212 protein-coding genes and 10 pseudogenes (2 of these 222 running past the window's edge) are annotated in these 225,052 nt (G+C 72.3%); 124 read left to right on the top strand and 98 right to left on the bottom strand.

What is annotated here, in order from left to right; translation table 11 throughout:
- The 4 genes from IE142_RS16150 to IE142_RS16135 form a co-directional block, all read left to right on the top strand.
- On the top strand, positions 1-610 hold the 3' portion of the coding sequence (locus tag IE142_RS16150) for a M56 family metallopeptidase (RefSeq protein ID WP_191886416.1). Its footprint begins 326 nt before the window's first position; the window shows 610 of its 936 coding nt (coding positions 327-936); the start codon falls outside the window, past its left edge; its stop codon occupies positions 608-610.
- A gap of 131 nt (positions 611-741) precedes the next feature.
- Positions 742-1,413, top strand: coding sequence for a phosphatase PAP2 family protein (locus IE142_RS16145; protein ID WP_191886415.1), 672 nt, complete (start codon positions 742-744; stop codon positions 1,411-1,413).
- 304 nt (positions 1,414-1,717) lie between these two features.
- Positions 1,718-2,407: an HAD family hydrolase gene (locus IE142_RS16140; RefSeq protein WP_191886414.1), complete on the top strand. Its 690-nt coding sequence runs from the start codon at positions 1,718-1,720 to the stop codon at positions 2,405-2,407.
- Positions 2,408-2,598: 191 nt separating this feature from the next.
- On the top strand, positions 2,599-3,309 hold the full coding sequence (locus IE142_RS16135; protein ID WP_191886413.1) for a TetR/AcrR family transcriptional regulator: 711 nt from the start codon (positions 2,599-2,601) through the stop codon (positions 3,307-3,309).
- On the opposite strand, the gene IE142_RS16130 is transcribed toward IE142_RS16135, so the two are convergent.
- On the bottom strand, positions 3,297-4,799 hold the full coding sequence (locus IE142_RS16130) for an LVIVD repeat-containing protein (RefSeq protein ID WP_191886412.1): 1,503 nt from the start codon (positions 4,797-4,799) through the stop codon (positions 3,297-3,299). The genes IE142_RS16135 and IE142_RS16130 overlap by 13 nt on opposite strands.
- Before the next feature lie 222 nt (positions 4,800-5,021).
- On the opposite strand from IE142_RS16130, the gene IE142_RS16125 reads away from it, so the two are divergent.
- On the top strand, positions 5,022-5,684 hold the full coding sequence (locus IE142_RS16125) for a DUF305 domain-containing protein (RefSeq protein ID WP_191886411.1): 663 nt from the start codon (positions 5,022-5,024) through the stop codon (positions 5,682-5,684).
- A 19-nt stretch (positions 5,685-5,703) separates the two neighbouring features.
- On the opposite strand, the pseudogene IE142_RS36665 reads toward IE142_RS16125, so the two are convergent.
- Positions 5,704-5,817, bottom strand: a pseudogene (locus IE142_RS36665) (DUF6214 family protein); the annotation flags it as partial.
- A 150-nt stretch (positions 5,818-5,967) separates the two neighbouring features.
- Entirely contained in the window at positions 5,968-6,303 is a 336-nt protein-coding gene (locus IE142_RS16120; protein ID WP_191886410.1) for an ArsR/SmtB family transcription factor, read from the bottom strand.
- Positions 6,304-6,477: 174 nt separating this feature from the next.
- Here IE142_RS16120 and IE142_RS16115 point away from each other — a divergent pair, with 174 nt between their 5' ends.
- Positions 6,478-7,620, top strand: a complete 1,143-nt coding sequence (locus tag IE142_RS16115; protein ID WP_191886409.1) for an FAD-dependent monooxygenase — start codon at positions 6,478-6,480, stop codon at positions 7,618-7,620.
- A gap of 491 nt (positions 7,621-8,111) precedes the next feature.
- Here the strand turns inward: IE142_RS16115 and IE142_RS16110 are convergent, their stop codons facing one another.
- Positions 8,112-8,282 carry a hypothetical protein gene (locus IE142_RS16110; RefSeq protein WP_191886408.1) on the bottom strand — a complete coding sequence of 57 codons (171 nt, stop codon included), beginning with the start codon at positions 8,280-8,282 and terminating at the stop codon, positions 8,112-8,114.
- Positions 8,283-8,825: 543 nt separating this feature from the next.
- On the opposite strand from IE142_RS16110, the gene IE142_RS16105 reads away from it, so the two are divergent.
- From IE142_RS16105 to IE142_RS16085, 5 genes and pseudogenes are all read left to right on the top strand, one after another.
- Positions 8,826-12,434 carry a LamG-like jellyroll fold domain-containing protein gene (locus IE142_RS16105; protein WP_191886407.1) on the top strand — a complete coding sequence of 1,203 codons (3,609 nt, stop codon included), beginning with the start codon at positions 8,826-8,828 and terminating at the stop codon, positions 12,432-12,434.
- A gap of 133 nt (positions 12,435-12,567) precedes the next feature.
- On the top strand, positions 12,568-18,993 hold the full coding sequence (locus tag IE142_RS16100; protein ID WP_229830545.1) for an RHS repeat domain-containing protein: 6,426 nt from the start codon (positions 12,568-12,570) through the stop codon (positions 18,991-18,993).
- Positions 18,994-19,077: 84 nt separating this feature from the next.
- Positions 19,078-19,299, top strand: coding sequence for a hypothetical protein (locus tag IE142_RS16095; RefSeq protein WP_191886406.1), 222 nt, complete (start codon positions 19,078-19,080; stop codon positions 19,297-19,299).
- 661 nt (positions 19,300-19,960) lie between these two features.
- The gene (locus IE142_RS16090; protein ID WP_191886405.1) at positions 19,961-20,407 is read left to right on the top strand and encodes an SRPBCC family protein; all 447 of its coding nucleotides are present in this window, start codon (positions 19,961-19,963) and stop codon (positions 20,405-20,407) included.
- A 45-nt stretch (positions 20,408-20,452) separates the two neighbouring features.
- Positions 20,453-20,623 (top strand): annotated as a pseudogene (locus IE142_RS16085) (transposase); the annotation flags it as partial.
- A gap of 19 nt (positions 20,624-20,642) precedes the next feature.
- On the opposite strand, the pseudogene IE142_RS16080 reads toward IE142_RS16085, so the two are convergent.
- A pseudogene (locus IE142_RS16080) lies at positions 20,643-21,029 on the bottom strand (DUF6214 family protein); the annotation flags it as partial.
- Between the two features lie 157 nt (positions 21,030-21,186).
- Here IE142_RS16080 and IE142_RS16075 point away from each other — a divergent pair.
- Positions 21,187-22,536, top strand: a complete 1,350-nt coding sequence (locus IE142_RS16075; protein WP_191886404.1) for an FAD-dependent oxidoreductase — start codon at positions 21,187-21,189, stop codon at positions 22,534-22,536.
- A 20-nt stretch (positions 22,537-22,556) separates the two neighbouring features.
- Here IE142_RS16075 and IE142_RS16070 read toward each other — a convergent pair whose 3' ends face one another.
- Positions 22,557-22,919, bottom strand: coding sequence for an ArsR/SmtB family transcription factor (locus IE142_RS16070; RefSeq protein ID WP_191886403.1), 363 nt, complete (start codon positions 22,917-22,919; stop codon positions 22,557-22,559).
- 159 nt (positions 22,920-23,078) lie between these two features.
- On the opposite strand from IE142_RS16070, the gene IE142_RS16065 reads away from it, so the two are divergent.
- On the top strand, positions 23,079-24,158 hold the full coding sequence (locus tag IE142_RS16065) for an NADH:flavin oxidoreductase/NADH oxidase (protein ID WP_191886402.1): 1,080 nt from the start codon (positions 23,079-23,081) through the stop codon (positions 24,156-24,158).
- 199 nt (positions 24,159-24,357) lie between these two features.
- Positions 24,358-25,161: a pectate lyase gene (locus IE142_RS16060; RefSeq protein WP_043375734.1), complete on the top strand. Its 804-nt coding sequence runs from the start codon at positions 24,358-24,360 to the stop codon at positions 25,159-25,161.
- A 30-nt stretch (positions 25,162-25,191) separates the two neighbouring features.
- Here IE142_RS16060 and IE142_RS16055 read toward each other — a convergent pair whose 3' ends face one another.
- On the bottom strand, positions 25,192-25,944 hold the full coding sequence (locus IE142_RS16055; RefSeq protein WP_191886485.1) for a PaaX family transcriptional regulator C-terminal domain-containing protein: 753 nt from the start codon (positions 25,942-25,944) through the stop codon (positions 25,192-25,194).
- Between the two features lie 154 nt (positions 25,945-26,098).
- On the opposite strand from IE142_RS16055, the gene IE142_RS16050 reads away from it, so the two are divergent.
- The 5 genes from IE142_RS16050 (at position 26,099) to IE142_RS16030 (ending at position 31,810) form a co-directional block, all read left to right on the top strand.
- Positions 26,099-27,781 carry an acyl-CoA dehydrogenase family protein gene (locus IE142_RS16050; RefSeq protein WP_229830543.1) on the top strand — a complete coding sequence of 561 codons (1,683 nt, stop codon included), beginning with the start codon at positions 26,099-26,101 and terminating at the stop codon, positions 27,779-27,781.
- An 81-nt stretch (positions 27,782-27,862) separates the two neighbouring features.
- Entirely contained in the window at positions 27,863-29,017 is a 1,155-nt protein-coding gene (locus IE142_RS16045; RefSeq protein WP_191886401.1) for a WD40/YVTN/BNR-like repeat-containing protein, read from the top strand.
- Positions 29,018-29,087: 70 nt separating this feature from the next.
- Positions 29,088-29,765, top strand: coding sequence for a uracil-DNA glycosylase (locus IE142_RS16040; RefSeq protein WP_191886400.1), 678 nt, complete (start codon positions 29,088-29,090; stop codon positions 29,763-29,765).
- Positions 29,762-30,748, top strand: coding sequence for an N-acetylglucosamine kinase (locus tag IE142_RS16035; RefSeq protein ID WP_191886399.1), 987 nt, complete (start codon positions 29,762-29,764; stop codon positions 30,746-30,748). Before IE142_RS16040 ends, IE142_RS16035 begins: the two co-directional genes overlap by 4 nt.
- 138 nt (positions 30,749-30,886) lie before the next feature.
- Positions 30,887-31,810 carry a sirohydrochlorin chelatase gene (locus tag IE142_RS16030; RefSeq protein ID WP_191886398.1) on the top strand — a complete coding sequence of 308 codons (924 nt, stop codon included), beginning with the start codon at positions 30,887-30,889 and terminating at the stop codon, positions 31,808-31,810.
- Positions 31,811-32,208: 398 nt separating this feature from the next.
- Here the strand turns inward: IE142_RS16030 and IE142_RS16025 are convergent, their stop codons facing one another.
- Complete coding sequence (locus IE142_RS16025) at positions 32,209-33,243, bottom strand: lactonase family protein (protein ID WP_191886397.1); 1,035 nt, start codon at positions 33,241-33,243, stop codon at positions 32,209-32,211.
- A 190-nt stretch (positions 33,244-33,433) separates the two neighbouring features.
- Positions 33,434-34,924 carry an FUSC family protein gene (locus IE142_RS16020; RefSeq protein WP_191886396.1) on the bottom strand — a complete coding sequence of 497 codons (1,491 nt, stop codon included), beginning with the start codon at positions 34,922-34,924 and terminating at the stop codon, positions 33,434-33,436.
- 207 nt (positions 34,925-35,131) lie between these two features.
- Between IE142_RS16020 and IE142_RS16015 the strand changes: the two genes are divergently transcribed.
- From IE142_RS16015 to IE142_RS16000, 4 genes are all read left to right on the top strand, one after another.
- Positions 35,132-35,608: an Lrp/AsnC family transcriptional regulator gene (locus tag IE142_RS16015; protein WP_043375717.1), complete on the top strand. Its 477-nt coding sequence runs from the start codon at positions 35,132-35,134 to the stop codon at positions 35,606-35,608.
- 20 nt (positions 35,609-35,628) lie between these two features.
- Complete coding sequence (locus IE142_RS16010) at positions 35,629-36,324, top strand: HAD family hydrolase (protein WP_191886395.1); 696 nt, start codon at positions 35,629-35,631, stop codon at positions 36,322-36,324.
- A gap of 127 nt (positions 36,325-36,451) precedes the next feature.
- Positions 36,452-39,289 (top strand): beta-L-arabinofuranosidase domain-containing protein, encoded by a 2,838-nt coding sequence (locus tag IE142_RS16005; RefSeq protein WP_191886394.1) that lies wholly within the window; start codon positions 36,452-36,454, stop codon positions 39,287-39,289.
- Between the two features lie 104 nt (positions 39,290-39,393).
- The gene (locus tag IE142_RS16000; protein WP_191886393.1) at positions 39,394-40,134 is read left to right on the top strand and encodes a DUF4142 domain-containing protein; all 741 of its coding nucleotides are present in this window, start codon (positions 39,394-39,396) and stop codon (positions 40,132-40,134) included.
- A gap of 34 nt (positions 40,135-40,168) precedes the next feature.
- Here IE142_RS16000 and IE142_RS15995 read toward each other — a convergent pair whose 3' ends face one another.
- Positions 40,169-40,954: a LysR substrate-binding domain-containing protein gene (locus IE142_RS15995; protein ID WP_191886392.1), complete on the bottom strand. Its 786-nt coding sequence runs from the start codon at positions 40,952-40,954 to the stop codon at positions 40,169-40,171.
- Between the two features lie 110 nt (positions 40,955-41,064).
- Between IE142_RS15995 and IE142_RS15990 the strand changes: the two genes are divergently transcribed.
- A complete protein-coding gene (locus tag IE142_RS15990; RefSeq protein ID WP_043375711.1) occupies positions 41,065-41,463 on the top strand; it encodes a DUF5997 family protein in 399 nt (132 codons plus the stop codon).
- Between the two features lie 35 nt (positions 41,464-41,498).
- Here IE142_RS15990 and IE142_RS15985 read toward each other — a convergent pair whose 3' ends face one another.
- The 3 genes from IE142_RS15985 to IE142_RS15975 all read right to left on the bottom strand — a co-directional run bounded on the left by IE142_RS15985 (position 41,499) and on the right by IE142_RS15975 (position 43,396).
- Entirely contained in the window at positions 41,499-41,747 is a 249-nt protein-coding gene (locus tag IE142_RS15985) for a DUF1360 domain-containing protein (RefSeq protein WP_229830541.1), read from the bottom strand.
- A gap of 87 nt (positions 41,748-41,834) precedes the next feature.
- Positions 41,835-42,245 (bottom strand): DUF2267 domain-containing protein, encoded by a 411-nt coding sequence (locus IE142_RS15980; RefSeq protein WP_100044909.1) that lies wholly within the window; start codon positions 42,243-42,245, stop codon positions 41,835-41,837.
- A 74-nt stretch (positions 42,246-42,319) separates the two neighbouring features.
- Complete coding sequence (locus tag IE142_RS15975; protein ID WP_191886483.1) at positions 42,320-43,396, bottom strand: MGDG synthase family glycosyltransferase; 1,077 nt, start codon at positions 43,394-43,396, stop codon at positions 42,320-42,322.
- Positions 43,397-43,654: 258 nt separating this feature from the next.
- Between IE142_RS15975 and IE142_RS15970 the strand changes: the two genes are divergently transcribed.
- From IE142_RS15970 to IE142_RS15960, 3 genes are all read left to right on the top strand, one after another.
- Positions 43,655-44,509: an SDR family NAD(P)-dependent oxidoreductase gene (locus IE142_RS15970; RefSeq protein WP_191886391.1), complete on the top strand. Its 855-nt coding sequence runs from the start codon at positions 43,655-43,657 to the stop codon at positions 44,507-44,509.
- A gap of 79 nt (positions 44,510-44,588) precedes the next feature.
- Positions 44,589-45,497: a DMT family transporter gene (locus tag IE142_RS15965; RefSeq protein WP_191886390.1), complete on the top strand. Its 909-nt coding sequence runs from the start codon at positions 44,589-44,591 to the stop codon at positions 45,495-45,497.
- A 117-nt stretch (positions 45,498-45,614) separates the two neighbouring features.
- The gene (locus tag IE142_RS15960) at positions 45,615-46,433 is read left to right on the top strand and encodes a polysaccharide deacetylase family protein (protein WP_191886389.1); all 819 of its coding nucleotides are present in this window, start codon (positions 45,615-45,617) and stop codon (positions 46,431-46,433) included.
- A gap of 297 nt (positions 46,434-46,730) precedes the next feature.
- Here IE142_RS15960 and IE142_RS15955 read toward each other — a convergent pair whose 3' ends face one another.
- The 4 genes from IE142_RS15955 to IE142_RS15940 are packed head-to-tail and all read right to left on the bottom strand — an operon-like array spanning position 46,731 to position 51,568.
- Entirely contained in the window at positions 46,731-47,861 is a 1,131-nt protein-coding gene (locus tag IE142_RS15955; protein ID WP_191886388.1) for an XdhC family protein, read from the bottom strand.
- Positions 47,854-50,004 carry a xanthine dehydrogenase family protein molybdopterin-binding subunit gene (locus IE142_RS15950; protein WP_191886387.1) on the bottom strand — a complete coding sequence of 717 codons (2,151 nt, stop codon included), beginning with the start codon at positions 50,002-50,004 and terminating at the stop codon, positions 47,854-47,856. The genes IE142_RS15955 and IE142_RS15950 overlap by 8 nt, the downstream gene beginning before the upstream one ends.
- Positions 50,001-50,993 carry an FAD binding domain-containing protein gene (locus tag IE142_RS15945; RefSeq protein WP_191886386.1) on the bottom strand — a complete coding sequence of 331 codons (993 nt, stop codon included), beginning with the start codon at positions 50,991-50,993 and terminating at the stop codon, positions 50,001-50,003. Before IE142_RS15945 ends, IE142_RS15950 begins: the two co-directional genes overlap by 4 nt.
- Positions 50,990-51,568 carry a (2Fe-2S)-binding protein gene (locus tag IE142_RS15940; protein WP_191886385.1) on the bottom strand — a complete coding sequence of 193 codons (579 nt, stop codon included), beginning with the start codon at positions 51,566-51,568 and terminating at the stop codon, positions 50,990-50,992. Before IE142_RS15940 ends, IE142_RS15945 begins: the two co-directional genes overlap by 4 nt.
- A gap of 190 nt (positions 51,569-51,758) precedes the next feature.
- On the opposite strand from IE142_RS15940, the gene IE142_RS15935 reads away from it, so the two are divergent.
- A complete protein-coding gene (locus IE142_RS15935) occupies positions 51,759-52,349 on the top strand; it encodes a TetR/AcrR family transcriptional regulator (RefSeq protein ID WP_191886384.1) in 591 nt (196 codons plus the stop codon).
- Here the strand turns inward: IE142_RS15935 and IE142_RS15930 are convergent.
- Entirely contained in the window at positions 52,312-53,109 is a 798-nt protein-coding gene (locus tag IE142_RS15930; RefSeq protein WP_191886383.1) for a response regulator, read from the bottom strand. The two genes, IE142_RS15935 and IE142_RS15930, sit on opposite strands and share 38 nt — an antisense overlap.
- On the bottom strand, positions 53,106-54,752 hold the full coding sequence (locus IE142_RS15925; RefSeq protein ID WP_191886382.1) for a sensor histidine kinase: 1,647 nt from the start codon (positions 54,750-54,752) through the stop codon (positions 53,106-53,108). The genes IE142_RS15930 and IE142_RS15925 overlap by 4 nt, the downstream gene beginning before the upstream one ends.
- Before the next feature lie 337 nt (positions 54,753-55,089).
- Here IE142_RS15925 and IE142_RS15920 point away from each other — a divergent pair, with 337 nt between their 5' ends.
- From IE142_RS15920 to IE142_RS15910, 3 genes are read left to right on the top strand one after another with little or no spacing between them, the layout of a single operon-like run.
- Complete coding sequence (locus tag IE142_RS15920; protein WP_191886381.1) at positions 55,090-56,076, top strand: Bug family tripartite tricarboxylate transporter substrate binding protein; 987 nt, start codon at positions 55,090-55,092, stop codon at positions 56,074-56,076.
- Positions 56,073-56,612, top strand: a complete 540-nt coding sequence (locus IE142_RS15915; RefSeq protein WP_191886380.1) for a tripartite tricarboxylate transporter TctB family protein — start codon at positions 56,073-56,075, stop codon at positions 56,610-56,612. Before IE142_RS15920 ends, IE142_RS15915 begins: the two co-directional genes overlap by 4 nt.
- A 1-nt stretch (position 56,613) precedes the next feature.
- On the top strand, positions 56,614-58,113 hold the full coding sequence (locus tag IE142_RS15910) for a tripartite tricarboxylate transporter permease (RefSeq protein ID WP_191886379.1): 1,500 nt from the start codon (positions 56,614-56,616) through the stop codon (positions 58,111-58,113).
- Between the two features lie 42 nt (positions 58,114-58,155).
- Here the strand turns inward: IE142_RS15910 and IE142_RS15905 are convergent, their stop codons facing one another.
- Positions 58,156-59,655: an AAA-type ATPase lid domain-containing protein gene (locus IE142_RS15905; protein ID WP_191886378.1), complete on the bottom strand. Its 1,500-nt coding sequence runs from the start codon at positions 59,653-59,655 to the stop codon at positions 58,156-58,158.
- 168 nt (positions 59,656-59,823) lie between these two features.
- On the opposite strand from IE142_RS15905, the gene IE142_RS15900 reads away from it, so the two are divergent.
- From IE142_RS15900 to IE142_RS15885, 4 genes are read left to right on the top strand one after another with little or no spacing between them, the layout of a single operon-like run.
- A complete protein-coding gene (locus IE142_RS15900; RefSeq protein ID WP_191886377.1) occupies positions 59,824-60,822 on the top strand; it encodes an amidohydrolase family protein in 999 nt (332 codons plus the stop codon).
- A 1-nt stretch (position 60,823) separates the two neighbouring features.
- Positions 60,824-61,603, top strand: a complete 780-nt coding sequence (locus IE142_RS15895) for an iron-sulfur cluster assembly protein (RefSeq protein WP_191886376.1) — start codon at positions 60,824-60,826, stop codon at positions 61,601-61,603.
- A complete protein-coding gene (locus IE142_RS15890) occupies positions 61,600-62,637 on the top strand; it encodes an NAD(P)-dependent alcohol dehydrogenase (protein WP_191886375.1) in 1,038 nt (345 codons plus the stop codon). Before IE142_RS15895 ends, IE142_RS15890 begins: the two co-directional genes overlap by 4 nt.
- 41 nt (positions 62,638-62,678) lie before the next feature.
- Positions 62,679-63,002 (top strand): putative quinol monooxygenase, encoded by a 324-nt coding sequence (locus tag IE142_RS15885; protein ID WP_073731250.1) that lies wholly within the window; start codon positions 62,679-62,681, stop codon positions 63,000-63,002.
- 77 nt (positions 63,003-63,079) lie between these two features.
- On the opposite strand, the gene IE142_RS15880 is transcribed toward IE142_RS15885, so the two are convergent.
- Positions 63,080-63,505: a YjbQ family protein gene (locus IE142_RS15880; RefSeq protein WP_191886374.1), complete on the bottom strand. Its 426-nt coding sequence runs from the start codon at positions 63,503-63,505 to the stop codon at positions 63,080-63,082.
- A gap of 55 nt (positions 63,506-63,560) precedes the next feature.
- On the opposite strand from IE142_RS15880, the gene IE142_RS15875 reads away from it, so the two are divergent.
- Positions 63,561-64,640: an NAD(P)-binding domain-containing protein gene (locus IE142_RS15875; RefSeq protein WP_191886373.1), complete on the top strand. Its 1,080-nt coding sequence runs from the start codon at positions 63,561-63,563 to the stop codon at positions 64,638-64,640.
- Positions 64,641-64,651: 11 nt separating this feature from the next.
- Here the strand turns inward: IE142_RS15875 and mltG are convergent, their stop codons facing one another.
- Positions 64,652-65,518 (bottom strand): endolytic transglycosylase MltG, encoded by an 867-nt coding sequence (gene mltG, locus IE142_RS15870; RefSeq protein WP_191886372.1) that lies wholly within the window; start codon positions 65,516-65,518, stop codon positions 64,652-64,654.
- A 43-nt stretch (positions 65,519-65,561) separates the two neighbouring features.
- Positions 65,562-67,364, bottom strand: coding sequence for an ABC transporter ATP-binding protein (locus IE142_RS15865; RefSeq protein WP_191886371.1), 1,803 nt, complete (start codon positions 67,362-67,364; stop codon positions 65,562-65,564).
- A 125-nt stretch (positions 67,365-67,489) separates the two neighbouring features.
- Here IE142_RS15865 and IE142_RS15860 point away from each other — a divergent pair, with 125 nt between their 5' ends.
- Entirely contained in the window at positions 67,490-67,951 is a 462-nt protein-coding gene (locus tag IE142_RS15860) for a MarR family winged helix-turn-helix transcriptional regulator (RefSeq protein ID WP_191886370.1), read from the top strand.
- Between the two features lie 9 nt (positions 67,952-67,960).
- Here the strand turns inward: IE142_RS15860 and IE142_RS15855 are convergent, their stop codons facing one another.
- Both IE142_RS15855 and IE142_RS37365 read right to left on the bottom strand, forming a co-directional pair.
- Entirely contained in the window at positions 67,961-68,710 is a 750-nt protein-coding gene (locus tag IE142_RS15855) for a hypothetical protein (protein WP_191886369.1), read from the bottom strand.
- Between the two features lie 4 nt (positions 68,711-68,714).
- A complete protein-coding gene (locus IE142_RS37365) occupies positions 68,715-68,849 on the bottom strand; it encodes a hypothetical protein (RefSeq protein WP_268252962.1) in 135 nt (44 codons plus the stop codon).
- Positions 68,850-68,892: 43 nt separating this feature from the next.
- Here IE142_RS37365 and IE142_RS15850 point away from each other — a divergent pair, with 43 nt between their 5' ends.
- From IE142_RS15850 to IE142_RS15835, 4 genes are all read left to right on the top strand, one after another.
- Positions 68,893-70,803: an ABC transporter transmembrane domain-containing protein gene (locus tag IE142_RS15850; protein WP_191886368.1), complete on the top strand. Its 1,911-nt coding sequence runs from the start codon at positions 68,893-68,895 to the stop codon at positions 70,801-70,803.
- Positions 70,800-72,581, top strand: coding sequence for an ABC transporter ATP-binding protein (locus IE142_RS15845; RefSeq protein ID WP_191886367.1), 1,782 nt, complete (start codon positions 70,800-70,802; stop codon positions 72,579-72,581). Before IE142_RS15850 ends, IE142_RS15845 begins: the two co-directional genes overlap by 4 nt.
- A gap of 452 nt (positions 72,582-73,033) precedes the next feature.
- Positions 73,034-73,504, top strand: coding sequence for a DUF5709 domain-containing protein (locus IE142_RS15840; RefSeq protein ID WP_191886366.1), 471 nt, complete (start codon positions 73,034-73,036; stop codon positions 73,502-73,504).
- 57 nt (positions 73,505-73,561) lie between these two features.
- Positions 73,562-73,837: a type B 50S ribosomal protein L31 gene (locus IE142_RS15835; RefSeq protein ID WP_191886365.1), complete on the top strand. Its 276-nt coding sequence runs from the start codon at positions 73,562-73,564 to the stop codon at positions 73,835-73,837.
- Between the two features lie 103 nt (positions 73,838-73,940).
- On the opposite strand, the gene IE142_RS15830 is transcribed toward IE142_RS15835, so the two are convergent.
- The gene (locus IE142_RS15830) at positions 73,941-74,735 is read right to left on the bottom strand and encodes a metal-dependent hydrolase (protein ID WP_191886364.1); all 795 of its coding nucleotides are present in this window, start codon (positions 74,733-74,735) and stop codon (positions 73,941-73,943) included.
- Positions 74,736-74,880: 145 nt separating this feature from the next.
- On the opposite strand from IE142_RS15830, the gene IE142_RS15825 reads away from it, so the two are divergent.
- Together IE142_RS15825 and IE142_RS15820 are read left to right on the top strand one after the other, a co-directional pair.
- A complete protein-coding gene (locus tag IE142_RS15825) occupies positions 74,881-77,394 on the top strand; it encodes a DEAD/DEAH box helicase (protein ID WP_191886363.1) in 2,514 nt (837 codons plus the stop codon).
- Positions 77,395-77,413: 19 nt separating this feature from the next.
- Positions 77,414-78,283: an acyl-CoA thioesterase gene (locus IE142_RS15820; protein ID WP_191886362.1), complete on the top strand. Its 870-nt coding sequence runs from the start codon at positions 77,414-77,416 to the stop codon at positions 78,281-78,283.
- Between the two features lie 19 nt (positions 78,284-78,302).
- Here IE142_RS15820 and IE142_RS15815 read toward each other — a convergent pair whose 3' ends face one another.
- Together IE142_RS15815 and IE142_RS15810 are read right to left on the bottom strand one after the other, a co-directional pair.
- Entirely contained in the window at positions 78,303-79,235 is a 933-nt protein-coding gene (locus tag IE142_RS15815; RefSeq protein ID WP_191886361.1) for a DUF6397 family protein, read from the bottom strand.
- A 138-nt stretch (positions 79,236-79,373) separates the two neighbouring features.
- Complete coding sequence (locus IE142_RS15810; protein WP_043375649.1) at positions 79,374-79,787, bottom strand: roadblock/LC7 domain-containing protein; 414 nt, start codon at positions 79,785-79,787, stop codon at positions 79,374-79,376.
- A gap of 107 nt (positions 79,788-79,894) precedes the next feature.
- Here IE142_RS15810 and IE142_RS15805 point away from each other — a divergent pair, with 107 nt between their 5' ends.
- Positions 79,895-80,323, top strand: a complete 429-nt coding sequence (locus IE142_RS15805; protein ID WP_191886360.1) for a PPOX class F420-dependent oxidoreductase — start codon at positions 79,895-79,897, stop codon at positions 80,321-80,323.
- Between the two features lie 36 nt (positions 80,324-80,359).
- On the opposite strand, the pseudogene IE142_RS15800 reads toward IE142_RS15805, so the two are convergent.
- Positions 80,360-80,918 (bottom strand): annotated as a pseudogene (locus IE142_RS15800) (GTP-binding protein).
- 519 nt (positions 80,919-81,437) lie between these two features.
- Here IE142_RS15800 and IE142_RS15795 point away from each other — a divergent pair.
- Positions 81,438-82,037 (top strand): class I SAM-dependent methyltransferase, encoded by a 600-nt coding sequence (locus IE142_RS15795; RefSeq protein WP_191886359.1) that lies wholly within the window; start codon positions 81,438-81,440, stop codon positions 82,035-82,037.
- Positions 82,038-82,101: 64 nt separating this feature from the next.
- Here the strand turns inward: IE142_RS15795 and IE142_RS15790 are convergent, their stop codons facing one another.
- Positions 82,102-82,998 (bottom strand): oxygenase MpaB family protein, encoded by an 897-nt coding sequence (locus IE142_RS15790; protein WP_191886358.1) that lies wholly within the window; start codon positions 82,996-82,998, stop codon positions 82,102-82,104.
- Between the two features lie 97 nt (positions 82,999-83,095).
- Here IE142_RS15790 and IE142_RS15785 point away from each other — a divergent pair, with 97 nt between their 5' ends.
- From IE142_RS15785 to IE142_RS15775, 3 genes are all read left to right on the top strand, one after another.
- Entirely contained in the window at positions 83,096-83,392 is a 297-nt protein-coding gene (locus IE142_RS15785) for a hypothetical protein (protein ID WP_191886357.1), read from the top strand.
- Positions 83,393-83,530: 138 nt separating this feature from the next.
- Complete coding sequence (locus IE142_RS15780; protein ID WP_191886356.1) at positions 83,531-84,478, top strand: NADH-quinone oxidoreductase subunit E; 948 nt, start codon at positions 83,531-83,533, stop codon at positions 84,476-84,478.
- A gap of 181 nt (positions 84,479-84,659) precedes the next feature.
- Positions 84,660-86,051 carry a tannase/feruloyl esterase family alpha/beta hydrolase gene (locus IE142_RS15775; protein WP_191886355.1) on the top strand — a complete coding sequence of 464 codons (1,392 nt, stop codon included), beginning with the start codon at positions 84,660-84,662 and terminating at the stop codon, positions 86,049-86,051.
- Between the two features lie 4 nt (positions 86,052-86,055).
- Here the strand turns inward: IE142_RS15775 and IE142_RS15770 are convergent, their stop codons facing one another.
- Positions 86,056-86,238, bottom strand: a complete 183-nt coding sequence (locus IE142_RS15770; RefSeq protein WP_043375640.1) for a tail-anchor membrane protein — start codon at positions 86,236-86,238, stop codon at positions 86,056-86,058.
- A 271-nt stretch (positions 86,239-86,509) separates the two neighbouring features.
- Between IE142_RS15770 and IE142_RS15765 the strand changes: the two genes are divergently transcribed.
- Together IE142_RS15765 and IE142_RS15760 are read left to right on the top strand one after the other, a co-directional pair.
- Positions 86,510-89,428, top strand: coding sequence for an SCO1167/SCO6262 family helicase (locus IE142_RS15765; protein WP_191886482.1), 2,919 nt, complete (start codon positions 86,510-86,512; stop codon positions 89,426-89,428).
- Positions 89,425-90,693: an SWF or SNF family helicase gene (locus IE142_RS15760; RefSeq protein ID WP_191886354.1), complete on the top strand. Its 1,269-nt coding sequence runs from the start codon at positions 89,425-89,427 to the stop codon at positions 90,691-90,693. Before IE142_RS15765 ends, IE142_RS15760 begins: the two co-directional genes overlap by 4 nt.
- 169 nt (positions 90,694-90,862) lie before the next feature.
- On the opposite strand, the gene xylA is transcribed toward IE142_RS15760, so the two are convergent.
- Positions 90,863-92,026 carry a xylose isomerase gene (gene xylA / locus IE142_RS15755; RefSeq protein ID WP_191886353.1) on the bottom strand — a complete coding sequence of 388 codons (1,164 nt, stop codon included), beginning with the start codon at positions 92,024-92,026 and terminating at the stop codon, positions 90,863-90,865.
- A 251-nt stretch (positions 92,027-92,277) separates the two neighbouring features.
- Between xylA and xylB the strand changes: the two genes are divergently transcribed.
- From xylB to IE142_RS36650, 6 genes and pseudogenes are all read left to right on the top strand, one after another.
- Entirely contained in the window at positions 92,278-93,723 is a 1,446-nt protein-coding gene (gene xylB, locus IE142_RS15750) for a xylulokinase (protein WP_191886352.1), read from the top strand.
- 271 nt (positions 93,724-93,994) lie between these two features.
- Entirely contained in the window at positions 93,995-95,209 is a 1,215-nt protein-coding gene (locus IE142_RS15745) for an ROK family transcriptional regulator (protein ID WP_191886351.1), read from the top strand.
- Between the two features lie 314 nt (positions 95,210-95,523).
- A complete protein-coding gene (locus tag IE142_RS15740; protein ID WP_191886350.1) occupies positions 95,524-96,207 on the top strand; it encodes an N-acetylmuramoyl-L-alanine amidase in 684 nt (227 codons plus the stop codon).
- Positions 96,208-96,324: 117 nt separating this feature from the next.
- Positions 96,325-97,584 carry a GAF domain-containing protein gene (locus tag IE142_RS15735; protein ID WP_191886349.1) on the top strand — a complete coding sequence of 420 codons (1,260 nt, stop codon included), beginning with the start codon at positions 96,325-96,327 and terminating at the stop codon, positions 97,582-97,584.
- A gap of 133 nt (positions 97,585-97,717) precedes the next feature.
- Positions 97,718-99,241: an acetaldehyde dehydrogenase ExaC gene (gene exaC, locus IE142_RS15730; RefSeq protein WP_191886348.1), complete on the top strand. Its 1,524-nt coding sequence runs from the start codon at positions 97,718-97,720 to the stop codon at positions 99,239-99,241.
- A gap of 331 nt (positions 99,242-99,572) precedes the next feature.
- A pseudogene (locus IE142_RS36650) lies at positions 99,573-99,836 on the top strand (SDR family oxidoreductase); the annotation flags it as partial.
- Between the two features lie 624 nt (positions 99,837-100,460).
- Here the strand turns inward: IE142_RS36650 and IE142_RS15720 are convergent.
- Positions 100,461-100,943 (bottom strand): SgcJ/EcaC family oxidoreductase, encoded by a 483-nt coding sequence (locus IE142_RS15720; RefSeq protein ID WP_191886347.1) that lies wholly within the window; start codon positions 100,941-100,943, stop codon positions 100,461-100,463.
- A gap of 34 nt (positions 100,944-100,977) precedes the next feature.
- On the bottom strand, positions 100,978-101,736 hold the full coding sequence (locus IE142_RS15715) for a YqjF family protein (protein WP_191886346.1): 759 nt from the start codon (positions 101,734-101,736) through the stop codon (positions 100,978-100,980).
- Positions 101,737-101,839: 103 nt separating this feature from the next.
- Between IE142_RS15715 and IE142_RS15710 the strand changes: the two genes are divergently transcribed.
- From IE142_RS15710 to IE142_RS15690, 5 genes are all read left to right on the top strand, one after another.
- The gene (locus tag IE142_RS15710; protein ID WP_191886345.1) at positions 101,840-102,925 is read left to right on the top strand and encodes a DNA polymerase III subunit beta family protein; all 1,086 of its coding nucleotides are present in this window, start codon (positions 101,840-101,842) and stop codon (positions 102,923-102,925) included.
- 162 nt (positions 102,926-103,087) lie between these two features.
- Positions 103,088-104,113: a LacI family DNA-binding transcriptional regulator gene (locus tag IE142_RS15705; protein WP_191886344.1), complete on the top strand. Its 1,026-nt coding sequence runs from the start codon at positions 103,088-103,090 to the stop codon at positions 104,111-104,113.
- Positions 104,114-104,349: 236 nt separating this feature from the next.
- Complete coding sequence (locus tag IE142_RS15700; protein ID WP_191886343.1) at positions 104,350-105,486, top strand: glycoside hydrolase family 12 protein; 1,137 nt, start codon at positions 104,350-104,352, stop codon at positions 105,484-105,486.
- 162 nt (positions 105,487-105,648) lie between these two features.
- Positions 105,649-106,740, top strand: a complete 1,092-nt coding sequence (locus IE142_RS15695) for a lytic polysaccharide monooxygenase (RefSeq protein ID WP_191886342.1) — start codon at positions 105,649-105,651, stop codon at positions 106,738-106,740.
- Between the two features lie 132 nt (positions 106,741-106,872).
- Positions 106,873-107,262: a luciferase domain-containing protein gene (locus IE142_RS15690; RefSeq protein ID WP_191886341.1), complete on the top strand. Its 390-nt coding sequence runs from the start codon at positions 106,873-106,875 to the stop codon at positions 107,260-107,262.
- 104 nt (positions 107,263-107,366) lie between these two features.
- Here the strand turns inward: IE142_RS15690 and IE142_RS15685 are convergent, their stop codons facing one another.
- A complete protein-coding gene (locus tag IE142_RS15685) occupies positions 107,367-108,959 on the bottom strand; it encodes an MFS transporter (RefSeq protein WP_191886340.1) in 1,593 nt (530 codons plus the stop codon).
- 116 nt (positions 108,960-109,075) lie between these two features.
- Complete coding sequence (locus IE142_RS15680; protein WP_191886339.1) at positions 109,076-109,549, bottom strand: MarR family winged helix-turn-helix transcriptional regulator; 474 nt, start codon at positions 109,547-109,549, stop codon at positions 109,076-109,078.
- A 133-nt stretch (positions 109,550-109,682) separates the two neighbouring features.
- Here IE142_RS15680 and IE142_RS15675 point away from each other — a divergent pair, with 133 nt between their 5' ends.
- Positions 109,683-110,051 (top strand): DUF779 domain-containing protein, encoded by a 369-nt coding sequence (locus IE142_RS15675; protein WP_043377270.1) that lies wholly within the window; start codon positions 109,683-109,685, stop codon positions 110,049-110,051.
- 35 nt (positions 110,052-110,086) lie between these two features.
- On the opposite strand, the gene IE142_RS15670 is transcribed toward IE142_RS15675, so the two are convergent.
- The 6 genes from IE142_RS15670 to IE142_RS15645 all read right to left on the bottom strand — a co-directional run bounded on the left by IE142_RS15670 (position 110,087) and on the right by IE142_RS15645 (position 115,422).
- The gene (locus IE142_RS15670; RefSeq protein WP_043375603.1) at positions 110,087-110,281 is read right to left on the bottom strand and encodes a hypothetical protein; all 195 of its coding nucleotides are present in this window, start codon (positions 110,279-110,281) and stop codon (positions 110,087-110,089) included.
- A 124-nt stretch (positions 110,282-110,405) separates the two neighbouring features.
- The gene (locus tag IE142_RS15665) at positions 110,406-111,269 is read right to left on the bottom strand and encodes a phosphatidylinositol-specific phospholipase C/glycerophosphodiester phosphodiesterase family protein (protein WP_191886338.1); all 864 of its coding nucleotides are present in this window, start codon (positions 111,267-111,269) and stop codon (positions 110,406-110,408) included.
- Positions 111,270-111,474: 205 nt separating this feature from the next.
- Positions 111,475-112,557: an acyl-CoA dehydrogenase family protein gene (locus IE142_RS15660; RefSeq protein WP_191886337.1), complete on the bottom strand. Its 1,083-nt coding sequence runs from the start codon at positions 112,555-112,557 to the stop codon at positions 111,475-111,477.
- Positions 112,554-113,735, bottom strand: coding sequence for an acyl-CoA dehydrogenase family protein (locus tag IE142_RS15655; protein ID WP_191886336.1), 1,182 nt, complete (start codon positions 113,733-113,735; stop codon positions 112,554-112,556). The genes IE142_RS15660 and IE142_RS15655 overlap by 4 nt, the downstream gene beginning before the upstream one ends.
- Positions 113,732-114,712: an NADPH:quinone oxidoreductase family protein gene (locus IE142_RS15650; RefSeq protein WP_191886335.1), complete on the bottom strand. Its 981-nt coding sequence runs from the start codon at positions 114,710-114,712 to the stop codon at positions 113,732-113,734. Before IE142_RS15650 ends, IE142_RS15655 begins: the two co-directional genes overlap by 4 nt.
- A gap of 137 nt (positions 114,713-114,849) precedes the next feature.
- The gene (locus tag IE142_RS15645) at positions 114,850-115,422 is read right to left on the bottom strand and encodes a helix-turn-helix domain-containing protein (protein ID WP_191886334.1); all 573 of its coding nucleotides are present in this window, start codon (positions 115,420-115,422) and stop codon (positions 114,850-114,852) included.
- Positions 115,423-115,483: 61 nt separating this feature from the next.
- Here IE142_RS15645 and IE142_RS15640 point away from each other — a divergent pair, with 61 nt between their 5' ends.
- The 6 genes from IE142_RS15640 to IE142_RS15615 all read left to right on the top strand — a co-directional run bounded on the left by IE142_RS15640 (position 115,484) and on the right by IE142_RS15615 (position 121,353).
- Positions 115,484-116,464, top strand: coding sequence for an NAD(P)/FAD-dependent oxidoreductase (locus IE142_RS15640; RefSeq protein ID WP_191886480.1), 981 nt, complete (start codon positions 115,484-115,486; stop codon positions 116,462-116,464).
- Between the two features lie 151 nt (positions 116,465-116,615).
- Positions 116,616-118,154, top strand: coding sequence for an ATP-dependent DNA ligase (locus IE142_RS15635; protein ID WP_191886333.1), 1,539 nt, complete (start codon positions 116,616-116,618; stop codon positions 118,152-118,154).
- Positions 118,151-118,609: an NUDIX hydrolase gene (locus IE142_RS15630; RefSeq protein WP_191886332.1), complete on the top strand. Its 459-nt coding sequence runs from the start codon at positions 118,151-118,153 to the stop codon at positions 118,607-118,609. Before IE142_RS15635 ends, IE142_RS15630 begins: the two co-directional genes overlap by 4 nt.
- Positions 118,610-118,706: 97 nt before the next feature.
- Entirely contained in the window at positions 118,707-120,092 is a 1,386-nt protein-coding gene (locus tag IE142_RS15625) for an NADP-dependent succinic semialdehyde dehydrogenase (protein WP_191886331.1), read from the top strand.
- A 25-nt stretch (positions 120,093-120,117) separates the two neighbouring features.
- Positions 120,118-120,354, top strand: coding sequence for a DUF6213 family protein (locus IE142_RS15620; RefSeq protein WP_191886330.1), 237 nt, complete (start codon positions 120,118-120,120; stop codon positions 120,352-120,354).
- A 141-nt stretch (positions 120,355-120,495) separates the two neighbouring features.
- Positions 120,496-121,353: an RICIN domain-containing protein gene (locus IE142_RS15615; protein WP_229830536.1), complete on the top strand. Its 858-nt coding sequence runs from the start codon at positions 120,496-120,498 to the stop codon at positions 121,351-121,353.
- Here IE142_RS15615 and IE142_RS15610 read toward each other — a convergent pair.
- Positions 121,340-122,014, bottom strand: a complete 675-nt coding sequence (locus tag IE142_RS15610; protein WP_191886478.1) for a transcriptional regulator — start codon at positions 122,012-122,014, stop codon at positions 121,340-121,342. The two genes, IE142_RS15615 and IE142_RS15610, sit on opposite strands and share 14 nt — an antisense overlap.
- A 108-nt stretch (positions 122,015-122,122) precedes the next feature.
- Entirely contained in the window at positions 122,123-123,349 is a 1,227-nt protein-coding gene (locus tag IE142_RS15605; protein ID WP_191886329.1) for an acyl-CoA dehydrogenase family protein, read from the bottom strand.
- A 169-nt stretch (positions 123,350-123,518) separates the two neighbouring features.
- On the opposite strand from IE142_RS15605, the gene IE142_RS15600 reads away from it, so the two are divergent.
- Positions 123,519-124,175 (top strand): TetR/AcrR family transcriptional regulator, encoded by a 657-nt coding sequence (locus IE142_RS15600; RefSeq protein WP_191886328.1) that lies wholly within the window; start codon positions 123,519-123,521, stop codon positions 124,173-124,175.
- Positions 124,176-124,357: 182 nt separating this feature from the next.
- Here the strand turns inward: IE142_RS15600 and def are convergent, their stop codons facing one another.
- Positions 124,358-124,930: a peptide deformylase gene (gene def / locus IE142_RS15595; RefSeq protein ID WP_191886327.1), complete on the bottom strand. Its 573-nt coding sequence runs from the start codon at positions 124,928-124,930 to the stop codon at positions 124,358-124,360.
- Positions 124,931-125,107: 177 nt separating this feature from the next.
- Between def and IE142_RS15590 the strand changes: the two genes are divergently transcribed.
- The 4 genes from IE142_RS15590 (at position 125,108) to IE142_RS15575 (ending at position 129,436) form a co-directional block, all read left to right on the top strand.
- Positions 125,108-126,346, top strand: a complete 1,239-nt coding sequence (locus IE142_RS15590) for a Mur ligase family protein (RefSeq protein WP_043375571.1) — start codon at positions 125,108-125,110, stop codon at positions 126,344-126,346.
- 23 nt (positions 126,347-126,369) lie between these two features.
- Positions 126,370-127,098: a type 1 glutamine amidotransferase gene (locus IE142_RS15585; protein WP_191886326.1), complete on the top strand. Its 729-nt coding sequence runs from the start codon at positions 126,370-126,372 to the stop codon at positions 127,096-127,098.
- 187 nt (positions 127,099-127,285) lie between these two features.
- A complete protein-coding gene (locus IE142_RS15580) occupies positions 127,286-128,311 on the top strand; it encodes a 6-phosphofructokinase (RefSeq protein WP_191886325.1) in 1,026 nt (341 codons plus the stop codon).
- Positions 128,312-128,485: 174 nt separating this feature from the next.
- On the top strand, positions 128,486-129,436 hold the full coding sequence (locus IE142_RS15575) for a cytochrome c oxidase assembly protein (protein WP_191886324.1): 951 nt from the start codon (positions 128,486-128,488) through the stop codon (positions 129,434-129,436).
- Positions 129,437-129,449: 13 nt separating this feature from the next.
- Here the strand turns inward: IE142_RS15575 and IE142_RS37530 are convergent, their stop codons facing one another.
- Complete coding sequence (locus IE142_RS37530) at positions 129,450-129,734, bottom strand: hypothetical protein (protein WP_306432556.1); 285 nt, start codon at positions 129,732-129,734, stop codon at positions 129,450-129,452.
- 313 nt (positions 129,735-130,047) lie between these two features.
- Here IE142_RS37530 and IE142_RS37525 point away from each other — a divergent pair, with 313 nt between their 5' ends.
- Both IE142_RS37525 and IE142_RS15565 read left to right on the top strand, forming a co-directional pair.
- Positions 130,048-130,878 carry a septum formation family protein gene (locus IE142_RS37525; RefSeq protein WP_306432555.1) on the top strand — a complete coding sequence of 277 codons (831 nt, stop codon included), beginning with the start codon at positions 130,048-130,050 and terminating at the stop codon, positions 130,876-130,878.
- Positions 130,879-130,891: 13 nt separating this feature from the next.
- Entirely contained in the window at positions 130,892-131,062 is a 171-nt protein-coding gene (locus tag IE142_RS15565; RefSeq protein ID WP_191886323.1) for a hypothetical protein, read from the top strand.
- Positions 131,063-131,089: 27 nt separating this feature from the next.
- Here the strand turns inward: IE142_RS15565 and IE142_RS15560 are convergent, their stop codons facing one another.
- From IE142_RS15560 to IE142_RS15545, 4 genes are read right to left on the bottom strand one after another with little or no spacing between them, the layout of a single operon-like run.
- Positions 131,090-132,295 carry a sensor histidine kinase gene (locus IE142_RS15560; RefSeq protein ID WP_191886477.1) on the bottom strand — a complete coding sequence of 402 codons (1,206 nt, stop codon included), beginning with the start codon at positions 132,293-132,295 and terminating at the stop codon, positions 131,090-131,092.
- Between the two features lie 8 nt (positions 132,296-132,303).
- Complete coding sequence (locus tag IE142_RS15555; protein WP_191886322.1) at positions 132,304-134,019, bottom strand: sodium/solute symporter; 1,716 nt, start codon at positions 134,017-134,019, stop codon at positions 132,304-132,306.
- A 28-nt stretch (positions 134,020-134,047) separates the two neighbouring features.
- Positions 134,048-134,407, bottom strand: a complete 360-nt coding sequence (locus IE142_RS15550) for a hypothetical protein (RefSeq protein WP_191886321.1) — start codon at positions 134,405-134,407, stop codon at positions 134,048-134,050.
- 3 nt (positions 134,408-134,410) lie between these two features.
- Positions 134,411-135,172: a LytR/AlgR family response regulator transcription factor gene (locus tag IE142_RS15545; protein ID WP_191886320.1), complete on the bottom strand. Its 762-nt coding sequence runs from the start codon at positions 135,170-135,172 to the stop codon at positions 134,411-134,413.
- Positions 135,173-135,249: 77 nt separating this feature from the next.
- Here IE142_RS15545 and IE142_RS15540 point away from each other — a divergent pair, with 77 nt between their 5' ends.
- The 3 genes from IE142_RS15540 to rocD all read left to right on the top strand — a co-directional run bounded on the left by IE142_RS15540 (position 135,250) and on the right by rocD (position 137,923).
- A complete protein-coding gene (locus IE142_RS15540) occupies positions 135,250-135,753 on the top strand; it encodes an Lrp/AsnC family transcriptional regulator (RefSeq protein ID WP_191886319.1) in 504 nt (167 codons plus the stop codon).
- 125 nt (positions 135,754-135,878) lie between these two features.
- Positions 135,879-136,700 carry a dimethylargininase gene (gene ddaH / locus IE142_RS15535; RefSeq protein WP_191886318.1) on the top strand — a complete coding sequence of 274 codons (822 nt, stop codon included), beginning with the start codon at positions 135,879-135,881 and terminating at the stop codon, positions 136,698-136,700.
- Positions 136,697-137,923 carry an ornithine--oxo-acid transaminase gene (gene rocD / locus IE142_RS15530; RefSeq protein ID WP_191886317.1) on the top strand — a complete coding sequence of 409 codons (1,227 nt, stop codon included), beginning with the start codon at positions 136,697-136,699 and terminating at the stop codon, positions 137,921-137,923. The genes ddaH and rocD overlap by 4 nt, the downstream gene beginning before the upstream one ends.
- A gap of 6 nt (positions 137,924-137,929) precedes the next feature.
- Here rocD and IE142_RS15525 read toward each other — a convergent pair whose 3' ends face one another.
- Complete coding sequence (locus IE142_RS15525) at positions 137,930-138,385, bottom strand: RpiB/LacA/LacB family sugar-phosphate isomerase (protein ID WP_191886316.1); 456 nt, start codon at positions 138,383-138,385, stop codon at positions 137,930-137,932.
- 142 nt (positions 138,386-138,527) lie between these two features.
- Between IE142_RS15525 and proP the strand changes: the two genes are divergently transcribed.
- From proP to IE142_RS15510, 3 genes and pseudogenes are all read left to right on the top strand, one after another.
- Positions 138,528-140,042 carry a glycine betaine/L-proline transporter ProP gene (proP, locus tag IE142_RS15520; RefSeq protein ID WP_191886315.1) on the top strand — a complete coding sequence of 505 codons (1,515 nt, stop codon included), beginning with the start codon at positions 138,528-138,530 and terminating at the stop codon, positions 140,040-140,042.
- Positions 140,043-140,204: 162 nt separating this feature from the next.
- Positions 140,205-140,927 carry a lysophospholipid acyltransferase family protein gene (locus IE142_RS15515; protein WP_191886314.1) on the top strand — a complete coding sequence of 241 codons (723 nt, stop codon included), beginning with the start codon at positions 140,205-140,207 and terminating at the stop codon, positions 140,925-140,927.
- 87 nt (positions 140,928-141,014) lie between these two features.
- Positions 141,015-141,158, top strand: a pseudogene (locus IE142_RS15510) (NAD(P)-dependent oxidoreductase); the annotation flags it as partial.
- Between the two features lie 386 nt (positions 141,159-141,544).
- On the opposite strand, the gene IE142_RS15505 reads toward IE142_RS15510, so the two are convergent.
- The 9 genes from IE142_RS15505 to IE142_RS15465 all read right to left on the bottom strand — a co-directional run bounded on the left by IE142_RS15505 (position 141,545) and on the right by IE142_RS15465 (position 150,876).
- Positions 141,545-141,844 (bottom strand): transposase, encoded by a 300-nt coding sequence (locus IE142_RS15505; RefSeq protein WP_191886313.1) that lies wholly within the window; start codon positions 141,842-141,844, stop codon positions 141,545-141,547.
- Positions 141,845-141,895: 51 nt separating this feature from the next.
- Positions 141,896-143,074: a glycosyltransferase gene (locus IE142_RS15500; RefSeq protein ID WP_191886312.1), complete on the bottom strand. Its 1,179-nt coding sequence runs from the start codon at positions 143,072-143,074 to the stop codon at positions 141,896-141,898.
- A gap of 4 nt (positions 143,075-143,078) precedes the next feature.
- On the bottom strand, positions 143,079-143,729 hold the full coding sequence (locus IE142_RS15495) for a GOLPH3/VPS74 family protein (RefSeq protein WP_191886311.1): 651 nt from the start codon (positions 143,727-143,729) through the stop codon (positions 143,079-143,081).
- Between the two features lie 72 nt (positions 143,730-143,801).
- Positions 143,802-144,707: an ABC transporter permease gene (locus tag IE142_RS15490; RefSeq protein ID WP_191886310.1), complete on the bottom strand. Its 906-nt coding sequence runs from the start codon at positions 144,705-144,707 to the stop codon at positions 143,802-143,804.
- Complete coding sequence (locus IE142_RS15485; protein ID WP_191886309.1) at positions 144,704-148,060, bottom strand: insulinase family protein; 3,357 nt, start codon at positions 148,058-148,060, stop codon at positions 144,704-144,706. Before IE142_RS15485 ends, IE142_RS15490 begins: the two co-directional genes overlap by 4 nt.
- Positions 148,061-148,083: 23 nt before the next feature.
- A complete protein-coding gene (locus tag IE142_RS15480; RefSeq protein ID WP_191886308.1) occupies positions 148,084-149,022 on the bottom strand; it encodes a hypothetical protein in 939 nt (312 codons plus the stop codon).
- Positions 149,019-149,768, bottom strand: a complete 750-nt coding sequence (locus IE142_RS15475) for a flavoprotein (protein ID WP_191886307.1) — start codon at positions 149,766-149,768, stop codon at positions 149,019-149,021. The genes IE142_RS15480 and IE142_RS15475 overlap by 4 nt, the downstream gene beginning before the upstream one ends.
- The gene (locus IE142_RS15470; RefSeq protein WP_191886476.1) at positions 149,765-150,301 is read right to left on the bottom strand and encodes an LLM class flavin-dependent oxidoreductase; all 537 of its coding nucleotides are present in this window, start codon (positions 150,299-150,301) and stop codon (positions 149,765-149,767) included. The genes IE142_RS15475 and IE142_RS15470 overlap by 4 nt, the downstream gene beginning before the upstream one ends.
- A 224-nt stretch (positions 150,302-150,525) precedes the next feature.
- Positions 150,526-150,876 carry a hypothetical protein gene (locus IE142_RS15465; protein WP_191886306.1) on the bottom strand — a complete coding sequence of 117 codons (351 nt, stop codon included), beginning with the start codon at positions 150,874-150,876 and terminating at the stop codon, positions 150,526-150,528.
- Positions 150,877-151,001: 125 nt separating this feature from the next.
- Here IE142_RS15465 and IE142_RS15460 point away from each other — a divergent pair.
- Positions 151,002-151,453 (top strand): annotated as a pseudogene (locus tag IE142_RS15460) (NAD(P)-dependent oxidoreductase); the annotation flags it as partial.
- 54 nt (positions 151,454-151,507) lie between these two features.
- On the opposite strand, the gene IE142_RS15455 reads toward IE142_RS15460, so the two are convergent.
- The 8 genes from IE142_RS15455 to IE142_RS15420 all read right to left on the bottom strand — a co-directional run bounded on the left by IE142_RS15455 (position 151,508) and on the right by IE142_RS15420 (position 158,691).
- On the bottom strand, positions 151,508-153,121 hold the full coding sequence (locus IE142_RS15455) for an alpha/beta hydrolase (RefSeq protein ID WP_191886305.1): 1,614 nt from the start codon (positions 153,119-153,121) through the stop codon (positions 151,508-151,510).
- Positions 153,122-153,248: 127 nt separating this feature from the next.
- A complete protein-coding gene (locus tag IE142_RS15450; RefSeq protein WP_191886304.1) occupies positions 153,249-154,019 on the bottom strand; it encodes an urease accessory protein UreD in 771 nt (256 codons plus the stop codon).
- Positions 154,007-154,681: an urease accessory protein UreG gene (gene ureG, locus IE142_RS15445; RefSeq protein WP_191886303.1), complete on the bottom strand. Its 675-nt coding sequence runs from the start codon at positions 154,679-154,681 to the stop codon at positions 154,007-154,009. Before ureG ends, IE142_RS15450 begins: the two co-directional genes overlap by 13 nt.
- Positions 154,682-154,847: 166 nt before the next feature.
- Positions 154,848-155,522 (bottom strand): urease accessory protein UreF, encoded by a 675-nt coding sequence (locus tag IE142_RS15440; RefSeq protein WP_191886302.1) that lies wholly within the window; start codon positions 155,520-155,522, stop codon positions 154,848-154,850.
- Between the two features lie 8 nt (positions 155,523-155,530).
- Positions 155,531-157,252, bottom strand: coding sequence for an urease subunit alpha (locus IE142_RS15435; protein WP_191886301.1), 1,722 nt, complete (start codon positions 157,250-157,252; stop codon positions 155,531-155,533).
- Positions 157,245-157,556, bottom strand: coding sequence for an urease subunit beta (locus tag IE142_RS15430; RefSeq protein ID WP_191886300.1), 312 nt, complete (start codon positions 157,554-157,556; stop codon positions 157,245-157,247). Before IE142_RS15430 ends, IE142_RS15435 begins: the two co-directional genes overlap by 8 nt.
- A gap of 14 nt (positions 157,557-157,570) precedes the next feature.
- Complete coding sequence (locus tag IE142_RS15425) at positions 157,571-157,873, bottom strand: urease subunit gamma (protein ID WP_100048517.1); 303 nt, start codon at positions 157,871-157,873, stop codon at positions 157,571-157,573.
- A 164-nt stretch (positions 157,874-158,037) separates the two neighbouring features.
- Positions 158,038-158,691, bottom strand: a complete 654-nt coding sequence (locus IE142_RS15420) for a TetR/AcrR family transcriptional regulator (RefSeq protein ID WP_191886299.1) — start codon at positions 158,689-158,691, stop codon at positions 158,038-158,040.
- A 103-nt stretch (positions 158,692-158,794) separates the two neighbouring features.
- Between IE142_RS15420 and IE142_RS15415 the strand changes: the two genes are divergently transcribed.
- Positions 158,795-159,784 carry an ABC transporter permease gene (locus IE142_RS15415; protein ID WP_191886298.1) on the top strand — a complete coding sequence of 330 codons (990 nt, stop codon included), beginning with the start codon at positions 158,795-158,797 and terminating at the stop codon, positions 159,782-159,784.
- A gap of 103 nt (positions 159,785-159,887) precedes the next feature.
- Here the strand turns inward: IE142_RS15415 and IE142_RS15410 are convergent.
- Positions 159,888-161,137, bottom strand: a pseudogene (locus IE142_RS15410) (IS4 family transposase).
- A 554-nt stretch (positions 161,138-161,691) separates the two neighbouring features.
- Here IE142_RS15410 and IE142_RS15405 point away from each other — a divergent pair.
- Together IE142_RS15405 and IE142_RS38750 are read left to right on the top strand one after the other, a co-directional pair.
- Complete coding sequence (locus IE142_RS15405) at positions 161,692-162,678, top strand: NAD-dependent epimerase/dehydratase family protein (RefSeq protein WP_191886297.1); 987 nt, start codon at positions 161,692-161,694, stop codon at positions 162,676-162,678.
- A 200-nt stretch (positions 162,679-162,878) separates the two neighbouring features.
- Positions 162,879-163,128: pseudogene (locus IE142_RS38750) on the top strand (transposase); the annotation flags it as partial.
- 87 nt (positions 163,129-163,215) lie between these two features.
- On the opposite strand, the gene IE142_RS15400 reads toward IE142_RS38750, so the two are convergent.
- Positions 163,216-163,497 carry a type II toxin-antitoxin system Phd/YefM family antitoxin gene (locus tag IE142_RS15400; RefSeq protein ID WP_191886296.1) on the bottom strand — a complete coding sequence of 94 codons (282 nt, stop codon included), beginning with the start codon at positions 163,495-163,497 and terminating at the stop codon, positions 163,216-163,218.
- A 208-nt stretch (positions 163,498-163,705) separates the two neighbouring features.
- Here IE142_RS15400 and IE142_RS15395 point away from each other — a divergent pair, with 208 nt between their 5' ends.
- The 3 genes from IE142_RS15395 (at position 163,706) to IE142_RS15385 (ending at position 165,649) form a co-directional block, all read left to right on the top strand.
- Positions 163,706-164,341 carry an ATP-dependent Clp protease proteolytic subunit gene (locus tag IE142_RS15395; protein WP_191886295.1) on the top strand — a complete coding sequence of 212 codons (636 nt, stop codon included), beginning with the start codon at positions 163,706-163,708 and terminating at the stop codon, positions 164,339-164,341.
- Positions 164,342-164,348: 7 nt separating this feature from the next.
- Positions 164,349-164,657 (top strand): hypothetical protein, encoded by a 309-nt coding sequence (locus tag IE142_RS15390; protein ID WP_191886294.1) that lies wholly within the window; start codon positions 164,349-164,351, stop codon positions 164,655-164,657.
- Positions 164,658-165,175: 518 nt separating this feature from the next.
- Positions 165,176-165,649, top strand: coding sequence for a C40 family peptidase (locus tag IE142_RS15385; protein ID WP_191886293.1), 474 nt, complete (start codon positions 165,176-165,178; stop codon positions 165,647-165,649).
- 125 nt (positions 165,650-165,774) lie between these two features.
- Here IE142_RS15385 and IE142_RS15380 read toward each other — a convergent pair whose 3' ends face one another.
- Positions 165,775-166,266: an ATP-binding protein gene (locus IE142_RS15380; protein ID WP_191886292.1), complete on the bottom strand. Its 492-nt coding sequence runs from the start codon at positions 166,264-166,266 to the stop codon at positions 165,775-165,777.
- A 213-nt stretch (positions 166,267-166,479) separates the two neighbouring features.
- On the opposite strand from IE142_RS15380, the gene IE142_RS15375 reads away from it, so the two are divergent.
- Together IE142_RS15375 and IE142_RS15370 are read left to right on the top strand one after the other, a co-directional pair.
- Positions 166,480-167,340, top strand: a complete 861-nt coding sequence (locus tag IE142_RS15375; protein ID WP_191886291.1) for a helix-turn-helix domain-containing protein — start codon at positions 166,480-166,482, stop codon at positions 167,338-167,340.
- 9 nt (positions 167,341-167,349) lie between these two features.
- Positions 167,350-167,604: a DUF397 domain-containing protein gene (locus tag IE142_RS15370; RefSeq protein WP_191886290.1), complete on the top strand. Its 255-nt coding sequence runs from the start codon at positions 167,350-167,352 to the stop codon at positions 167,602-167,604.
- A 42-nt stretch (positions 167,605-167,646) separates the two neighbouring features.
- Here IE142_RS15370 and IE142_RS15365 read toward each other — a convergent pair whose 3' ends face one another.
- Positions 167,647-168,774: an 8-amino-7-oxononanoate synthase gene (locus tag IE142_RS15365; protein WP_191886289.1), complete on the bottom strand. Its 1,128-nt coding sequence runs from the start codon at positions 168,772-168,774 to the stop codon at positions 167,647-167,649.
- 150 nt (positions 168,775-168,924) lie between these two features.
- Here IE142_RS15365 and bioB point away from each other — a divergent pair, with 150 nt between their 5' ends.
- The 4 genes from bioB to IE142_RS15345 all read left to right on the top strand — a co-directional run bounded on the left by bioB (position 168,925) and on the right by IE142_RS15345 (position 172,985).
- A complete protein-coding gene (gene bioB, locus IE142_RS15360; protein ID WP_191886288.1) occupies positions 168,925-170,163 on the top strand; it encodes a biotin synthase BioB in 1,239 nt (412 codons plus the stop codon).
- Positions 170,156-171,442 carry an adenosylmethionine--8-amino-7-oxononanoate transaminase gene (locus IE142_RS15355; RefSeq protein WP_191886287.1) on the top strand — a complete coding sequence of 429 codons (1,287 nt, stop codon included), beginning with the start codon at positions 170,156-170,158 and terminating at the stop codon, positions 171,440-171,442. Before bioB ends, IE142_RS15355 begins: the two co-directional genes overlap by 8 nt.
- Before the next feature lies 1 nt (position 171,443).
- Complete coding sequence (bioD, locus tag IE142_RS15350) at positions 171,444-172,160, top strand: dethiobiotin synthase (protein WP_191886286.1); 717 nt, start codon at positions 171,444-171,446, stop codon at positions 172,158-172,160.
- A gap of 135 nt (positions 172,161-172,295) precedes the next feature.
- Positions 172,296-172,985 carry a class I SAM-dependent methyltransferase gene (locus IE142_RS15345; RefSeq protein ID WP_191886285.1) on the top strand — a complete coding sequence of 230 codons (690 nt, stop codon included), beginning with the start codon at positions 172,296-172,298 and terminating at the stop codon, positions 172,983-172,985.
- Here IE142_RS15345 and IE142_RS15340 read toward each other — a convergent pair whose 3' ends face one another.
- Both IE142_RS15340 and IE142_RS15335 read right to left on the bottom strand, forming a co-directional pair.
- Positions 172,986-173,360, bottom strand: a complete 375-nt coding sequence (locus tag IE142_RS15340) for a fic family toxin-antitoxin system, toxin component (RefSeq protein ID WP_191886284.1) — start codon at positions 173,358-173,360, stop codon at positions 172,986-172,988. It abuts the gene before it with no gap.
- Between the two features lie 19 nt (positions 173,361-173,379).
- The gene (locus tag IE142_RS15335) at positions 173,380-173,613 is read right to left on the bottom strand and encodes a toxin-antitoxin system HicB family antitoxin (RefSeq protein ID WP_191886283.1); all 234 of its coding nucleotides are present in this window, start codon (positions 173,611-173,613) and stop codon (positions 173,380-173,382) included.
- A gap of 121 nt (positions 173,614-173,734) precedes the next feature.
- On the opposite strand from IE142_RS15335, the gene IE142_RS15330 reads away from it, so the two are divergent.
- The 7 genes from IE142_RS15330 to mug all read left to right on the top strand — a co-directional run bounded on the left by IE142_RS15330 (position 173,735) and on the right by mug (position 180,741).
- Entirely contained in the window at positions 173,735-174,625 is an 891-nt protein-coding gene (locus tag IE142_RS15330) for an LLM class F420-dependent oxidoreductase (RefSeq protein ID WP_191886282.1), read from the top strand.
- Between the two features lie 101 nt (positions 174,626-174,726).
- Positions 174,727-175,152 (top strand): GNAT family N-acetyltransferase, encoded by a 426-nt coding sequence (locus tag IE142_RS15325; protein WP_043375498.1) that lies wholly within the window; start codon positions 174,727-174,729, stop codon positions 175,150-175,152.
- 170 nt (positions 175,153-175,322) lie between these two features.
- Positions 175,323-176,666 carry a hemolysin family protein gene (locus IE142_RS15320; protein ID WP_191886281.1) on the top strand — a complete coding sequence of 448 codons (1,344 nt, stop codon included), beginning with the start codon at positions 175,323-175,325 and terminating at the stop codon, positions 176,664-176,666.
- Positions 176,663-177,676 carry a hemolysin family protein gene (locus IE142_RS15315; protein ID WP_191886280.1) on the top strand — a complete coding sequence of 338 codons (1,014 nt, stop codon included), beginning with the start codon at positions 176,663-176,665 and terminating at the stop codon, positions 177,674-177,676. The genes IE142_RS15320 and IE142_RS15315 overlap by 4 nt, the downstream gene beginning before the upstream one ends.
- 206 nt (positions 177,677-177,882) lie before the next feature.
- Positions 177,883-178,665 carry an SGNH/GDSL hydrolase family protein gene (locus IE142_RS15310; RefSeq protein WP_191886279.1) on the top strand — a complete coding sequence of 261 codons (783 nt, stop codon included), beginning with the start codon at positions 177,883-177,885 and terminating at the stop codon, positions 178,663-178,665.
- An 85-nt stretch (positions 178,666-178,750) separates the two neighbouring features.
- Complete coding sequence (purB, locus tag IE142_RS15305; protein ID WP_191886278.1) at positions 178,751-180,193, top strand: adenylosuccinate lyase; 1,443 nt, start codon at positions 178,751-178,753, stop codon at positions 180,191-180,193.
- On the top strand, positions 180,190-180,741 hold the full coding sequence (gene mug, locus IE142_RS15300) for a G/U mismatch-specific DNA glycosylase (RefSeq protein ID WP_191886475.1): 552 nt from the start codon (positions 180,190-180,192) through the stop codon (positions 180,739-180,741). Before purB ends, mug begins: the two co-directional genes overlap by 4 nt.
- 7 nt (positions 180,742-180,748) lie before the next feature.
- On the opposite strand, the gene IE142_RS15295 is transcribed toward mug, so the two are convergent.
- From IE142_RS15295 to IE142_RS15285, 3 genes are read right to left on the bottom strand one after another with little or no spacing between them, the layout of a single operon-like run.
- A complete protein-coding gene (locus IE142_RS15295) occupies positions 180,749-181,189 on the bottom strand; it encodes a hypothetical protein (RefSeq protein WP_191886277.1) in 441 nt (146 codons plus the stop codon).
- A gap of 59 nt (positions 181,190-181,248) precedes the next feature.
- Positions 181,249-181,974 (bottom strand): ABC transporter permease, encoded by a 726-nt coding sequence (locus IE142_RS15290; protein WP_191886276.1) that lies wholly within the window; start codon positions 181,972-181,974, stop codon positions 181,249-181,251.
- Between the two features lie 2 nt (positions 181,975-181,976).
- Positions 181,977-182,897, bottom strand: a complete 921-nt coding sequence (locus IE142_RS15285) for an ABC transporter ATP-binding protein (protein WP_191886275.1) — start codon at positions 182,895-182,897, stop codon at positions 181,977-181,979.
- A 107-nt stretch (positions 182,898-183,004) separates the two neighbouring features.
- On the opposite strand from IE142_RS15285, the gene IE142_RS15280 reads away from it, so the two are divergent.
- From IE142_RS15280 to IE142_RS15270, 3 genes are all read left to right on the top strand, one after another.
- Positions 183,005-184,162 (top strand): sensor histidine kinase, encoded by a 1,158-nt coding sequence (locus IE142_RS15280; RefSeq protein ID WP_191886274.1) that lies wholly within the window; start codon positions 183,005-183,007, stop codon positions 184,160-184,162.
- A gap of 14 nt (positions 184,163-184,176) precedes the next feature.
- Complete coding sequence (locus tag IE142_RS15275) at positions 184,177-184,839, top strand: response regulator transcription factor (RefSeq protein WP_191886273.1); 663 nt, start codon at positions 184,177-184,179, stop codon at positions 184,837-184,839.
- Between the two features lie 100 nt (positions 184,840-184,939).
- Positions 184,940-186,094 (top strand): ROK family transcriptional regulator, encoded by a 1,155-nt coding sequence (locus tag IE142_RS15270; protein WP_191886272.1) that lies wholly within the window; start codon positions 184,940-184,942, stop codon positions 186,092-186,094.
- A 25-nt stretch (positions 186,095-186,119) separates the two neighbouring features.
- On the opposite strand, the gene IE142_RS15265 is transcribed toward IE142_RS15270, so the two are convergent.
- Both IE142_RS15265 and IE142_RS15260 read right to left on the bottom strand, forming a co-directional pair.
- The gene (locus IE142_RS15265) at positions 186,120-186,881 is read right to left on the bottom strand and encodes a GntR family transcriptional regulator (protein ID WP_191886271.1); all 762 of its coding nucleotides are present in this window, start codon (positions 186,879-186,881) and stop codon (positions 186,120-186,122) included.
- 213 nt (positions 186,882-187,094) lie between these two features.
- Complete coding sequence (locus tag IE142_RS15260; protein ID WP_191886270.1) at positions 187,095-187,982, bottom strand: RNA polymerase sigma-70 factor; 888 nt, start codon at positions 187,980-187,982, stop codon at positions 187,095-187,097.
- A 161-nt stretch (positions 187,983-188,143) separates the two neighbouring features.
- On the opposite strand from IE142_RS15260, the gene IE142_RS15255 reads away from it, so the two are divergent.
- The 5 genes from IE142_RS15255 to IE142_RS15235 all read left to right on the top strand — a co-directional run bounded on the left by IE142_RS15255 (position 188,144) and on the right by IE142_RS15235 (position 194,346).
- A complete protein-coding gene (locus IE142_RS15255; RefSeq protein WP_191886269.1) occupies positions 188,144-189,049 on the top strand; it encodes an alpha/beta fold hydrolase in 906 nt (301 codons plus the stop codon).
- A 43-nt stretch (positions 189,050-189,092) separates the two neighbouring features.
- Positions 189,093-190,592 (top strand): MocR-like pyridoxine biosynthesis transcription factor PdxR, encoded by a 1,500-nt coding sequence (gene pdxR / locus IE142_RS15250; protein ID WP_191886268.1) that lies wholly within the window; start codon positions 189,093-189,095, stop codon positions 190,590-190,592.
- Positions 190,593-190,838: 246 nt separating this feature from the next.
- Entirely contained in the window at positions 190,839-192,425 is a 1,587-nt protein-coding gene (locus IE142_RS15245; RefSeq protein ID WP_191886267.1) for an alkaline phosphatase D family protein, read from the top strand.
- A gap of 295 nt (positions 192,426-192,720) precedes the next feature.
- Positions 192,721-192,867 carry a hypothetical protein gene (locus IE142_RS15240; RefSeq protein WP_191886493.1) on the top strand — a complete coding sequence of 49 codons (147 nt, stop codon included), beginning with the start codon at positions 192,721-192,723 and terminating at the stop codon, positions 192,865-192,867.
- 114 nt (positions 192,868-192,981) lie between these two features.
- Positions 192,982-194,346, top strand: a complete 1,365-nt coding sequence (locus IE142_RS15235; protein ID WP_191886266.1) for a GNAT family N-acetyltransferase — start codon at positions 192,982-192,984, stop codon at positions 194,344-194,346.
- Between the two features lie 10 nt (positions 194,347-194,356).
- Here IE142_RS15235 and IE142_RS15230 read toward each other — a convergent pair whose 3' ends face one another.
- Positions 194,357-195,580: a trans-sulfuration enzyme family protein gene (locus IE142_RS15230; RefSeq protein WP_191886265.1), complete on the bottom strand. Its 1,224-nt coding sequence runs from the start codon at positions 195,578-195,580 to the stop codon at positions 194,357-194,359.
- A 60-nt stretch (positions 195,581-195,640) separates the two neighbouring features.
- Between IE142_RS15230 and IE142_RS15225 the strand changes: the two genes are divergently transcribed.
- Together IE142_RS15225 and IE142_RS15220 are read left to right on the top strand one after the other, a co-directional pair.
- Positions 195,641-196,132, top strand: a complete 492-nt coding sequence (locus IE142_RS15225) for an Lrp/AsnC family transcriptional regulator (protein ID WP_191886264.1) — start codon at positions 195,641-195,643, stop codon at positions 196,130-196,132.
- Between the two features lie 77 nt (positions 196,133-196,209).
- Positions 196,210-197,898 carry a DUF885 domain-containing protein gene (locus IE142_RS15220; protein ID WP_191886263.1) on the top strand — a complete coding sequence of 563 codons (1,689 nt, stop codon included), beginning with the start codon at positions 196,210-196,212 and terminating at the stop codon, positions 197,896-197,898.
- 10 nt (positions 197,899-197,908) lie between these two features.
- Here the strand turns inward: IE142_RS15220 and IE142_RS15215 are convergent, their stop codons facing one another.
- The 3 genes from IE142_RS15215 to IE142_RS15205 form a co-directional block, all read right to left on the bottom strand.
- Positions 197,909-198,754 carry an SDR family oxidoreductase gene (locus IE142_RS15215; protein ID WP_191886262.1) on the bottom strand — a complete coding sequence of 282 codons (846 nt, stop codon included), beginning with the start codon at positions 198,752-198,754 and terminating at the stop codon, positions 197,909-197,911.
- A gap of 83 nt (positions 198,755-198,837) precedes the next feature.
- Positions 198,838-199,356 (bottom strand): immunity 21 family protein, encoded by a 519-nt coding sequence (locus IE142_RS15210; protein ID WP_191886261.1) that lies wholly within the window; start codon positions 199,354-199,356, stop codon positions 198,838-198,840.
- 21 nt (positions 199,357-199,377) lie between these two features.
- The gene (locus IE142_RS15205; RefSeq protein ID WP_191886260.1) at positions 199,378-199,854 is read right to left on the bottom strand and encodes a rhodanese-like domain-containing protein; all 477 of its coding nucleotides are present in this window, start codon (positions 199,852-199,854) and stop codon (positions 199,378-199,380) included.
- Positions 199,855-199,976: 122 nt separating this feature from the next.
- Between IE142_RS15205 and IE142_RS15200 the strand changes: the two genes are divergently transcribed.
- Positions 199,977-200,423 carry an Lrp/AsnC family transcriptional regulator gene (locus IE142_RS15200; protein WP_191886259.1) on the top strand — a complete coding sequence of 149 codons (447 nt, stop codon included), beginning with the start codon at positions 199,977-199,979 and terminating at the stop codon, positions 200,421-200,423.
- Positions 200,424-200,457: 34 nt separating this feature from the next.
- On the opposite strand, the gene IE142_RS15195 is transcribed toward IE142_RS15200, so the two are convergent.
- Positions 200,458-203,451, bottom strand: coding sequence for an AAA family ATPase (locus IE142_RS15195; RefSeq protein ID WP_191886258.1), 2,994 nt, complete (start codon positions 203,449-203,451; stop codon positions 200,458-200,460).
- Positions 203,448-204,608: an exonuclease SbcCD subunit D gene (locus IE142_RS15190; RefSeq protein WP_191886257.1), complete on the bottom strand. Its 1,161-nt coding sequence runs from the start codon at positions 204,606-204,608 to the stop codon at positions 203,448-203,450. Before IE142_RS15190 ends, IE142_RS15195 begins: the two co-directional genes overlap by 4 nt.
- 249 nt (positions 204,609-204,857) lie before the next feature.
- On the opposite strand from IE142_RS15190, the gene IE142_RS15185 reads away from it, so the two are divergent.
- Positions 204,858-205,439: a hypothetical protein gene (locus tag IE142_RS15185; protein ID WP_191886256.1), complete on the top strand. Its 582-nt coding sequence runs from the start codon at positions 204,858-204,860 to the stop codon at positions 205,437-205,439.
- A gap of 107 nt (positions 205,440-205,546) precedes the next feature.
- Here the strand turns inward: IE142_RS15185 and IE142_RS15180 are convergent, their stop codons facing one another.
- Together IE142_RS15180 and IE142_RS15175 are read right to left on the bottom strand one after the other, a co-directional pair.
- Positions 205,547-206,173: a YigZ family protein gene (locus IE142_RS15180; protein ID WP_191886255.1), complete on the bottom strand. Its 627-nt coding sequence runs from the start codon at positions 206,171-206,173 to the stop codon at positions 205,547-205,549.
- A 71-nt stretch (positions 206,174-206,244) separates the two neighbouring features.
- Entirely contained in the window at positions 206,245-206,955 is a 711-nt protein-coding gene (locus IE142_RS15175; protein WP_191886254.1) for a hypothetical protein, read from the bottom strand.
- Between the two features lie 174 nt (positions 206,956-207,129).
- On the opposite strand from IE142_RS15175, the gene IE142_RS15170 reads away from it, so the two are divergent.
- The 3 genes and pseudogenes from IE142_RS15170 to IE142_RS15160 all read left to right on the top strand — a co-directional run.
- Positions 207,130-207,537 carry a CoA-binding protein gene (locus IE142_RS15170; protein WP_191886253.1) on the top strand — a complete coding sequence of 136 codons (408 nt, stop codon included), beginning with the start codon at positions 207,130-207,132 and terminating at the stop codon, positions 207,535-207,537.
- 62 nt (positions 207,538-207,599) lie between these two features.
- Positions 207,600-208,823 (top strand): 4-hydroxybenzoate 3-monooxygenase, encoded by a 1,224-nt coding sequence (locus IE142_RS15165; RefSeq protein ID WP_191886252.1) that lies wholly within the window; start codon positions 207,600-207,602, stop codon positions 208,821-208,823.
- A 20-nt stretch (positions 208,824-208,843) separates the two neighbouring features.
- Positions 208,844-209,397, top strand: a pseudogene (locus tag IE142_RS15160) (cation diffusion facilitator family transporter); the annotation flags it as partial.
- Positions 209,398-209,401: 4 nt separating this feature from the next.
- On the opposite strand, the gene IE142_RS15155 reads toward IE142_RS15160, so the two are convergent.
- From IE142_RS15155 to IE142_RS15145, 3 genes are all read right to left on the bottom strand, one after another.
- Positions 209,402-209,959, bottom strand: coding sequence for a YbaK/EbsC family protein (locus IE142_RS15155; protein ID WP_191886251.1), 558 nt, complete (start codon positions 209,957-209,959; stop codon positions 209,402-209,404).
- Positions 209,960-210,002: 43 nt separating this feature from the next.
- The gene (locus IE142_RS15150) at positions 210,003-210,575 is read right to left on the bottom strand and encodes a helix-turn-helix domain-containing protein (protein WP_043375435.1); all 573 of its coding nucleotides are present in this window, start codon (positions 210,573-210,575) and stop codon (positions 210,003-210,005) included.
- Positions 210,576-210,690: 115 nt separating this feature from the next.
- Positions 210,691-211,491 carry an acyltransferase gene (locus IE142_RS15145; protein ID WP_191886474.1) on the bottom strand — a complete coding sequence of 267 codons (801 nt, stop codon included), beginning with the start codon at positions 211,489-211,491 and terminating at the stop codon, positions 210,691-210,693.
- Between the two features lie 107 nt (positions 211,492-211,598).
- Between IE142_RS15145 and IE142_RS15140 the strand changes: the two genes are divergently transcribed.
- The gene (locus tag IE142_RS15140) at positions 211,599-212,135 is read left to right on the top strand and encodes a gamma carbonic anhydrase family protein (RefSeq protein ID WP_191886250.1); all 537 of its coding nucleotides are present in this window, start codon (positions 211,599-211,601) and stop codon (positions 212,133-212,135) included.
- 87 nt (positions 212,136-212,222) lie between these two features.
- Here the strand turns inward: IE142_RS15140 and IE142_RS15135 are convergent, their stop codons facing one another.
- Complete coding sequence (locus IE142_RS15135) at positions 212,223-212,846, bottom strand: DedA family protein (protein WP_191886473.1); 624 nt, start codon at positions 212,844-212,846, stop codon at positions 212,223-212,225.
- 109 nt (positions 212,847-212,955) lie between these two features.
- A complete protein-coding gene (locus IE142_RS15130) occupies positions 212,956-213,393 on the bottom strand; it encodes a DUF4442 domain-containing protein (protein ID WP_191886472.1) in 438 nt (145 codons plus the stop codon).
- A gap of 538 nt (positions 213,394-213,931) precedes the next feature.
- On the opposite strand from IE142_RS15130, the gene IE142_RS36645 reads away from it, so the two are divergent.
- Entirely contained in the window at positions 213,932-214,270 is a 339-nt protein-coding gene (locus tag IE142_RS36645; protein ID WP_229830529.1) for a DUF8017 domain-containing protein, read from the top strand.
- Between the two features lie 36 nt (positions 214,271-214,306).
- Entirely contained in the window at positions 214,307-215,332 is a 1,026-nt protein-coding gene (locus tag IE142_RS15120; protein ID WP_191886249.1) for a DUF8017 domain-containing protein, read from the top strand.
- A gap of 30 nt (positions 215,333-215,362) precedes the next feature.
- On the opposite strand, the gene IE142_RS15115 is transcribed toward IE142_RS15120, so the two are convergent.
- The 3 genes from IE142_RS15115 to IE142_RS37520 all read right to left on the bottom strand — a co-directional run bounded on the left by IE142_RS15115 (position 215,363) and on the right by IE142_RS37520 (position 217,797).
- Positions 215,363-216,208 carry a spermidine synthase gene (locus IE142_RS15115; RefSeq protein ID WP_191886248.1) on the bottom strand — a complete coding sequence of 282 codons (846 nt, stop codon included), beginning with the start codon at positions 216,206-216,208 and terminating at the stop codon, positions 215,363-215,365.
- A 25-nt stretch (positions 216,209-216,233) separates the two neighbouring features.
- Complete coding sequence (gene tuf, locus IE142_RS15110) at positions 216,234-217,403, bottom strand: elongation factor Tu (protein ID WP_191886247.1); 1,170 nt, start codon at positions 217,401-217,403, stop codon at positions 216,234-216,236.
- 262 nt (positions 217,404-217,665) lie between these two features.
- The gene (locus IE142_RS37520; protein WP_306432554.1) at positions 217,666-217,797 is read right to left on the bottom strand and encodes a hypothetical protein; all 132 of its coding nucleotides are present in this window, start codon (positions 217,795-217,797) and stop codon (positions 217,666-217,668) included.
- 394 nt (positions 217,798-218,191) lie between these two features.
- Here IE142_RS37520 and IE142_RS15105 point away from each other — a divergent pair, with 394 nt between their 5' ends.
- From IE142_RS15105 to IE142_RS15095, 3 genes are all read left to right on the top strand, one after another.
- Positions 218,192-218,971 carry a TVP38/TMEM64 family protein gene (locus IE142_RS15105; RefSeq protein WP_191886246.1) on the top strand — a complete coding sequence of 260 codons (780 nt, stop codon included), beginning with the start codon at positions 218,192-218,194 and terminating at the stop codon, positions 218,969-218,971.
- Between the two features lie 193 nt (positions 218,972-219,164).
- Entirely contained in the window at positions 219,165-220,040 is an 876-nt protein-coding gene (locus IE142_RS15100; protein ID WP_043375418.1) for an undecaprenyl-diphosphate phosphatase, read from the top strand.
- Positions 220,041-220,104: 64 nt separating this feature from the next.
- Entirely contained in the window at positions 220,105-220,284 is a 180-nt protein-coding gene (locus IE142_RS15095; RefSeq protein WP_071528784.1) for a hypothetical protein, read from the top strand.
- A gap of 18 nt (positions 220,285-220,302) precedes the next feature.
- On the opposite strand, the gene IE142_RS15090 is transcribed toward IE142_RS15095, so the two are convergent.
- Positions 220,303-221,043, bottom strand: a complete 741-nt coding sequence (locus IE142_RS15090; protein WP_191886245.1) for an SDR family NAD(P)-dependent oxidoreductase — start codon at positions 221,041-221,043, stop codon at positions 220,303-220,305.
- Between the two features lie 164 nt (positions 221,044-221,207).
- Between IE142_RS15090 and lnt the strand changes: the two genes are divergently transcribed.
- Positions 221,208-222,782, top strand: a complete 1,575-nt coding sequence (lnt, locus tag IE142_RS15085) for an apolipoprotein N-acyltransferase (protein ID WP_191886244.1) — start codon at positions 221,208-221,210, stop codon at positions 222,780-222,782.
- Here lnt and IE142_RS15080 read toward each other — a convergent pair.
- Positions 222,706-223,611: a Gfo/Idh/MocA family protein gene (locus IE142_RS15080; RefSeq protein WP_191886243.1), complete on the bottom strand. Its 906-nt coding sequence runs from the start codon at positions 223,609-223,611 to the stop codon at positions 222,706-222,708. The two genes, lnt and IE142_RS15080, sit on opposite strands and share 77 nt — an antisense overlap.
- Positions 223,612-223,623: 12 nt before the next feature.
- Positions 223,624-224,805 (bottom strand): FAD-dependent monooxygenase, encoded by a 1,182-nt coding sequence (locus IE142_RS15075; RefSeq protein ID WP_191886242.1) that lies wholly within the window; start codon positions 224,803-224,805, stop codon positions 223,624-223,626.
- A 100-nt stretch (positions 224,806-224,905) separates the two neighbouring features.
- Between IE142_RS15075 and IE142_RS15070 the strand changes: the two genes are divergently transcribed.
- A protein-coding gene (locus tag IE142_RS15070; RefSeq protein ID WP_043377260.1) for a TetR/AcrR family transcriptional regulator crosses the window boundary here: on the top strand, positions 224,906-225,052 show its 5' end (the start). It continues 462 nt past the right edge of the window; the window shows 147 of its 609 coding nt (coding positions 1-147); the start codon lies at positions 224,906-224,908; the stop codon falls past the right edge of the window.

Here is a 225,052-nt window from a genome sequence, read left to right as displayed (position 1 = left end):
GCGTGAGGTCGTGCGGGCCCGGACGCGGCGTCGGCGGCGCCGCGCCGAACTGCTGCACCGTGTTCCGCTGTTGCCGGGCGAGGCGCCCGGCTCGGACCGGCTCGTCGTTCTGGAGGGCGAACGGCCGGGGGCCTGGTGGCTGCCCGGTACTCCCCCGCAGTTGGTCGTCACCACCGCCGCCCTGCGCCGCCTCAAGGGCCGTCAGCTCGACGCGGTGCTCGCCCACGAGAAGGGGCACGCCCGGGCGCGGCACGACTGGCTGCTGCACTGCTCGGCCGCCCTGGCCGACGGCTTCCCGCAGGTTCCGGTCTTCGCCGCGTTCCGCGACGAGATGCACCGCCTGGTGGAACTCGCCGCCGACGACGTGGCCTCCCGCCGCTTCGGCCGGCTGACGACCGCGCTGGCACTGGTCGAACTCAACGAGGACCGAGGCGTCTTCGGCCCCTGCCCGGCGACGCAGGCTCAAGTCCCGCAGCGCGTACACCGGTTGCTCACCCCGCCGAACCGGCTGTCTGCGGCCCGTCGGCTGCGGCTGACGGCGGCGGCCTCGCTGGTGCCGGTGGTACCCGTGCTGGTGGCGTTCGTACCGGGGCTGCGGGCGCTGGGGTAGGCGGTGCCTCGCGCTCCGGCAGGATCCGAACGACACCGCCCGGTTCCCGCGGGCGGCCCCTCGCCGCTCCCGCATCGCGGAAACCGGCCCGGGATTGGCCCCGGGCCGCCCGGGTCGGCGAGTATCGCAGCATGCAGACGCCCTCGGTCGACTCCCCGCCCAGTCCCCCGCAGCCGCGCACAACTCTCCGCGTCACCTGGCTGCTGACCGCCTGCTCAGCGCTGCTGCTCGCCCTGGTGGCCCTCGAATGGCGTCCACTGATCGGCCTGGACGACGCCATCGCGGACACGACGCACCGCTGGGCGGTCGAAGAGGCGGGCATCACGCACGCCATGCGGATCCTCACCGACTGGGTGTGGGACACCTGGACGATGCGGCTGCTGTGCGCTGTGGTGGTTCTGTGGCTGTGGTTCCGGCGCGGCGACCGGTGGACGGCCGTGTGGCTGGGGGTGACGTGCCTGCTGGGGAGCCTTCTGCAACAGGCCCTGAAGGTGGGCGTGGACCGCGCCCGCCCCGTCTGGCCCGACCCGGTGGACTCCGCGCGCTACGCGGCCTTCCCCTCGGGCCACGCCATGACCGCCACGTTCGTGTGCGGCCTGCTCGTATGGCTGCTCCACCACTACGACGCCACCCGCGGCGTGCGCGTGACCGCCCTGGCGGTGGCGGTGGTCTCCGTGGCCGGCGTCGGCGTGACCAGGGTGTGGCTCGGCGTCCACTGGGCCGCGGACGTGGTCGGCGGCTGGCTCCTGGGCGCCCTGGTGGTCGCTGCCGCGGCACTCGTGCACGGGCGTCGGCACCCTTGAGGACGCCAGGGCCCGGCCACGACCGAGAGGTCGGGGCAGTAGCCGGTGGAGTGATCGCTGATCTCCGTGACCGTCCGGGCTCCCGCCGGCCGCGCGAAGGCGACCTCGCCCGCGCCCAGTACGCCCCGGCCGCCCGGCTTAGGACCGGGCGGGCCCGCCTCGCCCCGGCCGCTTCACGCATGACGTCGACCGGCGCTGCTCGGGCCGCGGCGGGTGCTCCGTCGTGGGCGAGGGGGATCTCGTCCGCGTCTTTTGCGACCGGGATCTCCCCGCGGCGTGGAACGTCGGCTCGTAGCATCCGCACATGACTGCCGTGCTGTTCGACTTCTCAGGGACCCTCTTCCGCATCGAGTCCGCCCACGCCTGGCTGAGCGGGGCGCTCGCGGGCACCGGGACGCCCCTGTCCGGACCTGACCTCGCCGCGACGGCCCGCGCGCTGGAGGAGGCGGGGGCGCTGCCGGGCGGAGCGCCTCCGGCGCGGGTACCGGAGGAACTCGCCGGCGTCTGGGAGGTCCGGGACGAGAGCGCCCAACTGCACCGGGCCGCGTACACCGGACTGTCCCGGCAGGTACGACTGCCGGACCCCGGGCTGCACGACGTGCTCTACGACCGGCACATGACACCGGACGCCTGGAGTCCCTACCCGGACGCCGCCGAGGTGCTGGGCACGCTGAGCGAACGGGGAATCGCGGTCGGGGTGGTCAGCAACATCGGCTGGGACCTTCGTCCCGTCTTCCGCGCGCACGGCCTGGACCGGTACGTCGACGCCTACGTCCTGTCGTACGAGCACGGCATCCAGAAACCCGACCCACGCCTGTTCTCGACCGCCTGCGCGGCGCTCGGGTCCGAGCCGGACCGGACGCTGATGGTCGGCGACGACCGGCGGGCGGACGGCGGTGCGGCGGCCCTCGGCTGCGCGGTGCACTTCGTGGACCCGCTGCCGGTGTCCGAGCGGGTGTCGGGGCTTCGGCCGGTGCTGGACCTGTTGCGCTGACCGGCGCCGACGCGTCCGGCATCACACCCGACCACCCCGCTGGCCCGAGGCAACCACCGATGGTGTGCGCCCGCCTCGGACGATCCCCCGTGTCGCCCGAGGCAGACGGTAGCCCGGATCGGACCCGCGCAGGGCCCGACCGCCTGCGCCGAGTATAGTTGGCCGGCAGCCAGTCAACGCAGGAGTACAGCATGTCCCCGCGCAGCGCCTCGGTCAATGAAGAGTTGCGGAGGCGTTCGAAGGAGCGCCTCCTGCAGGCCGCGGTGGAGCTGGTGAGTGAGCAGGGGTACGACGCCACCACGCTGGGTGCCATCGCCGACCGGGCCGGCTCGGCGCGGGGTCTGATCTCGTACTACTTCCCCGGCAAGCGCCAGCTCGTGCAGTCCGCCGTGCACCGGCTGATGCACCGCACGCTGGAGGAGGCGCTGGAGCGCGAGCCGCGCACCGCCGGGGGCCCGGAGCGGATGGCGCGGGCCATCGACGCGATCCTCGGTCTCGCCCGGGACCGGCCGGTGCTCATGCGCCAGCACATGGCGGGCCTGCTCCAGGCCGAGGTGGGTTTCGTGCCGTGCCCGGAGCAGCGGCGGCTGGCGGAACTCCTGCGGGACACCGTGGCCCGGCACGGCTCGCCGGACGTCGACCGCGACTACCCGTTGCTGCGCGCGCTGCTGATGGGAGCCGTGTTCGCCGCCCTGTTGCCCGGAGCGCCGATGCCCGTGCCGGTGCTGCGCGCCGAGTTGTTCAAGCGCTACCGGCTGGCCTGGGAGCTGGGTGTCCCGCCGGACACCGAGGCGCCTGGCGGGACGACGTGCGACACGGACCTGTCGCGCTTCTTCGCGACCGGCGCGCCCGGCCGGCCGCTCCCGACGGACGCGGCCGGCCGACCGGCTCAGTCGAAGTAGTCCGGCTGCGTCTGCGTGTTGAGCTCACGCAGGTGGACCCGCTCGGCCGGGTCGGTGCGCCGGTCGCTGAGCTTGAGGACGTCGAAGCCCTTGGCGATGTCGTTCGAGTAGATGTAGCCGTTGTAGTAGTACGCCGACCAGGAGCCGCCGGTGGAAATGGTCTCCGTGCTCAGCGGGCCGCGCTCGAAGTAGGCGATCTCCTTCGGGCGCTTCGAGTCGGTGAACTCCCAGACGGAGACGCCGCCCTGGTACCAGGCCTGGACCATGATGTCGCGGCCCTGGACCGGAATCAGCGAGCCGTTGTGGGCCACGCAGTTCTCGGTGTCCGCCTGGTGGCGGGGGATCTTGAAGTAGCTGCGGAAGACCAGCTCGCGGTGGTCACCCCGACCCACGATGTCGTAGATGCCGTCGGCGCCGCGGTTCGGGCCGATCTCCGCGTTGCAGGTGGCGGCACCGCCGCCGCCCAGTTCGTCGGTGAAGACGACCTTGTTCGCCTCCTGATTGAAGGTCGCCGAGTGCCAGAAGGCGAAGTTGACGTTGTCCTGGACCCGGTCGATCACCTTGGGACGCTCGGGGTCCTTGATGGAGAACAGGATGCCGTCGCCCATGCAGGCGCCCGCCGCGAGGTCCTTCGAGGGCAGGACGGTGATGTCGTGGCAGCCGGTGGTCTTGGAGACACCCGGGTTGGTCGGCCCTCCCGGGTTGCCGCCGCCGTCGGGCCCCTCACCGGGGAACAGCACCGGGAAGCCCACGACGGCCGCCCGCTCGGGCGCCTTGCGCGGCACCTTGATGACGGAGATGCCGTCGTGCGGAGGCTGGCAGTCCGGGTACGCGGCGTTCGGCGAGTACGAGGAGACGTAGATGTAGACGTCCTTGCGCTCGGGCACCAGCGTGTGGGTGTGGGAGCCGCAGGCCGTCTCGACGGCTGCGACGTACCTCGGGTTCCGCTTGTCGCTGATGTCGAAGACCTTCATGCCCTCCCAGGAGGACTTCTCCGTCGCGGGCTGCGTGGTGCTGTTGCAACTGCTGTCGCTCCGCGAGGAGTCGGTCGACAGGAACAGCAGGTCGCCGGAGACGGAGATGTCGTTCTGCGAGCCGGGACACAGCACCTGGGCCACGGTCTTCGGCTTCTTCGGGCTGCTGATGTCGAAGATGCGGAAGCCGTCGTAGTTGCCGGCGAAGGCGTACCGGCCCTGGAAGGCCAGGTCCGAGTTGGTGCCGGGCAGTGCGTCCTTGGGGATGTTGGCCAGGTGCTCGATGTTGCGGGAGTGAACTACCTGGTCAACGCCGGGTATCTCGCCGCCCTCGATGGCGGCGCGCGCTTCGGCGCGCGCGCTCTTGGACACCTCCTTCGTCTTCGCCGGGCCGTCCCCCGGGTCGGGGGTCGCCACGGCGGGACCGGCCGTGAGCAGCGCGGCCAGGAGACCGGCGGCGGCCGCCGCACCTCCCAGGCGTCTGCGCCGCGTTCGCGGGTCACTCAACAGGATCACTGTTTCCTCCCTACGTCCGTTCCGACGGAACGGTTCACGCACCCCGCAGTATCGTCTTCGCCATGCTCATACCAACAGAGGGCAACAGGCTCGCAATGAAGTTTTTTGATCAGTGACACGCGGAAGCGTGCTAAGACGGTCATTGCACTGACGAGGTGCTCCGCCTCATCAGGTGCTCCGCGTCCCTCCCAAGGGGGGGCGATCCAGCCACAGGAGGTCGTTGTGCCCTTCCGTCCCGCGTCGACTCGCGTGTCGCCAGTCACGGCCGCCCTGACCGCACTGACCGTGCTCGGGCTCGGGGCCTGCGACTCGGGCCCGGACGACGGGAAGGCGGGCGCGGCCGGCCCCTCTGTGATCGCTCCGGGCGGACCGGGCGAGGGCAATCGGACCCTGTCCGCCGAGGAGGCCGAGAAGCATCGTGCCGACGACGACTCCCCCAACTCCGCGGACGTCTCCTACGCGCGAATGATGATCCAGCACCACGCCCAGGCCCTGGAGATGACCGAACTGGTGCCGGAGCAGGCCGAGTCGGGACAGGTCAAGAAGCTCGCCGAAAGGATCTCCGCGGCCCAGGGACCGGAGATCCAGGCGATGAAGGGCTGGCTGAAGACCCACGGCGAGGAGGAGACCGGCGACGGCCACACCCACGACCACGCCGCGATGCCCGGGATGGCGACCGAAGCCCAGTTGGAGAAGCTGCGCAAGGCACGGGGCAAGACCTTCGACCAGCTGTTCCTGACACTGATGATCACGCATCACGAAGGCGCGATCAGCATGGCCACGGACGTGAAGTCGCAGGGCAACAACGTGCAGGTCGAGGAGATGGCCGACGACGTGGTGGCCCAGCAGACGAGCGAGATCTCGCGGATGCGCAGGATGCTGTGACGGACCGTAGGCGACTGCTTCAGCGGCGCGCGCGGCGCGGGGTCAGAAAGCCGTCGTCGCGCGCCTGACCGATCAGCCTGAGCGACCTGCGCCGGCCGTGCCCGGTCGCGCGCATCACCGCGAGGACCGGATCGCCACGATAACGAGCGCGGGACGGTGGTCGAAGCGACACCGATCCCATTTGTGCCCGCGTCGTGTCCAGCTACTTGCGAGCCGGGCGCGGGCTGGATTCGGCCGAGCTCGCGGCTCAACCCGGACTCCCCTCCGGCGTGCTCAGCTGTGCTCAGCGAGGAGCAGTACCGCCCGGGGACTCTGCGCCCAGGAGCGTGAGCAGCCCGGGAAATCTCTTGTCGATGTCCGCGCGTCGTAGTCGGATGCCCTTGCGGTTGCCGTAGTCGATCTCGTCGATGAGACCTGCCTCGCGCAGGACTCGGAAGTGGTGGGTCTGGGTCTGCTTCGAGATCGGAAGATTGAACGAGTTGCAGCCCCGCTCGCTGTCGCTGCGGTCGGCGGCCAACTCCGTCATCACCGAACGACGGTGCTCGTCGGCGAGGGCGCGAAACACCGTCCCCAGATCGAGCACATCGGCCTCCGGGCCGACCAGGTTCTTCCCGGCCACGCGGCACCTCCTTCAGGTACGACTTGAATCGTACCTGAAGAATGTGCTCCACCAAGGTACGAAATTTTTCGTACCTTGGTTCCGGTTGCGCTGCCCGTCCCGCCGCGCTCTGAGAGCCGGCCCCGGCACTCGCCGGGGAGCTGGTCATCCTCGACACTCCGAGAGGTCATCGTCATGAAGAAGCCCGAGGTGCTGATAGTCGGTGCCGGAATCGCAGGGCCCGCGCTCGCATATTGGCTCTCCCGGAACGGCTACCGGCCAACGGTCGTCGAACATGCCCGGCAGCTGCGCTCCGGTGGCAGCGCGGTCGTCGTGAAGGGGCCCGCGATCCCGGTCGCCGACCGCATGGGCATCCTCCCGCAGCTGCGCGGGCTCGCCACCCGCAATCGGTCACTGACCCTGCTCGACCCCGGCGGCAGGCGAATCCTGCAGCTCCCGCTCACCTCGGACAAGGCGCCGACGGTCGAGGTGACCCGAACCGACCTGTCCGAGGTGCTCCACCGGTCGGCGCAGACCGAGGCCGAGTTCTTGTTCGACGACACGGTCACCGCTCTCGACCAGGACGAAGGCGGGGTGGACGTCACCTTCCGTAGGTCCGCGCCACGGCGCTTCGACCTGGTAGTCGGTGCCGACGGGATGCACTCCACCGTACGACGCCTGGTATTCGGACCCGAACGGCAGTTCGCGAGCGACCTGGGCCTGTACGGCGCGACCGTGCCGCTGAAACCCGACGCCGTCGAGGACCCGAGTGAGATGACGATGCTGACTGTGCCGAACCGGATGCTGGTCGTCCATCCCTCGCGGACCACTCCGCTTGCGATCTTCACCTTCCGGGCCGCACGGCTGGCGCCCCACGACCGCAAGAACATTGCCCTTCACAAGCAGACCGTGGCCGACGCCTACGCCGGCGTGGGGTGGCGGGCACCGGAACTCGTGGCGGCCTTCCTCGACCACCCGGCCCCGTTCTTCGACCCCCTGACCACCCTCCGGATGCCCTCGTGGTCCCGCGGACGGGTCGTCCTGCTCGGGGACGCGGCGGCGGCGACAGCCCTGCTGGGCGACGGGTCCAGCATGGCGATGGCGGGCGCGTACGCCCTCGCGGAAGAGCGCGCCGCCCAACCCGGTGACCACGCCCGCGCCTTCGCCGTCTACGAGTCCCGTCTCCGCCGCGAGGTAGGCCCACGGCAGCGACGCGTCGGTCCGCTCTCCAGGCTCATGGTGCCCCGCACCCGGCCGGGCCTCGCAGTGCGCAATACGGTGGGCCGCGCGGTCAGCCGCACGCACCGGAGCGCCACTCGCGAAGCCGCGAACCGGTAGACCGAGCCCGCACCGACCGCTCACCGGCCGGTGCGCAGCTCCCCTGTAGCTCCCAACCGGGTCGGCGCCGCCATGCGAGCAAGCCATGGCCGCCCTGAAGGGCTGGCGCCCCCGGCGGAAACTCCGCTGTAGCACCAACCGAGTCACCGCCATCGTGAAGACGATCCCCACCCTTCGTCACGCCTCAACCTGAGGTTGGAAAGGGCTCATTGGCGCGCTTACCGAGCTGATATGGGTGCTGGGACTCGGTGCCTGGGCGTTGATCGGCGCACTGCTCATCGAGTTGATCTTCCGGCCTTGAAGCGTGGATCTGCCGAGGTCGGAGCCGGCCCCGGCTCTGAGCAGTGCCTGTGCAGAGCAATCGAATAGTGCAGGGTCAGAACACTGCTTCTTCACCAGTCGGGTGCTGCCGCAGCTCGTGTCGGCGTCGTGGACGTTGGCCCGGAGGATGCGGCCGGTGCCCAGGTGCAGGGAGACCCGAAGCTGCCGGCCTATCCGGTTGGGCACTCCAGCCCGATGAGCGGCAGCGACACCGTGGAGCCGGCCTTGAGGACGAACGGCAGCTCAATGTGCTCAGCCTCGCTCCCGACCCGCACCGGCGCCGCGTAGTGCACCGACGGGGTGAACAGTATCTGGGTGCGCCGGCCACGCTTCCACCCCACGCGCCGGACGGCTCGGCTTCGACGGGCGGGTGCTGCACCGGGCAGACCTGCTCCACACTTGCACACCGCCTCTTGGAGGAAAACCGTCGCTGAGACATGCCCGGTTGCCCGTATAAACGGCGAGCTGGCGGTGTGGGAGGGCGAACGGCTGGCTTGCGAGCGGCTTCAGCAGCGTTTGGCCCGCCCACCTGGTCGGGTCCGACCTCCTGCGCCTGGACGGGCCGGTTGAGTAGCCAGGTGCGACGTCGATGATCTCGGCGTTTCGGTATGGATGCGCAAGTGTGATCGTGGGGCGTACAACCCTGCTCAAACGTTGGTTTCCTCACGTGGCCTTCCGGAACTTGACGTGTTGATGTCCGTTTCCTGCCTGTTGACCTGGCGATCTGGTGAGGCGTTAGTTACTCCTGGCTACTTTGTGAATCGTGTGGGCGGGGTGTGGCAGGGATGTGGACTCGGTTGCGAGGCGGGCGAGAAGTGCTGCCCTCGCCGAAGGCCCGGGCTGGGAGGCCTGGCAGAAGACGTGACAGCAGGGCCGTTGCGGGTATGACCGCGGCCGTGTGTGCGGCGGTGGTCGCGGCTTTCGTGCCCGGCCCGATGGCCTCCGCGGTCGGTGACGATGCGGCCGGTGTGCCGTTGACGGAGGGGCAGAAGGCCCTTCAGGCGGCGCAGGAGTCCGGCCAGCGGGTGGAGGTGACCACAGAGAGGGGGGAGCGGACCACGGTGTTCGCCAACCCGGATGGTTCGACGTTCACGCTGGAGGAGTCGTCGGTGCCGGTGCGGGTAGCGAAGCCCGGTGGCGGCTGGCAGGCGCCTGATCCCACGCTGGAGATGCGGTCCGACGGTTCGGTGGGGCCGAAGGCGGCCTCCGTGGACATGTCCTTCTCCGGTGGCGGAGACGCGCCGCTGGCGCGGATCGACGAGCGGGGCCGATGGCTGGAACTAGACTGGCCAGGACCTCTGCCCGAGCCTGAGCTGGACGGCTCCAGCGCCCTGTACCCCGAGGTGCTGCCGGGTGTCGACCTGAAGGTGACCGTGACGGTCGAGAGCTTCCAGCAGGTGCTGGTGGTGAAGACGCCCGAGGCGGCAGGGAGCGAAGAGCTGAAGAAGCTCACCTTCGGCCTGGAATCTGACGGTCTGGACGTGGTGGAGGGCGCCGCCGGCAACTTGGCCGCGCTGGACGACGACGGACAGGCCGTGTTCAAGGCGCCGCCGGCGCAGATGTGGGACTCGGCGGGCCAGGGCGCTCCGGAGCCGAAGACGCAGCTCCTGCGGGTGGAGGCGGAGCAGCCCGAGCCGGCGGATCCGGCGGAGAGTACGGCCTCGGGGACGGGGCTGGAGCCGGGGCAGGGCGACACGGTCGCCCGCATGGACGTCCAGGTACACGAAGACGCCCTGACGGTTGTGCCGGACGCGCAGATGCTGGCCGACACGGACGCGTCGGCCTTTCCTCTGTTCATCGATCCCACCATCACCTGGGGTGAGTCCGAGCGGACGCTGCTGCGCAGCGACGGCTACGAGTCCTACGGCTGGGGCAACGGCAGCGACAACCTTGGTAAGGGAGCTGGCAAGTGCGGCTCCTGGAGCGGCTACTACTGCGGGCCGGGGTACGTGCAGCGGCTGTACTTCGAGTTCTCGCCGGCCAGCTTGAAGGGCAAGAAGGTCCTGGACGCCACGTTCCGGGTGACTGAGCCGTGGGCGTTCCAGTGCAGCCCTCGCTGGGTGGACCTGGTCCGCACGAACAACATCTCCTCCTCCACCACCTGGTCTTCACGGCCCAAGGAACTGGACTGGATGGGCGACCGGTACGTGTCTGCCGGCCGTGGCTCACTGTGCGACCCGGACTCGCCCGACGCGCCGATCGAGTTCAACGACAATCCGGAGGAGACCAACGAGAACCTCACCCCGACCTTGCAGAACTTCGCGGCGGGTAAATTCTCCCGGCTCACACTCGAGATCCGGGCCCACGACGAGTCGGACACCTCGGCGTGGAAGCGGTTCCGCAACGACGCGGTACTCGCCGTGGACTTCGTGGGGCTCCCGGACAAGCCGACCGGAATCGCGCTGATGACCGGCTCTGGTCCCGTGTGCGAGCGGGCGGAAGCTGACCCAGCGGTCGTCTCGGACCCGACCCCGACACTTCGGGCGTACGCCCAGACGACGGCCGGGGGCGAGAAGGAGGCCCAGCTGCGGGTCTACTTCGACCTCGATCACAAGAACGCGGACGGCACGTGGTCGGACACCAGCCCCGGCAACGGGTCGGTACGTCCCTCATCCGGCTACATAGGGGACGGCAAGTCTGTCACCCTCACGTGGTCGGCGCTGACAGACGGCAAGCTGTACCGCTACCAGGCCTGGACGCACTCGTTCTACAACGCCGGCAAGAGCCATCTGTCGAGCAGTACCTCGGGCTGGTGCTACTTCAAGGTCGACTCCACCGCGCCCAAGGCGCCCAAGGTCACGGTCGGGGAACCGTACAGTGCGTGCACGGCCACCGCATGCGTTCCGGGCGGCGGTCCCAACCAGTCGGCGACCCTGTCTTTCGCCGCCGCGACCGGGGATGCGAACAACGTCTCCTACCAGTACAAGTTGTCCTCGGACGACGCCTGGTCGAGTGAGCTCAAGGGCGCTTCGGTCACGCAGAAGATCACGCCGGAACGTTCCGGCACCTACAGCGTGTACGTCCGGGCGAAGGACGACGTCGGCCGCTGGGGCGCACAGAGCGTCGTCGACTTCCTGGTGGCGGCCGGTGAGGGCCCCATCGGGCGGTGGCACTTCGACGAGGCGAGCGGTGTCGCCGTGGACGCCGCGACAGCAGACGGCAAGGACGACGCGACCCTCGCAGGGGGCGCGGCTCGTGACGACCGCGGGCGTCGTGGGCTGATCACCCATGACGCCGAAGGGCAGCCGCTGGAGACAGCGATCACGGACAAGGGGCTGTCCCTCAACGGCAGCACTGGATACGCCGCCACCGGCGGACCGGTGCTGGAGACCCGGTCGGCCTACACGCTGTCCGCCTGGGTTCGGCCTGACAAGCTGGACAGCAAGGCAGCCGTGCTCTCGACACGTGACGGTGTGAGCAGCCCCTTCATCTTCTACTACGACCCCGGATACAAAACCTGGTACTTCGGTATACGCAAGGCTGGTGAAAAGGACTGGTACCTCGGCAGGGCAGCGGTCTATCCGGCGCAGGCCGGCGTATGGACACACCTGGCGGGCACGTACGACCCGGCGAAGAAGGAACTCAACTTCTACGTCGACGGCCGTAAGCAAGGGGGCACCTACACAGTCGACGGCTCTTGGTCGGCAACCGCACCGTTGGACTTCGGCCGTCACCAACTCAGCAGCGGCCCGGCATTCAACTTCCCGGGCTCGATCGACGAAGTCGCCGTATGGCAGCGCGTGCTGACCCACAAGGAGATCGCCGACGAGGCGCAGCTTCTCACCTCGGCGGGCTTCGCGGGTGCCGAGCTGGTCGCCGACTGGTCTGCCGAACGCGGCAGCGGCACGACGGTCGCCGACACCACCTCCGGGTACGGCCGGAGCCTGACCCTCACCGGCGGCGCCTCGATCGACGGAGACGCGATCGTCCTGGACGGTGTCGACGACTCCGCGACCGCACCCGGACCGCTGGTCTACGACCACAGTTCCTTCACCGTGTCGACCTCGGTTCAGCTCGACGGGACCGAGCTGCTTGCCAAGGACATCGGCTACACCGGCCAGGTCCTAGGGCAACGCACCGCTGATGGCTCCGCATGGGGCTTCTGGTTCGAACTGACCGGCAAGGACACCTACCTCGACGACAATCGGGAAGAACGCACAGTCCCGGTCGGCAAGTGGCACTTCGGCCGGCTCAACGCCGACGGAACCTTCTCGTCAGTGGTGTCCGACGATGTCGCAGCCGTTGACAGCCCGGTGCGCCTGAGCGGCATCTACAACGCGTTGAACGGAACGATCAGCCTGTACCTCAGTCACGTCCAGAACGGCGGGACCCAGGCGTACACGATCGCGCTGGGCAGCGGGGACTTCGCCATCGGCAAGGGCTTCACCGGCGGTGCGTGGAAGCACTACCTGCCGGCGCGCATCGGCGAGGTCCGGTTGTGGGCGGGTGCGATGGCCAGCAGCGAGCAGATCGACTACCGCATCGGCGACTGACCACCGCACGTCGGGTGCGGCGCCGGCCAGGCCGACGCCGCACCCGACGTCACAGCACACCACTTGCCGACGCAGACGACGCCAAGGAGCGCAGGCGGAACGGATGAACATGGCTTTTGGCATAGGCACAACAATGAGACGGTTCCGGGGCAGAGGGCGCGGTGGAACCGTCGCGGCAGTCCTGGCGCTGGCACTCGCAGTCCCTACCGGGATGGCCCCCGTGGCGCAGGCCGCCGAGGGAGGGCTCGGCCGACCGGATCTTCCTGGCCAGCGAGTGAGCAAGGTCGAGGAGAGTAAAGGACCGGGGGCTCGGAAGGCCCGCGCGAAGGTCGTCCAGGGCGAGAAGGCGGACACTGAGCGCGCTCGACGGTCGAAGGACGAGCAGCGGGCGGCGACCTGGCCGCAAGAGGGCGATGCGATGGTCGCACTCGACGCCGGCAAGCGCGGCAGGGCCAAGCCCGGCGGCCTCCCCGTCACCATCAGTCCGGCCGGAGGCAAGAACAGTGCCGCATCCGGTACCGGAGCCCGTATCCATGTCCTTGGCCAGGAAGCCTCCGAGAAGGCCGGCATCACTGGTGTACTGCTGACCGCCGAAGCCGACGAGGCGGGGCAGGCCCAGCTCAGCATCGACTACAGCAGCTTCGCGTCCGCGGTCGGCGGCGACTGGGCCGACCGGCTGCGCATTGTTCGCCTTCCCGGCTGTGTGCTGGACACGCCGGGCAAGGCCGCGTGCCGTACCACCACACCGTTGACGTCCGACAACGACCGCGCTCAGCAGACCGTCACAGCATCCGTTCACCTGGCCGAGACGGACGCCGGCCCCACGACTCAGCTGGCCCGAGCGGCCTCCAACGCGACCGCTGTGTTCGCGGTGACGGCTACCGCCCCGGGAGAGGGTGCGTCCCCGTCCGGTGCCGGCGACTACTCGGCCACCGACCTCTCGGAGTCCTCGTCCTGGGAGGCAGGGGACAACTCCGGTTCGTTCACATGGAACTACGACATCAACATGCCGCCTGCGGCAGCCGGGCCGACACCGGAGCTGGCCCTGTCGTACGACTCCGGCAGCGTCGACGGCCGCACCGCCACCACCAACAACCAGGGCAGCGCGGTCGGTGAGGGCTTCAGTCTGACCGAGTCCTACATCGAGCGGGTCTACGGCTCCTGCGACGACGACGGCCACGACAAGGCCAACGATCGATGCTGGAAGTACGACAACGCGCAGCTGGTCCTGAACGGCAAGGCCACCCGCCTGGTGAAGAAGTCCGGCGACGCGGAGAGCACCTGGCGGCTGGCGAACGACGACGCCTCCACGGTGACCCGCTCCACGGGCGCCGACAACGGCGACGACAACGGCGAGTACTGGACCGTCATCACCGGCGACGGCACGAAGTACGTGTTCGGCAGGAACAAGCTCGACGGCGCCGACAGCCAGCGCACGAACTCGACCTGGACGGTGCCGGTCTTCGGCGACGACTCCGGAGAGCCGGGCTACAGCAAGGGCGACTCCTTCGGTGACCGGGCGGTGACCCAGGCGTGGCGGTGGAACCTCGACTATGTCGAGGACACCCACGGCAATGCCTCCACCTACTGGTATGCCAAGGAGACCAACCACTACAAGAAGAACAAGGCCACGACCGCCAACGCTTCCTACACCCGCGGCGGCTACCTGAAGGAGATCAAGTACGGGCTGCGCAAGGGCGCACTGTTCACCGACGACGCCGACGCCAAGGTCACCTTCAGCCACGCCGAGCGGTGCACCGCGTCCGACTGCTCGTCGCTGACCAAGGACACGGCCAAGAACTGGCCCGACGTCCCCTTCGACGCCATCTGCACCGACGGCGACGACGACTGTCTGGGCACCGGCCCGTCGTTCTTCTCCCGCAAGCGCCTGACCAGCATCGACACCTTCTCCTACAACGCCTCCGGCGGTGACTACGACCCGGTGGACTCCTGGGACTTCACGCAGGAGTACCTGGACGGTGGAGACATCGGAGACACCTCCGACCACGTCCTCACCCTGAAGTCGATCAAGCGGACCGGCAAGGCCGGCGGCACCGCCATCGCCCTCAACCCGGTGTCGTTCACCTACCAGTGGCGCGAGAACCGGGTGGACGGCACCGACGACATCCTGCCGCTGACCCGGCCCCGTATCGCCACGGTCACCTCGGAGACCGGCTCGATCACCACCGTGACGCTGTCCTCGCCGCAGTGCGTGCGCAGCGAGGTGCAGGGCGCCGCCGAAGACACCAACACCCGCTCGTGCTTCCCGCAGTACTGGAACATCAACGGTGCCGAGGACGCGTCGGTCGACTGGTTCCACAAGTACCGGGTGGAAGCCGTCGTCGTCTCGGACCCGGCGGGCAACAACGACGCGGTGGAGTACGCCTACGACTACAGCGGCGCCGCCTGGCACCACAGCGATGCCCCCTTCACCCCGAAGGACGAACGGACCTGGTCCGACTGGCGCGGCTACCGTCAGGTCACCGTCTCCACCGGCGCCAAGGAAACCACCCGCTCCAAGACTGTCTCCCTCTACATGCAGGGCATGCACGGTGACAAGAAGAAGGACGGCACCACCCGCTCCGTCTCCGTGACGCCGCTCGCCTCCCCGTCCGTCGGAGTCGCGAGCATCACCGACAGCGACCAGTTCCAGGGCATACGGCGCGAGCACGTCACCTACAACGGCTCGACACCGATCACCGTCGAGGTCACCGACCCCTGGTCCAAGGAGACCGCCCGCCAGAGCGCGCCCGGCGCCGCCGACCACGTGGCCCGCTACGTCCGCACCGCCAAGTCCACCACCTACGAGTATCTGTCCGCCGCCGACGCCTGGCGTTCCCGCTCCGTCGACACCACCTACGACGACTACGGCATGGCCGTCACCGTCGGTGACTCCGGCGAGATCGGCAAGGGCGGCGACGAGACCTGCACCCGCACCTGGTACGCGCGCAACGACGCGGCCGGCATCAACGACCTCGTCTCCCGCACCCGCACGGTCGGCCGGTCCTGTTCCATCATCGACACCAGCCTGAACCTCCCCGCGAACACCCAGACCCGCGGTGACCTCCTGTCCGACACCGCCACCGTCTACGACAACCCCGACGCCACCACCTGGTCGGCCTCCCAGAAGCCCACCAAGGGCGTAGCCACCTGGACCGGCCGCGCCACCGGCTACAACGCCACAGCGGGCCCGGACAAGCTGCGAGCGGCCTCGGGCTGGCAGACCACGTCGACGACCGCCTACGACACTCTCGGCCGGCCCGTCGACGTCACCGACGCCGACGGCAACACCACCCACACCCGCTACACTCCCGCCACCGCGGGTCCGCTGACCAAGACGACCGTCACCAACCCCAAGGGCCACGTGACGGACACGTACTTGGACCCCCGGCACGGCCAGGCCGTGCGCGTGTACGACGCGAACGCCAAGAAGACCGAGTCCACCTACGACGCCCTCGGCCGCCTCACCGCGGTCTGGCTGCCCAACCGCAGCAAGGCCGCCGGCTACAGCGCGAACACCACCTTCAAGTACCACCTCAGCAGCGGCGAACCGTCCTGGGTGTCCACCTCCACCCTGAAGAAGGACGGCAAGACCTACAGCACGAGCTACGAGCTGTACGACGCGATGATGCGGCCCCTGCAGACCCAGACCCCCAGCCCGCTCGGCGGCCGGATACTCACCGACACCCGCTACGACACACGCGGACTGGCCTACGAGAAGTACGAGGACATCTTCGACACCACCTCCGCCCCGAACGGCACCTACACCCGCGCCGAGTACGGCGAGGCCCCCACACAGACCGAAACGGTGTACGACGGAGCGGAACGCCCGACCACCAGCACTCTGTACGTCTACGGGGTGAAGAAGTGGTCGACCACCACGAGCTACACCGGTGACTCCACCGCCACCACGGCCCTCAAGGGCGGCTCGGCCAGCCGCACCCTCATCGACGCCCGCGGCCGGACTGTGGAGACCCGACAGTACGCGGGCACCAGCCCCGCCGACCCCCAGTTCGGCGGCGGAACGGGCACAGCCTCGTACACCTCCACCACCTTCCAGTACGCGCTGGACGACCTGAAGACCCGAGTCACCGGCCCCGACGGCGCGCAGTGGACATACGGCTACGACCTGTTCGGCCGCAAGATCAGCGCGGACGACCCGGACAAGGGCCTGACCCGCCTGTCCTACGACCAACTGGACCGGCTCACCCAGACCACCGACTCCCGCGGCAAGAGCATCATCACCGCCTACGACGCTCTCGACCGCATCACGGGCACCTGGGCCGGATCGAAGGACGACGCCAACCAACTGACCGCGTTCACCTACGACGCTCTCCTCGAGGGACAGCCGGACGCGAGCACGCGCTACGTCGGCGGCAAGAACGGCACGGCCTACACCAAGACCGTCACCGCCTACGACAAGCTCGACCGGCCCGCCATCACCGAACTCACCCTGCCGGAATCCGACCCACTGGTCACCGCGGGGGCACCAACGACCCTGCAGTTCGAGGGCAACTACAACATCGACGGCACCCTGCAGAGCACCAAGGAACCCGCTCTCGGCGGGCTCCCGTCCGAGGTCGTCGGCTACCAGTACACCGACACCGGACAGGTCACGTCGATTGTCGGCAAGGCCGGCTACCTGCTCGACGCCGACTACTCGGCCCTCGGCCTGGCCCGGCAGCTCACGCTCGGCACCGCCGACACCGAGGAACACAAGAAGGCCTACGTCACCAACCTCTGGGAGGAAGGCACCAAGCGCCTCCTCGGCAGCCACGTCACCGACCAGACCCACCCGTACAAGCTGCAGAACCTCGCCTACACCTACGACCAGACAGGCAACGTCACCTCCATCGCCGACACCAGCACCCTCGGCGGCACCGCAGCAGCGGAAACCCAGTGCTTCACCTACGACGGCCACCGGCGCATGACCGAAGCGTGGACCCCCGCCTCCCAGAAGTGCTCCGACACCCGCAGCGCGAACACCCTGGGCGGAAGGGCCCCGTACTGGACCAGCTACACCTACAACGACGCCGGACAGCGCACCACGCAGACCGCACACACCACCGCCGGCAGCACCACCACGCACTACTGCTACGAGAAGGACGGCCAGCCTCACGCCCTGACCGGAACCAGCACGTCGGCGGACTGCACCAACCCCGACCGCGCCTTCACGTTCGACAGCACCGGCAACACCACCAGCCGGCCCGACGGCGCCGCCACACAGGACCTCGCCTGGTCCGAGGAAGGCAAGCTGACCAGCCTGACCGAGAACGGCAAGACCACCGACTACCTCTACGGAGCCGACGGCACCCTCCTCATCCGCAGCACCGAGGACGGAGAGCGCATCCTCTACGCGGGCGCAACAGAGCTGCACCTGCGCGCCGACGGCACCTCCTGGGCCCAGCGCCACTACGGTTCCGGTGACGTGACCGTTGCCGTCCGGTCCAACGAGACCGGCAGCGACGAGCTCAGTTACCTGGCCAATGACCTGCACGGCACGTCCACCCTTGCCGTCGACGCCACCGACCAGGCGTACTCCCGGCGCTACATGACCCCCTTCGGCGCCCCCAGAGGCACCGTCACCGGGTCGGCTTGGCCCGACGACAAGGGCTTCCTCGGTAAGACCACCGACACCGGCACAGGACTCACCCACGTCGACGCACGCCAGTACGACCCCGAGATCGGCCAGTTCATCAGCGTCGACCCACTCCTGCAGACCGGCATCGGACAGACCCTCAACGGCTACAGCTACGCGGTCCAGAACCCGCAGACCATCGCAGACCCCACCGGCCTCGGTGTCCCCGAATGCCACACCGGCGAAATCAAGAACTGCCGCAACGGCGTCCCCGTCAGCACCGGCAAAAAGGCCAGCAGCAGCGAAGGACCGGTCCGCGCCTGCCGCTGCGGAAAGCGCCCCCCGCTCGTGAAGGGCATGAAGCCCACCGGCCTCGGAGGCATCCCCGGACGCCGCAACATTACCCTGCCCTCCACGCCCGCGCCCAAGGGCTGGCTGAGGACCGTACCGTCCAGTTCCGGGGGCAGCCCTGCCCCCAACCCCGGCCCCAAGCCTAAGTCGGAGGCCAACAAGAACTGGTTCGGTAAGGTGCTCGACGTTATCGGCGTGGGAACTGAGCCCAACACGTGGGGCGCTTGCATTAGCGTTTCCGGAGGAGCGGTCCTGATGGGGACTCTGGGGGGCTGCGTTATGGTGAGCCGTAACGCCGACGGGGACTGGGATCTCGGCGTGAGTGGTTCTCCGGCGATCTCCGGAGTGGGAGGGGGCCTCTCGGCAGACCTCACGGGACTGACGAGTAACGCGGACTCGCTCGACCAACTCCGAGGCTGGGGCTGGGACAAGGAAGTCTCCGCGCACTACGGAATCGGAGGTCTTGCCAGCCATGAATCCAGTTTCAATCTCGACGGATCATGGGTGAGGAACAGCAAGGGCGAGCCGGTATGGGCCACTGAGGTAGGTGGGGGCCCCGGCGTCGAAGGAGGAGTTGAGACAGGGCTCAACTACACCTGGGGTTGTTCGCTGCGGCTCGGCTGCAGTTGATTCGTACCTTTTTGCCGCCGGCCCGAGAAGCGAGCACTCGGTCCGGCGGCCTCCGACGCGGCAGAAATAGGAGGGCTATTCTCCATGTTTATCATTCCACTAATCCTCGGGCTTTCTTGCCTCACCTTCGGACTGGCGCTAGCCACGAACCATCGCGGGTTCCGCGACCGGCTGGCAGCTTCACCCATCAATATCGCGCCAGGAGACACCAAAGTGCCGGGCACCTTCAAAGCTGTCGGCGTAATGGCCTCTATTTTGGGCGTTTTCATGACTCTTTTTGGGATAGTTTTCGCAATCTTCTCCTGATTCAGGCGCAAGTATGAAATTACTCTCTCTTTCGTTCGGCGGGGTCGCCGTCCTTTTCGGCTCCGCAGTCCTCCTATTCGGCTCTGCCGTCATTGTCAATTACCGCGGCGCGAGGGACCGCCTGTCTGAATCAGCGGCGGCATCCACGGCGAGCAGGAAGGGGAGACCGTCAGTCATCAGACTGCTGGGGTGGCTCTGGGTATTCGTTGGACTGCTTGCCATCTTTTTCGGTCTCATGCCCCTGATGTGACTGCGGTTCAAGCCCTCCGGGGGGAGTAGGTGCCTTGTTCGGCTTGACAGGAGCCGGCGCCGTGGTGGCGGGGTGATATTTCTTTGATGACTGACGGGGAGGCGGCCCGTGGTTCAGTCACTAACGGGCGGAGAGAAGGAATCCTGTTCCTCCTGATACGGGGCTCACTCTGATCGGCTTCGGAGTATGCCTGATAGTCAATGTCAGAGAAATCGCCTACCGTATTTTCGATTTCTACGCTTTATGAACGCCGGAAGGGCTATGCGTGAGACCTTCCGGTATGTGGGGATTGGCGGCGTTCTGGTAGGGGTCCTCTGGGTTGCGGCATCATTCTCCATTATGTGACCGTCGTAGCCGGAGAGCTAAGAGCTCGTAACACGATCACAGTGGGAAACGGTCTAGCCTTGCCAGGTGTCGTCGCTTGCGGTCACCGCTACCTCGCGCTCATCGGCGCCTGCTGCTGTCGTTTACGCCGCGCTCCTCGATGCGGAGTCCTGGCCGTCGTGGAGCTCCTACTACGAGGTCGAGTGGGACTTGCCCGCAGGGGTCGATCGACCGGCCCGCGCAGGTGACCGCCGCACCATTTACTCTCGCATTGGACAGGTGTGCTGCCGCGAGCGCATCGTTGAGTTGGTCCCCGACCAGCGGTTCAGCTACGAACAGGCCGCGGGGCCGTTCGAGTCTCATCGAGGGTCTGTGGACCTGGCCCGAGTACCTGATGGCGGCACCGACATCACCTGGTCAGCGATCTACCGGCACACCCTCCCCCTTCTGGACACGCTCAGAAGACGACGCCTTCAGGTCTTGGTCGACGATCTCGCTACATACGCCAACTCAATCGTGAGCCGACACTCCTAGGCCGTGTATCGAAAGTTGATCTTGAGCTGTGAATGATCACGGTTCATGGGTCGGGGAAATCTCACGGATGAGCAGTGGGCGATGTTGGAGCCGTTGTTGCCGAAGGGGGCGAAGGCGGGGCGGCCGCCTGTCTGGTCCCGGCGGCTGCTGATCGACGGCATACGGTTTCGGGTCCGGACCGGTGTGCCGTGGCGGGACGTGCCCGCCGAGTACGGGCCGTGCCGCCCGCCTCCCGGGCCGCCCGGTACTCCCGCGCGACGAGTCGGCGTCCCTCCCGGCCGCCCGGCCAGGCGGGACGGGCCCGCCGCGAGGCGGCCGGTGCGGCATCGGCCGGTGCACAGGCGTCGAAGAGCGGGTGCTCCAGCCACTCGGCGAGCACGGACAGGTCGTCGAGGGACAGCGGCGGTCGGGCCCGCACGTCCTCGACCCGCACGCCGTGACGGGACAGCACGGCGAGCGCCTCCAGCCGGGCGCCGTCGGCGAAGGTCAGCCGGACGTCGAACCACGAGGCCGCGTCGGACCCCTCGCGCACCACCCAGGTCTGCCGCACGGACACCTCGCCGTCGTCCGGACAGCGATCGGAAAGCTGAAGCGAACGATCAACGAAGGGTGCGTCGAGCATAAACCGAACGTAACCGCATGATCACATTCCATACGAACAGAACACGCGCGGAACACGTGCCGTTCACCGTGCGCGGCACCCTGTCAGCGCAGCGGGGGTGGTGGGATGCTGGAAGGACCAGCGACCTCCCTCCGCCCTCCGGACAAGGAGTTCCGCAGTGCTGCGTATCGCCGTCGTCGGCTCGGGACCGAGCGGGTGCTACACCGCGCAGAGCCTCGTCCAGCTCGGCCAGGGGGTGCACGTCGACGTCCTCGACCGGCTGCCGTGCCCGTACGGGCTGGTGCGGTACGGGGTGGCTCCGGACCACGAGAAGATCAAGTCGTTGCAGAACGCCCTGCGCATGGTGCTGGAGCACGAGCGGGTGCGGTTCCTCGGCGCGGTCCCGGTCGGTCCGGGCGGTGTGCCCTCCGCCCGTCTGCGGGAGCTGTACCACGCGGTGGTGTACTGCGTGGGTGCCGCCGCCGACCGACGGCTGGGCATCCCCGGCGAGGATCTGCCGGGGAGCTGGTCGGCGACCGAGTTCGTGTCCTGGTACAGCGCCCACCCGGACGCCGTGGACGACGAGTTCCTGCGCGGGGCACGGTCGGCGGTCGTGATCGGGGTGGGCAACGTCGCCGTCGACGTGGCGCGGATGCTGGTGCGCGGCACGGCCGAGCTCAGCGGCACCGACATCCCGCAGGCTGCGCTCGACACGCTGGCCGCGGGCCGGGTGGCCGACGTGCACATGGTGGGCCGGCGCGGCCCCTCGCAGGCCCGTTTCACCACCAAGGAACTGCGCGAACTGGGCGCCCTGCCGGACGCCGCCGTCCTGGTGGAGCCGGCCGAGCTGGCGCTGGACCCGGCGTACCGGGACCCCTCGGGGCTGCCCAGTGCGCAGCGCCGCAACGTGGAGGTGCTGCGCGGCTGGGCCGGGCGGACGGCGCCGGAAGCCGCCCGTCGGCTCCGGGTGCGCTTCTTCCTGCGTCCGGTGGAGCTGACGGCGGACGGGGACGGTCACGTGGGCGCCGTGCGCTTCGAGCGGACCCGGCCGGACGGGAGCGGCGGGGTGACGGGCACGGGGCGGTACGAGGAGATCCGGGCCGGGCTGGTGCTGCGGTCGGTGGGCTATCGCGGCGTGCCGCTGGAGGGGCTGCCGTTCGACGCGGCGAGCGGCACGGTGCCGCACCGGGCGGGACGCGTCCTGCGTGCGGGCGCGGTCGCTCCCGGCGAGTACGTGGCCGGCTGGATCAAGCGGGGCCCCACCGGCGTCATCGGCACCAACCGCCCCTGCGCCAAGGAGACGGTGACGTCCTTGCTGGCGGACACCCCCACGCTCCTGCGGCGGGACGTCCCCGCGTGCGACCCGCTCGGGGCCCTGCGCGCCGAAGGCGTCGAGCCGGTCGAGTGGGCGGGGTGGCGGGCGATCGAGCGGGCCGAGGCGGAACTCGGCGCCTCGCTGGGGCGGCGCGTGGTGAAGCTGCCCGACTGGGAGTCGCTGCTGGCGGCGGCGCGGACGGCGACGGACTGAGTACACCCCTCGGGACGCGGTCAGTCGGTGCCGAGGCGGGCGGCCTGGCGGGCCGCCGCCGCCAGGAGGGCGTCCAGCAGGCCCGGGAAGAGGACGTCCAGATCATCCTTGCGCAGGCCGTTCATCTTGGCCGTGCCCCGGTAGGTCTGCCGGATCACCCCGGTCTCCCGCAGCACCCGGAAGTGGTGAGTGGACGTGGACTTCGTCACCGGCAGGTCGAAGTGGGAGCAGGAGAAGAGTTCGTCGCCGTCGGCGGCGAGGTCCCGTACGATCCGCAGCCGCACCGGGTCGGAGAGCGCGTGCAGCACTCCCTCCAGCCGGATGTCGTCGCGTGCCGGGTGGGGCAGGTCGCGGGTGCCGGCGGCGGTGGCGGCGGGGGTCACGGCGGCTCCAGTTCGTCCGGTGGGAGCCCGCTGACCGGCAGGGGCTCCGTCGAAGGGCCTCATTGTACGAAGGGTGCCGTAGTTTGACACACGCCGTACTACGAGGGCTATCGTACGAGCCGTTCCTCCTCGACCACTCGACCAAGGGAGCAGCCCGTCATGAGCGCCCTCTTCCAGCCGCTTCAGCTGCGTGACACCACGATCCCGAACCGGGTCTGGATGCCGCCGATGTGCCAGTACTCCGCCGCACCGGAGGGGCCCCTGGCGGGCGTTCCGGGCGACTGGCACTTCGCGCACTACGGCGCCCGCGCGATTGGCGGCGCCGGGTTGATCGTCGTCGAGGCAACCGGCGTGTCACCCGAGGGCCGTATCTCCCCGCAGGACCTGGGCCTGTGGAACGACACCCAGGCCGAGGCCTTCCGGCGGATCACGGACTTCCTGCGATCGCAGGGGACCGTGCCGGCGATCCAGCTGGCCCACGCGGGCCGCAAGGCGTCGACCGCGCAGCCCTGGAAGGGCGGGACCCCCGTGGGCGAGGACGCGTACGGCTGGCAGCCGGTGGCCCCGAGCGCGCTGGCGTTCGACGACCGCCACCCGGTGCCGACCGAGCTGACGGTCACGCGGATCGAGGAGATCGTCGGGCAGTTCGCGGACGCGGCACGCCGGGCCCTCGCCGCCGGTTTCGAGATCGTCGAGATCCACGGCGCCCACGGCTACCTGATCCACGAGTTCCTGTCGCCGCACTCCAACCACCGCACCGACACCTACGGCGGCTCGTACGAGAACCGCACCCGCTTCGCCCTCGAAGTCGTCGACGCGGTGCGGGAGGTGTGGCCGGACGACAAGCCGCTGTTCTTCCGGATCTCGGCGACCGACTGGCTGGAGGAGGACGGCTGGACGCCCGAGGACACCGTGCGCTTCGCCGGCGACCTCCAGGCCCACGGCATCGACCTCCTCGACGTCTCCACCGGCGGCAACGCCGCGCGCGTCCGGATCCCCACCGGACCCGGCTACCAGGTGCCGTTCGCCGAACGCGTGAAGGCGGAGACCACGCTGCCGGTCGCCGCGGTCGGCCTGATCACCGACGCCGGGCAGGCCGAGAAGATCCTGGCCAACGACGAGGCCGACGCGGTGCTGCTCGGCCGCGAGCTGCTGCGCAGCCCTTCCTGGGCGCAGCACGCGGCCCGGGAGCTGGGCGACACGGTCCGGATGCCGGACCAGTACGGCTGGGGCATGTGAGACCGAACCGCGCGCGAAGCGTTGACTAGAAAGCGCTTGCCCTCTACGGTCCGTTCATCAGCATGACCCATCACGGGGCGCGGGACCGGCAGAACCCCACGTACGACGCCCCGCGTCCGCGACACCGAACAGCACCACGCACATCGTGCATGTACATGTTCCGTTCCACCCCCACTCCCTGAACGGAAGGGTTCAGAACATGACTGCTGCGACACACCCCCGTGGGCGTCGGCGCGCCGCCACCGGCGCGCTGGCCGCGCTCGGGCTCTCTGTTGGCATGCTCATGACCACCGGAGCTTCCTCGGCCCAGGCCGCCACCTGGCCGACACCCAACGGCAGCGAGGGCGTCTCCTCCACCATCCCGGTCTCCGGCACCAAGGACTACGGGATGAAGCGGCTCTACGGCACCGGCGACCTGGGCTCCGGCGGGCAGGACGAGGACCAGGGGCCGATCCTGGAGCTGGCGCCGGGCGCCGTCCTCAAGAACGTGATCATCGGTGCCCCGGCCGCCGACGGCATCCACTGCAAGGGCAGCTGCACCTTGCAGAACGTCTGGTGGGAGGATGTCGGCGAGGACGCGGCGACCTTCCGCGGCTCCTCGTCGTCGAACGTCTACACCGTCACCGGCGGCGGCGCCAAGGAGGCCAGTGACAAGGTCTTCCAGTTCAACGGCGCCGGCACGCTCAACGTGTCGAACTTCGCCGTGAAGAACTTCGGCACCTTCATCCGCTCCTGCGGCAACTGCTCCACGCAGTACAAGCGGACGATCAACCTCAACACCGTCGAGGTGAGCTGGAAGGGCAGCCGGATCGTCGGTATCAACACCAACTACGGCGACAGCGCCTCCCTGCGCAACATCACCGTCGTCGGGGACAGCGACAAGAAGATCGTCCCGTGCCAGAAGTACATCGGCAACGACGACGGAGACGAGCCGGACTCGAACGGCTCGGGCCCCGACGGAACCCACTGCAAGTACGCGTCGTCCGACATCACCTACAAGTGACGCGCGTGACTGGCGGATGATCCCGCCGCCTCAGGTCCGGGTGCCTCGCGCCCGGGCCTGTCCGCTCTGCTCCCGCTGATAGTGCGCGTAGGCGTCCCGCAGGGCCGCGCCGGGCCAGTCGGCCGCGAGGAGTTCCGGAGGCAGGACCGGGTCGGTGAGCAGGTGGCGCACGACGGCCGCGAAGGCGGTGAGCCGGTCGGCCGGCCGCCGGGCCCGCTCGACGTGCGCGAGCAGCGCCCGGCCCGTGGCGGACCAGGCGTCCAGCGGCCACAGGCTCGCGGCCAGTTCGCGGGCCGGGCGGACGGGGCGCGAGGCGTGGCGCTCGGCCACCCGGTCCAGTTCGGTGGGCAGCGGACGGCACAGATTGGCGGGACGGAGCCAGACGCCCTCGCGGAGCTCGGCGAGACGCAGGGCGGTCAGCCAGGAACGAAGGTCGGCGCGTTCGGCGGGGCCGCGGCCCGTCGCGGTGATCACGACCATCTCCCAGTCACCCTCCCACGCGCGCGTGTGCGGGCGTACGGCCTCGTCCTGGCGGCGCTGGCGCTCCAGCAGCCGCTCGCTGAGGCGGTAGCCGGTGTCCGTGCGCCACAGGTCACCGGCGGCGGCCATCCGGCTGAGCGCCGCGCGCGCGGTGGAGCCGCCGACGTCGAAGCCCTCCACCAGCCGCACCAGTTCCCGGGCCGGCAGTTCGGGGGGATGCGTCCCCAGGAGCAGGCTCAGGACGACCGACCTCGCGGACAGCGGACGCGGCGTGGGCCCGCCCGCCGGCGCGGAGTCGTTCATCCGCGCGGGCACGTGCCGCCCCTCCGCACGATCACGTACCGGCCGGCCCCCCTCATGAGCGCGCACTGATCGTCCCTCCGCATGAGCCGTACTGTACGTGCGCCACCGTGTTGCGCCATTGTTGCGGTCGCAGATTCGGTGCAACACTCAGGACATGATGACAGGCGCGCACGAGTCTCACGAGGAGTCCCCGGGCCGTCCGGAGGGGTACGCCACACATGACGTCACCAACCAGCCCCCTCCCCTGGCCCCCTACGACGCCTGTGAGGACAGGGCCCTGCTGGAGGGCGTGCGGCGGGAGGGCGCCGGGTGGGCCGAGGAGGAGCTGCGTCGGCTCGGTCTGCGGGCGGGGAGCGCCCAGGCCCAGGAATGGGGCGAGCTGGCCAACCGGCACGAGCCCGTGCTGCGCACCCACGACCGGTACGGCAACCGGATCGACGAGGTCGAGTACCACCCGAGCTGGCACCACCTGATGCGGGTGGCCGTCGGCGAGGGTCTGGCCGGCTCGGCCTGGGCGGACGACCGGCCGGGGGCGCACGTCGCCCGGACCGCCGGCGGGCTGGTCTGGGGGCACACCGAGGCGGGGCACGGGTGTCCCACGTCGATGACCTACGCCGCCGTTCCCGCGCTGCGCGCCGAGCCGGAGCTCGCGAAGGTCTACGAGCCGCTGCTGACCAGCCGGGAGTACGAGCCGGGGCTGCGCCCGCCCACCGAGAAACGGGGCCTGCTGGCCGGCATGGGGATGACGGAGAAGCAGGGCGGCTCCGACGTCCGTGCGAACACCACGGCGGCCACCCCGACCGCCGAACCCGGGGTGTACACGCTGCGCGGGCACAAGTGGTTCACCTCGGCGCCGATGTGCGACGTGTTCCTGGTGCTGGCCCAGGCCCCCGGGGGCCTGTCGTGCTTCCTGGTGCCGCGGGTGCTGCCCGACGGCACCCGCAACACCTTCCGCGTCCAGCGCCTCAAGGACAAGCTCGGCAACCGCTCCAACGCCTCCTCCGAGCCCGAGTTCGACGGCACGGTCGCCTGGCTGGTGGGACAGGAGGGCCAGGGCGTCAAGACGATCATCGAGATGGTCAACTGCACCCGACTGGACTGCGTGATGGCGTCGGCGACGCTGATGCGCAAGACGCTCGTCGAGGCCGGCCACCACGTACGGCACCGCAGCGCGTTCGGCGCCCGCCTGATCGACCAGCCGTTGATGCGCAACGTCCTGGCCGACCTGGCGCTGGAGTCGGAGGCGGCGACCACGCTCACGCTGCGGCTGGCGGGCGCGGCTGACCGGGCGGTGCGCGGCGACGCGGGGGAGGCCGCGTTCCGGCGGATCGCCACCGCCGTCGGCAAGTACTGGGTGACCAAGCGGGGCCCGGCGTTCACCGCGGAGGCCCTGGAGTGCCTGGGCGGCAACGGCTACGTGGAGGAGTCGGGCATGCCCCGCCACTACCGCGAGGCGCCGCTGCTGTCGATCTGGGAGGGCTCGGGGAACGTGAACGCCCTCGACGTGCTCCGGGCGCTGGGTCGCTCCCCCGCCACCGCGCACGCCCTCTTCGACGAACTCGCCCTCGCCCGCGGGGCGGACGGCCGGCTGGACGCCGCCGTGGCCCGGTTGGAGACGGGGCTGTCCGAGGCGTCCGAGACCGGTGCCCGCCGTCTGGTGGAGCTGATGGCCCTCACCCTCCAGGCCTCGCTCCTGGTCCGGCACGCCCCGCCCGCCGTCGCCGACGCGTTCTGCGCGAGCCGGCTCGGCGGTGACTGGGGGCACGCCTTCGGCACGCTGCCGACCGGGGCCGACCTCGGCGCCGTCCTGGCGCGGGCGTTGCCGCCAGAGGCCTGACCCGTCTGCGCCCGAAGTCCTCCGCGGGCGCGACACCACCGCTGTGACCTGCGGCGTCCCTTTATCCAGGGGTGACTGTCAGTGCCGGGGTGCAGACTGGCCCGTGTCCGGGACAAAGGCGTCGACGACGACGCCGCGGAGGTGATCGGCATGACCGAGGTACTGCTCGCCGTGGGCACCCGCAAGGGCCTGTTCATCGGGCGCCGGCGGGGTGGCATCTGGGAGTTCGACGAGAGTCCCTACTTCAACGCACAGGCCGTCTACTCGGTCGCCCTCGACACCCGCGGCGACACCCCGCGGTTGCTGGCGGGCGGCGACAGCGCGCACTGGGGTCCGTCGGTGTTCCACTCCGACGACCTGGGACGGACCTGGACCGAGCCCGCGCAGCCGGCCGTCAAGTTCCCCAAGGAGACCGGCGCTTCCCTGGAGCGGGTGTGGCAGTTGCACCCGGCCGCCGCGGAGCCGGACGTGGTCTACGCGGGCACGGAACCGGCCGCGCTGTACCGGTCGGAGGACCGCGGCGAGAGCTTCGAGCTGGTCCGGCCCCTGTGGGAACACCCCACGCGCTCGCAGTGGGTGCCGGGCGGCGGAGGCGAGGGGCTGCACACAATCCTCACGGACGCCCGGGACCCGGAGTCCGTCACGGTCGCCGTCTCGACCGCGGGCGTCTTCCGCACGACGGACGGCGGCGCGAGCTGGGCGCCGTCCAACTCCGGCGTCTCCGCGGTCTTTATGCCGGACCCGAACCCTGAGTTCGGCCAGTGCGTGCACAAGGTCGCCCGGGACGCGGCGGTCCCGGACCGGTTGTACCTGCAGAACCACTGGGGGGTGTACCGCAGCGACGACGCGGGCGGGCAGTGGACGGACATCGGCGAGGGGCTGCCGTCCACGTTCGGTTTCGCGGTGGCCGCCCATCCGCACCGGGGCGACACGGCGTACGTCTTCCCGATCAACGCCGACGCGGACCGGGTCCCGGCGGACCGCCGCTGCCGGGTCTTCCGCACGGCGGACGCGGGCAGGAGCTGGGAGCCGCTGACGGCGGGGCTGCCACAGGAGGACCACTACGGCACGGTGCTGCGAGACGCCCTGTGCACCGACGACGCGGATCGGGCCGGCGTGTACTTCGGCAACCGCAACGGCGAGGTGTTCGCGTCGGCCGACGACGGCGACAGCTGGCGGCAGTTGGCCTCCCACCTGCCGGACGTGCTGTGCGTGCGGGCCGCGGTCGTCGGATGAACCGGTTCGGGGGGACCGGTCTTGGCCACCGGTTGATCGGCGTCACCCGTACGGCAGTAGGGTGACGCCCGTGGCACCACGACCCTTGCACGAAATCGTCGAAGCGGGCTGGGCGAAGGCCCTGGAACCCGTCGCCGGGCGGATCACCTCGATGGGTGAGTTCCTGCGCGCGGAGATCGCCGCCGGACGCACCTATCTCCCCGCCGGGGCGAACGTCCTGCGGGCCTTCCAGCAGCCCTTCGACGACGTCCGGGTACTGATCGTCGGACAGGACCCCTACCCGACCCCGGGACACGCGGTGGGGCTGTCGTTCTCGGTCGCGCCCGAAGTGCGTCCGCTGCCAGGCAGCCTCGTCAACATATTCCGGGAACTGAACACCGACCTCGGCCTCCCGCAGCCCTCCAACGGCGACCTGACCCCGTGGACCCAGCAGGGCGTGCTGCTGCTCAACAGAGCGCTCACCACGGCCCCGCGCAAGCCCGCCGCCCACCGCGGCAAGGGCTGGGAGGAGGTCACCGAGCAGGCGATCCGGGCGCTGGCGGCGCGCGGCAAGCCGATGGTGTCCATCCTGTGGGGCCGCGACGCCCGCAATCTGCGCCCGCTCCTCGGCGACCTGCCCTCGGTCGAGTCCGCGCACCCGTCGCCGATGTCGGCCGACCGGGGATTCTTCGGCTCCCGTCCCTTCAGCCGGGCCAACGACCTGCTGGTACGGCTGGGAGGTCAGCCGGTCGACTGGCGCCTGCCGTGAGCACCGGCTTCCTCGCCGTGGACTCCGGCGGCTCGGGACTGCGGGTCGTCCTCGGCACGACCGGTGCCGACGGGGACGGTCCGCGGGTGCTCGGGCGGCGCGCGTCGCGGGAACCGGTGCGCACCGGTGCGCGCGGCATCGACCCCGGGCATCTGCTGGGCCAACTGCTGCCCATGGCGAGGTCGCTGAGCGACGAGACCGGTGGGACCCGGCTCGGCACCGTCGTCGTGGGGGCCGCCGGGCTGGCCACCCTCGGCGACGCGCTGCGGGCCGAACTGCCGGGCGCGCTGGCCCGGGAACTGGGTGTGCGGAGGGTCGCGCTGGTCGCGGACGCCGTCACCGCGTACGTCGGTGCCCTCGGGCCGCGGGCCGGCGCCGTGGTGGCCGCCGGCACCGGTCTGATCGCGACCGGCACGGACCTGGACCGCTGGTACCGGGCGGACGGCTGGGGCCATCTGCTGGGCGACTGCGGCGGCGGCGCCTGGATCGGGCGGGCCGGCCTTGAGGCGGCACTGCGCGCCCACGACGGGCGCCGGGACGGCTCCGCACCGCTGCTGGCCCGTGCCGAGGAGCGGTTCGGGCCGGTGACGGGACTGCCCGGCCAGTTGTATCCGCGTACCGACCGTCCCGCCGTCCTCGCCTCCTTCGCACCGGAGGTGGCCGCCTGTGCGGCCGATGACCCCGTCGCCACGGACGTCATGCGGGCCGCCGCCCGGCACATGGCCGACTCGGCCGCCGCGGTGTGCCCGCCCGGGGGCGAGCCCAGCGTCGCCGTCACCGGCGGTCTGCTGAAGCTGGGCGCCCCCCTCGTCGTACCGCTCGAGGAGGAGCTGGCGAAGCGGCTCCCGCACGCGCGGCGGACTGCCGCCGAGGGTGATCCGCTGCACGGTTCGGTTCTGATCGCGAGCGACCTCGCGACCGGCTCCTTCACCCTTCCGGGCGACGACGGAATGCTGTGGGTGACGACCGACCCGGACGGCTGAGAATCGGTGCTCCGGCGAGGTGAATCGTGCCGATGTCGGCCGATCCGTACATCACTCTTCAGACAAAACCGGACGGAAACCGCTCACCTGCACCCTCCCCGAACAGGGAAACCCAGGAAACCAGTAACATGCGGCGCCATGAGCTCCCCCACTGGGCCCGCGTCCGGCCTGCCAGTACGAATGCCGCGCCCCCGCCAGCCCGGACGGCACCGCCGTCCCGAACCGTTGGTGGCTCCCGAGGGCGCGCCGGCGCTCGTCCTCGCGGTTCCGGGGACGCCCAGTAGCGCCACCCGGGGCCTCGCCGACGAGGTCATCAGCATCGCCCGTTCCGAGCTGCCGGGCCTCGACGCCCGGATCGGCTGGCTCGACGGGGACGACGAGGAGTTCCTCGCCCTGTCGGCCGTCCTCGCGCGTGCCGCCGAGGAGCGCACCGCCCGCTACGAGCAGGCGGTCGCCGCGGGCATGGAGGTGAAGGAGCCCGAGGGTCCCGTCGCCGTCGTCGTGCCGCTGCTCGCGGGTCCGGACAGCGCGCTGCTGCGCCGCATCCGCCAGGCGGTGATGGACAGCAAGGTCGCGGCCGAGCTGACCGACGTGCTGGGCCCGCACCCGCTGCTGGCCGAGGCGCTGCACGTGCGCCTGTCCGAGGCGGGTCTCGCCCGCGCCGACCGTGCCAGGCTGTTCACCGTGGCCACCGCCGCGGACGGCATCATCCTGGCCTCCGTGGGCGGTGACGAGGCCGTGCAGGCGGCCGGCATCACCGGCATGCTCCTCGCCGCGCGCCTCGCCGTGCCGGTGATGGCGGCGGCCCTGGACGAGGAAGGCTCGATCGCGTCCGTGGCCGAGCAACTGCGCTCCTCGGGCTCCCAGCAGCTGGCGCTCGCGCCGTACCTGATCGGCCCGGAGATCGAGGCGTCCCTGCTGGAGGAGGCGGCCAAGGAGGCGGGCTGCTCCACCGCCGAGCCGCTCGGCCCCTACCCGGCGATCGGCAAGCTGACGCTGGCCAAGTACACGACGGCGCTCGGCATCTCGCCGCAGCAGCCGCAGGGCACGCCGGTGCGCTGACGCGGGGTCCGCGCGCGCGACGCTTACGGCCGAGGGGCCCGCTCCGGTGGAGGGAGCGGGCCCCTCGTCGTGCCGTACCGGACTCGTGCGGGCCGTCGTGGCGAGGGACGGCGCCGTCGAGGCAGACAGGCCCCAGGGGGCCCGCGGCGCGCCTCCGCCGGGCGGATTCGACGCCGACAGGGCGAGCGGACCTCGTCGCGGGGCCGGCCGAACGCCGCGCGCGGCGAGACCGAGAGCCCTCCTGTGAGGGAGCGCCCCGCCTGCGGGTGTCCGCACGGCCGCGTACGGGCGCCGGAGCCGCCGCCTCGGCGCTTCCCGGCGGCCCGGCGGCCCGGCGGCCCGTACACGGTGCCGGCCCGATCACGGGAAGCGACGCGGGGGCCCGCCCGGTGGCGGGGTCAGCCGAAGGTCACGCAGGACGCCGCGGGGATCGCGACGGAGCCCGCGCGCCGGGGTGTCCCGCTCTCCGGGTCGAGGGCGAACCAGGTCACGTCGCCGGAGCGTTCGTTGGCCGAGTACAGGAAGCCGCCCGACTCGGTGATCCCCCGCGGCCAGTGCCCACCGCAGGGCACGGTGCCGGACAGCCGCAATCCGTCCGGTTCGACGGCGAAGACGGACAGGACGTCCTCGCCGCGGGTGGCGGTCCACACGAAGCGGCCGTCGGGCGAGACCACGATGCCCGAGGGGTAGGCGTCGCCGGCCGGGGCCCCGGGCAGCACTGGCACCTCGGCGAGGGGTTGCAGGACGCCGGCGGCGGCGTCCCAGCGGCAGACGGTCACGGTGGGCGCCAGTTCGTTCACCACGTAGGCGCGGGCGCCGTCCGGGTGGAAGGCGAGGTGCCGGGGGCCGGAACCGGGACGCAGCGCGATCTCCCGGTGCACTGCGGGGACGCCGTCCGTCAGGGTGCAGACCCGCACCGAGTCGGTACCGAGGTCCACGCTGACGGCCCAACGCCCGCTCGGGTCGGACCGCACCTGATGGGCGTGCGGTCCCTGCTGGCGCTGGGCGTGCGGGCCAGCGCCGGTGTGCCGCAGGACGCCGGAAGCGGCCCGGGCGAGGGTGCCGTCGGCTCGGACCGGCACCGCCGTGACGCTGCCGGAGCCGTAGTTGGCCGTCAGCACGTGCCCGGCGTGGACGCTGAGGTGGGTGGGGCCGTCGCCGCCGACGGACACCGGGCGACCGGCGGGCTCGGGCCTGTCCCCGGTCACACGGAACGCGGCCACCGCGCCCTCGGCCGTCTCGCTGACCGCGTAGAGCGTGTCCCCGTCGGGGGCCAGGGCGAGGTAGGAGGGGTCGGGCAGGCGGTCCGTGCCGTTCAGGACCGTCAGCGCGCCGGTGTCGGGCGTGACGGCCGCCGTGACGATGCCGGGCCCGCCGGCCGCCGTGAACGACCCGATGAACGCCCGTCGCCGCCGCGTGTCGCCGTCTGCCACCAGTGGCCCCTCTCGCCTCGCCTCGTGCCGTCCCGTCCGGCGCCTAGATGTGGGCGGGACGATCGTGCCGACCGTTCTTCTGCCCCGGGGCGACGGTAGCAGTCGATCAGTTGCGGTCCAGACCGAATGGGGGTGCGGGCCGTCGACGGCTCACGCGCGGGCCGGACCGCTCACCCACCGCACGGACGGCTCAGGCGCCGGCGAGCGGCGAGCCGGAGGGCGTGCGCAGGGGTGCGGCGAGCTCGGCCAGGGCGCGTTCCAGGCCGTGGAGGTGGGCGAGCGCGGGTTCCGCGGCGCGCGGTCCACTCGCGTGGGCGGGGACGGAACCGCCGCCGGTGAGCGCCTCGACCGCGGTCTCGACACGCCAGCAGGCGGCGGCGAGCCGTGCGTCGTGCGAGGCCTCCGGGTCGGCGGCCACGGCGACCAGGCCACCGATCTCCCGGGCGCAGTCGTCGAGCAGGACGAGCACCCGGCGGGCACGGCGCTTGCGGCCGCGCATCGGGTTCAGCGGGTGCACGAGCGGGGCGAGGGACAGCCGGACCCGGCCCAACAGCTGCTCCAGTTCGGCCACGCGCGGCGCGGGGTCGGCCCCTTCGGCCCCGGCGAGGCGGGCGGCGGCCTCCGCGGTGCAGGCGTGGACGCACCGCAGGGCGCGCTGGATCCAGGCGTCAGTGACCGCGTGCGTGGTGACGGGCAGGACGAAGAGCACGGCGAGTGCGGCACCGAACGCCCCCACGCCGGTCTCGACGAGCCGCAGGGCTAGCAGTGCGGGGCTGAGGAAGCCCAGCAGGCCGTAGAGCAGCTCGGCGAGCAGGGTCACGCAGAGCATCATCCAGGTGTAGGAGACCGCGGCGGTGTAGAAGATGCCGAAGACACAGGCGGCGGCGAGTACCACCGTGGGCACCGCCGCCCCGGCCAGCGGGAAGGCGATCAGGAAGCCGAGTCCGATGCCGACGACCGTGCCGAGGACCCGGCGGAAGCCGCGGACCAGGGTCTCGCCGCGCGAGGTGGTGTTGACGAAGACCCACCAGGTGGCGCCGACGGCCCAGTACCAGCGCTCGTCGGACACCAGTTGCCCGACGACCAGGGCGAAGCCGGCGCCCGCGGTGGCCTGGACGGCCTGGCGGGTGGTGATGCGGGCGAGTCCGGTGCCGGCGGGCGGCGCGAAGGCGGCTGGCGGGGGCAGACGGCGCTCGTAGCACCACAGGCCGAAGCGCACCGCCGCAGCGGTGGCCACGGACAGCAGGACGGCGGCGTACATCTCGGGCAGCCGGTCCGTGCTCGCGTGCAGGAACTGCGCGATGAAGAAGGTCATGAAGGCGAACACGCCGAGGCTGTGTCCGCGCGGGCCCCACCGCCGGGCGTAAACGCCCGCGCCGACGACGGCGAGGAAGGTGAGGTCCCGTGCCACGGGATGGTCGTGCAGCGCGGCCGCGGCGGTCAGCACGGGCAGTCCCGCCACCGGCAGCAGAGCGGTGGTGACCCCTTGTCCGCGTACGGTGGCGTCGGTGACGGTGAACAGCGCCAGCAGCGCGGCGAGCCCGCCGATGACGGCGCCCACCAGAGAGGTACCGGCGAGACCGCAGACGACCACGGCCAGCCCGATGCCGAGGACGGCCCGCGCGGCGAACCGCAGGCGGGACCGTCCCGGGTCCGGGCTCACGAACACCCTCTTCAGCACTGATTACCGCCCCCTCGCGCACTGGCTCCGAGTCGCTGGCATGAAAAAGGCGCCGCGGGGTCCGCAGCGCCATCGACTCTCCTATAGGAGCATCCTTTCCACCAGTGGCTCAACAGCCGCATGAGCGACTGGGCCATTGGTACAGTTCTCGCGGCATCTCCACGGCCATCGAAGTGCCAATGGCCGACGAAGGAGGCCGCGTACGCCGTGGCCGTCGACGAGCTGGACACCCGCATCCTGCGACTGCTGCTGGAGCAGCCGCGCACCAGCGTGCGCGAGTACGCCCGCGTCCTCGGGGTCGCCCGCGGGACGCTCCAGGCCCGGCTGGACCGCCTGGAGCGCGACGGCGTGATCACCGGCACCGCGCCGTCCCTCTCCCCCGCCGCACTGGGCCACCCGGTGCTCGCGTTCGTGCACATCGAGGTCACCCAGGGACACCTGGACGAGGTGGGCGAGGCGCTGGCGGCCGTGCCGGAGATCGTCGAGGCCTTCTCCATCACCGGCGGCGGGGACCTGCTGACCCGTGTCGTGGCCCGTGACAACGCGCACCTGGAGGACGTGGTCCAGAAGCTGATCAGCCTGCCCGGGGTGGTGCGCACCCGCAGCGAGGTGGCGCTGCGCGAGCGCGTCCCGCACCGGCTGCTGCCCCTGGTGGAGTCGATCGGGCGCTCGGCACGGAAGTAGGACTTGGCATGCTGGACCCCATGAGCACTCTCGGCGGCATCTCGGTCATCTTCGATCTCGACGGAACACTCGTGGACAGTGAGCCGAACTACTACAAGGCGGGCCGACGGACCCTCGCCGAGTACGGCGTCCCCGACTTCACCTGGGCGGAACACGAGGAGTACGTGGGCATCAGCACCCAGGAGACCGTCGCCGACTGGAAGCGGCGCTACGGCCTGCGGGCACCGGTGGAGGAACTGCTCGCCGTCAAGAACCGCCACTACCTGGAGCTGGCCCGCACCTCCGCCCGCGCGTACCCCGAGATGCGGGAGTTCGTCGAGCTGCTGGCCGGCGAGGGGGTGCCGCTGGCCGTGGCCTCGGGCTCTTCACCCGAGGCGATCGAGACGATCCTGTCCCGCACCGGGCTGGACGCGCAGTTGCGCACGATCGTCTCGGCGGACGAGGTCGCGCAGGGCAAGCCGGCCCCGGATGTCTTCCTGGAGGCGGCCCGGCGACTGGGCGCGGACCCGGCCGACTGCGTGGTCCTGGAGGACGCCGCTCCCGGAGCCGCCGCCGCCCAGGCGGCCGGCATGCGGTGCATCGCGATCCCCTACGTCCGGACGCAGGCGGACGCCCCGGAGTTCGCCGGCGCCGACCTGCTGGTACGCGGCGGTCAGGCGGAGTTCACCGCACGGGCGGCGTACGAGTGGCTCGCTCGGACGGTGCGGGCCGCCTGACCACGTCCGCCGGACGGTACTCGCCGGTAGCGTTGACGCTCCTCGGCCTCCTGCCTATCTTCTGGGCGACCTTTCGAACATTGTTCGACCTATCGAACGATATGCATCGCAAGAATCGAGGAGCACATTGGCAGCGTCCCTCCCCCGGCGGACCCTTCTGCTCGCCGCGGCGATCGCCGCGGGAACGCCCGCGGTCTCGCATGCGGCGCCCGGTCGGCCGGGTGCCGGCCCTCAGGCACCGGCTCCGCCCGCGGGCCGCGCGGGCCCCACCACACCGGCGGCCTGGTCCGTGCGGCCGTTCGGACTCGAGGACGTGACGCTCGGTCCGGGTGTCTTCAGCGACAAGCGGCGGCTGATGCTGGACCACGCCCGGGGTTACGACGTGAACCGGCTGCTCCAGGTCTTCCGGGCCAATGCCGGCCTGTCCACCCTCGGCGCCGTCGCCCCGGGCGGCTGGGAGGGGCTGGACGGCGAGGCCAACGGCAACCTGCGCGGTCACTACACGGGCCACTTCCTGACCATGCTCTCCCAGGCGTACCGAAGCACCGGCGAGCGCGTCTTCACCGAGCGGATCGGCACCATGGTCGGCGCCCTGGCCGAGGTACGCGAGGCGCTGCGCGGTGACCCGGCGGTGCTGAGCACGCGGGGCCGCTTCGGCGCGGCCGTCGAGAACGTCCGCGGCTCCTACCAGTACGTCGACCTCCCCGCGGGCGTCCTCGGCGACACCACCACGATCACGCTGGCCGCCTGGGTGAAGCCCGCGCACGACGGCGACTGGGCCCGGGTCGTGGACTTCGGTGACGACACCAACCGCTACCTCTACCTCGCCGCCCGCAACGCGGACGGTGTGCCCCGCTTCGCCATCACGGACAGCGGGGCCGGCGGCGAGCAGGGCCTCGACGGCACGGCCGCCCTGCCGCTGGACGAGTGGAGCCACCTGGCCGTGACGCTCGCGGACGGCACCGGCACCCTCTACGTCGACGGCACCGCCGTGGCGCGGAACACCGCCATGACGCTGACCCCGGCGGCCCTCGGCCCGCTCGCCCACCACTGGCTGGGCCGCTCGCACTACCCCGCCGACCCCGTCTTCGCGGGCGCCTTCGAGGAGTTCAACGTCTGGTCGCGCGCCCTGAGCGCCGAGGAGATCGCCGCGCTGCTGGACGTCCCCGCCGCCGACTCGCCCGCCGGCCGGGGCGACCTGGCGTCGTACGCCTTCGGCGAGACCGGCGGCGGAAGGTTCGCGGACGCCTCCGGCCGGGGCCTGACGGCCACCCTGCGCCGCACCTGGGGCGGACCCAGCCACCCCGGGTTCCTGGCGGCGTACCCGGAGACGCAGTTCATCGAACTGGAGTCGATGACCGGCAGCGACTACACGAGGGTCTGGGCGCCGTACTACACGGCGCACAAGATCCTTCGGGGACTGCTGGACGCCCACCTCGCCACCGGTGACGGCCGGGCACTGGACCTCGCGTCCGGGATGTGCGACTGGATGCACTCCCGCCTGTCGAAGCTGCCGGCGGCCACCCTGCAGCGCATGTGGGGAATCTTCTCCAGCGGTGAGTTCGGCGGCATCGTCGAGGCGATCTGCGATCTGCACGCCGTCACCGCCGAGGCGCGGCACCTCGCGCTGGCCCGGCTCTTCGACCTCGACCGGCTGATCGACGCCTGCGCCGCGGACACCGACGTCCTCGACGGTCTCCACGCCAACCAGCACATACCGATCTTCACCGGCCTGGTACGGCTGTACGACGAGACGGGCGAGGAGCGCTACCTCACCGCCGCGAGGAATTTCTGGGGCATGGTGGTACCGCACCGCATGTACTCCATCGGCGGCACCAGCACCGGCGAGTTCTGGAAGGCGCGGGACGTGATCGCGGGCACCATCGGTGACACGACCGCCGAGAGCTGCTGCGCGTACAACCTGCTCAAGCTGAGCCGGACGCTGTTCTTCCACGAACAGGACCCGGCGTACATGGACTACTACGAGCGGGCCCTGTACAACCAGGTACTCGGCTCCAAACAGGACAGGCCCGACGCGGAAAAGCCGCTCGTCACCTACTTCATCGGGCTGACGCCCGGTCATGTGCGCGACTACACGCCCAAGCAGGGCACCACCTGCTGCGAGGGCACCGGGATGGAGAGCGCCACCAAGTACCAGGACTCGGTGTACTTCGCGGCGGCCGACGGCGGCGCCCTGTACGTCAACCTCTACAGCCCCTCCACGCTCACCTGGGCCGAGCGGGGCGTCACCGTCACGCAGACCACGGAGTACCCGCGGGAACAGGGCAGCACCCTCACGATCGACGGTGGCAGCGCCTCGTTCGCGCTGCGGCTGCGGGTGCCTTCGTGGGCCACGGCCGGCTTCCGGGTCACCGTGAACGGGCGTGCCGTGCCGGGGACCCCGGTGCCGGGCAGCTACTTCACCGTGTCCCGTGCCTGGCGGCGAGGCGACACCGTGCGGGTCCGCGTGCCCTTCCGGCTGCGCGTGGAGAAGGCGGTCGACGATCCGTCGTTGCAGGCCCTGTTCCACGGTCCAATCAACCTGGTCGCCCGCGACCCGTCCACCGGTCTCCTGGAGTGCGGGCTGTACCGCAACGCCGGTCTCTCCGGCGACCTGCTGCCCACGCTCACCCCCGTGCCGGGCAGGCCGCTCCACTACACGCTGGACGGCACCGAGTGGGCGCCCTTCGCCGAGGGGACCGAGGACCCGACGCACGCGTACTTCCGGCGCTCGGAACCCCGGGTGGTGTTCGGCGGCACCGACTCCGGCGTCGCCAACCCGGCGAAGGCGGACGGCACCACACTGCTCGACGAGGTCTGGGCCGGGGCGCCGTTCAGCAACAAGGGCGCGCTGGTGACCCACGTGCGCTCGACGGTGGACGCGTGGGTCGACGGCGGGCTGCTCGGGCGGGAGGAGGGCGAGCAGGTGGTGCGTACGGCGCGGAAGGCGTCGTACGCGGACTGAACCGGACGGTCACTTCCCCGAGTTTTCACCCGGGAAGGTGATCGGTTCGCCGCCCGCATCCGTACCTCCTGGTGTCCGATCCCGTTCCCGCTCCAGGAGGCACGATGCGCATCACGCGCACCACGGCAGGGACCGCCTTCGTGGCCGGTGCCCTGGTCCTCACTCTCACCGCGCTCGCCTACCCGACGATGCTGGGGGTGCAGAACACGGGCAACGACCAGGCTCGGATCATCACCAACACGGTGTACGGGCCGCTCACCGAGGCCGACCGGGACTTCGTGGTGAAGGTGCGGGCGGCAGGGCTGTGGGAGCACCCGCTGGGGCTGATGGCGATGGAGCGGGGGACGACACCGGAGATGAAGGAGGTCGGCGAGCACCTGGTCGTCGGGCACGCCCGGCTCGACGCGACCTGCCGCCGCATCGCGCCGGAGCTGGGCATCGCCTTGCCCAACCTGGCCTCCCCGCAGCAGCAGCAGTTCGTGTCGACCGTGGACGGGACGACGGGCAGGCAGTTCGACACCACTGCGGTCAACATCATGCGCATCACGCACGGGCAGATCTTCCCGGCGATCGCCGACATCCGCGCCAACACCAAGAACTCGCTCGTGCGGCAGCTGGCCGACCAGGCCAACGACACGGTGCTGGACCACATCACGGTGCTGGAGAAGACCGGCCTGGTCAACTTCGACCAGGTCAACTTCCAGCAGTCGGCCCCGCCGAACCTCCCCAAGGTGCAGCTCACTCCGCCGGCGCCGCAGCCGGGTGAGCCGGTGCTGTCCCTCAGCGCGCCGCCCGGACTGGAGGTCAACACCTCGGCGCCCGGTCAGAGTCCGACGGTCCGGTGATGCGGGGGGGGGGGGCGGCGGACGCCCGGTGTCCTCAGCCGCGGCGCGGCCGGCCGCGCCGGGCGCCCTTGCCGCTGCCGCCCTTGCCGCCGCTTCTCGGGGTGCCGCCCGCGCCACGCCGGGCGCCCCCGGCCTGCTTCCCGGCCGCCTGCTTGCGCCGCGCGGGGGCGGCTTCCGTCCGTTCGCCCTTGGGCGGTGCCTGCGCGGGCTGCCGACCCCGGGTGCTGTTGACGGTGCGGCCCCGGACGATGCCGATGAAGTCCTCCACCCGGTCCGTGTGCGCGTCCTCGGGCCAGGACAGCGCCACGCTCGACCCGGGGGCGTCGGTGACCGTCCGGTACGTGAGGTCCTTGCGGTGGTGCAGCCGGGCCAGCGACAGGGGGACGAGCAGCACGCCGATCCCGGCGGCCACCAGCTCGACGGCGTCCGCGGTGGTGGCGGGACGCTCGAGCGCGGGCCGGCCCGGCGGCCGCTCCCAGCCGAGTACGTCGTCGAGGGGGTGCAGCACGATCTCGTCGGCCAGGTCCTCGACGGTCACCTCGTCGGCCGCGGTGACGAGGTGGTCCTTGGGGATCACCACGACCGTGGTCTCGGTGTAGAGGGGGATCGCGCTGAGGACGGTCCGGTCGACGGGCAGCCGCACCAGCCCGGCGTCGGCGTCGCCGCCCAGCAGCACGCCACCCGCCTCGGCGGCGGGGACCCGGGTCAGGGTCAGCGGGACGTCGGGCAGCCGCTCGTTCCAGATGCGCACCCACTTGTCGGGCGTCACCCCCGGGACGTACGCGAGCCGGAACGAGGGGGGTTCTTCCGAGCCTGTCACCGGGCCAGGTTACCGGGCGTGGTCGCGGGCCGTGGTCACCAGGCACGGACGGGAGCCGCGGTCACCGGGCGTGGTCGGCGGTCGCGCAGACGCTCGATACCCTTGACGCCATGACGTCGCACCAGAACACCCAGACCATGAAGCCCGCGACCGCGGCGAAGAAGCTGGGTGTGTACCTCGAGGCCACACCCGCCGAGTTCCGGGAGGGCGTCGTCACGCGCGCCGAGCTGAACGCGCTCCAGGCCGACCCGCCCGCCTGGCTGCGCGACCTGCGGCGCGACGGCCCGCACCCGCGACCGGTGGTGGCGGCCAAGCTGGGCGTCTCCATCGCGGGGCTGCACCGGGGCGGGGTCACGGAGCCGCTCACCACCGACCAGATCGAGGCGCTCAAGGAGGAGCGCCCGGAGTGGCTGGAGCGGGAGCGGGCCGTCCAGGCCGACGTGCGCAAGGAGGCGGCCCGGGTGAAGAAGCTGCACGCCGAGCGCGCGGAGCGGGCAGGGCGCGACTGACCGCCGCCGCGGTCCTCGTCCTCTCCGTCGTCCGCTCACCCCTCGGCCTTCTGCTCGGTCACGCTCCAGGCGTGCTGCATCCAGTCCGACACCACCACGGCGCTCAGGCCGGCGGCCACCAGACGGGCGGCCCGGGGCACGACGGCGTAGGTGCCGACCAGCCCGCCTGCGACCCAGGTGGAGGTGCAGAACGGGCAGGAGACCAGGTCGCCGACGGCACGCCGCAGCCCCGTGCCGCGAGGGGCGTCCATCACCTCGCTGGCCTCGCCCTCCCGCTCGGTCACGGCGAACGCCCCGACCGCCGCCGCGAAGTCGTCGCGAGCGCCGCGTATCCCCCGAGGGGGGCGTCCTCCTCACCGTCGTAACGCTGTTCACCGTCCGTCATGGGTGCCTCCTTCGGGACCGCCCCTTCGGCCGAAGAGGTCGGCACAGTCCTCGGGCAGCTGGGCCAGGAGGTGCTCGACGCGGTCGCCGGGCACCGCCTCGCCCAGGGTGGAGAGCACGGCGCCGGCGTCCCATTCCGCGGTGCGTGGCCGGGCGCCGGTCTGCTGGGCCACGCGCCGGAGGAACTCCTCGCGGCCGAATGTCTCGGGACGCCCGCGTTCCAGGCGCAGCGCGTCGTCCAGGGGCGCGGGCAGGTCGGAGGCCAGGCCCGCCGCCTCGTCCGGCCCGATGCGGGAAGCGATCACCCACAGGACCGCCGTACTGACCTGTTCGGCCTCGTCCTCGCTGTGATATTCGCCGCGATCGCGGACCAGGGTCAGGAATTCGTCGAGCCGCACGGCGTCGCCTCCTTCACCGGTTCTCGCCGCCGGGCCGGGTTCCCCCGGGACCGGCCGGGGAAACGGGCGCGGTATCACCGCCGGGCATGTCGGGCGTGGGCGTCGGCGAGCGCGAGTATCCGGGTCAGGGCGTCGCCCGTGAAGAGTGCGCGTCCGGCGGCGATCCGCCCCTGCCGGGCCGGGCCGGTGGCGGTGAGCCGCCGCAGTGCGCCGAGCAGCGCGGCGTCGTCCTCGGCGACCTCCGACACCCCCAGCGCTGCCATGCGCCGGACCCCGTCAGCGCCGTGGCCGGGTATCGGGCGGTGCCCCACGACCGGCAGTCCGGCGGCGAGCGCCTGTACGGCGGTCTGGCCGGCGGCGTTGTCCACCAGGGCGCGGGCCGCGTGCAGCAGTCCGGGCATGTCCGTCACCCAGCCCAGCGCGAGTACGCCCGGTGTGTCGGACAGGTCGCGGCGCAGCCGCTCGTTGTCCCCGCAGAGCACGACCGGCAGGAAGCCGTCCCCCGTCAGAAGCCGGACGGTGGTGTCCAGGCGCGAGCCGACTCCCCAGGCACCCGCGGAGAGCACCACGGCGGGCCGTCCGGGACCGAGCCGGTCGAAGAGCTCCCGCCACCCGTCCGCGCCGGGAGCGTCGGCGAAGAACTCCGGCGCGACGACGGGCCCGCACGCCTCCGCGACGGTGCCGGTGCTCCCCCGCACCTCGCGGACCGCGTCCTCCGTCAGACACAGGCAGCGGTCGTTGCCGGGGTGGAACCACTGCCGGTGGACCGCGAAGTCGATGACGAGGACGGCGCTGGGCACGGACAGCAGCCCGCGGGCACGCAGGTGGCCGGTGAGCTGGGCTCCGAGGTGGAAGACGGGAACGACCACGTCGCTGCCCGAACGTTCGGCCAGCTCGCGCAGCCGGCCTCCGGCGAGCCGGGCCAGGGGGGTCCCGCCGGGACGGCGTCCGGCGCCGGGGCTCAGGAAGAGACGGTAGAGGGCGGCGTACGCCCACGGGAAGTGGCGCACCGACTCGCGGTAGAAGTACCGCAGCGCGGTGCCCAGGCCGTACGGCAGCAGGGCGAGGACATCGACGACCCAGGCGTCGTCACCGTGTTCCCGGGCCCGGCGGACCAGCTCCGCGGCGACCGTGTCGTGCCCGGCGCCCATGCTCGCGCTGACGACCAGCAGACGCCTGCCTCCCCGCACCGGGCGGGGAGTGGCGGGCCGGCGGGGCGGGCGCGCGGGCGAGCTGCGAGGACGCACGGCGCTCCAGTTGCCCACTCAGCGTGCCCCAAACCACCACATAAGCGGGTGTTTCGGGCGTCTCACCAGGGATACTCCGTGACCGCCCGACCAGCCGGACAACCGAGCCCGACAGCTCGGCCGGCCGGGCTCAGGCGTCCGCCCCGAGCCAAGGTGGTCCTCATGTCCCATGCGTTCTCCCGTCCCCGGTCGGTTCCCGGACCGCAGGTCGTCGAGCCCGACGCGGACCGCGCCGGGCCCCGGCGGGAGCCCGTCGGCGGGCGGGGCACTCGGACGCGCACGGCTCTCGTGACGGGTGCGTCCTCCGGCATCGGCGCGGCCGTGGCCCGCCGGTTGAGCGAGGAGGGCGGCTGGCGGCTGGTGCTCAGCGGGCGTGACCCGTCGCGGCTGCGCGAGGTCGCCGAGGACGCCTCGGCCACCGCCTTCGCCGCGGATCTCACCCTGCCCGGCGCCGACCGGCAGCTCGCCGACTTCACGCTGACCACGTTGGGCCCGGTGGACCTGCTGGTGGCGGGTGCCGGGGTCGGCTGGGCCGGCGAGTTCCTGGACATGCCTTGGCACGCCATCGACGAGGTGCTCGACATCAACGTGTCGGCCACACTGCGGCTGGTGCGGCTGGTGCTGCCGGGCATGGTGCAGGCGGGGTCGGGGCGGGTGGTGCTCATCGGGTCACTGGCGGGCAGTGTGGCGGTGCGCGACGAGGCCGTGTACTCCGCGGCCAAGGCCGCGATCGGCGGCTTCGCGGACGCGCTGCGTTACGAGCTGCGCGGCACCGGCGTGGGGGTCACGCACGTGGTGCCCGGTGTGATCGACACCCCGTTCTTCGAGCGTCGCGGCGCTCCCTACCGACGCTCCCGGCCGCGTCCGGTGCCGCCCGAGCGCGTGGCCGAGGCGGTGCGGACGGCTGTTGTCCGGGGCCGGGACGAGGTCTACGTGCCGGGCTGGCTACGACTGCCGTGCCGGGTGCGGGGCACGGCACCGGGGCTGTACCGGCGGCTGGCCGCGCGGTTCGGATGACGTGCGGTGCGTGCGGCGGTCGTGCGGTGCGGATGCCGTGCGGTGCGGGTGAGGTCCGGATGAGCGGGAGTGCGCGGCGGTGAGTGCCCTTACCGTCGTCCTGGCTCTGTTCGCGGCGTTGTCCAACGCGGCGGCGTCGGTGCTGCAGCGCCGGGCGGCGGCGCAGGACGAGAACCGGGCGGGTGCCCGGCACACGGTGGTGCGCTCGCTGCTGCGTCTGGTGCGCGACCGCTACTGGGTGGGCGGGGCGGCACTGCTGGCGCTGACGACGGTGCTTCAGGGGGCCGCGCTGGCGGTGGGCAGTCTGGCCGTCGTGCAGCCGCTGATGGCCAGTGAGCTGCTGTTCACCCTGATGGTGGGCAGTCTGGTCTTCCACCGGAGGCCCGACCCGCGGACCTGGCTGGCGTTCGTGGCGCTGGCCGCGGGACTCTCGCTGTTCCTGGGCGCCGCCGCGCCGTCGGTCGGCCATGACACCGCGACGCCGGGCCGGTGGGGCTGGGCGGGCCTGGCGCTGTTCGTCGTGGTGACTGCCCTGGCCTCGGCCGGCAGCCTGGTGCGGGGCGCTCCCCGGGCCGCTCTGTTCGGGTCGGCGTCGGCCGTGGCGTTCGGTGGTACGGCGGCGTTGCTCAAAGAGGTCACCGGGCGGCTTCCGCAAGGGGTGGGTGCGGTGCTGGCCCAGTGGCCGGTGTACGCCACGGGAGTGGTCGGCGTGGTCAGCTTCCTGCTGTTGCAGAGCGCGTTGCGCGCGGGAACCCTCGCGGCGTCCCAACCGGCGCTGACCCTGGGCGACGCGCTGACCAGCGTGGCCCTGGGCTGGGCGCTGTTCGGCGAGGAGATCGCGCTCGGGGTACGGGTGCTACCCGAACTGGTCGGCGTGGCTCTGATCGGCCTCGGCAGCGTGGGACTGGCGCGGGCGCCGTCGGTGCACGGTGCGTGGGACACGGCGCCGGCGGCGCGGGACGGGCCCGCGGGCCGGCGGAAGGGGTGACCGGGCTGCCCCGAGGCGGGCCACCCGCCGCCCGGCACCGCGCCGGGCGCGCGGGGCGAGGTGGTCGGAACGGGCGGAGACGGAAGCAGTAAGCGGACGGGGACGGGAGACGGACGCATGCGTGAGGGTTTGCGTGCCGGACCGGCGGTGTGCGCCGTCGCTCCGTTCGTCGCCGTGCTGGCCCACATCGGTCCGGCCGCGACCTGGCTGCCGGTGCTGCGCCGGCGCCGGTTCCCCGGGCTGGCCGGACAGGGCCGCCCCGGCCATGTCGCCCTCACCTTCGACGACGGCCCCGACCCGGTCTCCACGCCGCACTTCCTCGACCTGCTGGACGGGCTCGGGGTGCGGGCGACGTTCTTCGTCGTGGGCGAGAACGTCGTACGTCACCCGGCCCAGGCCCGCGAGCTGGCCCGGCGGGGGCACGAACTCGCCGTCCACGGCTGGACGCACCACCGTCCCTGGCTGCCGTCACCGGCGCGGGACACGCGCGAGCTGGGGCGGGCCGTCGGCGTGGTGCGCGAGATCACCGGGCAGGTCCCGCTCTGGTACCGCCCGCCCTACGGCATCCTCACCTCCGGCCGCTGGGTTGCGTGCCGCCGGGCCGGACTCCGGCCGGTGCTCTGGACGGCGTGGGGCAAGGACTGGCGGCAGGACGCCACACCCGCCTCGGTCCGGGCCACCGTGACGGCGGACTTGCGCGGGGGCGGCACCGTCCTCCTGCACGACACCGACCGTCTCTCCGCCCCCGGCAGCTGGCGGGCCGCCCTCGCCGCCCTGCCCGGCATCGTGCGCGACTGCCGCGCGGCCGGGCTGGAGGTCGGGCCGCTGCTGGAGCACGGGGTCGTCGGGACGGACCGCGCCCGGGAGGCGGGTCGGGGCGTACCGGTGACGTCGGGGGCCGCGCCGTTTCGGTCAACGGCGCCCGGACAGCCGTAGCGTCATCCGGGACGACCGCGAGCGGCGTGCGGCGCCCTACCTGTCGCGTCCGCCCTGGGTGCTGCGCGAGTAGGACGTGCTCACCGACGGTGAGCGGCAAGCGGTCCTGGGTCCTCGGGGGTTGGATCGTGCGGCTGTGCGCCCCGCGGTGGCACGACGACGCGGTCTTGCGCGCGCTCGTAGGCGGGCCGGGCACTTCACCGTGGAGCCGACCGACCCGCGGCCTGCGGGGCCCCGGCGCGGGGGTGTCCCGGTGGCGGCCCGGCGCGGCCGGGCGTCAGCCCCTTCCCGCTCCCGTCAGGCCGCCGCCCCGGTCAGCCCGCGGTGGATCGGGGCCGCGCCGCCGGTCAGGGGCCGCCCCGTTCCGCCGTGCCGCAGGGCGACGATCTCCGCCGCGATGGAGAGCGCGGTCTCCTCGGGTGTCCGGGCGCCCAGGTCCAGGCCGATCGGCGAGCGGAGGCGGGAGAGTTCGCGCTCGGTCAGGCCCGCCTCGCGCAGCCGCCGGTTCCGGTCCTCGTGGGTGCGGCGTGAGCCCATGGCCCCGACGAACGCGACCGGCATCCGCAGGGCCTCCGTCAGCAGCGGCACGTCGAACTTCGCGTCGTGGGTGAGGACGCACAGCACCGTGCGCTCGTCCGTGCGCGTGCCGCGCAGGTAGCGGTGCGGCCAGTCGACGACGACCTCGTCGGCCTCGGGGAAGCGGGCCTGCGTGGCGAAGACGGGCCGGGCGTCGCACACCGTCACGTGGTGGCCAAGGAACTTGCCGGCCCGCACCAGCGCCGCCGCGAAGTCGACCGCCCCGAAGACGATCATGCGGGGCGGCGGCACCCTGGACTCGACCAGCAGTGTGAGCCCGCCGGGGCAGTGCGAGCCGTCCTCCGAGAGGCCGACCGTGCCGGTACGGCCGGCGTGCAGCAGGGCGCCGGCCTCGGCGACCGCCGTGCGGTCCAGGTCCGGGTGGCCACCGAGACCGCCCTCGTACGAGCCGTCGGAGCGGACCAGCAGCGCCCGGCCCAGCAGTTCGGCGGGGCCCTCGACGACCCGGGCGAGGGCCGCGGTGCCGCCCCGGGCGGCGGTGGACAGCACCGCCCGGAACACCTCCCGCGAAGGCGCCCCCGTGCCGACCGGTGTGACCAGCACGTCGATGATCCCGCCGCAGGTGAGGCCGACCGCGAAGGCGTCCTCGTCGCTGTAGCCGAACCGCTCGCGCACCGTCTCGCCGCTGCGGAGGGCGTCTGCGCACAGCTCGTACACCGCGCCCTCCACGCAGCCGCCGGAGACCGAGCCGATCGCCGTGCCCTCGCTGTCGACGGCGAGGGCGGCTCCTGGCCCGCGCGGCGCGCTGCCGCCGACGGAGACGACGGTGGCGACGGCGAACTCCCGGCCCTCCTCCAGCCAGCCGTTCAGCTCGTCGGCGATGTCAAGCATCCGCCCCGCCCCCGGCTGTGGGCGCCGTCGCCGAGAGCACGCGGTCGGGACGGATCGGGAGGCTGCGGTGGCGTACGCCGGTCGCGTGCCAGACGGCGTTGGCGACGGCCGCCGCCGCGCCGACGATGCCGATCTCGCCGACGCCCTTGATGCCGACCGGGTCGTCCGGGTCGTGGTCCTCCACCCAGTCCGCGTCGATGTCGCCCACGTCGGCGTGCGTGGCGACGTGATAGCCGGCGAGGTCGGGGGCGTACAGGCCGCCGGTGGAGCGGTCCCGGACCGCCTCCTCGTGCAGGGCCATGGAGATGCCCCAGATCATGCCGCCGACGAGTTGGTTGCGGGCGGTGAGGGGGTTGACGATGCGACCCGCCGCGAAGATGCCGAGCATGCGGCGCACCCGCACCTCGCCGGTGGCGGTGTCCACGGCGACCTCGGCGAACTGCGCCCCGAACGAGTGCCGTTCCTTCTGCGCGAGGGCGCCGAGTGCAGCGGTGGTGTCGGAACGCACGGTGATGCCCTCCGGGGGGACGGTCGTGCCCAGGGCGAGCCGCTCCCGCAGGTCGCGGGCCGCCTCCGTGATCGCCCAGGCCCAGGAGCGGGTGCCCATCGAGCCGCCCGCGATCATCGCCGGTCCGAAGTCGCTGTCGCCGATCCGGACCCGGACCCGCTCGGGCGTGACCTCCAGCGCGTCGGCGGCGACCAGGGTGAGCGCGGTCCGGGCGCCGGTGCCGAGGTCGGCGGCGGCGATCCGCACGGTGAAGGTGCCGTCGGCCTCCGCGGTCAGCAGGGCCGTGGAGGGGCCGGCACCCGCGCCGAACGAGGCCGCGGCCGTGCCGGTGCCCAGCAGCCAGCGTCCGTTGCGGCGCATTCCGGGCCGCGGGTCGCGCTCGGCCCAGCCGAAGCGGCGGGCCCCTTCGCGGAAGCAGGCAGCCAGGTTGCGGCTGCTGAACGGCAGGCCGGAGACCGGTCCTGCTTCGGGCTCGTTGCGCAGGCGCAGTTCGATCGGGTCGAGGCCGCAGCGCTCGGCGAGTTCGTCCAACGCCGACTCGATGGCGAAGGACCCCGGCGCCTCACCCGGCGCGCGCATGAAGGTCGGGGACGGCACGTCGAGCCGTACGACGTGGTTGGCGGTGCGATGGGCGTCGGCGTCATACATGACCCGGGCGACGCCGGCGCCGGGCTCCACGAACTCGTACACGGTCGAGGTCTGGTTCAGCGAGCGGTGTTCCAGGGCGCGCAGCCGGCCGTCGCCGTCGGCGCCGAGCCGGACGCGCTGGGCGGTGGGGCTGCGGTAGCCGGCCAGCGAGAACATCTGACGCCTGGTCATCACCACGCGCACCGGGCGGTGCAGGACGGTCGCGGCCATCACCGCGGACACCTGGTGGGCGCGCAGTCCCTTGCTGCCGAAGCCGCCGCCGATGTGTTCGGAACGCACCCGCACGGCCGACTCGTCCAGGGAGAACATCTTCGCCAGCTCGGTCTGGACCCAGGTGGCGCCCTGGTTGGAGTCGATCACCTCCAGCCGGCCGCCGTCCCACAGGGCCGTGGCCGCGTGCGGCTCCATCATGCTGTGGTGCTCTTCGGGGGTGGTGTACTCCTCGTCCACGACGAAGGCGGACGAGGCGAGCCCGGCCGCCAGGTCGCCCTTCTCGGTCTCGGCGGGCATGTGCCCGTCGGCCGGGTAGGCGCCGGGATGGTCGGAGGTGAGCGCGGTGTCGTGCGGCTCCTCGTCGTAGGTGACGACGAGGGCCTCGGCGGCCTCCCGGGCCTGCTCGGGCGTCTCGGCGACGACGAGGGCGACCGGCCAGCCGGCGTGCGGGACCCGGTCGTCCTGGAAGACGGCGGCGGTCGGGTCCGGCGGGATGCCCAGCAGGCCGATGTAGTCGGTGTCGACGCGCGGGGCGTTGCCGTGGTGGAGCACGGCGAGCACGCCCGGCATGCCGAGGACGGCGTCGGTGTCGATGGAGCGGACGCGTCCGCGGGCGACCGTGGACAGGGCGAGCCAGCCGTGGGCGAGATCGGCGAAGGGGACCTCGCCGGCGTAACGCGCCGCCCCGGTGACCTTGTCGCGGCCCTCCACGCGCGTGTGCGCGGTGCCGACGGCCCCCTTGACCTCCGTGCGGCCGGTGGTGGCGGTGGTCATCGGGCGGCCTCCTCGGCGAGTTCGGTCAGGACGGCCACCACGAGGTTGCGCACGAGGGTCACCTTGTATCCGTTGTCGGGCAGCGGCCTCGCGGCCGCTAGTTCGGCGTCGGCCGCGGTGCCGAAGGTCGTGCCGTCGGCGGGCGCGCCGATCAGCACGCTCTCGGCCGCACGGGCCCGCCAGGGCCGCGAGGCGACCGCGCCGAAGGCCAGCCGCGCGTCGCGTACGACGCCGTCCTCGACGTCGAGCGCGGCGGCGACCGAGGCGATGGCGAAGGCGTACGAGGCGCGCTCGCGCACCTTGCGGTAGCGGGAGCGGGCGGCGACCGGGGCGGGCGGCAGGACGACGCCGGTGATCAGCGCGCCGGGCGGCAGGGCCGTCTCCCGGTGCGGGGTGTCTCCGACGGGGAGGTAGAAGTCGGCGATCGGTGACTTCCCCTGCCGGTCAGAAGTTTCGTACGTGACGGCGGCGTCCAGGGCGGCGAGGGCGACGCCCATGTCCGAGGGGTGGACGGCCACGCAGTGGTCGGTGGCGCCCAGGATCGCGTGGTTGTGGTGCTCGCCGGTGACGGCAGGGCAACCGCTGCCGGGGGCGCGCTTGTTGCACGGTTTGCTCAGGTCGGTGAAGTATCCGCAGCGGGTGCGCTGGAGGAGGTTGCCGCCGACGGTGGCCATGTTGCGCAGCTGCCCGGAGGCGCCGGCCAGGACCGCCTGGGTCAACGCCGGGTAGCGGCGGCGCACTTCGGGGTGGGCGGCGAGGTCGCTGTTGGTGACGGTGGCGCCGATGCGCAGGCCGCCTTCGGGGGTGGGTTCGATACCGTCCAGGGGGAGTTCGCGGACGTCGACGAGGCGGGCGGGGCGTTCCACGCCGGCCTTCATGAGGTCCACGAGGTTGGTGCCGCCGCCCAGGTAGCGGGCGTCGGGGTCGGCGGCGATCAGTGCGACCGCACCCGAGACGTCACCGGCGCGCTGATATCCGAACTCCCTCATGCGGCCGTCTCCTTCGCGCTCTCCGTGTCCGCCTCGCCGTGCGCCTCGGCCGCGCGGGCGACCGCCTGGACGATGGAGACGTAGGCGCCGCAGCGGCACAGGTTGCCGCTCATCCGTTCGCGGATCTCCTCCGGTGTCAGGGGCGGCGGTCCGGCCTCGGGCCGCACGTCCTCGGTGGCGGCGCTGGGCCAGCCGGCCGCGTGTTCCTCGATGACGGCGATCGCCGAGCAGATCTGGCCGGGGGTGCAGTAGCCGCACTGGTAGCCGTCGAGGTCGAGGAAGGCCTGCTGCACCGGGTGCAGCCGGTCACCCTCGGCCAGGCCCTCGATGGTGGTGATCTCGCGTCCCTCGGCTGCGACGGCGAGGTTCAGGCAGGCCACGGCGCGGCGCCCGTCGACCAGGACGGTGCAGGCACCGCACTGTCCCTGGTCGCAGCCCTTCTTGGTACCGGTGAGATCGAGGCGCTCGCGCAGGGCGTCGAGCAGGGTGGTGCGGTGGTCGACGGTCAGCTGGTGCTTCTCGCCGTTGATGTTCAGGGTGACGGCACTGGACGTCGACGAGGGCGCTGGGGCCATGATCAGCCTTCTTTGGTGTCTGGTGACAGGGAAAACTGGCTGTAGGCAGTGGGGGCATCGATGGGCGGGGGCCGTCGGCCGCTTCCGCCGCTAGAGTGGGCAGGTAACCGGACAGCTGTCCGCTCACTGGAAACGTAACGGACAGTTGTCCGCTTAGCAAGGTCGGTATTCGGCCACGGAAGGAGGACGAGTGCCGCAGCCGAAGAGAGACAAGCCGGACACTCCCCTGCGCTCGGACGCCCAGCGCAACCGCGAGCGGATCCTGGAAGTGGCCACGGAGGAACTGACGCACTGCGCGAACGCCCCGTTGAGCGTCATCGCCAAGAAGGCGGGGGTCGGGCAGGGCACCTTCTACCGCAATTTCCCCAACCGCGAGGCCCTCGTCCTGGAGGTCTACCGCTATGGCATGCAGCAGGTGGCCGACGCCGCGCCCGAACTGCTGGCCACCCGGGAACCCGACCGGGCCCTGCGCGAGTGGATGGATCGCCTCGCCGAGTTCGCCATGACCAAGGCGGGCCTGGCGGCCGCGATCCGGCTGGTCACCAGTGCGCCCGGGGCACCGGAGAAGCCGCGGCCCACCCCGGTCATGGACGCGGCCGAGTTCCTGCTCCGTGCGAACGAGGAGGCCGGCACCATCCGGCCCGGGGTGTCCGGCGACGACTTCTTCCTCGTCATCGGCGGTCTGTGGCTGATCGATCCCGGTGAGGACTGGCAGCCGCGGGTCACCCGGTTCCTGGACTTCGTCATGGACGGGCTGCGGGCGGGAGCACCCGGCCGGTGACCGCGTCACGGAGGCGGTAGCGGCGTTCGGGACGGCCGGCCACGCCGTAGCGCAGGGAGACGTCCACGCTGCCCGTGGTGTGGAAGTACTCCAGGTAGCGGCGGGCGCTGACCCGGGACACGCCGGTGAGCGCGGCGCACTCACTGGCCGACAGGGTGCCCTCGGCCGCACGCAGGGTGCGTTCGACCAGCTCGGCGGTCTCCACGCTCATGCCCTTCGGCAGCGCCGGGACCGGAGCGACGGGCGCCGCCGCTCCGGCCAGGACACGGTCGACGTCCGCCTGGCTGCGGACCACCGTGCCGAGGAGCCGGCCCCGCTGGACGGCGTAGCGCTCCAGCCGGACCCGCAGGTCCTCGAACTCGAACGGTTTGAGCAGGTAGTCGACCACGCCGTGCCGTACGGCGCCGCGCACCGCGTCCGCCTCCCGGGCCGCGCTGATGACCATGACGTCGCAGTCGTGGCCGGCCGCGCGCAACCTGGGGATGACGTCGAGGCCGAAGACGTCCGGCAGGTACAGGTCGAGCAGGACGAGGTCGGGGCGCAGCTCACCGACGGCGGTGAGGGCCTCCTCGCCGGTGCCGGCGACCCCGAGGACCCGGAAGGGCTCGACGCGTTCGACGAAGGCGCGGTGGACCCGGGCCACCATGAAGTCGTCGTCGACCACGAGGACGCCGATCGCGGAGGCGGTGGCCCCGGGCTCCCCCGCCCCGGGCACGGCGGTCGTGGCGGTCGCGTCGGCCGCGCCGCTCGTACCCGTCATGGTGCTGCTCCTTCCGCCACCGCGTCGGTGAGGTGGCTGACGGTCATGCGTGCGGTGAACATGGCCCCCTCCGGGGTGTTGGTCACCGAGATCTCACCGCCGTGACGTTCGCAGACCAGCCGGGTCAGAGCCAGGCCGATGCCGCGCTCGCCCTGCCGGGCGGCCTTGGTGGTGAAGCCGTGCGAGAAGACCTCGCGGGCCAGTCCGGGGGCCACTCCGGGCCCGGAGTCGCGGACCACGATCTCGACGCTGGAGGCGTCCTGCCTGAGCTCGACCTCGACCCAGGCCCCGCGGCCTTCACCGGACGCCGCGGCGGCGTCCACAGCGTTGTCGACGAGGTTGCCGACCACGGTGGCCACGTCGGCGGCGTCCTCGGGGGCCAGCCGGTCGAGCGCCGTACGGTCCGACAGACGCAGGGCGACCCTGCGCTCGGCCGCCAGGGAGGACTTCGCCGTCAGCAGCGCGGCGACCGCGGTGTCGCGGACCCGGCGGCTGAGGGTGACGTCGAGGGACTGGCGGCGCTGGTTGAGCGCGCGGATGTAGCGCACCACCTCGTCCTGCTCGCCGATCTGGAGGAGCCCGGAGATGGTGTGCAGTTGGTTGGCGAACTCGTGGGCCTGGGCGCGCAGCAGCTCGGAAGTGGAGCGGAAGGAGCCGATCTCCCGCTCCAGGCGGGCCAGTTCGGTGCGGTCGCGCAGGGTGGTGACCGAACCGAGCGGTCGGCCGTTCTTGGTGATTGTCATGCGGTTCATCACCAGGACCCGGCCGTGGCGGACGACGACCTCGTCGCGCGGTTCGGCCGCTTCGGTCGTGACACCGGCGAGGACGTCGCGCAGCCGTCCGTCGATGCCGAGGCCGTCCAGGCTCTGGCCCACGCAGTCGGCGGGCAGGCCGAGCAGGCGCCGGCCCATCTCGTTGACCAGGGTGAGCCGGTGCTGCGGGTCGAGGGCGACCACGCCCTCGGCGATGCCGTACAGCATGGCCTCCCGGTGCTCGGCGAGCCCGGCGATCTCGCGCGGCTCCAGGCCGAGGGTCTGCCGCTTGACGCGCCGGGCGAGCAGCCATGAGCCGGCCACGCCGAGGCCGCTGGCGATGCCCAGGTAGGCGAGCAGGTAGGAGGAGGCGCCACTGAGGCGTTGCCAGGCCGTCGGGTCGGCCTCGCCCACCATCACCGTGCCGAGGTGCCGGCCGAGGGTCTGGCGGGTGGCGCCGAGCACCGGGACCTGGGCGACGAGTTCCCGACTGCCCTGCACGGTCAGCGGTCCCGACCAGCCGCGCCCCGCGGCGGCGTCCTCGCCGCGCGGCAGCCGGCCGCCGATCAGCGTGGGGTCGGTGGAGCTGACGACTCGGCCGTCGGCGTCGGCCACGGTGACCGAGGTGACGCCGGACTGGGTCTGCGTCGAGTTGACCAGCGGGGCCAGGGCCTTCTGCGGCACCGGACGCAGGAGCTGGCTGCGTACCAGCGGCGTGGCGGCCAGCTGTTCGGCGAGGGCGGTGACCCGGCGGCCCTCGACCCGGTTGAAAGTGGCCTTGGACTGAGCGAGCGAGACGGCGGCCACCGCGAGCAGGACCACCACGACGATGGCGAGCTGGAGGACCAGCATCTCGCCCGCGAGGGTCTGACGGCGGAAGGTGGGGGCCACGGCGGACTCGTTCTCGGCTGGCGAAGGGGGACGGGCGGGTGTGCCGGGTCGCCATCATGGCGCTCACCTGCGGCGAAGGAAAGGGATGTGCCGTCTTCGCAATGAACCGGCGACCCCGCGGCGACCAACCGCAACTTGCCGGAAAGGGCGAATCGGACCTTCCCGGGTTGACGAACCGGGCGGTTTCGGGGGCCACCTGCGGCGACCGCAATGACCACAACCTCCCTTGGTTCCGCAAAGAAGACACGGGGCAGAGCCGCGGGCACCATGTGGCCCACGTCACCCCCCCACAGGGCTTCCCCGTACCGATCTACCCAACCGACAGGTGGTGTCATTCGTGCGCCTGCGCACCCCCCTTGCCCTGCTAGGGGCCGCCGTGCTCGTGCTCGCGGGGCCGCCGTTGCTCTCCACGGGCAGCGACTCCGAGACCGGCACGCAGATCCCCGGCCTGCGCTTCATGGTTCCCAACACGCCCGGCGGTGGCTACGACATCACCGCCCGCACGGCCGCCAAGAACGCGGAGGACGCTGGGCTCACGCACAACATCGAGGTGTTCAACCTGCCCGGGGCGGGCGGCACCGTGGGCCTGAGCCGGCTGGTGAGCGAGCACGGCAACGGCAAGCTCGCCATGTCCATGGGCCTCGGTGTGGTGGGCGCCGCCCGTTCCAACCACGCGCCCAAGACCCTCGCCGACACCACGCCGATCGCACGGCTCACCGAGGAGCAGGACGTCGTGGTGGTCGCCAAGGACTCGCCGTACAAGACGATCGACGAGCTGATCAACGCCTGGAAGAAGGACCCGGGCACGATCCCCGTCGGGGGCGGTTCGTCGCCGGGCGGGCCCGACCACCTCGCGCCGATGCTGATGGCGCAGGCCGCCGGGATCTCTCCCAAGTCGGTCAACTACATCCCCTTCGACGGAGGCGGCGAACTGCTCGCGTCGATCCTCGGCGACAAGGTCGGCTTCGGGGTCTCCGGCGTCGGCGAGTACCTGGACCAGATCAAGGCGGGCGAGCTGAGGGTGCTCGCGGTGACCGGCCCGGAGCGGGTCGACGACCTCGAGAACGCGCCGACCCTCAAGGAGTCCGGCTACGACGTGGACTTCACCAACTGGCGCGGCATCGTCGCCCCGCCCGGCCTGTCCGAGGCGGAGCGGAACAAGCTGACCCGCCTGTTCGAGGAGCTGCACGACTCCCCCGAGTGGAAGAAGTCCCTGGAGCAGAACGGCTGGGACGACGCCTTCCTCACGGGTGACGAGTTCGGCGCGTTCCTGGACGCCCAGGACAAGCGTGTGGTGTCGGTACTGAAGGAGCTGGGACTGTGACGACGCCGACGACCGAATCCCCCACCGGAACGGCCACGGGCCGGCGCGCGTGGTTGCGCGAGCACTCCGAACTGGGCGTGTGCGTCCTGTTGCTGGCGCTCGGTGTGCTGGTGCTGACCGACGCGCTCACGATGGACGTCGACATCACCCAGCGCGGGCCGGTCGGCCCGAAGACCGTGCCGATCGCCGTCGGCATCGGTTTGCTGGTGATCTCCGCGCTACTCGCCGTGGACGTCCTGCGCGGCGGCCGGGGCGAGGCCGAGGGCGGCGAGGACGTCGACCTGTCCGAGCCGGCCGACTGGCGCACGGTCCTGCTGCTCACCGGCGTCTTCCTCGGCTCGGCGGTGCTGATCGAGCCGGCCGGCTTCCCCGTCGCGGGCGCGCTGCTGTTCTGGGGCGCGGCCTTCGCACTGGGCAGCCGCCGCGTGGACCGCGATCCGCTCATCGCCGCGGTGCTGTCCCTGCTCACCTACGTCGTCTTCGACAAGCTGCTCGGCGTGCCGCTGCCCGGCGGTCCGCTGATGGGAGTGCTCTGACATGAACGCCCTCAACTCCCTCATGGACGGGTTCGGGACGGCCCTGACCCCGGTCAACCTCCTGTGGGCCGCGCTCGGTGTGCTGCTCGGCACGGCCATCGGCGTCCTGCCCGGCATCGGTCCGGCGATGGCGGTGGCACTGCTGCTGCCGGTGACGTACGGACTCGACCCGGTCGCCGCGTTCATCATGTTCGCCGGCATCTACTACGGCGCGATGTTCGGCGGTTCCACCACCTCCATCCTGCTCAACACCCCCGGTGAGAGCGCCGCCGTGGTCGCGGCCATGGAGGGCAACCCCATGGCCAAGTCGGGGCGCGGCGCACAGGCGCTGGCCGCCGCCGCCATCGGCCACTTCGCGGGCGGCATGATCGGCACGGTCCTGCTGGTGGCGCTGGCGCCGACGGTGGCCGACCTGGCGGTGGACATCGGCGCGCCGGACTACTTCGCCATCATGGTGCTGGCGTTCATCGCCGTGACCTCGGTGCTGGGTTCCTCGCGCGTCAGAGGCATGGCCTCCCTGCTGATCGGCCTGACGATCGGCCTGGTGGGCCTGGACCAGATGACCGGCCAGCAGCGGCTGACCTTCGGCTCGCTCCAGCTCGCCGACGGCGTGGACGTGGTGATCGTCGCGGTCGGGCTGTTCGCGATCGGCGAGGCGCTGTGGGTGGCGGCGCATCTGCGGCGCGGGGCGGCGGAGCCGATCCCGGTGGGCCGGCCCTGGCTCGGCCGCGGTGATGTGAAGCGGACGTGGAAGTCCTGGCTGCGCGGACCGTTCATCGGCTTCCCGTTCGGCGCGATCCCGGCCGGCGGCGCGGAGATCCCGACATTCCTGTCGTACGTCACGGAGAAGCGCCTGTCCACGCACAAGGACGAGTGGGGCAAGGGCGCCATCGAGGGTGTGGCGGGCCCGGAGTCGGCGGCGTCGGCCTCGGCGGCGGGCACGCTGGTGTCCATGCTGACGCTGGGCCTGCCGACGACGGCGGTCGCGGCGGTCATGCTGGCCGCGTTCCAGCAGTACGGCATCCAGCCGGGACCGCTGCTCTTCGAACGCGAGCCCGAGCTGGTGTGGGGCCTGATCGCCTCCCTCTTCGTCGGCATGGTGCTGCTCCTCGCGCTCAACCTGCCCCTGGCGCCGGTGTGGGCCAAGCTGCTGCGCATCCCTCGGCCGTACCTCTACGCGGGGATCATGTTCTTCGCGGCGGTCGGCGCGTACGCGGTCGGCGGCGAGGTCGTCGACCTGGTGACCCTGCTGGTCATCGGCCTGGTCGGATTCGGCATGCGGCGTTACGGCCTGCCGATCCTGCCCGCGGTGATCGGCGTCATCCTCGGCCCGAACGCCGAGCAGCAACTGCGCCGAGCCCTCCAGATCAGCGACGGCAGCGTGACCGGCCTGGTCAACACTCCGTTCGCGGTGACGGTGTACGCGGTGATCGTGGTGTTGCTGGCGTGGCCGCTGCTGAAGCGGCTGGTGACGCGGGGGCGTTCGCGGGCCGACGCCTGATACCCGGCCCGCTGCGGCCGACCCGTCCGGCGGCCCGTGGCATCAAACACGGTGGACGCCGCGGCCCGGTACGTCGATGCCGTACCGGGCCGTCTTGCGGTAGAGCGTGGCGCGGCTCATGCCCAGGCGTTCCGCCACCTCCGCCATCGTGGTGCCGGGCTCGGTCAGGCAGCGCACGATCTCGTCGCGTTCCAGTTCCTGGAGGCGGCTCAGCCGGCGCCGGGCGCCGGTGAAGACCTCCGCCGGCAGGTGCCGGGCGTCCACCAGGTCCGCCCGGGACGCCGCCGCGCGCACCGCGCGCCTCAGCTGGCGTACGTTCTCCGGCCACTCGTACGAGGTCAGAGCCCGTACGGCGCCCGGTGTGAAGGTCACTTCATGACCCCGGTGGCGGCGCGCGAAGTGCCGGGCGAGCGGCATCACGTCGTCCGGGCGGTCCCGCAGGGGCGGTACCTCGACCACGGTGCCCACGAGCGGGGTCAGCTCGGGCGGGATCGCGGAGTAGTCCGACGCGGTCAGCGCGAACGGTTGCATGCGGGGCCGTGCGTCCTCGCCCGTGCGGCGGACCCGGGCGAACAGCCCGGCCAGCTCCGCGGCGGCCCACGCGGGCAGCGTGTCCACCCGGGAGACGATGACGCAGGTGTCGTCCTTGGCCAGTTCCGGGGTCCACAGCGACAGCCAGGCCCGGATGTCGTCCGGCTCCGGGGGCCGCGCGGCCAGGACCCGCTCCCGCGGCGCGGCCGGCCGGCGTGCCGCCGAGACCAGTGCCGTCCGGCCCGCGCCGGGCTCGCCGACGGCCGCCACCACGCGCCCCTCGGCCAGCGCGGTGCGGGCCGTCCCCACGCACTGCCGCCAGGCCGAGGACAGGGGGCGCTCGGCGTCGTCGTAGCCCTCGGTGCCGTCGGCGTAGACCCGGAAGACCTCGCCGCGCGGCAGGGGACGGACCCGGCGTCCCGAGCCGCGCGCCAGCATCAGTGCCGTGGTGCTCCCGGCGGTCGCCTGGGCCAGCGCCAGCAGGAGCTGCGAGGAGGAGTCCGACCAGGTCGTGAGGTTGACGGTGCCGGCGACCTGCCCGGTGACCGGATCGAGGACCGGCGCCGCGGCACAGGTGTAGCCGCGCAGTCCGGCGCAGAAGTGCTCCTCGGCACGCACCAGCGAGGGGGCGCGGTCGGCGAGGGCGAGACCGAGCCCGTTGGTGCCGGCGTTGGACTCGGCGAAGTAGAAGCCGGGCGCCAGGTGCACACGGTCCAGGGAGCGGTCGATCGAGGCGTCGTCGCTGAGCCGGCACAGCACCAGGCCCTCGTGGTCGGTGATCATCATGCTGACCGGCTCGTTCGCCAGGGTGGCGCGCAGTCCTTTCAGCACCTCGTGACCGCACTCGTACAGCAGCGATCCGGTGTCCACCGAGCCGGTGAAGACGGGCCGCATCTCCTCCGGCGTCAGTCCGTACGTCTCGCTGCGCCGCCACGACGCCCGCAGGCGCCAGGGGAACGCGACGGCCTCGCCGCCGGCCGCGAGGGAGACGTCCGTGTGCGCGTTGTCCACTTCGACCTCCGCGGGACGCGTCGTTGCGTGCCACGCTACTGCCCGCCGGTCCGGATCCCGCCGGCCCGGATGTCGGATGTCTCAAAGTGAGACACCCGACGGCTGCCGCCGCCCCTCCCCCGCTTCCTACGGTGCTCCACAAGCTGCCGGCGAGATGGAAGGGACGCCATGTACCGCAAGGACGGCGAGAACTACTTCATCGTGGACGCGCACGTAGCTCTCTGGGACGCGCGGCCCGACAACCAGCGCAACATCCACGGGAAGCAGTTCATCGACTGCTTCTACGACTACCACCGCAACCTCGGCCCCGAGTCCGAGGTGTGGCCGTACGAGGAGTTCCTCTACTACGGCGGCGAGCGGCTGATGAAGGACCTCTTCGTCGACGGGTACGTCGACCACGCCATCTTCCAGCCCGCCCGGCTCGGCGCGTTCTACGACACCGGCTTCGGGCAGACCGAGGAGGCGTTCGCCCTCACCCTCAAGCACCCCGGCAAACTGACCTACAACCACTGCTTCGACCCGCGCTTCGAGGAGGCGGGCCTGAAGCGACTGCGCGAGGACGCCGCGCGCTTCGGTCTGAAGGGCGTCAAGCTCTACACCGCCGAGTGGCAGGGCAACTCCCGCGGCTACAAGCTCGACGACCCGTGGACCTACCGCTACCTGGAGGCGTGCCAGGAGCTGGGCATCAGGAACATTCACGTCCACAAGGGCCCCACCATCCGTCCGCTGGACCGGGACGCCTTCGACGTGGCCGACGTCGACAAGGCCGCCACCGACTTCACCGACCTGAACTTCGTGGTCGAGCACTGCGGCCTGCCCCGGCTGGAGGACTTCTGCTGGATCGCCACCCAGGAGCCCAACGTGCACGCCGGGCTCGCCGTCGCGATTCCGTTCATCCACAGCCGTCCCCGCTACTTCGCGCAGATCATCGGGGAGTTGATCTACTGGCTGGGCGAGGACCGCATCCAGTTCTCCAGCGACTACGCGCTGTGGACGCCCAAGTGGCTCGTCGAGCGGTTCGTCGATTTCCGGATCCCGGCGGACATGGACGAGTATCCGCAGCTCACGGTCGCCCAGAAGAAGAAGATACTCGGTCTGAACGCGGCCGCCATGTACGGCATCGAGGTGCCCGCCGAGGGCCGGCTGCCCGAGCCGGCGGTGGCCTGACATGAGGGCCGCGCGACTTCGGGCGGCTGCGCTCGCCGCGCTCGCCACCGTGTACGACCCCGAACTGGACGAGCCCATCACCGACCTCGGGTTCGTCCGCTCGCTGACCGCCGACGACGGCCGGATCACGGTGCACCTGCGGCTGCCGACGTCGTTCTGCTCCCCGAACTTCGCCTACCTCATGGCCTCCGACGCCAAGGACGCCCTCACGGCACTGCCCGGAGCCCGCGAGGTCGCCGTCCTGCTCGACGACCACCACGACTCCGAGCTGATCAACCGGGGTCTGGCGGCCGACGCCGGATACCGCGGCACCTTCGGCCACGAGGCGGAGCGGGATTTGGAGGAACTGCGGAAGATCTTCCGCCGCAAGGCCCACACGGCCGCCATGGAACGGGCACTCACGGCGCTGCTGCGCGCCCGGCCCGGCCTGGTTGAGGAACAACTCGGCGAGGTGGCGCTGGGCGACCTGCCGGACACCGCCGCCACCCGGGCACTGCTGCGCCGCCGTGCCGCGCTCGGGCTCGGCACCGCGCCCACGGACCCGGCTCTCGTGGACGACTACGGCCGCCCGTTCCCGCCCGGGGAGATCCCGCTGCGCCTGCGGTTCGCCCGGTCGGTGCGCATCTCGATCGACGGCAACGCGCACTTCTGCCGCGGGCTGCTGCGCACCCGTTACCCGGACTCCGCCGCCGACCAGGCGCCTCGATCCTGCGACGACGGGAACCCGGAGGGCGCCGCCCCCGCCGCCCACCGGACGACGATCAGGGAGAACATCGCATGAAGGCAGTCCAGGTCGTCGGGTACGGCGACCACCCGCTCGACAACATCCGCATGGCCGAGGTGCCCGCCCCCGAGGTGTCCGGTCCGCACGACGTGATCGTGCGGATCGGCGGCGCCGGGGTGTGCCGGACGGACCTGCACATCCTGGAAGGGCAGTGGGCCGAGAAGTCCGGCGTGCGCCTGCCGTACACCATCGGGCACGAGAACGCGGGCTGGGTGCACGCCGTCGGCAGCGCCGTCACGAGCGTCGCCGAGGGCGACAAGGTCATCGTCCACCCGCTGATGACCTGCGGACTGTGCCGGGCCTGCCGGGCCGGCGACGACGTCCACTGCGAGCAGTCGTTGTTCCCCGGCATCGACACCGCCGGCGGATACGCCGAGTACCTCAGGACGTCCGCGCGCAGTGTGGTGCGCCTCGACGACTCCCTGGAACCGGCCGACGTCGCGGCCCTGGCCGACGCGGGGCTGACCGCCTACCACGCGGCGGCCAAGGCGGCGCGGCGACTGCGGCCCGGCGACCGGTGCGTGGTCATCGGCGCGGGCGGCCTCGGCCACATCGGCATCCAGGTGCTGAAGGCCCTCACCGCCGCCGAACTCGTCGTCGTCGACCGCAACCCGGAGGCGGTGAAGCTGGCTCGGGCCATCGGCGCCGACCAAGGCGTCGTCGCCGACGGCGACCACGTCGAAGAGGTGCTGGAGCTGACCGGCGGCCACGGCGCGGAGGTCGTCGTCGACTTCGTCGGCGAGGGGGGCGCCACCCGCGACGGCGTCCGCATGCTGCGCCGGGCCGGCGACTACCACGTCGTCGGATACGGCGAGAACATCGACGTCCCGACGATCGACGTCATTTCGTCCGAGATCAACTTCATCGGTAACCTCGTTGGCAGCTACACCGACCTGTGCGAGCTGATGGTGCTCGCGGCGCAGGGCCGGGTAAGGCTGCACACGGCGACGTACCCGCTCGACCGGTTCCAGGACGCGCTGGCGGACCTGGACGCCGGACGGGTGCGCGGGCGCGCCGTCCTCGTGCCGTGACCGGAAGACACCCGGTCCCGCCATCACAGAAAGCGAACGTCATGATTTTCATTACGGCGAAGTTCCAGGTGCTCCCGGAACACGCGGACCAGTGGCCGGAGATCTCCGGCGAGTTCACCCGGGCCACCCGTGAGGAGCCCGGTTGCCTCTGGTTCGACTGGTCCCGCAGCCTCGACGACCCGTCCGAGTACGTCCTGGTCGAAGCGTTCCGCGACGACGAGGCCGGCGCCGCGCACGTCCAGTCGGCGCACTTCCGGGCCGCGCAGGAGAAGCTGCCGCGGTACCTGGCCCGTACGCCCCGCATCGTGAACACGACGCTCGACCAGGACGGCTGGTCGGAGCTGGGTGAGATGGCGGTGGAGTAGGGGCCGGACCCGCCGGCCCGGCCCGCGAGGGCCGGACCGGCGGGCCGCTTCGCCGACCCGGCCCGCGAGGGCCGCCGTCAGCCGAGGAAGCTCAGCCGGACCCGGCGGTCGGGGTTGTCCCTGTTGGTGTCCACCAGGCACACCGACTGCCAGGTCCCCAGCTCCAGACGGCCACCGATCACGGGGAGCGTCGCGTGCGGCGGCACGAAGGCGGGCAGGACGTGGTCGCGGCCGTGGCCGGGACTGCCGTGGCGGTGCTGCCAGCGGTCGTCGGCGGGCAGCAGGGTGTGCAAGGCGGCCAGCAGGTCGTCGTCACTGCCGGCGCCTGTCTCGATGATGGCGATACCGGCGGTGGCGTGCTGGACGAAGACGTTGAGGAGGCCGTCGCGGCCGGCCGCCGCCTCGCGCAGGAAGGTCTCGCAGTCGCCCGTGATGTCGGCGACCCGCTCCGCCGAGCCGGTGGCGAGGTTCAGGATTCGGGTGGTGAAGGCAGCATCTGGCATGCCCCAATCCTGGCACCGGGGGAAGATCGGGGCGCGCTCCACCGTTGGTGGAAGCGTGAACGACATACGTGAGGTCGAGGTAGTCGTCATCGGCGCGGGTCAGGCAGGGCTCGCCGCCGCCCATCACCTGCGGCGCACCGGCTTCGAGTCGGAGCACGACTTCGTGGTGCTGGACCACTCCCCCGGGCCGGGCGGTGCCTGGCAGTTCCGCTGGCCGTCGCTGACGTACGGCAAGGTGCACGGCATGCATGCGCTGCCGGGCATGGAGCTGACCGGAGCGGATTCGGCGCGGCCGTCCGCCGAGGTGATCGGCGAGTACTTCGCGGCGTACGAGAAGACCTTCGACCTGCGGGTGCGGCGGCCCGTCGATGTCCTCGCGGTGCGCGAGGGGACGGGCGGGCGGCTGCTCGTCGAGACGTCGGCCGGGACCTGGTCGACGCGTGCGCTGATCAACGCGACCGGCACCTGGGACCGCCCCTTCTGGCCGCGCTACCCGGGGCAGGAGACCTTCCTCGGGCGGCAGCTGCACACCGCGCAGTACACCGGTCCCGAGGAATTCGCCGGGCAGCGTGTGGTCGTGGTCGGCGGGGGTGCCTCGGGGACGCAGCACTTGCTGGAACTGGCCCCGTACGCGGCTGCCACCACCTGGGTGACCAGGCGGCCGCCCGTCTTCCGGGAGGGTCCCTTCGACGAGGAGGCCGGCCGTGCCGCGGTGGCGCTCGTGGAGGAGCGGGTGCGGCAGGGGCTGCCGCCCAAGAGCGTGGTGTCGGTGACCGGGCTGCCGCTGAACGACGCGATCCGGGCGGGGCTCGAGTCGGGAGTGCTGGACCGCCTGCCCATGTTCGACCGGATCACCGAGAAGGGCGTGGAGTGGGCCGGCGGACGGCGGGTGGCCGCCGACGCGATCCTCTGGGCAACCGGGTTCCGGGCGGCGATCGACCATCTGGCGCCGCTGCGTCTGCGGGAGGCGGGCGGCGGGATTCGGGTCGAGGGGACGCGCGCCGTCGCCGACCCGCGCATCCATCTCGTCGGCTACGGACCGTCGGCCAGCACCATCGGCGCCAACCGGGCGGGACGCGCGGCGGTACGGGACATCAGGCGGCGGCTGGCCGAGGAGGAGCCGGTCGCCGCGTGACGCCCCGACGGTCACTTGTCCCGCGTCTCACCGGACGCGCTCTGCCGGACGCGGTTGAACTCGGCGACGTTGCGCTGGTGCTCGGCGTAGTCGGCGGTGAAGCGGGTGTCGCCCGGTTTCACGGTGACGAAGTACAGCCAGTCGCCCGGCGTCGGGTTGAGCGCGGCGTGCATCGCGTCCTCGCCCGGGTTGGCGATGGGTGTGGGCGGCAGTCCCATGCGCTGGTACGAGTTGTAGAGGCTGTCGATCGCCGTGTCCTTGGTGGTGGTCTTCAGTGTGGAGCGGCCCAAGGCGTAGTTGATGGTGGAGTCCATCTGGAGCGGCATCCCGCGCTCCAGCCGGTTGAAGATCACCCGGGCCGCCTTGCCCATGTCCTCCTTGGTGGCGGCCTCCGCCTGCACGATGCTGGCGATGGTGACCGCCTGGTAGACGTTGAGCGCGTTGCGCTGGGCGCCGGCGGCGACGGGGGCGCCGGTGAACTTCTTGTTCGCCGTGTCGACCATGGCCGTCAGCAGCTTCTCGGGCGTCGGGTTCTCGCCGAGCGGGTAGGTCGCCGGGAAGAGGTAGCCCTCGGGGTTGCCCTCGGCGTCGTTCGGAAGTTTGAGCTCGGCCTTGGCCAGGGACTTCTTGGTGGTGCCCGCGGGCAGGGCGAGGGTCTTGTCGATGGCGGCGTAGACCTGGGTCGCCCGTCGGCCCTCCGGAATCACGAGGGACGTGGGGCGGGGCTCCCCCTCGTCGTCCGTCATCAGCAGCGGCACCGCCACGGCGGTGCCGGCCACGACGGCGCCGGTCGCGATCAGGGCGATGCGGCCCCGGCGCGTCAGTCGGATCCTTCTCCTGGTGCCTCTCGCGCCGCGTGGCGGAGTGTTCGTCTGCATGCGGGCACGGTAACTCCTATAACCAGACAAAACTGGCATATCTTCACCTTGTCGGCTCCAGTCGGGCGTCCTTTCGGACCAGGGCCGCGTATCGCCCGTCCCGCTTCAGCAGCTCCTCGTGCGTGCCCTGTTCCGCCAGGCGCCCGGAGTCGAGGACCACGATGCGGTCGGCATCCCGGACGGTGGACAGTCGGTGGGCGATAGTGATCGTGGTGCGGTCGGCGGAGAGCGCGTCGATGGCGTCCTGCACGGCGGCCTCGGTACGGGTGTCCAGGGCGCTGGTCGCCTCGTCGAGCACCAGGACGGGCGGGTCGCGCAGGATGGTGCGGGCGATGGCCAGGCGCTGCTTCTCACCGCCGGAGAACCGGTGTCCGCGTTCGCCCACGACCGTGTCGTAACCGTCCGGCAGGGCGGCGATGTGGTCGTGGATCTGTGCCGCCCGCGCGGCCTCCTCCAGCTCCGCGTCGGTGGCGTCCGGCTTGGCGAAGCGCAGGTTCTCGGCGACCGAGGCGTGGAAGAGGTACGTCTCCTGCGAGACGACGCCGACCGCGCGGGCGAGGGTGTCGAAGTCGAGGTCGCGCACGTCCACTCCGTCCAGCGTGACCCGGCCTCCGGTCACGTCGTACAGCCGCGGCACCAGGTGGCCGAGCGTGGACTTGCCCGCGCCGGTCGGGCCGACGACGGCGAGGCCGCTGCCGGCGGGGACGGTGACGGTGATGCCGTCGAGGACCGGGCCGCCCTTGCCGTCGTAGCGGAACTCGACGCCCTCGAAGCGGACCTCGCCCTTGACGTGGTCCAGGTGTACGGGGTCTTCCCGCTCGGTGATGTCGACCGGCAGGTCGAGGTATTCGAAGATGCGCTGGAAGAGCGCGAGCGAGGTCTGGATCTGGACGCCGGTCGACAGCAGGCTCACGGCCGGGCGGAACAGCCCCTGCTGGAGCGAGACGAAGGCGACGATCGTGCCGAGCGAGACGTCGGGGCCGCCGAGCTGGAGGGCGATGCCCGCGGTCCAGTAGATGACGGCCGGCATGGCGGCCATGACGATCGTGATGACGGCCATCCGCCAGCGGCCCGCCATGTTCGACCGCACCTCCAGGTCCACCAGGCCCTCGGACTCGTCGGCGAAGGCCCGGGTGAGCGAGTCGGAGCGGCCCATGGTGCGGCCGAGCAGGATGCCGCTGACGGAGAGCGACTCGGTGACCGTGGCGGCCATCGCGGCCATCTGCTTCTGGCGCCGGGTCGTGATCTTCCTGCGTTCCCTGCCGACGCGGCGGCTGATCCACACGAACACGGGAAGGAGGAGCAGCGAGACGACGGTCAGGCGCCAGTCGAGGACGACCATGGCCACGATCGTGGCGACCACGCTGGTGAGGTTGGAGACCAGGGAGGTCGCCGTGGAGGTGACGGTGGCCTGCATGCCGCCGATGTCGTTGGCGATGCGGGACTGGACCTCACCGGTGCGCGTGCGGGTGAAGAAGGCCAGGGACATCTGCTGGAGGCGGCCGTAGACGGCGGTGCGCAGGTCGTGCATGACCCGCTGGCCCACGGTCGTGGAGATCAGCGTCTGCAGCACCCCGAAGACGCTGGTGAGGACGGCGCCGAGGATCATGCCGAGGGCCAGCAGGCTCAGCAGGCCGGTGCGCCCCTCGGGGATCGCTACGTCGAGAATCTCCTTCAGCAGGAAGGGGGTGGCGACCGAGACGAGCGACGCGGCGCCGACGAGCAGTCCGACGACCGCAAGGCGGCCTCGGTAGGGGCGGAAGAGTCTCAGGATGCGACGCACCTGCCGAGGCTGTTCCTTCGCGTCGGCGGGTGCCTGCCAGGCGGATTCGCGATCGGGGTGCATGGGCTCTCACGAGGTCGGGAGGGGACGGTCGATGACGTCGGCGCAACGCGGACGAACCGGCCTTACGGACCATAGCTCATTGTTACCTACACTCACAATGAACCTTGTCCTGATATTGTTCCCGCATGACCGCCCCCGATCCCGACGGCCTGCTCGCCGAGCAGTTGCTGCGCCTCACCCGCCGGGTGCACCGGATTCAGAAACGCCATCTCGAGCACCGCGACCTGGGCATCACACCGGCCCAGTCCCGTCTGCTGCGCACCCTGGTGCACTACGCTTCGCCGCCCCGCATGGCCGATCTCGCCGAGCGCCTGGAGGTCGTGCCCCGCGCCGTGACGACGCTGGTCGACGGGCTGGAGGCGGCCGGGAAGGTGCGCCGCGTCCCGGATCCCTGCAACCGACGGGTGATCCGGATCGAGCTCACCGACGACGGGCGAGCGGCCCTCCGCGAACTGCACGCCGGGCGCCGCGCGGCCGCGGAGGAGATCCTCGCCCCGCTGACGGACGATCAGCGCACAGTGCTCGGCGGGCTCCTGGACACCCTAATCGACGGCCCCACGGCCGAACGGGGCCATCGGACCCCGTGAGGCGCACGGTCAGGCCTCGAGGTGCGCCCGGTCGCCCATGACCACCACGGGGTGCAGGTCGGGGTCGAGTGTGCGCAGCAGGTACTCCATCCCCTGCTCGGGCAGGCTGACGCAGGCCGACGTGCCGCTGCCGTGGTCCATGTGCAGCCAGATGCTGCCGCCCTTGGACGCGCCCTCGGGGCGGGTCGGGTCGTTCGGTGGGGTGCCCTTGACCCGGTTGTAGTCGATGGCGATCACGTAGTCGAAGTCGTGCCAGTAGGACTTGGCCCACCATCGCGGTGCCGCGAAGGCGTCCGACCGGGTGTACGGGAGACCGGCGCCGGGAGCCGGGTCCGGATCCGGGAGGACGCCGCCCGCGTCGCTGAGGGTGAAGACGCCGACGGGGCTCCGCTTGTCGTTCTCGCGATGGTCGGTCGTCCATCCCTTCTTGCCGTTGTGCGCCGCCCAACCGCGGGCGCGGTGCCAGGCGGAGCCCTGCTTCGCGTACAGCACGACCGTGGAGTCGGCGGAGTCCCTGCCTTCGCCGTACACCGCGACGACCTGGCGGGAGTCGGCGGGTATGCGCCGCTGGAGCCGTTCGCCGACGCCGGGGATCCGTGTCGGGTCGGCCGTGGCGCCGCCTCGGCTCGCCGAGGGCCGTGCGCTCGCCGGGTCCGCCGCGTCGTGCCCGGACGGGCCGACACAGGCGGACAACACCGTCAGGAGGAATCCAAGGGCCGCCGACGCGGCCGCCGTACGCCGTGCACCACCACTCCGCATCGGTTCATGGTCGCACCCGTGCCGAGCCGGTCGGCAAGGCGGCCGGCGGGCGGTAGCCGGATTCGTACCCCACCGCGGAAAACCGCTTGATTTTGGGCATGGCGCGACGCGAACCTTTCACGGTTTGCAGCTTCTTCATGCCGTGGTAAACGGCACTCCCTGACACGAGCCACTGGGACGTCATGCAGATCCGAGACCTTCCGTTTCCCGACCCGGGCGTGCCGGACGCACGCTCCGGGCCCCGATTCCTGTGGTGGCTTTTCCGGAACCAGCTGGGCGGGCAACTCAAGTCGCTGGCCTGGGGCCTGTTGCACTTCGCCTCCGTCTCCGCGCTGCCGTTCTGCGTCGGTCTCGCCATCCAGGCCGTCGTCGACGGCTCCGGCGCCGGGCTCGCCGTCGCGGGTGGCCTCATGGCGCTGTGCTGCGCCGGCAACGCGGTCGGCGACACCTTCCTGCACCGCGCCGCCGTCACCAACTGGGTCACCGCCGCGGCCCGCGTCCAGCAGCTCCTGACCCGCAAGACCGCCCTGCTCGGCTCGGCCCTGACCCGTCGCGTCGCGGCCGGTGAGGTGGTGGCCGTCTCCACCGGCGACGTCGAGAAGATCGGCTGGTTCGTGGAGGCCGTCAGCCGCTTCACGGCGGCGGCGCTGACCATCGTGCTGGTCTGCGCGGCCCTCATCGTCTACGAGCCGGCCCTCGGCGTCGTCGTGGTCCTGGGCCTGCCGGTGCTGGCCCTCGCGGTACTGCCGCTCCTCCCCCGGGCCACCCGGCGGGCCGACGTCCAGCGCGAGAAAGCCGGCCGCGCCACCGAACTCGCCTCGGACACCGTCGCCGGACTGCGGGTGCTGCGCGGCATCGGCGGCGAGGAACTGTTCCTCGACCGCTACCGCGAGGCCTCCCAGGAAGTGCGCCACGCGGCCGTGCGCAGCGCCCGCATGTGGTCCCTGATCTCCGCGATCCAGGTTCTGCTACCGGGACTGTTGCTGATCGCGGTGATCTGGCACGGCGTCCACCTGGCCCGCGAGGGCCGCATCGGCGTCGGCGAACTCGTCACCGTCTACAGCTCAGTCATGATCCTCACCTATCCGCTCCGCCACTTCGAGGAGATCGCCATGGCGTACTCCTTCTCCCGGCCCTCCGCCAAACGGGCCGCGCGGGTGCTGGCGCTGGAGCGGGCCACCGACACCGCTGGATCGCGCGCCGCCGAAGCCCCGGCCGGGGACCTGTACGACCCGGACACGGGGCTCCTCGCATCGGCCGGCCGCTACACCGCCGTGGTGTGCGGCGACCCGGACGCGGCCGGGCGCCTGGCAGAACGGCTCGGCGGACACCCCGCGGAGGAGGGCACCTCCGCCCTGCTGGGCGGGGTGCCGCTCGACGAGCTGCCGCTGGAGTCCGCGCGCACCGCCGTCCTGGTCCAGGACAAGGACCCGGTGCTGCTCTCCGGCACGCTGCGCGAACTGCTGGACGTGCCCGCCTCCGGCGCGGTCGACGCCGGGGACGCGCTTGCGGCGGCCCAGTGCGGGGACGTGCTGGCGGCGCTGGTGCAGGGGTCGCTCGGCGCGGACGACCCGATGGACGCCCGCATCACCGAACGGGCCCGCTCCCTCTCGGGCGGGCAGCGCCAGCGGCTCGCCCTTGCCCGGTCTCTGATCACGGACCCGGAAGCGCTCGTGCTGGACGAACCCACCTCCGCCGTCGACTCGCACACCGAGGCACGGATCGCGGAGGGCGTACGGTCCCTGCGCGCCGGACGCACCACGGTCGTCTTCACCTCGTCGCCGCTGCTGCTCGACCGAGCGGACCGGATCGTGTTCCTGCACGACGGGAAGGTCGCCGCGGTCGGCGTCCACCGGGAGTTGCTGCACACCGAGCCCCGGTACCGGGCGGTGGTGACCCGGGAGACCGACGAGGAGACCGCGGCACACCGGGAAGCGAGCCAGGCCGAAGACGGGCAGACGAAAGCCCTCGACGACCGGCGGTCCGTGAACGGCGACCGGACCGCGGACCGCGGTCGGACGGCCCCGGACGGCGACGTTCTCGGCGACGACGACGTACTGCACCGACTGGAAGAGATCGAGGAGACGGCATGATCGGCGTCGCGCCACCGTCGTACGACCCGGCAGCCCCGACGACGGCGAGCACCCTGCCCGTCGGCGCGCCCGCGACCGTACGCGCCTACGCGGGAGAACTGCTGCGCCGGCACCGCCGCGCGTTCGTCTTCCTCGTCACCGTCAACACCGTCGCGGTGATCGCCTCGATGGCCGGCCCCTACCTGCTGGGCGGGCTCGTGGAACGGGTGTCGGACGGCACCCGCGAGCTGCACCTCGGCCTCACGGCAACGCTCTTCGTGCTGGCGCTCGTCGTCCAGGCCGTGTTCGTCCGAGAGGTGCGGTTGCGCGGAGCCATGCTCGGGGAGCGGATGCTGGCCGATCTGCGCGAGGACTTCCTGGTGCGGTCGGTCGGGCTGCCGCCCGGCGTCCTGGAGCGGGCCGGCACCGGTGACCTGCTCTCCCGGATCACGACGGACATCGACCGGCTCGCCAACGCCATGCGCGAGGCCGTGCCCCAGCTGGCGATCGGCGCCGTGTGGGTGGTGCTGCTGCTCGGCGGGCTCGTGGTCACGGCCCCGCCGCTGGCGCCCGCGGTCCTGCTCGCGGTGCCGCTGCTGGTGATCGGCTGCCGCTGGTACTTCCGCCGGGCGCCCTCCGCCTACCGCTCGGAGGCCGCGGGATACGCCGCCGTGGCCGCGGCGCTCGCGGAGACCGTGGACGCCGGGCGCACCGTCGAGGCCCACCGGCTGGACGCCCGCCGCATCGAGCTGTCGGAACGCCGGATCAGGGAGTGGACGGCCTGGGAGCGCTACACGCTGTGGCTGCGCTCGGTACTCTTCCCGGTCATCAACGTCACCCATGTGACCGTGCTCGCCTCCGTTCTGCTGATCGGCGGGGTGTTCGTCCTGCAAGGCTGGCTCGGGGTCGGTCAGCTGACCACGGCCGCGCTGATCGCGCAGATGCTCGTCGACCCGGTCGGCATCATCCTGCGCTGGTACGACGAGCTGCAGGTGGCCCAGGTGTCCCTGGCCCGGCTGGTGGGCGTGCGGGACATCGAGCCGGACGCCGGTGACGCCTCGCTCGCCCCTGACGGCCGGCACGTGCACGCCGACCGCGTGCACTTCGGCTACCTCGAGGGCGTTGACGTCCTGCGGAAGGTGTCGCTGGAGGTGGCCCCCGGTACGAGGCTCGCGCTGGTCGGTCCCTCCGGGGCCGGCAAGTCGACGCTGGGCAGGCTGCTGGCCGGCATCTACGGTCCCCGCGACGGCCGGATCACCCTGGGCGGCGCGGAGCTGTCCCGGATGTCCGCCGAGCGCGTCCGCTCGCACGTCGCCCTCGTCAACCAGGAGCACCACGTCTTCGTGGGTTCCCTGCGCGACAACCTCCGCCTCGCCCGGGCCGGCGCCACCGACGCCGAGCTGTGGGCGGCGCTGGGCGCGGTCGACGCGGACGACTGGTCCCGGGCGCTCGACGAGGGCCTGGACACCGAGGTCGGCTCGGGCGGCTTCGCGCTCACTCCGGCCCAAGCCCAGCAGATCGCCCTGGCCCGGCTGGTGCTGGCCGACCCGCACACGCTGGTGCTGGACGAGGCGACGTCGCTGCTCGACCCCAGGGCGGCCCGTCACCTCGAACGCTCCCTGGCCCGGGTCCTGGACGGCCGCACGGTGATCGCGATCGCACATCGTCTGCACACCGCCCACGACGCGGACGTCATCGCGGTCGTCGAGGACGGACGGATCAGCGAGCTGGGCAGCCACGACGAGCTGGTGGCGACGGACGGCGCGTACGCGGCGCTGTGGCGGTCGTGGCACGGGTGACAAGACGCCCGGTGCCGGGCGGGCCACCGGCCGCGCCCGTCCGGAACAGAAGGGGACCGGGCACGCCCGACGCGCGGCCGGTCCGCGGGCCGGCCAAGTGCGTGCCGTCCGCGGACGGTGCCCGGGCGGGCAGAGTGCGTGCCGTCCGCGGACGGTGGGCGTCGGCCGTGACCGTCCGGCGCGGAACGGTGCTCGGCCGGCGGAATCGGGCGCCCGTCGGGGGCACGTCTTCGGCCGTGACCGGACCGGCGCGGTACGGGCGCCGGGGACCCGGTCGACGGCCGTGCCGTTGCGCGCTCCCGAACGGGAGTGGAAGGCTGGGAGGAGGCACCGGCTCGGGGTGGCCTCGGGAACCGTGTGGTTCCGCGAGGGGTGACGCTTGTGCCCCGGCAGCGGCGACCCGCCGCGGACCACGGCGAGAAGGGGTTCGGCCCCACCCCCTGGAGGTACCCGTGAACAGCGTCGGCGGATGGGGAGATGACGTCTACCAGCCCGACGGATCCGAGCAGCGCGAGGACACCGGGCTGCTCGACGGTGAGGACACCCTCGAGTACGACGGCGTGGACGATCCCCTCGACCGCGGCTGGTCCCCGCCCGAACGCCCCTGGGCGGTGGAACACACCGGCGTGACGGCCGCCGAACGGCACCGAGGCGAGACGCTGGATCAGCGGCTCGCCGAGGAGCGGCCGGACGTGCTCGCTCCCGACGGCGACGGACTTGGCGATTCCGACGGCACCGACGGGGAACTGCTGGACAACGAGGTCGGCACGGATCGTTCCGGTCGGCTCGTGGCCCCCGACGAAGGGACGCATGAGGACGAGGAGCCCGCTCTGGTTGCCATGGACGTGGGCATCGACGGTGCCGCCGCCTCCGCCGAGGAGGCCGCGATGCACGTAGTCGACGAGGACTCCCTGCCCGGCTGACGTCACGCGCGGCGGTGTTCCGCCGTCACCCCAATCCGCGCCGCAAGAGGAGCAGTCATGCAGCAGGACAAGCACCCGGAGTACCGGCCCGTCGTCTTCCGTGACCGCAGCGCAGGGTACGCATTCCTCACCCGGTCCACCGCCACCAGCGACCAGACGATCGCGTGGGACGACGGCGAGACCTACCCGGTGGTGGATGTGGAGATCTCCTCCGAAAGCCACCCCTTCTACACGGGCAAGGCTCGCACGGTGGACTCCGAGGGGCGTGTCGCACGCTTCGAGCGACGCTACGGCGACGGAGGCGAGGAGCAGGGCGCCGGCGGTACCGGCTGAAGGGACCCTGCCACCGATCCCGCGTGTCGGCCGAGGCCACGGCACGGGCACTGGCACCGGCACCGGCACCGGCACCGGCACGGAACCCGGGGGGCGATGGGTGTCAGATGAAGTTGAGCGCCGCCGCGCCGCCCACTCCGCCGAGGAGCATGAACGCCGGCATCAGCACCTTCAGCTCGACCCAGCTGCCCGCCCGGAACCGCATCGCCTTCGGCGGGCCGATGGGGTACCAGCGCTTGCGCCCCACCGGTATCGGCCAGAGTATGGGGCAGCCCGAGACGGTCAGCGCGTCCCCGATGTCGTGCACCAGCGCGCCGAGCACGATCGGCAGCCCCAGCCACAGGTACTCCTGGCCCGGTGCGGTGAACAGCCAGTCCGAACCCCCGTCCGGCTTGTCCAGTATTCCGGCGAGGATCCACGCGCTGGTCCCCGCCAGCAGCCAGACCAACACGTCGCTGCTGGACCCGCGGGTCGCCCGCCAGAGCAGGCCCTCGATGGCGAGCACCATGTGCACGAAGAGGATCGCCAGCACGGCCCAGCGGCCGCCCGTGATGGCCAGCACCGAGGTGCCGCCGCCGATCAGGACCGCCCAAAGCCAGGTGTGGGTCAGCGTGCGGTGGCCGCCGGAGCGGCGCGGGTCGCCCTGCTTCTTCGTGGCCTTGTAGACAGCGTAGGACAGCTTGTCCACGATCTCGCACAGCCCCCGTGAGACCGGCCCGAAGGCCCGAGAGATGGTGGCCGCCTTGTGGTCGAGATCCGGGGCGAGCGCGGCTCCGGCGCAGATCAGCGCTCCGCCGAGCAGCACCGGCCAGGGCATCGGCTGCCCCGCCGCGGCGGTCGCCGCTCCGACGCCGAGCCACGCCGCGGCGCCCGACAGTGAGTGTGCTGGTCCCATCATCGCCGTTGCCCGCCCCATTCCTCGTGTGCCGCTGTGCAGTTGTCCGGGTCCGCCGCAGCCAGGTCGGCGACCCAGCGTAGCGTTCGTGATCTTCACACGGACAGCCGATTCCCCCATCACGGCCGAGGCCAGGCAAGATGGGGGCGTGACCCTCATCGATCAGCTGCCGCGGACCGCCGACCCAGATGCCCTGTACGAAGCCTTCGAGGCGTGGGCCCAGGAACGCGGTCTCACGCTCTACCCCCATCAGGAGGAGGCGCTGATCGAGGTGGTCTCCGGCGCGAACGTGATCGTGTCGACGCCCACCGGCTCCGGCAAGAGCATGATCGCCGCGGGCGCCCACTTCGCCGCCCTGGCCCGTGACGAGGTCACCTTCTACACGGCACCGATCAAGGCCCTGGTGTCGGAGAAGTTCTTCGAGCTGTGCAAACTCTTCGGCACCGAGAACGTCGGCATGCTGACCGGCGACGCCTCCGTGAACGCCGACGCCCCGGTCATCTGCTGCACGGCCGAGGTCCTGGCGTCGATCGCGCTGCGCGACGGCAAGCACGCGGACATTGGCCAGGTCGTCATGGACGAGTTCCACTTCTACGCGGAACCCGACCGCGGCTGGGCCTGGCAGATCCCCCTGCTGGAGCTGCCGCAGGCCCAGTTCGTCCTCATGTCGGCCACCCTGGGTGACGTCTCGTTCTTCGAGAAGGACCTCGCGCGCCGCACCGGCCGCCCCACGGCGGTGGTCCGCTCGGCCACCCGGCCCGTGCCGCTCTCCTACGAGTACCGCTACACACCGCTCACCGAGACGCTTACCGATCTGCTGGAGGCCCGGCAGGCGCCCGTCTACATCGTGCACTTCACGCAGGCGCAGGCCGTGGAGCGGGCACAGGCCCTGATGAGCATCAACATGTGCACGCGGGAGGAGAAGGACCGGATCGCCGAGCTGATCGGCAACTTCCGCTTCACCACCAAGTTCGGCCGCAACCTGTCCCGTTACGTCCGGCACGGCATCGGCGTCCACCACGCCGGCATGCTGCCCAAGTACCGGCGGCTGGTGGAGAAGCTCGCGCAGGCCGGTCTGCTGAAGGTGATCTGCGGTACGGACACGCTCGGCGTGGGCGTCAACGTGCCCATCCGTACGGTGCTGTTCACCGCCCTGACCAAGTACGACGGCACCCGGGTGCGCACGCTGCGGGCCCGCGAGTTCCACCAGATCGCGGGCCGGGCCGGGCGCGCGGGGTTCGACACGGAAGGCTTCGTCGTCGCCCAGGCGCCCGAGCACGTCGTCGAGAACGAGAAGGCGCTCGCCAAGGCCGGTGACGATCCGAAGAAGCGACGGAAGGTCGTCCGCAAGAAGGCACCCGAAGGCTTCGTCGCCTGGTCGGAGAGCACCTTCGAAAAGCTCATCGCTTCCGATCCCGAGCCGCTCACCTCCCGGTTCCGGGTCACGCACACCATGTTGCTGTCCGTGATCGCCAGGCCAGGCAACGCCTTCGCGGCCATGCGGCACCTGCTGGAGGACAACCACGAGCCGCGCAAGCAGCAGGTGCGGCACATCCGTCGGGCGATCGCCATCTACCGGTCGCTGCTGGACGGCGGCATCGTCGAGAAGCTCGACGAGCCGGACGCCGAGGGCCGCATCGTCCGTCTCACGGTGGACCTGCAGCAGGACTTCGCGCTGAACCAGCCGCTGTCCACCTTCGCGCTGGCCGCCTTCGAGCTGCTGGACCCGGATTCCCCGTCGTACGCGCTGGACATGGTCTCCGTCGTGGAGTCCACGCTGGACGATCCGCGGCAGATCCTGGCCGCCCAGCAGAACAAGGCGCGCGGCGAGGCCGTGGCCGCGATGAAGGCGGACGGCGTCGAGTACGAGGAGCGCATGGAGCGCCTCCAGGACATCACGTACCCGAAGCCCCTGGAGGAGCTGCTCTTCCACGCCTACGACACCTACCGCAGGAGCCACCCCTGGGTCGGCGACCACCCGCTGTCGCCGAAGTCGGTCATCCGGGACATGTACGAGCGGGCACTGACCTTCACGGAGTTGGTCTCCCACTACGAACTGGCCCGCACCGAGGGCATCGTGCTGCGCTACCTCGCGAGCGCGTTCAAGGCCCTCGACCACACCGTCCCCGACGACCTCAAGTCCGAGGACCTGCAGGATCTGATCGAGTGGCTCGGCGAGATGGTGCGCCAGGTCGACTCCAGCCTGCTGGACGAGTGGGAGCAGCTGGCCAACCCGGAGGAGATGACCGCGGAGGAGGCGCAGGAGAAGGCCGATCAGGTGCGGCCGGTCACCGCCAACGCGCGCGCCTTCCGTGTCCTGGTCCGCAACGCCATGTTCCGCCGTGTCGAGCTCGCCGCCCTTGACCAGGTCGAGGAGCTCGGCGAGATGGACGGCGAGGGCGGCTGGGACGCCGACGCGTGGGGCCAGGCCATGGACGCGTACTGGGACGAGTACGACGACCTGGGCACCGGACCCGACGCCCGCGGCCCCAAGTTGCTGATCATCGAAGAGGAGCCGCAGCACGGCCTGTGGCGCGTGCGGCAGATTCTCGACGACCCGAACGACGACCACGACTGGGGCATCAGCGCGGAGGTCGATCTCACGGCCTCCGACGCGGAGGGCCGGGCGGTCGTCCGCGTCACCGATGTCGGCCAGCTGTGAGCACAGGAGAACTTCAGCGATGACGAATCCGGCCGAGAGCCTCGTTGCCCTGCTCGACCTGGAGCAGATCGAGGTCAACATCTTCCGTGGCCGCAGCCCGGAGGAGTCGCTGCAGCGGGTCTTCGGCGGCCAAGTGGCCGGCCAGGCGCTGGTCGCGGCGGGCCGCACCACGGAGAGCGACCGCCCGGTGCACTCGCTGCACGCGTACTTCCTGCGTCCGGGACGCCCGGGCGTGCCGATCGTGTACCAGGTCGAGCGGGACCGGGACGGCCGGTCGTTCACGACCCGCCGGGTCACCGCGGTGCAGCAGGGCCGCACGATCTTCACGCTCACCGCCTCCTTTCACAAGCCTGAGCAGGGGAGTTTCGAGCACCAGCTGCCGCCGGCCCGCAGGGTCCCGGACCCCGAGTCCCTGCCGAAGGTCGCCGACGAGGTCCGGGAGCACCTCGGCGGGCTGCCCGAGCAGTTCGAGCGGATGGCCCGCCGTCAGCCCTTCGACATCCGCTACGTGGACCGGCTGCGCTGGAGCGCCGAGGAGGTCGAGGACGCCGAGCCCCGCAGCGCCGTGTGGATGCGCGCGGTCGGGCCGCTCGGTGACGACCCGCTCGTGCACACCTGCGCCCTGACCTACGCCAGCGACATGACTTTGCTGGACGCCGTGCGCATCCCGGTGGAACCGCTGTGGGGCCCGCGGGGCTTCGACATGGCGTCGCTGGACCACGCCATGTGGTTCCACCGGGCGTTCCGCGCGGACGAGTGGTTCCTGTACGACCAGGAGTCGCCGATCGCGACCGGTGGGCGAGGGTTGGCGCGGGGACGGATCTACGACAGGGAGGGACGGATGCTGGTGTCCGTTGTCCAGGAAGGGCTGTTCCGGGCCCTGAAGTAGTCGCGAGTCACGGGTCCAGTCAGGGGTCTCTGCGCCAGAGCCTGCCGAGCAGACCGCACAAGCGTCCGGTTTCTTCCGCCTCGTGCCGTGTCTCTTCCCCATCGGGCGGAGACGGTACGGGACGGAAGGCGGGGCGGGGCGCGGGGAGGTACCGGCGAGCGGCCTTCATCTCGGCCGCCAGATTCGTGTGCAGCCAGTCGATCTCGTCGGGGTCGGCCGCCGTCATGATCTCTTCGACGAGCCGCGCGGCCGGGGAGCCGGGGGTCGCGTGGGCCGGCGGCACCGGGCGGAACCGGTTCAGACGAGAACGCTCGTAGGGGTCCCGGACGGCCGCCGACACCTCGACCGAGCCCAGCAGCGCCGCCACCGCCGCGGCCCGGGTCCACGGGTCGGCGGCGTGGCGGAGCAGGAACCCCAGGTGCCGTCCCCGCCAGTTGCGGGGACGCAGGTCCACGCCTTCCGTCAACTGGTCCCTCAGTCCCTCGGGCGTACGGCCCTTGAGCACTGCGGCGTTCATCTCCTCGCCCGCGAACTGCCGTAGCTCGTCGGCAAGATACAGCCAGACGACGGCACGGTAACGGTTGACGTAGAACCTCACGGGCACCAGGAGGCCCAGACGGGCGAGACGGGTGAAACGGGCCTTGGCCACCGCCATCAGGGCCGCGCCCTCCGTGGTGCCGACGGTCCGGACGCTCTCGCGCAGGGTCTCCGGGAATCCCTCCAGCGCCCGGATCCGCTCGATCTCGTCGCGGGTGACGCGTCGGCCACCCCTCCGGTCGTCGTAGTCGTCGGGCACGGTGCGGATGCGGCCGATGTGCACGGCGAGGTCGAATTCACCGCGCTTGAGGCAGAGTTCCCTCGCCGCGCGGCCGGGCGAGAGGGTGATCTCGCCGGTGGCGCCGGTGCGCCGGAGAGTGGTCGTGGTCTCGTGCGTGAGAATGCTGCCGGACATGTTCGTCTCCCCCGTGGAGTGTGCGGCGGGCGCCGGTCCGCGCCCGCCTGACACAGAACGGTAGCCGCCGGCGCGACCTTCGCGTCGCGCCTGTGGAAAACTCCGCGACAGGCCTCACGGGAGTACTGAAAGCCCAGGTCAGAGGTCTGTTGGTGATATCCGACCCGGCTGTCGAGCATCGACGTCGAGATGCTCGCCCACCCGGTTCACGAGCAGCGTCATCTCGTAGGCGATCTGCCCGATGTCGGCCTCCGCGCCGCTGAGCACGCACAGGCAACTGCCCGAGCCCGCAGCGGTGACGAACAGGACGGCGTCGTCGAACTCGACCATCGTCTGCCGTACCTGGCCCGCGCCGAAGTGGCGGCCCGATCCCTTGGCCAGACTGTGCAGTCCGGACGAGACGGCGGCGAGGTGCTCGGCGTCCTCGCGGCGCAGGCCCGTACTGGCTCCGGTCACCAGCCCGTCGTTGGACAGGACCAACGCATGCCGGACGTGCTCGACCCGCTCGGTCAGGTCGTCCAGCAGCCAGCCGAGTCCCTGGTTCTGCGCCATGATCCGATCTCCCCGTGTCGTCCCCGTGTGCGTGCGTCTCCCCCGCGGCGGAGGATCTGCCCGCCAGCCTTCACCACGGCCGTGCTCCGGGCAAGGAGGATGTGGGCATGGCACAGAGGATGACCGATGAGGAATGGCGGGCGTTCGTCTCGGAGGGCACCCGCACCGGCAAGCTCTCGACCGTTCGGGCGGACGGCAGCCCGCACGTGGCACCGGTCTGGTTCCTGCTGGACGGGGACGACGTGGTGTTCAACACCGGCAGGGACACCGTGAAGGGACGCAATGTGGTGCGTGACGGCCGAGTCGCCCTGTGCGTGGACGACGACCGGCCACCCTTCGACTTCGTCGTGCTGCAGGGCCGCGCTCGTGTCTCGGAGGACCTCGGCGAACTCCGGCACTGGGCCGCCCGTATCGGGGCCCGGTACATGGGCGAGGAACGCGCCGAGGAGTTCGGGGCCCGCAACGGGGTTCCGGGCGAGCTCCTCGTCCGCGTCACCCTTGACAAAGTCCTGGCCCAGAAGGCCGTGGCGAACTGAGGCCCCGCCGGTGCGAGCTTGGCAGGACCGGCCCGCTCAGCGCACGGAGTCGAGCGGCCGGGCGTGCGCATCCGCCCGGCGTACTCGACGAGCCGGATCAGCACCTCCTTGCCCGAGTCGCGGTCCCGGGCGGCGCACAGCAGCACGGGGGTTCCCCGGTCCAGGTCGAGGGCGCGCAGGACGTCCTGCGCCTCGTGGCGGCGTGCCCCCCCCTGAGGCCAATTGACGGCCACCGCGAACGGAATGCGTCGGTGCTCGAAGTAGTCCACGGCCGGGAAGCAGTCCGCCAGGCGCCGGGTGTCCGCCAGGACTACGGTGCCGAGCGCGCCACGGGACAGTTCGTCCCACAGAACCAGAACCGGTTCTGCCCCGGTGTGCCGAAGAGGTACAGGGAGAGGCCGGACCGGATGGTGTTGCGCCCGAAGTCCACGGCGACGGTCGTTGACCTTGCGGTCGATGCCATCGGTGTCGTCCACCAGCCGGCCAGCTTCGCTGAGTTGCTGGTCCGTGCGCAGCGGCCTGATGTCGCTTACCGCGCCCACCAGAGTGGTCTTCCCACGCCGAACTCCCCGGTGAGCAGGATCTTCAACGCCAGCGCCGTCGTGTCGCCGTCCGCCGTGCTCCTCCCGGTCCGGTTGGTCGTGCACGGTCGTGCCGGTCATGGCTCTCGGCTCCTCGGTGAGCAGCCTCTCCTCAGCCGCCCCCACAGTCGCGTAGGCGCTGCCGGCGGCGAGAAACGATCGATGGTCTCCGAGCACCCCGACGCCACGGACGAAGTGCATCGTCCAGATGCCGGTGCCGATCGCCGAAGCCGCGGTGAGCGGCCAGTTGCGGCGCGCGCGGCCGACGGCGGCGAGGGCGCGCACGGTGCAGCGCAGCCCGAGGGCGGCGCCGGTACAGGCCATCGCGTACGACAGCGCGGGGGTCAGCCGGCCGAGGGCAGCGTAACCCAGGTGTCCTATGGCCCCGGGACGCTGGTCCCGGCGAGGGCGCAGAACAGGGACGCATTTCGCACGCTGTCGCTATGTGACACAGAGAAGCCCTGGAACGATCGCGTCATGCTCGAACAAGTGCACCAGGGCATCCTTCGTGCCATTGGGGGATCATGCGGAGCATGAGCGACGACCACACGCACGTCCAGGAGTTCTTCGGCGCTCGCGCCGCCGACTGGGACAGCCGGTTCCCCGACGACGGCCCCGCCTACGCGGCCGCGGTCGCCGAACTGGGTCTGCACGAGGGAGCTCGCGTGCTCGACGCGGGCTGCGGAACCGGGCGTGCCCTGCCCCCGTTGCGCGCGGCCGTGGGCCGCTCGGGTCTGGTTGTCGCGGCCGATTTGGCGCCCGCCATGCTCCAGGCCGCCGTTCGGGCCGGGAGGGACCGTGCCGGACGGTTGCTGCTGACCGACGTCGCCGCGCTGCCCCTGCGGTCACGGTCGCTCGACGCCGTGTTCGCCGCGGGCCTCATCTCGCACCTGCCCGATCCCGCCGGGAATCTGACGGAGTTGGCGCGCGTCGTGCGTCCCGGTGGTGTGCTCGCGCTGTTCCACCCGATCGGAAGGGCGGCACTGGCGGCCCGCCGGGGCCGGCGGATCACCCCGGACGACTTGCGCGCGGAGCCCCGGCTCCGGCCCTTGCTGGCCGGTTCCGGGTGGCGCATGACGTCGTACGCGGACGAGGACGCCCGGTTCCTGGCCCTGGCCGTGCGGGAGGGCTGACCACTCAGCTTGCCCGTGCGGCCGCCTCCGCGCGGAGTTCAGTCGGCTGCGGGAGACGATCGACTCACTCGGCGGACGACGTGTCGATGTGCCGGACCGGGCAGCCCCGGACACCGGGAACGGGTCGGGTGCCCAGCTCCGCCAGCCGGTAGCCGTTCGGGTAGCCCTTGATCTCCCGGTTCTGCCGGGCGTGGTGCGGGGCGCGCCGCGGCGGCATCAGGCGGACCGTCCGCCCGCGCAGCCGCACCGCGCGGCGCACGATCGCGCGGACGGCGGGGCTCGGCGGGGTGTAGCGGAACGCCCGCAGGAGGGGTTCGTCGAGCAGGGCCAGGGTCCCGGTGCGCAGCAGCGGTGCGAGGGCGCCCGGGTACCAGGAGGCCATGAGGTCGAGTGTGGCGTCGGAAACCCTGCGCGCTCCTTTGTCCCAAGCGAAGTGGGCCTCCTCATAGGCGTCGAGGCAGGTCTCGAACTCCTCGTACGAGGCCGGTATGTCACGTATGCCCATGTACCGGCCCAGCGTGCGGTAGTGAACGGCCGAGGCGACGGTCTCGTGACGCGACATCCTGCGCCACCCATAGGCGTCGATCCAGCGTTTGGGGGTCACGACGAACGTGCACAGGACGTATCGCATGTCGTCGTTGGAGATGTCGTAGCTGCGGTGCATGTGGTTGATGCGGCGGATGGCCGTGCGGCCCTGCTCGCTGGCGAAACCGTGCTCGACGACGGCGTCCAGGAGCAGTGCCGTGTCGTCGTACCGCTTCTGCGCCCGGTCGGTGAACTCCGCCGTCTCCGCCAGCAGTCGGCCGATGCTCGGGACGGCGTAGGTGCGGTACAGCGCCAGTTCCAGGGCGCGGGCGAAGTCCCAGGGGAATTCGTAGGCCGAGGAGAGCCGGTAGATCTCCGAGGCGTCCTCGTGCGGGTCCATCCGCCGGATCTGCTCCAGGCGCTCGAAACGCTTCACCGTGGCCGTCCCCTTCTGCCGCCGAGGCTTCAACTCTACGTTGAGCAGCAGGAGATGCACGATCGGTCGTGGCATTCGGCAGGGGAGGGTGATCCGCTTGTTCGCAAGGATCCGCGAGGCCTGGAACAGATCTCGCGCCGCACGGCGCACGGAGCGGAAGGCGGGAGGTGAACCGCGTTCGCACAACCTGTTCGAGGCCGCCGCCGTATACGTCTCGGCGTGCGCGGAGGACGACCAGGACAGGATCGACGAGGCGACGGGCTGGGTGTCGCCGGAGGCGCTGTCGTTCGGGGTGAACGAGCTGGCGTGCCGGGCCGTGATCGCGCTCGCGCGGGAGCGCGACGAGTCGCCCCGGGACGTGGCCCGGTCACTGCTGGGTCTGCCCGCGACCTGACGCACGCGTGCCGACGGGGTGGTCGATTCGCCCCCGTCCAGCCGGAAAGCCGCAGCTCGGGTGCGTCCGGGAGTCGTGACAAGGGCTTCCCGGTCGCACTAGGGTGCGCGCCGTTGGACGACCGATGGGGAGGCTGGGATGGCCGGGCCGGACGAGGACGCCGTCGCCGCCGCGGAGGATGCGCTCTATGTGCTCACGGCGGTGCTGCTGACGCCGGCGAAGTTCCCGAGTGTGCTGGGCGACGACTACGTGGAGGCGTGCGAGGCCCTCGGTCTTCCGCCGCTGGCCGACGGCTACGGTCTGGTGCTCGGCCAGGACGGTGACGGCGCCCGGTGGACCGTCGTCGTCGACGACGTCTCGCTGGTCGCCGTCGCCGTGGCGTCCTGGGACTGCGGCATGGAGTACGACCTGTCGCCGGACGAGCGTACGGTCGTCGCCGCGCTGCCCGGCTGGCCCCTCGCGGTCGCCGTGGCTGCCCCCGGCGTTCCCGCGCCGCACGATCCCGCCCCCGAGTCCGCCGACCCCGCGCTGGCGCCGCCGGACACCACGGCCTGGGGGCCCGCACAGCGGCGTCTGGGGGCCGACGAGATCGCGCTGCAGTGGACGCAGTGGCGGGAGCAGATCGACGACGCGGATTTTCCGGCACCCACCGAAGGCGCCGGTTGGGCGGACGGCACTCCGGCAGACGGACTGGAGGCACAAGGCGATACGGGCGCTGCCGAGTCGGAGCCCGACACGGATGACGAGACGGGAGCCGCGGGACGGGCCGCCCCGGTCCCGGCCGGCGTTCCGGACGGGACTGGCACCGGAACCTTCGGGCACAGCGGCGTCCGACGGGTCCTCGCGGAGGCCCGGGCCTACATCGACACTCCTCCTCCGCTGGGCCGGGTGCGGTCGTCGTTCGCGTCGGGGGACGCGCGGACCCTGCGGGCCGACGGCCCGGGCTGGTCGCTGGTCGCCCGGACCGACGACATCGCCTTCGTCCTGCTCGACGAGGAGCCCGGTGAGGTTCTGCCCGTGGGCAGGGGCCCGTCGCTGCCCGGGCTCCTGGAAGCCCTCGACAGGATGGCCGTACGGCCGAGCTGACCGGGGTGGGACACCGGGCCCCGCTACCGGGGTGCCGGTGAGACCCACCTGCGCGGTTCCTGTCCTCGGCCCCTATGCCGGGCTTTCTTTCCATGTGGCCCCAACCCATGGAAGAGGCCGGAGTCGGCCCGCACGATGGGGCAGCCCTCAGCTCCACTTTCCCGTCGCGCCAGGAGGCCCCATGCGTCTGCTCCGTGGTGTTCCGTTCCTCGCCGCCGTTCTCACGGCGGTCTCGCTGACCGGGCCGGCACCCGCCGCCGCGGCGGCCGACGGCAGCGAGCAGTGCTCCCGCCAGGAGCGCGTGCGGGTGCCGGGAGCGGCCATGCAGCGCACCGCCTGCCTGGACGATCTGACGACCGCCGGACTGGCGGGCACCCCGTACACCGACATGGCCGACCAGGCCGGGTTGACGGCCGCCGGTACGAGAACGCCGTCCGGGGTCCCCGGCATCCAGGTCGACGGGTACTTCCCGGACTCCTCCCGCTTCAACACCACGCACGGCTGGCGCCACGACGCGCAGTTCGTGATCCGGCTGCCGGACGACTGGAACGGCGGTCTCGTGGTGACGGGGGCGCCGGGCACGCGCAAGCAGTACGCCACGGACAAGGCGATCTCCGACCGGGTACTGGCCCAGGGGTACGCGTACGCCGCGACCGACAAGGGCAACAGCGGAACGGATTTCTACCGGGACGGCGGCCGGCCCGGGGACGCCGTCGCGGAGTGGAACGCGCGGACCACCCAGCTCACCCGCGCCGTCCGGCGGGTGGCCGCCCAGCGCTCCGGGCACGCGCCGCGTCGCACCTACATCGCCGGTATCTCCAACGGCGGCTACCTCACCCGATGGCAGCTGGAGAACCACCCGGAACTGTACGACGGCGGCGTGGACTGGGAAGGCGCGCTGTGGACCACGAACGGCCCCAGCCTGCTCACCTCCCTGCCGGCGACGGTCGCCCGGGCGTTCGGCGCGGCACGGGACGAGGACCTGTACGCGGCCGGCTTCGCGCGCGGCTCCGAGTTCTTGTGGCCGTACCACGAGAAGGCCTACTGGGGTCTGACGCAGAAGATCTACCGGGCGGAGTACGACCCGGAATACGATCCCCGCTGCCCTGGCCCCACTGCCGGGTCCACGCCGGAGGAGGTCATGGCGCCGTGCCCCTCCGACGCGGCGTACGACTACGCGGAACGTCCCGCCTCCGTCCACCGGGCGGTGGCCCGGGTGGCGCTGACCGGACGCATCGGCAAGCCGCTGATCACTCTGCACGGCGACATGGACGCGCTGCTGCCCAAGGCCGCCGACTCGGACGTGTACGCACGCATGATCGACGCGAAGGGGCGGGGCGAACTGCACCGCTACTACACGATCACGGGCGGTACCCATGCAGACGGGCTGTACGACACGTATCCCGACCGGCTGCGGCCGATCCTGCCGTGCTTCCGTTCGGCGTTCGACGCGCTGACCGCCTGGGTGGAGCAGCGCACCGAACCGCCCGCGGACCACACGGTCGACAGGCCCGCGGACGGTGACGTGGTCAACTCCTGCGCGCTGACGGGAACCGCGACGGCGCGGCGTTAGCGCCTCAGCGGCCGATCTCCTTGCGCGTGACGCGGCGCAGCCTGCGCCGCTGCGAGGGGTCCAGGGTGAGGTACGCGGCGGCCGGGACTCCCAGAACTATCAGCAGGGCGGCCCACCAGGGCAGCCAGATCAACAGGATCAGCCCGGCCGCCACGCCCCCTGCTGCGACCTTGGCGTTCTTCGACATGGTGTCGCCTCCTTCGCGGCCACTGCCGCTCTCTGTCCTGAGAACGGGCCCGCGCTTCCGGCGGTTCCGTACCGCGACCCTGAGAGTCCCTGAGACCGAACCCTGACGCGTCCCCGAGAACCCGTGGCCCTGAGAACCGCCGCCCGACCCACTGCCCGGTCCCGGCCCCGCCTCCCGTGAATCCATCGGCGGCCCCGGCCCCAGGTAGCACCCTCTCATCTGAATAGTGACCCAAGACACAGGGCGACCGCACCTCACCCGCCAGAAGGTGATGTACAGTCGCCAGTCGCGTCCACAACTAGTCAAATTTGAGGAATACGTCATCGCTGCGCAGACCGCTCCCCTGGCAACTCCCTCCGAGATCTCCGAACTCGCCCGCTGCTGTGCCGTTTTCCTGCCCGCTGATCCCGCCCGCGCCGGCAGGGTCGCCTTCTGGCGACCCGACGGCGGGACCCCCCTCGCCCTCTCGTCGGGCTCGATGGAGGACCTGACGGTCGCGCTGCCCGACGGCGACGGAACGGGACCGGCGAGTGTGCCCGCCCTGCTGCTGCCGGTGCGGGTGGCCCTGCCCGTCCTCACGCGCGCGCGTTCCCACGACGACGGGCACCGGGCGACCGTGTTCTGGGGTGCGGCGGCTCTCGAGGCCCTGCATCTCGTGGCGCGCGGGCTGCTGCTGCCCTGTCTGTCGGCGACCGACCACGACGCCTGGCGTGCGGGGCCGCTGGGGGTGGAGGAGACGGAGCGAGTGCGCCACCTGGCCGCCGCCATGCCGCCCGAGGCGCACGCCGTTCCGGTCGACGGCGTCGATCCCCTGCGGCTGCCCGACCCGGAACGGCTGGTCCGCGACTTCTTGGACTCGGTCGCCGACACGCTGCCCCGCTCCCCCGCCGCCGAGTGGGTGACGGCCGGGCCCGCGTACGCCTCGCGGCAACCGCAGCGGGCGCCCGGGCTCCGCGCGTGGACCGCCGATGTCGCCGCCGGCCACGACATGGGAGTCCGGCTGTCCCTGCGTATCGAGGTGCGGGGTCTCACAGCCGCGGCGTTACCGGACACCCGACCGGCGTTCCGAGCCGTGCTCCAGGTGCACAGCGTGAGCGATCCCGCGCTCGTGGCGGACGCTTCCGAGGTGTGGGCGGGCGCCGTGGGCGACGCGTTCGGCACCGGCGCGCGAATGGACGCCCTGCTCGCGCTGCGCCGTGCGGCCCGGGTCTGGCCCGCGCTGACGCCGCTGCTGTCGGCCGCCGTACCGGACGCTGTCGAACTCGCCGACGAAGAGATCACCGAGCTCCTTGGAGCCGGCTCCCGGGCACTCGCCGGCGCGGGAGTCGACGTGCACTGGCCGCGGGAGCTGGCCCGTGACCTGACCACCCGGGCAGAGGTGGGACCGCCCGACGGCGAGACGACGCCGCGCACAGCCTCGTCAGAGGCCGGCCCCTCGTTCCTGTCCGCCGACGCGCTGCTCGCCTTCAACTGGTCGCTCACCCTGGGCGACGAACGGCTCACGCACGAAGAACTGGATCTGCTCGCCGAGGCCAACCGGCCCGTGGTGCGCCTGCGCGACCAGTGGGTGCTCGTCGACCCCGAGGAGGCCCAGCGCGCCCGCACGCGGCAGGACCGGAAGGTCACACCCGTCGACGCACTCGCCGCCGCCCTGACGGGCTCGACGGAAGTGGACGGCAGCCGCGTCGAGGTACGCGCCACGGGATGGCTGGCGGCGCTGCGGGAACGGCTCACCGACCCCGAGGCGCAGGATGCCGTCGCGCAACCCGCCGGCCTCGACGCCACCCTGCGCGACTACCAGCGCCGGGGACTCAACTGGCTGGTGCACATGACGTCACTGGGCCTGGGCTGCTGCCTCGCCGACGACATGGGCCTCGGCAAGACCATCACACTGATCGCCCTGCACCTGCACCGGCAGACCGACGGGGCGACCGCCGGGCCCACCCTGGTGGTCTGCCCGACCTCCCTGATGGGCAACTGGCAGCGCGAGATCGAACGGTTCGCGCCCGGAACGCCGGTACGCCGCTTCCACGGTACGAGGCGGGACCTGGACGGTCTCACCGCCGGCGACTTCGTGCTCACCACCTACGGCACCATGCGCCTGGACACCGACCGGCTTTCCGCCGTGCCCTGGGGGCTGGTCGTGGCGGACGAGGCCCAGCACGTGAAGAACCCGTACTCGGAAACCGCGCGGCAGTTGCGTTCCATCGGCACACGCGCGCGCGTGGCGCTCACCGGCACCCCGGTGGAGAACAACCTCTCGGAACTGTGGGCAGTCCTCGACTGGGCCACCCCGGGCCTCCTGGGCCGGCTCGGCACCTTTCGCAGGCACTACGCACAGGCCGTCGAGGGCGGTCAGGACCCGGCGGCGGCAGAGCGGCTGGCGCGCCTCGTACGGCCGTTCCTGTTGCGTCGCCGCAAGTCGGACCCGGGGATCGCTCCGGAACTGCCGCCGAAGACCGAGACCGACCATCCGGTGTCGTTGACCGCGGAACAGGCCGGCCTCTACGAAGCGGTCGTGCGCGAGGCGCTGGCGGAGATCGCCGGGGCGGACAGCATGGCGCGCCGCGGCATGATCGTGAAACTCCTGACCGGCCTCAAGCAGATCTGCAACCATCCGGCGCAGTTCCTCAAGGAGGAACGGCCAAGGATCACCGGCCGTTCGGGGAAGCTGGAGCTGCTGGACGAATTGTTCGGGACGATCCTCGCCGAGGGGGCGAGTGTGCTGGTCTTCACGCAGTACGTGCAGATGGCCCGGCTCCTCGAACAGCATCTGGCCGCCCGTGGCGTGGCCTCGCTGTTCCTGCACGGCGGTACGTCCGTCACAGCCCGGGAGACGATGGTGCGGCGGTTCCAGGACGGCGAGGTCCCGGTCTTCCTGCTGTCGTTGAAGGCGGCGGGCACCGGACTGAACCTCACGCGCGCGGAGCACGTCGTGCACTACGACCGCTGGTGGAACCCGGCCGTGGAGGCGCAGGCCACCGACCGCGCCTACCGCATCGGCCAGACCCGCCCGGTGCAGGTGCACCGTCTGGTCGCCGAGGGGACCGTCGAGGACCGCATCGCGGCCCTGCTGCACCGCAAGCGGGAACTGGCCGACGCGGTCCTGGGCACGGGCGAGGCGGCGCTCACGGAGCTGACGGACGCGGAACTGGCCGACCTGGTCGAGCTGCGAGGGGGTACGGGATGACCCGGCACGACGACGACACGGAACGGACGTTCGCCGCGCTGCCGCCTACGCACGGCCGGGATTTCGCGCGGACCTGGTGGGGACGTGCCTGGTTGAGGGCGCTGGAGGACGCGGCGCTGGACGCCTCGCAGGTGAAGACGGGCCGTCGGCTCGCGCGCGCGGGAGCGGTCGGCGCGGTGTCGGTGCGACCGGGGCGCATCACCGCGGTCGTCCAGGACCGGGACCGTACGGCGCACCGGGCCGACGTCCTGCTGGAGAGGCTGTCCGACGCCCAGTGGGACCGATTCGTCGACCTGGCGATCGAGCGGTCCGGGCATGTCGCGGCGCTGCTGGACCGCGACATGCCGCCGCACCTCGTGGAGGACACCGCGACCGCCGGTATCGACCTGCTGCCGGGCTTGGGCGACCTGGAGCCGAAATGCGACTGCGGCGCCTGGGACCATTGCGGGCACACGGCCGCGCTCTGCTACCAGGTCGCCAGGTTGCTGGACCAGGACCCGTTCGTGCTGCTGCTGATGCGGGGACGCGCGGAGAGCGCCGTACTCGACGCCCTCCGGTCGCACGGCGGCACCACCGGGGAGGAGGACGCCCGCCGTCCGGACGGCGTGGACGCCGCCGAGGCGTACGCGGCAGGGCACGTACTGCCCCCGCTGCCCGCTCTGCCCGGTCTCCGGGAGGGGCCGGGGGCACCGCCGTCCCTGGACACCGAGACGGCGGTTCCGCCGGACGTCGCCCCGGCCGCCCTGGGCTTCCTGGCGGCCCGGGCCGCGGCGGAGGCGCACCGTCTGCTCGCCGAGGCCCTGCGCAGTGGGCACGGTCGGCAGGCCGTGCGCAGTGACCCGGACGCCGCCCGGGACGCCGTGCGCCTGGCCGCGGGCGATCCGGACCCGGACGTGAGGCGCCGGCTCGGCGACGGTTCGAGGCGTACCGAGGAGTCCATGGCCGTCGCCGTGTCCGCGTGGCGGCTCGGGGGCGAGGCCGCCCTGTCCGTGCTCGAGGAGGAGTGGGCGGTGGAGGGCGACGCGCTCGCACGCGCGCGTGCGGCTCTCGAATCGGCCTGGGACGAGGAGGAGCGGCCGTCGTTGCGGGCACGGGGCAACCACTGGACCGTCGTCGGCGCACCGCACCAGCTCCGCCTGGACCACGAGGGCCGCTGGTGGCCGTACCGCCGGGAGCGCGGTCGTTGGGTGCCCGCGGGAGGTGCTGCCCATGACCCGGCGACGGCCCTGGCGTCGGCGGCGCTGGCGGCCGGGGAGGAGCCCTGAAGACGCGGGTCGCGGCGCCGGTGAGGTGGATGCCGGGACCGGGGGAACGGACTCACGGCCGCCGCACGGCGCCAGAAGTGCCGACGGCTCCGTCCCCGTCCGTCGACCGGAGGGGCCGGAGCCGTCACCCAGAGAGCGGACCGCTCAGTTGGGCGCCTGAGCAGTTGTCTCAGCGGGCGCCGAGGAGGTGGTCCATGGCGAGCTGGTCCAGGTGCTCGAAGGCCATGCCGCGCGCGGCGGCCGCGTCCACGTCGAAGGAGTCGTAGGCGGTCGGGTCCGCGAGCAGGGCCGCGAGGCCGTCCTCGGCGGTCGGACGAGCCAGCTCGTCCAGCCGGGCCGCCGCGAGGGCCTCCTGCACCTGCGGGTCGGCGCGGAAGGCGGCTGCGCGGTCCCTGAGGATCAGGTAGTTGCGCATGCAGCCGGCCGCCGACGCCCACACCCCGTCGAGGTCCTCGGTCCGCGGCGGCTTGAAGTCGAAGTGCCGCGGACCGTCGTACCCGGCCCTCTCCAGCAGGTCGACGAGCCAGAACGCGGCCCGCAGGTCGCCCGCGCCGAAGCGCAGGTCCTGGTCGTACTTGATGCCCGACTGACCATTGAGGTCGATGTGGAACAACTTGCCCGCCCACAGCGCCTGTGCGATCCCGTGCGGGAAGTTCAGTCCGGCCATCTGCTCGTGGCCGACCTCGGGGTTCACGCCGTACAGCTCCGGCCGCTCCAGCCGCTCGATGAACGCCAGCGCGTGCCCCACCGTCGGCAGCAGGATGTCGCCGCGCGGCTCGTTCGGCTTGGGCTCGATCGCGAACTTCAGGTCGTAACCCTGCTCGGTGACGTACTCGCCCAGCAGGTCGAAGGCCTCCTTCATCCGGTCCAGCGCGTCCCGCACGTCCTTGGCCGCACCGGACTCCGCGCCCTCGCGGCCGCCCCAGGCGACGTACACGCTCGCGCCCAGCTCCACCGCGAGATCGATGTTGCGGATCGTCTTGCGCAGCGCGTACCGGCGCACGTCCCGGTCGTTCGCGGTGAACGCGCCGTCCTTGAACACCGGGTGCGTGAACAGGTTCGTGGTCGCCATCGGCACCTTCATGCCGGTCGCGTCCAGCGCCTGCCGGAAGCGCTTGATGTGCCCCTCGCGCTCGGTGTCGTCCGATCCGAAGGGGATCAGGTCGTCGTCGTGGAAGGTGACCCCGTACGCGCCCAGTTCGGCCAGGCGGCGCACCGACTCCCCCGGGTCCAGCGCCCGCCGGGTGGCATCGCCGAAGGGATCCCGGCCCTGCCAGCCGACCGTCCACAAACCGAACGTGAACCTGTCCTCGGGAGTGGGCTGGTAGTTCATTCCGCGGCTCCTCACTCGCTGCCGATCACTCGCTGCCGACTATTTCGTCATGGCGCTTTACAAATTAGTATGCACACACGTTCCTGGGAAGGGACAAGGTGTCCCCGAAGGAGTGACGTCCGGACCGCACCGGCCGGTGAACCGCGAAACCCCAGGTCGGCCGGTGCCCGTTCGGGCGGGTCCGGGAAGTCCCGGCAGTCCAGTTGTCCAGTCAGATCCCCGCAGAGAGCCGCGGAAGAGGGAGAAGCCCGATGTCAGCAGCCGAGGGTCCGCTCGTCGTCGGCGTGGACACGTCCACCCAGTCCACGAAGGCGCTGGTCGTCGACGTGGCCACCGGCCAGGTCGTCGCGAGCGGCCAGGCGCCCCACACGGTGTCCTCAGGAGCCGGCCGTGAGAGCGACCCACGCCAGTGGTGGGACGCGCTGCGCGAGGCGCTGCATCAGTGCGGGGACGCCGCGCGGGAGGCCGCCGCGGTGTCGATCGGCGGTCAGCAGCACGGCCTCGTCACGCTCGATGCTCATGGCCAGCCGGTACGTCCGGCCCTCTTGTGGAACGACGTGCGCTCGGCCCCCCAGGCCCGCCGTCTGATCGAGGAGCTGGGCGGCCCCAAGAGCTGGGCGGAGCGCACGGGCAGCGTGCCCGGTGTCTCGTTCACGGTCACCAAGTGGGCCTGGCTGACCGAGCACGAACCGGAGGCGGCCCGCGCGGCGAAGGCCGTACGGCTCCCCCACGACTACCTCACCGAACGGCTCACCGGCGAGGGGACCACGGACCGCGGTGACGCGTCCGGCACCGGTTGGTGGGCGGCCGGCACGGAGGCCTACGACGAGGAGATCCTCGCGCGCGTGGGGCTCGATCCGACGTTGCTGCCCCGTTTGGTCCGGCCCGGCGAGGTGGCCGGGACTGTGCGCGACGGCCAGGGCCTGCCGTTTTCCAAGGGCACCCTCGTCGCCGCAGGCACCGGCGACAACGCTGCCGCCGCCCTGGGCCTCGGGCTGCGTCCGGGCGTGCCGGTGATGAGCCTGGGCACCTCGGGCACCGTCTACGCCGTGTCGCAGCACAGGCCCGCCGACCCGACGGGCACCGTGGCCGGATTCGCCGACGCGCGCGGAGACTGGCTGCCACTGGCCTGCACCCTCAACTGCACGCTCGCCGTCGACCGCGTCGCGGCCCTCCTGGGCCTGGACCGGGAGGCCGTCGAGCCCGGAACGGATGTCACGCTCCTCCCCTACCTGGACGGCGAGCGCACACCGAACCTGCCGCACTCCTCCGGCCTCCTGCACGGGTTGCGCCACGACACGACGGCCGGCCAGCTGCTCCAGGCCGCCTACGACGGTGCCGTCCACTCGCTGCTCGGTGCGCTCGAACTGGTCCTGGACGCCGACGCCGACCCGACCGCGCCGCTGCTGCTGATCGGCGGCGGTGCGCGCGGGACCGCCTGGCAGCAGACCGTACGGCGGCTGTCGGGGCGACCGGTGCAGATTCCCGAGGCCAGGGAACTAGTCGCGCTCGGCGCCGCCGCACAGGCGGCAGGCCTGCTGACCGACGAGGACGCGGCGGCGGTCGCCCGCCGTTGGAAGACGTCCGCCGGGCCGGTGCTGGACGCCGTGGAACGGGACGAGGCGACGCTGACCAGGATCTCCGGGGTACTCTCCGACGCGGCACCCCTGCTGGAACGGAGCGCGGGCTCCAGCTGAGGACGTACCGGGCGATCCCGCCGACAGACGCCGTCGGGCGCCGTTCCTGCCCGGATGTCGCCGGGAGGCTCGGCGGCCGGCGACCGTCGGAGGGCATCCCCGAGCAGGGTGCCGCCGACATCGCCCATGGTCGGCGTCCGAGGACGTGCGCGCGGGGGCGCCTTCGGGCACCGACGGCCGGCCGGAGACCACCGCGCTCCTCGCCGGCCCGGCGTCGGCGGGCGTGTGACCGAACCGGCAACCGAGAGACCGACCAAGGACTGACGGAAGCATGACCGCACCGCCGCACGAAGCCCACGGCCACCCGGCGCGTCCCGGGCGCGCACTGCCGGACACCCAGCAGGGCATGCGCCGGCGCAACCTCGCCCGGGTGATGCACACCGTCAGCGCGGAGGGCCCGCTGTCGCGGGCCGCCGTGGCCTCCCGGATCGGGCTCACCCGTGCGGCTGTGTCGACCCTCGTGGACGAACTCATCCGCACCGGCCTGCTGGAGGAACTGGGCCCCGAGCGCCCCGGCCGGGTCGGGCGGCCCGGGTCGGCGCTCGCCATCAGCGGGAAGGGTCCGGCCGGCATCGGGGCGGAGGTCGGCGTGGACCACCTCGCCGTCTGCGCGGTGGACCTGCGTGGCCGGCTGCGGTCGCGTGTGGTGCGCCACGGCAGCAATCGGGGCCGCTCACCGGAACCGGTGATCGGACAGCTCAACGACCTGGTGCGGCAGGTCTTGTCCGAGGCCGAGGCCGAGGGACTGTGGCCGGCCGGGCTCGCGATGGCCGTGCCCGGTCTCGTCGCCCGGGACGCCCGCACCGTCGTACACGCCCCGAACCTGGACTGGCACGACACGGACCTGGGCAGGCTGCTGCCGGAGCACCTGCCGCTGACCGTGGACAACGAGGCCAACTTCGGCGCGCTCGCCGAACTCTGGCTGGGTGACGGCACCCCGCGGGACTTCCTGCACGTCTCGGCCGAGATCGGCATCGGTGCCGCCGTCGTCGTCGACGGGCGGCTGCTGCGCGGCACCCGCGGCTTCGCCGGCGAGCTGGGGCACGTGCCCGTCCGGCCCGACGGACCGGCGTGCGCCTGCGGCGGACGGGGGTGTCTGGAGCAGTACGCCGGTGAGAAGGCGGTCCTGCGCGCGGCCGGCCTGGAGCCGGGCGAGGATCGTGTGGGAATGCTAGCGGGACGTGCGGCGGAGGGGGACGAGGCCGTACGTCGTGCCCTGCGCGAGGCGGGCACGGCACTCGGCATCGCGCTGACCGGCGCGGTCAACCTGCTGGATCCCGAGAGCGTGGTGCTGGGCGGAGCCCTGGCCGGGCTCGCCCCCTGGCTGCTGCCGTCGCTGCGGGACGAACTGACCCGTCGCACGGCCGGCCCGGCCTGCCCGGTCTCCGTGTCGGAGCTCGGCTCGCGGGGGCCGCTGCTGGGTGCCGCCCACTCGGTGGTGCGAGCCGTCCTGGACGATCCGGCGGTGGTGGCGGAGCGGGCCTGAGCCCGAGCGGGGAAGCACTCCCGCCCCCTGATCGGGGAGCACCCTCGCCCCCTGCCCGGCAACACCCCGCTCCCCTGGATCCCACCCTCTCGTCACTCGATCGAGTGAGCACGATGTCCACAAGGCCGTGGCTGTCCACGGAACGGCGCGGCGTCCTTCTGCGCAACCTCCGCTGCCCGTACGGTGATTTGCGCGGACGCACCCGGCGCGGCGGGCGGCGGACGTCCGCACCGACCTCCTCTCCGTCCCAGCGGACGTCGCGCGTTGAACACCCCCCACCGGGCCCCAGGGCCCCACTGACGAAAGGGCAGTCCATGGAAAGGGAAAGGACAGCACCCGTAACGACCAGGCGGCGGCTGCTTCAAGGCGCCGCACTCGCCGCCGTACCGTTCGCCCTGCTCTCCGGCACCGGCGTCGCCGCCCAGACCCGCACCGGTGCACGGCCGGGCACCGGCGCCGGCGCGGGGTCCGGATCCGGGCCACGGCCACGGCCCGCCGCGGGGCCCCGTGCCGTCGACTACCCCACCGTCGAATGGCAGCCGGCGAGCACCTCCAACTACACACGGTCGAGCCGCCCCACGTCCTACCCCGTCGACTACGTCGTCGTCCACGTCACGCAGGAAACGTACGCCGACACCCTCTCCATCTTCCGCGACCCGGCCAAGCAGGTCTCGGCGCACTACGTCGTCCGGTCGTCGGACGGGCACGTGGCCCAGTGCGTCCGCGAGACGGACATCGCCTGGCACGCGGGGAACTGGGACTACAACACCCGCAGCATCGGCATCGAGCACGAGGGGTGGGTGGACCGACCCGAGTACTTCACGGACGCCATGTACCGACAGTCGGCCCAACTCACCGCGGCGATCTGCACCACGTACGGCATCCCCAAGGACCGCGAGCACATCATCGCGCATCACGAGGTACCGGGCAGCGACCACACGGACCCGGGTCCGCTGTGGGACTGGACCCGCTACATCAGACTGGTCAACTTCGCCTGATCCACGGCCGACGCGCCGGAAGGCCACATTCGGGTGATCCGACCGGTCGAAGAGGTTGTCCGCGCGAATCCGCGGAGTGACGATGGCCCCGTCTTAACACCGTCCGGGGAGGCCGAGTTGACTGATTCGTGGCTGGCTCTGGAACCGGGAGCCGACCCCGTCGAGCGCGCGCGGACACTGCGGCAGGCGCACGAGGCCTTCACCGAGGCGGGTACGGTGCCGCAGCCCGTGCGCCCCGTGGTGGCTGAGTCCTGGCGACGCTCGGTCCGGGCGGGTGTCGGCCCGGACGCCACGGCGAGCGTGGAACTCGTGGACGACGACCTGGGCGCCTACCGGGCCGAGCACCCGCTGGCGCGGGTGATGCCCCTGATCCGGGAGCTCCTCGGCACCTTCGCCGCCGACGGCGAGCACTTGCTCGCGGTCTGCGACGCGCACGGCAGACTGCTGTGGGTCGAGGGGCACCCGGCCACCCGGCGCCGCGCGGACCGGATGAACTTCGTGCCGGGCGCCCGGTGGGCGGAGTCCGCGGTGGGGACGAACGCCCCGGGCACGGCGGTGGCCGTCGGCCGACCGGTCCAGGTCTTCACGGCCGAGCACTTCATCCGGCGGGTGCAGCCGTGGACGTGCGCGGCGGCTCCGGTGCACGATCCCCGCACCGGACGGGTACTCGGCGCGGTGGACATCACCGGCGGGGACGGCCTGGCGCATCCGCACAGTCTGGGCTTCGTCCAGGCGGTCGCGCGTGCCGCCGAGTCTCAACTGGCGCTGCTCGCCCCCCGGTCGTCCGCCGCCGAGGCGGCCGAGCTGACCGCGTTGGGCCGTGACGAGGCCCTGCTGAGCGCGGACGGTCGCGGAGTACGGCTGAGCCGGCGGCACAGCGAGATCGTCCTGCTGCTGGCCCACCACCCGGAAGGCCTGACGGGTGACGAGCTGCTGTGCGCGCTGTACGAGGACGAGGCGGTACCCCCGGTGACACTGCGCGCCGAACTGGCGCGGCTGCGCGGCATCCTGGGCCCCGGTCGACTGGTGTCGCGACCCTACCGGCTGACGATGCCCGTCGAGTCCGACGCCGCGGTGGTGGAGCGGCGTCTGCGGGCCGGTGCCGTCGCGGCGGCCGCGACGGCGTACGCCGGTCCGCTGCTGCCCGGCTCCCGGGCCCCGGCGGTCGCACGGATCAGGCGCCGGCTCGCCGACGGGCTGCGTGCCGCCCTCATCGCCTGCGGCGATCCCGACCTGCTGGCCGACTGGGCACACGCGCCGTGGGGCGAGGACGACCTCGACGTCTGGCGTGCCCTGGCCGCGGTCAGGCCGACGGCTGCGGCCCGGTCCCGGCTCGCCGCGCTGGAGTCCGAACTGGCGGCGCCGGGAGGGTGGTGACTGCCCGGCGGCACGCGGCGGTCCGGAACGGAGCGGCCACCGCCCACGCAACCTCTGCGCAACGTCCCGGTGCCTAGCCTCGCGCGCAGAGCTGTCCAACGGCGGGCAGCACTCGACGAGGGAGGCAGACAGGATGACCCGTTACGCGGCGCCCGGCACCGAGGGCGCGATCGTCTCCTACCAGTCGCGTTACGACCACTTCATCGGCGGCGAGTACGTGCCGCCGATGCGCGGGCAGTACTTCGAGAACCCGTCACCGGTGAACGGTCAGCCGTTCACGGAGGTCGCGCGCGGTACGGCGGAGGACGTGGAGCGGGCGCTCGACGCGGCGCACGAGGCAGCCCCGGGCTGGGCCCGGACCTCGGTGACGGAGCGCTCCGACATCCTGCTGAAGATCGCCGACCGCATGGAGGCGAACCTGGAACGCCTGGCGGTCGCCGAGAGCTGGGAGAACGGGAAGCCGGTACGCGAGACGCTGGCGGCCGACATCCCGCTCGCCATCGACCACTTCCGCTACTTCGCGGGCGCGATCCGTGCGCAGGAGGGCTCGCTCGGTGAGGTCGACGACGACACCGTGGCGTACCACTTCCACGAGCCGCGGGGTGTAGTCGCACAGATCATTCCGTGGAACTTCCCGATCCTGATGGCGACCTGGAAGCTCGCTCCCGCGCTGGCCGCCGGCAACGCGGTGGTCCTGAAGCCCGCCGAGCAGACCCCGGCCTCCATCCACTACTGGCTGAGCCTGGTCGCGGACCTGCTGCCGCCCGGCGTCCTGAACGTCGTCAACGGCTTCGGCGTGGAGGCGGGCAAACCGCTGGCCTCCAGTCCGCGGGTGGCGAAGGTGGCGTTCACCGGGGAGACCACCACCGGGCGGCTGATCATGCAGTACGCCTCCGAGAACATCAAGCCGGTCACGCTGGAGCTCGGCGGCAAGTCACCCAACATCTTCTTCGACGACGTATGGGCCCGGGACGACGACTTCCGGGACAAGGCGCTGGAGGGCTTCACGATGTTCGCCCTCAACCAGGGCGAGGTGTGCACCTGCCCGTCCCGGGCGCTGATCCAGCGCGGCAACTACGCCGACTTCATGGAGGCCGCCGTCGCCCGCACCGAGCTGATCAAGCCGGGGCACCCCCTGGACACCGACACCATGATCGGCGCGCAGGCGTCCAACGATCAGCTGGAGAAGATCCTTTCCTACCTCGACATCGGCCGGCAGGAAGGCGCCAAGGTACTCACCGGCGGCGAACGCATCGAGCACGAGGGAGAACTGAAGGGCGGCTACTACGTCCAGCCGACGGTCTTCGAGGGCGACAACCGCATGCGGATCTTCCAGGAGGAGATCTTCGGCCCGGTCGTGTCGGTCACGTCCTTCGACGACTTCGACGACGCGATGAAGATCGCCAACGACACCCTGTACGGTCTCGGCGCCGGGGTGTGGACCCGCGACATGAACACCGCATACCGCGCGGGCCGCGCGATCCAGGCCGGCCGCGTCTGGACCAACTGCTACCACGCCTACCCGGCGCATGCCGCCTTCGGCGGCTACAAGCAGTCGGGGATCGGCCGGGAGAACCACAAGATGATGCTGGAGCACTACCAGCAGACGAAGAACCTCCTGGTGTCGTACTCGCCGAAGAAGCTGGGCTTCTTCTAGGAACCCGGACATGGGCGCCTGACCCAGGCAAGTTGCCCGGCAGGCGCCCTTGTCGACTGGCCCTGCGGACCGCGAAGCGAGATTCGACCTCACTCCTTTTTCGTCCCACCGGCCTCCCACCCCTGACCGGTTGTTCCTGGGCTTGCCCGGGCCGAGCGTGGACCAACGCGCGTCAGCAGCGTCCTCACGCTCGTCCCACCGCGGCGCGGAGTCTTCGACGAGTCGGTACGCACGATGACACGCCGCCCAGCCAGAAGGAGATACCTGCGTGTCGCGGGTCGTACGGCCGCTGCGCGAGTTCGAGGGCGAGCTCGTCCAGCGTCAGCGCCGCGAACTGGGCCCGCGCGGCATCCGCGTCAACACCCTCCACCCCGACTGCATCGAGACCGACATGACCGCCTCCGCCGCGTCGGCCTTCCGCGAGGACGACATCAGGGAGACTCCGCTCGGCCGTACCGGAGTCGTCGGCGAGGTGGCGCCCCTGTTCGTGTTCCCGCTGTCCCACGACGCGTCGTTCATCAGCGGCGCGGAGATTCCGGTGGACGGCGGCATGACCGCGCACGGCGGCGTCAAGTCCGTCTCCGACGCCCTGCGCGAGGGGGCGAGGTGCAGCGGCTGGAACAGGCGCCGCCGCCGAGTACGGATCGGTCGCCGGCAGGGGTGGACTCCGTACCGGTCCCGCCTCAGCCCTGCTCCGGCTCCCGTCCGCGTCGAGCCGGCGAGGAGTCGCCCGAGCCGGGAAGTCGGGGATCCCCGGACACGCGGCCTTCTTCGTCGCCCTCACTGTCCCGTACGGCCCGTGGCATGCGGGACCGAGGGTGAGGCAGCCTGGGGGCGGCCCACAGCCCGGCGGATCCGAGCACGATGAGGCAGACTCCGAAAAACCGCCTCGGTGTCTCCACTCCGGAGCACGCCTCTTCCCCGTCGTCGGGCCTCCAGTCCTCGTTCCCGCCCGCCGTGAAGGCGGTTCCGCAGTCGAGTCTGACCATGGACACTAGGCCGTCCCGGCCGCCGGTGCCGCCGTCTTCGAAGAGGCCACCCGGCAGGATCACGGCCTGGTCGATGGTGTCCCAGGAGTACAGGACGCTCATGTCGTACGGGGCGCCTTCGTCGTCCACGAAGTACGCGACCGTGCGGGGAATCAGGAGCAGCCATCCAGCCCCCAGGAACGCTGCGACCGACACGAGCCGCGTCCGGAACTTCGGCCTTCGGGCGAGGTTCATGGCCGGGACCGTAGGGGACTGGGCTCGGGACCGGTCCCGGCGCACCGGCATGACGCCGACGCCCTGTCGCAGGCCGTCCGCACCGGGGTGTTCCAACAGGCGTGCAGCAGCCAGCGTCCGTCGTCCCGCCTGGTCATGACGTACAACGGCGCGCCCTCCGAGTCGCCCTCGGCCGAGTGGTGGACCCGCCGGACCTTCACGGCCGCCACGTCGGGACGCGGGAACTGCACGTGGTCGGCCTCGTAGGTGACGTCGCCGTCCCACTCCGCGCCGGGCAGCACGGCGCGGGCGAAGTCGGCGATCGTGCCGAAGCCGAGGAGGAGCTTGTCATGGGCGGTACTCCACAGGGCGTCCGGGTGGAAGAGGGTGAGGGACCCTTCGGCGTCCTTGGCGCGCTGGGGGCGCTCGACGGTGGCCACGACCTCATGTATTGCCTCGATGTCCGCCGTGGTGGTGCTGTCCGCGGTGTCCGTGTTCATGAGGGTCAGCGTGGTACCTCGAGTCGGGTTGAGCTCAAGGGCCGAGCGGTGAGAGGGCCGCCGGCCGTGCGGGCCGGCCTAGGCGGACCCGGACGCCCGGCGAGTAGAGGACGCTGACGGGGGCGTCGGTGGGGGCGGGGACGCCGGCGGCCGCCACGAGGTTCTCGTCGCAGGTGATGAGTTCGGCGCGGTACAGGGGCCAGCGGGGATGGTGGTTGGGCAGGTACGCCGCCCCGCCGAAGAACGCGTTGTGCATGCCCCAGCGGGCGGTGAGGAAGTACTCGAGCGCGGTCGGTTCGGGGACGCGTTCACCGGTGCGTACGGCGATCCGACTGTACGCACCGCGCGGACCGGGCCAGCGGCGGGAACTGGTGTAGGTCACGATGTCACCGGCGGAGCGGACGCTCATCCGGGACCACAGGTAGGGCAGCCGGAACACGAAGCGGCCCATCACCACCGGTACCAGCCGTGAGGCGTCCATCGACCGGAAGGCCACACCGCGCCGGCCGTGGGCGTCCACCGAGTACAGGCGCACGTTGGTCTCCGGGAACGAACCGAAGTACGGCAGCCCGGGCAGCCGGAACCAGCCGACCCGGTGCATCCGGAAGGCGACGAGCCCGACGTACGTCAGCCCGTCGTACGTATCGGGAACGATGCCGCGCGGCATGAGACCCGCCACGGCGGCGGGCTCGACGGCCCAGTGGACAAAGGCCAGGTCGAGCCATTCCTGGGTGAGGAGCGGTGCCCTCATGGCCGCGGGGGCGTCGGGAGTCACGGGGGTGGGCTTCTGCACGGCGCAAGAATGGCAGACGGCCGGGACGGTCGTGGGCCCGGCGGCGGCCGGGATTGACCCTCGACCTGGTCAAGGGCTCAGAGTCGTGGACGTGGAGAGCGAGATGCGCAGCATTGGGGAGATGGCTCGCGACAGCGGACTGGGCGCGAGCGCCCTGCGGTTCTACGACCGTGCGGGTGTGCTGGTGCCCGCCTGGGTGGATCCGGTGAGCGGCTACCGCTGGTACGCGCCGGAACAGCTGGACGAGGCCCGGCTGCTGGCGCGGCTGCGACGGGCCGGCATGCCGTTGGCGGACATCCGGCTGGTGCTGGCCGGCTGGTCCGGTACGGACACCGACCTGGTACACGGGCTCCTCCAGGCGCACCTTCGCCGCCTCGAACGCGGGCTGACCGATGCCCGCGGCGAGTTCTCCGCGCTCCGGACACTGCTCGACCAGAGGGAGAACCCCATGACCACCGCACCGCGCACCACCACCGCCCGGCTGTCCGTCCCCGCGCCCGAACTGGCCGCCGCGCTGGACGCGGTCCGTTACGCGGCGAGCGCCGACCCCGCTCTGCCGATGCTCGGCGGTGTCCTGTTCGACCTGGAGGGCGACACGCTCCACCTCGTGGCCACCGACCGGTACCGGATGGCCGTCGCGCGGATCGGCACCGCCGGTCACGGCGGGCCGCGCGTGCAGGTGACCGTGCCCGTCCCGCTCGCCGAGGCGATGCGCGCGCTGCTGGGCGGGGACGAGCCCGTCGGTCTCACCGTGGAGGGCGACCGGGTGGCGCTGGAGGCCGGGGACCGTCAGGCCGCCGGGCAGTGCCTCGCCCATGACTTCCCGGACTACCGCAGGCTCGTCCACCTGCCGTCCGGTCGGCAGGCCGTCGTCGAAGCGGCCGCCTTCCGTGAGGCGTTGGAGACCGGCCCCGTCCGCTCGGGCACGGCGCGCGAGCCGGGTGACGCGTCCCGTGACGTCAGTGTGCTCAGGGTGACGGACGACGGCACGGTCGCCGTGTGCGGGGACGGGGGTGACGACGGGAGCGGCGTCGCCGTCGACCGGGGGTTCCTGCTGGACGCGATCACCGCCGCGGACCGGGACCGGCTGGTGCTGGAGTTCGGTGCCCCCACGGCGCCCGTGGCGATCCGCCGGACGGACGACGGGACGACGTTCGCGCTGCTCATGCCGGTCCGGCTGGACGACTGACGGCCGGGCGACCGCCGCGGTCCGCCGGTTCTCCACGGGCGGTCCGCGGCGCTCACGGCGTTGTCACCGGGCCGCCCGGAGTTCCCGGCACCCTCCCCGATCGGTCGGCCCGGCCGGCAAAGTGACCGTAGTATCGGACGATCTCGTCGGGGGGAGGCGCGCATGGGCAGGCGGAGTCCCGGTACGCCCACGTTGGAGGAGGTGGCCGCCCTCGCCGGTGTCGGCCGGGGCACCGTCTCGAGGGTCATCAACAACGCCGCAGGCGTACGGGATTCGACCCGCCGCGCCGTGCAGCGAGCCATCGCCGAACTGGGGTACGTCCCGAACCTGGCGGCCCGTTCGTTGGCCGGGCACCGCGCGGACGCCGTCGCACTGGTCATGACGGAGCCGGACTGGCGGCTGTTCGGGGAACCGTTCTTCACCGAGATCGTGCATGCCGTCGGTGACGCCCTCACCGACACTCCGGTGCAGTTGCTGCTCACCCTGGTCCGCACGGACGCCGAACGGCAGCGCTTCGTGGAGTACGCGCGAGGCGGCCGGGTCGACGGCGTACTGCTGATGTCCGTGCACGCCGAGGACCCGCTGCCGGACATGCTCGCCAAGGCGGGACTGCCGACCGTCATGCTGGGCCGGCGCTCCGGCGACGAGAGCGTCACCTATGTCGACGCGGACAACGCCGGCGGCGCGCGGGGCGCGGTCACGCACCTGCTGAACGGCGGCCGGGGCACGATCGCGGCGATCACCGGACCGCTCGACATGTACGTCGCCCAGTGCCGGCTGCGCGGGTACCGGGAGGCCCTGGAGCAGGCGGGCAGGGCGGTCAGGGACTCGCTGGTCGTCGAGGGCGACGACTTCACGGAGGAGAGCGGTCGCCGGGCGATGACCGAGCTGATCGCCCGGCACCCCGGTATCGACGCGGTCTTCGCCGCCTCGGACACCCTGGCCGCGGGGGCGCTGAGCGCGCTGCGCGCGACGGGCAGGCGGGTGCCGCAGGACGTGGCGGTGATCGGGTTCGACGACTTCCATCCCGCCCGTCCCGCGGAGCCGCCCCTGACGACGGTCCGGCAGCCGCTGGGGGAGATCGGCCGGACCATGGTGCGGCTCCTGCTCGAGGAGATGGAGGACTCGCCCGTAGCCTGGCGGCACGTCATCCTCCGTACGGAGCTGGTCCTCCGCGAGTCCGCCTGACCCGGCCGCTCGGAGGGGCTCTCGGGAGCGCTCCCGGCGGCTGATCCCGGCCGCACCGCTCTCACCTGGCACTTCGAACTCTCTTCGACGACGCTCGCGCGCACAGTCTTGTCAGGAACATGAACCGCTTCTACAGTCCCCTGCAACCGGTAAGTGGGAGCGCTCCCAGCAGTGGGGAGTCGGGAGCGCTCCCGCACCGGCCCCTCCTTCCCCCGCACCCTTCCGGAGAGGCCCCCATGCGACCGTTACGGCCCCAAGTCCGCACCCTGCGCGGCATTTCGGGAGCGCTGCTCGCCACCCTGGCGGTGATGGCGTCGCTCGTGACCGCGGCGGCGCCGGCCCAGGCGGACACCACCGTCTGCGAGCCGTTCGGGACGACGACGATCCAGGGACGGTACGTCGTCCAGAACAACCGCTGGGGCACCAGCGCGACCCAGTGCGTCACCGCCACCGACACCGGTTTCCGGGTCAGCCAGGCGGACGGCTCGGTGCCGACCGACGGGGCGCCCAAGTCGTACCCGTCGGTCTTCAACGGCTGCCACTACACGACCTGTTCGCCGGGCACGGACCTCCCCGCCCGGCTCGACACCGTCTCCGAGGCGCCCTCGAGCATCTCGTACGGCTTCGTCGGCGACGCCGTCTACAACGCCTCGTACGACATCTGGCTCGACCCGACCCCCCGGACGGACGGGGTGAACCGGACCGAGATCATGATCTGGTTCAACAGGGTGGGCCCGATCCAGCCCATCGGCTCCCAGACCGGCACGGCCTCCGTGGGCGGGCGGAGCTGGGAGGTGTGGACGGGCAGCAACGGTGCCAACGACGTACTGTCCTTCGTGGCCCCGTCGGCGATCACCGACTGGAACTTCGACGTCATGGACTTCGTCCGGGCGACCGTCGCGCGCGGACTCGCGGAGAACGACTGGTACCTCACGAGCGTTCAGGCCGGGTTCGAGCCGTGGCAGAACGGCACCGGGCTCACCGTGAACAGCTTCTCCTCCACCGTCGAGACCGGCGGCACTCCGGGCGGCCCCGATCCCGGTCCCGGTGACCCGGTGGCGTGCGAGGTGACGTACGGCACGAACGTCTGGCAGGGCGGGTTCACCGCGGACGTCACGGTCGGCAACACCGGAACGGCCGCCGTCGACGACTGGCGGCTCGCCTTCACCCTCCCCTCCGGCCAGCGGATCACCAACGCCTGGAACGCCACCGTCACCCCGTCCGCCGGCACCGTCACGGCGACCGGCATGGGGCACAACGCCCGGATCGCGCCCGGCGGCAGCGCGACGTTCGGCTTCCAGGGCACGTACGGCGGCACGTTCACCGAACCGGACGGCTTCAGCCTGAACGGCACCCCCTGCGCCACGGCGTAGCGGCCCGCCCCCCTGCTCCCCCGCCCGCCCGGCCGACACGCCTTCCCCGGACGGGCGGGGGCTCCAACACCCCCCGAATTTGTCATGCCCTGATCACCAGGGCGATTCGTCGACGACAGAAAGACGAAGTACCCCGGATCACCCGGAACAACAGGAGACCCCATGGCTCGACGCAGCAGATCCCTCACTCTCGCGGCGGTACTGGCCACCTTGCTCAGCGCGCTCGGCGTGACCTTCCTGCTCGGACAGGGACGGGCCGAGGCGCACGGGGTGGCGATGATGCCCGGCTCCCGGACCTACCTCTGCCAGCTGGACGCCAAGACCGGCACCGGCGCCCTGGATCCGACCAACCCGGCCTGTCAGGCGGCGCTCGACCAGAGCGGGGCGACGGCGCTGTACAACTGGTTCGCCGTGCTCGACTCCAACGCCGGCGGGCGCGGCGCCGGTTACGTGCCGGACGGCACCCTGTGCAGCGCCGGCGACCGTTCCCCGTACGACTTCTCCGCCTACAACGCCGCTCGCGGCGACTGGCCCCGCACGCATCTGACGTCCGGCTCGACGATCAAGGTGCAGTACAGCAACTGGGCCGCCCACCCCGGTGACTTCCGGGTCTACCTCACCAAGCCGGGCTGGTCGCCCACGTCCGAGCTGGGCTGGGACGACCTGGAGCTGATCGACACGGTGACCGACCCGCCCCAGCAGGGGTCGCCCGGCACCGACGGCGGCCACTACTACTGGGACCTGGCGCTGCCCTCGGGCCGCTCGGGTGACGCGCTGATCTTCATGCAGTGGGTGCGCTCGGACAGCCAGGAGAACTTCTTCTCCTGCTCCGACGTCGTCTTCGACGGCGGCAACGGTGAGGTGACCGGCATCCGCGGCTCGGAGGGCGCGCCCGGACCGACGCCCACCCCGACGGACCCGACGACCCCGCCGCCCACCCACTCCGGCGACTGCATGGCCGTGTACAACGTGGAGAACTCCTGGAACAGCGGCTTCCAGGGCTCCGTCGAGGTGATGAACCACGGCACGGAGCCGCTGAACGGCTGGGCCGTGCGGTGGCGGCCCGGCGACGGGACCACGCTCGGCGGGGTGTGGAACGGTTCGCTGTCCAAAGGCACCGACGGTACGGTCACGGTGCGCAACGTGGACCACAACCGCGTGATCCCACCGGACGGCAGCGTGACCTTCGGCTTCACCGCCACGTCCGCGGGCAACGACTTCCCCGTGGGAACGATCGGCTGCGTGACGCCGTAGTACGGCCCGGGGAGGCGCCGCGCCCGCTCGCGGGGCGCCTCCCCCGGCCGTCGCCGCGCCTCCGACCTCACGTGCCGGTTACAAATCGCTCAACCTCTGGTTGCGGCGCGGTGATCGGGCGACGATGGGGGCATGACTTTGGCCCAGCGCGCCCTCGAGCGGCTGCAAACCTGGCCCGACCTCACCACGGGTCCGGCCAGTTGCGGAACCGGACGGGCCGTGCGCTCCGTCCGCGACGAGATCGTCCACTTCCACTCGGACCGGGACGTCGACCTCCATCTGACCCACCGGGCCATCCAGCGTTTCCAGTACGACCTCAGTGGTTCCAGCGCCATCCGCCTGGTCCCCGGCTCCCGTTGGGTGACGGTGCACCTGGACTGCGACGCGGACGTCGACCTGCTGCTGAGCCTGGTGAGCATCGCGCTGAAGGCGCATCAGTCCCGGCCTCCGGCGGATCCGACCTCGGAGTGCAACTTCCACCGCGTGACGGTGCTTCCCCGCGCCACGGCCGGGGAGGTCTGACAGACCCCGACGGCGGTGCCCGCGTCGACGGCCCCGGCCCGCGCGTCGCCGACATGCGCGCCGCCGCCGTCGCCGCGCCACAGCGGACTCCGCCGTGCACCCTCTCAGTGGTCCGCGGACCGTTCCGCCCTGCGCCGGATGCCGGCCGCGGCGAGGACCGCACCGAGCACACAGAGGACACCGGTGACGACCACCGCCAGGTGGACGCCGTTCATGAAGGCCTGCCCACTGCCCTCCACCACGGCGGCCCGCAGGCCGGCCGGCATGTCGCCGGAAACGGGCGCGACGCCCATCGCCACGGCGTCCTCGGCCTCCCGCATGCCGTGGGCCACGGCCGGCGGCACGCCGGCGCCGGTCAGCTCGCCGGTGAGCGTGGCGCCGACCTTGCCGCTGATCAGGGAGACCAGCACGGACGTACCGAGCGCGCCGCCGATCTGCAGGGTCGTGGCCTGCAGGCCGCCGGCGACCCCGCCGTCCCGGACGGGGGCGTTGCCGACGATGGCGTCGGAGGACGCGGACATCACCATGCCGACGCCGAGTCCGAGCGCGACGAACGGCGGCCACATGGTGGCGTAGGAGGAGTCGGTCTGCCAGGTCAGCATTCCGAAGCAGGAGGCCGCTTGGAGGAGCATGCCCAGCGGCATGGTCAGGCGGGGCCCGAAGCGCTGGGTCAGGGCGGCACCGAGCGGCGAGGCGACCAGCGAGGCGAGGCTGAGCGGGAGCGTCCGCACACCCGCCTCGACCGGCGTGAAGCCGCGCACGTTCTGCAGGTAGAGCATGACGAAGAAGATCACGCCGAGCATGACGAAGAAGTTCAGCGCGGTGATGATCGCGCCGACGGTCAGCGCGCGGCTGCGGAACAGGCGCATCGGCAGCAGGGGGTGCGCCACGCGGGTCTCGTACCAGCCGAAGACGAACAGGAGCACGAGGCCGGCCGCGACGCAGCCGAGGGTGCCGGCGGAGGCCCAGCCCCAGGTCTCGCCCTTGACCACGCCGAAGACCACGGCCAGCAGGCCGAGGGCGAGCAGGACCAGGCCGGGGATGTCGAAGCGTTCCCGCCCGGTGGCGCTGCGGCTCTCCGGCAGGACGAGGATGCCGAAGACGATGGCGATGACGCCGATGGGGGCGTTGATGTAGAAGACCGTCTCCCAGTTGACGTGCTCCACGAGGAGACCGCCGACGATGGGGCCGAGGGCCGTCGCTACGGCGGAGACCATGGCCCAGATGCCCACGGCCATGCCGAACTTCTTCGGCGGGAACACGGAGCGGAGCAGGCCGAGGGTGTTGGGCATCAGCAGTCCGCCGAAGACGCCCTGGAGGGCGCGGAAGGCGACGACGCCCTCGATCGAACCGGACAGGCCGATGGCCGTCGACGCGAGGGTGAAGCCGGCGACGCCCACCAGGTAGTAGGTGCGGCGGCCGAACCGGTCGCCGAGTTTGCCGCCCAGGATGAGGGTGGCGGCGAGTGCGAGCAGGTAGGCGTTGGTCACCCACTGCAGCTCGGCGGTCGACGCGTGCAGGTCGCTGCCGATCTCGGGGTTGGCGATGGCGACGACGGAACCGTCGAGCTGGACCATGAACAGTCCGAAGGCGACGGCGAGGAGGGTCAGCCAGGGGTTGGACCGCAGTCGGCCGGAGGCGGGTGGGGCGGTCTCGGCCGCGGGCGTGGTGGGGCGATCCACGGATGTGGACGACATGGATGAGCCTTCTCTTCCAGGTTCGAGGGGTGGGGGCGGCTCCCGGGAGCACGGCGGGCCGGCCGCGGGCACGACGGTGTGCCCGCGGCCGGCGGGAATGCCTGGGCCCCGCCCGGTCAGCGGGCGGCGGGGTGGAGGTGCCGCGTCAGCGCGTCGAGGGCGTCCAGGGCGGAGCCGAGCGCGCCCTGCTGGCCTTCGGTGAGGGACGTCAGTGCGTTGCGGATGAACGCGGTCTCCAGTTCCCGTACCTCGGACAGCCGCTGACGGGCCGTGGCCGTGAGGTGGAGGTGGGCGACCCGCTTGTCGGCGCTGTCCCGCCGGCGCTCCAGGTCGCCCTGCTCGGTGAGCTGGGTGACCAGGGCGCTGACGTTGTTCGGCTTCATCAGCAGGGCCTCGGCGGCCTCGCGCACCGTGGCGCCCTCGCGCTGGGCGACGAACCGCAGCAGGGCGATCTGCCCCTCCGGGGGCTTGGGGTGCGGGTACCGCGCGGTGACCTGTCGGTCCAGTGCCCGGTGCAGCGCGGGAAGGCATGCCGCGAGGCCGGAGGCCACACGGTCGATGTCCCGGCGGGGCGTGCTGGAGTCGGTCACCCGGACACAATAGATATGGACAGATAGGTATGTCAAAGGAGGTAATGTAGCGTGGACCACGGCCGTTCGCCGGTGCGCCGCCCAGTGGCGCGCGCAACCCTTCCGCAACCTCCTCCGTGCTGGCATGGGCGGCATGTGCGACACATACGAGGAGACCCCCCGCGTCGAGCTCACCCCCGAGGCGGCCGCGCTGCTGCGGCGGCTCCGTGAGGCGCACGGCCCGCTGATGTTCCACCAGTCCGGCGGGTGCTGCGACGGCAGCGCCCCCATGTGCTATCCGGCCGGCGAGTTCCGCACCGGCGCCGCGGACGTCCTGCTCGCCGAGCTGGCCGTCGAGGACGTCGAGGAGCCCGTGCCCTTCTGGATGTCGCGCAGCCAGTACGAGGTGTGGAGCCACACCAGGCTGATCGTGGACGTCGTGCCGGGCCGGGGCAGCGGCTTCTCGCTGGAGGCGCCCGAGGGGGTGCGCTTCCTGATCCGCTCGCGCGTCGTCGGCGCGTAGCGGGCCCCGAGCTCACCCGGCCGCCGGCGCGCAGGTCACGGCCTGAGGCTGCCCACGATGTCCGCCGTCGCGGTCAGACCGCTGCTGATGGTCGGTGCGACGCTGGTGCCGGCCAGGTAGAAGCCGAGCAGCAGGCACACCAGGGCGTGCGAGATCTTCAGCCCGCCGTTGCGCAGGAAGATCACCGCCAGGACGGACAGCAACAGCACCACAGAGATGGAAACGGCCATCGTCAACCTCCTCCGCCACGTCCACTTCGCGGCGTTCGGCCGCAAGTGTGGCGTAGCGGAGGGTTCGTCCGGGCGGCTGACCTGTCCTCCGAACGAGTGGTGTCCGGTCGGAGCCCCCGGCGGCCTAGGCGTCGCGGTGGGCGTCGAGGAACGCTTCGAGGCCGGCGAGGTCGTCGGTGTTGAGGTGGTCGACGCCGGCGGCGAGCAGTTCGGTCCACACGGCGTCCCGGGCGGGGCCCGCCAGGTCGGGCGTGGCCCAGAACCGCACCCGCTGCCCGCGGGCGCGCGCCGCGCCGACGATGTCCCGCAGCTTGCGCCGCTCGGGCTCCGGGAAGGCGCCGACGCCCCGCCAGGTGAAGTTGAGGGTCCAGTTGTCACTGATCAGCGGGACGAAGGAGACCGGTGCGGCGCTGCCGAGGTCGGTGAGCCGGCCGTCGTAGAAGGCGCGGCGGGTGCGCTGGGCCTCCATGGGGGCGCGGGCGGCCCGGTCGCCGGAGATCACCGCGGTGACTGCGCCCGGGAACACCCGGCCGTGGGCACAGGTGGTGAACAGGTGCTTGTAGCGGCGCAGGTGGCGGTCGAGTTCGAGGTAGGTGGACGCTCCCTCGGTCTTGATGTCGATCAGGAGTTGCAGGGCGCGGCGGTCCCGCCGGTAGACCCGGCCGTGGTTGGCCCGGACGCGGGCGGCCAACGGGTCGAGGTACAGGGATTCCAAGGTGCGGGAGGGGTCGAGGTCCTCGGGGTCGTGGGCGACGAGGAGTTGGCCGTCGACCAGATAGATGTCGGCCTCGACGCTGCCGAAGCGGTGGTCGAGGGCGTCGAGGAGGGGGCGGGGGTGCTCGTAGTCGTTGTGGGCGTGGGCACGCCACAACGGGCGCGGCCCGCGCCTGCCTTCGCTCGCCAGCGCGGTGCCGGCGGGCAGGGCGACCGCGCCCGCGAGGGCGGCGCCGAGGGTGGTGAGGGCTCTGCGTCGGGTGGTGAGGGCCATGCTCTGCCTCCCTGGAGGTGCCGTACGGGACGCCTGTGAGTATGGGGTCCCGATGCCCCAGGGAGCAGAGCCCTGCGGGGAGTTGGCCGGACCGCCGCCGGTCGTTCACGTGCGCGGGGGGGGACGGGCACGGAAGCGGGGCGACGGGCACGGAAAATGCCCGCCCCTGACGGGACGGGCATGGACCGGGCAGAACGGCCGGACGTCAGGGTGCGCGCAGGTCCACCGACTCGGCCAGCGCCTCCTGGTGGGTGCCCGGCGTGCCGTACGCGATCGAGTCGGCCTTGGCCCGCTTCAGGTACAGGTGGACCGGGTGCTCCCACGTCATGCCGATGCCGCCGTGCAGTTGCAGGGCCTCCTCGGCGGCGTGCACGGCGACCCGGGCCGCGTACGCCTGGGCCACGGCGACCGCCACGTCGGTGTCCCTGCCGGTCGCGAGGGCGTCGGCTGCGTTGCGGGCGGCGGCGCGCAGGCCCGCGACCTCCAGCCACAGCCGGGCGAACCGGTGCTTGAGGGCCTGGAATCCGCCGACCTGCCGGTTGAACTGCTTGCGTTCCTTGAGGTAGCGGACCGTTTCGGTCAGCAGCCAGTCGGCGAGCCCCAGTTGCTCCGAGGCGAGCAGGCCGGCACCGGCCCGCAGGGCGCGTCGCACGGCGGGGCCGCTCTCGCCCAGCCGGTGCCCGGTCGCGCCGTCGAGGGACACGCGGGCCACCGGCCGGGTCAGGTCCAGGGACACCTGCGGGGTGACGGTCGCGTCGACGGCGCGGACCGCGTACAGGCCCCCGTCGTCCGCCGGTACCAGCAGTACGTCGGCGACCGCCGCGTCCGCGATCCCGGTCAACTCGCCGTGCAGCGCGCCGTCCTCGAGCCGGACGTGCGGGACGGTGGCGCCCGGGGCGACGTGCAGTCCGACGGCCAGTGCGGCGACGGTCGTGGCGGAGGCCGACTCGGTGAGCAGGTCGTCGGCTCCGCAGGCCAGCAGCGCCTCGGTGGCGACGACCGCGCTGGTCAGGTAGGGCACCGGGGCGACCGAGCGGCCCAGTTCCTCCAGTACGACGGCCGCTTCCCGGTGGGTGGCGCCCTGGCCGCCCAGCGACTCGGGGATCAGCAGACCGGCCAGGCCCATCGAGCCGGCGAGCGTCTTCCACAGGGGTACGTCGTGCGGGGTCTCCGACTCGGTGCGGGCGATGACGCCGGCCGGGTCGCAGTGATCGGTGAGCAGGTCCCGGACGGCGGCGCGCAGCGCCTCTTCCTCCTCCGAGTAGAGCAGATCCGGCTGTGCGCTCATCGGGCGAGGTCCTTCCATGCGACGTCCTTGTCGGTGCGCGGCTCGGCGGGCAGGCCCAGTACGCGCTCGGCGACGATGTTCAGCAGGACCTCGCTGGTCCCGCCCTCGATGCTGTTGCCCTTGGACCGGAGGTAGCGGTATCCGGCGTCACGGCCGGTGAAGTCCACCAGTTCGGGGCGGCGCATGGTCCAGTCGTCGTAGAGCAGGCCCTCCTCGCCGAGGAGTTCGACCTCCAGGCCGCTGATCTCCTGGTTGAGCCGGGCGAAGTTCAGCTTCATGCCGGCACCCTCCGGGCCCGGCTGGCCGGCCACCAGTTGCTGGCGCAGCCGCACGCCGGTGAGCCGGGCCACCTCGGCCTCGACCCACAGGCCGAGCAGCCGCTGGTGCAGGTCGTGGGTGCGCAGTTCGGGGCGTTCGCGCCAGGTCGCGGCGATTTTGCCGATCATGCCGCCCTCGCGGGGGATCGCGGAACCGCCGATGGCGACGCGCTCGTTGTTCAGCGTGGTCTGCGCGACCCGCCAGCCGTCCCCGACCTCGCCCAGGCGCATGGAGTCGGGGATGCGTACGTCGGTGAGGAAGACCTCGTTGAACTCGGCCTCGCCGGTGACCTGGCGCAGCGGCCGGACCTCGACGCCGGGGTCGGTCATGTCGCACACGAAGTAGGTGATGCCCTTGTGCTTGGGCAGGTCCGGGTCGGTGCGGGCGATGAGGATGGCCCAGCGGGCGAGGTGCGCGCTGGACGTCCACACCTTCTGCCCGTTGACCACCCACTCCTCGCCGTCCCGGACGGCCCGCGTGCCGAGCGCGGCCAGGTCGGACCCGGCGCCGGGCTCGCTGAACAGCTGGCACCAGACCTCCTCGCCGGTCCACAGCGGGCGCAGCAGGCGGCGCTTCTGCTCCTCGGTGCCGTACTGGAGAACGGTCGGGGCGGCCATGCCGAGGCCGATACCGATGCGCCGCGGGTCGTTGTCGGGGGCGCCGGCGGCGTCCAGTTCGGCGTCGACGACGGCCTGGAGGGAGCGTGGGGCGCCCAGCCCGCCGAGGCCCTGCGGGTAGTGCACCCAGGCGAGGCCGGCGTCGAATCGGGCCCTCAGGAAGTCGAGGCGGTCGGTGGTGGCCGGCGGATGAGCGGCCAGCAGTTCCTCGGTGAGGCGGCGCAGTTCCGCTGCGTCGGTCATGCGGCGGCTCCCTTCTCCAGGTTCTCCGGTACGACGGCCACGCGGCCGGTCGTCCTGCCGTCGGCGACGCGCTGCACGGCGTCGGCGGCGCCGGAGAGCGGCACCCGCTCGCTCACCAGCGGCTTGATCGCGCCCCGCACGGCCAGTTCGGTGAGCTGCTCGTGGCAGTGCTGGACCAGCTTCGGGTTCTTGGTGTTGTACAGGCCCCAGTGCAGGCCGAGGATCGCGTAGTTCTTCACCAGGGCGTGGTTCAGCGCGGGGCTGGGGATCGTGCCGCTCGCGAAGCCGACGACGACGATCCGGCCCTCGAAGGCGACGACCTTGGCGGACTGGGCGTAGGCCTGGCCGCCCACCGGGTCGTAGATCACGTCGGCACCCCGGCCGCCGGTCGCCTCCTTGACGGCCGCGATGACGTCCTCGGCGTGCCGGTCGACGACCACGTCGCAGCCCAGCTCGCGGGCGACGGCCGCCTTGTCGGAGCCGCCGACGACACCGATGACGGTGGCGCCGGCGGCCTTGCCGAGCTGCACGGCCGCGCTGCCGACCCCTCCGGCGGCGGCGTGGACGAGCAGCGTCTCGCCGGCCTCCAGCCGGGCCCGGCGGTGCAGACCGAACCAGCCTGTCTGGTAGCCGATGTGCAGGGCGGCGGCCTCGGCGTCGTCCAGGGCGTCCGGCGCGGGCAGCAGGGCGCGGGCGTCCGCGAGCGCGTACTCGGCGAAGCCGCCGTGCGGCAGCGCCGGGTTGGCGATCACGCGCCGGCCGTCCTCGGTCTCGCCGCAGATCTCCACGCCCGGCGTGAACGGCAGCGGCGGCCTGACCTGGTACTGGCCCCGGCACAGCAGCGCGTCCGGGAAGTTGATGTTCGCGGCGCGGACCCTCAGCAGGACCTGGCCCTCGCCGGGGGTCGGTGGCGCCACGTCCGCGAGGCGCATCACCTCGCCCGGCTCGCCGTTCTCGTGCACCTGCCATGCCTGCATGCGGGGCCTCCACCGACTGCGTCGTCCGACCGGATCCTCCACATACTAAGCGGTCGCTTGCCAATCAGGGAACAGCTCGTGAGGAGTCGCAGCCACGGCCTCGCGGGGGGCGTCCGCCCGGATCGCGCCCTCGCGGGTCACACCTGCGCGGGACGCGCCCGTACGTGCATCCGCTCCCCCTGCGGACCGAACAGGCTCAGGAACTCCACCGGCCCCTCCCCCGTCGACCCGAACCAGTGCGGGACCCTGGTGTCGAACTCCGCGGCCTCCCCCGCCGACAGCACCACGTCGTGGTCGCCGAGGACCAGCCGCAGCCGGCCTGAGAGGACGTACAGCCACTCGTAGCCCTCATGGGTCCGCGGTTCCGGCTCCTCCTTGCGCTGCGGCACCAGCACCTTGAACGCCTGCAGTCCGCCCGGCTGGCGGGTGAGGGGCCAGTGGGTGCGGCCGTGGCGGACGATCGGCTTGGCCCGCACCCTCGGGTCGCCGACCGGCGGGGCACCGACCAGCTCGTCCAGCGGCACCTGGTGGGCCTGGGCGATCGGCAGCAGGAGTTCGAGGCTCGGCTTGCGCAGTCCCGACTCCAGTCGCGACAGGGTGCTCACCGAGATGCCGGTCGTCTCGGACAGCGCCGCCAAGGTCACCTCCCGTTCCTTGCGCACCTGTCGGAGCCTGGGTCCGACACCGGCGAGAACATCGTCTGCAGTCATGCACTTATTGCAGAACCGGCAAGTTCGTTTGTCAATCCCGCGATGTCGAGCGACCTTGTCCGTGGAGGTGGTCACCGTGACCCGTAACAAGGACCGCAACAATGAGTCCACCGACAACGACCGGTACGACGTCGTCGTCGTGGGCGGGGGCGCGGCCGGACTGTCCGCCGCGCTCGTCCTGGGCCGCTCGCGGCTGCGCGCCCTGGTCGTCGACGCCGGTGAGCCGCGCAACGCGCCCTCGGACCACATGCAGGGTTTCCTGACCCGGGACGGGATGGCACCGGCGGAGTTCCTGGCGCTGGGCCGACAGGAGATCGCGCGGTACGGCGTCGAGCTCGTCCGCGACCGGGCGGTGGACGTGACGCGGGACGCCGACTTCACCGTGTCGCTGGCCGGCGGGCGGACCGTGCGCGCACATCGGCTGATCGTCACCACCGGGCTCAAGGACGAACTGCCTCCGGTCCCCGGCGTCGCCGAGCGGTTCGGCCGGGACGTGCTGCACTGCCCGTTCTGCCACGGCTGGGAGGTGCGCGACGAGCGCTTCGGCGTCCTCGCCACGAGCCCGATGAGCGTGCACCAGGCGCTGATGGTGTCCGGCTGGTCCGACGACGTGACCCTCTTCCTGCACACCGTCGCCGAGGATGAACTGTCCGACGACGACCTGCGCCGGCTCGCCGCGGCCGGAGTCCAGGTGGTGCCCGGCGAGGTCGCCGACCTGCGGACCGAGAACGACCGGCTCACCGGAGTGCGGCTGGCGGACGGCACGGTCCACGGCCGCTCGGTGGTGTTCGTCGCGCCGAAGGCCGTACCGCAGACCGGCCTGATGGAGCGGCTCGGCGCCGAGCTGCGGGAGACCCCGGTCGGGGCCTACCCCGTGGTGGACCCGACGGGCCGGACCTCCGTGCCCGGCGTGTGGACCGCCGGCAACGCGATGGGCTTCGCCGAGCAGGTCGTCCACGCGGCGAGCGGCGGCTACCGCGCGGCATCGGCCGTCGTCGGCGACCTGATCATGTCGGACCTGGACGCGGCCGTCGCGGAGTAGGGGCGTCGGGGACTAGGGGCGTCGGGGGAGCATCGCGGAGGAAGCATCCGTGGACGGAGGCCCCGGCGGGTCTGCCCCGCACAGCCATCCGGCGGGGAGCTCGGGGCCGTCCGCAGGTGTGTTCCGGCCCTCCCCGGTGCACTCTGACTGCATGCTGCTCGTCCGGTTGGCCCAGGTGTCCCGGGAGGTCGCCGCCACCTCGGCGCGGTCCCGGAAGACCGCCCTGCTCGCGGAACTGTTCCGGCACACGGAACCGGACGACGTGCCGGTCGTCATCCCCTACCTCGCGGGACGGCTCCCCCAGGGCCGGATCGGCGTCGGCTGGAAGGTGCTGAGCCGCCCGGTCCCCCCGGCCGCCGAGCCGACCCTGACGGTGCGCGACGTGGACGCCCGGCTCACCCGGCTCGGCGCCGTGTCCGGCGCCGGCTCGCAGGCCGAGCGGACACGGCTCGTCGGCGAGCTGATGGGCGCGGCCACCGAGGACGAGCAGCGCTTCCTGATCGGGCTGCTCACCGGTGAGATCCGGCAGGGTGCCCTGGACGCGGCGGCCGTCGAGGGCCTGGCCGCGGCGACCGGAGCGCCACCCGCCGACGTACGGCGCGCGGTGATGCTGGCCGGTTCGCTGCAGACGGTGGCCGAGGCCCTGCTCGCCGAAGGGCCCGGCGCCCTGGACCGGTTCCGGCTCACCGTGGGCCGCCCGGTCCTGCCGATGCTGGCGCACAGCGCGTCGTCGGTCGCCGAGGCGGTCGGCAAGCTGGGCGCCTGCGCGGTCGAGGAGAAGCTGGACGGCATCCGCGTCCAGGTGCACCGGGACGGCGACTCGGTGCGGCTCTACACCCGCACCCTCGACGACATCACCGACCGGCTGCCCGAGGTGAGAGCGGCGGCCCTCGAACTGCCCGGCGAGCGTTTCGTCCTCGACGGCGAGGTGATCTCCTTCGACGCGGACGGACGCCCCCGGTCCTTCCAGGAGACCGCCGGGCGGGTCGGCTCCCGCACGGACGTCGCCACGGCGGCGCGGACGGTGCCCGTCTCCGTCGTGTTCTTCGACGCGCTCTCCGTCGACGGCCGCGACCTGCTCGACCTGCCGCTGACCGAGCGGCACGCGGAGCTGGCCCGGCTGGTGCCCGAGCCGACGCGGGTGCGGCGCACCGTGGTGAAGGGGCCGGAGGAGGTGCGGGCCGCCGAGGAGTTCCAGGCCGAGACGCTGGCTCGCGGCCACGAGGGCGTCGTGGTCAAGGGGCTCGACGCCGCCTACAGCGCGGGCCGGCGTGGCGCGTCCTGGCTGAAGGTGAAGCCCGTCCACACCCTCGACCTGGTCGTCCTGGCCGCCGAGTGGGGCCACGGCCGCCGTACCGGCAAGCTCTCCAACCTCCACCTGGGCGCCCGCACCGCCGACGGCTCCTTCGCCATGCTCGGCAAGACCTTCAAGGGCATGACCGACGCGCTGCTGGCCTGGCAGACCGAACGGCTCCAGGAACTGGCCGTCCAGGAGCACCCCTGGGGCGTGACCGTACGCCCCGAACTCGTCGTCGAGATCGCCTACGACGGCCTCCAGCGCTCCACCCGCTACCCGGCCGGCGTCACCCTCCGCTTCGCCCGCGTGCTCCGCTACCGCGACGACAAGCGCCCCGAGGACGCGGACACGGTGGACGCGCTGCTCGCCGCCCATCCCGGAGTGGCCCCGTGAGGCGCAGCGCGGGCCTGCTGCTGCACCGGCCCGGCGCCGCGGGCACCGAGGTGCTGCTCGGTCACATGGGCGGCCCCTTCCACGCCCGGGGCGACGCGGGGGCGTGGACGATCCCGAAGGGCGAGTACGACCCGGCGGAGCCCGCGTGGGAGGCGGCCCGGCGCGAGTTCGAGGAGGAGCTGGGGCTGCCGCCGCCCGAGGGTGATGCCGTACCGCTCGGCGAGGTGCGGCAGGCGGGCGGCAAGGTGGTCACGGCGTGGGCCGTCGAGGCCGACCTCGACCCGGCGAAGGTCGTCCCCGGCACCTTCCGCATGGAGTGGCCGCCGCGGTCGGGACGGATCGAGGAGTTCCCGGAGCTGGACCGGGTGGCGTGGTTCGCGGTGGACCGGGCGCGCGAGGTGATCGTCAAGGCGCAGGCCGCGTTTCTCGACCGGCTGGCTGAGCACTCGCACTGACGAGAGTCGACCGGCGGCGACGGGACCCGTCCGCGTTGCGGCGCCCCCCACCGCGCGCCAAGGTCGAAGCACGAACGCGCACCCAGGGAGGTCGGCCATGCCCATCGCGACGGTGAACCCGGCGAACGGCGAGACGCTCAGGACGTACGAGGCCATGGGCGAGGAGGAGATCGAGCGCCGGCTCCAGCTCGCGGAGGCGACTTTCCGTACCTACCGCACGACGGCGTTCGACGAGCGGTCCCGGCTCATGCACCGCGCCGCCGACCTCCTGGAGGCGGACCAGGACGAGATCGGCAAGGTCATCACCACGGAGATGGGCAAGCCGGTCAAGCAGGCCCGCGCGGAGGCAGCGAAGTGTGTCAAGGCGATGCGCTGGTACGCCGACCACGCGGCGGAGCTGCTCGCCGACGAGGAGCCGGCCGAGTCCGATGTGAAGGACTCCGGCGCCTCCCGGGCCCTGGTCCGCTACCGGCCGCTCGGCCCCGTGCTCGCGGTGATGCCGTGGAACTTCCCGCTGTGGCAGGTGGTGCGGTTCGCCGCGCCCGCGCTGATGGCGGGCAACGTGGGACTGCTCAAGCACGCCTCGAACGTGCCGCAGACCGCCCTGTACCTCGAGGACCTCTTCCACCGCGCGGGCTTCACCGAGGGCTGCTTCCAGACCCTGCTCATCGGCTCCGCCGCGGTCGACGACATCCTGCGGGACGAACGGGTGAAGGCGGCCACCCTCACCGGGAGCGAGCCCGCGGGCCGCGCGGTCGCCTCCACCTCCGGGGAGATGATCAAGAAGACGGTGCTGGAACTGGGCGGCAGCGACCCGTACGTGGTCATGCCCTCCGCCGACCTGGACCGGGCCGCCGGGACCGCGGTCACCGCGCGGACGCAGAACGCGGGGCAGTCCTGCATCGCCGCCAAGCGGTTCATCGTGCACACGGACGTCTACGACGCCTTCGCCGAACGCTTTGTCGCGGGCATGAGGGCGCTGAAGGTCGGTGACCCGATGGACGAGGAGACCGACGTCGGCCCGCTCTCCAGCGAACGGGGCCGGGACGACCTGGAGGAGCTGGTCGGCGACGCCGTCCGCGCGGGCGCCACCGTGCTGTGCGGCGGCGAGCGTCCCGACGGGCCCGGCTGGTTCTACCCGCCGACCGTCCTGGCCGGCATCGGCCGGGAGATGCGCATCCACCGCGAGGAGGCCTTCGGCCCGGTCGCCACGCTCTACCGCGCGGCGGACGTCGACGAGGCGGTCCTGATCGCCAACGACACCGACTTCGGGCTGAGTTCCAACGTCTGGACCCGCGACGAGGCCGAGGTCGACCGGTTCGTACGGGACCTGGAGGCGGGAAGCGTGTACGTGAACGGGATGACGGCGTCCCATCCGGCGTTCCCCTTCGGCGGGGTCAAGCGGTCGGGGTACGGGCGTGAGCTGTCCGGGCACGGAATCCGCGAGTTCTGCAACATCACGACGGTTTGGCAGGGTGCGTGATGCCCGCGCGACTACGATCCCGACTGTGAACCGCGAAGTGACCCTGCCTCTGATCGTCGACGCCCGCGGGACCCTGCAGGTGGCCGCCGCCGATGTCAGCAAGCTGCTGCGTACGGTGGGCGGGCGGTGGGTCCGGCTCGTCGAGGCGGGGGAGGACGGGCTCGACGAGGACACGGTGGCCGCGCTGACCATCGAGCTCGCGAAGCTCGCCGACCGGATCGACGTGGCGTGCATCGCGCACAGCAGCGGCGGCACCCCGTAGGCCCGCCCGACGGCAGCCCCGGCCGGCGGGAACGGGGATGTGACGTAATCCTTACGCCGGCACCGGAAGGGCTGACAGGGGACTCGGGGCGGTGTTTGACTCCTGAACGACCGACTGATCGACTTGTGACGGAGTAGTCAATTGAGACGGATTCGTTCCGTGGTCGCCGCGGCCGCGGGCCTGGCCGCCGCCCTCCTCGCTCTCGGCCTTCCCAGCACCGCGTGGGCCGCCACCCCCGACGTCCCCGAGGCACTGCGGATCTCCACCGCCCCCTACGCGGGCTTCCAGCAGTGCGGCGCCGAGACCCCGCCGACGTTCAGCACCACCAACGGTTCCTCACCGACGTTCGCCGCCTCGGTCAGGGGCCTGGAAGCCCAGCCCGGCCTGGACGGGACGATAGAGCTCGCGCGCCTCGGCGAGCAGCCGTTCCGCACCTTCCAGGTCGACACGGGAGCGGGCCACGGGTGGGCACTCCAGATCCCCGCCAGCACGTTCGACCCGGGTGACTACCAGTGGCGGATCCGCGCCGAGGGTCCCGAAGGCCCGTCCGCCTGGGCCGCCTGGTGCGCGTTCACCGTGACCGGCCCGGCGCCCGCGGAATTCACCTACAGCCCCGACGGCGGCGAGCACTGCCTGGACGTGAGCGGCGCCGGCAAGGAGGACGCCACGAGGGTGCAGCTGTGGGACTGCAACGGCTCCCTGGGCCAGACCTGGAGGGCCACGTCCGAGGGCACCCTGGTGAACCCGAACTCGGGCAAGTGCCTGGATGTGGCCGACGGGGGCACGGCGAACGGCACCAAGGTGCAGATCTACACCTGCAACGGCACGGGGGCCCAGGAGTGGCGCTACGACCAGCCCACCCCGGCCGCCTTCACCAACCCCCGGTCCGGCGCGTGCCTGGACGTGCCCTACGCGAACTTCACCAACGGCGTCGAGGTCCAGATCCACGAGTGCAACGGCACCGGCGCCCAGGTCTGGAAGCGGCTCACCCCCGCCTGACCGGCTGGGCGGGGTGGCACAGCGTCGCCCAGAACAGCGCCTCATAGCTCTGCAGCAGCCGGCCGTAGCGGCGTGCGCGGTCCTCGTCGAGGCGGCCCGCGCCCAGGGCCTCCTCGACCGCCGCCGTGGCCGTACGGTCCAGAGCCGGGGCCGGCGCGGCGAAGAAGTCGAAGAAGGCACAGGCCTCGTCGGTGAAGGCGTAGTGGGTGCGCAGGGCCTTGGCGATGGCGGCGCAGTAGCCGCCCCAGGCCGAGAAGTTGGCGGAGACGGCGAGGACGACGTCGGCCGGCTCCGCGTTGAGGGCCAGCCAGGCGACGTACGCGGGGTAGGACTGGCAGCCCGGCAGGGGGTCGTACGCGTCCGCCCGGGCCTCGTCCACCCCGCACGCGGCCGCGAACGCCTCCAGGTGCTCCGCCGCCAGGGCCTCGCCCTCGGCCAGGGCGGTGAAGTACGCGGCCGGCTCCGGGCCGGCCCGTTCCGCCAGGTGCAGGAAGGCGCGGCGGTCCGCCGGGATCACCCAGCGCTGTTCCAGGGCGAGCGCGGCGAGGGTGGACCGGTCGGCCTCGCCGCGGGTGATCAGGGGGACCAGGGGATTGGACCCCGGGTCGGGGGCGAGTTCCCTGGTGGTCGTCTCCAGCAGTTCCCGGGCCGTGCGGGTCATCGCGTATTCCGTCGCGTCGGTCACGCACGACCCTTCCCCGGGAGCGGGGCGCGGGTAACCCGGCGGTGCCGTCCGCACCGCCGGGTCGTCCCGTGGGCCGCCGCCGCCTCAGCGGATGGGCATGCCCGACAGGGTGCGGGCGATCACCAGGCGCTGGATCTCGCTCGTGCCCTCGAAGATGGTGTAGATCGCGGCGTCGCGGTGCATGCGCTCCACCGGGTACTCGCGGGTGTAGCCGTTGCCGCCGAGGATCTGGATCGCCTGGGCGGTGACCTTCTTGGCCGTCTCGCTGGCGAACAGCTTGGACATCGAGCCCTCGGCCGCCGTGAACGGCTTGCCGTTGACGGCCATCCAGGAGGCGCGCCACACCAGGAGGCGGGCGGCGTCGATCTGCGTGCGCATGTCGGCGAGCTGGAAGGCGACGCCCTGGTTGTCGATGATCGGGCGGCCGAACTGCTCACGCGTGGTCGCGTAGTCGAGGGCGACCTCGTACGCCGCGCGGGCGGTACCCACCGCCATGGCGCCGACGGCGGGGCGGGACGCCTCGAAGGTGGCCATCGCGGCGTTCTTCACGCGCTCACCGCCCTGCTTCGCCTTCTCGCGGGCACGGGCGAGGCGCTCGTCCAGCTTCTCCTTGCCACCGAGCAGGCAGGAGCCGGGTACGCGCACGCCGTCCAGGACGACCTCGGCGGTGTGCGAGGCGCGGATGCCGTGCTTCTTGAACTTCTGGCCCTGGGAGCAGCCGGGGGTGCCCGGCGGGATGATGAAGGAGGCGTGGCCCTTGGAGCCGAGGTCCGGGTCGACGACCGCGACGACGACGTGGACGTTGGCGATGCCGCCGTTCGTAGCCCACGTCTTCGTCCCATTGAGGACCCACTCGTCCTTGGCCTCGTCGTACACGGCACGCGTGCGCATGGAGGCCACGTCGGAGCCGGCGTCGGGCTCGGAGGAGCAGAAGGCGGCGACCTTCACGTCACTCGCGTCGCCGTACATCTGGGGGATCCAGGTGCCGATCTGCTCCTCGGTACCGTTGGCGAGGACGCCGACGGCGGCGAGGCCGGTACCGACGATGGACAGGGCGATGCCGGCGTCGCCCCAGAACAGCTCCTCCATCGCCATGGGGATGCCGAGGCCGGTGGGGTCGAAGTACTGCTGGGCGTAGAAGTCGAGGGAGTAGATGCCGACCTTGGCGGCCTCCTGGATGACCGGCCAGGGAGTCTCCTCACGCTCGTCCCATTCGGCGGCCGCGGGGCGGATGACGTCGGCCGCGAAGCCGTGCAGCCAGTCCCGGACCTCCTTCTGTTCGTCGCTCAGCTCCATGGTGAACTCGGCCATGTCCCCTCCAGTGACGCACGTGCATGTTACTTGCGGTAACCCGAGTCTGTTACCGACGGGTAGTGAAAGTCAACTCCCGAGAACCCGTCGCCCTCCCGTTCGATGTCCCACGTCCCGTGGGTGTTAGTTTGCGCAGGCGTCACCGAACGAGCACGGGTGGGGAGAGCACATGGACACCACACAGCGGACCGATCAGCAGCGGTCCGCCGACCGCAGACGGCGCGAGCTTCTGGAGGCCGCCGACCGGGTGGTGCTGCGCGACGGCCCACAGGCCTCGATGAACGCCATCGCCGCCGAGGCCGGCATCACCAAGCCCATCCTCTACCGGCACTTCGGCGACAAGGGCGGACTCTACGCCGCCCTCGCGCAACGGCACACCGACGCGCTCCTGTCCTCGCTGCGGGCCGCCCTGGACGCCCCGGCGGAGCGGCGCAGGCGCGTCGAGTCCACCCTGGACACCTATCTGGCGGCCATCGAGGCACGCCCGCAGGTGTACCGCTTCCTGATGCATCCGGCCGAGGGCAGCACCGCGCCGGGCGACCAGGCCGAGTCCGGCTTCGACGTCGGCAAGCACTCGGCACCGCTGCTGCGCCGCATGGGCGAGGAGCTGGCCCAGGTCATCGAGGAGCGCCTGGACGTGGGGCCCGGCACCCAGCAGCTGGCCCGCGTCTGGGGCCACGGGATCGTCGGCATGATGCACGCCGCCGGGGACTGGTGGCTGGGCGAACGCCCGTGTTCCCGGGCGGACCTGGTCCGCAGCCTGGCCGACCTGCTCTGGGGCCGGCTCGCCGAGGCCGGGGACAAGGCCGGCGGCCCAGGGTTCTAGGGGCTGTCGTTCGGATCCTGTCGCAGGGAAGGAACGTGGCTGATCAACGCCGGTGAGCGGGGTCCCGTGCGTGCGGCTGCAAGGCGGAGGAGGGCGCCGGGACGGAGCCCCGGCAACCGACCACAACGCGGCAGACGTGCGTGCCGGACCCCCGTCCGCTGCATGATCCGAACGACGCCCCCCTAGCCCCGGTCCCTCGCCCGCTCCGGCGTACCGGTACGGCTCCAGGACGCCCGGGCCGCCTGCCGCAGCACCCGGCGCCTGCGCCACCCCGTGAGGCGGTCGACGTACGAACCGCCCTCCAGATGGTCGCACTCGTGCTGGAGACACCGTGCGAAGAACCCCGTGCCGCGCACGGTGACCGGCTCCCCGGCCACCGTGAGACCCGCCACGACCGCCTCGTCGTGGCGCTCGGTCCCGGCCTCGAGCCCCGGCAGCGACAGACACCCCTCGGGCCCGCGCACCACCGGCCCGCCACTCTCCACCAGCCGCGGGTTCACCACGTGCCCGAGGTGGCGCTCGTCCTCGTCGTCCGGGCAGTCGTACACGAAGACCCGGACCGGTTCGCCGATCTGGTTGGCGGCCAGACCCACACCGCGGGCGGCGTACATCGTGGCGAACAAGTCCTCCACGAGCGCCGCGAGTTCCGGACCGAAGGCCCTCACCTCCTCGCAGGGAGCGTGCAGGACGGGGTCGCCGAGGAGACTGAGGGGCCGGACGCGCCCGTGGGAGCCCGGGATGAAGCCGTGTCGCATGGCGGCAAGAGTAAGGTCCCTGTGTCCCCCGGCGGCTCGCGCCCACCGTCGGAACCCCGTGGCCGGTGCCGCGATTCGGGAGTGCGAATGGATCTCGATAGGCTGAGGTCCCACCACGTGGCCGTCAGGCTTCACAGGCTTCAGGCGCGGCGCGTACGCAAGGAGGATCGAGAACTGATGACAGGCAACTCGGACCCGCTCACGCCGCGGGCGAAGATCGCCGTGACCGCGGGCAAGGCGGTCGCGGCGGCGTCCCGCGCCGCCGGGCGCGGCAGCGGTTCGGTGATCGGTGGCCGGGTCGCGCTCAAACTCGACCCCGACCTCCTGGCCCGGCTCGCCCAGCACCTGGACGTGACCCTCGTCTCGGCGACCAACGGCAAGACCACCACCACCCGGCTCATCGCCGAGGCGCTCAAGGCGGCCGGCCCGGTGGTGTCCAACGCGCTCGGCGCCAACATGCCGGCCGGCATCACCTCGGCCCTCGCGGCCGGTTCGGAAGCCCGGTTCGGCGTCATCGAGGTCGACGAGAAGTACCTCGTGGGCGTCGCCCAGGCCACCGAGCCGAAGTGCATCGCCCTGCTCAACCTCTCCCGCGACCAGCTCGACCGCGCCGCCGAGACCCGGATGCTGGCGGAGAACTGGCGCGAGGGCCTGGCGGGTTCGAAGGCCGTGATCGTCGCCAACGCCGACGACCCGTTGGTGGTGTGGGCCGCGTCCTCCTCCCCCAACGTGATCTGGGTCGCCGCCGGACAGATGTGGAAGGACGACGCCTGGTCCTGCCCGTCATGCGGCGGTGTGATGCAGCGTCCGGGCGACGACTGGTTCTGCGGCGAGTGCGGCTTCCGCCGCCCGACGCCGAGCTGGGCGCTGTCCGGCGACCACGTCCTCGACCCGCACGGCTCCGCCTGGCCGATCCACCTCCAGCTGCCGGGCCGCGCCAACAAGGCCAACGCCGCCTCGTCGGCCGCCGTCGCCGCCGTCTTCGGGGTGCCGCCCCAGGTCGCCCTGGAGCGCATGTACCAGGTGCAGGCGGTCGCCGGACGCTACGACGTCGTCCAGTTCCAGGGGCGCGATCTGCGCCTGCTGCTCGCCAAGAACCCGGCGGGCTGGCTGGAGACCTTCTCCCTTATCGACCCGCCGCCCGCGCCGGTGATCCTCTCGGTGAACGCGCGCGGCGCCGACGGCACCGACACGTCCTGGCTGTGGGACGTGGACTACACCCGGCTGAGCGGCCACCCGATCTGCGTGATCGGCGACCGGAAGCTGGACCTCGCGGTGCGCCTGGAGGTCGCGAACCAGCAGTTCCAGGTGTGCGAGGACCTCGACCAGGCGGTGTCGCTGTGCCCGCCCGGCCGGATCGAGGTCATCGCGAACTACACCGCCTTCCAGGACCTGCGCCGCCGCGTCGGCAACTGACCGCGTAACTTCAGGGGACTCTCGTGAGCGACAACCAACTGCGCATCGTCTGGATCTACCCGGACCTGCTCAGCACGTACGGCGACCAGGGCAACGCCCTCGTCGTGGAGCGCCGGGCGCGGCAGCGCGGCCTCGACGTGGCCCGGCTCGACGTGCGCAGCGACCAGCCGATCCCGACCTCCGGCGACATCTACCTCATCGGCGGCGGCGAGGACCGCCCACAGCGGCTCGCGGCCGAGCGGCTGCGCCGCGACGGCGGACTGCACCGGGCGGTGGGGAACGGCGCCATCGTCTTCTCCGTCTGCGCCGGCTACCAGATCCTGGGCCACGAGTTCATCAACGACCTGGGCCAGCGCGAGCCGGGCCTGGGCCTGCTCGACGTGGTCTCCACGCGCGGGGAGGGCGCCCGGTGCGTCGGCGACGTCCTCGGCGACATCGACCCGCGCCTGGGCCTGCCCCCGCTGACCGGCTTCGAGAACCACCAGGGCGTCACCCACCTGGGCCCCGGCGCCCGCCCGCTCGCCCAGGTCCACTTCGGCAACGGCAACGGCACCGGGGACGGCACGGAGGGCGCGTACAACGACACGGTCTTCGGCACGTACATGCACGGCCCGGTACTGGCGCGCAACCCGCAGGTCGCGGACCTGCTGCTGAAGCTGGCCCTGGACGTGAACGCGCTGCCGCCGACCGACGACCGGTGGTACGAGGCGCTCCGCAACGAGCGCATCGCGGCGGCGCAGCAGCCCACCTGACGGCTGCCCGACGCCTGCCCGGCACCCACCGGGACGGCCCGTCTGATGCGTCATCCGCACAGGTGAGCGGGCACGTCCAGTAGGCGGACGCACGGTTCGGTCCCGCCCCCCGATGCCGCTAGGGTGGCGGAGATCGAGCCGGACAGCGCGGTCCGGACCCGTGCCACTTGAGAAGGTATTTCGGGCTATGCGCATTGGTGTCCTCACGTCCGGCGGCGACTGCCCCGGCCTGAACGCCGTCATCCGGTCCGTCGTGCACCGTGCCGTCGTCGACCACGGCGACGAGGTCATCGGCTTCCGGGACGGCTGGAAGGGCCTGCTGGAGTGCGACTGCCTCAAGCTCGACCTCGACGCGGTCGGCGGCATACTCGCCCGCGGCGGCACCATCCTCGGCTCCTCCCGGGTCCGCCCCGAGCACCTTCGGGACGGCGTGGAACGCGCCCGCGGACATGTCGAGGAACTGGGCCTGGACGCGATCATCCCGATCGGCGGCGAGGGCACGCTCAAGGCGGCCCGGCTGCTGTCCGACAACGGGCTGCCGATCGTCGGCGTGCCGAAGACCATCGACAACGACATAGCGGTCACCGACGTCACCTTCGGCTTCGACACGGCCGTCACCGTCGCCACCGAGGCCCTGGACCGCCTGAAGACCACCGCCGAGTCCCACCAGCGGGTGCTCATCGTCGAGGTCATGGGCCGTCACACCGGCTGGATCGCGTTGCACTCGGGCATGGCCGCCGGCGCCCACGCCGTGGTCGTCCCGGAACGGCCCTTCGACATCGAGGAGCTGACCGCCAAGGTCGGCGAGCGGTTCTCGGCGGGCAAGCGGTTCGCGATCGTGGTCGCCGCGGAAGGCGCCAAGCCTAAGCCCGGCACGATGGACTTCGACGAGGGCGGCAAGGACGTCTACGGCCACGAGCGCTTCGCCGGCATCGCCCGCCAGCTCTCGATCGAGCTGGAGGAGCGGCTCGGCAAGGAGGCGCGGCCGGTCATCCTCGGGCACGTCCAGCGGGGCGGGACGCCCACGGCGTACGACCGGGTGCTGGCGACGCGGTTCGGGTGGCACGCGGTGGAGGCGGTGCACCGTGGTGAGTTCGGGATGATGACGGCGCTGCGCGGGACGGACATCAGGATGGTGCCCTTGGCCGAGGCGGTGGAGTCTCTCAAGACGGTGCCGGATGCGCGGTACGCGGAGGCGGAGTGCGTGCTCTGAGGTTGCCGTGACACGCCGTCCACGGCCGGTGCCTGGTCGCTCGCGCAGTTCTCCGCGCCCCTGACGGGGCGCTTCACCGCCCCCGGTCACAACAGTGACCGGGGGCGGTTCTAGTCTTGCTTCGGACAGACGGCGCTCAACCGCGCTCAACCCCCACGAAACAGGAGCCGGCGGATGGATCACAGCGGGCACGGCATGATGACGGATCTGCCGCCGTTCACGCTGGGGCGAGGTCTCGCGTGGTCGGCGGACCCCTTCTTCCTCATCGCCTGTCTCCTGGCACTGGCGCTGTACGGCTGGGGTGTCGTCCGGCTGACCCGGCGCGGTGACAAATGGCCGGTCGGCCGGACCGTGTCCTTCGTCGCCGGTGTGCTGAGCGTACTGCTGATGATGTGCACCAAGCTCAACGACTACGGCATGGTCATGTTCAGCGTGCACATGGTCCAGCACATGATCATCAGCATGGTGTCGCCGATCCTGCTGCTGCTCGGCGCGCCGATCACCCTGACCCTGCGCGCACTGCCCACGGCGGGCCGTGGCCGCAAGGGCCCCCGCGAGCTGCTGCTGATGCTGTTGCACAGCCGCTACATGCGGATCATCACGCACCCCGCGTTCACCATCCCGCTGTTCATCGCGAGCCTGTACGCGCTGTACTTCACCCCCCTCTTCGACTTCCTGATGGGTTCCAAGGTCGGGCACATCGGGATGATGGTGCACTTCCTCGCCGTCGGGCTGGTGTTCTTCTGGCCGATCATGGGCGTGGACCCGGGCCCGCACCGGCCGGGCTACGTGATGCGGATGCTGGAGCTGTTCGCGGGCATGCCGTTCCACGCGTTCTTCGGCATCGCGCTGATGATGGCCTCCTCCCCCATGGTCGAGACGTTCGAGAACCCGCCCGCCTCGCTCGGCATCGACTCCCTGTCCGACCAGAACGCGGCCGGCGGCATCGCCTGGGCCTTCAGCGAGGTCCCGTCCGTGCTGGTGCTGCTCGCCCTGCTGTTCCAGTGGTACGCCTCCGAGGAGCGGCAGGCGCGGCGCAAGGACCGGGCCGCCGACCGCGACGGCGACAAGGAACTCGAGGCGTACAACGCCTATCTGGCCTCGCTGAACACACGCGGCGGCTGAACGGCGTCGCCGTTCAGTAGCATGTGGCGCGTCGGAGGAACCGCCCGGGGGGAGCGGTATGTCGCGTCACGTCTTTCCGGGCCAGGTCGTGGCCGACCGCTATCTGCTGCTGCGTCCGCTCGGCCGTGGCGGGGTGCACGTGTGGCTCGCCCACGATCAGCTGATGGGCGGCGAGGTCGCGCTGCGGGCCGCCCGCACCGGCGCCCGGAACCTGCCGGGCGGGCGTACCCATCCGCACGTGGTCACCGTTCATGACGTGGTGGAGCACGACGGCGTCCCGTGGATCGTCATGGAGCACGTCCCCGGCGCCGTCAGCCTGAGGCAGTTGGTGGTCCGGTGTGGTCCGCTGGCCCCGGCCGAGTGCGCCCGGATAGGGCTCGCCGTGCTCGACGCTACGGCCACCGGGTGGGAGCTCCGCGTGGAGCCGGCCGGCATCCTCTCGGCGCCGGACCGCACGGGTGCGCCGTACGGGCGCATCCTGTTGACGGACCGGGGCCCGGCCCGGCCCGGGCACGGCGACGGGCTGCGCTCGCTGGGCCGCACGCTCCACTACGCCGTCGAGGGCCGCGAGCCCTCCGGCCTCGACGCACCCGTTCCGCCGGTTCGGGCCGGTGCGCTCGGCCCGCTGCTGGAGAGGCTGCTCGCGGGCCGCCCTGGCCGGCGGGCTCGGTGCGGTGCTCGCCCTGAGCGGCGTCTGGTACGCCCTGGCCGACCGGGGGGCCGACGGGACCGGGAGGCCGTACGGCGGTGCCGCGGGGCTCGTGGCGCCGCTGGAGTACGGGGACTGCGTGCGCGCCCGCTGGCCGGGCGGGACTCGTTTCGCGGGGACGCCGCGCCTCACCGTGGACGCGGACTGTCGCGGCAGGGCACCCGACGGCCAGGTGATGGCGTTCGTACCCGCGTCCTCCGCCGCGGAGGCCCGCGAGCTGGGGCCGGCCAGGTGCGAGGAGCGGACGCGGGAGGTCCGGGCCCGGCTGGCCGGCGTACGCAGCGTGGCGGTCGTGCCGGCCGAGGACGGTTTCGGGACCGCCCGGCGGCACACCGCCTGTCTGGTGCTGGGGGCGCACGGGCCGGTGTACGGGCCGCTGGGCCGGCACCGGGAGGTCGGCTCGGTGTTCGCGGACACCGCCACCATGCAGCGCCGGGACTGCCTGGACGTGCGTTCCGCGCGGGAGGTCCGACTGGTGTCCTGCGGCGGCCGGTACGACGCCCAGGTGCTGGGTTTCACCCGGCTGGCCGAGGGCGTCACCCTCGCCGAGGCGCCCTCCGCGGCGGACCAGGCGTGCGCGCGAAAGGTTCCGCCCCGCGACTACGGATTCGACCCCTCCCTGTACGAGTCCGGCTCCCGGACGGCCGCCGGCGCCTGGAAATCCGGGTCACATCTCGTCGTCTGCACCGTAGGGAGGCAGAACGGGGGCACCATGGAGGGGAACGGACCATGAGGAGGGTGTTGCGATGCCCGGTTCCACGGACAGTTCGACGAAGACGATGGGGGCGCTCACCATCGGAGGTCTGGTCGCGGTGACGGCCTACACGGTGGCGCTTGGGAGCAACGGCTGGCTGTGGTTCGGCTGGGTCGTGCTGGGACTGATCACCGTGGGGATGGTCGCCACAAGCAGCGCCTGAGTCCCGTGCGGGACGCTCGCACACCGCTCACTCGCGGCCGACACGGCCCGCCGAGTGCACGCCCGGCTGGTATTTCGGCAGCCGGACGGTGATCTTCATGCCCGCGCCGACGGCCGTCTCGATCACGAGGCAGTGGTCGTCCCCGTAGACCTGGCGGAGGCGGTCGTCGACGTTGGACAGCCCGATGCCGCCCGACGGGCTGACCTCGCGCGCCAGAATGCGGCGCAGCAGGTCGGGGTCCATGCCCGCGCCGTCGTCCTCGATGACGACCAGGGCCTCGGCGCCCGCGTCCTGCGCGGTGATCTGGATGCGGCAGCGGTCGGACTTGCCCTCCAGCCCGTGCTTGACGGCGTTCTCGACCAAGGGCTGGAGACAGAGGAAGGGCAGGGCGACCGGCAGCACCTCCGGGGCGACCTGGAGGGTGACGGAGAGGCGGTCGCCGAAGCGGGCGCGTACGAGGGCCAGGTAGTGGTCGATGGCGTGCAGCTCGTCGGCGAGGGTGGTGAAGTCGCCGTGCCGGCGGAACGAGTAGCGGGTGAAGTCGGCGAACTCCAGCAGCAGCTCGCGGGCGCGCTCGGGGTCGGTGCGCACGAAGGACGCGATCACCGCGAGCGAGTTGAAGATGAAGTGCGGGGAGATCTGCGCCCGCAGGGCCCTGATCTCTGCCTCGATGAGCCGGGTGCGGGACTGGTCGAGGTCGGCCAGTTCCAGCTGGACGGAGACCCAGCGGGCCACCTCCCCGGCGGCCCGGACCAGGACGGCGGACTCGCGGGGCGCGCAGGCGACCAGGGCTCCGTGCACGCGGTCGTCGACGGTGAGCGGGGCGACGACCGCCCAGCGCACCGAGCAGTCGGGGCTGTCGCAGGTGAGGGGGAATGCCTCGCCGCGGCCGGTCTCCAGCGGGCCGGCCAGGCGTTCCATGATCTCGGTGCGGTGGTGGGCGCCCACGCCGTCCCAGACCAGGACCTCCTTGAGGTCGGTCAGGCACAGCGCGTCCGTGCCGAGCAGCGAGCGCAACTTGCGGGCGGACTTGCCGGCCGTCTCCTCGGTCAGTCCGGCACGCAGCGGAGGTGTGGCCAGGGAGGCGGTGTGCAGGGTCTGGAAGGTGGCGTGCTCGACGGGGGTGCCGAGCCCGCCGAGGTGCTGCGGTCGGGCCGTGCGCCGGCCCAGCCAGAAGCCCGCGGCCAGCAGGGGCAGCAGGGCGACGGCCAGACCGGCCAGGAAGCCGCTCACGGAGCCGCTCACGGCGTCACCTCCTTGCGCAGCTCCTCCGGCAGGTGGAAGCGGGCCAGGATCGCCGCCGTCCCGGCCGGTACCCGTGCCTGGGTGGCCAGCGAGACCAGCACCATGGTGAGGAAGCCCAGCGGCACCGACCACAGCGCCGGCCAGGCCAGCAGCGCGTGCAGCGCACCGCCGCCGCCAGGCAAGCCGCCCATGGTGGCGGCGACGGCGAGCAGCGCGGAGCCGCCGCCCACCAGCATCCCGGCCGCCGCGCCGGGCGGGGTCAGCCGCCGCCACCAGATGCCGAGGACCAGCAGCGGGCAGAAGGAGGAGGCGGAGACCGCGAATGCGAGGCCCACCGCGTCGGCGATCGGCAGCCCGCCGACCAGCGCGCTCGCCGCCAGTGGAACCGCCATGGCGAGGACCGTGCCGAGCCGGAAGTGCGGTACGCCCCGGGACGGCAGCACGTCCTGGGTGAGGACGCCCGCGACCGCCATGGTCAGCCCGGACGCGGTGGACAGGAACGCGGCGAAGGCACCGCCCGCGACCAGGGCGCCCAGCAGGTCGCCGCCCACTCCCCCGATCACCCGGTCGGGCAGCAGCAGGACGGCGGCGTCGGCGTCCCCGGTGAGCGTCAGCTCGGGGGCGTAGAGGCGGCCGAGGGCTCCGTAGACGGGCGGCAGCAGGTAGAAGGCGCCGATCAGCCCGAGGACGGCGACGGTGGTGCGGCGGGCGGCGACGCCGTGCGGACTGGTGTAGAAGCGGACCACGACGTGCGGCAGACCCATGGTGCCCAGGAAGGTGGCGAGGATCAGGCCGTACGTGGCGTACAACGGGCGTTCGGTGCGGCTCTCCGCCCGGGAGGGGGACAGGGCGTCGTCGGCGCGGCGTCCGGCGGCCGGGACGGCGGTGTCCTTCGCGAAGGTGAGGCGGGTGCCGGCCTCGATGCGATGGGTGCCGGTGGGCAGGTCGAGACGGGTGCCGTCGTGGGCGCGGCCGTCCACGGTGCCGTCGGCGGTGACGGTCAGCGGCCGCTCCAGCTTGAGGGTGAGCGTGTCTTCGACCCGCACGGAGCGCTGCTCGCGGAAGGTGGCCGGTTCCTCGAAGGCGCGGCCGGGGGCGCCGTCGCCCTGCCAGGCCAGGCTCAGGAAGAGCGCGGGGACGAGCAGCGCGGTGAGCTTCAGCCAGTACTGGAAGGCCTGGACGAAGGTGATGCTGCGCATGCCGCCGGCCGCGACGATGGCGGTGACGACGACGGCGACGATCACCCCGCCGAGCCAGTCGGGGGCCCCGCTGAGTACGGTCAGGGTCAGTCCGGCGCCCTGGAGCTGGGGCAGCAGGTAGAGCCAGCCGACCCCGACGACGAACGCGCCCGCCAGCCGCCGTACCCCCTGGGAGGCGAGCCGGGCCTCGGCGAAGTCGGGCAGCGTGTAGGCGCCGGAGCGGCGCAGCGGGGCGGCGACGAAGAGGAGCAGGACGAGGTAGCCGGCGGTGTAGCCGACCGGGTACCAGAGCATGTCGGGGCCCTGGACGAGGACCAGGCCGGCGATGCCGAGGAAGGACGCGGCGGAGAGGTACTCGCCGCTGATGGCGGCGGCGTTCAGACGCGGGCCGACGGTGCGGGAGGCGACGTAGAAGTCCGAGGTGGTGCGGGAGATGCGCAGGCCGAAGGCGCCGACGAGGACGGTGGCCACGACGACGAGGGCGACGGCGGGTATGGCGTAGCTGGAGTTCACGGCGCCTTCCCGGGCTCGTCCGACGAGATCATCGGTCCTCGACCAGGCGCACGAAGTCGCGTTCGTTGCGTTCGGCGCGGCGCACGTACCAGCGGGCGAGGAGGACGAGCGGGGCGTACAGGCCGAAGCCGAGGACGGCCCACTCCAGGCGGCGGGCGTCGGGCATCGCCGCGAACAGCAGCGGCAGCGGTCCGACGAGCAGCCCGAGGACCGCGAGGGCGGCGAGGCCTGCGCGCAGCTGGCTGCGCATGAGGGAGCGGACGTAGGTGTGGCCGAGGGTGGTCTGCTCGTCGATCTCGGTGCGCGGGCGGTAGTAGCCCGAGGCGCGTGCGGTGCGCCTGGGCGGGCCGGTGACGGTGACGCGGCGTTCGGTGGGGTCCTGGGGCACGGTTCACGGCCTCCGCATGAGCAGGTCCCGCAGTTCGCGGGTGTGGCGGCGGCTGACCTGGAGTTCCTCGGTGCCGACCAGGACGCTGACGCTGCCGGCGTCCAGGCGGAGTTCGCCGATGTGGCGCAGGGCGACGAGGTGGCGGCGGTGGATGCGGACGAAGCCGCGGGCGCGCCAGCGCTCCTCCAGGGTGGACAGGGGAATGCGGACGAGGTGGCTGCCCCTGTCGGTGTGCAGGCGGGCGTAGTCGCCCTGGGCCTCGACGTGGGTGACGTCGTCGACGGGAACGAAACGGGTGACGCCGCCGAGCTCCACGGGGATGTGGTCGGGGTCGGGTTCGTGCACGGGGATGCGCGGGGCCGGGGAGGACGCGGTGCCACGGCGTTCGGCGGCCCGGCGGACCGCTTCCGCCAGCCGTTCTCTGCGGACGGGTTTGAGCACGTAGTCGACGGCCTTGAGGTCGAAGGCCTGGACGGCGAAGTCCTCGTGCGCGGTGACGAAGACGACCAGCGGCGGCCGGGCGAACCCGGTCAGCAGCCGGGCGAGGTCCAGTCCGTCGAGCCCCGGCATCTGGATGTCGAGGAAGACGACGTCGATGGCGTCCGGCCCGTCCGGGCCCGACTCCAGGGCCCGGTTGATGCGGCGCAACGCCTCGGTCGCGTCGCCCGCGCCCTCCGCCGTGCCGATGCGAGGATCGGCGTTCAGCAGGTACACGAGTTCCTCGAGCGTGGGGCGTTCGTCGTCGACAGCCAGGGCGCGCAGCATGAACGTGGAGTGTAGGAGCAATCCGTACGCCTGAACACGCCCCCGACGTGGACGTATCTGCTGGATACAGTGCCCGCATGAACAGCAGGCCCACCCCGTTCGACGAACTCGACCGGAAGATCGTCACCGCCCTGATGGCCAACGCCAGGACGTCCTTCGCCGAGATCGGCGCGGAGATCGGGCTGTCCTCGACGGCGGTCAAGCGCCGGGTGGACCGGTTGCGCGAGACCGGCGTGATCACCGGGTTCACGGCCACGGTGCGGCCCTCGGCGCTGGGTTGGCGCACCGAGGCGTACGTCGAGGTGTACTGCGAGGGGGCGGCGCCGCCCAGGCGGCTTGCCGAGGTGGTGCGCGGCTATCCGGAGATCACGGCTGCGATGACGGTGACGGGCGGTGCGGACGCGCTGCTGCACGTGCGGGCGCGGGACGTGGAGCACTTCGAGGAGGTGCTGGAGCGCATCCGTGCGGAGCCGTTCATCCGCAAGACGATCAGTGTGATGGTGCTGTCCCACCTGATCCCGGACAGTCCGGAGGCAGGAACCGGCCTCCTCGCCCCGGAAGGCGCAACAGACGTGCGCTGACCTCGTGAACAACGCAGCGATTATGCGCGAATGCGCAGCCCTCGTCACTTGTCGGGCTCGGTCGCCGCTTCCTACCGTGGTGTCAACCCCCAGTAACACACCGTGAGGAGCGGAGGTACCCCTCTGTGCCCGAGAACCGTGTGCCGCGCCGGCGGCGCTTCTTGGTCTGCGAACCCAGACACTTCGCCGTGCAGTACGCGATCAACCCGTGGATGAGCACCGGCCGACCGGTCGACGTCATCCGCGCCCTGGACCAGTGGCAGGCACTGGTCGACGTCTACCGCGCGCACGGCCACACCGTGGACACCGTCGCGCCGGTCCCGGGGCTGCCCGACATGGTGTTCGCCGCGAACTGCGCGGTGGTGGTCGAGGGCCGGGTCCTCGGCTCGCACTTCCACGCGCCCGAGCGCCGGGGCGAGTCCGTGGCCTACGAGGCGTGGTTCAAGACGGAGGGCTTCGAGGTCCAGCATCCCGAGGCGGTCTGCGAGGGCGAGGGGGACCTGGTCCCGGCCGGGCGGTGGATCCTGGCCGGCACGGGGTTCCGCACGACCCCCGAGGCGCACCGGGAGGCGCAGGAGTTCTTCGGCGTGCCGGTGATCTCGCTGACGTTGGTGGACCCGTACTTCTACCACCTGGACACGGCGCTGTTCGTGCTCGACGAGGAGAACGTGGCGTACTACCCGGGGGCCTTCTCGCCCGGCAGCCGTGAGGTGTTGGGGCGGCTCTACCCGCACGCGGTGATCGCCACCCGCGAGGACGCCATGGCGTTCGGGCTGAACTCCGTCTCCGACGGACGCAACGTGTTCATCTCGCCCGGGGCCGGGGAACTCGCCGACCGGCTCAGCGGTTGCGGTTACGTCCCCGTCCCCGTCGATCTGTCCGAGTTCCACAAGGCCGGTGGCGGCATCAAGTGCTGCACCCAGGAGATCCGGGAGACCCGCTCATGACCGCACCCGTCCGCACCGACCGCGGCTCCGAGGAACTGATCCGCGCCGAGGAGCCCGTCCTCGCGCACAACTACCACCCCCTGCCCGTCGTGGTGGCCCGCGCCGAGGGCGCCTGGGTCGAGGACGTGGAGGGCCGCCGCTACCTCGACATGCTGGCCGGTTACTCGGCGCTCAACTTCGGCCACCGCCACCCGGCGCTGATCGACGCCGCCCACCGCCAGCTGGACCGGCTGACCCTCACCTCCCGCGCCTTCCACAACGACCGGCTCGCGGAGTTCGCCGAGCGGCTGTCGGCGCTGACCGGCACGGACATGGTGCTGCCGATGAACACCGGCGCGGAGGCGGTGGAGAGCGGCATCAAGGTGGCCCGCAAGTGGGCCTACGACGTCAAGGGCGTACCGGCCGACCGGGCGACGATCGTGGTCGCGGCGGAAAACTTCCACGGGCGTACGACGACGATCGTCAGTTTCTCCACCGACGAGACGGCCCGCTCGGGCTTCGGCCCCTTCACACCGGGCTTCCGGGTCGTGCCGTACAACGACCTGGCCGCCCTGGAAGCGGCGGTCGACGAGACGACGGCGGCCGTGCTGATCGAGCCGATCCAGGGCGAGGCGGGCGTCAACATCCCGGACGACGGCTATCTGGCGGGTGTGCGGGAGCTGACTCGCCGGGCCGGGTGCCTGTTCGTCGCGGACGAGATCCAGTCGGGGCTGGGCCGCACGGGGCACACCCTCGCCGTCGAGCACGAATCGGTTGTGCCGGACGTGGTGCTGCTCGGCAAGGCTCTGGGCGGCGGCATCGTGCCGGTCTCGGCGGTGGTCGGCAGCAGGGAGGTGCTGGGGGTGCTGCACCCGGGCGAGCACGGCTCCACGTTCGGCGGCAATCCGCTGGCGGCCGCGGTGGGCACGGCGGTGGTGGAGCTGCTGGAGACCGGCGAGTTCCAGCGCCGGGCGACCGAACTGGGCGAGGTGCTGCGCGAGGGTCTGGACGCTCTGGTGGGCAAGGGCGTGGTCCGTTTCCGGGCGCGCGGACTGTGGGCGGGCGTCGACGTCGACCCGGCGCTCGGCACCGGCCGCGAGGTCAGCGAGCGCCTGATGCGTGAGGGCGTCCTCGTCAAGGACACCCACGGCTCCACGATCCGCCTGGCCCCGCCGCTGACCGTCACCGCCGAGGAACTGCGCGGGGCGCTCGGGACGCTGGAGAAGGTCCTCACCGCGTCCTGAGCGCGGCTACGGAGCGGCTCGACCCCGGTCGAGCCGCTCCACGTACGTCACGTTGCCCCGGTCCTCCGCTTCCTCGCTGGGCGCACCCGCGAACCAGGCTTCGAGGATTTCCCCCAGCAGCGGCCCCGAGGTCAGCCGCAGGCTGAGCGCGAGTACGTTCGCGTCGTTCCAGCGGCGGGCCCCGTCCGCCGTGTACGCGTCGGTGCACAGGGCCGCCCGTACGCCCGGCACCTTGTTCGCGGCGATGGACGCGCCGGTGCCGGTCCAGCAGCACACCACCGCCTGGTCGGCGGCGCCGTCGGCGACCTCGCGCGCCGCCCGCTCGGAGCACACCGCCCACCGGGGGTCCGTCCCGGGGCTCAGGGCTCCGTGCGTCAGCACCTCGTGTCCGCGTCCGCGCAGCTCCTCGACGAGGAGGCGGGCGACGGGTTCGTCCATGTCGGAGGAGACGGCGATCCGCATGTGCGAAGCCTAATCGGTTCGCCCGCTCACCTCATCGGCCCAACCACATGACCGACGTCACGGCCATACCCAGCATGATCGGGGGAACGGGTACGAGCCGAGAATCGTACGACCGAGCAGTGCCCCGTCCGGGCGTCTGCACGTGGAAAGGGAGGCCGCCACGTCCCCCACCGAGAACGGCCAGGAATCCGACGCCGCGGCGATCCGCCGCCACCCGGCCCTGTTCCGGGCCATCAGGCGCCGGCAGAACCCCCGACTGCGCCGGTCGGACATCACGGTCACGGACGAGGCCGCGGTCAAGAGGGCCGTGAAGGCGGCCTCGCTCGGCAATGCCATGGAGTGGTTCGACTTCGGCATCTACGCCTATCTGGCGGGCACCATCGGCCGCGTCTTCTTCCCGTCCGGCAGTGACACGGCGCAGTTGCTCTCCTCGTTCGCCACGTTCGCCGTGGCGTTCCTGGTGCGCCCGCTCGGCGGCATGGTCTTCGGGCCCATGGGCGACAAGATCGGCCGCAAGAAGGTACTGGCCCTGACGATGATCCTCATGGCGATCGGCACCGCCGCCATCGGGCTCATTCCCGGCTACGACTCCATCGGTTTCTGGGCCCCGGTGCTGCTGATCCTGTTCCGCCTGCTGCAAGGCTTCTCGACCGGCGGCGAGTACGGCGGCGCCTCCACCTTCATCGCCGAGTACGCGCCCGACAAGCGGCGCGGGTTCTTCGGCAGCTTCCTGGAGCTGGGCACGCTGGCCGGGTACACCGGTGCCGCCAGTCTCGTCACCGCTCTGACGGCCTGGCTGGGCAGCGACACCATGGACGCCTGGGGGTGGCGCATCCCGTTCCTCGTCGCGGCGCCGCTCGGCATCGTCGGTGTCTACCTGCGGCTGAAGCTGGACGACACGCCCGCCTTCCTGCAGCTGCAGGACTCCAACGTCCACATCTCGGAGGCGGCGACCGCGGTGGAGACCACTGCCCGGGGCGATCTCGCGAAGATCTTCCGCACGCACTGGCGCATGCTGATCCTGTGCATCGCGCTGGTCGGCGCGTACAACATCACCGACTACATGCTGCTGTCGTACATGCCGACATACCTGTCGGACGAGCTGCACTACAGCGAGAGCCACGGCCTGATGATCCTGGTCGCGACGATGGTGCTGCTGATGCTGATCATCAACCAGATCGGCCGGCTCTCCGACCGCTTCGGCCGCAAGCCGCTGCTCATGACCGGCATGATCGGGTTCTTCGTGCTGTCCGCCCCGGCCTTCGTCCTGGTGCAGGACGGCAGCCTGCTCGCCGTCTCGGTCGGCATGCTGATGCTCGGCCTGTCCCTGGTCTGTCTGCTCGGCACGATGTCGGCGGCGCTTCCGGCCATGTTCCCGACCAACGTCCGGTACGGGTCCCTGTCGGTCGGCTACAACCTGTCCGCCTCCCTGTTCGGCGGCACCACGCCGCTGGTCATCACCGCCCTGATCAGCGTGACCGGTTCCGACATGATGCCCGCGTACTACGCCATGGCCGCGGCCCTGGTCGGTGTCGTGGCCGTGGCCTGCATGAAGGAGACGGCGCAGCAGCCCCTGGAGGGGTCCCCGCCGTCGGTGCAGACCGACGAGGAGGCGGCTGAGATCGTCGAGGCGCAGGCGCCGACGCCGAAGTTCTGACGGCACCGAGGTGCCGGGGCCGTGACCCCACGACGCGGCCACGGGCCGGGCACGTCCGGTTCCGGACGGCCCGGCCCGCACCTAGACTGGCAGCCCGGCAGACGCCGGTTGACCAGTGAGAACACGGCGACGAGCCGTCCCGCCGGGGTGAGGAGCGACGCCTTGTTCTACTACGTCCTCAAGTACGTGCTGCTGGGCCCCCTGCTGCGGCTGCTCTTCCGTCCCCGGATCGAGGGCCTGGACCACGTCCCGGCGTCGGGGGCGGCCATCGTCGCGGGAAACCATCTCTCCTTCTCGGACCACTTCCTGATGCCCGCGGTGCTCCGGCGCCGCATCACCTTCCTCGCCAAGGCCGAGTACTTCACCGGCCCGGGCCTCAAGGGCCGGCTGACCGCGTTCTTCTTCCGCAGCGCCGGGCAGATCCCCGTGGACCGCTCCGGCAAGGAGGCGGGCCGGGCCGCGATCCGCGAGGGCCTGGGCGTCCTGTCCAGAGACGAGCTGCTCGGCGTCTATCCGGAGGGCACCCGCTCGCACGACGGGCGGCTCTACAAGGGCAAGGTCGGTGTCGCGGTGATGGCGCTGCGGGCCGGGGTGCCGGTGGTGCCCTGCGCGATGATCGGCACCTTCGAGGCGCAGCCCCCGGGCCGGAGGATCCCCAGACTGCACCCCGTGGTGATCCGGTTCGGCGAACCGCTCGACTTCTCCCGTTACGAGGGGCTGGAGGGCGAGAAGGCCGTGCTGCGCGCCGTCACCGACGAGATCATGTACGCGATCCTGTCGCTGTCGGGGCAGGAGTACGTGGACCGGTACGCGGCCGACGTGAAGGCGGAGGAGGCCGAGAAGGCGGCGAAGGGACCGAGGTTCCCCCGGCGACCGCACAGGTAGGGCACTACGGGCACCCCCTCTGCCGTCGGCAGAAGAACGTAGCCCGACGGCCGGTCCTGCCCCTACGGTCGCCGCATGACACGTTCTGTGGTACTCGGGGCGACGGGACAGATCGGACGGGTGGCGGTGGGGGCGCCGACCCGGGACGGCTGGGAGGTGACGGCCCTCTCGCGAAGCGGCGGCCGGGACGCGGGCTGGCCCGGAGACGTACGCGCGGTGGCCTGCGACCGGTAGGACGACGCGGCCCTGTCGGCGTAGCCGGGCGTCCTCGAGCGCGGCCGCGGCCTCAAGTCTTGGCGCGCGTCCTGGCCGCCTGCGCTGCCTTCTCTTCTTCAGTCATGAAAGCAGCTCACACCCGCAGACCTGTGGACAGAGACCGGCGGTCGGACGGCCCCCGTGGCCCGTCGAAGGGTGGACAGCGCAGGCCAGCGGGTCTTGGGTGGAGGGCCACGTCCGTAGCAGGTACTCGCAGGACGCCCCCGCCCGATCAGCCCCGAACGCCGCCTGTCGGCCGTGGCCGCAAGGTGATGGCCGATCCCACTCCTTATCCGCCGGTGCCGCGCCACGCCGCGGACTTTTCGTCCTCGGTCGGCTCGTGATCAACCGGTACAACGCGGTCACCGGTCGTTCTCCTTCACGAAGAAGGCCGTCGCTGCTTTCAGGATCTCGATCGTCTGCTGCTGCTCGCGGTTCTCTCTGCGCAGCCGGCGCAGTTCCTCGCGCTCGGCGCTGGTCAGCTCGCCCCGGGCGGCCTTGGCCCGGGCGGCCTTGGCCCGGCGGTACCAGCCGCGCAGGGACTCCGAGCTGATGCCGAGTTCCCGGGCGATAGCCGTGACCGTCCTGCCCGAGGAGTCGACGAGCGCGATCGCGTCCCGCTTGAATTCCTCTGTGTACCGCTTCGTGCACTTGCCTCCCACCTGGCGCTACTTCCTCTGGAACTTCAGGTCCCAGTCCCCAGGTGTCCACGATCAAGGGGAAGCTTCACATGCGACAGACCCCCGCCCGACCGACAGGACGTCCCGCAGCACGGCGCTCGCCCGCTCGGGGCTGAAGCGGGCGGACACCCGCTCGGTCGCCGCTCGGGTCAGCCGGGTGTGCAGGGCGTCGTCGGTGAGCAGGCGGACGACGGCCGCCGCGAGTTCCGCGGGGGACTCGCCGATCAGGACGTGGCGGTCGTGTTCCAGGCCCATGCCCTCGAAGGCGACGGGTGTGCCCACGACCGGCACGTCGTGCTCCACGGCCTCGCCCACCTTGCCCTTGACCCCGGCCCCGTACCGCAGGGGCGCCACCGCCACCCGGGCACGGGCGTACACCGGGGCGAGATCCTCGACCCAGCCGTGCACCGTCACGCCCCCACCGGCGAGCCCGGTGACCGACTCCGGGGCGGAACTGCCCACCAGGTCCAGCACCGCCTCCGGGACCTCGCGGCGGACCAGCGGCATGATCTCGCGCGCCAGCCACTGGGCGGCGTCGACGTTCGGCGTGTGCCGGTAGTGGCCGACGAAAAGCACCCGGGCGCCGTTCCGGGGGCGGGCCGGGGCCGCCACCGGGACGTGGATGTTGGACAGCACTCGGACGTCCGTCCCGGGGACCAGGGAGGTGAGCAGGTCCCGCTCGTCCTCGGACACCACGAGCGTCAGGTCGCTCTCGCCGACCAGGAAGAGTTCCAGCGCCCGCATGGTCTCGGCCTGCGCCCGCAGCTTGAAGCGGTCCGCCCGGCCCCGCTCCTCCGCCAGCCCCGCCTGCCGGCCCAGCCTGCGGAAGTGGACGTCCACTGTGTCGTAGACGACCAGGCAGTCGGGCGCGTGGTCGCGTATCCCTCCGAGAAGTTCCAGAGCCGGGTGCGGCCGGCACAGCAGGGCGTGACCGATCCGGTGCCCCTGCTCCCGCAGGAACCTCTCCTGTCCTCGCCGATCGGCGAGGACGGCGGCCCCCAGGTCCCCGAGGACGGCCTTGTACCGCGGCTCGGCCCGCCCGTTCAGGGGGAAGAAGAGCACCCGGGGCCCCAGCCGGGCCAGCTCCCCGATCAGGCGAGACAGGCGCAGGGAACCGGAGTCCCGGTCGGGCGAGGGAAGTTGCTGGTCGACGATGAGGAACACATCGGCGGCGCCGGTGGCCGACGGCACGCCCTGGTCCGTACCGCGCATGTCCTCAGCTCGCCAGGAGCACGGTAAGCAGCGACGACTCGAAGCCCTTCAGCGCCGCGCGCCAGGGACCGTTCTCAGCGTTCTCCCTGACCAGTTGCTCGGCCCGCTCGCCCATCGCCTTCCTGTCCTCGCCGGGCAGCACCATCGGCAGGGCCCCGATCGCGTGCACGATCATTATCAGCAGCAGGGTCGACTCGTCGGGCTGCCGACCGCCGACCACCGCGTCACGGATGCGCGTGACGAGCTGGGCCTCGTACCCCGGGTCCGCGGACGGCCAGGCGTCCCGGCGGATCAGGCCGAGGAAGCGGCCCTCCTCGTGCCGCACCAGCCCGCGCGCCACCAGGGAGTCCATCAGCGTCCGCCAGGAGCGGTGACCGATCGTCTCCGCGGCCCATCCCAAGCTCGTGTCATTGGCGGCCAGGGCGGCGAGGGCCTCGTCGAGGACGGGGTCGCCGGTGGTGGCACTGTCGCGTACGACGGGCCGGGCCTTGTCGGGCCGGCCCTCGGGGGCCTCCACGGTGATCCGGCCCGCCCGTACGAGATCGAGCAGGATGGCGTTACCGACGGCACGGTGACGGCGTCCCACCTCGACGGTGGTGCGGCCGGAGTCGTCGTCGAGGAGGAGGAGGGCAAGATCCTGGGCCAGGTCGGACATGGTGGCTTCACTTTCTGTCGGGTGTGCTGCGCTGTCGGGTCGGGGGTGTCCCGGGTGCGGGCGCCGGGCCGCTCACACGGGGCGTTTCAGGGCGCGTTCGCGGCGCGTGGCCATGGTGGAGCCGGACTCCCGGCGGGCCGTGCGCCGCAGTACCACGGGAGCGAGGAGCAGACCGGCCACCGCCCAGAGGCCGAGGACGCCCACCGTCTCCCAGGGCCTCCAGGAATCGCCGATCTCGGCGCTCACCGCGGAGTCGGGCAGCAGCGCCGCGCGGGCGGCGAGGCCGAGCCAGTACAGCGGGAAGACCTCCGCCACGTGCTGGAGCCAGACCGGCAGCTGGGTGCTCGGGAAGAAGATCCCGGAGACCGAGGCCAGCCCGAAGAGTGGGACCATGACCAGACCGAGGTTGCGCGGGCTCTCGATGAGCGAGCCCAGGATCGCGCCGACGGGCAGCACGGCCAGCAGGCCGAGCGGCAGCACCCAGGCCAGCCCGAGCCACAGGCCCCGGTCGCCGAGGGAGACGTCCGGCAGCATGACGACACCGGTGAGCACCACCACCGCGCAGGCGATGAGCACCGTGCTGGCGACGTTGACGATCTTGCCGATGAGGTAGCTCGGCATGCCGTGCGGGAGCGCCTTGAGGCGGAGCAGGGTGCCGTCCTGGCGCTCCACGATCAGCTGCTGGGTGAGGCTGAGCATGCCGTTGAAGGCCACGCACATGCTGATCATGCTGGGCAGCAGGAAACCTGCGACGGACATCCCGGTACCCGCCAGGTCGTTGTCGCGCAGCAGGTGGAGCGGGGCCAGCAGGCCGACCAGCCACACGAGGTTGCTGCAGAGGTCCTGCGGGGTGGTGAGCATCTGGTGCAGCTCCCGGCCGCCCCGGCGCACACCCCGCCGTACGGTGCCGCGCACCGGGCGTGCAGGCGCCGCGGGGCGCGGCGGTGACGTGCCGGTCTCGGCGTGTGCGGTACTCATCGGGCCGCTCCTTCCAGTCGCCGGGTGGCCTCGTCGGTCCGGCCCGCTTCCGCGTCCCTGACGACCGACAGGTACACGTCCTCGAGGATGACCCGCCGGACCTCCACGTCGTTCACCTCGTCCCCGTGCTCCTCGTAGAGGCGGCGCAGGAAGCCGGTGACGTCCGGGGTGCGGTCGCGGTGGCGGGTGCCGCCCATCGTCCACGTCACTTCCGCGTCCGCGCCGATCCGGTGGGCGAGTTCGTCGACCGTGCCGTGGGCGACGATCCGGCCGCCGACGAGGATCAGCACGCGGTCGGCCAGCCTCTGGGCCTCCTGGAGGTCGTGGGTGGTCAGCAGGATCGTGTGCTCCGCCACCGCCAGGTCCCTGACCAGGGCGTGGAACTCCTGGCGGGCCTCCGGGTCGAAGCCGACGGTCGGTTCGTCCAGGAAGAGCACCTCGGGCCTGCCGACCACGCCGAGGGCGATATCGAGGCGGCGGCGCTGGCCCCCGGAGAGGCTGGAGACCCGCTGCTGTGCCTGGTCGGTCAGGCCGACGAGGGCGAGCAGGGCGTCGCGGTCCCAGGGGCGCGGGTGCTCCAGCGTGGAGTACGGCGCGGGCGGTACGGCGGCCAGGAGGGCGGCCTCCTCACGGACGTCGCGCACCGCCTCGGCCAGCGCCGGGCGCGGCGCGGTGACCCGCACCAGCGCCCGGGGCAGGTCGGCGAGGACGTCCCGGGCCGCGAACATGACGTGCCCGGCGCGGCCGAGCCGGCGGCAGCGTTCGGCGAGGCGCGCTCCGAGGTGCCCGCCGAGCAGGGCGGTGGCGAGGTAGCGGGCGGGGTCGTCCCGGCCCGTGCCGGGGGGTTCGGGGGCGCAGAGGGTGAGGTGCGCAGGCCCGCCGGAGGGCTGCGGCACGACGAGGACGTCGGGGGCGTGGCTTCCGGTGCCCGTCGGCGCGTTCCCGGCCGGTCCCGCCGGCGAGCCCGCGGGCGCGCGGGCGGGGGCCGGGGCGGGAGCGGTCCAGCCGGCAAGAGCCCGGGCGGCCTCCGCCAGGGCGTGCTCGGGCCGCAGGTCACCGACGAGGACCAGGGCCGCGTCCCGCGGGGACAGCAGCGCACGGTGCAGGGCGGCAGGGACTGCGGTGGCGGTGGCGGATTCCTCCGCCGCGGTGCGGCCGTGCCGCGCGAGCCAGTGCGCGCGCAGTGCCGCGTCCATGCACTGCTCCGGCGTCAGGCGTGGCGGCGGCGTGGCGGACCGCTCGAAGGCGTCCGGCAGCCGGGCCGGGTCCAGCACGTCCGCCAGGACGCCCAGCAGGCCCGGCAGCGCGCCGACCGGGGCCCAGCCGCTGATGTCGGCCCACTGGCCCCCAGTGGTCAGGTGGAAGCGGCCGCCGAGGGCCGCCGCCCGCTCCGTGGCCCGGCTCGCCCGCCCGACGGCACGCAGCAGCCGTGCCGCCGTCTGCGCGTCGCGCCACCCGGCGGGCCCCAGCGGCACCCTCAGCCGCATCTCGACAAGCCCGGCACGCCGGTCCGATACGGCCATCAGGCGCAGGCCACTGTCCAGGGTGGTCTCGCGGGCACCCTCGAACGCGGGCGCCACCGGCTCACCGAGCGCCGGCATCCGCCGCGGCCCGGCGGGAGTACGGCCCAGCTCCACGGCGGAGACCGCCCGCGGACGCGCGGGCCCCGCAGTCCCGGTGACCGTACCGGCGGGGGGTTCGGCCGGCCCTGGTACGGGGTCGGGGGACCCGGTGGGGTTGCCGGCGGGAGTTTCGGCCTGGGTCTGCTGTACGGGTTCCAGGGATCCAGTGTTCTGGCTGGCCGGGGGGTCGGCGGGTGTCGGTTGTGCGGGTCGTGGCTGTCCGGTGTCCTTGTCGGCGGCGGGTGTTTCCGTCTGGGTCTGCCGTGCGGGTTCCGGGGTCTCGGTGTCCTGGCTGGCCGGAGGGCCGACAGGCGTCGGTCGTGTGGGTGCCGAGGCCCCGGTGTCCCGCCCGGCGGAGGTCTCGGCCGGTGCCGGGCGCGTGGAGGGGGCGGTGAGTGCCGCCGGGCAGGACTCGGCCGGGCCGACGACCAGGATCGCCCGGTGCGCCTCAGCCAGAGCGGCGGCCGCCGCCGCGATCCGGTCGGCCCCCTCGGCGCGGTCGGCGCCGTCCCCACCGACGCGGGCGATCAGCTCCGGTATCTCGTCGACCAGTTCCGCACGGCCGTGGAGGAGTTCGAGGCGGCCGAGCGCCCGGCAGCGCTGCTGGAGGTCGGCGTGTTCACGCCGGTGACGGGAGGCCAGGGAGCGGGCCGCGGACGCCACCGTCTGCGGCCGGACCCCGGCCCGCGGGTCACTGAGCCCGGACCACCACTCGGTGAGGCCGCGTGTGAAGTCCTCCGGAGCCCGGCCGGGCGGCAGGATCGACGTGACCAGCAGGGCGTCCGGCGCGGCGGCGTCGAGTGCGCCGAAGAAGCCGCAGCCCGCGGCGACCGGGGCCGCCGCGGGGCCGGGGGAGCCCGGCTCCCCCGGCCGCCCGGTGAGTTCGGCCAGCACCATGTGGGTGACGTACGCGGGCAGTTCGGCCAGCGGATCGGGCAGGCGGTAGCCCACGGCGACGGCGGTGCGCCTCGCACGGAGGTCCGTGTGGTGCGCTGTCCTGTCCCGCGCGCGCTCCGGTTCGTCCAACGGGGGCGACCCGGCCACCGCACGGGCCGGGATGTCGCCGAAGTGGTGCTCCACCAGGCGCCACACGGTGTCCGGCGCGTGCGGCCCGACCACCGTCAGCACGGCGTTGGAGGGCGCGTAGTGGGCGTCGAAGAAACGCACGCAATCCTCGACGGTGACCCGGCGCAGCAGCCGGGGGTCGCCGTAGCCGTCGTGCGCGTTGGCGAACGCGCGGAACATGACCCGGGGCAGCAGGGGCCAGGGAAAACCGCCGTACGGGCGCCCGTCCCTCATGTGGTCGATCTCGCGGGCCACCTCGACGAGTTGCGAGGACAACTCCGCCGTGGTGAAGCGGGGCGCGCGCATCCGGTCCGCCTCGCGGAACAGAGCCTGCTCCAGGGCGTGGGCGGGGACCGTCTGGAAGTAGTCCGTGTAGTCCTGGTGCGTCGTGCCATTCGCCGTGCCGGCCAGCGGGTGCAGCGCGTCCCAGAAGCTGCCGTCGGGGAGGCTCTCGCTTCCCCGGAACATCAGGTGCTCGAAAAGGTGGGCCATCCCCTCCTGGCCGGGGCGTTCGGACCGGAACCCGACGCCGTAGTGCACGGCGACGGCCGTGCGCGGGGTCGGCCAGTGCGGGGCCAGCACGACGCGCAGACCGTTGGGCAGGGTCCGCTTGTGCAGCACGGCCTCGCCCGCCGCCGTGTCGAGGGTGTCCGGTGTGCCGATCATGTGGTGCTCTCCAGGGGTCCGGCTCACAGGTCCAGCAGGTACATCACGAAGCCCGAGTACTTCTCGAAGGTCTTCTCGTCCCAGCCCACGTAGGCCGTGTAGTCGTGCAGGTGGAGCAGGATGCGCAGGGCGGCCAGGTGCTTCCAAGAGTCCCCGAGGTCGCGCCCGTACCCCTGAAAGAACGCCTCGAGCAGGTGCGGCCACTGCGCGTTGCCGTCGCCCCGGTACCACTTGAGTTCCACCAGCTCGCCCAGCGTCCAGCCGACGTCGACGTACCAGGGCGCCCGGCACAGGTCCTCACCGATCAGCAGGTCGGCGCCCGCCTCTCCCGCCGCCGGGACGATCGAGCCGAGGGTGGGGGCGCCGTGGCTGAGCACCCGCTCCGGGTCCTCGGTGATCCGCGCGCGCAGCGCGTGCAGCGCGGCCATGCGCGTCTCTCCCAGACGGGGGCGCAGCAGCGCTTCGGCGTACGCGGCCCGCGGGCTCGGTGACCGGCCCGCCAGCCAGTCGGTGAAGCGGACCAGACCGCGCGGACGGTCGTCAAGGCGTGCGGCCAGGTCCGGCGGGACGGGCGTCTCGTGGAGGGTCCGCAGCAGCCGGCCGACGCCGTGCAGGACGGCGGCCATGTCCTCGTCCGGGCCGTGGTGCAGCAGCCGGCGGGCGATCGCCTCCGGGCCGCGCACCAGATAGCGGCGGGCACCGGGCTCAGGTCCTTCGGTGCCGGTGGCCCAGCGGACGGCGCCGGGGCCCGACGCCGGCAGGGGCGGTCGCGGCAGGAGGCTGGACGCGGCGAAGGGCGCGGGCGCCTGCGGGCCGGGGCGCCGGAGCCAGGTGTACCCCTGCCCGGGGCCGCCGGCCACCACGGTGCGCAGCAGGTCGGTGCCGAACTCCCGGCGCACCTCGGTCCCTTCGCCCGGGGCCGGCTCGGGTGCCGCCGCCCGCGTGGGGGAGGTGCCGCTCATGCCCGTGCTCCGTCCGCCGGTGCCGCCGGGTGTCCGGTGGTCCACTCGTGCGCCGCCGGTTCGTCCGCCGCCAGGGGGCCGCCTGCCACGGCACGGCGTGCGCGCTCCCGTTCCCGTTCGCGTTCCGTCCTGCGGTCCTCCAGGCGGCGCAGCGCCTCGGTCAGGGGTGGCGGCACCCAGCCGTCCTCGCGTCCCGTGGTCAGGCTGTACCCCTGGTCCGGTGGCACCAGGACGACGTTGAGCCGGGCGGCCAGGGTGGCCCAGTGGGAGCGGAACGCGGGGCTGTCGAGGCCGCCGGGCGGCAGCGAGGGGGCGAGCGCAACCAGCGCGTCCGTGCACTGGAGGGCCAGGAGCACCGGCGTGTCGGCCAGGCCGAGCGCCAGGCGGGCCGTGAAGTGGAAGGTCGCTGGGTAGACGAGGACCGCCTCGGCCCACTCGGCGTACTCCACGTGGCGGGCCCGCCGGCACTCCTCCCAGGCGTCGATCTCCACGTCCTCCTGGAGCCGCAGTCCGAGCGACATCGGCGTGACGAACCGCTCCGCGCTGCGGCTCATCACCACGCGCACGGTCAGTCCCGGGTACTCCTGGCGTAGCCAGCTGAGCCACTGCGGCAGCCCCACGGCCGAGGCGGAACCGGTGACGACGATCAGCAGCCGGGAGAAGCCGAAGGGCGGCACCTGCGCGGCGGGCGCGGGCTCCCCGGCGCCGGGCACCGCGGCCTCGTGGAGGGGACGTCGCGCCGTCATGCGGCGTCCACCAGCCGCAGCAGTGTCTCCAGCTCCCGCAGCGCCGCCGCGGGGCCCTCGGTCATCGCCACGCCGGTGACGTTGAGGACGATCTCGTCGACGCCGGCGGCCGTGAACGCCTCGAACTTGCCGCGCAGTTCGTCGGCGTCGCCGAAGAGGAAGGCGTCCCCGCCGACCAGCGCTTTGCCGCTGGCCTCCGGGTCCGCCTTCATGTCGACGTCGATGCCGGAGCGGCCGAGCATGTCCGCGTAGTGGGGGAGCTGCATGTGCCCAGCGTTGCTGGCCAGCGCCAGCTCGGTCGCCTCGCGCCCCGTGCCGGTGAGCGCCACCGGCACGATCACCACGACTCGCGGCACCGCGCGCCCCGCCTTGTCGGCGCCGGCCCGCAGCGCGGGCACCACGGTGTCCCGCAGGTAGGCGGCGGGGGTCAGCCAGGTGATGGCCACGTCGGCCAGCTCACCGGCGAGTTCCGCCATCCGGGGCCGCAGCACTCCGAGCCCCACCTGGACCGGGGGCAACGGGAACCGCGGCAGGGAGGCGCTGCAGCTGTAGAACTCGCCCGTGTGGTCGGCGTGGCGGCGGCGTCATGGGCCCGCCGGATGGCCTCCGGGATCGCGGCGAGGGCGGCGATCAGCTTCTGTGCGCTCCAGCGCAGCTTCGTGCCGTACGCGGGAGCGTCGGGGGCGGCGTCCAGGCGGCCGGTGTCCGCGTCGAAGCCCACGGCCTGGACGTGCGGCGAGCTCGGGCGCGACCGCGGCTACGGATCATCGCCGCCCTTGGCGTCATCGCTTCCGACAGCGTTTTCGGATGCCCAACGGAAGGCATCCCCGCACGTGGCGTGCGGCAGGGCAGAACGTCCGGCGAGAAGAATCAGTGCATGGCGTACTTCCCTACTTGGCTGAAAAGGCCGACGGCTGGCCTGCCTGCCTTCGTAGGTGGGCAAGCGGAAGAGAATGACTGCTTGTTCGTCACGGCCGTCGGTGAAGGTGGCGGGGAGTCCTGCGAGCAGTTGGAAGTCACGCTTGCCGGTGGCCGCGTCAGCCACCGTTTCGATCAGCCGTTCGCCCACGGTTCTTGTGCCGGTCAGCCTTCTGACCTGGCTCTTCATCTACCAGCCGCAGCAGGACGCGACCCAGGTGAGCGCAGCGGAGCCACAGCAGGTCGGGGTCCGAGGTCACGGTCGGTCCTCTCTTCGGGGAAGGACCTGCGGTCGCCCAGTGGCCCCTGACCACCGTGGACGGCCGGCGACGGCGCGTCCTCGCGTACGGCGGTGCGAGCCGCTTCCACCCGGCGAGCGTGCACAACATCGCCGAGCTGATCCGGCTGGCGGCGCCGCGGCCGGGCACGCGCGTCCTGAACGCGGTCGACGACGAGGCGCCGACGGTGGCGGAGATCGGGGCGGCGATCGACGCGGTGATGGGCGTGGAGACCGGGGACGTGCTGCTGGACGGCCCGCCGGCGGGCGGCGTGGGTGACACTCCGTGGTCGGTGCCCGTGCCCGTCGTGTGCGACATGACGGCGGCGCGGCGGGAGCTGGGCTACCGTCCGGTGGTCGAGTACGCCGAGACCCTGCCGGAGATCGAGGAGCGGCTGGCCGGGAGGCGTACCCGAAGATGTTCGGGAACTACGGCGACCTCTTCGACTACGCGGCGGAGGACGCCTGGCTGGCGGCACGGCGGGCGTGAGGGGCGGCCGGATCGGACCGGCCGCCCCTCCCCTCGTGGTGCCTCTCGCGGACGTTACGGTTTGGGCGTGGCGTGCGGAGCGCAGGTCACGTCCCTGGCGTCCACCTTCCCGGTGAGCAGGTAGGTGTCGACCCGGTCGTTGACGCACGGGTTGACCAGGCCGGTCACACCGTGCGAACCGGCGTCCCGTTCGGTGATCAGACGCGATCCCTCGAACCGCTGGTGCAGTTCGACGGCGCCTGCGTACGGGGTGGCCGCGTCCCGCTCGGACTGGACGATCAGCACCGGGGGAAGGCCCTTGCCGGTCTTGACGTCCACCGGGTTGTGCTGCTTGACCGGCCAGGTGGCGCACGGCAGGTTCATCCAGGCGTTGGCCCAGGTCATGAACGGGCGATCGCGGTGCAGCCGGGTGTTGTCCCGGTCCCATTTGCGCCAGTTCGTGGGCCACTTGGCGTCGGCGCACTCGACGGCGGTGTAGACGGCGTTGCCGTTCTCCGCGGAGGCGTTGCCCGCGGTGTCGGTGAGGTCGGGGGCGGCGGCGTCGACGAGGGCCTGGGTGTCACCGGCGACGTACTTGCTGAAGACCGTCGCGACCGGCACCCACGCCGAGTCGTAGTACGGGGCGCTCTGGAAGAAGGAGATCAGCTCCGCCGGGCCGACGACCCCGCCGAGGGGCTCCTTCTTGGCGGTGGCGCGCAGCTTCAGCCACTGCTCCTGGACCTCGGCGCGGGTGTCGCCGAGGTGGAAGGTCGCGTCGTTCTTCGCGACCCAGTCCTGCCAGTCCTTCCAGCGCTGCTCGAAGGCGACGTCCTGGTCCAGGTTGGCCTGGTACCAGATCTTCCCGCGGGACGGGTTGACGACGCTGTCGACGACCATCCGGCGCACGTGGTCCGGGAAGAGGGTGCCGTAGACCGCGCCGAGGTAGGTGCCGTAGGAGACGCCGAGGTAGTTGAGCTTCTTCTCACCGAGGGCGGCACGGATGACGTCGAGGTCGCGCGCGGTGTTCGGCGTCGTCATGTGCGGCAGCATCCAGCCGCTGCGCTCGTGGCAGCCCTCGGCGTACTCGCGGGCCAGCTTGCGCTGGGCGCGCTTGTCGGCCTCGGAGTCGGGCACGGGGTCCATCTTGGGCGCCCTGACGAACTCCTGCGGGTCGACGCAGGAGATGGGCGTGGACTTGCCGACGCCGCGCGGGTCGAAGCCGACGAAGTCGTACGCCTTCGCCGACTTCGCCCATACGGCGCTCCTGCTCGTCACGCGGGCCGGGAAGCGCAGGCCGGAGCCGCCGGGGCCGCCGGGGTTGTAGAGGAGCGCGCCCTGGCGCTCGGCCTGCGTGCCGGTGTTGCCGATGCGGTCCACGGCGATCTCGATCTGCTTGCCGAACGGCTCGGCGTAGTCGAGCGGCACCGTGACGTAGCCGCACTGGATGGGCTTGGGCAGGTTCCAGTCGGCGGGGCAGTCCAGCCAGTCGACGCCGGCCTTCGCGGCGCGGGCCGCGGCGATGGCGGCTCCCCTGGCCTCCCGGTCCCCACCCTTGGCGTGTCCCTGGCCGGTCGACGGAGCGGCGCTCGCGGCGGGCGCCGTGACGGTGCCCGCTATCAGCGTGGCGGTGACGAGCGCGCCGACCGTGCCGAGCGCCGCCGTCCTCCGTCCCGGTCTGCTCTTCCTCAAGTGGCCCTCCCCGTACGTGTTCGCGACAAGTACGGGGATCTTCGCGGCTGTGCCTTCCCTGAGGACAGAGGCAGTACTACTTCTTTGCCAATCCGATAAACGGATATGAGCGTTCGGTCGGCGGGCCTCAGCCCAGCGTGGCCAGCCCCGCCTCCAGCAGCCGCCTGAGCCGCAACCCGTCCGGCGCCACGGCCGTCACCAGCACGGCGGGCCCCGCGAGCGGCAGCACGGCCGCGCCCTCCGCGAAGGCGCTCGCCCGCGGCGGCTCGGCCGCGAGCTCCGGCCGTACGACGACCAGCTGGCCCACGGCACGGTGTCCCGCCAGCCCGGCGGGGCCGTCCCAGCCACCCGGTGCGCCGGACCCGCAGGCCAGCTCCTGGTCGAGGACGCACCGGCCGGCGACTCGTACGGTCAGACGGCTGCTGAGCCGACCGGGTGGCTCACCGGACCGCCCGAGCACCTGTTCCTCGCGCAGCAGCAGCCGCCCCGTGGCGGCGAGGTCGACGCGGGTGGCGACGGAGAGGTCGCTGCCGTACGCGGAGATCAACTGCTCCGGAAGCCAGCGCAGTTCCGCGTCGTCTCCGACGGTGAGCCGCACGTCGTAGCGGGCCCCGGCCTTGTCCTGGCCCGGCAGGGCGAGCGTGGCGGCGGCCGAGCCGACCCGCAGCCGGGCGCCCTCGGCCGCCTCGGCGGCCACCGTGAAGTGGTCGCCGCCCAGCGGCCCGCTCATCGCGCCGACGAGCATGACGTGGGCCTCGCTACCACTCCCCCGGGTCCGCCGCACCGCGAGCGGGCCCTCGCCCTCCAGCACGGGCAGGGCTGTGCCGCCCCGCCCGTCACCGCGGGCGAGGATGCGCGCGCTGGCCCGTGCGCCGGCCGGGGTGGTCACGCGGTCCACGCGGCGATCCGGGCGCGCACCCAGTCGGCCACGTCCCGCACTCCTTCCTCACTCCGCAGCGACTGCAGCACCACGGGCAGTTCACCGCGCTGCGCCTTCGCGTCGGCCGCCATCCGCGCGAGGTCCGAGCCGACGTACGGGGCGAGGTCGGTCTTGTTGACGATCAGCAGGTCGGCGGTGCTGACGCCGGGCCCGCCCTTGCGTGGGATGTCGTCGCCGCCCGCCACGTCGATCACGAAGATCTGGGCGTCGACGAGGCCCTTGGAGAAGGTGGCGGTGAGGTTGTCGCCCCCGGACTCCACCAGGACGAGGTCCAGCGGCCCGACCTCCTCCTCCAGGTCCTCGATCGCTTCGAGGTTGGCGGAAATGTCGTCCCGGATCGCGGTGTGCGGGCAGGCACCCGTCTCCACGGCGCTGATCCGCTCCGGCGGCAGTACCGCCTCGCGGAGCAGGAACTCGGCGTCCTCGCGGGTGTAGATGTCGTTGGTGACGACGGCGAGGGACAGCTCCTCACGCAGCGCTCGGCAGAGCGCGGCGACGGTCGCGGTCTTGCCCGACCCGACGGGCCCGCCGAGCCCGATCCGCAGGGCCCGGCGGGTCCCGTCGGGCCGGTGGGCGTCGGCGGAGACGGCGGGGGTGTTGTGGTGATCACCAAGATGCACGAAACAGCTCCTGTCAAAGCTCGGGTCGGTCCTCTCAGCCCGTCCGGCATTCGAGGACGAGGCCGTTCAGGCCGAAGGGGGGTCCAGGGGCGGAGCCCCTGACGGGGGCTGGGGGGCAGAGCCCTGGGTTCGGGAACGGGAAGGGGCGGCGGGGCGGACGACGCCTCTACGAAGCGAACAACCGCACAGCCCAGGCGGCATGCGCTTCCGCCCCGATCTCCAGCAACGGCGCGGACCGGGCGGGCAGCACGTCGACCCCCTCGGTCACGGCCGCCCGCCCCGCCTCCACGGCGTCCCGCGCCACCCGGTCCAAATCCGGCGCGAGCCGCGCGAGCACGCCGGTCGCGTCGAACGGATCGAGCGAGAGCAGCCGCACGACGGCCGTGGCCGGCCCGCTCACCCCCTCGTAGGCGGAGCAGTACGCCGCGTCCAGCGGCCCGAGCCCGGCCGCGCGGGCGGTCAGCCCCATGACGACCGGCTGGTGGGCGCCCTTCGGGAACCTCCCTGCCAACGCGTCGAGTTCGCGATGCGGCCAGGTCGCCCGGGCCGCCCGCACGAGTTGCCGGCCGAGTCTGCGCGCCGCCACCCGCAGGGCGGGCGAGGGCGTACGGGCGTCCGCGGCGAGGTCGAGTTCACCGGGGTCGACGCCCAGGGCCGCGGCCGCCGCGAGCGAAGCCGCGACGGCCCCGCTCGTGTGCAGCCGTCCCCGGCAGAACTCCTCCAAACTCGCGGCGTCGGTGATGTGTCCCGCCCGGACGGCGGCCTCCGCCCCGCCGGAGTGGGCGTGCCCTCCGGCGGGGAAGCGGCCGTCCGCGAGGACGAGCAGTGCTGCGCGGCTCACGACGCCGCTCAGAACAGGAAGTACCGCTGCGCGAGCGGCAGTTCGACGACGGGCGCGGGCTCGGCGAGCTCGCCGTCGATGGTCACCGCGAAGGAGTCCGCGGCGACCTCGACGCGCGGCAGGGCGTCGTTCTCCCGCATGTCCGCCTTGGTACGGCCCCGGGTCGACCGGATGGGCACCAACTGCCGTCCGGTGCCCAGGCGTTCCGGCAGCCCGTCCTCGATGGCCGCCTGGGCCACGAAGGCCACCGAGTTGGCGGCCGGAGCACTGCCCAGGGCGCCGAACATGGGGCGCGGCAGGACCGGCTGCGGGGTCGGGATGGAGGCGTTGGCATCACCCACCTGCGCGTACGCGATCTGTCCGCCCTTGAGGACCAGTTGCGGCTTCACGCCGAAGAACTTCGGGTCCCACAGCACCAGGTCGGCCAGCTTGCCGGTCTCCACGGAGCCGACCTCGTGCTCGATACCCTGGGCGACGGCGGGGTTGATGGTGTACTTCGCGACATATCGACGTGCGCGCAGGTTGTCGGCCCGCAGGTCACCGGGCAGGAGTCCGCGGCGCCGCTTCATCACGTGCGCCGTCTGCCAGGTGCGCAGGATCACCTCGCCTATGCGGCCCATGGCCTGGGCGTCCGACGACATGATGGAGATCGCCCCCATGTCGTGGAGGATGTCCTCGGCCGCGATGGTGCTGGGCCGGATGCGGGACTCGGCGAAGGCGAGGTCCTCGGGGACCGCCGGGTTCAGGTGGTGGCAGACCATCAGCATGTCGAGGTGCTCCTCGACGGTGTTGACGGTGTGTGGCCGGGTCGGATTGGTGGACGCCGGCAGCATGTTGGGCAGCGACACGGCCGTGATCATGTCAGGTGCGTGGCCGCCGCCGGCGCCCTCGACGTGGAAGGCGTGCAGGGTGCGGCCGGCGACGGCGTCGAAGGTGTCGCCGACGAAGCCTGCCTCGTTCAGGGTGTCGGTGTGGACGGCGAGCTGGACGCCGGACTCCTCGCACACGTCCAGGCAGGCGGAGATCACCGCGGGCGTCGCACCCCAATCCTCGTGGATCTTGAAGCCAAGGATGCCGGCGCGCAGTTGGTCGCGCATGGACTCCTTGGACATCGTGCTGCCCTTGCCCAGGAAGCCGATGTTGACGGGGCTGGCCTCCAGGGCGGCGAACATCCGCGCGAGGTGCCAGGAGCCGGGCGTGACGGTCGTCGCCTTGCTGCCCTCGGCGGGACCCGTGCCGCCGCCGATGAGGGTGGTGACGCCAGAGGCGAGCGCCTCGTCGACGGCGACCGGCGAGATGAAGTGGACGTGGGTGTCGATGCCGCCCGCGGTGATGACTTTGCCGTTGCCCCCGATGACCTCCGTCTCGGGACCGATGACGAGGGCGGGGTGGACACCGTCCATGGTATCCGGGTTGCCGGACTTGCCGATGCCGGTGATGCGGCCGTCGCGGATGCCGATGTCGGCCTTGACGACGCCCCAGTGGTCAATGATCACGGCGCCGGTGACAACGGTGTCGGGGGCTCCGTCGGCGCGGGTGGCACGGGACTGGCCCATGGACTCGCGCAGCACCTTGCCGCCACCGAAGACGGCTTCGTCGCCGGAGCGGCCGGGGCCGCCCGAGCGGTCCTCCTCGATCTCGACGAGGAGGTCGGTGTCGGCGAGGCGGACGCGGTCGCCGGTGGTCGGGCCGAACAGGTCGGCGTAGGCGGTACGGGACAGTTCAGGCATCGAGGGCACCTCCGGTCTCGCCGCGCAGACCCACGACGACGCGGGCGCCCGCGAGGAGGACGAGTTCCACGTCGACCGGGATGCCCGGCTCGAACCGGACGGCGGTGCCGGCGGCGATGTTCAGCCGCCTGCCGCGGGCCGCGCCGCGGTCGAAGTCGAGACCGGGGTTGGCCTCGGCGAAGTGGTAGTGGGAGCCGACCTGGACGGGCCGGTCGGCGGTGTTGAGCACGGTCAGGCGGACGCTCGGGCGTCCCTCGTTGAAGGCGACCGACCCTTCGGCGAACAGGATCTCTCCGGGGATCATGGCTGCCGTCCCCGTCAGATGATCGGGTCGTGGACGGTGACCAACTTGGTGCCGTCGGGGAAGGTGGCCTCGACCTGCACGTCGTGGATCATCTCGGGGATCCCCTCCATGACCTCGTCGCGCTGGATCAGCTTGCGCCCGGAGGCCATGAGTTCACCGACCGTGCGGCCGTCCCGGGCACCTTCGAGGATGTGCGAGGTGATCAGGGCGACCACCTCGGGATGGTTGAGCTTCACACCGCGAGCGCGGCGCTTCTCGGCCACGTCCGCGGCCACATGGATGAGCAGTCTTTCCTGCTCGTGCGGGGTCAGTTGCATTTACCACCTCACAGGGCATGACGCCAGGACCGGGCGTCCGGCTGCCGCGTCCACCGCGACGGCTCTAGGTGTAACACACACGAATGCGCCGCACCGCGCACACCGGTGTTCCGAAACCGCAGGTGGATCGGGGTGAAGAGTAGGGTTGGAGTGTTTCCGTCACGTCACCCTTTCTTGACCGACTGATTACCGGTGCCGTCGACGGCCTCCCGCATGCTCAACAGCCCTCGAACGCCCTCCTGGAGCGCCTCCGGGGAGAAGCTGCCGAACAGCGCGTACTGGGCCCCGAAGCCCTGCACCGTCGCCATCAGCGTCCGGGCCACGGCGTCCGGGTCGACGTCGTCGCGCATCATGCCCGCCTCCTGGTAGCGGGCGACTACCTTGGCCCAGGAGGCCAGCACCTTGGCGAAGCCCTCGTCCAGCAGGGCGGAGAGCGTCTCGTTGCGCAGCGTCTCGGTCCAGGCCTGGATCATGAGGCGCGGGAACAGCCACTGGCCGTCGTCCGTCAACGCCGGCCGCTCCCGCGCCATGTGCGCCAGCGTGCGGGCGATGAGTTCGTCGGGCATGGCCGGCGGGTCCTCCTGCGCCGCACGCTCGTACACGTCCCGGATGGCGCCCAGGACCTCGGCGACGATGGCCTCGATCAGCTCTTCCTTGCTGCTGAAGTAGCGGTAGACGGCTCCCGCCGAGAGGTCGACCTCTTTCAACACGTCCTGCATCGACGTGGCGTGAAAGCCGTTGCGGGCGAAGCAGAGCGCGGCGCCGTCGAGGATCTGCCGGCGGCGGGCGTCGAGGTGTTCCTGGGATACGCGGGCCATGGCACCCAACCTAAAACGAACGTTCCTTCTTGACAAGTGCCGCGGGCGGTCACACGGTGGTGACGTAGGAAAAACGAACAATCCTTCTCTTTCAGGAGTCCTCATGGACACTCGTCGCGTGATCGGTGTGATCGTCTTGGTTCCGGTCCTGGTGGCGTTGGCCCTGTGGGCCTTCGCGTGGCCGGCCTCCCGTACCGCACCCCGCGATCTGCCGCTCGGGGTGGCGGGTCCGCCCGCCGCGGTCGCCCAAGTGGAACAGCGGCTCACCCAGCGCGAGGGCGCCTTCGAGATCCACCGCTACGCCGACGAAGCCGCGGCCCGCGACGCCGTCGAGGACCGGGCCGTCTACGGCGCGGTGGTGGCCGGCGGCGAGGACCCGAAGCTCCTCACGGCCTCCGCGGCGAGCCCCACCGTCGCACAGCTGCTGCGGCAGACGGTGACCGGGCAGGCGTCCGCCGCGGGGGCCACGGTCCAGGTCGTCGACGTGGTGCCAGCACCCGGCGCGGATCCGCGCGGCGCGGCCCTGAGCGCGAGCGTGCTGCCGCTGGCCCTGGCCGGGATCGCGACGGGCGCGGTGGTGACCCTGCTGGGCCTGCGCGGCGTCCGCGCGGCCGTCGCCCTGGTCGGCGCCGCCGCGCTGACCGGCCTGGTCGCGGCGGCGATCGCGCACAGCTGGCTGGGGGCGGTCACCGGGGACCGGTGGACCGTGGCCGGCGTGCTCGGACTTTCGGTCCTGGCCGTGGGCGCGGGCACCGCCGGGCTGGCGGCGCTGCTGGGCCGCGCGGGTCTCGCGCTGGGCGGAGCGGTGATGATGCTGCTGGGCAACCCCTTCTCGGGAGCCTCCTCGGCGCCGGAGCTCCTGCCGCGGCCGGCCGGGGCGATCGGCCAGTGGCTGCCGCCGGGCGCGGGCGCCTCACTGCTGCGCTCGGTGTCGTTCTTCGACGGTGCCGCCGCCACCGGCCCCGCGCTGACGCTCACCTGGTGGGCGGTGCTCGGCCTGGGTGCGGTCGTGGTGGGCGGGGCCCTGCGGCGCCGCACGCGCGGTGACGCACCGGCACCGGACGGGGCACCGGCTCCGGCCCCGGTCGCCTGAGCCCGACACATGCGCCGTGACGCTCGGCCTCCGGGCCGGGGTCACGGCCCGTCGACGCACGCACCGGCCTCGTCGGCCCGCACCGGCGAGCGGTCCACAACGTCTAGGGCAGGAGGCGTTCGGCGATCTCAGCCAGGGTGCGGGCCAGTGCCCGGGCGAGTCGGCCGGGGGAAAACGCCGCCTGGGCCGGGACCTGGCGGCGCACGATCCGCAGGGACCGGGTGAAGGACAGGCGGTCGGGGTCCAGACCTCCGCGCAGGGCGCTCTGGTGCATCAACTGCCGGACGGCGTGGTGCACCAGGAGGAAGCCGTAGATCTCCTGCTCCACACCCCACGGGTATTTCGAGCGCAGGATGAGCTTCGGGCCGCGTTGGTGGGTCTTGATCTCGTCCAGCGTGGTCTCGATCTCCCACCGCTGGGCGTAGAGCGCGGCCAGCTCCCGCGCGGGTGCTTCCTCCGGCTCGAGCAGGCTGGTCAGCAGGCGGTAGACGGTGGCGTCGCCGGTGCGGGTGAGGGTGTACTCGATCACCCGGACCACCACCGGGTTGCGGCGGCTCCTGCGGTCCTTTTCGGCATGGACCGTGCTGAGGTAGGAGCCATCGCCGAGGACCTGGGTGACAGGCAGGACCGCGCTCTTGCGCACGCGCCACAGCAGGTCCGCGCCGCTGTCCCGGGCGGCCTGCCACAACTCGAATCCGTGAAAGCCCCGGTCGGCGAGCAGGAGCATCCCTGCCTGAAGCTGGGGGAACAGCTGCCGGGAGAGTTTCTGCTCGCTCGCCGACTGCGGACCGATGACGGCCCCGAACACCGCGTGGGTGCCGCATTCCGCCAGCGCGACCAGCCGTGCCTGCGGAAAACGCGGCTGCTCCGCGCGTTGAGGCATGGGGGCCGAAGAACTCCTCGTTGGCCGCCGTGTCCGCCACGTCCAAGGTCGTGCCGTCCACCGCGACCAGACGCCAGCGCCGGTACCAGGCACCCGCCGTCTCGGGCACGGCCACCGGCCGGCGGACCCGGGCGAACAACGCCCTCAACGGTTCTGTGCCCAGACGCCGGCGTGCCCGCCCGATCGCGGCGGTCGTCGGCACCCGCCACGTCCGCCGCCCATCACCCAGCCCCTCGCCCAGCAGCCGGGCGACCTCCTCGTATCCCTGCCCGAAGAACAGGCACATCGCGAGAACGAAGTAGACCACCACCCGCGCCGGCAGCAGACGGCTGCGCTGCTCGGTCCGGCCGGTCTCGGCGATCACCTCATCGACCAAATGAGGCGGAAAGCACCTGCGTCAGCACCCCGATCGCGATCCGGTCCGACAACCGCTCATCCGCAGGCGCCCTGACCTGCCCGACCCGCGCCACACAGCAGACGAAGAGGCACAGCCGTCTAAGTCACCGGCATTGCGTCTAGTACTCCAGTGTCACTTCGTGATCGGGTTCTTGGATGCCTCGGCGAGTCGACGTTGGTAGTGGCTGAGGCATGCGGTGGTCCGGTGGCGTCGGTCGGCGAAGACACTGGATCTCGCGCTGACATCGACTTCAACTCACCGAACGGCAGTCTTAGTCTGGGCAACGACGACACGTTCGCCCATGAGGATGCGCGGTTCGAACGGCATCGCGCTGGACGCGCGGTCGCGGGTAGTCCGGGAGGACGGCGGCACCCCAGAGCACCGGGACATCGACGTCGACGCGGCCCTATGAAGGGGCGGTACAACCCAGGTTCAGCTTCGGCGGGGAACTGGCGTCCCAGCGCGGGCCTGCTACCGCTACTTGCAGCGGGGGAACGTCCACACCTTCCAAGGATATGCGTCACCAAGTGGCCACCATTGCCAGAGAGTTGAGATCGATCTGACGGCTGACCATCTGCTGTCAGCGAATCCGCCCGGCCGCGCGGTGATCCCGGTGCTTGTGTCGGTATGGAGATCCTGGTTCTGGGCGGAACGGCATGGGTGGCTCGGGAGCTGTCGCGGCAGGCGATCGAACGCGGTCATCGGGTGACCTGCCTCGCGCGTGGCGAGAGCGGAGAAGTCGCGGACGGAGCGACACTGGTCGCCGCCGACCGGCGCAATCCGTCGGCGTACGAGCCCTTGCTCGACCGCGTATGGGATGCGGTCGTCGAGGTGTCATGGCAGCCGGGCTTCGTTCGTGGAGCGCTCGACGTGCTGGGCAGCAAGGCCGGGCACTGGGTGTACGTCTCGTCCGGCAACGCCTACGCCTCCCACGCCACGCCGGGGGCGGACGAGGCCGCGGCCCTGCTCGCCCCGACCGATCGGAGCGAGGCCGACCGCGAGTTGTACGGCGAGGCGAAGGTCGCCTGCGAGCAGGCGTCGACGGCCGCTGTGGGCGACCGCCTCCTCATCGCACGAGCCGGACTCATCGGCGGCCCGGGCGATCACAGCGGGCGCTCCGGCTACTGGGTCGCCCGCGCCGCACGCGATCCGCGAGGGCCGATGCTGATCCCCGACACACCGGCCATGCCCACCCAGGTGGTCGACGTTCGGGACCTCACCTCCTGGCTGCTCGACGCCGCGGAGACGGGGACCACCGGCACATACAACGCCGTCGGCCCGATCGTTTCGTTCGAAGAGTGGATCGAACTGTCCCGCGCAGCCGGCGGGCACACCGGCCCGGTGGTCACCGCCGAATCGGCGTGGCTGCTCGTCAACGGCGTGGCCCAGTACATGGGGTCCGAATCGCTGGCGATGTGGCTGGTCGAGCCGGGCTGGGAAGGGTGGTCGGCCCGGGACGGGTCCGCGGCGCGCGCCGCGGGGCTGCGTCATCGGCCCCGGGCGGAGATGCTGGCCGACACGCTGCGCTGGGAACGCGAGCAGGGGCTGGACCGGGAACGGCGCGCAGGCCTCAGCGCACAGCGCGAGCGCGAGTTGCTCGACGTCCTCGGCTGACGGCGCTGGACCGGTCTCGCACACCCGAGCGTCTGTACGGACGCCTTCCGTTCTGACTTCGCGATCTCGCGGTGGCCCGGCCGAGAACCGGTATGGCCACCTGCGTGATCATCGGGGGTGTCTGGACTCCTGAAGATCGTGCGGTGGCCGCGGGCCATAGCGTAGACCCTGCCCGCTGGCGGGCGATGTTCGACCAGGTTATGACCCGGATCGCGGGACGGTTCGGGCAGGCGAGTTGAGCCCCGGGCCGCGGCTCGCTCCTACCTGCTCGGGCTGCTGTCGAACGTGGAACGGAAGAACTGCTGGCGGCTGGCCGAACAGGCCGGCCTCGCCCGGCCCGGGCCGATGCAGCGCCTGCTGCGCCACGCCCGCTGGGACGCCGATACGGTCCGCGACGAGGTGCGTGCCTACGCCGCCGAACACCTCGGCGCCGACGACGGTGTCCTGATCGCCACCAGGCAACAGCCCGACGCAGTCACTACCGACGACGAACCGCCGGCGAACCCGCTGAATAGATCACGAAACCGCACTGGAGTACTAGGACGGGTTCGGCCCCCGGTGTTCCGCCGCGATGCCGAAGCGGTGGCCCTCCCGAGGCGCGGAGACGGCGGTGTCGCCGACGCGCGAGACGGAGGTGGCCGCCTGATCCCCGGCCGGCTCCTGCGGGGCCTCCAGTCGCTCGAGGTCGGCGGCGGAGACCAGGGCGACGAGAGGCTTGCCGTGTCGGGTCACGACGACCCGCTCACCGCCGTACACCACCCGGTTGATCAGGTCGGCGAGCTCAGCCCTGGCTTGCGTCACCGGAATCTCGTAGGCCATGTACCCAGCTTACGGCTCGGGCCCCGACCACCGGCCGCGCCACCGAGCGGCGGCGGACGCCGCCCGCCGCCGGCCTGAGGGCCCCGCTCCTGGTGCCGGCGAATGTCCGACGCGCGCACCTCCCACGCAACGTACGTCCTGTACATTTTTTACAGAAACAGCGCAGCCGGAACGCGTCCGTCACGCCTGCTACGAGGAGGGGTTCGTCATGACCCGGCCGTCCGCCCGCCACGTCCTGCCCGAGTTCACCGAGCGCACCGGTGCCGGGCAGCGGACGCTGGACCCGTACTCGAAACTGCTGGAGGAGCGAATCGTCCTCCTCGGGACACCGATCGACGAGACGTCCGCGAACGCCGTGATGGCGCAGTTCATGTACCTGGAGCACCAGGCCCCGGACCGCGACATCGCGCTGTACATCAACTCGCCGGGCGGCTCCTTCACCGCCATGACGGCGATCTACGACACCATGCGCTACATCACCTGCGACGTGGTGACGACCTGCCTGGGACAGGCCGGGGCGTCGGCCGCGGTACTGCTGGCCGCGGGCGCCCCTGGCAAGCGCGCCGCGCTGCCGGGCGCGCGGATGGTGATCCGCCAGCCGGCCCTGACCGGACCCGTTCAGGGGCAGGCCAGTGATCTGGCCATCCAGGCGCACGAGTTGACCCGCGTCCGCGGCCTCCTGGAGGACATCCTCCTTCGGCACACCGGCCGCACCCCGGAGCAGGTGAGCGCGGACATCGAGCGGGACACGTTCCTGGACGCGCGACAGGCCCTGGAGTACGGCCTGGTGGACCTGATCGTGCCCGGCCGCGGGGTCGCGCCCGTCACGCCCGGCGCGAGGTGAACCGCCGATGCTGCCCGACGACCCGCCTCCGCTGCCCGCCCTGACCCGCGCCGAGGCCGAACTGATCGACCGTTACCTGGAGGTCGTCGACTTGCTCGGACGCATCAACCCGGCACTGGACGGCGACACGTACCGTGGACTGCGCGCCGCCCAGGCACTGGTCGGCAGGGCGAGCGCCCTGCGCGATGCACTGGCGCTGATGCACCACAGGGGCGAGACGGAACTGCACGCCACCACGCTCGCCCGGGCACTGCGCGTGCTGGACGGCGAGCGGCGCACGGCGCGGGTCAGCCTCCCGCCGGGTCCGGGCGGTTGAGGGACGCGGCGCCGAAACGGACCAAACGGCGTACCCCCTTTCGGCGTAGGAACACGTCCGATTTCCGGCTGCCCGGGGTTGCGCGACCCGCGCACCCAGAAGCCGGAATGACTCACTCCGCCGCTGGTCCCGGCATCGTCACCGCAACCGACGGGGGCTCGAACAGAGAGCCGTCCACCCGAACGGGTGAGTGGTGAGTAACAACACAAAGGGCACGTCCCGTTGGGAATTTGCCACCGGGCGGGACAAGATCCGTGACTGACGACAAGCCCCCGTCGCAGCGGCGGGGCGGTCCGGGCGGACGCCGAGTCCTGCCGCCGCCCGGACGACCGGTCGACAGGAGTGGATCGGCAGGAGTGGAGGACCCGAGCACGACGGGTCGCCGGAACGGTCGCCTCCGTGAGGCAGGCGCCGGGCCGAGCAGCCCTTGGGGTGAAGCCGCACCCGTGCGGCCGGGCAACTTCGCCAGCCCGAATCCGACAGGTCATCCTTCACAGGCGGCTGACGAAGGGTTGCGCATGTCTGCGCTCAATCGAGTCCCGTCGCTGATGGTCCGTGCCGGTACGGCCTCCGCTCTCACCCTCGCCGCAGTGGGCGGCTCCGTCGTGGTTCCGGGTGTCGCCTCCGAGGCGGCCGCCGCGAGCCATGCGACGAAGGCGCTCCAGATCGCGGCCTCCAAGAAGGGCTCACCCTACAAATGGGGCGCCACCGGACCACGCAGGTTCGACTGCTCCGGGCTGACGCTGTACTCGTTCAACAAGGCCGGCAAGAAGCTGCCGCGCACCGCGGCCCAGCAGTACAACAAGACCCGGCACATTTCGGCCAAGAACCGCAAGGCCGGTGACCTGGTCTTCTTTCACTCGGGCCGCAGTGTCTACCACGTCGGCATCTACGCCGGGAAGGGAAAGATCTGGCACGCCCCGAAGACCGGGGACGTGGTGCGCCTGCAGAAGATCTGGACCGGCAACGTCTGGTACGGCCGGGTCAAGTGACCCGCCCGGGAAGGGCGACGGTGTCCTGATGCGCCGTCGTCTTCCCCGGGTGCCGGGTAGGCGACGGCGTCCTGATGCGCCGTCGTCCTCCCCGGTGCCGGGTACGCGCGCGCCCGTGCCCGCGGTCACCGCCGGGGCTCCTGACGTCCCGCGCTCCGCCCCACGGCCGCGGCCGGTTCGGGAGTCACCGGACGTTCCGGCGGCGTCCAGGGAAGTTCGATGGAGACGGTCTTGCCCCCCTCGCGCGTGGGGCGCACTCTCACCTTGCCGCCGCACTCCGCCGTCAGCCAGCGAATGATCACCAAGCCCCGGCCGTTGTCCTGCTGGACGGCGGCCGGCAGGCGTTTGGGGAAACGCGGATGGCTGTCGGTGACGCCGATGCGCAACCACTCGTCGCGGTCGAGCACGAGGTCCACCGTGAAGGTGGGAGACTGTCCGGAGGTGTGCTGGACCGCGTTGGTGGCCAGCTCGGAGACGATGAGCCGGACGGTCTCGGACACCTCCGCCTCCGCCGGCAGGCCCCACTCCTCCAGCGTGCCGACCACGTAGGTCCGCGCGGCGGCCACCGAGGCCGGATCGCTCGGCAGAGTGACGGATGCTTCCAGATGGTCTGCCATGGCGACGTCGTCCCTTTCCCACGGGACCGCAGTCCGACACGGAGCGGATGGTTCGAGTACGGTCCCGGACTGGTGCTTCGCCGCCAGAGTGCCATCACAGGGGCGCTGGTGGGCGGCGATCCACCAAGATGTGCATATATCTGTCGCTCGAAGCGGTGAACTCTGCGACGGCAGAGCGTATTCGGGCGGCTCATAAGGAGTAAGGAGTGGTCCATGCAGCACGGTCCCGTGGTGCGCCGCCGGAAGCTGGGCGCCGAACTGCGCGCCCTGCGGACGTCGGCGGGGATCACCAGCGGCGAGGCGGCCCGGCTGGTGGGCTGGCACCAGTCGAAGGTCAGCCGGATCGAGACCGGCACGAGCGGGGCGAAACCCGCCGACGTGCGCTCGCTGCTGGACGCCTACGGAGTGGACGATGCCCAGTTGCGGGAGTTGCTGGTGATGCTGGCCGGCACCGAGGATCCGGGCGGCCGCAACCACTGGTGGCACGCCTATCGCGGGGTGCTCCCGCCGACCTACCGCGACTTCATCAGTCTGGAGTCCCAGGCGAGCGCGATGCGCACACTGGAGACCACGGTGGTTCCCGGTCTGTTGCAGACGCCGGAGTACGCCCGCGCGGTGACGCGCGCCGCGGTGGACGGACTGCCCGAGGAGCGGCTCGACACCTTGGTGGAGGTCCGGCTGGCCCGGCAGGACGTGCTGCGGGCCGAGCCGCCCCTGGAACTGAGCGCGGTTCTGGACGAGGCGGTGCTGCGCCGTGAGGTGGGCGGCCCGGAGGTCATGGCCCGCCAGCTGGACCGACTGGTCGAGGCCGCGCGCCTGCCCCATGTCCGGCTCCGGGTACTGCCGTTCGCCGCCGGGGCGCACATCGGTGTCACCGGCCCTTTCGTAATCTTTTCATTTTCGAACACTTCTGATCTCGACGTGGTTGTTCTCGACCACTTGACGAGTAGCCTGCACCTCGAACGGAAAGAAGACCTAGAGGCCTACACCGAGGCCTTCAACGCCCTTCTATTCCATGCCCTTTCGCCCGAGGACTCGTTGGACTTCATCGCCGCGACCGCGGCAGGCGCGTAAGGAGGCACCATGTCAGGCACCACGTCAGGCTCCGCGACGGCACGTGTGCGGAGCGTCCCCGTCAGTACCGAGCTGCCCGGTGTGCGGTGGTTGCGCAGCAGCTACAGCACCGGAGCGAACAACTGTGTGGAGACGGCCCGGCCGTCGTCCGGCCCCTGGGCCGGACTGCTCGCCGTGCGCGACTCCAAGGCCCCGGCCGGACCCGCGCTGCTCTTCTCCCCCGGGAGCTGGGCGTCGTTCACCGCCGCGGTCCGCCGCGACTGACCCGTCCGGGCATCGGGCGGCGCACGGCCGTGTCACGCCGACTCATGGTCGCGTTTCGCCGATGACCCGTACCGCACGTTCGATCTGTTCCCCGGAGAGGTCCGCACGAGCGGTCAGCCTGAGCCGTGAGATGCCGTCGGGCACGGAAGGAGGTCGGAAGCAACCCACGGCCAGGCCGGCCGCACGGCAGTCGGCCGTCCACCGTACGGCCCCCTCCGGGGAGGGGGCGCGCACCGAGACGACAGCGGCGTCCGGTCGTACCGCGCGGAGCCCCATGACGGTCAGCCGGGCGTACAGTTCCGCCGCCACCGCCCGCGCCCGCGCCGCCCGTTCGGGCTCGCGGCGCAGCAGTCCGAGCGCCGCCAGCGCCCCGCCCGCCGCCGCGGGAGCCAGTCCGGTGTCGAAGATGAACGTCCGGGCCGCGTTCACCAAGTGGTCGATCACCCGGGCGGGACCGAGCACGGCACCGCCCTGACTGCCGAGCGACTTGGACAGCGTCACCGTCACCACGACGTCGTCGGCGCCCGCGAGACCCACCGCCTGCGCGGCCCCACGCCCGCCCTCGCCGAGTACCCCGAGGCCGTGGGCGTCGTCGACGACCAGCCCGGCCCCGTACTCCCGGCACACCCCGGCGAGTTCGGCCAGCGGCGCCGCGTCTCCGTCGACCGAGAAGACCGTGTCGGACACGGCGACGGCGTCACCGTCGTGCGTCGCCAGCGCCTTGCGCACGGCGTCCGGGGCGGCGTGCGCGACGACCTGGGTCGTTCCGCGCGCCAGCCGGCAGCCGTCGATCAGCGAGGCGTGGTTGCCCGCGTCGGAGACGACGAGGGAGCCGTGCGGGGCCAGCGCGGTGACAGCGGCGAGGTTGGCCGCGTAGCCGGAGGAGAAGACGAGCGCGGCCTCGAAGCCGCAGAAGTCGGCCAGTTCGCGTTCGAGCTCGGCGTGCAGCTCGGTCGTGCCGGTCACCAGCCGGGAGCCGGTCGCGCCCGCGCCCCAGCTCCGCGCGGCCCGGGCCGCGCCTTCGGTGACCTCCGGGTGCCGGGCCAGTCCGAGGTAGTCGTTGCTCGCCAGGTCCAGCAGCGGCGAGTCGGCCGGACGGGGGCGCAGGGTCCGTACGAGACCCACCCGGCGACGCGCCCGGGCCTGCTCGTCGATCCAGCCGAACGCCATGGGTAGGTCCTCCGCGGTTTTGTAGGCAATGGACAGACGATAGCGGTACCGCCACCCCCGCGAGGTGTGGCAATACCCACACGGTGATCTGTCAGTGTTGTGCAAACTCTCCTTGGCCCCCGGCGGCCCCTTAGGACAGGATCGGCTCTCATGGACCTGCTGAACACGCTGGTGGACAAGGGGTTTCGGCGCGAGTCGCCGACCCGCGAGGAGGCCCTTGCCGTCCTCGCCACTTCCGACGACGACCTGCTCGATGTGGTGGCCGCGGCCGGCAAGGTGCGCCGGTACTGGTTCGGCCGACGGGTGAAGCTCAACTACCTCGTCAACCTCAAGTCGGGCCTGTGTCCCGAGGACTGCTCCTATTGCTCGCAGCGGCTCGGCTCCAAGGCCGAGATCCTGAAGTACACCTGGCTCAAGCCCGACCAGGCCTCGCAGGCCGCCGCGGCGGGCGTGGCCGGAGGCGCCAAGCGGGTGTGCCTGGTGGCCAGCGGGCGCGGCCCGACCGACCGGGACGTGGACCGGGTCTCGGACACCATCAAGGCCATCAAGGAGCAGCACGAGGCCGTCGAGGTGTGCGCCTGCCTGGGCCTGCTCTCCGACGGCCAGGCGGAGCGGCTGCGCGAGGCCGGCGCCGACGCCTACAACCACAACCTCAACACGTCCGAGGCGACGTACGGGGACATCACGACCACGCACACGTACGCCGATCGGGTGGACACGGTCAACAAGGCGCACGCCGCCGGGCTGTCCGCCTGCTCCGGGCTGATCGCGGGCATGGGCGAGAGCGACGAGGACCTGGTCGACGTGGTCTTCTCGCTGCGCGAACTGGACCCCGACTCGGTGCCGGTCAACTTCCTGATCCCGATGGAGGGCACGCCCCTCGCCAAGGAGTGGCACCTCACCCCGCAGCGGTGCCTGCGCATCCTGGCGATGACGCGGTTCGTCTGCCCGGACGTCGAGGTGCGCATCGCGGGCGGACGCGAGGTCCACCTGCGCACGATGCAGCCGCTGGCCCTGCACCTGGCCAACTCCATCTTCCTCGGCGACTACCTCACCAGCGAGGGGCAGGCCGGCCGGGCCGACCTGGAGATGATCGCGGACGCCGGGTTCGAGGTGGAGGGCGCCGGGGAGGTGACGCTGCCGGAGCACCGGGCCGCGGGCCGGGGCGGGTGCGGGTCGCACAAGGAAGGCGGCGGCTGCGGGTCGCACGGGGAGAGCGGGGCCTGCGGGTCGCCGCACGAGGGCGGGAGCGTCTGCGGTTCAGTCCCGGCTGAGGGGAACTGCGGCTCCGCGGCGTCCGCCGAACCGGCGGTGGCCGGCGAACCCCGTACGGATCTGGTCGCCGTACGCCGCCGTGGAGCCGGAACGGATCTCGCGCCCAATGCCTGAGCCCGGACTGACCGTGGACGAGTTGCTGGCGCTCGACCGGCGGCACGTGTGGCATCCGTACGGCCCGATGCCAGGTCGGCAGGAGCCGCTCGTCGTGGAGTCGGCGAGCGGGGTGCGGCTGCGGCCGGCCGACGGCTCGGGCGAGCTGGTCGACGGCATGTCGTCCTGGTGGTCGGCGATTCACGGGTACAACCACCCGGTGCTCAACGAGGCCGCGCGCGAGCAGCTGGAGCGGATGAGCCACGTGATGTTCGGCGGGCTCACCCACGAGCCCGCCGTGCGGCTGGCGAAACTCCTTGTCGACGTGTCACCGGAAGGGCTGGAGCACGTCTTCCTCGCGGACTCCGGTTCGGTGTCGGTCGAGGTCGCCGTCAAGATGTGCCTGCAGTACTGGCGCTCGCTGGGCCGCCCGGACAAGCGCCGCCTGCTCACCTGGCGCGGTGGCTACCACGGCGACACCTGGCAGCCCATGTCGGTGTGCGACCCCGAGGGCGGGATGCACGAACTGTGGACGGGCGTCCTGCCGCGCCAGGTCTTCGCGGACGCGCCGCCGGCAGAGTTCGAGGAGACGTACGCGGACCGTCTGCGCTCACTGATCGAGCGGCACGCCGACGACCTGGCCGCGGTGATCGTCGAGCCGGTGGTGCAGGGCGCGGGCGGGATGCGGTTCCACTCCCCCGCGTATCTGCGGGTGCTGCGGGAGGCGTGCGACGCGCACGGCGTGCTGCTGGTGTTCGACGAGATCGCGACCGGTTTCGGGCGTACGGGCGCCCTGTTCGCGGCGGAGCACGCGGCGGTGACGCCGGACGTGATGTGCGTGGGCAAGGCCCTGACCGGCGGCTATCTGACGATGGCGGCCACGCTGTGCACGTCCGAGGTGGCCGACGGGATCTCGCGGGGCGAGGTGCCGGTGCTGGCCCACGGACCGACGTTCATGGGCAATCCGCTGGCGGCGGCCGTGGCGTGCGCGTCGATCGGGCTGCTGCTCGGGCAGGACTGGCTCGCGGAGGTCAAGCGGATCGAGGCGGGGCTGCGCGACGGTCTGGCGCCGGCCGCCGGACTGCCGGGCGTGACGGACGTACGCGTCCTCGGGGCGATCGGGGTGGTGCAGCTCGACCACGCCGTCGACATGCGGGCGGCGACGGCCGCGGCGGTGCGCGAGGGCGTGTGGCTGCGGCCGTTCCGCGACCTGATCTACACGATGCCGCCGTACGTCACGGGCGACGCGGACGTGGCACGGATCGCCCGCGCGGTGTGCGCGGCGGCACGGGAGGGATGACATGCCGGTACTGGTGATCACGGGAACGGGCACGGAGATCGGCAAGACGGTCGTGACGGCCGCCGTCGCCGCGACGGCGCTCGCGGCCGGCCGGTCGGTGGCCGTGCTGAAGGCCGCACAGACGGGCGTAGGACCGGACGAACCCGGGGACGCGCGGGAGGTGGCGCGCCTCGCGGGCGCCGTGACGACCGCGGAGGTCGCCCGCTTCCCGGAGCCGCTGGCTCCGGCCACGGCGGCGCGCCGGGCCGGCCGGGCGCCCGTGCGCCCGCACGAGGTGGCGGAGGCCGCGGGGAAACTGGCCACCGAGCACGACCTGGTGCTGGTCGAGGGCGCGGGCGGGCTCCTCGTCCGCTTCGACGCGGAAGGCGGGACCCTGGCGGACGTCGCCGTTCTGCTGGGCGCGCCGGTGCTGCTGGTGGCTCCGGCCGGGCTGGGCGCCCTCAACACCACCGAGCTGACCGCGCGTGAGCTGCGCTTCCGCGGCCTGGAGCTGCCGGGCGTGGTGATCGGCAGCTGGCCCGGAGCCCCGGACCTCGCAGCGCGCTGCAACCTCGCGGACCTCCCCGACGTGGCCGGTGCACCGCTCCTCGGCGCCGTCCCCGCCGGAGCGGCGGCCCTCCCGCCGCCCGCCTTCCGCTCGGCGGCACCGCACTGGCTCGCGCCGCGGCTGGAAGGCACCTGGGACGCGGAGGCGTTCGGGAGGCGTGAGGCGCCCTGAACCGGGGCGGATTTCGGGGTCGGTCCCGGCGCCGGGGCCGACCCGGGCGCCGGGAAAGCGGCCGCCGCGCGGTGGGTGCGAGGCGTGTGTGCGGGGGACAATCGCGGTGAGGCACCACCTCGTGAGGGAGGTCCCATGTCGGTGCGCCCCGGCCGTTCCCGCGCGGTGCCGCGGGACGCCGTGCACCATCCTCTGTTCGCCCGCTGCTACGCCCGGTTCAGTGTGAGCGCCGAGACCCGGACGGGCATGGGCCGCGTCCGCGAGCGGCTGCTCGACGGCCTGTCCGGGCGGGTGATCGAGGTCGGCGCGGGCAACGGGCTGAACTTCTCCCACTACCCGGGCACCGTCTCCGAGGTGGTCGCGATCGAACCGGAGCGCGTGTTGCGGCAGTGGGCAGTGGAAGCGGCGCTGCGCGCCCAGGTGCCGGTGGACGTGGCACCGGGCGCGGCGGAGGCGCTGCCGGTCAAGAGCGAGGCCTTCGACGCGGCCGTGGTGTCGCTGGTGCTGTGCAGTGTCCGCGACGTGCCACGAGCGCTGGGTGAGCTGAGGCGGGTGCTGCGGCCCGGCGGCGAAGTGCGGTTCTTCGAGCACGGCCGGGACGGCGGCCGGGTGATGAGCTTCACCCAGCGCGCACTGGACCGGACGCTGTGGCCCCCGCTGAGCGGAGGCTGTCACCTGTCCCGGGAGCCGGTCGCCGCGCTGCGGGAGGCCGGGTTCACGCTGGGCCCCTACCGGCGGATGAGGATGCCGGAGAACGGACCGGCCCTGCCGAGTTCGTACTGCGTGCTCGGCACGGCGTGGCGCCCGCCCGGCGACGGAGCGTAGTCACGCGCTCCACCGGCGCAGCTCGTCCGCGATGTCGTCGACCGACGCGTCGCCGTTCTTGACCAGCAGGGCCAGGTCCCGCACCTGCTCGGCCGTGGTGACGATCCGGACCCCGCTGGCGACCAGGTAGGCGTAGGCGACCGCCGAGGCGAACAGGGCGTTGGAGCGCTCCAGAGCGGGTACGTGGATCAGCAGCTGGAGGAGGGCGGCCGCGCGGGCGTGCGGACCGTCGTAGACGGGGGTGTCGAGTATCTCGGCCCGGTGGCGGGCGACGGCCGCGACGAGGGCTCCCCAGTCGGTGACCTGGGGGTCTCCGGGGGTGCGCTGTTCGGCCAGCATCAGCAGCCAGGCGAGATCGATCGTGAGGTCGTTCATCCGGGTGGCGTGCGACGGCTCAGCGGCGGACCTGTCCCTCGCCGACCTCCTCGGCGAACACCTTCTCGTACTGCCGCATGAAGTCGGCGGCCGCGTCCACGAAGGTGCGGCCGGCCTCGCCGGTGTCCTGCCGGACCAGTTCTTCGATGTAGCGGTTGACGCTCATCCCCCGCGCCACGGCCCGTTCCCGGGCGGCCCGGGCGGTGCCCTCGTCGACCCGCACGTTCAGCTGGGCCTTCCTGGTCTTCGCCATACCTTGAAGCTAGCGCCGGAACGCTAGCGGCGGCAAGGGCGGCACCATGCATGCCGGCGGCCGAAGCACCTGGGTGATTGACTGCCGGTGACCGGAATTCACGTACGTGACAGGAGAGTTCATGTCGCACTCCTACCGCTTCGGCGTCAACCTGACGATCTCCGCATCGGCCGACGAGTGGAACGCGAAGTGCCGGCGGGCCGAGGAGCTCGGGTACGACGTCATCCAGGTCCCGGACCACCTCGGCATGGTGGCGCCGTTCCCGGCGCTGGTCGCCGCGGCCCGGGCCACCGAGCGCCCCCGGCTGGGGACCTTCGTACTCAACGCCGGCTTCTGGAACCCAGCCCTGCTGGCGCGGGAGGTGGCCACGACGGACGCCTTGACGGGCGGACGCCTTGAACTGGGGCTGGGCACCGGCTACGTACAGGCGGAGCACGACGCGGCGGGGCTGCCGTTCGGCTCGCCGGGCGAGCGGGTCGCCCATCTGCGGCGGACCGTCGAGGAGCTGGAGCGGCTGCTCGGCGACGACGAGTACCTGCCGCGCCCGGCGCAGAAGTCCGGGGTACCGCTGCTGATCGGCGGCAATGGCGACCGGATGCTGGAGCTGACGGCCCGGCACGCCGACATCGCGGCGTTCACGGGCGGGCGTACGGTGCGGGGCAGCACGACGGGACAGCTGGCGCCCATCACCGCCGAGGAGCTCGACGAGCGCGTCGCCCGGTACCGGAAGTTCGCGGCGGACCGCGAGGAACCGGCGGAGCTGAACCTGCTCATCCAGATGGTTGTCGTGTCCGAGGACCGTGAAACCGCCGTCCGCCCCCTCCAGGAGTACGTGCCGCACCTGACCGTGGACCGGCTGCTGGAACTGCCCATCGTCCTGGCCGGGCCCCTGGAGCAGATCACCGCGCAGGTGCGGGCACAGCGCGAGCGCTACGGGTTCACGTACCTGACCGTGCTGGAGCCGTACATGGAGGCTTTCGCTCCGGTGATGCGGGCGCTGCGCGACGCCTGAGGGCCGCACGGTTCCAGCGGACCTGACGGCCCCCATGGTCCCGGCAGTCCGCATGCCGGAATTGGCGGATCGGCGCGCACCGCTCGTGGTGGGATCGCGGCATGACCGATCTGCGCATACGGGCCGCCGGGCCCGAGGACCTGGACTCCGTACTGGCCTTCTGGAAGACGGCCGCCGAGGGCACGAGCATCAGCGACGACCGGGAGGGCGTGGAGCGGCTCGTCGCCCGGGACCCCGAGTCGCTGATCCTCGCCGAGCGGGGCGGGGACCTGGTGGGCACGGTGATCGCCGGCTTCGACGGCTGGCGCTGCCACCTGTACCGGCTGGCCGTGCATCCTGACCACCGGCGACAGGGCATCGCATCGGCCCTGCTGACCGCCGCGGAGGAACGGTTCGTACGGCTCGGCGGGCGCCGCGGGGACGCGATGGTGCTGCTGCGCAACGAGCGGGCACAGCATGCCTGGCGGGCCGCCGGGTACGCGCCCGAGGAACAGTGGCGACGCTGGGTGAAGCCCCTCACCGACTGAAAGGCTGTGACCAACCGGCGCATGAGAGAGCCTCCATCGACGATTCCCGGGCGCCGGCCCCGGCGCCGGCCCCTCGGCGTCCGCGCCGACGCCTCCCTCGGTGCCTCCACCTGCGCACGACACCGCGCGCACCTCCGCGTTCTGGCCGATCATGGATCCGAGGTGACCCGATGACCGAAGTGCTCCTGCTGCTGGTGGCGGTCCTGCTCTCGCTCGCGTGCGGCGCCTTCGTCGCGGCTGAATTCTCGCTGACCACCGTCGAGCGCGGAGAACTGGAACGGGCCGCTCAGCGGGGCGAGCGCGGCGCGACGAGCGCGCTGAAGGCCGTACGGAACCTGACGTTCCAGCTCTCGGGGGCGCAGCTCGGCATCACGGTCACCAACCTGGTGGTCGGCATGCTGGCCGAGCCCTCGGTAGCGGCGCTGATCTCGGGCCCGCTGGAGAGCGCGGGGATGTCGGGTTCGGCCGCTTCCTCGCTGGCGCTGGTGCTGGGCACGGCGCTGTCGACGGTCTTCCTGATGATCGTCGGCGAGCTGGTGCCCAAGAACTGGGCGATCTCCTCGCCGCTGGCCGTCGCCAGGCGGGTGGGCGGTCCGCAGCGCTGGTTCAGCGCAGCCTTCCGGCCCTTCATCACCCACCTGAACAACACGGCCAACCGGCTCGTGCGCCGATTCGGCGTCGAACCCGCCGAGGAGCTGGCGTCCGCCCGCGGGCCGCGGGAACTGGCGGCTCTCGCCCGGCACTCGGCCAAGGAAGGGGCCCTGGAGGCCGACACCGCCGAGTTGTTCGTACGGACGCTGAACCTGGCCGACCTGACCGCGCAGAACGTGATGACCCCGCGCGTCCAGGTCATCGCCCTCGACGCCCGGGCCACCTGCGAGGACGTGGCGAACGCGACGCGGGCGACCGGCCTGTCCCGGTTTCCCGTGTACCGGGACACGCTCGACGCCGTGGTGGGAACCGCGCATGTCAAGGACGTACTGGCGGTGCCCGCCGAGCGGCGGGCGGGGATGCCGGTCGCCGAGCTGATGCGGGAACCGCTGCTGGTCCCGGAGTCGCTGACCGTCGACCGGCTGCTGGACCGGCTCTCCGGGCTGCGCACGATGGCCGTCGTGATCGACGAGTACGGGGGGACGGCGGGCGTGGCGACGCTGGAGGACATCGTCGAGGAGGTCGTCGGCGAGGTGCGGGACGAGCACGATCCGCACGAGACTCCCGAACTGGATGCGGCCGGTACCGATGAGCAGGGCCACGCGCTGTACTGGGCCGACGGCGCGGCACGCGTGGACCGGCTCGCGCGTCTGGGTCTCAGGGCGCCCGAGGGACCGTACGAGACGGTCGCCGGGCTGGTCGCGGCCGGGCTGGGGCGCATCCCCGCCGTCGGCGACGTCCTGGAGGTCGCGGGCTGGCGACTGGACGTCGTGGACGCCACGGGACGCAGGGCGGCCCGGGTGCTGCTGCACGCGCCGCTCGACGACGAGCGTACCGACGACGAAGGGGGGACGGGGCGGTGACCGCGGTACAGCTCCTGATCGGCCTGGCGACGCTCGTCGTCAACGCGTTCTTCGTGGGTGCCGAGTTCGCGCTGATCTCGGTGCGCCGCAGCCAGGTGGAACCGTACGCCGAGGAGGGCGACCGGCGGGCGAAGAGCGTGCTGTGGGGCCTGGAGCACGTGTCGGCGCTGATGGCGGCGGCCCAGCTCGGCATCACCCTGTGCACGCTGGTCCTCGGCGTGGTCGCCGAGCCGGCCATCGCGCACCTGCTGGAGCCGGTGTTCCACGCGGTGGGCGTGCCGTCCGGCGCGGGGCACGCGGTGTCGTTCGTGATCGCCCTCGCGCTGGCGACGTACTTGCACATGCTGCTCGGCGAGATGGTCCCGAAGAACATCGCCCTGGCCGAGCCGGTGCGCAGCGCGCTGCTGCTCGGGCCCCCGCTGGTGGCAGTGTCGCGAGCGCTGCGCCCCGTGATCTTCACGGTCAACGCCTTCGCGAACGTACTGCTCAAGCTGCTCAGGGTGGAGGCGAGGAACGAGGTCTCGGCGACCTTCACGGACGCGGAGCTGGCCGAGATCGTCAAGGACGCCAGTGAGGCCGGGCTGATCGACATCCGGGCCCAGGAGCGGCTGCACGACGCGCTGGAACTGGGCCGGCGGCCGGTGCGGGACGTGGTCCTGCCGCTGGAACACGTCGTCCACGCGCGCGTGGGCATCACTCCGGAGCAGTTGGAGCGGCTGTCGGCGCAGTCCGGGTTCTCCCGCTTCCCCGTCGTGGACGACGGGCGGCGCATCGTCGGGTATCTGCACGTGAAGGACGCCCTGGACGCCTCGCCGCGGGACCTGCCGTTCCGGCTGCGGGACATGCGGCCCATCGCGCGGGTGCGGGAGAGCACCCCGCTCGACGACGTGCTCACCGCGATGCGCCGCAGCCGCACCCATCTGGCGGCCGTCCTCGGGTCCGACGGGCGGCTGGCGGGGCTGGTGACCATGGAGGACGTGCTGAGGGAGCTGTTCGGGCAGCGGACGTGATCCGGTGGGACGGGCGCACGGCGGGACCGGCCGTTCGGACGGCGACGACCGCCGCCCGTCCAGGGCGGGACCGGCGGTTCCGAGGCGACGGAGGGCCGGCGGTTCCGAGGCGGCGGTTGCCAGCCGTTCCAAGGCGGCGGGGTACCGGTCGACCGGGAGGGTGACCGACCGTCGGGTATGTGCGTGGGGCTACCATTTCTGCCGCCATGCAGACGAACCCCACCCACACCAGTCTCGTCGCCGTCGGTGACTCCTTCACCGAGGGCATGTCGGACCGGCTGCCCGACGGCTCCTACCGGGGCTGGGCCGACCTCCTCGCCGCGCGGATGGCAGCCCGCTGCCCCGGCTTCCGGTACGCGAACCTCGCCGTGCGCGGCAAGCTGATCGGGCAGATCGTCGACGAACAGGTCGACGTCGCGGCGGCCATGGGCGCCGACGTGATCACGCTGGTCGGCGGCCTCAACGACACCCTGCGTCCCAAGTGCGACATGGCCCGGGTGCGGGATCTGCTGACGCAGGCCGTGGAACGGCTCGCCCCGAACTGCAAGCAGCTGGTGCTGATGCGCAGCCCGGGCCGCCAGGGTCCGGTACTGGAGCGGTTCCGACCGCGCATGGAGGCGCTGTTCGCGATCATCGACGACCTGGCCCGGCAGCACGGCGCCGTCGTCGTCGACCTCTACGGCGCACAGTCGCTGGCCGACCCGCGGCTGTGGGACGTGGACCGGTTGCACCTGACCGTCGAGGGGCACCGCCGGGTCGCGGAGGCCGTGTGGCAGTCACTCGGCTACGAGCCGGAGGACCCCGAGTGGCACGCGCCCGTCCCGCCCACGCCGCCGCCCGGCTGGGTCATGCGCCGGACCGCGGACGTCCGGTTCGCCCGGCAGCACCTGCTGCCCTGGATCGGCCGCAGGCTGACGGGCCGGTCGTCCGGGGACGGGCGCCCGCCGAAGCGTCCGGAGCTGCTGCCTTACGGGGAACTGACGCCATGATCGTCCGGGGCACGCCGCCTTCGTAGGTTCCGACGAGGAACCCCATGGCGCTGGCCTGCAGGAATCGCCAGTAGAATCCGTACACGTGACTTCCGCTCCCGCCAAGCCCCGCATCCCGAACGTCCTCGCCGGACGCTACGCCTCCGCCGAGCTCGCCACGCTCTGGTCGCCCGAGCAGAAGGTGAAGCTGGAGCGGCAGCTCTGGCTCTCCGTGCTGCGGGCCCAGAAGGACCTCGGCATCGAGGTGCCCGACACCGCGATCGCCGACTACGAACGCGTCCTCGACCAGGTCGACCTCGCCTCGATCGCCGAGCGCGAGAAGGTCACCCGGCACGACGTGAAGGCGCGGATCGAGGAGTTCAACGACCTCGCCGGGCACGAGCACGTCCACAAGGGCATGACCTCCCGGGATTTGACGGAGAACGTCGAGCAGCTCCAGATCCGGCTGTCGCTGGAGCTGATCCGCGACCGCTCGGTGGCCGTCCTGGCCCGGCTCGGCAAGCTGGCCGGCGAGTACGCCGAGCTGGTCATGGCCGGGCGTTCCCACAACGTCGCCGCGCAGGCCACGACGCTGGGCAAGCGGTTCGCCACCGCCGCCGACGAACTGCTGGTCGCGTACGGCCGGGTCGAGGAGCTGCTGGGCCGCTACCCGCTGCGCGGCGTCAAGGGCCCGGTCGGCACCGCCCAGGACATGCTGGACCTGCTCGGCGGCGACGCGGGCAAGCTCGCCGAGCTGGAGCGGCGGATCGCCGGGCACCTGGGCTTCTCCGAGGCCTTCACCTCGGTCGGCCAGGTCTACCCGCGCTCCCTGGACTACGAGGTCGTCACCACGCTGGTGCAGCTGGCGGCGGCGCCGTCGTCGATGGCGAAGACGATCCGGCTGATGGCCGGGCACGAGCTGGTCACCGAGGGCTTCAAGCCCGGCCAGGTCGGCTCCTCGGCGATGCCGCACAAGATGAACACCCGCTCCTGCGAGCGCGTCAACGGCCTGATGGTGATCCTGCGCGGCTACGCGTCGATGACCGGCGAGCTGGCGGGCGACCAGTGGAACGAGGGCGACGTGTCCTGCTCGGTGGTGCGCCGGGTGGCCCTCCCCGACGCCTTCTTCGCCCTGGACGGGCTGCTGGAGACGTTCCTGACCGTGCTGGACGAGTTCGGGGCCTTCCCGGCCGTCGTGGCCCGGGAGCTGGACCGCTACCTGCCGTTCCTCGCCACCACCAAGGTGCTGATGGGCGCGGTGCGGGCGGGTGTCGGCCGCGAGGTCGCGCACGAGGCGATCAAGGAGAACGCCGTGGCCTCCGCGCTGGCGATGCGTGAGCAGGGTGCCGAGCGCAACGAACTCCTCGACAAGCTGGCCGCCGACGAGCGCATCCCGCTGGACCGTGCCGGGCTTGAGGCGCTGATGGCCGACAAGCTGTCGTTCACCGGCGCGGCGGCCGACCAGGTCGGTGTCGTCGTCGGCCGGGTCGAGGAGATCGTCAAGCAGCGCCCGGAGGCCGCGGGCTACACCCCCGGAGCGATCCTCTGACGCGCTTCACCCCGGCTGAGCTGGAGGCCGCCCGCGACCGTCTCGTACCGGACGTCGTCGCGGACGGCCTGCGCGTGCTGTTCTGCGGCATCAACCCCGGCCTGATGACGGCGGCGACCGGCCACCACTTCGCCCGCCCCGGCAACCGCTTCTGGCCGGTGCTGCACCTGTCCGGTTTCACCCCGCGGCTGCTCGAGCCGTCGGAGCAGGGCGAGCTGCTGTCGTACGGGCTCGGGATCACGAACGTCGTCGCGCGGGCCAGTGCACGGGCGGACGAGCTGACCGCCGAGGAGTACCGGGAGGGCGGGCGGCTGCTGGCACTGAAGGTGGCGATGCTGCGTCCCCGCTGGCTGGCCGTCGTCGGTGTCACCGCGTACCGCGCCGCGTTCGACGACCGGAAGGCCCAGGTGGGTCCGCAGGAGCGGACGATCGGGGACACGCGCGTGTGGGTACTGCCCAATCCGAGCGGACTGAACGCCCACTGGACCGCGCGGACGATGGCGGAGGAGTTCGCGCGGCTGCGGGCCGCGGCGGATGCGGACGCGTAGCGGGCGTTCACGGTGGCGCTTCCTGGGTGACGACGGCCAGCAACTGCACCTCGTCCGTCTCGTCCCGGTCGGCGACGGCGACCGCGACCCAGCGGCCGGTCCCCTCCGCCTCCCACAGGTGGGCCAGGCGCGCGCGGGCGCTGAGGGTGGCCCACGGCTCGGGTATCTCCTCCCGTTCGGTCCGCAGGAGGACCGTCTGGAGATTCCAAGGTTCCGTCTCCCCCCAGCGCGGGGCGAGGCGCTCGTGGAGGGCGTCGCGGTACTTCTCGTACTGCTCCACGGTCAGCGTCCGCTCCCCCCGGTCGCCGTCGCGCAGGCCGTGGCTGCTCTCCAGCACCGCCACGAAGTGCCCGGGCCCCGCCGTGCCCCCGTCCGACGGGCCGTGCTCCGCCGGGAAGGGCCGGAAGCACAGCTCGTCGATGAGGGCGATGTGCCGCGCGATGTCCATGCCGCCCAGTAAACCGGCCACCACTGACAATTGGCGGGGCGTCAGAGGACCGCGTGGGGTCAGGCGTCCCGGCCGCGCAGCCGCCAGGCGCCGACTAGGAGGGCGGCCATCGACCAACCGGCCGTCACCGCCAGTCCCGTCCAGGGGCCCAGCGTTCCGTCGTGCGTCTGATGGATCACCACCTGCCCGGCCTGGTCCGGCAGGAACTCGGTGACACCGCCCGCCGCGTCCCCGATCACGAATGCGATGACGAGGATGAACGGGATCAGGGTGGACAGAGTGGCCACGCCGCTGCGGAACAGGGTGGTCAGGCCGGCCGCGAGCAGGGCCATCAGCATGAAGTAGATCCCGCAGCCCACCACGCCGCGCGCCTGCTCGCCCGCGGTGAGCCCCTCCGCCGCCGCGCCGAGGCCCGCCCGGGCCGCGAGGAGGGCGGCGAACGAGGTCAGCAGGCCGACGACGAGGGCCGACCCGGCGATGACGGCCAGTTTCGCCGCGAACCACCGACCGCGCTGCGGAACGGCGGCCAGGGAGAGGCGGATTCCGTTGCCCTGGTACTCGGACGACACGACCACGGCGCCGAACGCGATGGCGGCGATCTGACCGGGCATGACGCCGGAGAGGGCCGTGAACAGCGGGTCGTAGTCGGCGTCCGAGGCGTCGGAGACTCCTGCCAGCGCGGAGAAGGCGGTGGTGACCGCGAACACGGCCAGCAGCGTGCCGCACAGCGAGCGCAGGGTGAGGACCTTGAGTGCCTCGGAGCGGAGTACGGGTGCGAAGTGCATGGTCAGGCCTCCTGGTACGGAGCGGTGAATTCGGCTTCTGCGGCCGTCAGGTCGAGGTAGGCCTGTTCCAAGGTGCCCTCCGCCGAACTCAGTTCGAGGATCGGGACGCCGGCCGCGGACACGGCGCGGCCGATGTCGTCCACGCGTGCGTGCGGCACGGTCCAGTACCCGTCGTCGCCTTCCACCGCGTCGTGCCCGTGCCGGGCGAGAGCGGCCTTGAGCGCGGTCGCGTCCGAGGTCCGGATGCGGACACTCGGCTGCACGCGCGCGTCGATGAACTCCCGCATCGGCGTGTCGGCGAGCAGCCGGCCCCGGCCGAGGACGACCAGGTGGTCGGCGAAGGACGCGGTCTCGTTCATCAGGTGGCTGGAGACGAGGACGGTGCGTCCCTCCGCCGCGAGCCGGCGCAGCAGTTCGCGGATCCAGATGATGCCCTCCGGGTCCAGTCCGTTGCTGGGCTCGTCCAGCATCACCACCTCGGGGTCGCCCAGCAGCGCCGCGGCGATCCCGAGCCGCTGGCGCATCCCCAGTGAGTACGTCCTCACCCGGCGGCGTGCCACGGAGGCGATCCCGGTCTCCTCCAGCACCTCGTCGACCCGGCGCGCGGGAATGCGGTTGCTCGCCGCCAGGACGCGCAGGTGGTCCCGGGCGGTGCGCGCGCCGTGGGCGGCGCGAGCGTCGAGCAGGGCACCGACGTGACGCAGCGGCTCGTGGAGGACGGAGTAAGGGCGTCCGCCGACGGCCGCCGTGCCGGAGGTCGGCCGGTCCAGACCCAGGACCAGCCGCATGGTGGTGGACTTCCCGGCGCCGTTGGGACCCAGAAAGCCCGTGACGCGGCCAGGGCGGACGGTGAAGGTGAGGTCGTCGACGGCTCGTCGGGTGCCGTACTCCTTGGTGAGGTTCTGCACGTCGATGCTGGTCATGGCACCAGCGTGGCGGGCCGTACGGGGGCGGGCCTCCCCCGGCGGTGGAGATAGTCTCCCCCGTGCGGGGGAGGGCCGCTGTCAGTGGCGCCTGGCACAATGAGGCAATGGTCCGCCTTCTCCGCCCGCTCCAGCGAGGAGCTACCTACACACGGCTGCTGTACCTGTGGGTGCCCATGCTGATCGTGAGCGTGTGGGCACTCGTCGACGACACCAACATGTGGGTGCCGGCGGCCCTGATGATCCCGGTCGGTCTCATTCCGGCGGTGCGGACCGGCGAGGGCGTGCAGGCACGGTGGCTCCTCACGCCCGGTCAGCCGGACGACGGCTTCTCCATGGCCCCCTCGGCGAACTGGCGGGACCGGCTGCGCACGGTGGTGTGGCTGCAAGGCCGCCTAGTGCTGGGCCTGTTGACCGCAGGTGCCTGTGTCTGGTTGCCGATCGTCTCCGTGGAGCTGGTCCGGCTCTCCATGGGGCACCGGATCGACGACATCCCGCTCCTCAAGGACGCCGCGTCGCACTGGGCGTACGCGCTCCTCGCTCCGCTGCCCCTCCTCGCCCTGTACGGCGCCGTGGTCGGCCTCGGGCTCCTGGCGACGGCAGGGGCCCGGGCGCTGCTCGGCCCCTCCGCCGCCGAACGGCTCAGCGCCCTGGAGGAACGCACCGAACAGCTCCTGGAGCGCAACCGCATCGCCCGCGAGCTGCACGACTCCATCGGCCACGCGCTGACCGTCGCCGTCGTCCAAGCGGGAGCCGCCCGCGCGGCCAACAGTCCCGAGTTCACCGACCGCGCACTGACCGCGATCGAGGAGACCGGCCGGGCGGCTCTCGAGGATCTCGAGCGTGTGCTCGGCGTCCTGCGGGAGGCGGAGCGGCCCGTGAGCGCCCGGCCGACACTCGCGGACGCCGACCGGCTTCTGGAGTCCGCCCGCGCCTCCGGCGCCAAGGTCGACGCAGAGGTCACCGGTGCGCTGGAGAGCCTGCCGGGCCCGGTGTCGCGCGAGGGCTACCGCATTCTGCAGGAGGCGTTGACCAACGTGCTCCGGCACGCGGGCGCCGTGCCGACCCGGGTGCGCGTCGAGGTGGCGGACGGCGCGCTCACCCTGGAGGTGCGCAATCCGCTGCCGGACGGCAGAGCCGCCCCCGGCCGCGGCAGCGGACTGCGCGGCATACGCGAGCGGGCCGCACTGCTGGGCGGCCGGGCGCACACCGGCCCCGACGGCGCCGGTGACTGGGAGGTGCGCGTCGAGCTGCCGCCGCGCTGATCTACGCTGACCGGATGCCGGTCAGAGTGCTCCTAGTCGACGACGAACCCCTCGTACGCGCGGGTCTGCGGGCGGTTCTGGAGGCACAGCCGGACATCGAGGTGGTCGGTGAGGCGGCCGACGGAGCGACGGTGATTCCACTGGTGCGGCAGGTGCGGCCGGACGTGGTCGCCATGGACGTACGGATGCCGCTGCTGGACGGGATCGAGACCACGCGGACACTGCTGCGGACGATGACCGACCCGCCGAAGATCCTCGTGGTGACGACCTTCGCGAACGACGAGTACGTGTACGAGGCACTGCGCGCCGGCGCCGACGGGTTCCTGCTGAAGCGGGCCCGGCCGGCCGAGATCGTGCACGCGGTGCGGCTGATCGCCGAGGGCGAGTCCCTGCTGTTCCCGGCGTCGGTGCGGCAGCTCGCCGCCGAGTACGGCGACGGCGGGGGGAACCGCGCGGCCCGCGCGCGGTTGGAGCGGGCGCGGCTGACCGAGCGGGAGAGCGAGGTGCTGCGGCTGATGGCGCGCGGGCTGTCGAACGCGGAGATCGCCGCCCGGCTGGTCGTCGGCACCGAGACGGTGAAGTCGCACGTGAGCGCGGTACTGGGGAAGCTGGGGGCGCGGGACCGCACACAGGCGGTGATCACGGCGTACGAGTCGGGGTTCGTGGCACCCGGGTGAGGCGTCCGGGCCGGTGGGGTCCGGGCGGACCGGCACTCGCCGGGGCGGAGCGGGCCGAGTACGATCCGCCCAACACGCGCACGAGCTGGGAGGACGGACGTTGGGCGGGCTGACCGGTGGGGATCCGTCGCTGCTGCGGAGAATCAACTCCGCTGTCGTGCTGCACGCGTTGCGGGCCACGGACTGCGCGACGCTGACCGAGATCACCCGGGTGACGGGACTGTCCCGGCCCACCGTCGAGGGCGTCGTCGAGGGGCTGATAGAGGCGGGTCTGGTCGTCGAGGCGGCCGCCGACGAGGGCACGGCCCGTAGGCAGGGACGGCCCGCGCGGCGGTTCCGGTTCCGGGCGGAGGCCGGACACCTGCTGGGTCTGGAGATCGGTCCGCACCGCGTGGCCGCGCTCCTGTCCGACCTGGACGGCCGGGTGATCGGCGCCCAGGCCAAGGACGTCGACGAGAGCGCCCCGGCCGACGAGCGGCTGGAACGACTGCGTACCGCGGTCGCCGAACTGCTGCGCCGGGGCGGGGTCGCGCGTGGCTCGCTGAGGGCCGTGGGCGCCGCCTCGCCCGGGATCGTCGAGGCGGACGGCACGGTGCGGCTGAGCACCGCGCTGCCGCAGTGGACGGGGCTGCGCCTCGGCGAGCGGCTGAGCCGTTCCTTCAAGTGTCCGGTGCTGGTGGAGAACGACGCGAACGCGGCGGCGGTCGCCGAGCACTGGAAGGGCGCCGCCACGGAGTCCGACGACGTCGTCTTCGTGCTGGCCGGTCTCAGCCCGGGGGCCGGTTCGCTGATCGGCGGCCGGCTGCACCGTGGGTACGGAGGAGCCGCGGGCGAGATCGGCGCGCTGCATCTGCTGGGCCGGGACGTGACGCCGGAGACGCTGCTGTCCACCACGGACCAGCCGCTGCATCCGCTGGACGAGCAGGCGGTCGCCAAGGTCTTCGCCGAGGCCCGTGCCGGCGACCAGCGGGCCCGCGCGGCCGTCGAGCGCTTCATCCAGCGGCTGGTGCACGACGTGGCGGCGCTGGTGCTGGCCCTCGACCCGGAGCTCGTCGTCGTCGGCGGCTGGGCGGCCGGGCTGGACGGCGTGCTGGGGCCGCTCCGCCGTGAGCTGGCCCGATACTGCCTGCGCCCGCCGAAGGTCGCCCTCTCGCTCCTCGGCGAGGCAGCCGTGGCGACGGGCGCGCTGCGGCTGGCCCTCGACCACGTGGAGGAGCAGTTGTTCGCTGTGGAGGGCGCGACGGCACGCCGCTGACCTGCCGGGCGCCGGCTGGGGAGAGTCAGGAGGCGCGGCTCTGGGGGCCGTGGTGGATCTCCACGTCGCCGGAGTCCCCGAAGGTCAGCCGGCAGGTGTCCGCGCGGTAGGTGGCGACGGAGAGCGCCGCGGTGCGGCCCTGCGCCAGGTAACGGGTGGTGACGACGAGGACGGGCGCTCCTGGGAGGCGGTCCAGCTCCTTGGCGTCCTCGGCGCCGACCGATCCCAGCTCCACGGCGCTGTCCCTGCGCTCCAGTTCGCCGCGCTGGAGTTCGCGCAGCACGGCACGCGCGCGTGCCGTGCCGGAGGGCGTGTCGATGGCGGTGAGGTCGGGCACCGAGGACGGCGGGACGTAGAGCAGTTCGGCGGCGACGGGCCGGCCGTGCGTCACGCGGGAGCGGCGGACGGTGTGCACCGGCTCGTCCCGGGCGGTGCCCAGGGCGCCGGCGACCGCCGCGGGCGGCGCCGCGAGCTCGCAGTCGGTGGGTTCCCACGCGTCGTCGGCCGCCCCCGGCCAGGTGTGCTGCGCGGTGCCCACGGCCACGCCGACGCGCGGCGGGGCGACGGTCGTGCCGACGCCGCGACGGCGCTGGAGGCGGCCTTCCAGTTCGAGCTGCTCCAGGGCCTGACGGAGCGTCGCGCGGGCAACGCCGAAGCGGGCGGCGAGGTCCCGCTCGTTGGGCAGGATCTCGCCCACCGAGAACTCCGAGTCCAAGGCCTCGCTCAGTACGGTCCTGAGGTGCCAGTACTTCGGTTCCGGCACCGATTCCAACTGCGTGGTCCCCACCCTGTCCTCCGCAATCGCTCTGGTCCGGCGGCGTTTTGACGCCCTTGTTTATTAAAGGTTGTTGCAGTTCTCTGCGACGATAAAGCGGCCCACACCCTTGGTCAAGACCAATCCGGTGACTGGACGGCGAGAGCCCCCGTCGCGGGACGGGGGCTCCATGCCTTGCGGGGCCGGCGGGGCGGGTGGGTCCGGGGTCTGCCGCGGACCCGGGCGCTATGCGATACCGGTCAAGTGGTGCAGCTTGTCGGGGTTGCGCACGATGTAGATCGACTGCACGCGGCCGTCGGCGACGTCCAACTGGAGGACGAAGTCCGGCTTGCCCCCGGACAGGACCAGCAGGGCCGGGCCGCCGTTGAGTTCCGGGAAGCGGAAGGAGGGGTCGGGTATCCCCTTCCGCGCGACACCGAGCAGGAAGCGGCCCACCTTGTCGGCGCTGTGCAGCACGCGCAGCGGCGCCCTGGACTTGCCTCCGCTGTCGCCGACCAGCCGGACGTCCGGCGCGAGCATCGCCAACAGCCCTTCGAGGTCGCCGTCGGTGGCGGCGGCGAGGAAGCGCTCGGTGAGGTCCCGGCACTGCGCCGGGTCGACGTCGTAGCGGGGCCGCCGTTCGTCGACGTGCTTGCGGGCCCGCCCGGCGAGCTGGCGGACCGCGGCCTCCCCGCGTTCCAGCACGGCCGCGATCTCGGCGTACGGGTAGCCGAAGGCCTCTCGGAGGACGAACACCGCCCGCTCCAACGGGGACAGCGACTCCAGCACCACGAGGACGGCGAGGGACACGGAGTCGGCGAGGACGGCGCGCTCGGCGGTGTCCGGGACGGCGTCGCCGAAGTCCGTGGCGTAGGGCTCGGGCAGCCACGGTCCGACGTACGTCTCGCCGCGCGACTTGATCTGCCGCAGCCGGTCGATGGCGAGGCGGGTGGTGGTCCGCACCAGGTAGCCGCGCGGTTCCCGGACGGCGGACCGGTCGGCGCCGGACCAGCGGAACCACGCCTCCTGGACAACGTCCTCCGCGTCGGCCATGCGGCCCAGCATGCGGTAGGCGACTCCCACGAGAACGGGACGGTGCTCTTCGAAGATGTCGGTCGCGGTTTCGGTGGTCACGGGTCCATCCCAGCGGACGGGTGCGGCGGTGTCCAGGCGGAATCGCCCACACCCGGCGCCCTCCGCAGAACGCCCGCACGGGGGCTACCCGTCGGTAACTATTGCTGGCAGGCTGTCTACGCAACACCGTCATCGCACTCGCGTTCCCGACAAGGAGCCTCATGTCCGCAACACTCTCCTTCACGGCCCCCACCGAGTACGGTCCGCAGGACATCACCCTCTCCTACGCGCGCGTGGGCAGCGGTGAACCGCTGCTCCTGCTCCACGGGATAGGTCACCACCGGCGGGCCTGGGACCCGGTGATCGACATCCTCGCGACCGAACGGGACGTGATAGCCGTGGACCTGCCGGGGTTCGGGGAGTCGTCCGCGCTGCCGCCGTCACTGCCGCACGACCTGCGGACGACCACCGCGGTGCTCGCTGCGTTCTGCGCGGCGCTGGGACTGGACCGGCCGCACGCGGCGGGCAACTCGCTGGGCGGCCTGCTGGCCCTGGAGATGGGCCGAGAGGCTCTGGTGCGGTCGGTGACGGCCCTGTCCCCGGGCGGCTTCTGGAACCAGGCCGAGCGGCGCTACGCCTTCGGGGTGCTGACGGGAATGCGCCGCGCCGCCCGGAGCCTGCCCCTCCCTCTGGTCGAGCGCCTGTCCCGCACGGCGGTCGGCCGCACCGCGCTGACCAGCACGATCTACGCCCGCCCCGCCCGGCGCTCCCCCGAGGCCGTGATCGCCGAGACGCTCGCGCTCGCGCACGCGGAGGGCTTCGCCGAGACCTTGCGGGCCGGACGGACGGTCCAGTTCACCGACGACCTCCCCGGTGTCCCCGTCACCGTGGCGTGGGGCAACCGGGACCTGCTGCTCCTGCCCCGGCAGGGCATCCGGGCCAAGCACATCATTCCGCGGGCCCGGCTGGTCCGGCTGCCCGGCTGCGGCCACGTCCCGATGAACGACGACCCGGCGCTGGTCGCCCGCGTCCTCCTCGACGGCAGCCGCGCCCGGGCGGCGAGCGCCTCGTCGGTCACCCCGGTCCACGCACCGGGGCCGCGCCCTCTCGGGGCCGACCCCTCGTAGAGTGGCGGCGTTCGCGAAGAGCGATGCCCGGGGGACCGCTTTCATGACGCCAGTACCGACCGGTCCGGACGGCCGTCCGGGCTCCGCCGCTCACACCGGCGACGCCACCGGTTCCGGCGCCACCACCGTCACCGCGGTGGACGGCACCGCGGCATGGGAGTTGCTGCTGCCCGCCGCTTCGGCACCGGCACGTACGCGCGGCCGGGCCCTGCAGGCCGCGCTGCGGGAGGCGGTCCGCTCGGGCAGGCTCGCGCCGGGCACCCGCCTGCCGTCGAGCCGCGACCTCGCGGCCGACCTCGGGGTGTCGCGGGGCCTGATCACGGAGGCGTACGAGCAGCTGACGGCCGAGGGGTACCTGCGCAGCGGGCGGGGTGCGGGCACCTGGGTCGGTGACGCGGTACGGGCCGCACGCCCCCGCGCGCGTGATCTCGCCCCCCGCTCCGGAAGCGACCGTGCCGGCTTCGTGCCGGGGACACCGGACCTGTCGCTGTTCCCCCGCTCGGCCTGGGGCGCCGCGCAGCGGAGCGTGCTGGCGGAACTGCCGCACGAGGCCCTCGGCTACCCGGACCCGCGCGGGCTCCCCCGGCTGCGGACCGCGCTGGCCGAGCTGCTGACCCGGCGCCGGGGCGTGGTGGCGGACCCGGAGCGGCTCGTGGTCGTCTCCGGCGTGGCGCAGGCGACGGCGCTGCTCGCGAGCGTGCTCCACGCGCGCGGGGTGCGCACCGCCGGCGTCGAGTCCCCCGGCAGCCCGCAGCACGACGCCCTGTACGCGTCGGCCGGCGTCGCCACCGTGCCGTTGCCCCTCGACGACGAGGGACTCGCCCTCGGCCCGCTGCACGCATCGGGCGTCCGGGCCGTCGTGACGACGCCGGCCCACCAGTTCCCCACCGGCATCGCCTACTCCGCGCGGCGGCGCGCCGCACTGCTGGACTGGGCCCGGTCCGTGGACGGTCTGGTGCTGGAGGACGACTACGACGGCGACTTCCGTTACGACCGGGCTCCCGTGGGCGCGCTCCAGGGGCTCGATCCCGAACGCGTCGCCTATACGGGTTCGGTCAGCAAGTCCCTCGCCCCGGGGCTGCGGCTGGGCTGGCTGCTGGTGCCGGAGTGGCTGGCCGACGACGTCGTCGAACGCAAACGCACCACCGACCTCGGGCATCCGGCCCTCGACCAGGCGCTCTTGGCCCGCTTCGTGGAGCGCGGCGAGTACGACCGCCAGCTACGCCTGTGCCAACGTGCCTATCGGGAGCGGCGCGACGTGCTGGTCGCCGCCCTGGCGGAGCACTTCCCCGGCTCACGCGTCTCCGGCATCGCCGCGGGGCTCCACGCCATCGCCACGCTCCCCGAGCGGTACGGCCCCGAGGAGCGATTCCTCGCGCGCGTGGCGGAGGCCGGCGTCGCGGTGCGTTCGCTGGCCCAGTACGGGCACGGGGCGAGCGGTGCGGAGGGGGCCAAGAGGATGGTGCGCCTGGTGCTGGGGTACGCGCATCTGACGCCGGGACGGATCCGGGCCGGGGTGGAGAGGATGGCGAAGGCCGTGTGACCGGGCTCACCGGGTGCCACACATGCGCGCGGGCAGCCGGTTGCACCGCGCGGTGAGTGCCATCGCGCACGCGCGAGAGCGGCCGTCGTCCACGGGGGTGCCGTCGGCGACCACCGGGGCCACGCACACACGCGCGGGCGGCCGGTTGTTCACGCGGAGTTTCCGTGGTCGCCGCGCCGCACCAGTAGGCCTGGCTCTGCACACCTGGCCCCACACTGGCCGGATCCCGTCCCTGGAGGCGTATCCATGTCACACCGTCCGTTGCCCGGTCGCCGCAGCGTGCTGCGCGGCTCCCTCGCCGCGTCGGCGGCCCTGACCCTGCCCACCGCCCTCGGCTCCGCGCCGGCGTTCGCGCGTTCCGGACGGCCGGGTGCGGGCTGGGGCGTGCAGACGGGGGACGTGACGTCCCACTCGGGTCTGGTGTGGGTACGCTCCGACCGGCCGGCCCGGATGATCGTCGAGACGTCCGCCACCGAGTCGTTCCGCGAACCGCGCAGATGGCACGGCCCGCTGCTGGGGGCGGACACGGACTTCACCGGCACGACCCGGCTGCGCGGCCTGCCGCCCGGCGAGCAGATCCACTACCGCGTGCTGCTCGCCGACCCGGACGACCCGCGCCGCACCGGCGAACCGGTGCCCGGCACCTTCCGCACGGTGCCGGTCCGCCGGCGCGAGTCGGTGCGCTTCGTGTGGTCCGGCGACCTGGCGGGCCAGGGCTGGGGCATCAACCCGGACCTCGGCGGCTACCGCATCTACGACGCCATGGGCGCCCTGGACCCGGACTTCTTCCTGTGCAGCGGCGACAACATCTACGCCGACGGCCCCATCGCCGCGACGGCCGAGCTGCCCGACGGCAGCACCTGGCGGAACATCACCACCGAGGAGAAGTCCAAGGTCGCCGAGACCCTCGCCGAGTTCCGCGGCAACTTCCGCTACAACCTGCTCGACGAGAACCTGCGGCGCTTCAACGCCCAGGTGCCGTCGATCATCCAGTGGGACGACCACGAGGTACGCAACAACTGGTACCCGGGGCAGACCATCGCGGAGACCGACAGCCGCTACACGGAGAAGAGCGTGGACGTCCTGGCCGCCCGGGCCCGGCGCGCGTTCGCCGAGTACTTCCCGATCTCCACCCTGCGCCCCGGCGCGCGGGAGGGCCGCGTGCACCGGGTGCTGCGGCAGGGCCCGCTGCTGGACGTGTTCGTGCTCGACATGCGCACGTACCGCAACGCCAACTCCCCGGGCGACGAGACGGTGGACCCACAGGGAATCCTGGGCCGCGAGCAGTTGGAGTGGCTCAAGCGTGAGCTGTCGCGGTCGCGTGCGGTGTGGAAGGTCATCGCCGCCGACATGCCGATCGGCCTGGTCGTGCCCGACGGCGGCGAGGGGAAGGCGAACATCGAGGCGATCGCGCAGGGCGACCCCGGTGCGCCGCTCGGACGCGAGCTGCAGATCGCCGAGCTGCTGCGGTTCGTCAAGCACCGGCGTATCACCGGCACGGTGTGGCTGACGGCCGACGTGCACCACACGTCCGCCCAGCACTACCAGCCCTCCCGCGCCGCCTTCACCGACTTCGAGCCGTTCTGGGAGTTCGTGTCGGGGCCCCTCAACGCGGGAGCCTTCCCGGCCAGCGCCCTGGACGGCACCTTCGGCCCGGAGCGGGTGTTCGTGAAAGCGCCGACCGCCTCGAACGTCTCCCCCGCCGGCGGTTACCAGTTCTTCGGCGAGGTCGACATCGACGGTGACAGCGCCGAGATGACGGTGCGGCTGCGCGAGCAGGACGGCACGGTGCTGTTCACGAAGGTGCTCCAGCCGGGCCGGGTCGGCCAGTAGTCCCGTAGCCTGTCGAGTGTGCCGCGCGCCGGCGTCATCCCCCGGTGCGCGGCCCGCGTTCCCATGCGGTCCGCGCCTCCCAACCCCTCGGAGGGCGAGGCCGTTTCGGCGACGTCGGGCCGATCACGGGGCTTCTGACGTTCCCTCAGCAGGCGTCCGCGGCACTGCTGGCGGTGGCCGACGTGGCCGCCGCCCGGTACTACCAGCCGCAGTTGCCCGCCTCGCTGGATCCGGTGGTGACGGGCAAACTGACGCCCGGCCGGACTCGACCCGCGGACTCGGCGGTCTGCTGACCGTGGCGGCCGAGTGCGCCGAACGGACGAGGGCCCGGGGCGACCTGCCGCACCTGGCGGAGGCGGCGAACCGGCGCGGCGCGTCCCGGCCGGTGTCCCAGGCCAGGCGGCTGCGAAGCGCGCTGACGGGGGAGGTGGCCGCCGCCTGACGCCAACCGCCAGAAAATGCAACGAAAGTCCGGGAAGCCTTCTTTACTCATCGGACACAGAGGGTTCGTGATCACGCAACACCGTTCCTTCACAGTGGCCGCATGGCTCGAGACATGTCTGATGTGACGAACGCCGTTGCCCGCCTTGTCGAGCACGGCCCCGCGGTGCCCGTCATGGTGCTGGCCTCGGTGGCCGCCCTGATCACCACGGCGGGCTTCCACGCATGGTGGTCACGCCGCCACGGGCACGCCCCGCCGACGGACGATACCGGCGCCCGGCCGCCGTCCTCAGCGGCGCCCGGGAACAGTACCGACATCGTCGAGGCCGGCGCCGCGACCGGCACCGACGCCGGTTCCAGTGCCGGTGCCGGTTCCGACATCGCGGAGAGCGCGCTGTGGCGGATGCGGACGACGGTGCGCGACACGCCCGGCTCGCTGGCCGTGCTGTGCGCGGCCCTCGCCGACCGGCGGGTCGACATCCTCAGCCTGCAGACGCACCCGTTGACCGAAGGCACGGTGGACGAGTTCCTGCTCCGCGCCCCAAGCGGGCTGACGGCGGCGGAGCTGGCGGGCGTGGTGTCGGCGGCGGGCGGTGCCGACACGTGGACCGAGCGGGCGGATGCCCACGACCTGGTGGACGCGCCGACCCGAGTGCTCGGTCTGGCCGCCCGCACGGCCCAGGACGCGGCGGAACTGCCGCTGATACTGCGGCAGTTGCTCGGCCGCTGCACCATCCGGTCGCTGCCCGCGACGGTCGGCGGAGGTGCGGCCGAAGACGTACCGCCGGAAGGTTCGCTGGAGGACACCGTGCTGCGGCTGCGGGCCCCGGAGGGCGGGCTGATCAGTGTGGAGCGGCCGTACCTGCCCTTCACCCCGGCCGAGTTCGCCCGGGCGCGGGCACTGGTCGAGCTGGACGCCCGGCTCGGTCCGCGCATCCCGCGCGGCCGGGACGTGCTGACGTTGCCCGAGGGAAGCGACATCACCGTCCGCCGGGCCGACACGCGTGACGTCGCGGCGGCGAGGGCGATGCACGAGCGGTGCTCCGCTCGGACGCTCGGGATGCGCTACCACGGCCCGGTCGGGGACGCCGACCGGTATCTCAACCACCTGCTCAGCCCGCGTTTCGGCCGTACCCTCGCCGCGCAGACGGCGTCGGGACGGATCGTCGGGCTCGGTCACCTGCTGTGGGACGGCGACGAGACGGAGGTCGCGCTGCTGGTCGAGGACGCCTGGCAGCACCGGGGCATCGGTGGCGAACTCCTCGGTCGGCTCGTGGACATGGCGGCCGAGACGGACTGCGAGCACGTGTACGCGGTGACGCAGGCCTCGAACACCGGCATGGTCGCCGCGATGCGCGGCCTGGGCCTCCCCCTCGACTACCAGATCGAGGAGGGGACCCTGGTCATCACGGCACGCCTGGACCCGGCGGCCCGGGCCGCGGCGCGGCCGCCGCGCGGAGAGCGGATCGGCAAGGACTGAGCCGGCCCCCTCAGTCGGCCCGCGCCAGCGCCTCCCGCAGCGGGACCGCCTCGGCGGCCCGCTCCCCGAGGGCCTGGTCCAGGTCGGCCCAGAGGTCGTCGACGTCCTCCAGGCCGACCGACAGCCGCAGCAACCGGTCGCCGACCCCGGCGTCCCGGCGGTCGTCGGCGTCCACGATGCGGTGGCTGATGGAAGCCGGGTGCTGGATGAGCGTGTCGACGCTGCCGAGGCTGACGGCGGGGGTGATGAGGCGGACGCGGCCGATGACCTCGTGCGGGTCGCCGTGGACCTCGAAGGAGACCATCGCGCCACCGATGCGCGGATAGTGCACGCGGGCCACGCGCGGATCGGCGGCGAGACGCTCGACGAGCGCGGCGGCGTTCGCGGAGGCGGCCCGCACCCGCACGGGCAGGGTGGACAGTCCGCGCAGCAGCAGGTAGCCGGCGAGCGGGTGCAGTACGCCGCCGGTGGCGAAACGGACCTGCCGCAGCCGGCCCGCGAGTTCCTCGTCGCAGGCCACCACACCGGCCAGCACGTCCCCGTGCCCGCCGAGGTACTTGGTGGCGCTGTGCAGCACCAGCCGTGCGCCGTACTCGGCCGGCCGCTGGAGTACGGGGGTGGCGAAGGTGTTGTCCACGAGCAGCGGCACCGATCCACAGGCGTGGGCGACGGCCCGCAGGTCGACCTCGGCCAGCGTGGGATTGGCCGGCGACTCCACGAGCACCAGGCCGGTGTCCGGGCGCAAGGCGTCCGCGATGCCCGCCGGGTCGGTCCAGGTGACCTCGGACCCGAGCAGCCCGGCGGTCAGCAGGTGGTCGCTGCAGCCGTACAGGGGCCGCACGGCGACGACGTGCCGCAGCCCCATCGAGGCCCTCACCAGCAGCACGGCGCTCAGCGCGGCCATGCCACTGGCGAAGGCGACCGCGGCCTGAGTGCCCTCCAGCCGGGCCAGCGCCGTCTCGAAGCGGGCGACGGTCGGGTTGCCGAGGCGGCCGTAGACCGGCGGGCCGGCCGGGTCGGCGCCGGTGGTGGCGAACGCGTCGATGCGGGCGGCCTCGCCGCGGCTGTCGTAAGACGGATAGGTCGTGGACAGGTCGATGGGCGGGGCGTGCAGTCCCAGGGCCGCGAGATCGTCGCGACCGGCGTGCACGGCCTCGGTGGCCAGTGCCCTGCCCGTGGATGCGGTGGAGCGTACGTCGTCGGACGGTGACGGGTGCGTGCTCGCGGAGTCCATGAACCGAAGAGTGAACACCGAACGGGTCACAGGGTTCACGGGCCGTGTTACGTTCGGCCGATGGCGGAATCTGTCGTACTGGACCCGGTGGATCTGCATCTGCTGCGGCTGCTGCAGAACGACGCCCGGACCACCTACCGCGATCTCGCCGCCCAGGTCGGGGTCGCCCCGTCGACCTGCCTGGACCGGGTGGCCCGGCTGCGGCGGGCGGGGGTGATCCTCGGGCACCGACTGGAACTCGACCCGGCCAGGCTGGGGCGCGGGCTCCAGGCGCTGCTGTCGGTACAGGTGCGCCCGCACCGGCGCGAGCTGGTCGGACCGTTCGTGGAACGGATCCGGGCGCTTCCGGAGTCGCGCACCGTCTTCCACCTCACCGGCCCGGACGACTACCTGGTCCACGTAGCGGTCGCGGACATGACGGATCTGCAGCGGCTGGTCCTGGACGAGTTCACCTCCCGGCGCGAGGTGGCCCGCGTCGAGACGCGGCTGATCTTCCAGCAGTGGGAGTGCGGCCCCCTGCTGCCGCCCGCCGCGCCCGCCACCACGCCCTGAGCGAAATCCGGCCCCCCACCGCGGTGACCGGGCAGAGCGGGCTGACGCGGCACCGGTATCCGTATGAGGATGTCCGCATGTCAGAGACCAAGAGCCCGCTGCCCCGCGAGGTCGCCGACGCCTACGTCGACGAGCTCATCGCCCTCGACCCGGTCACCGGTACGTTCCTCGGCGTGGAGGAGTGTTCCAGCCGCCTGCCCGACCTCTCCCCCGCGGGTCAGGAGGCCCTCGCGGAGCTGGCACGGGCCACGCTCGCCCGGCTGGACGAGGCGGAGCGCCGGCCCGGCGGGGACAGCGACGTGGAGCGGCGCTGCGCCCGGCTGCTGCGCGAGCGGCTGACCGCCGAACTCGCCGTGCACGAGGCGGAGGAGGGCCTGCGTTCGGTCGGCAACCTGGGCACCGTCGCGCATTCGGTGCGCGAGGTCTTCACGGTGACGCCGACGCGGACGGACGAGGACTGGGCGCGGATCGCCGAGCGGCTGCGCGCGGTGCCGGCGGCGCTCGGGGGCTACCGCGAGTCCCTGGCCCTGGGCCTGGAGCGCAAGCTGTACGCGTCTCCGCGTCCGACCGCCACTTTCGTCGAGCAGCTCGGCGAGTGGGCGGACACGGGTGAGGGCCGGGGCTGGTTCGAGGACTTCGCGTCCGCCGGCCCCGACGCGCTGCGCGCGGAGCTGGACGAGGCGGCCCGGGAGGCGACCGCCGCCGTGGTCGAGCTGCGGGACTGGATGCGCGACGTGTACGCGCCGGCCATCGAGGGCGCCCCGGACACGGTGGGCCGCGAGCGCTACGCCCGCTGGTCGCGCTACTACAACGGCACGGACCTGGACCTGGACGAGGCGTACGCGTACGGCTGGTCGGAGTACCACCGCCTGCTCGCCGAGATGAAGCAGGAGGCCGAGAAGATCCTTCCGGGCGCCGAGACGCCCTGGGTGGCGCTGGCGCACCTGGACGAGCACGGCAAGCACATCGAGGGCGTCGACGAGGTCCGCGACTGGCTGCAGGGCCTGATGGACCAGGCGATCGACGCGCTGGACGGCACCCACTTCGAACTCGCCGAGCGGGTGCGGAAGGTGGAGTCGCGGATCGCCCCGCCCGGCAGCGCGGCGGCCCCGTACTACACGCAGCCGTCGGAGGACTTCTCCCGCCCCGGCCGCACCTGGCTGCCGACGATGGGACAGACCCGCTTCCCGGTCTACGACCTGGTCTCGACCTGGTACCACGAGGGCGTCCCCGGTCACCACCTCCAGCTCGCCCAGTGGACGCACGTCGCCGAGGACCTGTCCCGCTACCAGGCCTCGGTCGGCATGGTCAGCGCCAACGCCGAGGGCTGGGCGCTGTACGCGGAGCGGCTGATGGACGAGCTGGGCTTCCTCACGGACGCGGAGCAGCGGCTCGGTTACCTGGACGCGCAGATGATGCGGGCCGCCCGGGTCATCGTGGACATCGGCATGCACCTGGAGCTGGAGATCCCGGCGGACTCGCCGTTCCACCCGGGTGAGCGGTGGACGCCGGAGCTGGCGCAGGAGTTCTTCGGCGCGCACAGCAGCCGTCCGGCGGACTTCGTGGAGAGCGAACTGACCCGGTACCTGACGATCCCCGGCCAGGCGATCGGCTACAAGCTCGGCGAGCGGGCGTGGCTGCTGGGCCGGGAGAACGCCCGCAAGCGGCACGGTGACGCCTTCGACCCGAAGGCCTGGCACATGGCGGCGCTGTCCCAGGGGTCGCTGGGGCTGGACGACCTGGTGGACGAGCTGTCGCGGCTTTGAGACGGGTCGCTCACCGCCGGAAACCGCCCTCCGAGTCGACGACCTGACCGGTGACCCACTCCGCCTCGTCCGTGGCGAGCCACGCGACGAGGCGGGCCGGGTCGTCGGGCATGCCCCACCGCCCGGCGGGGAAGCGGGCGGCGATGGCGTCGTAGTCCTCACCGGTCATGTAGTCGGTGTCCACCGGCCCGGGGTTGACCGCGTTCACGGTCACCGCGTGCTCGGCGAGGGTCGTCGACAGGGTCCGCGTGATGGAGGCGAGCGCTCCCTTCTGCAGCGCGTAGGCGACCTCGCCGGGCATGCCTGACTCGATGTCCTGGCCGGAGGTCATCATCACGACGCGTCCGCCGGGCGTGCGGGGCGGCAGCGCGGCGCGGTGCCGGGCGAAGGCCTGGACGAGCAGCAGCACCGAGCGGGTGTCGACCTGCCAGTGGGCGTCGAGCATGGCGGCGTCGATCGCGTCGAGGGTGCCGTCAGAGCCGCTGAGGGCGTGGTTGGCGACCAGGACGTCCAGCCGCCCGCCGAGCGCTTCGGCGGCCGTGGCGAGGAGTTCGCCCGGTGCGACGGGGTCGGTGAGGTCGCCGGGGCCCGCCACCACGGTGGCGTCCGGGTCGCCGAGCGCGGCGCGCACGGAGGCGATGACGTCCTCCGTCCGGTCGGCGCCCCAGGGCATGGCGGCGTCGTGCGGGACGTGGTGGTGCAGGTAGACACCGGCCCCGTAGGCGGCGAGCCGCCGGGCCACGGCGTGGCCGATGCCGCCGCGTCGGCTGGCTCCGGTGACGAGGGCGGTGCGGCCGCGCAGGGGCAGGGGGTCGCGGCGCAGCTCTTCGGGGGTGGGGTGCGGAAGTCGTGGCATGGGCACCCATGATGGGCGGCGCACCACCGGTACGCACGGCAATATCCCCGCGGCGGTATCCGGCGCGCGGTCGGCTGCCTCGGCTACCGGTCGGCTAGGCGCCGCAGTTGTACGACGTTCAGCCAGGTCTCCGGCCCGGGGCGGACCTCCGCCGCCCGCACCGCGTACCGGCCGGGGTCGAGGGCGACCCGCACGTGATCCGCCCGGTCGCAGGCGGCGCCGGGCCAGGCCGCGTCGAAGAGGAGCACCGGCCCGGGCACGTGCCAGGACACCTCCGGCTCCCAGTCGGCCGTGTCGAGAGCGGCGGCGACGCCGGCCAGCGCCTCCTCCTCGGAGTTCGCGGCGCACCAGCGGACGAAGGTCCCGTGAGCGGCGAGATAGGCGGTGGAGGCGGGTTCGTCGCCGAGGACGAGGGCGGTGCGGTCGCCGACCGGGAGGAGCCCGACGTGGCCGTCGACCTCGCACGCCCGGTCGTAGTCGGATGCGGCGTCCCCGCCGTCGGCACCGGTCCAGAACGGCAGGACCGTCTCCGGGACCGCTATGAGCGGACCGCCGCCCGACTCCACCCATTCCACCGCACCCGGCTCCGCGTATCGCACCATGCGGCAGAACCTACACGCCCGTCAGCAGCCGCAGTCGGCCGCGTCCACCGGGGCGGTCAAGGGGTCGGCGGAGCGGCGCGCGGTACCCTGCCGGGTCTCGTACGCGAAGCCCTCGCGCACCCAGTACTCGAAGCCGCCGAGCATCTCCTTGACCTGGTAGCCGAGTTCGGCCAGTGCCAGGGCGGCGCGGGACGCGCCGTTGCAGCCGGGACCCCAGCAGTACGTCACCACCGGCACGGCCCGGTCGAGGAGTCGGCCGGCCCGTTCGGGGACGAGCGCGGTGGGCAGGTGGACGGCGCCGGGGATGTGGCCCTGGTCCCAGGACTCGGTGGAACGGGTGTCCACGAGGACGAACCCCGGGTCGCCGTCGGCCGCGAGGGCGCCGGCGACGTCGGAGACGTCGGCGTGGAAGGCGAGGCTCGCGCGGAAGTACGCGGCGGTCTCGGCGGGGGTCGGCGGGGCGATGCGCAGGACGGGGCTCGTGGTGGTGGCGCTCATGGTCCGGCCTTTCCTCGGTGGCTCTCCTGACCGCGAATCTACGGTCGGCGAGCGCGTCGCAGAAGAGGAATCCACCGGTTCATCTCTTGTCTGCGCCGGGGATTCCCTGTTATTTCTTCCGGATGACCACGGATTCCCCGGACGCCACCGACTGGCTGGTACTCGACGCCCTCCAGCGCAACGGGCGGGCCGGGTACGCGGAGTTGGCCCGTGCCGTCTCCATGTCCGCGAGCGCGGTGACCGAGCGGGTGCGGCGGATGGAGGAGGCGGGGATCATCCAGGGGTACACGGCGGTCGTCGAACCCGAGCGGCTGGGGTTCCCGATCCTGGCCTTCGTGCGCCTGAGGTATCCGAACGGCAACTACAAGCCGTTCCACGACCTGGTGGCGGTCACTCCCGAGATCCTCGAGGCGCACCACGTGACAGGGGACGACTGCTTCGTCATCAAGGTCGCGGCCCGTTCCATGCGGCATCTGGAGGAGGTGTCCGGCCGGATCAGCGCACTGGGGTCGGTCACCACGAGCGTCGTCTACTCGTCACCGCTCCCCCGTCGGCCGTTGAGCCGCTGAGCCCCCTGACCCACGTCGCGGCCGCCGGGACCCTTCAGCCGGTGCCCCGCTGCCGCAGTACCGACCCCGACCGCCCCTTCACGACCTCCAGTTGGGCGTGGATGCGCCGGCGCAGGTCGGCGACATGGCTGACGATGCCGACGCTGCGGTCCCGCTCGCGCAGTGCGTCGAGGACGTCCAGGACCTCGTCGAGGGTCTGGTCGTCGAGGCTGCCGAAGCCCTCGTCGATGAAGAGGGTGTCCAGGCGGACGCCACCGGCCTCGTCCGTGACGACGTCGGCGAGACCGAGCGCGAGAGCGAGCGAGGCGAAGAACGTCTCGCCGCCGGACAACGTGGCCGTGTCGCGCTCGCGACCGGTCCAGGCGTCGACGACGTGCAGCCCGAGGCCGCTGCGTCCGCGTCCGGTGCGGTCGTCGGAGTGGACGAGGGTGTAGCGGCCGGAGGACATGCGCTGAAGGCGGGCGGTCGCGGCGGCGGCGACCTGTTCGAGGCGGGCCGCCAGCACGTAGGACTCCAGGCGCATCCGGCGTTCGTTCTCCGCCGAGGTGCCCGCGGTGAGGGTGGCGAGGCGGACGACGCGCTCGTGCTCCCGGCGCAGCGGGGCGATCCGGCGCGCAGCCGCGGTGGCGCGGGCGGACAGCCGCTCCAGCTCGGCGCAGCGCCGGGCGGCGGCGTCGCGGGCCGAGGCGGCCTCGCGCAGCCGCCGGCCGGCTTCGGCGGCGGTGCGTTCCGCCGCGGCCGCGTCGGCGGGCGGGCGCTGGGCCGCCGCGGCGGTGTCGGCCTCGGTGAGGACCGCGCGGACGGCGGCCTCCTCCGCGTCCCAGGCGTCGAGCCGGCGTTGCAGTTCGCGGTGGGCGGCGTCGTCGAGCCGGGCGGCGGCGGCCTCGCGCGGGGTGTGGAAGCCCGCACGGGAGGCGGCGTCGGCCAGGCGTGCGTCGGCGTCCTTGAGTCGCTGCGCCGTGTCCTCGGCGACTCGCGAGGTGTCGGCGGCCTCGGTGAGCGACGCGGCCCGGCGCTCGAGCTGTGTGGCCCGGGCCGCCACACTGCCGGCGGTGCCGCGGGCACGCACCAGTTCCTCCTCCAGCGCCGCCCGTTCCGTCTCCAGCCGTTCCCGGTTGGCGACCCGGGACGCGGCTCGGACGGCGGCCTGCTGCTGGGCGGCGATGCGCCGTTCACGCTCCTGCTCCGCCCGGCGCAGCTCCTCCTGCGCGGCGTGCAGTCCGGAGGCAGTGGCCCGTGCGGCCGCGTACAGCCGCTCCAGTTCCTCGGCCTGCTCGGCCAGTCGCGCGGTGGGCACGTCCCCGGCCTCCGCGGTGGCGGCGGCCAGTGCCTCCCGTACGGTGCCCAGGCGCTGTTCGGCCTCCGCGCGGCGCTGCTCGGCCTCCTGGTATGCGGCGAGCGCGCGCTCCTCCGCCTCGCGGTCGACATGCCCGGCGGTCTTCCGGGCGGGGGCCGGATGTTCGGTGGCCCCGCACACCGCGCACGGTGCGCCGTCGGTGAGGTCGGCGGCGAGTTCGGCGGCGATGCCGTGCAGCCGCTGTTCCTTGAAGTCGAGCCAGTGGGCACGGGCCTCGACGGCTCGCTCGGCCGAGACGAGTGCCTGCCGCCCGGTCTCCTCCGTGTCCAGGGCGAACCGGTCCCGCTGCCGGGCGGCCTTCAGCCGGCACTGGGCCGGGTCGCGCTGTACGGCGAGCTGTTCGGCGCGGGTCGCGGCCTCCTGGGCGTCCTTGACGCGTGCCTGGAGCCGGTCGCGGGCCGTCTCCCACCCGGCCAGCCAGGCCTCCGCCTCGTGCAGGGTGTCCTCGTCGGCGCGTTCCTGGCGATCCAGTTCGGCCCGCTCCTCGGTCAGCTCGACGAGGCGCTGTTCGGCCCGCCGGGCCGATTCGAGGCCACCCAGTTCCTGCGCGGCCCGGCGCGCGGCGGCGGCGAGGCCCGCCGTGGCCGCGTCCGCCAGCTCCTGCGGCAGCCGGGCACGCGCGCGTGCCTCCGCGTGGGCCGCCCGCCGGTGTTCGGCATCGGCGGCGTCCCGCAGCTCCAGGGCCGGGGCCACTGTTCCGGCCTTCCGCCCCCGTTCCATGCGTTCCTGCGCCGCGCGGTGGGCGTCGGCCCGCTCGGCCAGCCGCGCCGCCCGCTCCCTCGCCTCCGCGAAGCGCCGCTGCAGCCGGTCCAGTTCCCGTACGCCGGCCAGGTCGCGCTCGGCGGCGACCTGGGCGGACTCGGCGGCGGTGAGTCGCCGGTCGGCGATGTCGAGCAGCTCCCGGGCCGTGCAGCGGGCGACGGCGGCCGCGGTGAGCACGGCCTCGGCCAGTCCCGGCTCGCCCGGTACCTGCTCCGGCAACTCCATGGCGTCACCGGCGGCCTGCTGCATCCGGTGGGCGTCGGCCAGCAGGGCGGCGTCCCCCTCGCGCACCTGCGTCTCGGTCGCGCGGCGCCGCTCCGCGAGGCGCTTCTCGACCTCGGCGAAGCGCCGGGTGTCGAAGAGCCGGCCGAGCAGCTTGCCGCGGGCCTCCGCGTCGGCGCGCAGGAAGCGTGCGAAGTCGCCCTGCGGCAAGAGCACGACCTGGCAGAACTGCTCGCGGCTCATGCCGAGCAGCTGCGTGATCTCCTCGCCGATCTCCTGGTGGGAGCGGCTGAGATCCTTCCAGGTGCCGGCGCCCGCGTCGTATTCGCGCAGCCAGGTCTGGGCCTTGTCCACGGTCGTGCCCTTGCCGCGCAGCTTGGGCCGCTCCCAGGGCGGCTGCCGGGTGACCTCCAGCCGCCGTCCGGCGACGGTGAGCTCGAGGCGCACCTCGGTGCGCGTACGGACGTCGGCGTGGTCGCTGCGCAGGGCCGAGCCCTGACCGCTCTGGCGCGCGCCGGGCACCGAGCCGTACAGCGCGTAGCAGACGGCGTCCAGGACGGATGTCTTGCCGGCGCCGGTCGGTCCGTGAAGCAGGAAGAGTCCGGCCGCCGACAGTTCGTCGAAGTCGACGCTCTGCGATCCGCCGAAGGGCCCGAAGGCCGTGATGTCGAGCCGGTGGAGCCTCACCTGGCCTCCCGCAGGCTGTCGTCGGCACGCACCGCGTCGAAGGCGTCCCGCAGTACGGTCCGTTCGTGTCCGTCGGGGCCGGCGCCGCGGACGTGGGCCACGAAGTCCTCGGCGATCTCCTGGTCGCTGCGGCCCGCGAGACGCCGCGCGTAGGACACCGCGGGGTCGTCCGGGGGGCGCTCGGGGTCGAAGACGAGACTCAGGGTATGCGGAAAGCGTTCGGCCAGCCGGGCCATGGGGTCGGCCGGGCGGACCGGGTCGGTGAGGGTCGCCTCGACCCACGCGTCCTCGTGCGCGGCGAGCTCGGGGTCGGCGAGCAGGTCGTCCAGGGTGCCGCGCAGCCGGGCCAGCGGGCGCGGCACGGGGCAGTCGAGGCGTTCGGCGGTGACCGATCCGTCGGCGTCCAGGTCGACGAGCCACATGCTCTTGCGGTGCGCGGCCTCCGAGAAGGAGTACGGCAGCGGGGAGCCGGAGTAGCGGACGCGCTCGGTGAGGGTCTGGCAGCCGTGGAGGTGGCCGAGCGCCACGTAGTCGACGCCGTCGAAGACACCGGAGGGCACGGCGGCCACTCCGCCGACGGTGATGTCCCGCTCGCTGTCGCTCTGCTCGCCGCCGGTGACGAAGGCGTGCGCGAGGACGACGGAACGGGTGCCCGTCGGACGCGTGGCGAGGTCGGCGCGGACCCGGTCCATGGCGGCCGTGAGCACGGCCTCGTGGCCCGCCTTGTCCACGCCGAACTCGGCCTTCACAAGGGCCGGTTCGAGGTAGGGCAGGCCGTAGAAGGCCACGTCGCCGTGGGCGTCGTGGAGCACCACCGGGGTCCCGCACCCCGCCGGGTCGGTGCGCAGGTGGATGCCGGCGCGGCCGATGAGCCCGGCTCCGACGCCGAGGCGGCGGGCCGAGTCGTGGTTCCCGGAGATCATCACCGTGGGCACGCCGAGGCCGGCGAGTCGGTGCAGGGCGTCGTCGAACAGCTCGACCGCGGCGAGCGGCGGCACCGCACGGTCGTACACGTCTCCCGACACGAGCACGACGTCGACGCCGTGCTCGCGCACGGTCTCGACGAGGTGATCGATGAACCCGGCCTGGGCACCGAGCATGCTCACCCGGTGGAACGCCCGGCCGAGATGCCAGTCGGAAGTGTGCAGCAATTTCATGAAATCGCTCTGAGCTGCACGGTTACCCCCACTGCACTTCCAGGACCAGCACGAACCAGCACGAGGCTCGCCATCAACGCTTGCCACGCTAACGTATGCCGCCCCCTGATCCACCACTCGCCTCGGATCACCCTGCCTCCCCGGCACCGACTCGCAGGGACGAACCGGTGGGGGCACTTCGAAGTCCGCGCGTCTTCGACGGACAGCCGACTCTGCCGGGAGGCGCGGGGCGGTGGATAGCGTGCGGGCATGACGATGACGAGGAAGCGGCGGGTCCTGTACCGGCAGGGCACCGGGTTCTGGCGGATGACGGCGAAGTGGGTGCTGCTCTTCGGGGGCCTGTACCTGTTGGACGGCGGACTGCTCCGGTCGTGGGGCGACGCTCTGGTCTGGCCGTTGATCGGGATCCTGCTGTGGGTGCCGTTCGGGGTCGGTGTCGTCTGGTACGCGAAGAAGGACCAGCGGGTCACGCTGACGACGCGTGAACTGCGTGTGCGGCGCAGGCGGCCGATGCAGGAGGTGAACCTGCTGCACGTGGCACGGCTCTGGCTGGAGGGGCGGTCGACCGCGGACGACCAGCCGGTGCTGGAGTGGGGACGGTTCGACCGGGTGGTGTGGGTGCCGCTTCTGGACGGTCGGGCGTTCGGCGTGGAGTTCCGCGACCCGGGCGCGTTCGCCGAGGTTTTCGGCGCCTTCGCCGTCGCGGCGTGCGGCGGGCCGGAGATCGTCCGCGCGAGGGCCGCGACGGCGACCTACCCGGAGCCGCGACCGATGCGGGCCCGCTCCTCCTCCGACGGCTCCTTGGCGGATGCCATGGACCTCTTCGGCTGAGAGCCGGGGAGCACGGTACGGGGCAGCGGCCCGTCGAAGCCGCGGAGACCGGGAGGGGGTCCGGCGTTCTCGACCAGCCGGTGCAGGGGTCTTTGCCCGGTCTTCCGTCAGGCGTCCCCGTACTCCTCTCCGCCCAGTTCGAAGCCGGCCGATCCCGCGGTGGCGTCCGCGAGCCATGCCCGGAAGGTGTCCACGTCGCCCTCGGGGAGGCCGATCTCGATGGTGACGGACTCGGCGTAGCGGACGTCGCGCACCGCGCGTCCGGCCGTGCGCAGGTCATTCTGGAGCTTCCCGGCCCGCTGGTGGTCTACGGTCACCGTGGCCAGGCGGAACCGGCGGCGGGTGAGCGTGCCGAGGTCGTCCAGGGCCTCGCCGACCGCGCCGCCGTAGGCGCGGATGAGGCCGCCCGCACCGAGCTTGACGCCGCCGTAGTACCGGGTGACGACGGCGACGACGTACCGCATGTCGCGGCGCAGCAGCATCTGGAGCATCGGGACGCCCGCGGTGCCTCCCGGTTCGCCGTCGTCGCTCGCCTTCTGGACGGCGGCGTCGGCGCCGATGACGTACGCCCAGCAGTTGTGGGTGGCGTCGGCGTGCTCCTTGCGCACGCTCGCGATGAACTCCTGGGCCTCCTGCTCGGTGGCGGCCGGGGCTAGGGCGCACAGGAAACGGGAGCGGTTGATCTCGGTTTCGTGCACACCCGCGCGGGCGACCGTGCGGTACTCGTCCTGCATCCGGCCAGCCTATGCGCTCGCCGGGTCCCGCCCTTCGGCGCGGTCGTCCCGGCCGGGGACGGTGACCGCGGTCACTCCGGGGCCCCGACGTCCCGGGCGAGGTGGAGGCCGAGGAACCGGTCGGCGTAGGCGTACGTCTCGAACCGGGCTCCGTCGCGCAGGCCGGGGTCGGTCTCCACCTGGCGCAGGACCCGCAGTACCCCGGGCGCGTCCACGTCGTCCTCCCAGGCGGCCCGCAGCCGGTCGCGCACCTCGCCGGGGACGGGGCGCGACGGCTGCCGTGCCCAGGCGGCGACCGCCCGGCGCCAGCGGGCGAGGGTGTCCCGCGCCTGGTCCAGCGCGGCCGGATCGAGCCGCACGCGCGCGTGGTGGTGCCGCTCCAGCAGGGCGAGACGCAGGGCGTCGGGATCGGAGAGGTCGAGTGTGGGCGGGTCCGCGGGGGCCACCGCGACCGTCGTGCCCTCCGGAGCGGCACCGCCCTCGTGCACCACGTGCACGGTCCGGCCGACGCCCCGGCCGGAGGCACCGGCGTCCTCGAAGGGGCGGATGCCGAGGGCGGTCGCCTCCTCGCGCAGCCGGGCCTCGTCGTCCGCGTCGGACAGCAGCGCCCACGCGGGGGTGCCGTCGAGTTCCAGGGTGCGGATCAGCAGGTCGGCGACGAGCAGTACGCGCAGGCCGGCCGTCCCGGGGCCCGGCGCGTGGGCCTGGACGCGGGTCGGGCTCCGCCGGGCAGGGGTGGCGGGTACGGGCTGTCCGGTTCGGGCGTCGATGATGCGCAGCACGGGGCGAGCGTAGGCGGGATGGGGCCGGGCCGCAGCGGGGCGCGCTCACCGGTCCTCCCCCGCCGCACGCGGATCCCGCCCCTCCCACCGCTCGGGAATCCCGTGGCGGCGCCGTCCGTTGTCCCACCGGAAGGCCCGACACGCGAGTCGTCCAGGAGTCCAAGGAGGCCGCCGGTGCACGGCGACGAGGCAACCGTCCGCAAGATCCTCACCGAGCTCGGCGACACCTGGGCCGTGGTCGGCCTGTCGTCCAACCGGCAGCGCGCGGCGTACGGCGTCGCCGAGGTGCTGCAGCGGTTCGGCAAGCGTGTCGTACCCGTCCACCCCAAGGCGGAGACGGTGCACGGCGAGCAGGGTTACGCCTCCCTCGCGGACATCCCCTTCGACGTGGACGTCGTGGACGTCTTCGTCAACAGCGAGCTGGCCGGAGCGGTCGCCGACGAGGCGGCCGCGAAGGGCGCCGCGGCCGTCTGGTTCCAGCTCGGCGTGATCGACGAGGCCGCCTACGAGCGGACCCGGGGGGCGGGCCTGGAGATGGTGATGGACCGCTGCCCCGCCATCGAGATCCCCCGGCTCGGCTGAGCCCGGCCGCTTCCGCCGCCCGGCTCTCCCCCTGAGCCGCGCGCCGCCGACATAATGTCCAGGTGACCGCAGCCACCCCCGAGACCGACTCGGGTGCCTCACAACGCGTCCCGGTCGTCGTGGTCGGCGCCGGACCCGCCGGCCTCACCGTCGGCAACATCCTGCGGGCCGCCGGGATCGACTGCCTGGTCCTGGAGACCGAGACCCGTGCGTTCATCGAGCGGCGGCCCCGGGCCGGGGTCATCGAGGAGTGGGCCGTGCGGGGCCTGGAGCGGCGCGGGCTCGCTCGGGTCCTGCTGGAGCGGGCGCAGCGGCACACCGCGTTCGAGGTCCGGTTCGCCGGGGAGCGGCACCGGTTCGAGTACACCGCGCTGACCGGTTCTCACCATTACATCTACCCGCAGCAGTTCCTGGTGACGGACCTGGTGCGCGAGTACGCGGACGTGCGGGGCGGGCGGATCCGCTTCGGTGTCCGCGGCGTCCGCCTGCACGGGCTGGAGTCGGACCGGCCCTCGGTGTCGTACGTGTGCCCCGACTCCGGTGAACGGCGGGTCGTGCAGGCCGCGTTCGTCGCGGGTTGCGACGGTGCGCGCGGGGTGACGCGTGCGGCGCTTCCGTCCGGGCGGGTCCGCACGGCTCGCCACGACTACGGCGTCGGCTGGCTGGCGCTCCTCGCCGAGGCCCCGCCCTCCTCGGACTGCGTCGTGTTCGGCATGCACCCGAGCGGCTTCGCCGGCCACATGGCGCGCAGCCCCGAGGTGACCCGGTACTACCTCCAGTGCCCGCCGGGCGACGACCCGGACAACTGGTCCCACGACAGGATCTGGACCCAGCTGCGCCGACGGCTCGCCGCGTCGGGCGCGCGGCCGCTCGAGGAGGGGCGGCTCATCGAGAAGCGGGTCCTGGACATGCACGGTTACGTCGTGGAGCCCATGGTCTGCGGGCGGCTCTTCCTGGCCGGGGACGCGGCCCACCTCACCGCGCCCATCGCCGCCAAGGGCCTGAACCTCGCCCTGCACGACGCCTTCCTGCTCGGTGACGCACTGGTCGCACACCTCAGCAGGGGCGACGACACGGGACTGTCCGGTTACTCGGCCGCGTGCGTCGCCCAGGCGTGGGACTACCAGGAGTTCTCCCAGTGGCTTGCGGAGCTGTACCACGGCACGGCGTCGGGCGACCCGTACCGGGCGGGTGCCGCGGTCGCCCGGATGCGCCGCCTATTCACCTCAGCGGTCGCGGCGACCGCGTTCGCCGAGCAGTACCTCGGCATCCGTACGTCGGGCTGAGACATCCGCGCAGCGGCCCCCTGGCCGGTTTCACCGGTAACGAGTGGGTGGCCCGGTACCGGATCCGGGTGGGCCGCGAGATCGGCTCCGCCGCGCTGGTCGCCGACGGACTGCACGCCCGCACGGACGGCTTCACGTCACTGGCCGTGCTGCTGAGCGCCGCCGGCGCGGCGCTGGGATGGCGCCTCGCCGACCCGGTCGTGGGGCTGGCGATCACGGCCGCGATCACGCTGGTCCTGCGCGACGCGGCCCGCGAGGTGTTCCGGCGCTTGATGGACGCCGTCGATCCGGCCCTGGCGGACCGTGCCGAGCGGGTACTGGATGAGGTCCCCGGCGTCCGCGGGGTGGGTGAGCTGCGGCTGCGCTGGATCGGGCACCGGCTGCGCGCCGAGGTCGCCCTGATGGTGGACGGTGAGGTGACGTCCGCCGGGCCCACCGCATCACCGTGGAGGCCGAGCACGCCCTGCTGCACGCCGTGCCGCGGCTGACCGCGGCCCTGGTCCACGCCGATCCGGCACCGGTCCCCGGCGAGACCGACCCGCATCTGGCGCTCGCCCACCACGCCGGCGCGTGAGCGGTCAGGCGACGCCGAGCCCTTCCAGGACCACGGCCCCCGGCAGCTCGGCGAACGCCTTGCCCGGCACCAGCAGCTTGCCGCGCCGGCGTCCGCTGCCGACGAGGACGTACGGCAGGTCGACGACGGCGGAGTCCACCAGTACGGGCCAGTCGGCGGGCAGGCCGACGGGGGTGATGCCGCCGTACTCCATGCCGGTCTCGCCGGTCGCCGTGTCCATCGGTGCGAACGAGGCCTTGCGGGCGCCGAGGTGGCGGCGCACGACGCCGTTGACGTCGACCCGGGTGGTGGAGAGGACCACGCAGGCGGCGAGCGTCGTGCCGCCGCCCCGCTTGCCGGTGACCACGACGCAGTTGGCGGACTGTTCGAGCAGCTCGCGGCCGTAGTGCTCGACGAAGGTGGCGGTGTCGGCCCACTCCGGCTCGGTGTCGACGTAGACGATCTGGTCGGCGGGGACGCTGCCGCGCCAGTGGCGTACGGCGTCGGCGACCGGCCGGGTCAGTTCGTCGAGGGCGTCCGGGGCGGGCTCGACACTGTCGAAGTTTCCGATGGGTGCGTGCATGGCCGCACGCTAGCAACGGCGGGCGCCACGACGGACGGTCGTCTCAGCGGACGGGCGGCACCGAGACCGCCATGATCATTTCCATCGGTGCGTCGCCCTCGTTGCCGTAGGTGTGGGGGGTGTCGGACTCGAAGGAGGCGCTCGCGCCCGCCGGGACGCGGTGCGCCACGCCGTCGACGGTGAGCATGAGTTCCCCGGCGGTGACGTGCACCAGCTCGACCGTGCCGGTGGGGTGCGGGTCGGACGGGCTGCTCTCGCCCGGCATCAGCCGCCACTCCCACATCTCCAGCGGCCCGGGCGCCTCCACCCCGGCGAGCAGCCGGCTGAAACTGCCGGCGTCCGTGTGCCAGAGCCGTACCGCCTGCTCGGCGGGGACGACGCGGACCGTGGGCCCCTGCTCGAAGTCGAGGAGGGTGGTGATGCTGACGCCGAGCGCGTCGCCGACCTTCACGACCGTGCCGAGGCTGGGGTTGGTGCGGGCCTGCTCGATCTGGATGAGCATGCCGCGGCTGACACCCGCCCGCGCGGCGAGCGCCTCCAGGGTGAAGCCGCGCTCGGAGCGCCAGCGCCTGACGTTGCGCGCCAGGGACTGGGTCAGCAGGTCGAGGTCCGCCACATTCCGTCCATGCGTTGGTTCACTGGTCCGGACGACGCGGTGCCGTCCCCCGGACCACCGTCGGCCAGGCCGCACCCGAACGTTCACCGAACTGTACTGCCAGGCGCCCCGACGCTCAGCCCTCGCCCGCCGGCTCCGCCGACTTCCCCGCCGCCGACCGGTCGTCCAGCCCGGCGAGCCGGGCCACCGCCTCGTCGTCCAGCGCCGACAGCGCCCTCAGCTGTCCCGGCGTGATCCCGTCGGGGATCGGCACTGGGGCCGGGGTCCGCAGTGGCGGCTGCCAGCCGTCGTCGGACGTCCAGCGCCGCACGACGCGGGCGGGGGCGCCCGCCACCACGGCGTGGTCGGGGACCGTGCCCCGGACCACGGCGCCGGCGGCCACCACCACGTTCCGGCCGACGCGCGCGCCGGGCAGGATCACCGCGCCGGTGCCGATCCAGCAGCCGGGGCCGATCTCCACCGGGTCCATCCGGGGCCACTGCTTGCCGATGGGCTGGTGCGGGTCGTCGTAGGAGTGGTTGGTGGAGGTGACGTAGACGTACGGGCCGAAGTAGCAGTCGCTGCCGATGGTGACCGTGGTGTCCGCGATGACGTGGCTGCCGCGGCCCAGGACGACGCCGTCGCCGATGCGCAGGATCGGTTCGGGACCGAGGTCGAGGTCGGGCATGAGGCCGGCGGTCAGGGTGACCTGCTCGCCGATGATGCAGTGGGAGCCGACGTGGATCCAGGGCTCGCCGAAGACCGTGCCGAGGGGGAAGGCGAGCCGGGTGCCCGTGCCCAGCGCGCCGAAGCGGAAGCGTCCGGGGTGGGCGGCGGTGACGGAGCCGGTGCGCTGCACCCAGGCCCAGCCCGCGTGGACGGCCCGCTGCGCGAGCCGACCGGTCCAGGACGAGAACGTGTTCTTGCGCTTCGGCACCCACTCACGGTAGTCGGCGTGCGGTACGGCCATGACTGCGGAGGCCTGTGATCTTCACCCCACCAGGTGGCGTACGGTGCCCTACACCACCCGAGCAGGAGGCGAAGATGACGCAGCAGGCGCTGATCACGGGCATCGGCGGCAAGGACCCCCAGGTGGACGCGGAGGCCTTCGTGGCGCCGACGTCCTCGGTCATCGGGGATGTGACGCTGCACGCCGGCGCGAGCGTCTGGTACGGGGCGGTGCTGCGCGGCGACGTCGAGCGGATCTCCGTCGGCGCGGACAGCAACGTCCAGGACAACTGCACGCTCCACGCCGACCCGGGCTTCCCCGTCGCTGTCGGCGAGCGGGTCTCCATAGGGCACAACGCCGTGGTGCACGGCGCGACGGTCGAGGACGACTGTCTGATCGGCATGGGCGCCACGGTCCTGAACGGCGCGGTGATCGGCGCGGGTTCGCTGGTCGCGGCGCAGGCGTTGGTCCCGCAGGGGATGCGGGTGCCGCCGGGCTCGCTGGTCGCGGGGGTGCCGGCGAGGGTGAAGCGGGAGCTGACGGAGGAGGAGCGTCAGGGGGTCACGCTGAACGGCACGATGTACGCGGCGCTGGCTGTGGAGCATCGGGGAGCGGTGGGAGGCGGTCGGTAGGACGCGCCCGAGGGTTGCTTGTGGTTGCCCGCGCCCGCGCGGCGGAGCCGCAGTTCGACACAGCCCCCGCGCCCCCCTTGGGCCGCCTCACTCGCCGGCGGTCACCGGCTGGGCCTTGCCCGCCTTGCGCTTCAGGACGAGCATCGAGGTCACGCCGATGACGACCGCCAGCACCAGGCCCAGCCACGAGAAGCGCTTCAGCCAGGACTCGGCGACGACGCCGACGTAGTAGATGACGGCGGTGGTGCCGCCCGCCCAGACGATGCCGCCGAGGACGTTGGCGATCAGGAACTTCCAGTACGGCATCCGCAGCACACCGGCGAGCGGCCCCGCGAAGATGCGCAGGAGCGCGACGAAGCGGCCGAAGAACACGGCCCACATGCCCCACTTCTGGAAGGACCGTTCCGCGGTGGCGATGTGGCCCTCGCTGAAGTGCTTGGGGAACTTCCTCCCCAGCCAGGCGAGCAGCGGCCGGCCGCCCTTGCGACCGATGGCGTACCCGATGGAGTCGCCGACCACCGCGCCCGCGCTGGCGCAGGCACCCAGGACGAGCGGGTCGACGCCGCCGTGCTGGGAGGAGAGCAGGGCCGCCGAGACCAGGATGATCTCGCCCGGCAACGGGATGCCCAGACTCTCCAGACCGATGACGAGACCCACCACGGCGTACACGGCCACCGCGGGCACCGTGTCGAGCCACTCCTGGACGTGCAACGCCACACCCTCCGATTCGCGCCCCCGCTGATGGGGTCCGGGTGGGCCTGACCGCTTCCCGGGTCGCCTCGACGGAGGCGACCCGGGAAGCCTACCGGTTCGCCAGTCGTCAGCGGTTGGGGCGCAGGGTCCAGGTGACAGTCATCTCACCGGTGACGGCGCCGTCCTCCCGCTGGATGGCGACGGTGACCGGGAACTCGGGGCGGTTGCCCGCGTCCAGTTCCGCCACGACCTCGGCGGCGGGTCGGCCGAGCGTCGCGGTGGCCGTGACCGGGCCGAGCGCGATCTTCTTGAAGGCGATCTCCGCGTTGACCGGCAGCGGTACCGCGCGGGAGAGCTGGTCGCCGAAGGCGGCCAGCACGATCGCGCCGCTGGCCGACTCGCCCAGCGTGAACATGGCTCCGGCGTGCGGTCCGCCGACGTGGTTGCGGTACTCGCTCTGGTCCGGCAGGGCCAGTACGGCCTTCTCCGGGGTGGTCTCCAGGTACTCGAGGTTCATGGTCCGGACCATCGGCACCGTGGCGGCGAGCAACTCGCCTGTCGACATCTGGTCTGCGCTCATGGACGGAAGGTTACCCGTGAGTAGCATACGAGGGCCAGGCTTGCGGTGTGATCGCCAATGCTCGCCGATCATGTGGCCAGGACAGCAGCCGCCCGCCGGCGGACCCGACCACCGGCAGCCCGGCCCCTACCGGCAGCCCGGCCACCGGCGGCACCAGCCCCGCGGCGGCCCGAACCCGTACGCCGCAGCGATGTGGCGATCGTGGCCGCCGCGGTCGTCGTGGCCGCCGCCGTCACCGGCACGGTCCTCCCGGGCGGCGGGGACGACCGGGCCGGACCCGGCCCCACCGCCCCCTCGCCGTCCGCGTCCGCCGTCGACGACCCGGCGAACGGCGCGGACGGTCCACGGCCGACCGTCGCGGGCTGGCGGGTCGTCACCGATCGCGAACCGGGCATTGCCTTCGACGTACCGGCCTCTGGTCGCCGCAGGCGCCCGCCTGGGTCACCTACGTGGCGGAGAACGACGATTCCGAGGACACACCCCTGGTCGCCATGAAGGCCCCGGCCGTCCTCCAGGAGAAGTGGTGCGCGGCGGACAGCGACCGGGACGGCCGGGTCGATCACACCCCCTGGCGAGCGCAGGCTCGCGCGGCGACGACAGTGCGCGCGGCACCGAGGGGATCGCCCGCGAGGATTCGGCGGCCTGGGTGTACGGGGCCTTCGCCCAGCCGGCGCGCGACAAGGTGACGACGGGACCGGTGACCTCGTTCACCACGACGTCCGGCATCGCGGGCAGCGTCGCCACCTCCCGGTCGTCCAGGGTCGAGAAGGGAAGCAAGTGCGACGTGGACGACGAGGTGCCGGACGGCACCGTCCGGAACATCCTCGCCACGGTTCGGTACGTCCCTGACAAAGGGCAGTGACCGAATCGTGTCTGAGCGGCATTAGGGTGACTGCTCATGTGGCCAGGACAGCAGCCGCCCGGGGGCGAGCAGAACCCGCAGAACAATCCGTACCAGCAGCCGGGGTACCAGCAGCCGAATCCGTATCAGCAGCCCGGCTACCAACAGCAGCCCGGCGCGTACGGGCAGCAGCAGTGGAGCACGCCGCAGCCCGTCACCGCTCCGCTGCCGGCCACCGGCGGCGGTGGTGGCGGAGGCGGCAACCGGACGAAGCTGGTCGCGATCGTCGCGGCGCTCGCGGTCGTGGTGGCCGCCGGAGTCACCGGCTTCCTGGTGCTGGGCGGTGACGAGGACGACCAGGCCGACGACGGCAAGGACAAGAAGCCCTCGCCGACCGCGACCGCCGGGAAGTCGGGGTCCCCGTCAGCGGATCCGAGCGCTTCCGGCTCCGGGGACAACCCGCGCGGCGGCGGTGAGCTGCAGGCGACCATCGACGGCTGGCAGGTCGTCGCCAATCCGCGCTTCGGCACCATGTTCGACGTGCCCGCCGACTGGGAGCTCGACAGCACCGACACCAGCGTCGGCTTCGAGTGGGAAGAGGACGGCGAGACCGAACGGACCACCGTCACCGCCCCGGCGTACCTCAAGTCCGAGTGGTGCACGACCGACGAGAACAAGGACGGCCGCAAGGAGAGCACCGCCCTCGCCACCGCCGGTACCCGCGGCGAGAACGGCGCCAAGGACGCGGACATGGCGGCCGAGACGCGGGTGCCGTGGTGGATCTACGGCGGTTACACCCAGCCGGACAAGAAGAGCGTCAAGTACGGCAAGCCCAAGGCGTACACCACCACCTCCGGCCTCGCGGGCAGCGTCATCTCGGCGTACTCCCAGGGCACGCCCCAGAAGGGCAAGTGCGACACCGAGGGCAAGGCGATCACCTTCGCCTTCAAGAACGGCGCGGGCGACTTCGTCACCTGGAACCTGTACGGCGCCAAGGGCGTCGACGAGGAGGTGCCGGAGGCCACGATCCAGAAGATCCTGAGCACCGTCCGCCTCACCGAGGAACCGCCGACCGAATCGTAGGAACCCGTCGCGCGACGCCGTCCCCGGCGCTCAGCCGATGCCGAACGCCCCGGCGGGAGGCACGGGCGACGGCACGGCCTCCTGGTCCCGCACCGGCCGCGCGTCGCCGGTGAAGTCCCGCAGCGCGGGCCCGTACTCGACCCTGGCCGGGAAGGCGTCGGCGGCGGCGAGCCGGGCCAGCGCCGCCGTGTCGAGGGGCCGGTGCGCGGCGACGAGGACGACGTTGCCGAACCGGCGCCCGCGCAGCACAGCCGGTTCGGCGATGATCGCCGACTCCGGGAAGAACGCGGCGTACGTGGCCAGTTGACCCCGCAGGAATCCGAACGGCGCTCCGTCGGCCAGATTGGCCACGTACACGCCGTCGGCGCGCAGCACCCGTGCCGCATGGCGGGCGTAGCCGACGGAGGTCAGGTGCGCGGGCACCCGCGAGCCCCCGAAGACGTCGGCGACCAGGACGTCGGCCGAGTCCCCGGGGGCGGCCTCCAGCCAGGCCCGGGCATCGGCGCCGTGCGCGGTGATGCCCGAGCCGTCCGGCAGCGGCAGGTGCTCGGCGACCAGATCCAGCAGCCCCCGGTCGGCCTCCACGACGTCCTGCCGGGAACCGGGCCGGGTCGCGGCCAGGTACCGGGGCAGGGTGAACGCGCCCCCGCCCAGGTGCAGCACGTCCAGCGCACGCCCCGGCTCGGCGACCGTGTCCAGGACGTGGCCGAGCCGGCGCGTGTACTCGAACTCCAGGTGCGCCGGCTCGGCCAGGTCGACGTAGGACTGCGGAGCCCCGTCGACGGTGAGCAGCCAGGCCCGTTCCCGGTCGACGTCGGGCATGAGCTTGGCGGTGCCGTGGTCGGTGACGCGCATGACGGGTATGGCTTCGTTCACCTGCCCATTGTGTCAAGGACCGGCCTCAGCCGACCGCGGTCACGGTCCCCGCCCCCACGGTCCGGCCGCCCTCACGGACGGCGAACCCGAGTCCCGTCTCGAGCGGCACGTCCCGCCCCAGCTCGACCGTCATCGTGACCGTCTCCCCGGGCCGGGCGACGCCCGCCTCGCCGAGGTCCACGTTCCCGACCACGTCGGCGGTCCGGATGTAGAACTGCGGCCGGTACCCGGTGGCGACCGGCGTCGAACGTCCGCCCTCACGGGCCGAGAGCACGTACACCTGGGCCCGGAAGCGCCGCGCCGGGACGACACTGCCGGGCGCGGCGACCACGTGCCCCCGGCGCACCGTGTCGCGGGAGACACCGCGCAGCAGGAGCGCCACGTTGTCCCCGGCCTGCGCCTCCTCCATCGGCTTGCCGAAGGTCTCCAGGCCGGTGACGACCGTCTCGACGGAGGCGCCCAGCACCTCGACCCGGTCGCCGACGCGGACGGTGCCGCGTTCGACGGCGCCGGTGACGACCGTGCCGCGGCCGGTGATGGTGAGGACGTTCTCGACCGGCAGCAGGAACGGCGCGTCCAGGTACCGCTCGGGCATGGGCACGTACGTGTCCACGGCGTCGAGCAGTGCCTCCACGGAATCTGTCCACCGGGGGGCGCCCTCCAGGGCCTTCAGCCCGGAGACCCGTACGACGGGCACGGCGTCGCCGCCGTAACCGTGCGCGGTGAGCAGCTCGCGCACCTCCAGCTCCACGAGGTCGGTGAGCTCCTCGTCGCCGGCGTCGGCCTTGTTGAGGGCGACCACGATGTGGTCGACGCCCACCTGCCGGGCCAGCAGGACGTGTTCGGCGGTCTGCGGCATGATCCCGTCCAGCGCGGAGACGACCAGGATCGCCCCGTCGAGCTGTGCGGCCCCGGTGACCATGTTCTTGACGTAGTCGGCGTGGCCCGGCATGTCGACGTGGGCGTAGTGCCGGGTGTCGGTCTCGTACTCGACGTGCGCGATGTTGATGGTGATGCCGCGCGCCGCCTCCTCGGGGGCGCGGTCGATGCGGTCGAACGGCACGAAGGTACCGGCGCCGCGCTCGGCGAGGACCTTGGTGATGGCGGCGGTCAGGGTGGTCTTGCCGTGGTCGACATGACCCATCGTGCCGATGTTGAGGTGCGGTTTGGTGCGGACGTACGCCGTCTTGGACATGGCGGTTCCTCGAAGCCTCGTGGCGGTGGTGGGACCCCAGGGGTGACTGGCCGACCCTCCCCCTGCGGGGTCCGCCGGACGATCCGGGGAGGGTCAGCTTCGGGCGCCGTCGACGGCTGCCGGGAAGAGGGTGACGGCAGCCTTCGGGGCATCCGCGACCGCGGATGCTGCGAGGTGGAAGGCATGCCGGAACATGACGCCGATCATCGCCGACGCCGAGTCCGGGGTCGAATGGTTTTGGCGGGCGGGGTGGTTCGGGCCGTCACCGCACGGCCGGTGTTCCGCAGCGCCTCCCGCACGCGACGCAGAAGTCGCCGCGTCGGCACTGGCGCAGGCAGCAGCCGAAGAGCCGGTCGGTGACGGTGCGTTCCTTGCGGCGCGGGTGGTGGAGCATGCGGATGCCGGAACACGGACGGGGATCCGGAAGAGCAATGCGTCACATGACGGCGCAGGAGATCGACGGCGAAGTACGGGTCTCCCGCTCGGGCAGCCGCCGACAGCGGGGCGCCGGTCCGGCTCCGCCAACCAGGCCGCGCCTTCCAGGACGGTGCGGGAAGGTGCGCGGCGAACGGGCGAGGTCAGGCCCACGAAGGGAGCGACGTCCCGTCATGTACGCCCGCACGCTCGCGGCCCGTTCGGGATCGGCCGCGGCGCCGTACAGGGTGGACAGCCGCTCTCCTACGGTGTCGGCTCAGGGGCTGTGGGGCACCCCCGGAGTTTCCTCGGCTGTGACGCTCATGAGACGCACCGTACGGCGATCACACACATTTGTCGGTTAGTGTCACCGGATGTTCGATGCCACCACCCGCTCTGGGGGCACCGCCACGGCCTCTCCCCGGTCCGCCGCAGCAGAGCTCGCCGTCGCCACGGCGGGCGGGTCTGTCCCACCGGCCGGTTTCGCCGCGCGCGTGACGAGAATCCTGCTCTCTCCTTGGTCCAGGCTCTCCCTGCTCGTCCTGCTGCTGGCCTCCGCCGCGACGGCGGTGCTGCTGTTCCAGCCGCAGCAGTTGCTGACCGACGGCTGGCCTCCGCAGCTGGGCGGGGTCGCGGCGGCCGTCGCGTACGCGGTGGCGTACGGCGTGTGCACCGTCGCGTTCGTGCCGCGTCCGCTGCTGAACCTGGCCGCCGGCGCCCTGTTCGGCTCTCAACTGGGGCTCGCCTCGGCGCTGGCGGGGACGGTGCTCGGCGCGGGGATCGCCTTCTGCCTGGGCCGGATGCTGGGCCAGGACGCGCTGCGTCCGCTGCTGCGGGGCAAGTGGCTGAAGGCAGCGGACGGCCAGCTCAGCCGGCACGGTTTCCGCTCGATGCTGGCGGCACGCCTGTTCCCCGGAGTGCCGTTCGCCGCCGCCAATTACTGCGCGGCCGTCTCCCGCATGGGGCTGCTGCCCTTCCTGCTGGCGACGGGGCTCGGTTCGATTCCCAACACCGCCGCCTACGTCGTGGCCGGCGCCCGTGCCTCGACCCCGACTTCGCCGGCCTTCCTGATCGCGCTGGCCTGCATCGCGCTGCCCGGGCTGGCGGGTGCGGTGGTGGCCTGGCGCAAGCGGCACCGGCTGCGGGGGCGCTGACGGAGCGTCGCGCGAGGCAGTCGCGGGGCGCGGTCGACGGCCCCGGGGGCCTGCCGGGAGGGTTTCCACCCCTGTGGGCTGATCTTCACTTCGGGGCGCTACGCTGCCCCTCGACACGCCTGATCCTGATCACCGCACGCCGGTTCGGTGTGCCCATGCCCGTTTTCGCCCGGCACTTGGACTCCGTAACCTCATGTCTTGGTTCGAATCACTCATCCTCGGACTCGTCCAGGGGCTGACCGAATTCCTTCCCGTGTCCTCCAGCGCGCACCTGCGCCTGACCGCGGCGTTCTCCGGCTGGCACGACCCGGGCGCGGCGTTCACCGCGATCACGCAGATCGGCACCGAGGCCGCGGTGCTCATCTACTTCCGCAAGGACATCGGGCGGATCCTCTCCGCCTGGACGCGGTCGCTGACCGACAAGGAGATGCGCCACGACCCCGACGCCCGCATGGGCTGGCTGGTGATCGTCGGCTCCATCCCGATCGGTGTGCTGGGGCTCACGCTGAAGGACCAGATCGAGGGACCGTTCCGCGACCTGCGGATCACCGCGACCATGCTGATCGTCGTCGGCGTGATCATCGGCATCGCGGACCGCATGGCCGCGCGGGACGAGAAGGGCGGCCGGCACCGCGCGCCGCAGCAGCGCAAGGAACTGACGGACCTGACCGTCCGGGACGGTCTCATCTACGGCCTCTGCCAGGCCATGGCCCTCATCCCCGGCGTCTCCCGCTCCGGGGCGACCATCAGCGGTGGCCTCTTCATGGGCTACCGGCGCGAGGCGGCGGCCCGGTACTCGTTCCTGCTCGCCATCCCGGCGGTGCTGGCGTCCGGTCTGTTCGAGCTCAGCGACGCGATGGAGAGCGACCACGTCTCCTGGGGACCGACGCTCTTCGCGACGATCATCGCCTTCGCCACCGGGTACGTGGTGATCGCGTGGTTCATGAAGTTCATCTCGACCAAGAGCTTCATGCCGTTCGTCTGGTACCGCATCGCGCTGGGCATCGTCATCATCGTCCTGGTCTTCGCGGGCGTCCTGAGCCCGCACGCCGCGGAGTCGGCCCACTGAGCCGGATCCGCCTGTGTAGCCGTCCGGTAGCGCACTGTCAGTGCTTGCCCCTAGGCTTGTCCGCATGTCCCCCGATTCCGTGACTCCTGGTTCCGTGCGGTCCGCGGCGGAGCTGAACGATCAGATCCGTGCCCTGTGGCGGCGAGCGGGCGGGACCCTGTCGGCGCAGGAGCGTGTGGAGTACGAGCTGCTGGTGGTCGAATGGGCCACCGCGATCCGCGGCGAGGTCGTCGAGGCTGCCTGAGCGGCCGCGGGCCGGGGATCAGCGTCCGCCGGCCACCCGCAGCACCGTCCCCGTCGTGTAGGAGGCGTCCGGCGACATCAGCCAGGAGATCGCCGCGGCGATCTCCTCGGCCCGGCCGGGGCGGCCCATCGGGACGGCCGCGCCCATCCGCCGGGCACGTTCCGGGTCGCCCATGGCCGCGTGCATCTCGGTGTCGGTGACCCCGGGGGCGACGGCGTTGACGCGGATCCCGTCCGGGCCGAGCTCCTTGGCCAGGCCCAGGGTGAGGGCGTCGACGCCCGCCTTGGTCGCCGCGTAGTGGACGTACTCCCCCGGGCTGCCGATGGTGGCGGCGCCCGACGACACGTTCACGATCACTCCGGCCCCCCGCGGGGTCATCAGCTGTGCGGCGCGCCTGGCGCACAGCAGCACGCCCAGCAGATTGACGTCGAGGACCCAGCGCAGGGTCGCGGTGTCGCTGTCGGCGAGCCGCCCGAGCGGACCGGTCACCGCCGCGTTGTTCACCAGCCCCGTCACCGGACCGAGCTGTTCCTCCGCGACCTCGAAAAGCCGCTCGACGTCGGCCTCTACCGAGGTGTCCACCCGCAAGGCGAGACCACGGCCGCCCGCCTCGCGCACTCCCGACACGACCGCCTCCGCGGCCCGGGAGTCCCGCAGGTAACCCACGACGACGTCGTGTCCGTCCGCCGCCAGCCGCAGACAGGTCGCGGCACCGATCCCCCGGCTGCCTCCGGTGACCACTGTGATGGGACGTGTCATGAGCTACCTCCGGCGATGAACGCGGCGCGAGGACCAGTTTGATCGATCATCGATCATCTTAGGCGAGGTCACGCCGCACCGGGTGGTGACATTCCGATGTGATCAACTGAATCCGCCCTCGTCGAGCGCGCACACTTAACAGACCACGGGGTAGGGAGGCGCCCATGAAGACGCTCGGTCACTGGTTCACCTCCCCGTGGCGCCGCTCGGCCGCCGCCGTGCTCGCCGGAGCGCTGCCCGTGCTCGCCTTTCCGGGGCCGGCCCTGTGGTGGTGGGCCTGGGTCGCGCTGGTGCCCTGGCTGCTGCTGGCCCTGACCGCGCCGGGCGGGAAGCGCGCGGCTTACGACGGGTGGTGCGGCGGCTTCGGATTCATGCTGGCCATGCACCACTGGCTGCTGCCCAACCTGCACGTGTTCACGTTCGTCATCGCGGCGCTGCTCGGTGCGCTGTGGGCGCCGTGGGGCTGGCTGGTGCGCCGGATGCTCGGCGGGGTGCCCTCGGCCGGCCGGGTGGCGGCGGCGCTCGTGGTGTTGCCGTCAGGCTGGCTGGCGGTGGAACTGGTCCGCTCCTGGGAGGAGCTCGGCGGCCCCTGGGGCGTGCTCGGCGCGAGTCAGTGGCAGGTGGCGCCGGCGCTGCGCCTCGCCTCGGTGGGTGGGGTATGGCTGCTGAGCTTCCTGGTCGTCGCCGTCAACGTCGCCGTAGCGGTGCTCGTCGCTGTCCGCCGGGCCCGGGTGCCCGCCCTCGCGGGGCTCCTGGCCACCGCCGCCGCCACCTCCGCCGCCTGGGTCTGGTCCCCGCGCCCCGACGCCGGTGAGCGCGTGGCGATCGGCTTGGTGCAGCCGGGCGTCGTCGCCGGCGCGGACAGTGCCGAGCGGCGCTTCGACCGCGAGGAGCAGCTGACCCGCCGGCTCGCCGACCGGGACCTCGACCTGATCGTCTGGGGCGAGAGCAGCGTCGGCTTCGACCTGAACGACCGGCCCGACCTGGCCGGCCGCCTCGCGGCGCTGTCGCGGGAGACCGGCGCGGACATCCTGGTCAACGTGGACGCACGGCGCTCGGACAAGCCCGGCATCTACAAGAGCTCGGTACTCGTCGACCCCGACGGCCCCACCGGTGACCGGTACGACAAGATGCGGCTCGTCCCCTTCGGGGAGTACGTCCCCGCACGCTCCCTGCTGGGCTGGGCCACGTCCGTGGGCGAGGCGGCGGGCGAGGACCGCAGGCGGGGCAGCGAACAGGTGGTGATGGACGTCGCGGACGGACTGCGGGTCGGGCCGATGGTGTGCTTCGAGAGCGCGTTCCCCGACATGAGCCGCCGGCTCGCCGCCGACGGTGCCGAGGTGCTGCTCGCCCAGTCGTCGACGTCGACCTTCCAGCACACGTGGGCGCCGGAACAGCACGCCTCACTCGCCGCCCTGCGCGCCGCCGAGACCGGCCGGCCGATGGTCCACTCCACGCTGACCGGCGTCTCGGCGGTCTACGACGCGAACGGCGCGCGGATCGGGTCGTGGCTCGGCACGGACGCGAGCGAGTCGCGGGTCTACGAGGCCCCGATCACGCACGGGACCACGCCGTACGTCCGCTTCGGCGACTGGACGCTGCACGCGTCGCTGCTGATCCTGGCGGTCTGGGGGATCGGTGAGGGCGTGCGGACGGTGGTGCTCAGGCGGAGCGCTCCGCCACCGCCCGCACCACCCGCTCGCACAGCTCATGGGTCTCCAGCGCGTCCCGGGCACTGAGCACCTTGCCCGCGCGCACGGCGTCGAGGAAGGCGAGCACCGCCTGTTCGATGCCGCGCTGGCGGGCCACCGGGACCCAGTCGCCGCGCCGCCGCACGGTCGGCTGGCCCTTGTGGTCGATCACCTCGGCGAGGTTGACCACCTGGCGTTTGGTGTCCTGGCCGGAGACCTCGAGGATCTCCTCCGCCGAGCCGCTGAGCCGGTTCATGACGCCGAGGGCGGTGAAGCCGTCCCCGGCGAGCTGCAGGACGACGTGATGGAGCAGGCCGCCTTGGACGCGGGCGCGCACGGTGACGTCGTCGACCGGGCCCGGCACCAGGAAGCGGAGCGTGTCGACGACGTGGATGAAGTCGTCGAGGACCATGGTGCGCGGGTCCTCGGGCAGCCCGGTGCGGTTCTTCTGCATGAGGATCAGCTCGCGGGGGTGCTCGGCGCACTGCGCGTATCCGGGTGCGTGGCGCCGGTTGAAGCCGACGGCGAGGCTGGTCTCCCGCTCCTCGGCGAGGGCCACCAGGCGCTCGGAGTCGGCCAGTTCGTAGGCCAGCGGCTTGTCGACGTAGGTCGGGACGCCGGCTTCGAGCAGCCGGGTCACGATCTGCGGGTGAACGGCCGTCGGGGCGTGCACGAAGGCCGCGTCGAGGCCCGCGGCGATGAGTGCGTCGAGGTCGGCGTGGAGCTGTGCCGGCGGGACGCGCAGTTTCCCGCCGATCCGGGTGAGCGTGGCCGGGGTACGGGTGTGCAGGTGCAGTTCGACCCCGGGCAGGTCGGCGAGCACCGGCAGGTAGGCCTTCTGCGCGATGTCGCCGAGTCCGATGACGCCGACCTTCACGGGGGTGCTCCTCTAACGCTCGCCGACCTGGGCCTGCCGGGAAGCATACGGTGACTGCGGGGGCCGCCAGTCGGCGATGCCGTCGAAGCTCCGCAGGAACAGTGCGGGCCCGGCCTTGGAGAGCGCGGCGATCACGGCGTCTCGTACGGCGACACCGGCCCGGCCGGTCATCAGGTTGAGGCGCGCCACCTTCACGGCCCGGCGGGCGACGGCGGTCGTACGGGGCAGGCGCGCGGCCGTGTAGGCGGCCAGGTCGTCGTGGTGGTGCGCGAGAACGATCGCGTCCTCGATCGCCTGGTTGCCGCCCTGGCCGAGGGTCGGCGGCATGGCGTGCGCGGCGTCGCCGACGAGGGCGACCCTGCCGCCGTGGTAGGCGGGCAGCGGCTCGGCGATGTGGTGCACGTCGTGGCGCAGGACGTCCTCGGGGCGGGCGGCGGCGAGGACGGCGGGGACGGGATCGTGCCAGTCGCCGTACCGGTGCAGCAGTTCCGCCCTCTCGTCGGCCGCGTGCCCGCCCACCGGTGCGACGGCGGCGGCGTAGGCGTAGACACGGCCGTCCTGGAGCGGGTGCGTGCCCCAGATGCGGCCCCGGCCCCAGGTCTCGTGCGAGGCGAAGTCGGCGCCGGGGAGCGGAACCACCACCCGCCATGTGGTGAAGCCGGAGTAGACGGTTCCCGGATGGCGCGGGAACAGCGTGCCGCGCACCGCGGAGTGGATGCCGTCGGCCGCGACGACCAGATCGGCCTCCAGCTCGCCCTCGGGAGTGCGCACCCTGGCCGGCCGGTGGCGGTCGCCGGGGTCGGCGAGCCGCGCGTCGGCGGCGGTGCGGACGGCGTCCGCCGGCAGCCGCGCGGCTAGGTGGTCGATGAGCGTGGCCCGGTGCAGCAGCACCAGCGGACCGCCGAAGCGTGCCGCTGCGGCCTCGGCGTTCGAGCGGGACAGCCAGTGTCCGCCCGGTGTGCGCAGTCCCCCGTCGCCCTGCCAGGCGGCGAGGCCGCGGATCTCGTCGCCGAGCCCGATGACGTCGAGGGCCCGCAGCGCGTTGGGCGACAGGGAGATGGCCGCGCCGATCGGCTGGAGCGAGGCGGCCCGCTCCAGGACGGTGACGCGCAGTCCGCGCTGATGCAGGGCCGCCGCCGCGGTCAGCCCCCCGATTCCGCCGCCGATCACGACCACCCGTCCGGTACCGGTCATGGCTCCGTCCCTTCTCCGACTCGCCACGGACACTACAGCTGTAGTGAGATTCCCGCCTCGACTGTACTACAACCGTAGTGAGGACGGTATGTTGACCTTCATGTCCGCAAGCACCGCATCCCCCGCGCCCCCCACGGGCGCCTCCCGCGCCGACCTCGTCGCCGACGCCGCTCTCTCCCTGCTCGCCGAGCGCGGGATGCGCGGGCTCACACATCGCGCGGTCGACGAGGCGGCCGGACTCCCCCAG

The organism is Streptomyces mutabilis (assembly GCF_014649815.1).
In the GTDB taxonomy this organism is placed as follows: domain Bacteria; phylum Actinomycetota; class Actinomycetes; order Streptomycetales; family Streptomycetaceae; genus Streptomyces; species Streptomyces mutabilis.
This window is presented reverse-complemented; position numbering and strand designations above follow the sequence as displayed.

Excerpts from the sequence above, each read along its gene's own strand:
- IE142_RS16145 (WP_191886415.1), top strand. The coding sequence starts at position 742 with ATGCAGACGCCCTCGGTCGACTCCCCGCCCAGTCCCCCGCAGCCGCGC.
- IE142_RS16140 (WP_191886414.1), top strand. The coding sequence starts at position 1,718 with ATGACTGCCGTGCTGTTCGACTTCTCAGGGACCCTCTTCCGCATCGAG.
- IE142_RS16135 (WP_191886413.1), top strand. The coding sequence starts at position 2,599 with ATGTCCCCGCGCAGCGCCTCGGTCAATGAAGAGTTGCGGAGGCGTTCG.
- IE142_RS16115 (WP_191886409.1), top strand. The coding sequence starts at position 6,478 with ATGAAGAAGCCCGAGGTGCTGATAGTCGGTGCCGGAATCGCAGGGCCC.
- IE142_RS16105 (WP_191886407.1), top strand. The coding sequence starts at position 8,826 with ATGACCGCGGCCGTGTGTGCGGCGGTGGTCGCGGCTTTCGTGCCCGGC.
- IE142_RS16100 (WP_229830545.1), top strand. The coding sequence starts at position 12,568 with ATGAGACGGTTCCGGGGCAGAGGGCGCGGTGGAACCGTCGCGGCAGTC.
- IE142_RS16095 (WP_191886406.1), top strand. The coding sequence starts at position 19,078 with ATGTTTATCATTCCACTAATCCTCGGGCTTTCTTGCCTCACCTTCGGA.
- IE142_RS16065 (WP_191886402.1), top strand. The coding sequence starts at position 23,079 with ATGAGCGCCCTCTTCCAGCCGCTTCAGCTGCGTGACACCACGATCCCG.
- IE142_RS16060 (WP_043375734.1), top strand. The coding sequence starts at position 24,358 with ATGACTGCTGCGACACACCCCCGTGGGCGTCGGCGCGCCGCCACCGGC.
- IE142_RS16055 (WP_191886485.1), bottom strand. The coding sequence starts at position 25,944 with ATGAACGACTCCGCGCCGGCGGGCGGGCCCACGCCGCGTCCGCTGTCC.
- IE142_RS16050 (WP_229830543.1), top strand. The coding sequence starts at position 26,099 with ATGATGACAGGCGCGCACGAGTCTCACGAGGAGTCCCCGGGCCGTCCG.
- IE142_RS16030 (WP_191886398.1), top strand. The coding sequence starts at position 30,887 with ATGAGCTCCCCCACTGGGCCCGCGTCCGGCCTGCCAGTACGAATGCCG.
- IE142_RS16010 (WP_191886395.1), top strand. The coding sequence starts at position 35,629 with ATGAGCACTCTCGGCGGCATCTCGGTCATCTTCGATCTCGACGGAACA.
- IE142_RS16000 (WP_191886393.1), top strand. The coding sequence starts at position 39,394 with ATGCGCATCACGCGCACCACGGCAGGGACCGCCTTCGTGGCCGGTGCC.
- IE142_RS15990 (WP_043375711.1), top strand. The coding sequence starts at position 41,065 with ATGACGTCGCACCAGAACACCCAGACCATGAAGCCCGCGACCGCGGCG.
- IE142_RS15975 (WP_191886483.1), bottom strand. The coding sequence starts at position 43,396 with ATGGGCGCCGGGCACGACACGGTCGCCGCGGAGCTGGTCCGCCGGGCC.
- IE142_RS15970 (WP_191886391.1), top strand. The coding sequence starts at position 43,655 with ATGTCCCATGCGTTCTCCCGTCCCCGGTCGGTTCCCGGACCGCAGGTC.
- IE142_RS15960 (WP_191886389.1), top strand. The coding sequence starts at position 45,615 with ATGCGTGAGGGTTTGCGTGCCGGACCGGCGGTGTGCGCCGTCGCTCCG.
- IE142_RS15955 (WP_191886388.1), bottom strand. The coding sequence starts at position 47,861 with ATGCTTGACATCGCCGACGAGCTGAACGGCTGGCTGGAGGAGGGCCGG.
- IE142_RS15950 (WP_191886387.1), bottom strand. The coding sequence starts at position 50,004 with ATGACCACCGCCACCACCGGCCGCACGGAGGTCAAGGGGGCCGTCGGC.
- IE142_RS15945 (WP_191886386.1), bottom strand. The coding sequence starts at position 50,993 with ATGAGGGAGTTCGGATATCAGCGCGCCGGTGACGTCTCGGGTGCGGTC.
- IE142_RS15940 (WP_191886385.1), bottom strand. The coding sequence starts at position 51,568 with ATGGCCCCAGCGCCCTCGTCGACGTCCAGTGCCGTCACCCTGAACATC.
- IE142_RS15930 (WP_191886383.1), bottom strand. The coding sequence starts at position 53,109 with ATGACGGGTACGAGCGGCGCGGCCGACGCGACCGCCACGACCGCCGTG.
- IE142_RS15910 (WP_191886379.1), top strand. The coding sequence starts at position 56,614 with ATGAACGCCCTCAACTCCCTCATGGACGGGTTCGGGACGGCCCTGACC.
- IE142_RS15900 (WP_191886377.1), top strand. The coding sequence starts at position 59,824 with ATGTACCGCAAGGACGGCGAGAACTACTTCATCGTGGACGCGCACGTA.
- IE142_RS15895 (WP_191886376.1), top strand. The coding sequence starts at position 60,824 with ATGAGGGCCGCGCGACTTCGGGCGGCTGCGCTCGCCGCGCTCGCCACC.
- IE142_RS15890 (WP_191886375.1), top strand. The coding sequence starts at position 61,600 with ATGAAGGCAGTCCAGGTCGTCGGGTACGGCGACCACCCGCTCGACAAC.
- IE142_RS15885 (WP_073731250.1), top strand. The coding sequence starts at position 62,679 with ATGATTTTCATTACGGCGAAGTTCCAGGTGCTCCCGGAACACGCGGAC.
- IE142_RS15880 (WP_191886374.1), bottom strand. The coding sequence starts at position 63,505 with ATGCCAGATGCTGCCTTCACCACCCGAATCCTGAACCTCGCCACCGGC.
- mltG (WP_191886372.1), bottom strand. The coding sequence starts at position 65,518 with ATGCAGACGAACACTCCGCCACGCGGCGCGAGAGGCACCAGGAGAAGG.
- IE142_RS15865 (WP_191886371.1), bottom strand. The coding sequence starts at position 67,364 with ATGCACCCCGATCGCGAATCCGCCTGGCAGGCACCCGCCGACGCGAAG.
- IE142_RS15860 (WP_191886370.1), top strand. The coding sequence starts at position 67,490 with ATGACCGCCCCCGATCCCGACGGCCTGCTCGCCGAGCAGTTGCTGCGC.
- IE142_RS15855 (WP_191886369.1), bottom strand. The coding sequence starts at position 68,710 with ATGCGGAGTGGTGGTGCACGGCGTACGGCGGCCGCGTCGGCGGCCCTT.
- IE142_RS37365 (WP_268252962.1), bottom strand. The coding sequence starts at position 68,849 with ATGAAGAAGCTGCAAACCGTGAAAGGTTCGCGTCGCGCCATGCCCAAA.
- IE142_RS15850 (WP_191886368.1), top strand. The coding sequence starts at position 68,893 with ATGCAGATCCGAGACCTTCCGTTTCCCGACCCGGGCGTGCCGGACGCA.
- IE142_RS15845 (WP_191886367.1), top strand. The coding sequence starts at position 70,800 with ATGATCGGCGTCGCGCCACCGTCGTACGACCCGGCAGCCCCGACGACG.
- IE142_RS15835 (WP_191886365.1), top strand. The coding sequence starts at position 73,562 with ATGCAGCAGGACAAGCACCCGGAGTACCGGCCCGTCGTCTTCCGTGAC.
- IE142_RS15830 (WP_191886364.1), bottom strand. The coding sequence starts at position 74,735 with ATGATGGGACCAGCACACTCACTGTCGGGCGCCGCGGCGTGGCTCGGC.
- IE142_RS15820 (WP_191886362.1), top strand. The coding sequence starts at position 77,414 with ATGACGAATCCGGCCGAGAGCCTCGTTGCCCTGCTCGACCTGGAGCAG.
- IE142_RS15815 (WP_191886361.1), bottom strand. The coding sequence starts at position 79,235 with ATGTCCGGCAGCATTCTCACGCACGAGACCACGACCACTCTCCGGCGC.
- IE142_RS15810 (WP_043375649.1), bottom strand. The coding sequence starts at position 79,787 with ATGGCGCAGAACCAGGGACTCGGCTGGCTGCTGGACGACCTGACCGAG.
- IE142_RS15805 (WP_191886360.1), top strand. The coding sequence starts at position 79,895 with ATGGCACAGAGGATGACCGATGAGGAATGGCGGGCGTTCGTCTCGGAG.
- IE142_RS15795 (WP_191886359.1), top strand. The coding sequence starts at position 81,438 with ATGAGCGACGACCACACGCACGTCCAGGAGTTCTTCGGCGCTCGCGCC.
- IE142_RS15780 (WP_191886356.1), top strand. The coding sequence starts at position 83,531 with ATGGCCGGGCCGGACGAGGACGCCGTCGCCGCCGCGGAGGATGCGCTC.
- IE142_RS15775 (WP_191886355.1), top strand. The coding sequence starts at position 84,660 with ATGCGTCTGCTCCGTGGTGTTCCGTTCCTCGCCGCCGTTCTCACGGCG.
- IE142_RS15770 (WP_043375640.1), bottom strand. The coding sequence starts at position 86,238 with ATGTCGAAGAACGCCAAGGTCGCAGCAGGGGGCGTGGCGGCCGGGCTG.
- IE142_RS15765 (WP_191886482.1), top strand. The coding sequence starts at position 86,510 with ATGTACAGTCGCCAGTCGCGTCCACAACTAGTCAAATTTGAGGAATAC.
- IE142_RS15760 (WP_191886354.1), top strand. The coding sequence starts at position 89,425 with ATGACCCGGCACGACGACGACACGGAACGGACGTTCGCCGCGCTGCCG.
- xylA (WP_191886353.1), bottom strand. The coding sequence starts at position 92,026 with ATGAACTACCAGCCCACTCCCGAGGACAGGTTCACGTTCGGTTTGTGG.
- xylB (WP_191886352.1), top strand. The coding sequence starts at position 92,278 with ATGTCAGCAGCCGAGGGTCCGCTCGTCGTCGGCGTGGACACGTCCACC.
- IE142_RS15745 (WP_191886351.1), top strand. The coding sequence starts at position 93,995 with ATGACCGCACCGCCGCACGAAGCCCACGGCCACCCGGCGCGTCCCGGG.
- IE142_RS15740 (WP_191886350.1), top strand. The coding sequence starts at position 95,524 with ATGGAAAGGGAAAGGACAGCACCCGTAACGACCAGGCGGCGGCTGCTT.
- exaC (WP_191886348.1), top strand. The coding sequence starts at position 97,718 with ATGACCCGTTACGCGGCGCCCGGCACCGAGGGCGCGATCGTCTCCTAC.
- IE142_RS15720 (WP_191886347.1), bottom strand. The coding sequence starts at position 100,943 with ATGAACACGGACACCGCGGACAGCACCACCACGGCGGACATCGAGGCA.
- IE142_RS15710 (WP_191886345.1), top strand. The coding sequence starts at position 101,840 with ATGCGCAGCATTGGGGAGATGGCTCGCGACAGCGGACTGGGCGCGAGC.
- IE142_RS15705 (WP_191886344.1), top strand. The coding sequence starts at position 103,088 with ATGGGCAGGCGGAGTCCCGGTACGCCCACGTTGGAGGAGGTGGCCGCC.
- IE142_RS15700 (WP_191886343.1), top strand. The coding sequence starts at position 104,350 with ATGCGACCGTTACGGCCCCAAGTCCGCACCCTGCGCGGCATTTCGGGA.
- IE142_RS15695 (WP_191886342.1), top strand. The coding sequence starts at position 105,649 with ATGGCTCGACGCAGCAGATCCCTCACTCTCGCGGCGGTACTGGCCACC.
- IE142_RS15690 (WP_191886341.1), top strand. The coding sequence starts at position 106,873 with ATGACTTTGGCCCAGCGCGCCCTCGAGCGGCTGCAAACCTGGCCCGAC.
- IE142_RS15685 (WP_191886340.1), bottom strand. The coding sequence starts at position 108,959 with ATGTCGTCCACATCCGTGGATCGCCCCACCACGCCCGCGGCCGAGACC.
- IE142_RS15675 (WP_043377270.1), top strand. The coding sequence starts at position 109,683 with ATGTGCGACACATACGAGGAGACCCCCCGCGTCGAGCTCACCCCCGAG.
- IE142_RS15670 (WP_043375603.1), bottom strand. The coding sequence starts at position 110,281 with ATGGCCGTTTCCATCTCTGTGGTGCTGTTGCTGTCCGTCCTGGCGGTG.
- IE142_RS15665 (WP_191886338.1), bottom strand. The coding sequence starts at position 111,269 with ATGGCCCTCACCACCCGACGCAGAGCCCTCACCACCCTCGGCGCCGCC.
- IE142_RS15660 (WP_191886337.1), bottom strand. The coding sequence starts at position 112,557 with ATGAGCGCACAGCCGGATCTGCTCTACTCGGAGGAGGAAGAGGCGCTG.
- IE142_RS15655 (WP_191886336.1), bottom strand. The coding sequence starts at position 113,735 with ATGACCGACGCAGCGGAACTGCGCCGCCTCACCGAGGAACTGCTGGCC.
- IE142_RS15650 (WP_191886335.1), bottom strand. The coding sequence starts at position 114,712 with ATGCAGGCATGGCAGGTGCACGAGAACGGCGAGCCGGGCGAGGTGATG.
- IE142_RS15645 (WP_191886334.1), bottom strand. The coding sequence starts at position 115,422 with ATGACTGCAGACGATGTTCTCGCCGGTGTCGGACCCAGGCTCCGACAG.
- IE142_RS15635 (WP_191886333.1), top strand. The coding sequence starts at position 116,616 with ATGCTGCTCGTCCGGTTGGCCCAGGTGTCCCGGGAGGTCGCCGCCACC.
- IE142_RS15625 (WP_191886331.1), top strand. The coding sequence starts at position 118,707 with ATGCCCATCGCGACGGTGAACCCGGCGAACGGCGAGACGCTCAGGACG.
- IE142_RS15610 (WP_191886478.1), bottom strand. The coding sequence starts at position 122,014 with ATGACCCGCACGGCCCGGGAACTGCTGGAGACGACCACCAGGGAACTC.
- IE142_RS15605 (WP_191886329.1), bottom strand. The coding sequence starts at position 123,349 with ATGGCCGAGTTCACCATGGAGCTGAGCGACGAACAGAAGGAGGTCCGG.
- IE142_RS15600 (WP_191886328.1), top strand. The coding sequence starts at position 123,519 with ATGGACACCACACAGCGGACCGATCAGCAGCGGTCCGCCGACCGCAGA.
- def (WP_191886327.1), bottom strand. The coding sequence starts at position 124,930 with ATGCGACACGGCTTCATCCCGGGCTCCCACGGGCGCGTCCGGCCCCTC.
- IE142_RS15590 (WP_043375571.1), top strand. The coding sequence starts at position 125,108 with ATGACAGGCAACTCGGACCCGCTCACGCCGCGGGCGAAGATCGCCGTG.
- IE142_RS15580 (WP_191886325.1), top strand. The coding sequence starts at position 127,286 with ATGCGCATTGGTGTCCTCACGTCCGGCGGCGACTGCCCCGGCCTGAAC.
- IE142_RS15575 (WP_191886324.1), top strand. The coding sequence starts at position 128,486 with ATGGATCACAGCGGGCACGGCATGATGACGGATCTGCCGCCGTTCACG.
- IE142_RS15565 (WP_191886323.1), top strand. The coding sequence starts at position 130,892 with ATGCCCGGTTCCACGGACAGTTCGACGAAGACGATGGGGGCGCTCACC.
- IE142_RS15545 (WP_191886320.1), bottom strand. The coding sequence starts at position 135,172 with ATGCTGCGCGCCCTGGCTGTCGACGACGAACGCCCCACGCTCGAGGAA.
- IE142_RS15540 (WP_191886319.1), top strand. The coding sequence starts at position 135,250 with ATGAACAGCAGGCCCACCCCGTTCGACGAACTCGACCGGAAGATCGTC.
- rocD (WP_191886317.1), top strand. The coding sequence starts at position 136,697 with ATGACCGCACCCGTCCGCACCGACCGCGGCTCCGAGGAACTGATCCGC.
- IE142_RS15525 (WP_191886316.1), bottom strand. The coding sequence starts at position 138,385 with ATGCGGATCGCCGTCTCCTCCGACATGGACGAACCCGTCGCCCGCCTC.
- IE142_RS15500 (WP_191886312.1), bottom strand. The coding sequence starts at position 143,074 with ATGCGCGGTACGGACCAGGGCGTGCCGTCGGCCACCGGCGCCGCCGAT.
- IE142_RS15495 (WP_191886311.1), bottom strand. The coding sequence starts at position 143,729 with ATGTCCGACCTGGCCCAGGATCTTGCCCTCCTCCTCCTCGACGACGAC.
- IE142_RS15490 (WP_191886310.1), bottom strand. The coding sequence starts at position 144,707 with ATGAGTACCGCACACGCCGAGACCGGCACGTCACCGCCGCGCCCCGCG.
- IE142_RS15485 (WP_191886309.1), bottom strand. The coding sequence starts at position 148,060 with ATGATCGGCACACCGGACACCCTCGACACGGCGGCGGGCGAGGCCGTG.
- IE142_RS15480 (WP_191886308.1), bottom strand. The coding sequence starts at position 149,022 with ATGAGCGGCACCTCCCCCACGCGGGCGGCGGCACCCGAGCCGGCCCCG.
- IE142_RS15475 (WP_191886307.1), bottom strand. The coding sequence starts at position 149,768 with ATGACGGCGCGACGTCCCCTCCACGAGGCCGCGGTGCCCGGCGCCGGG.
- IE142_RS15465 (WP_191886306.1), bottom strand. The coding sequence starts at position 150,876 with ATGAAGAGCCAGGTCAGAAGGCTGACCGGCACAAGAACCGTGGGCGAA.
- IE142_RS15435 (WP_191886301.1), bottom strand. The coding sequence starts at position 157,252 with ATGCCTGAACTGTCCCGTACCGCCTACGCCGACCTGTTCGGCCCGACC.
- IE142_RS15430 (WP_191886300.1), bottom strand. The coding sequence starts at position 157,556 with ATGATCCCCGGAGAGATCCTGTTCGCCGAAGGGTCGGTCGCCTTCAAC.
- IE142_RS15425 (WP_100048517.1), bottom strand. The coding sequence starts at position 157,873 with ATGCAACTGACCCCGCACGAGCAGGAAAGACTGCTCATCCATGTGGCC.
- IE142_RS15420 (WP_191886299.1), bottom strand. The coding sequence starts at position 158,691 with ATGGCCCGCGTATCCCAGGAACACCTCGACGCCCGCCGCCGGCAGATC.
- IE142_RS15415 (WP_191886298.1), top strand. The coding sequence starts at position 158,795 with ATGGACACTCGTCGCGTGATCGGTGTGATCGTCTTGGTTCCGGTCCTG.
- IE142_RS15405 (WP_191886297.1), top strand. The coding sequence starts at position 161,692 with ATGGAGATCCTGGTTCTGGGCGGAACGGCATGGGTGGCTCGGGAGCTG.
- IE142_RS15400 (WP_191886296.1), bottom strand. The coding sequence starts at position 163,497 with ATGGCCTACGAGATTCCGGTGACGCAAGCCAGGGCTGAGCTCGCCGAC.
- IE142_RS15395 (WP_191886295.1), top strand. The coding sequence starts at position 163,706 with ATGACCCGGCCGTCCGCCCGCCACGTCCTGCCCGAGTTCACCGAGCGC.
- IE142_RS15390 (WP_191886294.1), top strand. The coding sequence starts at position 164,349 with ATGCTGCCCGACGACCCGCCTCCGCTGCCCGCCCTGACCCGCGCCGAG.
- IE142_RS15385 (WP_191886293.1), top strand. The coding sequence starts at position 165,176 with ATGTCTGCGCTCAATCGAGTCCCGTCGCTGATGGTCCGTGCCGGTACG.
- IE142_RS15380 (WP_191886292.1), bottom strand. The coding sequence starts at position 166,266 with ATGGCAGACCATCTGGAAGCATCCGTCACTCTGCCGAGCGATCCGGCC.
- IE142_RS15375 (WP_191886291.1), top strand. The coding sequence starts at position 166,480 with ATGCAGCACGGTCCCGTGGTGCGCCGCCGGAAGCTGGGCGCCGAACTG.
- IE142_RS15370 (WP_191886290.1), top strand. The coding sequence starts at position 167,350 with ATGTCAGGCACCACGTCAGGCTCCGCGACGGCACGTGTGCGGAGCGTC.
- IE142_RS15365 (WP_191886289.1), bottom strand. The coding sequence starts at position 168,774 with ATGGCGTTCGGCTGGATCGACGAGCAGGCCCGGGCGCGTCGCCGGGTG.
- bioB (WP_191886288.1), top strand. The coding sequence starts at position 168,925 with ATGGACCTGCTGAACACGCTGGTGGACAAGGGGTTTCGGCGCGAGTCG.
- IE142_RS15355 (WP_191886287.1), top strand. The coding sequence starts at position 170,156 with ATGCCTGAGCCCGGACTGACCGTGGACGAGTTGCTGGCGCTCGACCGG.
- bioD (WP_191886286.1), top strand. The coding sequence starts at position 171,444 with ATGCCGGTACTGGTGATCACGGGAACGGGCACGGAGATCGGCAAGACG.
- IE142_RS15345 (WP_191886285.1), top strand. The coding sequence starts at position 172,296 with ATGTCGGTGCGCCCCGGCCGTTCCCGCGCGGTGCCGCGGGACGCCGTG.
- IE142_RS15340 (WP_191886284.1), bottom strand. The coding sequence starts at position 173,360 with ATGAACGACCTCACGATCGATCTCGCCTGGCTGCTGATGCTGGCCGAA.
- IE142_RS15335 (WP_191886283.1), bottom strand. The coding sequence starts at position 173,613 with ATGGCGAAGACCAGGAAGGCCCAGCTGAACGTGCGGGTCGACGAGGGC.
- IE142_RS15330 (WP_191886282.1), top strand. The coding sequence starts at position 173,735 with ATGTCGCACTCCTACCGCTTCGGCGTCAACCTGACGATCTCCGCATCG.
- IE142_RS15325 (WP_043375498.1), top strand. The coding sequence starts at position 174,727 with ATGACCGATCTGCGCATACGGGCCGCCGGGCCCGAGGACCTGGACTCC.
- IE142_RS15320 (WP_191886281.1), top strand. The coding sequence starts at position 175,323 with ATGACCGAAGTGCTCCTGCTGCTGGTGGCGGTCCTGCTCTCGCTCGCG.
- IE142_RS15310 (WP_191886279.1), top strand. The coding sequence starts at position 177,883 with ATGCAGACGAACCCCACCCACACCAGTCTCGTCGCCGTCGGTGACTCC.
- IE142_RS15295 (WP_191886277.1), bottom strand. The coding sequence starts at position 181,189 with ATGGACATCGCGCGGCACATCGCCCTCATCGACGAGCTGTGCTTCCGG.
- IE142_RS15290 (WP_191886276.1), bottom strand. The coding sequence starts at position 181,974 with ATGCACTTCGCACCCGTACTCCGCTCCGAGGCACTCAAGGTCCTCACC.
- IE142_RS15285 (WP_191886275.1), bottom strand. The coding sequence starts at position 182,897 with ATGACCAGCATCGACGTGCAGAACCTCACCAAGGAGTACGGCACCCGA.
- IE142_RS15280 (WP_191886274.1), top strand. The coding sequence starts at position 183,005 with ATGGTCCGCCTTCTCCGCCCGCTCCAGCGAGGAGCTACCTACACACGG.
- IE142_RS15275 (WP_191886273.1), top strand. The coding sequence starts at position 184,177 with ATGCCGGTCAGAGTGCTCCTAGTCGACGACGAACCCCTCGTACGCGCG.
- IE142_RS15255 (WP_191886269.1), top strand. The coding sequence starts at position 188,144 with ATGTCCGCAACACTCTCCTTCACGGCCCCCACCGAGTACGGTCCGCAG.
- pdxR (WP_191886268.1), top strand. The coding sequence starts at position 189,093 with ATGACGCCAGTACCGACCGGTCCGGACGGCCGTCCGGGCTCCGCCGCT.
- IE142_RS15245 (WP_191886267.1), top strand. The coding sequence starts at position 190,839 with ATGTCACACCGTCCGTTGCCCGGTCGCCGCAGCGTGCTGCGCGGCTCC.
- IE142_RS15235 (WP_191886266.1), top strand. The coding sequence starts at position 192,982 with ATGTCTGATGTGACGAACGCCGTTGCCCGCCTTGTCGAGCACGGCCCC.
- IE142_RS15230 (WP_191886265.1), bottom strand. The coding sequence starts at position 195,580 with ATGGACTCCGCGAGCACGCACCCGTCACCGTCCGACGACGTACGCTCC.
- IE142_RS15225 (WP_191886264.1), top strand. The coding sequence starts at position 195,641 with ATGGCGGAATCTGTCGTACTGGACCCGGTGGATCTGCATCTGCTGCGG.
- IE142_RS15220 (WP_191886263.1), top strand. The coding sequence starts at position 196,210 with ATGTCAGAGACCAAGAGCCCGCTGCCCCGCGAGGTCGCCGACGCCTAC.
- IE142_RS15215 (WP_191886262.1), bottom strand. The coding sequence starts at position 198,754 with ATGCCACGACTTCCGCACCCCACCCCCGAAGAGCTGCGCCGCGACCCC.
- IE142_RS15210 (WP_191886261.1), bottom strand. The coding sequence starts at position 199,356 with ATGGTGCGATACGCGGAGCCGGGTGCGGTGGAATGGGTGGAGTCGGGC.
- IE142_RS15205 (WP_191886260.1), bottom strand. The coding sequence starts at position 199,854 with ATGAGCGCCACCACCACGAGCCCCGTCCTGCGCATCGCCCCGCCGACC.
- IE142_RS15200 (WP_191886259.1), top strand. The coding sequence starts at position 199,977 with ATGACCACGGATTCCCCGGACGCCACCGACTGGCTGGTACTCGACGCC.
- IE142_RS15190 (WP_191886257.1), bottom strand. The coding sequence starts at position 204,608 with ATGAAATTGCTGCACACTTCCGACTGGCATCTCGGCCGGGCGTTCCAC.
- IE142_RS15185 (WP_191886256.1), top strand. The coding sequence starts at position 204,858 with ATGACGATGACGAGGAAGCGGCGGGTCCTGTACCGGCAGGGCACCGGG.
- IE142_RS15180 (WP_191886255.1), bottom strand. The coding sequence starts at position 206,173 with ATGCAGGACGAGTACCGCACGGTCGCCCGCGCGGGTGTGCACGAAACC.
- IE142_RS15155 (WP_191886251.1), bottom strand. The coding sequence starts at position 209,959 with ATGCACGCACCCATCGGAAACTTCGACAGTGTCGAGCCCGCCCCGGAC.
- IE142_RS15140 (WP_191886250.1), top strand. The coding sequence starts at position 211,599 with ATGACGCAGCAGGCGCTGATCACGGGCATCGGCGGCAAGGACCCCCAG.
- IE142_RS15130 (WP_191886472.1), bottom strand. The coding sequence starts at position 213,393 with ATGTCGACAGGCGAGTTGCTCGCCGCCACGGTGCCGATGGTCCGGACC.
- IE142_RS15120 (WP_191886249.1), top strand. The coding sequence starts at position 214,307 with ATGTGGCCAGGACAGCAGCCGCCCGGGGGCGAGCAGAACCCGCAGAAC.
- tuf (WP_191886247.1), bottom strand. The coding sequence starts at position 217,403 with ATGTCCAAGACGGCGTACGTCCGCACCAAACCGCACCTCAACATCGGC.
- IE142_RS37520 (WP_306432554.1), bottom strand. The coding sequence starts at position 217,797 with ATGCTCCACCACCCGCGCCGCAAGGAACGCACCGTCACCGACCGGCTC.
- IE142_RS15105 (WP_191886246.1), top strand. The coding sequence starts at position 218,192 with ATGTTCGATGCCACCACCCGCTCTGGGGGCACCGCCACGGCCTCTCCC.
- IE142_RS15100 (WP_043375418.1), top strand. The coding sequence starts at position 219,165 with ATGTCTTGGTTCGAATCACTCATCCTCGGACTCGTCCAGGGGCTGACC.
- IE142_RS15095 (WP_071528784.1), top strand. The coding sequence starts at position 220,105 with ATGTCCCCCGATTCCGTGACTCCTGGTTCCGTGCGGTCCGCGGCGGAG.
- IE142_RS15090 (WP_191886245.1), bottom strand. The coding sequence starts at position 221,043 with ATGACACGTCCCATCACAGTGGTCACCGGAGGCAGCCGGGGGATCGGT.
- lnt (WP_191886244.1), top strand. The coding sequence starts at position 221,208 with ATGAAGACGCTCGGTCACTGGTTCACCTCCCCGTGGCGCCGCTCGGCC.
- IE142_RS15075 (WP_191886242.1), bottom strand. The coding sequence starts at position 224,805 with ATGACCGGTACCGGACGGGTGGTCGTGATCGGCGGCGGAATCGGGGGG.